At 52.3% G+C, this 230686-nt stretch carries 226 protein-coding genes, 4 tRNA genes and 2 riboswitches (2 of these 232 cut by a window edge); of the genes, 91 read left to right on the plus strand and 139 right to left on the minus strand.

Annotated elements, in window-relative coordinates; translation table 11 throughout:
• Window positions 1–878, plus strand: the end of a protein-coding gene (locus LZ463_RS00480) for a tetratricopeptide repeat protein (RefSeq protein WP_241452709.1). Its footprint begins 1900 nt before the window's first position; the window shows 878 of its 2778 coding nt (coding positions 1901–2778); its start codon lies off the left edge, out of view; it ends in the stop codon at window positions 876–878.
• Window positions 879–893: 15 nt separating this feature from the next.
• On the opposite strand, the gene LZ463_RS00485 is transcribed toward LZ463_RS00480, so the two are convergent.
• Window positions 894–1490, minus strand: a complete 597-nt coding sequence (locus LZ463_RS00485; RefSeq protein WP_241452711.1) for a 5-formyltetrahydrofolate cyclo-ligase — start codon at window positions 1488–1490, stop codon at window positions 894–896.
• Between the two features lie 33 nt (window positions 1491–1523).
• Between LZ463_RS00485 and LZ463_RS00490 the strand changes: the two genes are divergently transcribed.
• From LZ463_RS00490 to LZ463_RS00505, 4 genes are all read left to right on the plus strand, one after another.
• Window positions 1524–3491 (plus strand): lytic transglycosylase domain-containing protein, encoded by a 1968-nt coding sequence (locus tag LZ463_RS00490; RefSeq protein ID WP_241452713.1) that lies wholly within the window; start codon window positions 1524–1526, stop codon window positions 3489–3491.
• Between the two features lie 18 nt (window positions 3492–3509).
• Window positions 3510–4223 carry a glutathione S-transferase family protein gene (locus LZ463_RS00495; protein ID WP_241452715.1) on the plus strand — a complete coding sequence of 238 codons (714 nt, stop codon included), beginning with the start codon at window positions 3510–3512 and terminating at the stop codon, window positions 4221–4223.
• Window positions 4224–4256: 33 nt separating this feature from the next.
• The gene (locus LZ463_RS00500) at window positions 4257–5414 is read left to right on the plus strand and encodes a multifunctional CCA addition/repair protein (protein WP_241452716.1); all 1158 of its coding nucleotides are present in this window, start codon (window positions 4257–4259) and stop codon (window positions 5412–5414) included.
• A gap of 124 nt (window positions 5415–5538) precedes the next feature.
• Window positions 5539–6225, plus strand: coding sequence for a GNAT family N-acetyltransferase (locus LZ463_RS00505; protein ID WP_241452718.1), 687 nt, complete (start codon window positions 5539–5541; stop codon window positions 6223–6225).
• A 53-nt stretch (window positions 6226–6278) separates the two neighbouring features.
• On the opposite strand, the gene LZ463_RS00510 is transcribed toward LZ463_RS00505, so the two are convergent.
• Window positions 6279–6782, minus strand: coding sequence for an Lrp/AsnC family transcriptional regulator (locus LZ463_RS00510; protein ID WP_241454257.1), 504 nt, complete (start codon window positions 6780–6782; stop codon window positions 6279–6281).
• A gap of 179 nt (window positions 6783–6961) precedes the next feature.
• Here LZ463_RS00510 and hppD point away from each other — a divergent pair, with 179 nt between their 5' ends.
• Both hppD and phhA read left to right on the plus strand, forming a co-directional pair.
• Complete coding sequence (hppD, locus tag LZ463_RS00515) at window positions 6962–8074, plus strand: 4-hydroxyphenylpyruvate dioxygenase (RefSeq protein WP_241452719.1); 1113 nt, start codon at window positions 6962–6964, stop codon at window positions 8072–8074.
• A gap of 75 nt (window positions 8075–8149) precedes the next feature.
• Window positions 8150–9037 (plus strand): phenylalanine 4-monooxygenase, encoded by an 888-nt coding sequence (gene phhA, locus LZ463_RS00520; RefSeq protein ID WP_277623915.1) that lies wholly within the window; start codon window positions 8150–8152, stop codon window positions 9035–9037.
• A gap of 62 nt (window positions 9038–9099) precedes the next feature.
• Here the strand turns inward: phhA and LZ463_RS00525 are convergent, their stop codons facing one another.
• A complete protein-coding gene (locus tag LZ463_RS00525) occupies window positions 9100–9561 on the minus strand; it encodes a DUF2147 domain-containing protein (protein ID WP_241452721.1) in 462 nt (153 codons plus the stop codon).
• 220 nt (window positions 9562–9781) lie between these two features.
• Here LZ463_RS00525 and LZ463_RS00530 point away from each other — a divergent pair, with 220 nt between their 5' ends.
• Window positions 9782–10537 (plus strand): response regulator, encoded by a 756-nt coding sequence (locus tag LZ463_RS00530; RefSeq protein ID WP_241452726.1) that lies wholly within the window; start codon window positions 9782–9784, stop codon window positions 10535–10537.
• A complete protein-coding gene (locus tag LZ463_RS00535) occupies window positions 10534–11877 on the plus strand; it encodes an ATP-binding protein (RefSeq protein WP_241452729.1) in 1344 nt (447 codons plus the stop codon). The genes LZ463_RS00530 and LZ463_RS00535 overlap by 4 nt, the downstream gene beginning before the upstream one ends.
• A 26-nt stretch (window positions 11878–11903) precedes the next feature.
• On the opposite strand, the gene LZ463_RS00540 is transcribed toward LZ463_RS00535, so the two are convergent.
• Window positions 11904–12725, minus strand: coding sequence for a DUF2087 domain-containing protein (locus LZ463_RS00540; RefSeq protein ID WP_241452732.1), 822 nt, complete (start codon window positions 12723–12725; stop codon window positions 11904–11906).
• A gap of 246 nt (window positions 12726–12971) precedes the next feature.
• Window positions 12972–13589, minus strand: coding sequence for a LysE family translocator (locus LZ463_RS00545; RefSeq protein ID WP_241452737.1), 618 nt, complete (start codon window positions 13587–13589; stop codon window positions 12972–12974).
• 136 nt (window positions 13590–13725) lie between these two features.
• Here LZ463_RS00545 and LZ463_RS00550 point away from each other — a divergent pair, with 136 nt between their 5' ends.
• The gene (locus LZ463_RS00550; protein WP_241452738.1) at window positions 13726–14625 is read left to right on the plus strand and encodes a LysR substrate-binding domain-containing protein; all 900 of its coding nucleotides are present in this window, start codon (window positions 13726–13728) and stop codon (window positions 14623–14625) included.
• On the opposite strand, the gene LZ463_RS00555 is transcribed toward LZ463_RS00550, so the two are convergent.
• Window positions 14619–15482: an LpxL/LpxP family acyltransferase gene (locus tag LZ463_RS00555; protein ID WP_241452739.1), complete on the minus strand. Its 864-nt coding sequence runs from the start codon at window positions 15480–15482 to the stop codon at window positions 14619–14621. The genes LZ463_RS00550 and LZ463_RS00555 overlap by 7 nt on opposite strands.
• Window positions 15479–16339, minus strand: a complete 861-nt coding sequence (locus LZ463_RS00560) for a lysophospholipid acyltransferase family protein (RefSeq protein ID WP_241452742.1) — start codon at window positions 16337–16339, stop codon at window positions 15479–15481. Before LZ463_RS00560 ends, LZ463_RS00555 begins: the two co-directional genes overlap by 4 nt.
• Before the next feature lie 250 nt (window positions 16340–16589).
• Here LZ463_RS00560 and metK point away from each other — a divergent pair, with 250 nt between their 5' ends.
• Both metK and LZ463_RS00570 read left to right on the plus strand, forming a co-directional pair.
• Window positions 16590–17771: a methionine adenosyltransferase gene (gene metK, locus LZ463_RS00565; protein ID WP_241452744.1), complete on the plus strand. Its 1182-nt coding sequence runs from the start codon at window positions 16590–16592 to the stop codon at window positions 17769–17771.
• Between the two features lie 116 nt (window positions 17772–17887).
• The gene (locus LZ463_RS00570) at window positions 17888–18745 is read left to right on the plus strand and encodes a M14 family zinc carboxypeptidase (protein ID WP_241452755.1); all 858 of its coding nucleotides are present in this window, start codon (window positions 17888–17890) and stop codon (window positions 18743–18745) included.
• A gap of 143 nt (window positions 18746–18888) precedes the next feature.
• Here the strand turns inward: LZ463_RS00570 and LZ463_RS00575 are convergent, their stop codons facing one another.
• The 3 genes from LZ463_RS00575 to LZ463_RS00585 form a co-directional block, all read right to left on the minus strand.
• A complete protein-coding gene (locus LZ463_RS00575; protein ID WP_241452758.1) occupies window positions 18889–19383 on the minus strand; it encodes a hypothetical protein in 495 nt (164 codons plus the stop codon).
• Between the two features lie 126 nt (window positions 19384–19509).
• Complete coding sequence (locus tag LZ463_RS00580) at window positions 19510–20922, minus strand: hypothetical protein (RefSeq protein WP_241452760.1); 1413 nt, start codon at window positions 20920–20922, stop codon at window positions 19510–19512.
• A gap of 2 nt (window positions 20923–20924) precedes the next feature.
• Complete coding sequence (locus LZ463_RS00585; RefSeq protein ID WP_241452763.1) at window positions 20925–22229, minus strand: SPFH domain-containing protein; 1305 nt, start codon at window positions 22227–22229, stop codon at window positions 20925–20927.
• A 235-nt stretch (window positions 22230–22464) separates the two neighbouring features.
• Here LZ463_RS00585 and LZ463_RS00590 point away from each other — a divergent pair, with 235 nt between their 5' ends.
• The gene (locus LZ463_RS00590; protein WP_241452767.1) at window positions 22465–23205 is read left to right on the plus strand and encodes a response regulator transcription factor; all 741 of its coding nucleotides are present in this window, start codon (window positions 22465–22467) and stop codon (window positions 23203–23205) included.
• Entirely contained in the window at window positions 23183–25303 is a 2121-nt protein-coding gene (locus LZ463_RS00595; RefSeq protein ID WP_241452768.1) for a sensor histidine kinase, read from the plus strand. Before LZ463_RS00590 ends, LZ463_RS00595 begins: the two co-directional genes overlap by 23 nt.
• Before the next feature lie 6 nt (window positions 25304–25309).
• Here LZ463_RS00595 and LZ463_RS00600 read toward each other — a convergent pair whose 3' ends face one another.
• The 3 genes from LZ463_RS00600 to LZ463_RS00610 all read right to left on the minus strand — a co-directional run bounded on the left by LZ463_RS00600 (window position 25310) and on the right by LZ463_RS00610 (window position 27052).
• Complete coding sequence (locus LZ463_RS00600) at window positions 25310–25723, minus strand: cupredoxin domain-containing protein (RefSeq protein ID WP_241452770.1); 414 nt, start codon at window positions 25721–25723, stop codon at window positions 25310–25312.
• 5 nt (window positions 25724–25728) lie between these two features.
• Window positions 25729–26598 (minus strand): metallophosphoesterase family protein, encoded by an 870-nt coding sequence (locus LZ463_RS00605; protein WP_241454259.1) that lies wholly within the window; start codon window positions 26596–26598, stop codon window positions 25729–25731.
• Between the two features lie 76 nt (window positions 26599–26674).
• Window positions 26675–27052: a c-type cytochrome gene (locus LZ463_RS00610; RefSeq protein ID WP_241452771.1), complete on the minus strand. Its 378-nt coding sequence runs from the start codon at window positions 27050–27052 to the stop codon at window positions 26675–26677.
• A 194-nt stretch (window positions 27053–27246) separates the two neighbouring features.
• Here LZ463_RS00610 and LZ463_RS00615 point away from each other — a divergent pair, with 194 nt between their 5' ends.
• The 3 genes from LZ463_RS00615 to LZ463_RS00625 all read left to right on the plus strand — a co-directional run bounded on the left by LZ463_RS00615 (window position 27247) and on the right by LZ463_RS00625 (window position 31024).
• Window positions 27247–27825: a sigma-70 family RNA polymerase sigma factor gene (locus LZ463_RS00615; RefSeq protein WP_241452776.1), complete on the plus strand. Its 579-nt coding sequence runs from the start codon at window positions 27247–27249 to the stop codon at window positions 27823–27825.
• The gene (locus LZ463_RS00620) at window positions 27812–28567 is read left to right on the plus strand and encodes an anti-sigma factor family protein (RefSeq protein ID WP_241452777.1); all 756 of its coding nucleotides are present in this window, start codon (window positions 27812–27814) and stop codon (window positions 28565–28567) included. Before LZ463_RS00615 ends, LZ463_RS00620 begins: the two co-directional genes overlap by 14 nt.
• Window positions 28568–28780: 213 nt before the next feature.
• On the plus strand, window positions 28781–31024 hold the full coding sequence (locus LZ463_RS00625) for a prolyl oligopeptidase family serine peptidase (protein WP_241452785.1): 2244 nt from the start codon (window positions 28781–28783) through the stop codon (window positions 31022–31024).
• A gap of 106 nt (window positions 31025–31130) precedes the next feature.
• On the opposite strand, the gene LZ463_RS00630 is transcribed toward LZ463_RS00625, so the two are convergent.
• From LZ463_RS00630 to LZ463_RS29185, 3 genes are all read right to left on the minus strand, one after another.
• Window positions 31131–32018, minus strand: coding sequence for an amino acid ABC transporter substrate-binding protein (locus LZ463_RS00630; RefSeq protein ID WP_241452786.1), 888 nt, complete (start codon window positions 32016–32018; stop codon window positions 31131–31133).
• A 314-nt stretch (window positions 32019–32332) separates the two neighbouring features.
• Complete coding sequence (locus LZ463_RS00635) at window positions 32333–32701, minus strand: STAS domain-containing protein (RefSeq protein WP_241452787.1); 369 nt, start codon at window positions 32699–32701, stop codon at window positions 32333–32335.
• A 23-nt stretch (window positions 32702–32724) separates the two neighbouring features.
• On the minus strand, window positions 32725–34953 hold the full coding sequence (locus tag LZ463_RS29185) for an ATP-binding SpoIIE family protein phosphatase (RefSeq protein WP_241452792.1): 2229 nt from the start codon (window positions 34951–34953) through the stop codon (window positions 32725–32727).
• 126 nt (window positions 34954–35079) lie between these two features.
• On the opposite strand from LZ463_RS29185, the gene LZ463_RS00645 reads away from it, so the two are divergent.
• The 4 genes from LZ463_RS00645 to LZ463_RS00660 all read left to right on the plus strand — a co-directional run bounded on the left by LZ463_RS00645 (window position 35080) and on the right by LZ463_RS00660 (window position 41770).
• Window positions 35080–36831, plus strand: a complete 1752-nt coding sequence (locus tag LZ463_RS00645; protein ID WP_241452796.1) for an ABC transporter ATP-binding protein — start codon at window positions 35080–35082, stop codon at window positions 36829–36831.
• Window positions 36821–38590, plus strand: coding sequence for an ABC transporter ATP-binding protein (locus tag LZ463_RS00650; protein ID WP_489686077.1), 1770 nt, complete (start codon window positions 36821–36823; stop codon window positions 38588–38590). The genes LZ463_RS00645 and LZ463_RS00650 overlap by 11 nt, the downstream gene beginning before the upstream one ends.
• A gap of 8 nt (window positions 38591–38598) precedes the next feature.
• A complete protein-coding gene (locus tag LZ463_RS00655; protein WP_241452798.1) occupies window positions 38599–40866 on the plus strand; it encodes a penicillin-binding protein 1A in 2268 nt (755 codons plus the stop codon).
• Between the two features lie 400 nt (window positions 40867–41266).
• Window positions 41267–41770, plus strand: a complete 504-nt coding sequence (locus LZ463_RS00660) for a GIY-YIG nuclease family protein (protein WP_241452800.1) — start codon at window positions 41267–41269, stop codon at window positions 41768–41770.
• A gap of 45 nt (window positions 41771–41815) precedes the next feature.
• Here LZ463_RS00660 and metC read toward each other — a convergent pair whose 3' ends face one another.
• Window positions 41816–43042, minus strand: a complete 1227-nt coding sequence (metC, locus tag LZ463_RS00665; protein WP_241452801.1) for a cystathionine beta-lyase — start codon at window positions 43040–43042, stop codon at window positions 41816–41818.
• 180 nt (window positions 43043–43222) lie between these two features.
• Here metC and LZ463_RS00670 point away from each other — a divergent pair, with 180 nt between their 5' ends.
• On the plus strand, window positions 43223–43702 hold the full coding sequence (locus tag LZ463_RS00670) for an Lrp/AsnC family transcriptional regulator (protein ID WP_241452802.1): 480 nt from the start codon (window positions 43223–43225) through the stop codon (window positions 43700–43702).
• An 87-nt stretch (window positions 43703–43789) separates the two neighbouring features.
• Here the strand turns inward: LZ463_RS00670 and LZ463_RS00675 are convergent, their stop codons facing one another.
• The gene (locus tag LZ463_RS00675; RefSeq protein WP_241452805.1) at window positions 43790–44572 is read right to left on the minus strand and encodes an oxygen-binding di-iron domain-containing protein; all 783 of its coding nucleotides are present in this window, start codon (window positions 44570–44572) and stop codon (window positions 43790–43792) included.
• 278 nt (window positions 44573–44850) lie between these two features.
• Between LZ463_RS00675 and LZ463_RS00680 the strand changes: the two genes are divergently transcribed.
• The gene (locus LZ463_RS00680; RefSeq protein WP_241452807.1) at window positions 44851–45753 is read left to right on the plus strand and encodes an AEC family transporter; all 903 of its coding nucleotides are present in this window, start codon (window positions 44851–44853) and stop codon (window positions 45751–45753) included.
• On the opposite strand, the gene LZ463_RS00685 is transcribed toward LZ463_RS00680, so the two are convergent.
• The 6 genes from LZ463_RS00685 to LZ463_RS00710 all read right to left on the minus strand — a co-directional run bounded on the left by LZ463_RS00685 (window position 45750) and on the right by LZ463_RS00710 (window position 51790).
• Window positions 45750–46214 (minus strand): DUF3592 domain-containing protein, encoded by a 465-nt coding sequence (locus LZ463_RS00685; protein WP_241452809.1) that lies wholly within the window; start codon window positions 46212–46214, stop codon window positions 45750–45752. The two genes, LZ463_RS00680 and LZ463_RS00685, sit on opposite strands and share 4 nt — an antisense overlap.
• A 69-nt stretch (window positions 46215–46283) precedes the next feature.
• On the minus strand, window positions 46284–47111 hold the full coding sequence (metF, locus tag LZ463_RS00690) for a methylenetetrahydrofolate reductase [NAD(P)H] (RefSeq protein ID WP_241452813.1): 828 nt from the start codon (window positions 47109–47111) through the stop codon (window positions 46284–46286).
• Complete coding sequence (locus tag LZ463_RS00695; protein ID WP_241452815.1) at window positions 47098–47457, minus strand: phage holin family protein; 360 nt, start codon at window positions 47455–47457, stop codon at window positions 47098–47100. Before LZ463_RS00695 ends, metF begins: the two co-directional genes overlap by 14 nt.
• A 105-nt stretch (window positions 47458–47562) precedes the next feature.
• A complete protein-coding gene (gene ahcY, locus LZ463_RS00700; RefSeq protein ID WP_241452816.1) occupies window positions 47563–48984 on the minus strand; it encodes an adenosylhomocysteinase in 1422 nt (473 codons plus the stop codon).
• Window positions 48985–49009: 25 nt separating this feature from the next.
• Window positions 49010–49084: riboswitch (S-adenosyl-L-homocysteine riboswitch) on the minus strand.
• A gap of 148 nt (window positions 49085–49232) precedes the next feature.
• Window positions 49233–49775: an adenine phosphoribosyltransferase gene (locus LZ463_RS00705; RefSeq protein WP_241452817.1), complete on the minus strand. Its 543-nt coding sequence runs from the start codon at window positions 49773–49775 to the stop codon at window positions 49233–49235.
• 32 nt (window positions 49776–49807) lie between these two features.
• Entirely contained in the window at window positions 49808–51790 is a 1983-nt protein-coding gene (locus LZ463_RS00710; protein ID WP_241452819.1) for a monovalent cation:proton antiporter family protein, read from the minus strand.
• Window positions 51791–51903: 113 nt separating this feature from the next.
• On the opposite strand from LZ463_RS00710, the gene LZ463_RS00715 reads away from it, so the two are divergent.
• The 8 genes from LZ463_RS00715 to LZ463_RS00750 all read left to right on the plus strand — a co-directional run bounded on the left by LZ463_RS00715 (window position 51904) and on the right by LZ463_RS00750 (window position 58873).
• The gene (locus LZ463_RS00715) at window positions 51904–52944 is read left to right on the plus strand and encodes a KpsF/GutQ family sugar-phosphate isomerase (protein WP_241452820.1); all 1041 of its coding nucleotides are present in this window, start codon (window positions 51904–51906) and stop codon (window positions 52942–52944) included.
• Window positions 52944–53468: a KdsC family phosphatase gene (locus LZ463_RS00720; RefSeq protein WP_241452821.1), complete on the plus strand. Its 525-nt coding sequence runs from the start codon at window positions 52944–52946 to the stop codon at window positions 53466–53468. The genes LZ463_RS00715 and LZ463_RS00720 overlap by 1 nt, the downstream gene beginning before the upstream one ends.
• An 8-nt stretch (window positions 53469–53476) precedes the next feature.
• A complete protein-coding gene (lptC, locus tag LZ463_RS00725) occupies window positions 53477–54112 on the plus strand; it encodes an LPS export ABC transporter periplasmic protein LptC (protein ID WP_241452822.1) in 636 nt (211 codons plus the stop codon).
• Window positions 54113–54127: 15 nt separating this feature from the next.
• Complete coding sequence (lptA, locus tag LZ463_RS00730) at window positions 54128–54697, plus strand: lipopolysaccharide transport periplasmic protein LptA (RefSeq protein WP_241452826.1); 570 nt, start codon at window positions 54128–54130, stop codon at window positions 54695–54697.
• 1 nt (window position 54698) lies between these two features.
• Window positions 54699–55451 carry an LPS export ABC transporter ATP-binding protein gene (gene lptB / locus LZ463_RS00735; protein ID WP_241452831.1) on the plus strand — a complete coding sequence of 251 codons (753 nt, stop codon included), beginning with the start codon at window positions 54699–54701 and terminating at the stop codon, window positions 55449–55451.
• Between the two features lie 11 nt (window positions 55452–55462).
• Window positions 55463–56947, plus strand: a complete 1485-nt coding sequence (locus LZ463_RS00740; RefSeq protein WP_241452832.1) for an RNA polymerase factor sigma-54 — start codon at window positions 55463–55465, stop codon at window positions 56945–56947.
• A gap of 108 nt (window positions 56948–57055) precedes the next feature.
• Window positions 57056–57403 (plus strand): ribosome hibernation-promoting factor, HPF/YfiA family, encoded by a 348-nt coding sequence (gene hpf, locus LZ463_RS00745; RefSeq protein WP_241452836.1) that lies wholly within the window; start codon window positions 57056–57058, stop codon window positions 57401–57403.
• Window positions 57404–57778: 375 nt separating this feature from the next.
• Entirely contained in the window at window positions 57779–58873 is a 1095-nt protein-coding gene (locus LZ463_RS00750) for an enoyl-CoA hydratase/isomerase family protein (RefSeq protein ID WP_241452837.1), read from the plus strand.
• 449 nt (window positions 58874–59322) lie between these two features.
• Here the strand turns inward: LZ463_RS00750 and LZ463_RS00755 are convergent, their stop codons facing one another.
• The 14 genes from LZ463_RS00755 to LZ463_RS00820 all read right to left on the minus strand — a co-directional run bounded on the left by LZ463_RS00755 (window position 59323) and on the right by LZ463_RS00820 (window position 77076).
• Window positions 59323–60228 carry an alpha/beta hydrolase family protein gene (locus tag LZ463_RS00755; RefSeq protein WP_241452838.1) on the minus strand — a complete coding sequence of 302 codons (906 nt, stop codon included), beginning with the start codon at window positions 60226–60228 and terminating at the stop codon, window positions 59323–59325.
• Between the two features lie 186 nt (window positions 60229–60414).
• Window positions 60415–61143: an ABC transporter ATP-binding protein gene (locus tag LZ463_RS00760; RefSeq protein ID WP_241452839.1), complete on the minus strand. Its 729-nt coding sequence runs from the start codon at window positions 61141–61143 to the stop codon at window positions 60415–60417.
• A gap of 10 nt (window positions 61144–61153) precedes the next feature.
• Window positions 61154–63103: a branched-chain amino acid ABC transporter ATP-binding protein/permease gene (locus LZ463_RS00765; RefSeq protein WP_241452840.1), complete on the minus strand. Its 1950-nt coding sequence runs from the start codon at window positions 63101–63103 to the stop codon at window positions 61154–61156.
• A gap of 9 nt (window positions 63104–63112) precedes the next feature.
• Window positions 63113–64003, minus strand: a complete 891-nt coding sequence (locus LZ463_RS00770; RefSeq protein WP_241452842.1) for a branched-chain amino acid ABC transporter permease — start codon at window positions 64001–64003, stop codon at window positions 63113–63115.
• A gap of 139 nt (window positions 64004–64142) precedes the next feature.
• Entirely contained in the window at window positions 64143–65300 is a 1158-nt protein-coding gene (locus tag LZ463_RS00775; protein ID WP_241452844.1) for an ABC transporter substrate-binding protein, read from the minus strand.
• 395 nt (window positions 65301–65695) lie between these two features.
• Window positions 65696–66397, minus strand: a complete 702-nt coding sequence (locus LZ463_RS00780) for a DUF4197 domain-containing protein (RefSeq protein ID WP_241452845.1) — start codon at window positions 66395–66397, stop codon at window positions 65696–65698.
• 136 nt (window positions 66398–66533) lie between these two features.
• A complete protein-coding gene (locus LZ463_RS00785) occupies window positions 66534–67685 on the minus strand; it encodes a deoxyguanosinetriphosphate triphosphohydrolase (protein WP_241452847.1) in 1152 nt (383 codons plus the stop codon).
• A 5-nt stretch (window positions 67686–67690) separates the two neighbouring features.
• On the minus strand, window positions 67691–69331 hold the full coding sequence (gene aroKB / locus LZ463_RS00790) for a bifunctional shikimate kinase/3-dehydroquinate synthase AroKB (protein ID WP_277623933.1): 1641 nt from the start codon (window positions 69329–69331) through the stop codon (window positions 67691–67693).
• Between the two features lie 183 nt (window positions 69332–69514).
• Window positions 69515–71887 carry a beta strand repeat-containing protein gene (locus LZ463_RS00795; RefSeq protein WP_241452851.1) on the minus strand — a complete coding sequence of 791 codons (2373 nt, stop codon included), beginning with the start codon at window positions 71885–71887 and terminating at the stop codon, window positions 69515–69517.
• A 79-nt stretch (window positions 71888–71966) separates the two neighbouring features.
• Window positions 71967–74123, minus strand: coding sequence for a type IV pilus secretin PilQ (locus tag LZ463_RS00800; RefSeq protein WP_489686072.1), 2157 nt, complete (start codon window positions 74121–74123; stop codon window positions 71967–71969).
• A complete protein-coding gene (locus LZ463_RS00805; RefSeq protein ID WP_241452855.1) occupies window positions 74120–74662 on the minus strand; it encodes a pilus assembly protein PilP in 543 nt (180 codons plus the stop codon). The genes LZ463_RS00800 and LZ463_RS00805 overlap by 4 nt, the downstream gene beginning before the upstream one ends.
• Entirely contained in the window at window positions 74659–75312 is a 654-nt protein-coding gene (locus LZ463_RS00810; RefSeq protein ID WP_277623916.1) for a type IV pilus inner membrane component PilO, read from the minus strand. The genes LZ463_RS00805 and LZ463_RS00810 overlap by 4 nt, the downstream gene beginning before the upstream one ends.
• Window positions 75313–75343: 31 nt before the next feature.
• Window positions 75344–75997 carry a PilN domain-containing protein gene (locus LZ463_RS00815; RefSeq protein WP_241452859.1) on the minus strand — a complete coding sequence of 218 codons (654 nt, stop codon included), beginning with the start codon at window positions 75995–75997 and terminating at the stop codon, window positions 75344–75346.
• Window positions 75997–77076 carry a pilus assembly protein PilM gene (locus LZ463_RS00820; protein WP_241452861.1) on the minus strand — a complete coding sequence of 360 codons (1080 nt, stop codon included), beginning with the start codon at window positions 77074–77076 and terminating at the stop codon, window positions 75997–75999. Before LZ463_RS00820 ends, LZ463_RS00815 begins: the two co-directional genes overlap by 1 nt.
• A gap of 316 nt (window positions 77077–77392) precedes the next feature.
• On the opposite strand from LZ463_RS00820, the gene LZ463_RS00825 reads away from it, so the two are divergent.
• Window positions 77393–79711 (plus strand): penicillin-binding protein 1A, encoded by a 2319-nt coding sequence (locus LZ463_RS00825; RefSeq protein ID WP_241452863.1) that lies wholly within the window; start codon window positions 77393–77395, stop codon window positions 79709–79711.
• A gap of 14 nt (window positions 79712–79725) precedes the next feature.
• Here the strand turns inward: LZ463_RS00825 and cyaY are convergent, their stop codons facing one another.
• Window positions 79726–80037, minus strand: a complete 312-nt coding sequence (gene cyaY / locus LZ463_RS00830) for an iron donor protein CyaY (protein WP_241452868.1) — start codon at window positions 80035–80037, stop codon at window positions 79726–79728.
• A gap of 61 nt (window positions 80038–80098) precedes the next feature.
• Here cyaY and lptM point away from each other — a divergent pair, with 61 nt between their 5' ends.
• Complete coding sequence (gene lptM, locus LZ463_RS29260) at window positions 80099–80212, plus strand: LPS translocon maturation chaperone LptM (RefSeq protein WP_489686073.1); 114 nt, start codon at window positions 80099–80101, stop codon at window positions 80210–80212.
• On the opposite strand, the gene LZ463_RS00835 is transcribed toward lptM, so the two are convergent.
• The 6 genes from LZ463_RS00835 to LZ463_RS00860 form a co-directional block, all read right to left on the minus strand.
• The gene (locus tag LZ463_RS00835; protein ID WP_241452869.1) at window positions 80206–80832 is read right to left on the minus strand and encodes a 1-acyl-sn-glycerol-3-phosphate acyltransferase; all 627 of its coding nucleotides are present in this window, start codon (window positions 80830–80832) and stop codon (window positions 80206–80208) included. The genes lptM and LZ463_RS00835 overlap by 7 nt on opposite strands.
• 124 nt (window positions 80833–80956) lie before the next feature.
• Window positions 80957–81577: a protein-methionine-sulfoxide reductase heme-binding subunit MsrQ gene (msrQ, locus tag LZ463_RS00840; protein ID WP_241452870.1), complete on the minus strand. Its 621-nt coding sequence runs from the start codon at window positions 81575–81577 to the stop codon at window positions 80957–80959.
• Window positions 81578–81589: 12 nt separating this feature from the next.
• Window positions 81590–82570 carry a protein-methionine-sulfoxide reductase catalytic subunit MsrP gene (gene msrP / locus LZ463_RS00845; protein WP_241452878.1) on the minus strand — a complete coding sequence of 327 codons (981 nt, stop codon included), beginning with the start codon at window positions 82568–82570 and terminating at the stop codon, window positions 81590–81592.
• Window positions 82571–82695: 125 nt separating this feature from the next.
• The gene (gene ccsB / locus LZ463_RS00850) at window positions 82696–83841 is read right to left on the minus strand and encodes a c-type cytochrome biogenesis protein CcsB (RefSeq protein ID WP_241452890.1); all 1146 of its coding nucleotides are present in this window, start codon (window positions 83839–83841) and stop codon (window positions 82696–82698) included.
• A gap of 83 nt (window positions 83842–83924) precedes the next feature.
• On the minus strand, window positions 83925–86081 hold the full coding sequence (locus LZ463_RS00855) for a cytochrome c biogenesis protein ResB (RefSeq protein WP_241452892.1): 2157 nt from the start codon (window positions 86079–86081) through the stop codon (window positions 83925–83927).
• Window positions 86082–86223: 142 nt separating this feature from the next.
• The gene (locus LZ463_RS00860) at window positions 86224–86922 is read right to left on the minus strand and encodes a c-type cytochrome (protein WP_241452893.1); all 699 of its coding nucleotides are present in this window, start codon (window positions 86920–86922) and stop codon (window positions 86224–86226) included.
• Between the two features lie 219 nt (window positions 86923–87141).
• Between LZ463_RS00860 and yihA the strand changes: the two genes are divergently transcribed.
• The 6 genes from yihA (at window position 87142) to sbcB (ending at window position 93671) form a co-directional block, all read left to right on the plus strand.
• Entirely contained in the window at window positions 87142–87894 is a 753-nt protein-coding gene (gene yihA, locus LZ463_RS00865) for a ribosome biogenesis GTP-binding protein YihA/YsxC (protein ID WP_241452895.1), read from the plus strand.
• A gap of 212 nt (window positions 87895–88106) precedes the next feature.
• A complete protein-coding gene (gene hemB / locus LZ463_RS00870) occupies window positions 88107–89132 on the plus strand; it encodes a porphobilinogen synthase (protein WP_241452896.1) in 1026 nt (341 codons plus the stop codon).
• A gap of 9 nt (window positions 89133–89141) precedes the next feature.
• On the plus strand, window positions 89142–89846 hold the full coding sequence (locus LZ463_RS00875) for a lysoplasmalogenase (protein WP_241452897.1): 705 nt from the start codon (window positions 89142–89144) through the stop codon (window positions 89844–89846).
• Window positions 89847–89858: 12 nt separating this feature from the next.
• Window positions 89859–91109, plus strand: coding sequence for a sterol desaturase family protein (locus LZ463_RS00880; RefSeq protein WP_241452898.1), 1251 nt, complete (start codon window positions 89859–89861; stop codon window positions 91107–91109).
• Window positions 91090–92184, plus strand: coding sequence for a magnesium transporter CorA family protein (locus LZ463_RS00885; RefSeq protein ID WP_241452899.1), 1095 nt, complete (start codon window positions 91090–91092; stop codon window positions 92182–92184). The genes LZ463_RS00880 and LZ463_RS00885 overlap by 20 nt, the downstream gene beginning before the upstream one ends.
• Window positions 92185–92234: 50 nt before the next feature.
• Window positions 92235–93671, plus strand: a complete 1437-nt coding sequence (gene sbcB, locus LZ463_RS00890; RefSeq protein WP_241452900.1) for an exodeoxyribonuclease I — start codon at window positions 92235–92237, stop codon at window positions 93669–93671.
• Window positions 93672–93738: 67 nt separating this feature from the next.
• Here sbcB and LZ463_RS00895 read toward each other — a convergent pair whose 3' ends face one another.
• The 36 genes from LZ463_RS00895 to rpsL all read right to left on the minus strand — a co-directional run bounded on the left by LZ463_RS00895 (window position 93739) and on the right by rpsL (window position 116162).
• Complete coding sequence (locus LZ463_RS00895) at window positions 93739–94377, minus strand: peroxiredoxin (RefSeq protein ID WP_241452901.1); 639 nt, start codon at window positions 94375–94377, stop codon at window positions 93739–93741.
• A gap of 110 nt (window positions 94378–94487) precedes the next feature.
• Window positions 94488–96293, minus strand: coding sequence for a protein-disulfide reductase DsbD (dsbD, locus tag LZ463_RS00900; protein WP_241452906.1), 1806 nt, complete (start codon window positions 96291–96293; stop codon window positions 94488–94490).
• Window positions 96290–96619 (minus strand): divalent-cation tolerance protein CutA, encoded by a 330-nt coding sequence (gene cutA, locus LZ463_RS00905; protein WP_241452908.1) that lies wholly within the window; start codon window positions 96617–96619, stop codon window positions 96290–96292. The genes dsbD and cutA overlap by 4 nt, the downstream gene beginning before the upstream one ends.
• A 234-nt stretch (window positions 96620–96853) precedes the next feature.
• The gene (gene rplQ / locus LZ463_RS00910) at window positions 96854–97249 is read right to left on the minus strand and encodes a 50S ribosomal protein L17 (protein ID WP_241452910.1); all 396 of its coding nucleotides are present in this window, start codon (window positions 97247–97249) and stop codon (window positions 96854–96856) included.
• A 122-nt stretch (window positions 97250–97371) separates the two neighbouring features.
• On the minus strand, window positions 97372–98349 hold the full coding sequence (locus tag LZ463_RS00915; RefSeq protein WP_110255934.1) for a DNA-directed RNA polymerase subunit alpha: 978 nt from the start codon (window positions 98347–98349) through the stop codon (window positions 97372–97374).
• Window positions 98350–98453: 104 nt separating this feature from the next.
• Window positions 98454–99077 carry a 30S ribosomal protein S4 gene (rpsD, locus tag LZ463_RS00920; protein WP_162039563.1) on the minus strand — a complete coding sequence of 208 codons (624 nt, stop codon included), beginning with the start codon at window positions 99075–99077 and terminating at the stop codon, window positions 98454–98456.
• 239 nt (window positions 99078–99316) lie between these two features.
• Window positions 99317–99721, minus strand: coding sequence for a 30S ribosomal protein S11 (gene rpsK, locus LZ463_RS00925; protein WP_110255932.1), 405 nt, complete (start codon window positions 99719–99721; stop codon window positions 99317–99319).
• Between the two features lie 31 nt (window positions 99722–99752).
• Complete coding sequence (gene rpsM / locus LZ463_RS00930; protein WP_162039562.1) at window positions 99753–100118, minus strand: 30S ribosomal protein S13; 366 nt, start codon at window positions 100116–100118, stop codon at window positions 99753–99755.
• Window positions 100119–100145: 27 nt separating this feature from the next.
• On the minus strand, window positions 100146–100259 hold the full coding sequence (gene rpmJ, locus LZ463_RS00935; protein ID WP_014004415.1) for a 50S ribosomal protein L36: 114 nt from the start codon (window positions 100257–100259) through the stop codon (window positions 100146–100148).
• A 33-nt stretch (window positions 100260–100292) separates the two neighbouring features.
• Window positions 100293–100511 (minus strand): translation initiation factor IF-1, encoded by a 219-nt coding sequence (infA, locus tag LZ463_RS00940; RefSeq protein ID WP_005663428.1) that lies wholly within the window; start codon window positions 100509–100511, stop codon window positions 100293–100295.
• A gap of 23 nt (window positions 100512–100534) precedes the next feature.
• Window positions 100535–101872, minus strand: a complete 1338-nt coding sequence (secY, locus tag LZ463_RS00945; protein WP_241452919.1) for a preprotein translocase subunit SecY — start codon at window positions 101870–101872, stop codon at window positions 100535–100537.
• Window positions 101873–101897: 25 nt separating this feature from the next.
• Window positions 101898–102329 carry a 50S ribosomal protein L15 gene (gene rplO / locus LZ463_RS00950; protein ID WP_241452921.1) on the minus strand — a complete coding sequence of 144 codons (432 nt, stop codon included), beginning with the start codon at window positions 102327–102329 and terminating at the stop codon, window positions 101898–101900.
• Between the two features lie 28 nt (window positions 102330–102357).
• Window positions 102358–102537 carry a 50S ribosomal protein L30 gene (rpmD, locus tag LZ463_RS00955; protein WP_241452923.1) on the minus strand — a complete coding sequence of 60 codons (180 nt, stop codon included), beginning with the start codon at window positions 102535–102537 and terminating at the stop codon, window positions 102358–102360.
• A gap of 10 nt (window positions 102538–102547) precedes the next feature.
• On the minus strand, window positions 102548–103066 hold the full coding sequence (gene rpsE, locus LZ463_RS00960) for a 30S ribosomal protein S5 (protein ID WP_110255927.1): 519 nt from the start codon (window positions 103064–103066) through the stop codon (window positions 102548–102550).
• A gap of 12 nt (window positions 103067–103078) precedes the next feature.
• Window positions 103079–103441 carry a 50S ribosomal protein L18 gene (rplR, locus tag LZ463_RS00965; RefSeq protein WP_162039559.1) on the minus strand — a complete coding sequence of 121 codons (363 nt, stop codon included), beginning with the start codon at window positions 103439–103441 and terminating at the stop codon, window positions 103079–103081.
• 12 nt (window positions 103442–103453) lie between these two features.
• Entirely contained in the window at window positions 103454–103987 is a 534-nt protein-coding gene (rplF, locus tag LZ463_RS00970; protein ID WP_241452925.1) for a 50S ribosomal protein L6, read from the minus strand.
• 10 nt (window positions 103988–103997) lie between these two features.
• Window positions 103998–104393 carry a 30S ribosomal protein S8 gene (gene rpsH, locus LZ463_RS00975; RefSeq protein ID WP_241452927.1) on the minus strand — a complete coding sequence of 132 codons (396 nt, stop codon included), beginning with the start codon at window positions 104391–104393 and terminating at the stop codon, window positions 103998–104000.
• Window positions 104394–104407: 14 nt separating this feature from the next.
• Window positions 104408–104713 carry a 30S ribosomal protein S14 gene (rpsN, locus tag LZ463_RS00980; RefSeq protein WP_162039556.1) on the minus strand — a complete coding sequence of 102 codons (306 nt, stop codon included), beginning with the start codon at window positions 104711–104713 and terminating at the stop codon, window positions 104408–104410.
• A 7-nt stretch (window positions 104714–104720) separates the two neighbouring features.
• Complete coding sequence (gene rplE / locus LZ463_RS00985; protein ID WP_241452930.1) at window positions 104721–105260, minus strand: 50S ribosomal protein L5; 540 nt, start codon at window positions 105258–105260, stop codon at window positions 104721–104723.
• A gap of 4 nt (window positions 105261–105264) precedes the next feature.
• Window positions 105265–105579: a 50S ribosomal protein L24 gene (rplX, locus tag LZ463_RS00990; RefSeq protein ID WP_241452932.1), complete on the minus strand. Its 315-nt coding sequence runs from the start codon at window positions 105577–105579 to the stop codon at window positions 105265–105267.
• Window positions 105580–105588: 9 nt separating this feature from the next.
• A complete protein-coding gene (gene rplN, locus LZ463_RS00995) occupies window positions 105589–105957 on the minus strand; it encodes a 50S ribosomal protein L14 (protein WP_006464924.1) in 369 nt (122 codons plus the stop codon).
• A 240-nt stretch (window positions 105958–106197) separates the two neighbouring features.
• Window positions 106198–106470: a 30S ribosomal protein S17 gene (gene rpsQ, locus LZ463_RS01000; RefSeq protein WP_162039553.1), complete on the minus strand. Its 273-nt coding sequence runs from the start codon at window positions 106468–106470 to the stop codon at window positions 106198–106200.
• Entirely contained in the window at window positions 106470–106661 is a 192-nt protein-coding gene (gene rpmC / locus LZ463_RS01005; RefSeq protein ID WP_162021780.1) for a 50S ribosomal protein L29, read from the minus strand. The genes rpsQ and rpmC overlap by 1 nt, the downstream gene beginning before the upstream one ends.
• A gap of 12 nt (window positions 106662–106673) precedes the next feature.
• Window positions 106674–107093: a 50S ribosomal protein L16 gene (gene rplP, locus LZ463_RS01010; protein ID WP_241452934.1), complete on the minus strand. Its 420-nt coding sequence runs from the start codon at window positions 107091–107093 to the stop codon at window positions 106674–106676.
• 2 nt (window positions 107094–107095) lie between these two features.
• Window positions 107096–107926 (minus strand): 30S ribosomal protein S3, encoded by an 831-nt coding sequence (gene rpsC, locus LZ463_RS01015; RefSeq protein ID WP_241452936.1) that lies wholly within the window; start codon window positions 107924–107926, stop codon window positions 107096–107098.
• A gap of 9 nt (window positions 107927–107935) precedes the next feature.
• Window positions 107936–108268 (minus strand): 50S ribosomal protein L22, encoded by a 333-nt coding sequence (gene rplV, locus LZ463_RS01020; protein WP_241452944.1) that lies wholly within the window; start codon window positions 108266–108268, stop codon window positions 107936–107938.
• A gap of 6 nt (window positions 108269–108274) precedes the next feature.
• A complete protein-coding gene (gene rpsS / locus LZ463_RS01025; RefSeq protein WP_241452946.1) occupies window positions 108275–108550 on the minus strand; it encodes a 30S ribosomal protein S19 in 276 nt (91 codons plus the stop codon).
• Between the two features lie 10 nt (window positions 108551–108560).
• Window positions 108561–109388: a 50S ribosomal protein L2 gene (gene rplB, locus LZ463_RS01030; RefSeq protein ID WP_241452951.1), complete on the minus strand. Its 828-nt coding sequence runs from the start codon at window positions 109386–109388 to the stop codon at window positions 108561–108563.
• A 2-nt stretch (window positions 109389–109390) separates the two neighbouring features.
• Window positions 109391–109705, minus strand: a complete 315-nt coding sequence (gene rplW / locus LZ463_RS01035) for a 50S ribosomal protein L23 (protein ID WP_241452953.1) — start codon at window positions 109703–109705, stop codon at window positions 109391–109393.
• Entirely contained in the window at window positions 109702–110325 is a 624-nt protein-coding gene (rplD, locus tag LZ463_RS01040) for a 50S ribosomal protein L4 (protein WP_241452954.1), read from the minus strand. Before rplD ends, rplW begins: the two co-directional genes overlap by 4 nt.
• Before the next feature lie 3 nt (window positions 110326–110328).
• Entirely contained in the window at window positions 110329–110985 is a 657-nt protein-coding gene (rplC, locus tag LZ463_RS01045) for a 50S ribosomal protein L3 (RefSeq protein ID WP_241454261.1), read from the minus strand.
• A 223-nt stretch (window positions 110986–111208) separates the two neighbouring features.
• Window positions 111209–111526, minus strand: a complete 318-nt coding sequence (gene rpsJ / locus LZ463_RS01050) for a 30S ribosomal protein S10 (protein WP_110255911.1) — start codon at window positions 111524–111526, stop codon at window positions 111209–111211.
• Window positions 111527–111659: 133 nt separating this feature from the next.
• Window positions 111660–112850, minus strand: a complete 1191-nt coding sequence (gene tuf / locus LZ463_RS01055) for an elongation factor Tu (RefSeq protein ID WP_241452955.1) — start codon at window positions 112848–112850, stop codon at window positions 111660–111662.
• A 79-nt stretch (window positions 112851–112929) separates the two neighbouring features.
• Window positions 112930–115035, minus strand: coding sequence for an elongation factor G (gene fusA / locus LZ463_RS01060; protein ID WP_241452956.1), 2106 nt, complete (start codon window positions 115033–115035; stop codon window positions 112930–112932).
• Between the two features lie 128 nt (window positions 115036–115163).
• Complete coding sequence (gene rpsG / locus LZ463_RS01065; protein WP_241452958.1) at window positions 115164–115634, minus strand: 30S ribosomal protein S7; 471 nt, start codon at window positions 115632–115634, stop codon at window positions 115164–115166.
• A gap of 144 nt (window positions 115635–115778) precedes the next feature.
• On the minus strand, window positions 115779–116162 hold the full coding sequence (rpsL, locus tag LZ463_RS01070) for a 30S ribosomal protein S12 (protein ID WP_110258019.1): 384 nt from the start codon (window positions 116160–116162) through the stop codon (window positions 115779–115781).
• A 507-nt stretch (window positions 116163–116669) separates the two neighbouring features.
• Here rpsL and LZ463_RS01075 point away from each other — a divergent pair.
• The 10 genes from LZ463_RS01075 to LZ463_RS01120 all read left to right on the plus strand — a co-directional run bounded on the left by LZ463_RS01075 (window position 116670) and on the right by LZ463_RS01120 (window position 126601).
• Window positions 116670–118583, plus strand: coding sequence for a phosphoethanolamine transferase (locus LZ463_RS01075; RefSeq protein WP_241452959.1), 1914 nt, complete (start codon window positions 116670–116672; stop codon window positions 118581–118583).
• 73 nt (window positions 118584–118656) lie between these two features.
• Window positions 118657–119781: an MlaE family ABC transporter permease gene (locus tag LZ463_RS01080; protein WP_241452960.1), complete on the plus strand. Its 1125-nt coding sequence runs from the start codon at window positions 118657–118659 to the stop codon at window positions 119779–119781.
• The gene (locus tag LZ463_RS01085) at window positions 119781–120572 is read left to right on the plus strand and encodes an ABC transporter ATP-binding protein (protein WP_241452965.1); all 792 of its coding nucleotides are present in this window, start codon (window positions 119781–119783) and stop codon (window positions 120570–120572) included. Before LZ463_RS01080 ends, LZ463_RS01085 begins: the two co-directional genes overlap by 1 nt.
• A 3-nt stretch (window positions 120573–120575) precedes the next feature.
• Window positions 120576–121520 (plus strand): MlaD family protein, encoded by a 945-nt coding sequence (locus tag LZ463_RS01090; RefSeq protein ID WP_241452968.1) that lies wholly within the window; start codon window positions 120576–120578, stop codon window positions 121518–121520.
• 10 nt (window positions 121521–121530) lie between these two features.
• Window positions 121531–122154, plus strand: a complete 624-nt coding sequence (locus LZ463_RS01095) for an ABC-type transport auxiliary lipoprotein family protein (RefSeq protein WP_241452974.1) — start codon at window positions 121531–121533, stop codon at window positions 122152–122154.
• 22 nt (window positions 122155–122176) lie between these two features.
• Window positions 122177–123325, plus strand: a complete 1149-nt coding sequence (locus LZ463_RS01100; protein ID WP_241452977.1) for a VanZ family protein — start codon at window positions 122177–122179, stop codon at window positions 123323–123325.
• Between the two features lie 112 nt (window positions 123326–123437).
• Window positions 123438–123755, plus strand: a complete 318-nt coding sequence (locus LZ463_RS01105) for a (2Fe-2S) ferredoxin domain-containing protein (protein WP_241452979.1) — start codon at window positions 123438–123440, stop codon at window positions 123753–123755.
• 4 nt (window positions 123756–123759) lie between these two features.
• A complete protein-coding gene (locus tag LZ463_RS01110) occupies window positions 123760–124398 on the plus strand; it encodes an alpha/beta hydrolase (RefSeq protein ID WP_241452980.1) in 639 nt (212 codons plus the stop codon).
• Between the two features lie 56 nt (window positions 124399–124454).
• Window positions 124455–125603: a D-alanyl-D-alanine carboxypeptidase family protein gene (locus LZ463_RS01115; protein WP_241452982.1), complete on the plus strand. Its 1149-nt coding sequence runs from the start codon at window positions 124455–124457 to the stop codon at window positions 125601–125603.
• Window positions 125604–125755: 152 nt separating this feature from the next.
• Window positions 125756–126601 carry a D-amino acid aminotransferase gene (locus tag LZ463_RS01120; protein ID WP_241452984.1) on the plus strand — a complete coding sequence of 282 codons (846 nt, stop codon included), beginning with the start codon at window positions 125756–125758 and terminating at the stop codon, window positions 126599–126601.
• A gap of 74 nt (window positions 126602–126675) precedes the next feature.
• Here LZ463_RS01120 and LZ463_RS01125 read toward each other — a convergent pair whose 3' ends face one another.
• A complete protein-coding gene (locus LZ463_RS01125; protein ID WP_347176233.1) occupies window positions 126676–127440 on the minus strand; it encodes an NADPH-dependent F420 reductase in 765 nt (254 codons plus the stop codon).
• Between the two features lie 17 nt (window positions 127441–127457).
• On the opposite strand from LZ463_RS01125, the gene LZ463_RS01130 reads away from it, so the two are divergent.
• Window positions 127458–128417 (plus strand): LysR family transcriptional regulator, encoded by a 960-nt coding sequence (locus LZ463_RS01130; protein WP_241452988.1) that lies wholly within the window; start codon window positions 127458–127460, stop codon window positions 128415–128417.
• A gap of 106 nt (window positions 128418–128523) precedes the next feature.
• Window positions 128524–128805: an HP0495 family protein gene (locus LZ463_RS01135; protein WP_241452990.1), complete on the plus strand. Its 282-nt coding sequence runs from the start codon at window positions 128524–128526 to the stop codon at window positions 128803–128805.
• A gap of 62 nt (window positions 128806–128867) precedes the next feature.
• On the opposite strand, the gene gcvA is transcribed toward LZ463_RS01135, so the two are convergent.
• Window positions 128868–129767, minus strand: a complete 900-nt coding sequence (gene gcvA / locus LZ463_RS01140) for a transcriptional regulator GcvA (RefSeq protein ID WP_241452995.1) — start codon at window positions 129765–129767, stop codon at window positions 128868–128870.
• Window positions 129768–129957: 190 nt separating this feature from the next.
• Here gcvA and LZ463_RS01145 point away from each other — a divergent pair, with 190 nt between their 5' ends.
• From LZ463_RS01145 to lipA, 5 genes are all read left to right on the plus strand, one after another.
• A complete protein-coding gene (locus tag LZ463_RS01145) occupies window positions 129958–130281 on the plus strand; it encodes a DUF2917 domain-containing protein (RefSeq protein WP_241452997.1) in 324 nt (107 codons plus the stop codon).
• Window positions 130282–130315: 34 nt separating this feature from the next.
• The gene (locus LZ463_RS01150; RefSeq protein WP_241453000.1) at window positions 130316–130891 is read left to right on the plus strand and encodes a cysteine hydrolase family protein; all 576 of its coding nucleotides are present in this window, start codon (window positions 130316–130318) and stop codon (window positions 130889–130891) included.
• A gap of 342 nt (window positions 130892–131233) precedes the next feature.
• Window positions 131234–132130, plus strand: a complete 897-nt coding sequence (locus tag LZ463_RS01155) for a PhzF family phenazine biosynthesis protein (RefSeq protein ID WP_241453002.1) — start codon at window positions 131234–131236, stop codon at window positions 132128–132130.
• Between the two features lie 105 nt (window positions 132131–132235).
• On the plus strand, window positions 132236–132901 hold the full coding sequence (gene lipB, locus LZ463_RS01160) for a lipoyl(octanoyl) transferase LipB (RefSeq protein ID WP_241453004.1): 666 nt from the start codon (window positions 132236–132238) through the stop codon (window positions 132899–132901).
• Window positions 132902–132923: 22 nt separating this feature from the next.
• On the plus strand, window positions 132924–133892 hold the full coding sequence (gene lipA / locus LZ463_RS01165; RefSeq protein WP_241453006.1) for a lipoyl synthase: 969 nt from the start codon (window positions 132924–132926) through the stop codon (window positions 133890–133892).
• A 257-nt stretch (window positions 133893–134149) separates the two neighbouring features.
• Here lipA and LZ463_RS01170 read toward each other — a convergent pair whose 3' ends face one another.
• On the minus strand, window positions 134150–134491 hold the full coding sequence (locus LZ463_RS01170) for a lipocalin/fatty acid-binding family protein (RefSeq protein ID WP_241453008.1): 342 nt from the start codon (window positions 134489–134491) through the stop codon (window positions 134150–134152).
• 73 nt (window positions 134492–134564) lie between these two features.
• The gene (locus LZ463_RS01175; protein ID WP_241453010.1) at window positions 134565–135440 is read right to left on the minus strand and encodes an AraC family transcriptional regulator; all 876 of its coding nucleotides are present in this window, start codon (window positions 135438–135440) and stop codon (window positions 134565–134567) included.
• Window positions 135441–135584: 144 nt separating this feature from the next.
• On the opposite strand from LZ463_RS01175, the gene LZ463_RS01180 reads away from it, so the two are divergent.
• Window positions 135585–136535 (plus strand): alpha/beta fold hydrolase, encoded by a 951-nt coding sequence (locus LZ463_RS01180; protein ID WP_241453012.1) that lies wholly within the window; start codon window positions 135585–135587, stop codon window positions 136533–136535.
• A 134-nt stretch (window positions 136536–136669) separates the two neighbouring features.
• On the opposite strand, the gene LZ463_RS01185 is transcribed toward LZ463_RS01180, so the two are convergent.
• A complete protein-coding gene (locus tag LZ463_RS01185) occupies window positions 136670–138523 on the minus strand; it encodes a beta strand repeat-containing protein (protein ID WP_241453014.1) in 1854 nt (617 codons plus the stop codon).
• Window positions 138524–138950: 427 nt separating this feature from the next.
• On the opposite strand from LZ463_RS01185, the gene LZ463_RS01190 reads away from it, so the two are divergent.
• From LZ463_RS01190 to LZ463_RS01215, 6 genes are all read left to right on the plus strand, one after another.
• On the plus strand, window positions 138951–140528 hold the full coding sequence (locus LZ463_RS01190; RefSeq protein ID WP_241453016.1) for a ferritin-like protein: 1578 nt from the start codon (window positions 138951–138953) through the stop codon (window positions 140526–140528).
• Window positions 140529–140539: 11 nt separating this feature from the next.
• Entirely contained in the window at window positions 140540–141973 is a 1434-nt protein-coding gene (locus LZ463_RS01195; protein ID WP_241453018.1) for a hypothetical protein, read from the plus strand.
• Window positions 141963–142793 carry a hypothetical protein gene (locus tag LZ463_RS01200; protein ID WP_241453020.1) on the plus strand — a complete coding sequence of 277 codons (831 nt, stop codon included), beginning with the start codon at window positions 141963–141965 and terminating at the stop codon, window positions 142791–142793. Before LZ463_RS01195 ends, LZ463_RS01200 begins: the two co-directional genes overlap by 11 nt.
• Complete coding sequence (locus tag LZ463_RS01205; protein ID WP_241453022.1) at window positions 142783–144228, plus strand: radical SAM/SPASM domain-containing protein; 1446 nt, start codon at window positions 142783–142785, stop codon at window positions 144226–144228. The genes LZ463_RS01200 and LZ463_RS01205 overlap by 11 nt, the downstream gene beginning before the upstream one ends.
• Complete coding sequence (gene qhpG, locus LZ463_RS01210) at window positions 144221–145696, plus strand: flavin-dependent monooxygenase QhpG (RefSeq protein WP_241453025.1); 1476 nt, start codon at window positions 144221–144223, stop codon at window positions 145694–145696. The genes LZ463_RS01205 and qhpG overlap by 8 nt, the downstream gene beginning before the upstream one ends.
• Before the next feature lie 160 nt (window positions 145697–145856).
• The gene (locus LZ463_RS01215) at window positions 145857–146726 is read left to right on the plus strand and encodes an alpha/beta hydrolase (RefSeq protein ID WP_241453027.1); all 870 of its coding nucleotides are present in this window, start codon (window positions 145857–145859) and stop codon (window positions 146724–146726) included.
• A gap of 66 nt (window positions 146727–146792) precedes the next feature.
• On the opposite strand, the gene LZ463_RS01220 is transcribed toward LZ463_RS01215, so the two are convergent.
• Window positions 146793–147725 carry a LysR family transcriptional regulator gene (locus LZ463_RS01220; RefSeq protein WP_241453029.1) on the minus strand — a complete coding sequence of 311 codons (933 nt, stop codon included), beginning with the start codon at window positions 147723–147725 and terminating at the stop codon, window positions 146793–146795.
• 109 nt (window positions 147726–147834) lie between these two features.
• On the opposite strand from LZ463_RS01220, the gene LZ463_RS01225 reads away from it, so the two are divergent.
• Window positions 147835–148791, plus strand: coding sequence for an NAD(P)H-binding protein (locus LZ463_RS01225; RefSeq protein ID WP_241453031.1), 957 nt, complete (start codon window positions 147835–147837; stop codon window positions 148789–148791).
• 50 nt (window positions 148792–148841) lie between these two features.
• Window positions 148842–149093, plus strand: coding sequence for a hypothetical protein (locus LZ463_RS01230; protein WP_241453033.1), 252 nt, complete (start codon window positions 148842–148844; stop codon window positions 149091–149093).
• Between the two features lie 54 nt (window positions 149094–149147).
• On the opposite strand, the gene LZ463_RS01235 is transcribed toward LZ463_RS01230, so the two are convergent.
• Complete coding sequence (locus tag LZ463_RS01235; RefSeq protein ID WP_241453034.1) at window positions 149148–150146, minus strand: MBL fold metallo-hydrolase; 999 nt, start codon at window positions 150144–150146, stop codon at window positions 149148–149150.
• Window positions 150147–150280: 134 nt separating this feature from the next.
• Between LZ463_RS01235 and LZ463_RS01240 the strand changes: the two genes are divergently transcribed.
• The gene (locus LZ463_RS01240) at window positions 150281–151201 is read left to right on the plus strand and encodes a LysR substrate-binding domain-containing protein (RefSeq protein ID WP_241453036.1); all 921 of its coding nucleotides are present in this window, start codon (window positions 150281–150283) and stop codon (window positions 151199–151201) included.
• 475 nt (window positions 151202–151676) lie between these two features.
• Window positions 151677–151940, plus strand: coding sequence for a translation initiation factor IF-1 (gene infA, locus LZ463_RS01245; protein WP_241453037.1), 264 nt, complete (start codon window positions 151677–151679; stop codon window positions 151938–151940).
• A 23-nt stretch (window positions 151941–151963) separates the two neighbouring features.
• Here the strand turns inward: infA (LZ463_RS01245) and LZ463_RS01250 are convergent, their stop codons facing one another.
• Genes LZ463_RS01250 through LZ463_RS01295 form a run of 10 tightly spaced genes read right to left on the minus strand, consistent with a single transcriptional unit; the run spans window position 151964 to window position 161024 of the window.
• The gene (locus LZ463_RS01250; protein WP_241453038.1) at window positions 151964–152899 is read right to left on the minus strand and encodes an ACP S-malonyltransferase; all 936 of its coding nucleotides are present in this window, start codon (window positions 152897–152899) and stop codon (window positions 151964–151966) included.
• Window positions 152900–152902: 3 nt separating this feature from the next.
• Complete coding sequence (gene mdcB, locus LZ463_RS01255) at window positions 152903–153823, minus strand: triphosphoribosyl-dephospho-CoA synthase MdcB (protein ID WP_241453039.1); 921 nt, start codon at window positions 153821–153823, stop codon at window positions 152903–152905.
• On the minus strand, window positions 153817–154509 hold the full coding sequence (mdcG, locus tag LZ463_RS01260) for a malonate decarboxylase holo-[acyl-carrier-protein] synthase (RefSeq protein ID WP_241453040.1): 693 nt from the start codon (window positions 154507–154509) through the stop codon (window positions 153817–153819). The genes mdcB and mdcG overlap by 7 nt, the downstream gene beginning before the upstream one ends.
• 3 nt (window positions 154510–154512) lie before the next feature.
• Window positions 154513–155229: a biotin-independent malonate decarboxylase subunit gamma gene (gene mdcE, locus LZ463_RS01265; protein WP_241453041.1), complete on the minus strand. Its 717-nt coding sequence runs from the start codon at window positions 155227–155229 to the stop codon at window positions 154513–154515.
• Window positions 155222–156121 carry a biotin-independent malonate decarboxylase subunit beta gene (locus LZ463_RS01270; RefSeq protein WP_241453049.1) on the minus strand — a complete coding sequence of 300 codons (900 nt, stop codon included), beginning with the start codon at window positions 156119–156121 and terminating at the stop codon, window positions 155222–155224. Before LZ463_RS01270 ends, mdcE begins: the two co-directional genes overlap by 8 nt.
• Window positions 156118–156432 (minus strand): malonate decarboxylase acyl carrier protein, encoded by a 315-nt coding sequence (gene mdcC, locus LZ463_RS01275; RefSeq protein WP_241453051.1) that lies wholly within the window; start codon window positions 156430–156432, stop codon window positions 156118–156120. Before mdcC ends, LZ463_RS01270 begins: the two co-directional genes overlap by 4 nt.
• An 8-nt stretch (window positions 156433–156440) precedes the next feature.
• Entirely contained in the window at window positions 156441–158105 is a 1665-nt protein-coding gene (mdcA, locus tag LZ463_RS01280; protein ID WP_241453053.1) for a malonate decarboxylase subunit alpha, read from the minus strand.
• Window positions 158105–159454 carry a TRAP transporter large permease gene (locus LZ463_RS01285; protein ID WP_241453055.1) on the minus strand — a complete coding sequence of 450 codons (1350 nt, stop codon included), beginning with the start codon at window positions 159452–159454 and terminating at the stop codon, window positions 158105–158107. The genes mdcA and LZ463_RS01285 overlap by 1 nt, the downstream gene beginning before the upstream one ends.
• A complete protein-coding gene (locus LZ463_RS01290; RefSeq protein ID WP_241453056.1) occupies window positions 159451–160005 on the minus strand; it encodes a TRAP transporter small permease in 555 nt (184 codons plus the stop codon). Before LZ463_RS01290 ends, LZ463_RS01285 begins: the two co-directional genes overlap by 4 nt.
• Window positions 160002–161024, minus strand: coding sequence for a TRAP transporter substrate-binding protein (locus tag LZ463_RS01295; protein ID WP_241453057.1), 1023 nt, complete (start codon window positions 161022–161024; stop codon window positions 160002–160004). Before LZ463_RS01295 ends, LZ463_RS01290 begins: the two co-directional genes overlap by 4 nt.
• 194 nt (window positions 161025–161218) lie before the next feature.
• On the opposite strand from LZ463_RS01295, the gene LZ463_RS01300 reads away from it, so the two are divergent.
• On the plus strand, window positions 161219–161872 hold the full coding sequence (locus LZ463_RS01300) for a GntR family transcriptional regulator (protein ID WP_241453058.1): 654 nt from the start codon (window positions 161219–161221) through the stop codon (window positions 161870–161872).
• A 24-nt stretch (window positions 161873–161896) separates the two neighbouring features.
• Here LZ463_RS01300 and LZ463_RS01305 read toward each other — a convergent pair whose 3' ends face one another.
• Window positions 161897–163186, minus strand: a complete 1290-nt coding sequence (locus LZ463_RS01305; protein ID WP_241453059.1) for a cyclic di-GMP phosphodiesterase — start codon at window positions 163184–163186, stop codon at window positions 161897–161899.
• Window positions 163187–163371: 185 nt separating this feature from the next.
• Between LZ463_RS01305 and LZ463_RS01310 the strand changes: the two genes are divergently transcribed.
• Together LZ463_RS01310 and LZ463_RS01315 are read left to right on the plus strand one after the other, a co-directional pair.
• On the plus strand, window positions 163372–164082 hold the full coding sequence (locus LZ463_RS01310; protein WP_241453060.1) for a queuosine precursor transporter: 711 nt from the start codon (window positions 163372–163374) through the stop codon (window positions 164080–164082).
• 136 nt (window positions 164083–164218) lie between these two features.
• The gene (locus LZ463_RS01315) at window positions 164219–164521 is read left to right on the plus strand and encodes a hypothetical protein (RefSeq protein ID WP_241453061.1); all 303 of its coding nucleotides are present in this window, start codon (window positions 164219–164221) and stop codon (window positions 164519–164521) included.
• Here LZ463_RS01315 and LZ463_RS01320 read toward each other — a convergent pair.
• From LZ463_RS01320 to LZ463_RS01330, 3 genes are read right to left on the minus strand one after another with little or no spacing between them, the layout of a single operon-like run.
• Window positions 164518–164727 (minus strand): YgaP family membrane protein, encoded by a 210-nt coding sequence (locus LZ463_RS01320; protein ID WP_241453062.1) that lies wholly within the window; start codon window positions 164725–164727, stop codon window positions 164518–164520. The genes LZ463_RS01315 and LZ463_RS01320 overlap by 4 nt on opposite strands.
• The gene (locus LZ463_RS01325; RefSeq protein ID WP_241453063.1) at window positions 164724–167936 is read right to left on the minus strand and encodes an efflux RND transporter permease subunit; all 3213 of its coding nucleotides are present in this window, start codon (window positions 167934–167936) and stop codon (window positions 164724–164726) included. The genes LZ463_RS01320 and LZ463_RS01325 overlap by 4 nt, the downstream gene beginning before the upstream one ends.
• A gap of 2 nt (window positions 167937–167938) precedes the next feature.
• Window positions 167939–168997 (minus strand): efflux RND transporter periplasmic adaptor subunit, encoded by a 1059-nt coding sequence (locus tag LZ463_RS01330; protein ID WP_241453065.1) that lies wholly within the window; start codon window positions 168995–168997, stop codon window positions 167939–167941.
• Window positions 168998–169196: 199 nt separating this feature from the next.
• Between LZ463_RS01330 and LZ463_RS01335 the strand changes: the two genes are divergently transcribed.
• Entirely contained in the window at window positions 169197–169538 is a 342-nt protein-coding gene (locus LZ463_RS01335) for an ArsR/SmtB family transcription factor (RefSeq protein ID WP_241453067.1), read from the plus strand.
• Window positions 169539–169555: 17 nt separating this feature from the next.
• On the opposite strand, the gene LZ463_RS01340 is transcribed toward LZ463_RS01335, so the two are convergent.
• Window positions 169556–170368, minus strand: coding sequence for a sulfite exporter TauE/SafE family protein (locus tag LZ463_RS01340; protein ID WP_241453068.1), 813 nt, complete (start codon window positions 170366–170368; stop codon window positions 169556–169558).
• Window positions 170369–170533: 165 nt separating this feature from the next.
• On the opposite strand from LZ463_RS01340, the gene LZ463_RS01345 reads away from it, so the two are divergent.
• From LZ463_RS01345 to LZ463_RS01355, 3 genes are all read left to right on the plus strand, one after another.
• Window positions 170534–171424, plus strand: coding sequence for an MBL fold metallo-hydrolase (locus tag LZ463_RS01345; protein ID WP_241453069.1), 891 nt, complete (start codon window positions 170534–170536; stop codon window positions 171422–171424).
• Window positions 171425–171570: 146 nt separating this feature from the next.
• Window positions 171571–172512, plus strand: a complete 942-nt coding sequence (locus tag LZ463_RS01350; protein WP_241453071.1) for a DUF4214 domain-containing protein — start codon at window positions 171571–171573, stop codon at window positions 172510–172512.
• A gap of 26 nt (window positions 172513–172538) precedes the next feature.
• Window positions 172539–173648, plus strand: coding sequence for a 6-phosphofructokinase (locus tag LZ463_RS01355; protein ID WP_241453072.1), 1110 nt, complete (start codon window positions 172539–172541; stop codon window positions 173646–173648).
• A gap of 16 nt (window positions 173649–173664) precedes the next feature.
• Here LZ463_RS01355 and LZ463_RS01360 read toward each other — a convergent pair whose 3' ends face one another.
• A complete protein-coding gene (locus LZ463_RS01360; RefSeq protein ID WP_241453073.1) occupies window positions 173665–177294 on the minus strand; it encodes a sensor domain-containing phosphodiesterase in 3630 nt (1209 codons plus the stop codon).
• Between the two features lie 123 nt (window positions 177295–177417).
• A complete protein-coding gene (locus tag LZ463_RS01365; protein ID WP_241453076.1) occupies window positions 177418–178719 on the minus strand; it encodes a hemolysin family protein in 1302 nt (433 codons plus the stop codon).
• 206 nt (window positions 178720–178925) lie between these two features.
• On the opposite strand from LZ463_RS01365, the gene LZ463_RS01370 reads away from it, so the two are divergent.
• From LZ463_RS01370 to LZ463_RS01410, 9 genes are all read left to right on the plus strand, one after another.
• Window positions 178926–180947 carry a site-specific recombinase gene (locus LZ463_RS01370; protein WP_241453077.1) on the plus strand — a complete coding sequence of 674 codons (2022 nt, stop codon included), beginning with the start codon at window positions 178926–178928 and terminating at the stop codon, window positions 180945–180947.
• A 91-nt stretch (window positions 180948–181038) separates the two neighbouring features.
• Window positions 181039–182019: a tetratricopeptide repeat protein gene (locus tag LZ463_RS01375; protein ID WP_241453079.1), complete on the plus strand. Its 981-nt coding sequence runs from the start codon at window positions 181039–181041 to the stop codon at window positions 182017–182019.
• A 192-nt stretch (window positions 182020–182211) separates the two neighbouring features.
• Window positions 182212–182844: a YitT family protein gene (locus LZ463_RS01380; RefSeq protein ID WP_241453088.1), complete on the plus strand. Its 633-nt coding sequence runs from the start codon at window positions 182212–182214 to the stop codon at window positions 182842–182844.
• An 83-nt stretch (window positions 182845–182927) separates the two neighbouring features.
• Window positions 182928–184034 carry an S-(hydroxymethyl)glutathione dehydrogenase/class III alcohol dehydrogenase gene (locus LZ463_RS01385; protein WP_241453090.1) on the plus strand — a complete coding sequence of 369 codons (1107 nt, stop codon included), beginning with the start codon at window positions 182928–182930 and terminating at the stop codon, window positions 184032–184034.
• Complete coding sequence (gene fghA, locus LZ463_RS01390) at window positions 184034–184912, plus strand: S-formylglutathione hydrolase (protein ID WP_241453099.1); 879 nt, start codon at window positions 184034–184036, stop codon at window positions 184910–184912. Before LZ463_RS01385 ends, fghA begins: the two co-directional genes overlap by 1 nt.
• 55 nt (window positions 184913–184967) lie before the next feature.
• On the plus strand, window positions 184968–185861 hold the full coding sequence (locus LZ463_RS01395; RefSeq protein WP_241453101.1) for a hypothetical protein: 894 nt from the start codon (window positions 184968–184970) through the stop codon (window positions 185859–185861).
• A 268-nt stretch (window positions 185862–186129) separates the two neighbouring features.
• Complete coding sequence (locus LZ463_RS01400; protein WP_241453102.1) at window positions 186130–187254, plus strand: beta-ketoacyl-ACP synthase III; 1125 nt, start codon at window positions 186130–186132, stop codon at window positions 187252–187254.
• Between the two features lie 445 nt (window positions 187255–187699).
• Complete coding sequence (locus tag LZ463_RS01405; protein ID WP_241453103.1) at window positions 187700–188311, plus strand: nucleoid-associated protein; 612 nt, start codon at window positions 187700–187702, stop codon at window positions 188309–188311.
• Window positions 188312–188602: 291 nt separating this feature from the next.
• Window positions 188603–188965, plus strand: coding sequence for a lysozyme inhibitor LprI family protein (locus LZ463_RS01410; protein WP_241453104.1), 363 nt, complete (start codon window positions 188603–188605; stop codon window positions 188963–188965).
• A gap of 153 nt (window positions 188966–189118) precedes the next feature.
• Here LZ463_RS01410 and ampC read toward each other — a convergent pair whose 3' ends face one another.
• The 6 genes from ampC to LZ463_RS01440 all read right to left on the minus strand — a co-directional run bounded on the left by ampC (window position 189119) and on the right by LZ463_RS01440 (window position 196255).
• Window positions 189119–190279 carry a class C beta-lactamase gene (gene ampC, locus LZ463_RS01415; RefSeq protein ID WP_241453110.1) on the minus strand — a complete coding sequence of 387 codons (1161 nt, stop codon included), beginning with the start codon at window positions 190277–190279 and terminating at the stop codon, window positions 189119–189121.
• 90 nt (window positions 190280–190369) lie between these two features.
• Complete coding sequence (locus LZ463_RS01420) at window positions 190370–192580, minus strand: TonB-dependent receptor plug domain-containing protein (protein WP_241453112.1); 2211 nt, start codon at window positions 192578–192580, stop codon at window positions 190370–190372.
• A gap of 105 nt (window positions 192581–192685) precedes the next feature.
• On the minus strand, window positions 192686–194536 hold the full coding sequence (locus LZ463_RS01425; RefSeq protein WP_241453113.1) for a M56 family metallopeptidase: 1851 nt from the start codon (window positions 194534–194536) through the stop codon (window positions 192686–192688).
• Window positions 194533–194928: a BlaI/MecI/CopY family transcriptional regulator gene (locus LZ463_RS01430; protein ID WP_241453115.1), complete on the minus strand. Its 396-nt coding sequence runs from the start codon at window positions 194926–194928 to the stop codon at window positions 194533–194535. Before LZ463_RS01430 ends, LZ463_RS01425 begins: the two co-directional genes overlap by 4 nt.
• 100 nt (window positions 194929–195028) lie before the next feature.
• On the minus strand, window positions 195029–195325 hold the full coding sequence (locus LZ463_RS01435) for a hypothetical protein (protein ID WP_241453118.1): 297 nt from the start codon (window positions 195323–195325) through the stop codon (window positions 195029–195031).
• A 132-nt stretch (window positions 195326–195457) separates the two neighbouring features.
• Window positions 195458–196255: a helix-turn-helix transcriptional regulator gene (locus LZ463_RS01440; protein WP_241453121.1), complete on the minus strand. Its 798-nt coding sequence runs from the start codon at window positions 196253–196255 to the stop codon at window positions 195458–195460.
• On the opposite strand from LZ463_RS01440, the gene LZ463_RS01445 reads away from it, so the two are divergent.
• Together LZ463_RS01445 and LZ463_RS01450 are read left to right on the plus strand one after the other, a co-directional pair.
• Window positions 196249–196530, plus strand: a complete 282-nt coding sequence (locus LZ463_RS01445; protein WP_241453122.1) for a hypothetical protein — start codon at window positions 196249–196251, stop codon at window positions 196528–196530. The genes LZ463_RS01440 and LZ463_RS01445 overlap by 7 nt on opposite strands.
• Window positions 196531–196566: 36 nt before the next feature.
• A complete protein-coding gene (locus tag LZ463_RS01450) occupies window positions 196567–199149 on the plus strand; it encodes a cation-translocating P-type ATPase (RefSeq protein ID WP_241453124.1) in 2583 nt (860 codons plus the stop codon).
• Between the two features lie 41 nt (window positions 199150–199190).
• Here LZ463_RS01450 and LZ463_RS01455 read toward each other — a convergent pair whose 3' ends face one another.
• Window positions 199191–199922: a flagellar brake protein gene (locus tag LZ463_RS01455; protein WP_241453126.1), complete on the minus strand. Its 732-nt coding sequence runs from the start codon at window positions 199920–199922 to the stop codon at window positions 199191–199193.
• 199 nt (window positions 199923–200121) lie between these two features.
• Here LZ463_RS01455 and LZ463_RS01460 point away from each other — a divergent pair, with 199 nt between their 5' ends.
• Complete coding sequence (locus tag LZ463_RS01460) at window positions 200122–200670, plus strand: NADPH-dependent FMN reductase (RefSeq protein ID WP_241453128.1); 549 nt, start codon at window positions 200122–200124, stop codon at window positions 200668–200670.
• Here the strand turns inward: LZ463_RS01460 and LZ463_RS01465 are convergent.
• From LZ463_RS01465 to LZ463_RS01475, 3 genes are all read right to left on the minus strand, one after another.
• Window positions 200659–201180 (minus strand): TlpA family protein disulfide reductase, encoded by a 522-nt coding sequence (locus LZ463_RS01465; protein WP_241453129.1) that lies wholly within the window; start codon window positions 201178–201180, stop codon window positions 200659–200661. The genes LZ463_RS01460 and LZ463_RS01465 overlap by 12 nt on opposite strands.
• 105 nt (window positions 201181–201285) lie before the next feature.
• Window positions 201286–202068: a transporter gene (locus tag LZ463_RS01470; RefSeq protein ID WP_241453130.1), complete on the minus strand. Its 783-nt coding sequence runs from the start codon at window positions 202066–202068 to the stop codon at window positions 201286–201288.
• A gap of 7 nt (window positions 202069–202075) precedes the next feature.
• Window positions 202076–202525, minus strand: a complete 450-nt coding sequence (locus LZ463_RS01475; RefSeq protein ID WP_241453133.1) for an Lrp/AsnC family transcriptional regulator — start codon at window positions 202523–202525, stop codon at window positions 202076–202078.
• A 133-nt stretch (window positions 202526–202658) separates the two neighbouring features.
• Between LZ463_RS01475 and lysA the strand changes: the two genes are divergently transcribed.
• Window positions 202659–203918, plus strand: a complete 1260-nt coding sequence (gene lysA / locus LZ463_RS01480; RefSeq protein ID WP_241453135.1) for a diaminopimelate decarboxylase — start codon at window positions 202659–202661, stop codon at window positions 203916–203918.
• Window positions 203919–203952: 34 nt separating this feature from the next.
• Here the strand turns inward: lysA and LZ463_RS01485 are convergent, their stop codons facing one another.
• From LZ463_RS01485 to LZ463_RS01495, 3 genes are all read right to left on the minus strand, one after another.
• Window positions 203953–204795, minus strand: coding sequence for a substrate-binding periplasmic protein (locus tag LZ463_RS01485; RefSeq protein ID WP_241453137.1), 843 nt, complete (start codon window positions 204793–204795; stop codon window positions 203953–203955).
• 300 nt (window positions 204796–205095) lie between these two features.
• On the minus strand, window positions 205096–205638 hold the full coding sequence (locus LZ463_RS01490; RefSeq protein ID WP_241453139.1) for a peroxiredoxin family protein: 543 nt from the start codon (window positions 205636–205638) through the stop codon (window positions 205096–205098).
• A gap of 129 nt (window positions 205639–205767) precedes the next feature.
• Window positions 205768–206520, minus strand: a complete 753-nt coding sequence (locus tag LZ463_RS01495) for a phytanoyl-CoA dioxygenase family protein (RefSeq protein WP_347176234.1) — start codon at window positions 206518–206520, stop codon at window positions 205768–205770.
• A 191-nt stretch (window positions 206521–206711) separates the two neighbouring features.
• Here LZ463_RS01495 and LZ463_RS01500 point away from each other — a divergent pair, with 191 nt between their 5' ends.
• Window positions 206712–207767, plus strand: a complete 1056-nt coding sequence (locus LZ463_RS01500) for a 3-deoxy-7-phosphoheptulonate synthase (RefSeq protein WP_241454262.1) — start codon at window positions 206712–206714, stop codon at window positions 207765–207767.
• 78 nt (window positions 207768–207845) lie between these two features.
• On the opposite strand, the gene LZ463_RS01505 is transcribed toward LZ463_RS01500, so the two are convergent.
• The 20 genes from LZ463_RS01505 to LZ463_RS01600 form a co-directional block, all read right to left on the minus strand.
• The gene (locus tag LZ463_RS01505) at window positions 207846–209207 is read right to left on the minus strand and encodes a formimidoylglutamate deiminase (RefSeq protein ID WP_241453143.1); all 1362 of its coding nucleotides are present in this window, start codon (window positions 209205–209207) and stop codon (window positions 207846–207848) included.
• Window positions 209204–210019 carry an N-formylglutamate deformylase gene (hutG, locus tag LZ463_RS01510; RefSeq protein ID WP_241453145.1) on the minus strand — a complete coding sequence of 272 codons (816 nt, stop codon included), beginning with the start codon at window positions 210017–210019 and terminating at the stop codon, window positions 209204–209206. The genes LZ463_RS01505 and hutG overlap by 4 nt, the downstream gene beginning before the upstream one ends.
• 13 nt (window positions 210020–210032) lie before the next feature.
• Window positions 210033–210797: an IclR family transcriptional regulator gene (locus tag LZ463_RS01515; RefSeq protein ID WP_241453147.1), complete on the minus strand. Its 765-nt coding sequence runs from the start codon at window positions 210795–210797 to the stop codon at window positions 210033–210035.
• Window positions 210798–210953: 156 nt separating this feature from the next.
• The gene (locus LZ463_RS01520) at window positions 210954–211253 is read right to left on the minus strand and encodes a hypothetical protein (protein WP_241453149.1); all 300 of its coding nucleotides are present in this window, start codon (window positions 211251–211253) and stop codon (window positions 210954–210956) included.
• A 42-nt stretch (window positions 211254–211295) separates the two neighbouring features.
• Window positions 211296–211976, minus strand: a complete 681-nt coding sequence (locus LZ463_RS01525) for an SPOR domain-containing protein (protein WP_241453151.1) — start codon at window positions 211974–211976, stop codon at window positions 211296–211298.
• A 15-nt stretch (window positions 211977–211991) separates the two neighbouring features.
• On the minus strand, window positions 211992–212774 hold the full coding sequence (locus LZ463_RS01530; protein WP_347176235.1) for a type III pantothenate kinase: 783 nt from the start codon (window positions 212772–212774) through the stop codon (window positions 211992–211994).
• Window positions 212775–212798: 24 nt separating this feature from the next.
• Window positions 212799–213593, minus strand: coding sequence for a biotin--[acetyl-CoA-carboxylase] ligase (locus LZ463_RS01535; RefSeq protein WP_241453153.1), 795 nt, complete (start codon window positions 213591–213593; stop codon window positions 212799–212801).
• Between the two features lie 123 nt (window positions 213594–213716).
• Window positions 213717–217946 (minus strand): DNA-directed RNA polymerase subunit beta', encoded by a 4230-nt coding sequence (gene rpoC / locus LZ463_RS01540; protein ID WP_241453155.1) that lies wholly within the window; start codon window positions 217944–217946, stop codon window positions 213717–213719.
• A 372-nt stretch (window positions 217947–218318) separates the two neighbouring features.
• Window positions 218319–222425 carry a DNA-directed RNA polymerase subunit beta gene (gene rpoB / locus LZ463_RS01545; RefSeq protein WP_241453157.1) on the minus strand — a complete coding sequence of 1369 codons (4107 nt, stop codon included), beginning with the start codon at window positions 222423–222425 and terminating at the stop codon, window positions 218319–218321.
• 212 nt (window positions 222426–222637) lie between these two features.
• The gene (gene rplL, locus LZ463_RS01550) at window positions 222638–223012 is read right to left on the minus strand and encodes a 50S ribosomal protein L7/L12 (protein ID WP_241453158.1); all 375 of its coding nucleotides are present in this window, start codon (window positions 223010–223012) and stop codon (window positions 222638–222640) included.
• 52 nt (window positions 223013–223064) lie between these two features.
• On the minus strand, window positions 223065–223601 hold the full coding sequence (gene rplJ, locus LZ463_RS01555; protein WP_241453159.1) for a 50S ribosomal protein L10: 537 nt from the start codon (window positions 223599–223601) through the stop codon (window positions 223065–223067).
• A gap of 295 nt (window positions 223602–223896) precedes the next feature.
• Complete coding sequence (gene rplA, locus LZ463_RS01560; protein WP_241453160.1) at window positions 223897–224589, minus strand: 50S ribosomal protein L1; 693 nt, start codon at window positions 224587–224589, stop codon at window positions 223897–223899.
• The gene (gene rplK / locus LZ463_RS01565) at window positions 224589–225020 is read right to left on the minus strand and encodes a 50S ribosomal protein L11 (protein ID WP_110258378.1); all 432 of its coding nucleotides are present in this window, start codon (window positions 225018–225020) and stop codon (window positions 224589–224591) included. The genes rplA and rplK overlap by 1 nt, the downstream gene beginning before the upstream one ends.
• A 128-nt stretch (window positions 225021–225148) precedes the next feature.
• Window positions 225149–225742 carry a transcription termination/antitermination protein NusG gene (nusG, locus tag LZ463_RS01570; RefSeq protein WP_241453161.1) on the minus strand — a complete coding sequence of 198 codons (594 nt, stop codon included), beginning with the start codon at window positions 225740–225742 and terminating at the stop codon, window positions 225149–225151.
• Window positions 225742–226125: a preprotein translocase subunit SecE gene (gene secE / locus LZ463_RS01575; RefSeq protein WP_241453163.1), complete on the minus strand. Its 384-nt coding sequence runs from the start codon at window positions 226123–226125 to the stop codon at window positions 225742–225744. Before secE ends, nusG begins: the two co-directional genes overlap by 1 nt.
• Before the next feature lie 36 nt (window positions 226126–226161).
• Window positions 226162–226237 (minus strand) — tRNA-Trp (locus LZ463_RS01580).
• Window positions 226238–226312: 75 nt separating this feature from the next.
• A complete protein-coding gene (gene tuf, locus LZ463_RS01585; protein WP_241452955.1) occupies window positions 226313–227503 on the minus strand; it encodes an elongation factor Tu in 1191 nt (396 codons plus the stop codon).
• Window positions 227504–227584: 81 nt separating this feature from the next.
• A tRNA-Thr gene (locus LZ463_RS01590) sits at window positions 227585–227659 on the minus strand.
• Between the two features lie 33 nt (window positions 227660–227692).
• Window positions 227693–227766 (minus strand) — tRNA-Gly (locus tag LZ463_RS01595).
• A 46-nt stretch (window positions 227767–227812) separates the two neighbouring features.
• Window positions 227813–227898 (minus strand) — tRNA-Tyr (locus tag LZ463_RS01600).
• A 298-nt stretch (window positions 227899–228196) separates the two neighbouring features.
• On the opposite strand from LZ463_RS01600, the gene LZ463_RS01605 reads away from it, so the two are divergent.
• Window positions 228197–228829: a TetR/AcrR family transcriptional regulator gene (locus LZ463_RS01605; RefSeq protein ID WP_241453165.1), complete on the plus strand. Its 633-nt coding sequence runs from the start codon at window positions 228197–228199 to the stop codon at window positions 228827–228829.
• A gap of 2 nt (window positions 228830–228831) precedes the next feature.
• On the opposite strand, the gene LZ463_RS01610 is transcribed toward LZ463_RS01605, so the two are convergent.
• The gene (locus tag LZ463_RS01610; RefSeq protein WP_241453167.1) at window positions 228832–229581 is read right to left on the minus strand and encodes an MgtC/SapB family protein; all 750 of its coding nucleotides are present in this window, start codon (window positions 229579–229581) and stop codon (window positions 228832–228834) included.
• Between the two features lie 153 nt (window positions 229582–229734).
• Window positions 229735–229862, plus strand: a riboswitch (yybP-ykoY riboswitch).
• 80 nt (window positions 229863–229942) lie between these two features.
• Here LZ463_RS01610 and LZ463_RS01615 point away from each other — a divergent pair.
• On the plus strand, window positions 229943–230515 hold the full coding sequence (locus LZ463_RS01615; RefSeq protein WP_241453169.1) for a TMEM165/GDT1 family protein: 573 nt from the start codon (window positions 229943–229945) through the stop codon (window positions 230513–230515).
• A gap of 54 nt (window positions 230516–230569) precedes the next feature.
• A protein-coding gene (locus LZ463_RS01620; protein WP_241453171.1) for an ArsC/Spx/MgsR family protein crosses the window boundary here: on the plus strand, window positions 230570–230686 show its beginning. The gene runs 246 nt beyond the window's last position; only the first 117 of its 363 coding nucleotides appear in the window; its start codon is at window positions 230570–230572; the stop codon falls past the right edge of the window.

Below are 230686 nucleotides of genomic sequence, written 5' to 3' on the forward strand. Positions count from 1 at the left end.
TGGCAGAAAAGATCCGCGCGGATGGTATTGATATCCTGGTCGACCTGGCCGGCCATACCGGCAATAACCGCTTGCGCGTATTTGCCCGCAAACCTGCACCAGTATCGCTGTCATGGCTAGGTTATGGCTATACGACGGGGCTGGAGGCCATTGATTATTTCCTGGCTGACCATGCTACGGCACCCTCAGGGACAGAAGCCCTGTTTGCCGAACAGGTCTGGCGCATCGCCAATCCTGCCCTGGTCTACCGGCCGACAGAGGGAATGGGGGCAGTCAGCAGCCTGCCAGCCCTGGGCAATGGCTACATCACCCTGGGTACGCTGAGCCGCGCCGTGCGCATCAACCATAAAGTGATACGGACCTGGGCCAAAATCCTGCAACGCCTGGACAAGGCAAGACTGGTCATCGACAGCGCCAACTTCAAGGACGAGGCCATGCGTAAGTCATTTGAAGACAGGTTTGCTGCCCTTGGCATAGACAAAAGCCGCCTGCAGATAGGCATGCACAGCCCGCCCTGGGATGTGCTCAGAGGCATGGATATAGGCCTGGACTGCTTCCCGCACAATTCTGGCACGACCTTGTTTGAAACCCTGTACATGGGTGTTCCCTTCGTCACCCTGGCGGGCCGCCCTGGTGTTGGCAGGCTGGGCAGTTGCATCCTGGAAGGCCTGGGTCGTCCGGAATGGATAGCGTACAGCGAAGACGAATATGTCGATAAAGTCGTGCAGCTGGCGTCCAATCCCGATTACCTCAACACCATACGCCTGAGCCAGCGTGCGCAGATGCAAGGCAGCAAACTGATGGATGAAACCGGTTTTACTCACAAGCTGGAAGCCGCTTACCGGGCCATGTGGCAAAACTGGTGCGCAAAGCCTTAGCTCCCGTTACCAGCGTCAGGCACTGATAATGAAATCCATGGGGATATCATGGTCCTCTACAATAAATTCGGCCTGGGTGCAGGCATAGGCAATGCCAATGGCGAGCGGGCGCGGCGTACTGGCCAGGGTACGGTCGTAGAAACCACCACCATAGCCCAGGCGATAGCCATCAGCATTCCAGCCCAGGCAGGGTATCACCAGCACCGGTGGTTGCGCCACCTGGCGGCCATGCCCGGGGATGGCGATACCGTAAGCGTCCTCCACCATGGCATCACCCGCCTGCCAGTCCAGGAAACTTAAAGGCCGGCCTTTGCCAATCACCAGTGGCAAGGCCAGCCGGAAGCCGGCTTGCTGCAATTGACGGTAACAAGACCGCAAGTCCGGCTCTGACTGTATGGGCCAGTATACGGCCAGGCTGGCCGGGTGGTTTTGTTGACACCATGACAGTAATTTATTTCCTAACAAGATATCAAGCGCCAGCTTTTGATCTGTTGCAATCTCCCGGCGCTTTTGACGCAATAACTGACGTAACTCAGGCCGGCCTGGCACTGTTTGCGCCATGTTTGCTGTTTCATCGACGACTTTTTGTTCGCTGTTCTTGGGCTGTGTCATACTGTCAGAAATGTAATCTAAAACTGTCTAAAGATGTCTGTGAAAAAAAGTTTAGCTAGCCTGGGCCTGATGATCTTAGCAGGTTTCTCTGCCACTTCCTTTGCCAGCGCCGCTGTAGCGAAAAGAAGCCTGGTCATCAATGACGACGACCGCTTCATGGCACTGCGTGATGCCGCCTTCCATGAAGATGCTGCCAGCGCAGAGCAGCATGCAGCTGCCCTCAAGAATTATGAAATCCCGTCTTATGTTGATTATTATCGCCTGCGTGCACGACTGAGCAAGACGACGAATGCCGAATTTCGTGACTTTATCAGCAAGTATGAAGGCAGCGCCATCGCTGATCGCCTGCGCAATGACTGGCTATTGATGCTGGGCAGACGTGGCGAGTGGGACTTGTTTGATCAGCAATACCCTCTCTTTGTCGTGGCCGATGACAATCAACTGCGTTGCTATTCCATTTTGTCCAGGGCCATCAAACAACCCAAGGATCAAAAAATCGCCAGCGAAGCACGCACCCTGCTCAATAGTCCGCGTGACTATGGCGAAGGTTGCTATGCCATGGTGACTTATTTGAGCAGCAATGGTCTGTTCAACCAGTATGATCTGTGGGCGCAAATGCGCATGGCCGCCGAAAATGGCGCCATGCCTCTGGCACAAAGGCTGGGCAAATTGCTCAATGTGCCGGACAGGCAACTGGCCGAAGCCATGGACAAGCCGGCGGCCTACCTGAAAAAGTCGCCGGAAGCCGGCCATGCAGGTCATGAACTTTACCTGATCGCCCTTGGTCGTCTGGCCAAGACCGATCATGAGCAGGCAGCCGGCATATTGGGCAAGCAGGCAAGTCAGTTCAGTGACAATGAAAAAGCGATTGGCTGGGCGCAGATTGCCCTGCAGGCAGCCTTGAAGCTGGAACCGGAAGCGCTGGGTTACTGGCAAAAAACCGATGCTGCCCCGCTGTCACTGGAAGCCTATCAATGGCGCACCCGCACTGCCCTGCGCGAAGGAGACTGGAAGCTGGTCAAATCGAGTATTGCCGGCATGCCCGCCAGCCTGAAATCCGACCCGACCTGGGTGTATTGGTATGGCCGCGCGCTGAAGGCAGAAGGCAAGAATGAAGAAGCACGCCAGCAGTTTGCCAGCATTGCCGATCAATTGCATTTCTACGGCCAACTGGCGCTGGAAGAGCAAGGCCAGAAAATCGGCGTACCGGCGACAGTCAAGCCGCTAACGCCAGAAGAAATCGCACCGATGGAAAAAAACGCCAACCTGCAAAGGGCCTTGAAATTCTATGCGATGAATTTGCGCTTTGAAGGTACACGCGAATGGAATTGGGAATTGCGCAAGATGACTGAGCGCCAGCACCTGGCAGCCGCCGAACTGGCGCGCCAGAACAATCTGCTGGACCGTATGGTCAACACCTCGGACCGCACCAAGGGTGAGCTCGATTTCAGCCAGCGCTACCCGACCCCCTTCAATGACAGCATGTACAAGACAACCCAGTCGCTGGGTCTGGACATGGCCTGGGTATATGGCCTGATACGCCAGGAATCACGCTTTGTCATGAATGCCAAATCGCATGTGGGTGCATCGGGCCTGATGCAGTTGATGCCGGCAACAGCACGCTATGTTGCCAAAAAAATCGGCCTTGGTAATTTTGTGCCAGCCCAGGTCAATGATGTGGAAACCAATATCGCGCTTGGCACCAATTACCTCAACATGGTGCTGACCGATCTTGGCGGTTCGCAAGCGCTGGCGTCAGCCGCCTACAATGCCGGACCTGGCCGCCCGCGCGCCTGGCGTTCAAAATTGAGCCGACCAGTGGAAGGGGCCATTTTTGCAGAAACCATCCCCTTCAATGAAACCCGTGGCTATGTCAAAAACGTTTTGTCGAATGCGACTTATTACGCAGCCCTGTTCGAGAAAAAACCACAATCGCTGAAAACGCGGCTGGGTACGGTAGTCCCCAAGGGCATGACTGCCGGCGACCCCGATCTTCCCTAATTTGATGAGTAGCGACACATGCAAGAAACAGAAATGCAACCAGCACTGGCCGCCATGCTGGGCCAACATCGTTCCGGTTTACGGCTGGTCATAGGCAACAAAAATTACTCCTCCTGGTCCATGCGCCCCTGGGTGCTGATGAAGGCGTTCGGCATACCGTTTGAAGAAGTGCGCATCATACTGAACCAGCCCGATACGACCAATCGTATCGCCGAATATTCCGCAGCAGGCCGCGTACCGGTGCTGCTGGCCGGTGACATCACGATCTGGGATTCGATGGCGATTTGTGAATACCTGGCCGAACAGTATTCCATACTCAACCTGTGGCCGGAAGATGTTTCCGCCAGGGCCACGGCACGCAGCGTCTGCGCCGAAATGCATTCTGGATTTTCTGCGTTGCGGTATGACATGCCCATGAATATCCGTGCCGACCTGTTTGGCAAGGGCCGTACCATAGGTTCACAAGCCGACATAGGCCGCATTTGCGAAATCTGGGAAGATTGCCTGGCATCCTACGGTGCGCATGAGTTCCTGTTCGGTGCATTCTCTGTCGCTGACGCATTTTATGCACCGGTAGTCATGCGCTTCCGCACATATGGCGTATCACTGGCGCCTGCCCTGCAAGCCTATGCAGACCGCGTCATCGCCCACCCCGCCGTCGCCCTGTGGATCAGGGAAGCCCTGATGGAAACAGAAATCATGCCCGGTCATGAAAACCGGCATGGCGACTAAAAAAACATGATGCAAGAAGTATAAAGAAAAAGCATGAAGACTTACATCGTTGGTGGTGCGGTGCGTGACGCCCTGCTTGGCTACCCCGTCCAGGACCGCGACTATGTCGTCGTCGGCGCAACACCAGACGACATGCTGGCACAAGGCTTTCTGCCAGTAGGCAAGGACTTTCCGGTATTTTTGCATCCCCGGACCCATGATGAATATGCGCTGGCACGCACCGAGCGCAAGACTGCTGCCGGTTACAAGGGTTTTGTATTTCATACCGATGCCGATGTCACGCTGGAACAGGACCTGATACGCCGCGACCTCAGTATCAATGCCATGGCCCAGGACGACGATGGTCATATCATCGACCCTTATGGCGGCTTGCAGGACTTAAAAAACCGGGTATTCCGCCATGTATCACTGGCCTTTTGCGAAGACCCGGTACGCATACTGCGGCTGGCCCGCTTTGCCGCCCGCTTTGCCGTACCGCCACAAGACTTTAGCGTGGCCGAAGAAACCACAACACTGATGCAAAAGATGGTAGCGGCAGGTGAAGTCGATGCCCTGGTGGCTGAGCGCGTCTGGCAGGAAATTTCGCGCGGCCTGATGGAGGTACGTCCGTCACGCATGTTCGATGTTTTGCGCAGTTGTGGTGCCTTGCAACGGCTGTTGCCAGAGATCGATGCCTTGCCGGAAGCGCAGATACAACACCTGATGCAATTGCTTGACGCCAGCGCAAAGGCTGACCTGCCCCTGAGTGCACGCTACGCTGTATTGTTGCACCACTTGTCTGACACCTCAGACAAGGACAGGGTAAAACTGGCCGATGCCGTCAGTCAGCGTCTGAAAGTACCGGCAGAATGCCGTGACCTGGCCATCCTGCTGGCGCGTGAGCATTTGACCATCAATCAGGCTGGCAGCATGACCCCCGCTGATATTGTCGATTTATTCGGCCGCTGTGATGCCTATCGCAAGCCTGAGCGTTTTCTTGAGGCATTGACGGCAACAGCCAGCCTGTATGCACGGCCAGGCATGGCAGATACTTATCAGCCAGTGCAAATACTGCAAAGAGCCTTAAGCCTGGTACAACAGGTCAAAGGCGGCGATATTGCCAGCCAGTATGCCAGCCAGCCTCAACAAATCCCGCTGGCGATCAGAGCGGCTCGCATTGCCATGCTGGAGGCTGCTCAATATAAGACATGACAACAATGACAAGCATGATGGAATAGAAGTTTTACTCTCAAAATTCATGGTTTTCTGGAATAATCAATCGCGATCATCTACAATGCATTGTGCAGTGCACAAAAGCTACCCTTAAGGAGCTGCCATGAATGCGTCTGATATTTTCCCTGAAGATCCCAAACACTTGTTAGATTCCAGCAAACAACCCTCCAAGCCCACCATTTTTGTCAAGGAATTGTCAGAAAAAGACCGGCAACGCATCCTGCGTCATTTCCTGGGTCTGGAAGAAAGCGACCGGCTGCTACGCTTTGGCACCTATTTGCCGGATGCCATGGTAGAAAAATATGTCGAGGGTATCGACTTCTCGCGCGACAAGGTATTTGGCGTCATCAGCCATCACTTCAATGTGGTTGGTGTCGGTCATCTTGCCTATGCGCCGCGCAGTAAGGATGATGAACATAGCGACAAGGACAAGGTCGCCGAATTTGGTGTCTCCGTTTCAGGCAATGCACGCGGCAAGGGCATAGGTTCCAAACTGTTTGAACGCGGTGCCATCCACTGCCGCAATGATGATATAGACACACTCTACATGCATTGCCTGTCCTCGAACCAGACCATGATACATATCGCCAAGAAGGCCGGGATGGAAATCCACCGCGCCTATGGCGAAGCTGACGCTTACCTGAAAATCCTGCCCGCCGACGCCGTCAGCGTCCTGAAAGAAGCCATGCAGGAACAGGTTGCCGCCATCGACTACACCATCAAGGCCAACGCACGGGCAGCGGCAAAATGGCTCAGGCATCTGCCGGGGATGAAGGACAGTTCCAAGTAGCTGGATTGCATTGACAGAACGCTACCGACGGGCAATCCCGAAACCCTTCACCGTTACACGCCTGCCACAACCGGCAAAGCTGTCGTATCCTTGATCTGCTGCAAGGCAAAGCTGGACTTCACGTCCAGTACGGCTGGGTGACGCAGTAAGGTTTCCATCATGAAACGCGAAAAATGGTTCATGTCTTCGACATGGACACGCAAGAGATAATCCATCTCACCGGTCATGGCATAACAGGCTACCACTTCGGGCCACTGCCCGACTGATGCAGAAAAATCATCGCGTGGTGAGCGTGATGCCCCCTTGCCAGGGGCGTCGCTATGCTTTTCCAGCCGCACATTAACATATGCCAGCAAGCCCAGGCCTATCTTGGTCGGTTCCAGCAGGGCCACGTATTTGCGGATCACACCACTGTCTTCCAGGCGCTTGATGCGGCGCAGACAAGGCGAAGGTGAGAGATTGACGCGTTCCGCCACCTCCTGGTTGGTCAGCCTGCCGTCGGCCTGCAAGATGGCCAGAATCTTGCGATCTATCTTATCCAGTTCCACCTCAAACATAATCTGCCACTCCATTATTGATTTGAGCAATATTATTGCTCAAATCAATAGTTCATTGGGTTATTTTGCAATTATATGGCGCGTTTTGCAGACTATACTGAATGCTTGATCTGCATCAAACGCAGCACCCGAAGTGGCTGCATGAGGCAGGAACCGATGACCACACTGAGGAGACAGGCATGACTTTCCAAACTTGGGAAAACCCTATGGGTACCGATGGCTTTGAATTTATCGAATATGCGGCACCCGATCCAAAAGCACTTGGCGAATTATTCGTCACCATGGGTTTCACTGCGATTGCCAAGCATCGCACCAAGGATGTGACCCTGTTCCGTCAAGGTGATGTCAATTTCATCATCAATGCAGAACCTGATTCTTTCGCACAAAAATTTGCCCGCAAGCATGGTCCCTCGGTCTGCGCTTTTGCTTTCCGCGTCAAGGATGCCAATGCCGCCTACAAACGCGCGCTGGAACTCGGCGCCTGGGGTTTTGACAACAAGACCGGCCCGATGGAACTCAATATTCCTGCCATCAAGGGCATAGGCGACTCCCTGATTTATTTCGTCGACCGCTGGCATGGCAAAGATGGCGCGCAAGCTGGCGCCATCGGCAATATCAGCATTTATGATGCCGACTTCGTCGCCATCCCTGGTGTTGCCTCCAACCCGGTCGGCATGGGCCTGACCTATATTGACCACCTGACCCACAATGTGCACCGTGGCCGCATGAAGGAATGGGCCGATTTCTACGAAACCCTGTTCAACTTCCGTGAAATCCGTTACTTCGACATCACCGGCAAGCATACCGGCTTGAAATCCAAGGCCATGACTTCGCCTTGTGGAAAAATCCGCATCCCTATCAATGAATCTTCGGATGACAAATCCCAGATCGCTGAATACCTCGACCTCTACCACGGTGAAGGCGTGCAGCATATCGCCATGGGTACGGACAATGTCTATGAAACCGTCAGTGGCATGAAAAACAATGGCGTGGCATTCCAGGACACCATCGATACTTACTATGACCTGGTTGACCGTCGCCTGCCAGGCCACGGTGAAAACCTGGAAGAATTGCGCAAGCTGCGCATTCTGATCGATGGCAAGAGCACAGAGACTTCACGTGAACTGTTGCTGCAGATTTTCACGACCACAGTCATTGGCCCTATCTTCTTTGAAATCATCCAGCGTAAAGGCGACCAGGGTTTTGGCGAGGGCAATTTCCGCGCCCTGTTTGAATCGATAGAACTTGATCAGATACGTCGTGGTGTCGTCAAGGACGAAACCGTCGCCTGATTCCTGCAAACTGAATATGGAGATTGAAAAAGGCTGGCCATCATTCTGATGCCGGCCTTTTTTCACTGAAACAAAATGGATACTATAGCCACTACCGTAAGCAATGAAGATTTCCTGGCCACCGTGGCCGAGAAATCCGATGGCGCCGCCCTGCGCGGTAATTATGAAAAAGCTGACGAACACTATGTCGTCGAACAAGACTGGGACAGCTACACCGAAGCAGAACATGAACTGTGGCGCAAACTCTATCAGCGTCAGATGGAACTCCTGCCTGGCCGTGCCTGTGATGAATTTCTCGATGCCCTGCACAAGATGGATGCCTCTGGTGGCATACCAAGCTTTGAACGCACTTCACAAGACTTGTTCGCCGCTACCGGTTGGCGCATCGTTGCCGTACCGGGCCTGATCCCCGAGTTGACTTTTTTTGAACACCTGGCCAATCGCCGCTTCCCGGTCACGGTCTGGTTACGGACACCGGAAGAGTTCAATTACATCGTCGAACCCGATGTCTTCCATGACTATTTCGGTCATGTGCCGATGCTGTTCAATCCTGTTTTTGCTGACTACATGCAGTTGTACGGCAAAGGCGGTTTGAAGGCGATGAAACTTGGCGGCCTCGACTACCTGGCGCGCCTGTACTGGTACACGGTGGAATTTGGCCTGATCAAGACCAATCAGGGTTTGCGTATTTACGGCGCAGGCATCCTGTCGTCCGGTGGTGAGGTCGAGTATTGTCTGAAACCCGGCACAACTTCACGCCACATCCGTCTTGACATAGAACGCTGCCTGCAAACCCTGTACAAGATAGACAGTTTCCAGGAAACCTATTTCGTCATCGACGACTTCAAGCAATTATTCGATGGCACTGCACCTGATTTCACGCCTTATTACGAGCGTCTGAAACAACTTGATGCCTTGCCAGCCAATACCTTGCTGCCGGGTGAAGTCGAATTGCTGCCATAGATCGATAGAAAAACCGCGACACTGCCATGAAAAAACGGGACATCATCTGATGTCCCGTTTTTTCATTTGTGCGCCGTAACGGTATTTGAGACACGTGTCCAGACCTGGCTGCGGCCATCTTCAGGCTTGTCCTTGTAGGGTGTGACCTCCAGTTCTGTCGGGCTCAGCATGCGCATCTGGCAGGTATACATCTGGCCATCGGCACGATTGAATATCTTGCCTGACCAGGTGCCGGATTTGCCTGGAGTAAATCCTTCCATGATAGTCCTGCCCAGCGCAGCGGCTGCGGAAGCATCCAGCGTCTTGCTGACTTTGCCGCACAGGGCGCCGCCGCAATGACCAATGTCAACCTCGAGTATACCGCTCTGCGTGAGCCAGGTACCGGTAACTGGCTCTTGTTTTGCCGCCTCCTGTATCTGTGCCTCGACGGGTGCCAGATAATAATCAGACAGTCCTGCCTGTTGTGCCTGGGCGGACCAGACGCTCATCAATAAGCTGGCAACTACGATCATTTGCTTTTTCATGTCTATTCTCCTTGGATAGTAGAGGTGATGATGATCATCACGGCCACGCCATTAGACAGGAGCAAGGTATCTGGCAGATGTCAGAAACTGCCCTGTTTGCATCTTTACATGTGTCAGCGCCATCCAGATACACTGAGATACAAAAGATTTTGTCTCCGTCTCGATTTAGGCTATAAAGCTCAATGAACGAGTCACAGAGAACGAGCACCAGGCCCTGCATATGGAAACCACAGAATCCCCGGATCATATCCTTATCGTCGATGACGACGCCGAGATACGTGAGCTGACTGCGCTTTACCTGCGCAAGACTGGCAACAAGGTCAGTACCGCTGCCAACGGCAAGCAAATGCGCGCAGCACTTGACGGTGCTGCCGTCGACCTGATCGTACTCGATGTCATGATGCCCGGTGAAGATGGCCTGAGTCTGTGCCGCGAATTACGTTCAGGTCCGGACAAGATCATTCCCATCCTCATGCTGACTGCACGCGCAGATGAAACGGACCGCGTGGTAGGGCTGGAAATGGGTGCAGACGACTACCTGACCAAACCCTTTGCAGCCCGTGAACTGCTGGCCCGCATCAAGGCGGTATTGCGCCGCACCCGCATGCTGCCGCCGCATCTGCGTGAGCAAAAGCCGCCAGCCATGTTGCAGTTCGGGGAGTGGCAACTCGATACCCTGGCACGCCATCTGCTTGACCGGGGCAATGTCATGGTCACGTTGAGCGGCGCCGAATATCGGTTGCTGCAAGTTTTTGTTGAACATCCGCAGCGGGTACTCAACCGTGACCAGTTGCTGAACCTGACCCAGGGGCGCGATGCAGAGTTGTTTGAACGTTCCATAGACTTGCTGGTCAGCCGTTTGCGCCAGCATTTGCGCGACGATGCACGCGAGCCGCGTTACATCAAGACTGTGCGCAGCGAAGGTTATGTATTTTGCGCTCAGGTGACAGAAGTGAGTGCACAGGCGGAGGCATGATGCAAACCCTGGAAAGCCTGCGCTGGCCGCGCACCCTGTTTGGCCGCATCAACCTGATCTTGCTTGGTGCACTGCTGATGGCCTGTGCCCTGTCGTTTGCCTTGTCACAGTGGGACAAGATGCAGGTCAGGAAAAACCACATGGTGTATTCAGTCGGCAAAGACGTCGGTAATGCCATCGCCTTTCTCGATCGCCTGCCGGTCAATGAAAGAGGTATCTGGCTGGACAGGCTGGCGCGTAACAACTATCAATACAGCCTGGAAGCTGCACCGCCGGACGCGAAGGACAGCATAGACATAGATATTGCCAATGAAGCCATCAGCGCCATCAGGGATAATCTTGAACGTCCGGAAAAAATCGTCATCAGCACACGCATGGAAGGTGATAAAAAAATCCTGCAGCTGCACCTTGCCCTGCGCGACGGTGAGCCGCTGACCGTCAGGCTCAGCGCCACTCCGTATACCATACAGTGGAGCATGGTTTTATTACTGTGCCTGCAACTGGTTATACTGATGACGGCAAGCTGGCTGGCTGTACGTGTGGCAACGCGGCCCCTGTCCATGCTGGCTGACGCTGCCGATGCCATCGTCAAACCAGGTTCCACACCAGAGTTGCCAAGCCACGCCCCGCAAGAAGTGTATCGCGCCTGCACGGCCTTCCAGAACATGCAACAGCGCATCGACGTCTACCTGGCAGAACGCATGCAGATACTGGCCGCCATCGCCCACGACCTGCAAACCCCGATTACCCGCATGCGCCTGCGCACGGAATTCATGGATGATGATGCCCAGCGCCACAAGATGCAGGCAGACCTGCAAGCCATGCAAAAACTGGTGGAACAGGGCCTGGCTTATGCAAAGGTACAAAACCAGTTACAGGCCAGCCAGGAAGCGCTCAGCAAAGTGGCGCTGGACGCACTGGTAGCCAGCCTGGTACAAGACTACTGTGACACCGGTCAGCCAGTCCGTCTGACAGAAGTGTTCAATCTCAATATGGACACCCAGCCACAGGCTCTTACCCGCCTGCTTGGCAACCTGATTGATAACGGGCTCAAGTTTGGTGGCGAAGTCGGCGTAATGATGCAAAAGAATGACGGGCAATACGTCAGCATCATCGTGCAAGACCGCGGACCAGGCATACCGCAGGATCAATGGGCAGCCGTCATGCAACCTTTTGTCCGACTGGAAAGCTCGCGCAATAGCGAAACCGGAGGCGCAGGCCTGGGTCTCGCCATCGTGGGGCAACTGGCCCTGTCCCTGCATGCCCAATTGCGGTTCGCCAATCTTGAAGGCGGCGGCTTTGCAGTCAGCGTGATACTGCCGCTGCAAAGCGTGACCTGACAAGCCTAAGTATCAGAAACGCCAGATTAAAGCCGCCAGTACAGACCGTCTTCCCGCTGCATCAGGGCATTCACAATGAACTCTCTCCGCAATGTCGCAAAGTCTTGATGGAATTGCAGCAGAAAGCTGTTGATCTCTGCTTCCGGATAACGCTTTTCCAGCTGCAGTTGCCCGACCAGCCAGCGTAAAATCACCAGGCGTTTCTTGCGCTGCTCCGGTATGGCGACCAACCGCCCTTCTTTGACGAAGGACTTCATCACCCGTTGTGTTTCTGCCTCGCTTGATTCCAGGTCCAGCATGGTCCGGGCAGAGTTCCAGGTGGTGTTGAAACGCTCGGTGCGGCTGCTCTTCAGTCTTTGCTGCGCCAGCGCCTGCCAGGACGCACTGCCATAGCCGGCCACCAGGTCACGCCCTATTGCCTGCCATAATGCCGGCTCGCCAGCCAGGTCCATCGCCTGTATGTAATCGGCAGTGACAACAAAAAACTGGCGGCGATAAGGCAACAGGTAATTGTGTTCATCAAGCTGCAATTGCACTTGCGCTTCGGCATAGCTGGCAAACCAGTGATTGAAAAAAGCACCAACACCCTGGCCGTGCCAGAAGTCCCCCATATCATCGCCGGCTTTGGCTTCACCACCAAAGATGATGCGCGCATGTTCCCAGTTCTGGAAACCGGCATCGGCAGCAGCCAGATTCATGCAATGCTTGAGTTGCCAGGCAGTTGGTAATTCCCAGTTGCGCTGACGGCTTAAAATAGTCGCCTGGCGTGTGGCGCCAGCATTGCCGCTTTCCAGCAGTTTTTGCAGCAGGCGGGCGCGGGTCTTGATTTCTGTGGTCAGGGCGTTCATACGTGCGCTCCTGAACAACAGACTGATGTTAGTAAAGACAGGGTGAAATACGTAAAAGACAACATGATAGACTCCAGTTCGCTTATCGACGACCCGCTGACGTCAAACGAAACTTGGTTCATCACATTATGGAAGATGTGTATTTGCAGGGTGAGAGCCTCTTTTGCGGGCAGGCGCCCCTGGGCACCTGAAGCGCGATTGTAGGCCGGTACGCCGATATGGTCAACACCCTGATTAACGATGCCCTCAATGCATTGCCGGCATGGCCGCCAGCGACACACCGAGCAAGACCAGGATGCTGCCGATAAAGCGGTTCAACATGACTTGCCTGTTCAACATGGCTGCCCGCAGACCTTGATCAGAAAAAAACAGGGCCACCAGGCTGAACCACAACCAGTGCGCAAACGACATGAACAGGCCGTAGGCAAATTGCACGGGCAGACTGGTATCGACCTGTACCACCTGCGTATAAGTGCTGACCACAAACAGGGTTGTCTTGGGATTGAAGGCATTAGTCATGAAACCGGTGCGCAAGGCTGCCCACGTGCTCAACTGCCGCCCGCCAGCAGTGCCTGCATTGCTCACTGGCCGTGTCGCAAAAGTCTGGTAACCGACATAAATCAGATACATTGCACCGATAATCTTGATGACAAAGTACAGTTGCGCTGAACTGGCGATCAGCAAGCCCACTCCCAGCATGGTGTACATCACATGCACCTGCACGCCCAGTGCGATGCCGGCAGCAGCCAGCAGGCCGGTGCGGCGGCCATACAGGTAGCTATTCCTGGTCACCATGGCAAAGTCTGCACCCGGACTGATGACAGCCAGGATGGTGATGATGGCAACGGCGATTAATTCTGTCATTTCTTGCTCCCCAACAGGCGGTCCTGGTTAAACGGATAATGTGATTTTTATTCACATGAATGAGTCTATTCTCCCGCCTTGGCGCTGCATTGAAAATCGATTTATACTCAGATATATCATTGAGAAAAAATCACAGATGAGCCAACACCTGCCATCCCTGAATGCGATACGTGTGTTTGAAGCGGCGGCGCGCCACCTGAGCCTGGTCAGAGCTGCGGAAGAGCTTCATGTCACCCATGGGGCGGTCAGCCGCCAGATCAGGCAGCTCGAAGAAAACCTCGGCATAGCTTTGTTTGAAAGACGTAACCGCGCCATCTTCCTGACACGCGCCGGCACCCAGTTGCAAGCTACTTGCACGGACATCATGCGCCAGCTTGAAGCCGGCATAAGGCAGGTCCGTCAGGCCACCATTGCCCTACCCCTGGTCGTCTCATGCGAACCTACCATCGCCATGCGCTGGCTAATACCGCGCCTGGGCAAATTCAGGCTGCACTATCCCGACCTGGAAATCCATCTGTTTGCAGCCGGTGGCCCAGTCAATTTACAGCAAGGCCATATCGACCTGGCCCTGCGACGCAATGATTTTGCCTGGGACAGGAGTTATCACTCAGTCGTCGTTGCCCGCGAACTGATCGCCCCGGTCTGCGCGCCGACTTTGCTGCAAAACGGCGAGTTGATATTTGAGCAGCAACGCTTGCTGCATACCGCGTCCCGGCCCGATGCCTGGCAACGCTGGCAACACGTCAGCCAAAAGACATTGAAGGCAGCGAGCAGGGCCAGTTATGAACATTTTTACCTGAGCCTGCAAGCCGCCTGCGCCGGCCTGGGTGTGGCGATGGCGTCGGCGTATATGGTGGAAGACGAAATCGGCAGCGGCCAGTTGCTGGCGCCTTACCCGTTTGTCCCTGACGGCTCTGACTATGTCTTGCTGTCGGCTGTCCCCTTTGCGCAAGACCAGCGTCGTCAGGCGTTCCTGGCGTGGTTGCAGCAGGAAATGCTGGTGAGCAGCCAGAAAATCAACGCGCAAGATCAATAAAAGCCAGGTTCCCCCGGTGGACGGGTCTTGAAGCGCTTGTGCGCCCAGAAATATTCTGCTGGCGCCTTCATGATCTCTTGCTCGATGAAGGCATTCATGGCGCGCGTGGCAGCCACCATGTCTTCACCGGGATAATCAGTCCATGCCTCATGGAAGCTGACCTTCCAGCCACGATAGCCGGGGAGTATGGTGGCAATGACCGGTATCACCTTGGCGCCGGTCGTTGCAGCAATGCGCGGCACTGCTGTCAAGGTCGCTGCAGGTACGCCAAAGAAAGGGATGAATTCCGCATCCTTGGCGCCAAAATCCATATCCGGCAGCATGAAGAAAGGCAGGCCCTCACGCATGGCACGGATAATGGGCTTGACCCCTTCGGCACGGGAAAAAAGTTTGACCGGACGGAAGCGTGAACGCCCCTTGCGCAAGGCGGCATCAAACACCTTGCTGCGCTGCTGGGTATAAATCGAACATAACGAGGATTCAAACATCACTGCCACCCCTGCCACATCAAGACTGACAAAATGCGGGCACATCAGTATCGTCGGGCCAGACTGAATTGCCGCCATCGGTATGGCGGGGACTATCTGTATCAGTTTTCTCAGGCGTGCTTCCGATGCCCACCAGAGTATGCCACGCTCAAGCACGCTGCGCGCATACACCTGGAAGTGGCGTTTGGCGATGGACGACCTTTCCTGCTCATTCAGTTGTGGCAGGCACAGCGACAGATTTTTCAAGGTGATCAGGCGGCGCTTGCGTATCAATATAAACAATATGCTGCCCACGCCCTCGCCCAGGCGTCCCAGCACAGGCAGGGGCAACCAGTGCAGCAACCACATCAAGACCAGCACTGCCCTCATGCCTGCACCTCGTCAATAGCCGCATCAGGGCCGTCGACACCCTCGGGTTTCTTGTAGCGATTGTAGCTCCAGAAATATTGTGCCGGTGAGTGTGCGATCAGTTTTTCCATGCCACGATTGATGGCGGTGGCCTGCGCGACCGGGTCCATGCCCAATTCCTCCTCAAACGGCACAAAACGTATCACATAACCTTTACCACCAGGCAAGCGTTCGGCATAGGTCAGGATAATGGGTGCGCCAGTCATGCCATGCAATTTGGCTGACAGGGTCATGGTATAGGCGCGCTTGCCAAAGAATTTGGCCCAGACGCCCTCCCCTTCTTGCGGTACCTGGTCGGGCAGCAGTCCTATGGCCTCGCCCTTCTTGAGCGCTTTGGCCATGATGCGGACACCTGAGAGATTGGCCGCCGCCAGCAAAAGATTGTCGCGCGCCCTTGCTCCCTCTATCAGCGGTTTCAGGGCGGCCTTGCGTGGCGGCCGGTACAGCACGGTCAAACGGGTGCGAACAGCGATGCTTTGCGCCACAATTTCAAAGCAACCAAGATGTGGTGTTAAAAATATAATACCTTTTTTGGCATCCAGTGCGGCTTGTACCAGTTCCCAGTTTTCTATGCTGGCCGTCTTCAGGACGCGTTCGGGTCTGGCGCACCATATAAAGGGTAATTCGAGGATATTCTTGCCCGCCTCACGTACAGCCTCATGCAGATGTGCACTGAATCCGGCCCGGCCCATGTTTTCCTTCATGCGCCGACGATAAGAGCCAGACAGCAAATAAACAGCCCAACCCAGTACGGCGCCAATAAAATGCAGGACTGACAATGGAAAAATGGAAAGAAAACGAAACAAGGTAACAAGCATGATGCCGCTCAAGTATCAGTGTAAAAAGTAGGGGATATTCGACAGAAAATGCAGAACGAGCGTAAAATATCACACATTGGTAAGCTTTGACCTGCTTATTGACCTCCTTGAGGAAGGTATCCAGGCTCATGACAAGCCACCGCCGAGTTAACAGACAACTTGCGAGGCGGTTAATAAAACTCGCTAAAGCGTCGCAGGACTCTTCCGACTGCGGCATAATTTTTACGGTCATTTTTTTTAGGAGCCTGCGATGGCTAATGATTTTCTTTTTACTTCTGAATCGGTATCCGAGGGACACCCGGACAAAGTCGCCGACCAGATTTCCGATGCAATCCTCGATGCGATCTTTGAACAGGACCCGCGTTCACGCGTAGCGGCAGAGACCCTGACCAATACCGGTCTGGTTGTTCTGGCTGGTGAAATCACCACCAATGCCCATGTCGATTATATCCAGGTTGCACGCGATACCATCAAGCGCATAGGCTATGACAATACCGAATATGGTATTGATCACAAAGGTTGCGCGGTGCTGGTAGCCTACGACAAACAATCGAATGATATCGCCCAGGGCGTTGACCAGGCATCTGATGATCATCTGAACACCGGCGCGGGTGACCAGGGCCTGATGTTTGGTTATGCCTGTGACGAAACACCGGAACTGATGCCTGCACCGATTTACTATGCGCACCGCCTGGTAGAACGCCAGGCACAATTGCGCAAGGATGGTCGTCTGCCTTTCCTGCGCCCTGATGCCAAGAGCCAGGTCACCATGCGCTATGTCGATGGCAAACCGCACAGTATCGATACTGTCGTGCTGTCCACCCAGCACCATCCTGACCAGAGTGAAACTCCGACGAAGATGAAGCAGTCTTTCATTGACGCTGTTATTGAAGAAATCATCAAACCAGTCTTACCTAAAGAATGGTTGCTGGACACCAAATTCCTGATCAACCCGACCGGCCGTTTCGTGATTGGTGGCCCTCAAGGTGATTGTGGCCTGACTGGCCGCAAGATCATTGTTGATACCTACGGCGGTGCCTGCCCGCATGGCGGCGGTGCCTTCTCTGGTAAAGATCCTACCAAGGTAGATCGTTCTGCTGCGTATGCTGCCCGTTATGTCGCCAAGAATATCGTTGCTGCCGGTATCGCCCGTCAGTGCCAGATTCAGGTCGCCTATGCGATTGGCGTTGCCCGCCCGATGAACGTGACTGTCTACACTGAAGGCACGGGCGTTATCCCTGATGAGCAGATTGCCGCACTGGTCAACGAGCATTTTGACCTGCGTCCGAAAGGCATCATACAGATGCTGGACTTGCTGCGCCCTATCTACTCCAAGACAGCCGCCTATGGTCACTTCGGTCGTGAAGAGCCAGAATTTACCTGGGAACGTACTGACAAGGCGGCAATATTGCGCGCCGCCGCAGGTCTGTAATCTGTCGTAGCCGATGTTGAAATAAGTAGTAAGTGGCACTGGGAGTTGAAGCAAGAATGCAAGGGAAATCGTTGAATAGGAGGTTCACTGCATTTTGCTGTAAACAACTTGGTGCCATGAGCACTATCGGTGCAATGGCAGGCCTGATGGCCATACCTTCGGCATGGTCAGCCAGCGCACCAGCCAAATTCAAAACCGTTACCGACTGGTGCACGCCACTGGTTACCCGCCTGCCCAAGGTCAGCCTCAACGACTGCAAGAACAGCAAACTGACCCCGACAGGCGCCAATTCGCTCAATGGTTTCCCGGTTTTATATCGTGATCTGCACTCTGATAGCAGGCATCCGCAAGCGATACGGGTATTGCTGCTGGGCGGCATACACGGCGATGAACAGACCGCTTCCTCCATCGTCTTCAAATGGATGGAAAGCATGCAAAAAGCCCCGCTAGAATTCAACTGGCGCGTAGCACCGGTAGTCAATCCCGATGGCCTGCTGGCAGCACAACCAAAACGGGTGAATGCGCGCGGCATAGACCTGAACCGCAACTTCCCCACCCCCAACTGGCAAAAAGAAGCACCAGCCTACTGGGCGCGTGTCACCCGCAGCGACCCGCGTCGCTACCCTGGCAAGGCACCCATTTCCGAGCCAGAGAGCCGCTGGGTCTACGACACCATAGAAAAATACAAACCTGACGTCATCATCTCGGTACATGCCCCGTTTGGCGTACTCGACTTTGACGGCCCGGCCACGCCCCCCAACCGTTTCGGCCGCCTGATCTACAACCGTGTCGGTGTCTACCCTGGTTCACTGGGCAACTATAGCGGCCTGCACAAGGACATCCCGGTCGTCACCATAGAACTGCCCAACGCCACCCAGATGCCCCCTGATGTCGAAGTACAGCGCATCTGGCAAGACATGCAAAACTGGATAAGACAGAATGTGGCGGCTCCGTTGAAGACAAGCAGCAACTAACGGACTTTAACAGTAGAAACAGAAGTGAAGACGCTTGTCCGGCGCTCAGGACAAGGCGCAATGACTACCCTGGACACTCAGTGATCTAGTGCGGAGATCATGAGAAAACTTTCATCCGACTCCGCCATGGGCGTGATTAAAAATCAGTCCCCCTGCTGCTGCCAGATCGTCTTGCCTGCCTTCAAATAAATCAGGGCACTGGCTGAGCCTTCTTTCGCCACAACGATGCCATCACTCCGCAATTTGACGGACTTGTCATGATAACTGTGCGGCTGCGATCCCTTGTCTTCGACATACCACATCTCCAGCCATGAAAAATCATCACCTCCATTGCCAATCGCATGTCCCGCTCCCACGATGACAGGCTTGGTTTTGGCTGGTGACAAAAAGACGAAGCCCTCTTTTTTACTCTTGCTGTCCTTGACCAGGACCGCCAGGTCTCCTTTGCCAGTACCCAAAAAATTGCCGCGCCAGACAAAGGGATTGAGACGGCTGTTCACCTCTATGGACTCTTGCCGGGATAAGCCATCAAGCTGCTTGCCTGCCCAATCAGGCAATTGCATCCTGGGTGTCACTTCCTGTGCAAAAGCGATGCTGTTGACAAATAACAGAGCGACAGACGCAAATTTGAAATTCATGGCAAAACTCCTGGTCATGATATAAACGTGTAAGTATCGATTGGATAAAAGCCTGCTGTGCTTCAAGTCATTACTGCTACTGAATGTTGGTACTGAATACGGCCAACTGCGGTCACTACAAATATTTCACCTCAGACTGATGGTCTGCCTCTTCCAGGCAGGGTCTTGCCATTTGTAGAAAATGCTCAGCGAACCCGGCTTGTCTGCGCCATTTTCAACTTGCAGGCTATCCATGCTGACGACTTCAAAGCTCTTCTTGAATCTGCCTTCGATCTTGGCCTCACGTGCCACCAGCATCTTGTTGGCGCCTGGCACCCAGCCGGCAAATTCAGCATAACCCAGGTCGGGGTCGCTATTGGCTGGCGGCAGGACATCGATGATCCAGCCCTGGCTGGTCTGGTGGAACAGCCAGAGCTCGCGCCAGTTTTCCATCGGTTGTACGGCCAGTGTCAGGGCGGTGTTTTGCGCATTGGCACGGGCAGAAGCTGCCCAGACCACGCTATAGGTGCAACGTTTTGCCAGCGGGGCTTTGAGGTCATGCTTGGCGTCCGTCAGCATGACACAGGTTTCACCTGGCTGTCCTGGTGCAGTGACAACATTAAGGCCAGGCCTGGGCTGAACCACAGGTTCGGCAGCCCAGCGTGTCGCACCTGCGCGCACACCGGCATCGGCATAGGCATAGCCGTCTTCATCGGTGAATTCGTCTTTATTGACAGCGGCCAGTTCAGTCAGGGCGCGGTTGGCGGCTTCTTCAAATTTTTCACCTTTGCGGGCGCGCTGGAAGGCGATACTGGACCAGACGCCAGCTTTGCGCATGCGTATGCGGTTTTTCTGATACTCAGGCAAATTCAGCATATTGACCTTGTCGAGCACGTCAGCACGCCACTGGTCCAGGGCATAACGCTCAGCAGGACGCATGGCCGGGTCTATGCAGTCCTGCCGTGTCAGCGCCAGCGCCGCACGGGCCTTCTGGTCAGGTGTGGCGTTCATGGCCAATACGCGGCGAAAGGCTTCACCGTCGTAACAAAGCTGCATGCGGCCTTCACGTTCATAGCCTTTGATATTGATACCATAATTGGCGACCACTTCCAGATGCGCGGCAATGGTGGCTTCATTCTGCTTGGGCTGTTTGCTTGATGCGCGTTTCGCCAGACGCTCTGCCATGCTGCCAAGCGCATCAAAAGCTTCTGCACCAATGGCATTGGCCGGGGCAGCTTTGAGGTAGGCCGCAGTGTAGCTGATGCCCAGGGACTCTGCACCCGGTGTGTCACGCAGGAAGCGGATGACAGCCAGACTGTCAGGAGCATCGTCTGGCTGCATGGAAACCAGGCGCACCTGAGATGCCTTGATGTAACCGGCACGTTCGCGCCTGTGGTCATAGACTTGCAGATAGTCGAGTTTTTCACCGCGGATTTCCAGGCTGTCGCCCTGCCACAGAACGGCCTGTTGCTGCGCCCCATCCTTGGGGGCGGCGCGCAACTGCGCCTGGTCCTGGGTCACAACAGCCAATACGGCGACAGCAATTGCAATGGCAGACATGATTATTGACTCTCTTTATTTTCGTTAGCGGTTTCTGTCTCTGCTTCGGTCGATACTTTTTGCATGCCCTGCCTGTTGTTCCTGCCACTACCCAGCAAGGTGGCACCGATGAAGCTGCCATCCGTTGGCGGCGGGGCGATGATGACCGAAACCTTGTCCGACAATTTGTCAGCCATGGTTTTTTGTATGAGCAGGGGATGCTTGCTGAGCAAGGCGCCCTCCCTCTCCATCTGCACGCTGGCGACCTTGCCTACCAGGTCCTGGCGGTATGCGTCGGCATCGGCAAGCTTGCGACGGGAATCAGCTTCGCCCTGGGCTTCGATGACACGGGCCTGGGCTGCGCCTTCTGACGTCTTGATGCGTGCCATTTTTTCTGCTTCAGCCTCAAACCTGCGTTGCTCTATCTGTTTTTCCTTGAAAGGCAGTACATGCTTCATCGCTTCCTCCTGTGCCTTGGCGGCGATGATCTGTTCTGCTCCGGCAGCTTCTGCCGCTTTTTCACGCTGTATCTTGGCGGCCTCAGCTTCCAGTGCCGTTTGCTTGACCTGCTTGTCTTTCAATTCCAGGGTATAGCGCATTTTTTCGCTTTCCAGTTCTTCAGCCAGCAGTTTTTCCATGCCGCGCTTATAGTCGGCTGGCAGATCCACCTTGCCCATGGTGACGCCACGCAGGATGATGCCGTCGGCGGCCAGCCTTGGCTTCAGTTCTGCTTCGATCTGCTTCTGGATATCTGCCCGCTTGCTGGAAAATATCTCGCGTACCGTGTAGACGGTGAATGCCTTATAGATCACGCCCTGGACGGCTGGCTCGACAATTTCCGCATTGATATTTTCCGGCAGGCTCCTGGACAGGTTGCTTACCTTGTCCGGGTCCAGTGCATAGCGTATGCTCAGGTCTACCCCCAAAGACAGGCCCTCTACCGACTGGAAAGGGGCCTCGCCATCAGCGCGGCTGCTACGTGTGGGTTTATATAACTGATCCTGCAGCTTGAACAGGCGCAATTCATGCAGGCCAGGTACGACAATGAGGGAACCGTCGCGCACCTGATCCGTACCGCCAGTCAACTGATTGATGCGAACAGCCACTTCACCACGCGGTATGCGCTTGATCGGCGGATGCGTGCTGATGGCATACACTGCGCCACCAATCAGGCTCAGGACAACCAGGCGATTAAAGGTGGTTTTACTGAACATGCCAGATTCCGACGTCGCCTTGGCCCCGGCCTTGAATCCAGAAGCACTTTTGCTGAACACGGAAGACAGGGTGGACCTTACAGCTTGTACCAGGGATTTGATACGGTCAGACATGATAGCTCTCCAATAATGATGGTTTTCTCAGGGTTATCTGCAGCGGCCTTTGCCCTGCTGCCCTGAAACACATCATGCGCCGCAGGCTGCGGAGCATACAATGCTGGAGCAGGGGCAGATTTTTCCGGGACAGGAAGAAGTCTTATTGCCTGTGAAGAAAAACTCACACCTGCCTTATGACTTTTGCCCGGAAAGCGTGGATACTGCTGTTATTGACAAGTCGCCGGAGTAAAAAGTGGTCAAAGTAGCAGTCATCGAAGACGATATGCCCACCAGCAATCAGTTGAAAACCTGGATAGAGGCAGCCAAACCGGGCATACAGGTCGACCAGTGGTTCAGCCGTGACGATGCGGAGGCAGCGATAAGCCGTGAAAACTATGACCTGGTGGTGCTGGACATAGAACTGGGCCGTGAACGCCATGCCGGTGTCGCCATTATCAATGCCATCAACAAGCAGCATGCGACGCCGGTGCTGGTGGTGTCGGCCATGCCGGCGACAATCTACCGCAGCATCATGAAGGCGCTTGATGCCTGGGATTATCTGCAAAAAGCCACCTTTGAAGAAGCCGATTTCATCGAAACCTTTCTGGAAATCCTGCGCTCGGTCAGAGAGCGCAAGCAGCATAAAGAAAGCCTGAAAGAGAACGGCAAAGATGCCGCCAAAACCAGCGTCACAGCAGACCAGCTCAGCATGGACCCCTTGCGCCAGCGCACGCCGATCTGGCGCGGCCAGCGCATCAATCTGCCGCTGACGGCACAGAGAATACTGGCAGCCCTGTTTGCCCAGCGTGGCCAGGTCGTGTCTTATGAAGACCTGTATGAAGTCGTCAAGAGCGGCCGCAACCGCGACAATATACGCAAACATGTCAGCACCATACGCGATGCTTTCCGTGAAATAGACCCGGATTTTGAATGCATAGAAAACGTCCCCATGCGCGGCTTCAGATGGGTCGATGACGGTAACGGCAGGACATGAGATGGGCAAGTTCCTGCTTGCTTCTTACCGTCTGCGCATCCTGTTTCGCGGGGTGTTCCTGTTACTGGCTGTCGCCACAGTCGGCCTGGCACTGTCGGTATTGCAGCAAGAAAAGCAACTGAGCTACAACAATTACCAGGCCAGTTTCAACAAGACCCGCCAGCAGATATCTGCCACCCTGCGCCACCCTGCTGGTCAGCTGGCACTGTTGAACCCGCCAGCCGAAAACAGCCGGGCGTCTTTGCGTCCACTGCTGTTGCCCTACTCTGCCATCGATTTTGATGACCAGAACAAGGTGCAGCAGGCCATTGCCATGTCGGGCTGCCTGGTGCAATACGGGAATGCCGGCGCCCTCTGTAGCGGCATAGGCAATAATCCCTGGGCTGGCGGCTTTATCTATATCGCCGGCAATTTCAATAGCAGCCAACTGGTGTCGCACAAGCGTGGCAATGAGAGCCTGACGCAGGCCCACAGACTGAAAGTCAGTGTCAGCCTGCGCGGCCAGACCTACCGGTGGATAGCACCGTTTGAAGAAGAAACGGCGCCGGCCCGGCAAAACCAGGGCAGCCGCGGACGCTGGACTGGTTTCAATGAAAGTGAAGCAAACAGGCCCAATGCCAGGCCCGTACGTGATTTTCGCGGTTGGGCCTGGCAGCAGGCGATCTGCAACCAGGCCGACCTCGACGACAAGGATGAGGGCTGCCAGAAAAACACCTTCTTTTCCCTGCGCCTGCCCATACCAGTTTTGCAGGAAGCCCTGTTTGAAAAAAAACGCCCGGTCTGGCCGCCGCAAGACCTGGACCAGATGGAAGTCAGCCTGACCGTACTGCCGCCAGATTCTGAACAACCCTTACTGGATAGCAAGAACCTGCCGACTGCCACGCCGTTTTCACTGAAAGACTTGCAAGCGAACCTCATGCCTGGTGAAACCCTGCGCATACGCAAACGCGACGGGCAGGACAGAGCGGACAAACAGGGCGAACAAGGCAAACCGCCAGGCGACCTGATCAACCTGACAGGCGTAGTAGAACAGGCAGAAGAATCCTGGAATATCATCACCCGCCTGATACGCCGCCTGCCGGTTGATGAATACGATATCCCGCTGGAAAGCCGGGAGATCATCAGCACACCGCTGGCCAATTATGACGTCTTGCTCACCGGTGATGTACGCAGCGTCAGCAAGAGCCTGAGCGTGGTCGCCAGCCGGGTCGCCTGGTTTGTCGGCGCCATGCTGCTGGCGCTGACCCTAGCCTGGCTGCTGATCGAGGTCAGCATCATACGCCGCATCACCCTGCTGACAAAACGTGCCGTATCGGTCTCGAAGACGGTTAAATCTGCCGGTGATCTCGACCGCTTCGATGTCAGCGATTTGCGCAGCCCGGACGAACTTGGTGTGCTGGCCAGCTGTCTGCATGACCTGCTCAGGCGAGTCCGCGAAGATGTAGAAAGAGAAGCCATACGTACCGAGCAAGAGAAAGAAATGTGGCATGCGGTAGGCCATGAAATCATGTCGCCGCTGCAGTCTCTGATGGCCCTGCATGGCAAGCCTGACGATCAGAGCAATCGCTATATCAGCCGCATGCAACAGGCGATACGAGTCCTGTATGGAAGTGCGTCACCAAGCGAAGCCTTCCAGTCCACGGTATTGCAGGTATCAGAAATCGATATCGCCCTGTTCCTGAAAAACGTGGCCAGCAATGCACCCATGGTAGGCATACCGGATGTCTTCTACCAGGGCGCAGATGAAGTCGTCATGGTGAAGGCCGATGAATATTCGCTCGAAGATGTGGTCACACATGTCTTGCGCAATGCCGAGCGCTATCGCCTGCCAGGTACAGCCATCAGCATCACCTTGCACAGCAGCGAAACAACAGCCACGATCAGCATACACAATAGCGGCCCACACATCCCTGACGACCTGATAGACAAGATATTTGAATACGGCGTGTCTGACCAGCATGATTCCGCCGCCAATGGTAATCGCGGACAGGGCCTGTTTGTCGCCAAGACCTATATGGCCAAAATGGGCGGCACCATCAGCGTGCAAAATGTCAGCGATGGTGTCAACTTCATACTCAGCCTGCAAAGAGGGATTTAGAAACCCTCATGCATTGACGATCAGCTTGCCGCTCATTCCCTCATGTCCATCACCGCAGAAGTTATCACATAGAAAGTCATACTCGCCCGCCTTGTCGAGATTCAATTGAATATTGATCACCTTGCCCGGCACCAGGTCCATACGCAAATTAAACTCTGGCAGGTTGAAACCATGCGTAAAATCCAGGGCGCTGAAAGCCAGCACGATACTTTCACCGACCCGGGCTTCTATGCGACTGGGTTCATAGGAAAACTTTTTCGCCGTTATTGGTATCACCCGTGGCTTTGTGCGTGAGGCCAACGTCTTTTTTGCCGCCCCTTCTGCCATGGCAAGTTCGGCAAATACCAGGCTTGCGCCGGCCCCCAGTAATGACAAGGACAGGTCCGTACAGAAGAGACGTCTTGATTGGTTCGTTTTCATGTCTGTCATGCCTTTGCTACGGGAAATTCCACCATGCTCGATGTCTTGCCATCGACATCAATTTCCCTGAAGCCCAGTCCCTGGAAGGGTTTATCAGCATTCCATGGCAAAGGTGTACGCTTGTCTTGCGAACCGGGCGCAGGCAGGGGGAAAATCAGGGATTTTGCCGCATGATGGGGAATATGGCCACTCATATGATGATGCTCCTGATGGATGTGACCATAAAACACGGTGACATTGGTATAGGGCATCAGCAAGGCAATTGCCTGCGCGCCGTCACGTGTAGCCCAGTCCCATTTGGGTGCCAGATCAAACAGGGGCCTGTGCGTCAGCACGACAATGGGTGCGTCTTTCGCCTGTTTTGCCAGATCGGCTTCCAGCCAGGCCAGTTGCTTTTCACCCAGACGAGCGCCTGAGTCGGATACATTATCAAGAGCAATGAAATGCACACCTTTATGGTCAAAGGCATAGCTGGTCACGCCAAAATATTCTTTAAATGCGGCACCGGCATCGAGGGATGCATCATGTTCGCCCGGCAAGAAATGTATATTTCTGACTTTCAGGCCACCTATGATTTCTTTAAATTCTGCCATGCGCCGGCGGCGTTCGACCGGGTCATCGGTCGTGTGCGTCAAGTCACCGGTAAAAACGATAAAGTCAGGCTGTAGTGGCAGGGCATTGACACTCTCGACCGCCTTGCGCAAGGTATTCTTCGCTTCAGGATTGGCGTCGCCAGCATAGCCCCAATGCACGTCAGAAAGCTGAACGAAATAAAAGTCAGATCCGGTATATGCCTGCACTGAATTGTACAGGCCAGACATGAACACGACGCCACCACCAACGGCAGCAAGTTTGAAAAAATTTCTGCGGTCCATCATGATATTTCCTTTAACGTGAATAAATGGTTTTGCCCCTTCCTTGTACCCAGGAACAATTCAGCCGCGAATTGGGCTAGTGAGATGTACTTGTGATTGTCTTTAAATAGGCAATCAGATCAGCACGCTCCTGGGCAGTCGGAACCGAGACACCCATTTTTTGACCCGGCACCAGTTTTTCGGGATTGCGTAGCCAGGCATCGAGCAACTTCTCATTCCAGACAAAGCCCGCTTTAGTCAGTGCAGTGGAATAGACATAACCATCGACACTGGCTGCTTTGCGTCCAAATACTCCGGCATGGGCAGGGCCCACACCATTGAATTGTGCAGAATGACAAGAAGCACACCTGGCCTGGTAAAGTATCCTGCCAAGCTGGGGGTCGCCGGCAGCCTGTGCCGCCTGCTGCACTACCAGGCAAACTGTCAGTATCAGTAAATGTATTCGACTATTCATGTAATACGCCTTAAGCTGGGAACCTGTTCTGTCAGCAATGAAGGCAGCAACAGGCAACAATGCCTTCACAGATGCCAATACTCGTCACAGGGCTGGTTTATTCCGCAAACCTGTGAAATATTTTTCATTTTTTTTATACTTTCCCGGGAATAAATCCACCAGATCTTGAGTCTTGATAGCAAGGACCAATACAAATGGGTGTTTTTTTGAAAGATGCGCTGACTGCCAAGGAATTTGAACACCTCGTACTGGCACATCTGGACTCGGCATATAATCTGGCGCGATGGCTTACGCGCAATGATCACGATGCGCAAGACCTGGTGCAAAATGCCTACCTGAAGGCGTTCAGGTTTCGTGACAGTTATCGCGGTGGCGATGCACGCGTGTGGCTCATGACCATCATCCGCAATACCTATTACACCAGTCTGCGGGACGACAAGGCCATGGCAGCCGATGTCGGCTTTGATGAAGAAATACATGGCGCGCTTGAAACGGAAAACGCCGAATCACACTATACCTACAGCAAAGATCCCGCCAGGGCGGCAGAAGATGGTGATCTGAAAAAAAACATCAATCGCGCGCTGGAGAAATTGCCCCAGGTTTTCAGGGAAGTATTGATACTCAAAGAAATGGATGATTTCTCTTACAAGGAAATCGCCGAAGTTACAAACATACCGATAGGCACGGTGATGTCACGGCTGGCAAGGGCAAGAAAGTTGTTGCTGGGATTCTTAAAAAATGAACAGCAAGGGGATGAGCATGGAATGTCATGAAATTCAGCAATTGATGTCTTCCTATCTTGATCAGGAACTCAATACAGAGCAGGCCCTGCAAGCTGGTGAACATATCGCCGGCTGTACCGCCTGCATGGCCGCATTGGAGCAAATGGAAGCTTTGCAGGTAAATGTACGTACACATGCCAGCCATTATGCCGCACCAACCGGTCTGCGCTCGCGGATACTGGCCAATGTGGCACAAAAACGCCCGTCAAAATTGCGCAACTGGCCGTGGGCATGGATCAATCTGGGACTGGCAGGCTTAAGTGCGGCGGCATTTGCTGCAACCCTGGTACTCTACCTGGGGCAGCCTTCTCCTTCACAGACCTTTGATGATGAGGTGTTGAGCAGTCATTTTCGCTCACTGGCTCCCGGACATCTGCTTGATGTGGTCTCGTCAGACCAGCATACGGTCAAACCCTGGTATGCCGGCAAGCTCGATTTTTCTCCAGCCGTCGTCGACCTGTCGGTGCAGGGCTACCCCTTGCTGGGTGGACGGATCGATTATCTGGCCGGGCGCCCTGTCGCAGCCATGGCTTATCAGCGTCACAAGCACATCGTGAATCTGTATTTATTTCCTGACGCGACCGGCAAACCCAACGATATCAGGCTTGACACCAGACGCGGCTATCAGCTTGCACAATGGAACCAGGCAGGCATGCGCCACATTGCCGTATCGGACATGAATGGTGATGAGCTGAAGCAGTTTGTCAGTCTCTGGCAACTGGCCGCAAAATAATGCAAAAAGCGGCGCACCTTCATCAGGGAGGTCAGCGTTGCGGTGCCTGCCAGTTCTCTTCCGGACAATGAAGTCTGGCAACTGATAAGCGCATAGAAAAATAGTCGAAATTACATCAATCTGATGTACGCAGCAGTTTTTTTGTAAAACGCAAAACTTCGTTTTGAAGCTGCTGGCAAAACACGTCGCACCATCGGAAAGCCTGGATTTAGAATGCTTGGCTGGCATGGTGAACTATTTGCCAACTCGCTGAGTCTATCAACCTGGCTGCAACTCTTTGGTCGTGGCCAGACCAGCGACAAAAATAATCAGGCTGAGACCGCCTGTACGACAACAAGGAAAACGATGAAACCACAATTGAAACTGATCGCCGCACTATGCCTGCTGAGTGCAACAGGCCTGGCATTGGCGCAGGCTGAAGACAAGCACCAGTGGCTGGAAGACGTCACCGGTGAAAAAGCCCTGGACTGGGTCAGGGCGCAAAACAAGCTGACTCGCGGCAAGCTCGACAGTGATGCGAGTTTCGGCAAACTGAAAGCCGACCTGCAAGTCGTTCTTGACTCCAAGGACCGCATCCCCGGCATACGCAAGATGGGCGACGCTGTTTACAACTTCTGGATGGATGCAGAGCACCCGCGCGGTGTCTGGCGTAAAACCAGCATGGAAGAATACAAGAAAGCCCAGCCCAAATGGGAAGTCGTGCTCGACATCGACGCGCTGGCAAAGGCAGAAAACGAGAACTGGGTCTACAAAGGCAGCCAATGCCGTGAACCCGTCTATGACCGTTGCCTGATTGAATTGTCACACGGCGGCGCAGACGCGGTCGTCACCCGTGAATTTGACCTGGCCAGCAAGTCTTTCATCAAAGATGGCTTCAATCTGCCAGAAGCAAAAATGAGTCTGGACTGGCGTGACAAGGACAGCCTGTTTGTCGCCACAGATTTTGGTCCCGGCAGCCTGACCGATTCCGGTTATGCCCGCATCGTCAAGGAATGGAAGCGCGGTACCAAACTGTCCGACGCAAAAACCCTGCTCGAAGGACAGAAGACGGACATGGGCGTCGGTGCACAATCGAGCGACCACAAGGGCATACATCGTGAACTGGTCAGCCGCCAGGTCACGTTTTATACTTCCGAGCAATTCCTGCGTGAAGGCGACAAGCTGACCAAGCTTGATATCCCGGCCAAGAGCAATCTGTATTTCTTCGACAAGCAAGCCATTATCACCCCGCGCGAAGCATGGAAGGTCGGTGAAAAGACCTATGCATCCGGCAGTGTACTGGCGATCGATTTTGACGCTTTCATGAAGGGTGACCGTCAGTTCACCGCCTTGTTTGAACCCAGCGATACTACGTCTTATACTGGCGCCACCGTGACGAAAAATTTTCTTCTGTTGCAAACGCTGGACAATGTGAAGAGCAATCTGAAAGAATGGAAATTCGACAGCGGCAAGTGGACATCACGCGAAGTCAAATTGCCTACCCTGGGTGCGGTTGGCGTCAGCGGTATGGATCCCGAAAATTCTGACGACTACCTGCTCAGCTATTCCGACTACCTGACACCAAGTGTCTACATGCTAGCCCATGCCGGTAATGATCAGCGCGAATTGCTGAAGTCAGCACCGGCATTCTTCGATGCATCCGCCTATGAGACCGTGCAGAAATTCGCCACCTCCAAAGATGGCACCAAGGTGCCGTATTTCATGATCAGCCGCAAGGACATGAAGCGCGACAGCAATAACCCTACGCTGCTGTATGGCTATGGTGGTTTCCAGATTTCCATGACACCGTCCTACTCTGGCGGCCTGGGCAAATCCTGGCTGGAAAAAGGCGGTGTCTATGTCGTTGCCAACATCCGTGGTGGTGGTGAATTTGGTCCGCGCTGGCATCAACTGGCCCTGAAAGAAAACCGTCAGCGCGCCTATGACGATTTCGCTGCCGTAGCAGAAGACCTGATCAGCAGCAAAGTCACCAGCAACAAGCATCTGGGCGCCATGGGCGGTAGTAACGGAGGTTTGCTGGCAGGTGTTGCCCTGACCCAGCGTCCTGACCTGTTCAATGCCATCGTCAGCCAGGTGCCATTGCTGGACATGCGCCGTTTCAACCAGTTGCTTGCCGGTGCATCGTGGATGGGCGAATATGGCAACCCGGACGTGCCTGCGGAATGGGACTACATCTCCAAATATTCGCCTTACCAGAACGTCAAAGCTGGCGTGAAGTATCCGAATGTCCTGTTCATCACCTCAACCCGTGATGACCGTGTGCACCCCGGACATGCGCGCAAGATGGCGGCCAAGATGCTGGATCAGGGTCACCAGAATGTCTGGTACTACGAAAACATCGAAGGTGGTCACGGTGGTGCTGCCAACAATGCCCAGCGTGCCGACATGAGTGCGATCACTTATACCTTCCTGTGGAATATGCTCAAGCGTGACAATGACGCTGTTCAAGTTCACTAAGTAGGCAAACAGGCCAGTGAATCAAATTTGCTGGTCGTGTTTTAAAAGCAAAAAAGCCCGGGATATGTCTGCCCCCGGGCTTTTTTTCATCGATTTATTCTGCGCTTCAATTCACTTTATCAGAAGGAAAGCGTATGGTTTCCTTCAACAAGGCCCCCATGGGCCAGGCCAGGTTCATGTTGTTTGGTTGTATAGGTTTGGTAAACCATTTTTCATACAGCCTGGTGATTTCGCCTTCGGCCATCATGCGGGCCATCTCTACATCAATGATTTTCTTGAATGCGGCATCGCCTTTGGGCAGCATGATGGCATAGGCTTCAGATGCCAGCGGATCACCAGTGATCATGAATCTGGATGGGTCTTTGGCCTTGGCTTTCAGACCAAACAAGATCGCCTCATCCTGGGCAAAAGCGTCTACCTTATTTGTTTCCAGCATGCTGAAAGAATCGCCGTGATCCCTGCCTTCGACCAGCTTCATATTCAGGGCGCGCACCTTGTCACGCTCCAGTATGAATTTATCCGTGGAGGTGCCTTTGGTAAAGACGACTTTCTTACCCTTCAAGTCTGTCCAGTTCTTGATACTTGAACTGCTATTGACCATCATGCGCAAAGTAGAAAAGAAATGCGGTATCGTGAAGTCAACGACCTTTCTGCGGTCGGCAGTATTACTGGTTGAACCACATTCCATGTCAGCCTGGCCCGATGTCATGGCCTGTATGCGGTTATCTGCCGTCACTGGTATAAAATTGATTTTCAGTTGTGGCAACTTCAACTCCTTCTTGAGGGAGTCGACTATTTTTTTGCAGATATCGATGGTGTAGCCAACTGGTGCTTTGGTATCCGACAAGTAAGAAAATGGCAAAGCTGATTCACGATAGGCGATATTGATGGTCTGGTTTTTCTTGATATGTTCCAAAGTGTCAGCTGATGCCAGTTGAGCAAGAACGGCGGCAGACGCAAATACGCCAACCTGAAAAATAATGCGCAATTTCATATGATTTCCTTATGCCCTATATGACAACATTAACTGTCTGAGCATTTTGCTGGGTGCTGCTGCAAAAGATGTTCAGGTGCAGCCTGAGCTGAACTTGCCTGAATATAAGTGATACGAGAGGGCCAGGTAATCTGGTCCGGTTATTTGCAAAAGCGCGGGGGTTTTAACAGTGAGGTACCAGATTATATCGTGGTCTGGCCATATTGCGGGAGAGGTAAACCTCTAGGTTTCAATCCAGCTAATAAGCATGAGTCAGTAAGTTGGCAAAAGACTGTCGCAATGATATGCTTAAAAAACAAAAATGCCGTCAGCGGTCAGTCTTCTACAACCTTGCGTTGCATATCAGCCAGGTAAGCATCGAGTTCAGCGGTACTGGTAAAAATTTCATTCAGGGGTGCTGCGCGGACGATTTCAAACACTTTCTGTACCTGGCGGCTAAGATTAACAAAATAAGTTGCACCACCATGATTGCGCATGGTCTTGCGTATTTTGGCCAGGACCCGCAAACCCTCGCTGGAGATAAAGGTTAATGCTTCCATGCTCACAACCAGGGTTTTTACTTCTTCACTGACGCTATTGGCAAAAAACTGTTCGAGGTCGGCCGCTGTGCTGGTATCGAGGCTGCCCGACAAATCCAGTTTTGCCGTTGGTAACTGCGTTTCATCTATGGAGATTTCTAACACTGTCTGTCCTCTGTTGTTCAGGTTCAGGGTTTGACGAGAAATTTACGTATGTGCAGACTATTATGGCCTTGTACATAGTTGTAGTCGATATGATCAGCCAGGGCATTCACCAGATACAGGCCCAGGCCACCTTCCGGGCGATCGGCAAAATCCGTTTCCAGGTCGGGCTGGCTGATACCTTGCAGGGGATTGTAGGCATGGGAATTATCGACCACGTCGAGCACTACTTCTTTCTCTTGCAAATGCACATCCAGCCGTATGGACGCCGGGTCCTGGTCTGTCGCACCATGCCTGAGTACATTCACCAGCACTTCTTCTGTAATCAGTTGCAGATCATCGACCACTTCATCACTGACTTGCTGGGCATGCAACAAGCCCGCCAGGCTGGGCTTGACCTGATCATAGGCAAGCAGCTGACCATTGAGACTGATTTTCCAGTCGGCAAAAGCCGGTTTTCTTCGTTTGGCCTGAGGATGAAATTGCATGCTTAGTAGTGTCAAATCGTCAAACTGCGGGGCTTGCGCAATAAACTGCTGATGCGCCAGTGTCACTATACGGATAACGTCTGCTGCAAATGCCGGTGCCTGTTGGCTAATTGTAGTCTGTAATCGGCTTTCTGAGAATTCTTCATTATCCTGGTTCCTGGCTTCAGTGATGCCATCGGTGTACATGACGACAATATCCTGGCCAAGCAGGCTTATTTCAAACTGCGGGAAACTGGCATCTTCTTCCAGCCCGAGTGCAGGCCCGGTCTCCAGCGTCAGTTTGCTGACCTGACCATCACGCAATAACAGGGGAGCATCGTGACCGGCACTGGCATATTGCATCTTGCACGTGCTTAAGTCGAGGATGGCAAAAAACATGGTGACAAAACGGCACTCAGGGTTATTGGCAACCAGCTCGCGATTGACGGCCAGCAGCAATGCGCCAGCAGAACCGCTCTGATGCGCCAGGGTACGTATCAGACTGAGCGTACGCGCCATGAGCAGGGCCGCCGGCATGCCCTTGTTCGCCACATCCCCTATCGCCATGCATATGCGGTCCTCTGCCACATGAAAGTAGTCATACAGGTCACCGCCAACTACCCTGGCCGGTTGCAGCAGAGAACTCATGCTGTAACGCGGGTCCGCCGCTGCTTCGGCACTGGGTAGCATGGCTTGCTGTATCTGGGCGGCTATGGCCAGTTCACTTTCCATGCGCTGCCGGGCTGCGGTAACTTCCTGCAGTTCCAGGATATGCAGCTTCAATGAGTCACGCATGCGCCGGAAAGAGCGCGACAGACGGCCGACTTCGTCGCTGCGCGGTATCTTGACGAGCTCAGTATCCAGGTTGCCCTGGGTAATTTCTTCCGTGCTTCTGCTCAGGTCGCGCAAGGCTTTTGTGGTATGCCTTGACACCAGGGCAATGGCAATACACATGAGCAACATGTCCTTGCCCATGGACAGGATGATGATCAGGAAATATTTTTGCAGGTGATGTGTCATCTCTTGCGCAGGCAGTTCAAAACCAAGAACCAGGGGCAGATCGGGCAAATCACTGCTGAGCACGATATCTCTGTTGTGCGGACTGCCTGCCGTGGCTGATGTGGCCTCAGGCAGGATATCGCCGTTGAGTTTATTACTGACCCTTGCCCGCCCCATGAAGCCCTGGTCCAGGGCATCGACGACATACAGTTTTTTTTGCAGGTCCAGCAAGACTGTCTGCAAATCGATAAGCAGTGCTACATCCTGCTGGATCAGCTTATCCACCTGGCGCCGCTTGCAAAAAACCAGATTGTGTTGTCCGGCCGGACTTAACCAATAAGCACTTTCATCTTTCTTATTACATAAGGACAATAAAGCCTGGGCGGCGTCTTTCTTTCCGGAGCTCAAGGTTTGTCCGTTGTCCATGGAAACAGTCAAACCTGTCCATTGCTCTGCTGCAGGTGATTTGCTGTGTAGCGCAATTTCACGAATGAATTGTCTGCTGCTCAATGCATTCCATATTTCTTCGGGATCATTGATATGCGTGCCATCTAACTGCGCCAGGGCCAGCGCATCGTGACTGACCTGGCCGAGGGCGAAGCGTATCTGCATGGCTTGTGCATCCAGCCTTGACTGGGCAACCTGCCTGACCCAGCCTGTCACCACTTGCTCAAGCAGGGAGCGCATCTGATAAAAAGATAACCCATATATCAGCAGGGCAGCCATCACACAGGCAAAAACCAGGCGGTAGGTGATACTGGTAAATTGAAGGTACCTTATCTTTATCACAATTGGCCATTCATACAATGAGGAGCGAGACTTGAGGATACTGTATCATTTCTGCCTTTGCCATCATCTGAGGCACTTGCTTTTTTCACATGAAACCAATTTTCGTCCACATGGTCACAAACTGATATGAGTTTGTACCAGCTGATTGCCCAATTTATCCGCCTGCACTGGCGCCAGTATGTCGGTGCCGGCCTGATGCTGTCTACCATTGCCCTGCTGACCGTATTGATACCACGCCGCGTGGGCAGTGTCATCGATGGCTTGGTGGCTGGCCGCCTGGACCAGACCGGCTTGTTGCAGGAATTGTCGTGGCTGGCTGTCATGGGCCTGGCAATCTATTTTTTACGGGTGGGCTGGCGTACCCAGTTATTTGCTGCTTCTTACAAGCTGGGCATGCAATTGCGCACCCGCCTGTATCAAAGACTGAGCGTGCAGGGTGCAGATTTTTTCCAGCAGCAAAGGACCGGCGACCTGATGGCGCTGGGCACCAATGATGCCGACACCATAGAACTGGCCGCTGGCGAAGCGGCGCTGGCCGGTTTTGATGGCAGCACGACCTTTGCCCTGGTCATAGGCATGATGTTGCTTGGCGTGGACTGGCGCCTGGCATTGGCGGCGCTGCTGCCTTTCCCTTTCATGGCGCTGGCATTCAAACACATCACCAACAAGATTCATGATGCTTCACGCGACTCATTGGAGCGTTTCAGCAAGCTCAATGAACACGTGCAAGAGAGCCTGGCCGGCGTGCGTACCCTGCGTGCCCTGGGCCTGGAACAGCGCAGTGCTGCCCAGTTTGCCGAACTGGCTGAACAGGCTTCCGCCGCCAGCCTCAGCTCGCAACGCTGGGAAGCGGCATATGAGCCCGCCGTCGGCCTGACATTGACAGCAGCAGGCTTGCTGACTTTGAGTGTAGGTGGCTACCTGGTCTGGCAGGGTGAGATGAGCATCGGAACACTGACCAGCTTTTCCATGTACCTGGGTCAGCTTATCTGGCCGATGTTCGCTGCCGGCTGGGTACTGTCGCTGCTGGAACGTGGCAAGGCGGCCTGGGCCAGGCTGGAGCCGGTACTGACACAGGAGCTCAGCGTCAATGACGATGGTGAACTGCACAGCATGCCACAGGGCGAGTTGCGCATGACAGGTATCAGTTTTCATTACCCTGCTCAGGCCAGGGCGGCCTTATCAGATATTCATATCCGTATCGCTCCAGGGCAAACCCTGGGCATAGTCGGGCCGACCGGGTCAGGCAAGTCAAGCATCATCCGCCTGCTGTTAAGGCAGATAGAAACCGCACAGGGCAGTATCAGCTGGGGTGGCCATGCGCTGACAGAATACCGCCTGCATGCCTTGCGACAGGCAATCAACTGGGTAGCGCAGGAACCGTTTTTATTTTCAGCGTCGATAGCTGACAATATCAGCCTGGGCAATCCGGACGCCAGCCGTGCCGATATAGAGCGCGCGGCAAAACTGGCCTCGGTGGATGAAGACATACGACGTTTCCCGCATGCTTATGACACCCTGGTTGGTGAACGTGGCGTCACACTGTCAGGTGGACAAAAGCAGCGCGTCGCCATTGCCCGTGCACTGTTGACTGCCAGCCCCTTATTGCTGCTCGACGATGCCTTGTCTGCCGTCGATACCCAGACCGAAACCAGCATACTCGCGCACCTGGCAGAACTGCGCCAGGAATACCCTGAACGCAGTGCCGTCATCGTCAGTCACCGCCTGAGCGCCGTCGTCGATGCAGACCATATCGTGGTCTTGCGCGAAGGGAGAATCGTAGAGCAAGGTCGTCATCAGGCCCTGCTTGACCTGAATGGCTGGTATGCAACGCAATGGCGTTATCAACAATTGGAAGCAAGCCTGGATGCAGCCTGATATCAATACAAAAAAACCTGCAGCCGTATCGGAAAAGAAGCAGGCGATACGTCTGCTCATGCATGCAGCCAGCACGGAACACCGTCACCTCTGGCTCGGTGTCCTGTTTCTGTTTATCGCTGCCGGACTGGAAGCTGCCGGCCCTTTGCTGGGCAAGGCTTTCATCGACCATTATCTGTTGCCGCACAAATTGGATATGAATATGGTGGCCGGCCTGCTGGCTGCCTACATCCTGACGGGCTGGGGCGCCACCTGGCTGCGCTACCTGCAACTGACGCGCCTGGCCGGCGTCGCCATGCGTTCGGTACGCAGGCTGCGTGAACAAGTGTATGAACATGTGTTGCGTTTGCCCATGGCTTTCTTTGACAAGGCCATCACCGGACAACTGGTCAGCCGGGTGACGAACGACACTGAAGCCGTCAAGAGCCTGTATGTGCAAGTCCTGTTCGTCATGCTTGACAGCAGCATTGTCGTGATCGGCGCCCTGGCCGCCATGGCCTGGCTGGAGTGGCGGTTGATGCTGGTGGTAGCCGTGCTGATACCGGCAGTGATCGTCATCGTCTGGTTTTACCAGCGCTGGAGCGCACCTGCGGTCACCCGCGCGCGGCAATTGCGCAGCGAGATCAATGCCCAGGTGGCAGAAAGCATCAATGGCATGAGCGCCCTGCAGGCCAGTAACGCCACGCAAAGATTTGGCGAGCGCTTTGCCAGCACCAACCAGCAGCATTATGCCGCCAGACTCGATGAGTTGCGCGCCAATTCCTGGCTGTTGCGGCCAGCGCTGGACCTGATGAATTCGCTCTTGCTGGTGGTCGTGATTTTCTGCTTTGGCCAGCGCAATTTTTCCGGCCTTGAGATAGGCATATTGTATGCCTTCGTCAGCTACATCGCCCGCGTGGTCGAGCCGCTGATACAGATCACCCTGCAATTTGGTCAGATACAACAGGCCATCGTCTCGGCAGCCAGGGTCAATACCCTGCTCAATGAACATCAGGCGCCGGTGGCCAGCAGTGATGCCCGGATAGCTGAAGGTGCGCTGAAACTGGAGCAGGTCAGTTTCGGTTATGACCCGGCCAGACCGGTCTTGCAAGATTTCAACCTGGAGATACCGGCCGGCAGCTTCTATGGCATTGTCGGCCACACTGGCAGCGGCAAGTCTACCCTGCTCAGCCTCTTGCTGCGTTTTTATATTGCCCAATCCGGCCGCATCAGCATTGATGACCAGCCGCTCAACAGTTTTTCGGATGAGCACTTCCGCGCCAAGGTGGGCCTGGTGCCGCAGGAACCTTTTTTGCTGGCGGCCAATGCACGTGAAAACATTGCCATGGGACGCGATATTGCCGAAGCGGACATCATCGCTGCAGCCAAAGCCGCTCATGTCCATGATTTCATCCTGCAACTGGAGCACGGTTACGACACACCGCTGGGTGAAGGCGGCGCCCGCCTGTCAACCGGGCAAAAGCAATTACTGGCGATTGCCCGCGCCCTGGCCGGCAAGCCGCGCATCCTGTTCCTGGACGAGGCCACCTCACATATCGACAGCGAAACCGAACAGGTGGTGCAACTGGCGCTGACAGAATTACGTGGCCAGGTCAGCATCATTGCAATTGCCCACAGGCTGTCGACCATCCGTGATGCTGATCGCATCATCGTACTCAATCACGGCAAACTGGCTGAGCAAGGTAGTCATCAAGAATTAATGCAGATGGAACAAGGCATCTACCAACGCCTGTACCTGCTGCAAACCCTGGAAGAGTAAGGAATACCATGAAGAAGTGGATAGCATTCGCCATCAGTATCTGCGTCACCCTGTTTCTGGCAGGCCTGGCCTTTGTGTATCTGGTGGTCGCTCCCGGCCTGCCATCACTGGAAGCCGTTACCGACTATCGTCCCAAAATCCCGCTGCGCATCTACACGGCAGACAATGCCCTGATCGGCGAGTTTGGTGAAGAGCATCGTGATTTCGTCCCGATCAAGCAAATCCCGGCGGTCATGAAAAACGCTCTTCTTTCGATTGAAGATGAACGTTTTTATGAACATGGCGGCATCTCTTTCCGCAGTGCAGCCCGCGCCGTCCTGGCAGATTTGCGCGGTGGCTTTCATCAGGGTGCGTCAACCATCACCATGCAGGTGGCGCGCAATTTTTTCCTGACCAATGAAAAGTCGTTGCCGCGCAAACTGAAAGAAATCCTGCTGACCTATCGCATAGAAGATGCCCTGACCAAGGACCAGATTCTGGAACTGTACATGAACCAGATTTTCCTGGGCCAACGCAGCCACGGTTTTTCCAGTGCAGCCAAAACCTACTTTGGCAAATCGCTCGACCAGCTGACGCTGGCAGAAGCCGCCATGCTGGCCGGTGTGCCACAAAACCCGGTCAGGCATAACCCCGCTGTCAATTTTGAAAAAACCAAGCAAAGACAGTTGCTGGTCCTCAAGAACATGGTCAGGAACGGCTTCATCACGGAAGCACAGATGCAGGCTGCCGCGAAAGAAGAAATCAAGGTCATCAAGGGCCAGCAGTTTGATGCCCATGCCGACTACATTGCCGAGATGGTGCGCCAGAGCATCTACGCCCAATACAAGGAAGATAGCTACACCAAGGGTATCAAGGTCTACACCACCATCAACAAGGCCGAACAGGATGCCGCCTATGAAGCGGTACGTCGCAATGTCATGGCCTATGACCAGCGCCACGGCTACCGCGGCCCGGAAGGCTTTGTCGAGTTGCCCAAGGATGAAGATGAGCGTGATGAAGTCATTGACGACATCCTGCGCAAACATCCGGACAATGACAGGTTGCAATCAGCCGTCGTCATCCAAACCAGTACAAAAATGGTCAAGGCAGAATTACGCTCCGGTGAAGACATAGAAATCAGCGGTGAAGGTCTGCGTTTTGCCGCTGCTGCCCTCGGCGACAAAGCCAAGGCAGGAGTAAAAATACGGGCCGGTGCCGTGATACGCGTGATACAGGACAACAAAAAGAACTGGGCCATCAGCCAGATGCCAGAGGTTGAAGGCGCCTTTGTCGCCCTCAATGCAGATGACGGTTCCTTCCGCGCCATGGTGGGTGGTTTTGATTTCAACCGCAAAAAATTCAATCATGTCACCAGCGGCTGGCGTCAGCCTGGTTCTTCCATCAAGCCCTTCATTTATTCTGCGGCGCTGGAAAAAGGCTTTTATCCCGGTACGCTGATCAATGATGTGCAACTGTCGGAAACCACAGACAGTAACCTGCGCTGGGACCCGCGCAATGATGACGGTAAATATGACGGCCCGGTCAGCCTGCGCACCGCCCTGGCGCAATCCAAGAACGTGGTGGCAGTCAGGGTCTTGAAAGCAATCGGTGTGGAACAGGCCAGAGCCTGGTTGCCGCGCTTTGGCTTTGACAAGGACAAACACCAGGCCAACCTGACCATGGCGCTGGGCACCGGCTCGGTCACTCCCTTGCAACTGGTATCGGCCTATGCCGTCTTCGCCAATGGCGGTTATTCGATCAACCCGTGGCTGATCAGCAAGGTAACGGATGGCAAAGGTAACCTGCTGTTTGAAAACAAACCGCCGGCCAGCGCCCAGGAAGATACGCGTGTACTCGACGCCCGCAATGCCTATATCACCGACAGCATGCTGCGTGAAGTGGTACGCACCGGCACCGGCGCCAGCGCCACCGCAAAGCTGGGCAGGCGTGACCTGGCAGGCAAGACCGGCACCACGAGTGATGCCGTTGACGGCTGGTTTGCCGGTTATGCCGGTAACATTGTCGCTGTCTCCTGGATGGGGTATGACGATCCCAAATCGCTGGGCGGCCGCGAATTTGGCTCTACCCTGGCCCTGCCTATCTGGATAGATACCATGCGCGTCGCGCTGGCCGGCAAGCCGGAAGTGGTACGTGCCGTGCCCGAAGGCATCAGCAATGCCGAAGGCGACTGGATGTTCAATGAATTCCTCAACGGCGCCGGTGTCAGAACGCTGGACATGGGCGAAGCAACGCCAGCTGCTGCGACGGGACCTGCGACTGCGCCACCGGCGCAATAGCAACCTGTCTAGGAAGGCGAATAAAAAAGCCCGCAAATCTCTCTGCGGGCGAATATCCCGACCTTTGGAGGTAAAACACTTCAGGATTGCCGCATGGTAGTGCTTGCAAATGACATCATGATGACAACAAAGCGCCTGCCCTTGCCCATACGGCTAACTGTAAAACCTGCAAAGTGTCAGGGCAAAAAAAAGCCCGCGTGATGCGGGCCAAAATCCTTTACCGGTGAAGGGGCAGGATGGTGGTAATTCTTTCAGTTACTGCTTTGCCGGACAAAAATATCCTGATGCAACATTTAATCCGGTGAACAGAGTGCAAAGCACCTGTTTATTCCGCGTCTGAAACCTGACCCACATTTTGTAGACTGCTTTGCATCCCTTTACAAACATGTCGGGTCAAGAGATGACTACTTCCTACAGTACGCAAAGAAGCCTGCCACGCGAACCGCAATTCATGCACGGGACACCCGGCACTATCTACATCCTGCAAAACGATGGCTTGCGCCAGGGTTTATACAAGATCGGTGCAACCCGCCGTTCTGGCGTCTCCAAGGCCATGGAACTCAACCGTGACCAGCAACAAACCATACCGGGCAGCTACGAATGCGTATTCGAACTGCATACCAAGGATTGCGGCCGTGCCCTGGACGAAATCCTTAAACTGTTTCAACAACATCGCTGCGGCAAACGTAACCAGGATTTCTATAACCTGGATCTCGACAATGCAGCAGAGAAAATCGCCAACATCATCGCCCTCATCAACCGCCAGGGCATCATCCAGCAACAGCAGACCCTGAGCATGATGCGCCACCTGATACCTGACGAACCAGAAGTCAGCCATGCTGAAACATTCAGTCCGCCACCACCAGGCCTATTTCGTAAAGCCTTGAACTGGGTAGCAAGCTAGGTTCTTGCTTACCTTGCTTGCTTATTTACTGACTTATTTACTTGATCAGATTACTGCCTTCAGATAATTACGATCGCGTGCAAGGTCCTGATTCTTGCGCATGGCCATAAAGCCCTGCTCAAGATCGTCCAGCAAATCCTCGACCGCTTCGAGGCCAACATGCAGGCGCAACATCGGTGCAGTCCATTTGTCCGCATTGACGCTACGGTACGATGCGGGACAAGTCGGCAATATCAGGCTTTCAAAGCCACCCCAGCTAAAACCGATGCCAAACAGGCGTGTTCTGTCTATCAGTGCTGCCACTTGCTGCTCGGTGATATCTGCACGGAACACGGCTCCCATCAGACCGCAGGCATATTCGGGCTTGAAGTCACGCCTCCATAATGCATGGCCGGCGCTGCCAGGCAGCGGGGGATATAAAACCTCGGCCACTTCAGGCTGGTCCTGCAACCAGCGGGCAACAGCATAAGCACTGTCACGGTGGGTCGCCAGGCGAGACGCCAGGGTACGCAAGCCGCGCAGTGCCAGCGCTGCATCATCAGAACCTATGGTCAGGCCAAGTTGAGCATAGGTCTTGCGCACGCGCTGGTGTAAGGCTTCTGTGGTCAGGATCGCCCCCATCAAGGCATCTGAATGACCAACGATGTATTTGGTTGCTGCATGAATGGACACATCAATACCCAGATCAAAAGAATCCCAGCCTATCGGTGTAGCCCAGGTGGAATCAGATACCACCACAGCACCACGCGCATGTGCAGCAGCGGCAATCTCGGGAATGTCCTGCACTTCAAACGTCAGTGAGCCAGGGGATTCAACAAACACCACCTTGGTATTGGTTTGCATGATGTCGGCGATACCCCGACCTATTAATGGATCGTAATATGTCGTAGTGACGCCGATCTGTCTGAGAAAACCCTCGCAAAACAGACGTGTAGGGTCATACACGGTATCAACCATCAGCAGATGATCGCCTGGCTGCAACAGGGCCAGCAGGGTCGTGGTCACTGCCGACAAGCCTGATGGCGTCAGCATGCAGGCGGCTGCACCTTCAGCGGCGCACAAGGCCTGCTCCAGCGCCAGCGTCGTTTCATTGCCATGACGGCCATAGGCACGGCGGGTGCCGCAGGCATTTTTTAATGCGGCGACATCAGGAAACAGCATGGTCGAGGCCCGTACGATGGGTGGATTCACCACGGCGGCCTGTTCCTTGCTCTTGCGGCCGGCATGAGTCAGGCGGGTGGCGGTTTGCAATTGTGGTTCGACGAGGTTCATGGCTGTTTCCGTTTCTGCTGAATGTGCTGATCTTTATCCCCATCCTGGCATAGTCAGGCAGACCATTTTTACGACGGGGATACTACAGAACACATGCTAACAATGGCTCGTAAGAAATTTTTACCAATTTATTCAACTAATTGTGCTATTTTTAGAAAAATTTACTACTAATTAAAGATAATGGATAAAATTGATCTAGAAATACTGAATTTATTGCAGAAAGATTCATCCATCCCGCTGGCTGACCTGGCCCAGGCAGTACACCTGTCCGTGACCCCGTGCTGGCGGCGCATACAGAAACTGCAAGAAGATGGCGTCATCAAACAGCAGGTCACCCTGTGCGACCCGGTCAAGCTCAACCTGGGCCTGACCGTGATGGTGACCTTGAAGGCAGCCCAGCATAATGAGAAGTGGATGCAACGCTTTATTGCAGGTGTCGGCGCAATACCAGAGATCGTCGAAATCCTGCGCATGAGCGGAGACATCGACTACCTGTTGAAGGTTTATGTACCGGACATGGCAGGCTTTGATCAGGTATATAAAAAACTGGTCAAAGTGGCAGACTTGCAGGACGTCAGCTCCAGCTTCGTCATGGAAGTTATCAAGAACACTACTGCCCTGCCACTGAATTATGCAGTGCTGAAAAGCGGCAAAACCTAATAGACTGTAGCGACTAAGAGCATCCTGCCGTACGCGCATTCGCGGCTAAAGCCGCTCCTGTAAAGGATGACAGGATGGGTTTTCTGCTTACCCTCGGAAACGGTAATGCTCCTGCGTAAACAAATCTATTCCACACTGCAGATTCGCAATCCAGTCCAGAAATGCCATAATCGCCTCCCTTCCCTGAAAGTAGCGCCCATGCTGGGGTACCAGCATATCGACATCCATCTCCCTGACCATATTCGCCCACAGACGGCAGACCTTGTTGGATACCATATAGCGTTTGTGAAAGCCGCTCATGGTATGGATGTGGTCAAAAAATTCTTGTTTTGTCGTGATCGGCGCTTCTATGTCATGCGCATCCACCATGGACGCGCCGACGTCGCCGGAGAACAGGATTTTTGATTTGCTGTCGTAGAACTGGAAATTACCTTCTGCATGCAGGAAATGCGCAGGCACGGCATGGATGATGGTATCGCGCAAACGCACTGGCATGCCTTCATCGGGTATACCGGTAATACGCCCTTCTGCGCGGTTCAGGTTGCAAAAATGCGGGACAAAGCGTGACCACAGTTTGGACACATACAGATTGCAGTCTGTCCCCATCAGCCATTTGTCGAGCGCACCGATGATGTCCGGATCCTGGTGCGAGGCAAACAGGTATTTCAATTCTTTTTTGGGCAGATACTTGTGCAAGGCCAGGAGCAAGGAGTTATAGGTCAGGTTACCTGAAGGGTCAATCAGCGCTCCCTCACCTTCAGACACGATGAGAAACTGGTTGGCCTGAACGGCATGGTCGGCCGTGTCATCCAGTAAATCGTTGAACATCACGCAGATGTGCGTACCATCATTATAAAGTTCTATTGCCACGTAATCCCCGCATGCCCATGAGTTTAAGAGCTCATTCTAGTCAGGCTGGCAATAGACTTCTTGACCTGGATCAAATAAGTCAGGAGCAGGGTTAAAAAAACAGGACCGATGAAATCTTGTCACCTGAAGGACTGAACGCTGCAGGCAAAGGGTAAAACCATTACACTGGGGCACTTGGTCTGCCCCGCACCTGTCAGCGACCTGATATGGTCAGATATCCGTTGCAGGGCTCCGTGAAGACTCTCACCTGGTGACAGGCCGTACAGCAACTTATACGCATGATTGAACGCATACTTTCCATTATCCTCCCGGTCTTCATCATTATCGGCCTGGGCTATGCCTATGCCAGGCGCAAGGGCGCGGCGGCAGCCAGCGACATGGTAGCCGTCAACCGCATCAGCATGGATGTGCTGTGCCCCCTGCTGATCTTTACCGCCCTGGCCGGCAAGGATTTTGATGTCGCCCGCAATCTGTGGCTGATACTGGCCGGATTATTGATCGCACTGGGTTCAGGCCTGCTGGCCTGGCCGGTGGCGCGTCTGCTTGGTTACGACGTACGCAGCTTTGTGCCGCCGATGATGTACAACAATTGCGGCAATATGGGTTTACCGCTGGCAGCACTGGCCTTTGGCACCAGCGGTCTGTCTGCCGCCGTTGCGCTGTTTATGGCCTGCAACCTGGTGTATTTCACGGTAGGCATACGTATCATCCAGCATGGTCATCCTGACCATCGTGATTCGCCGTGGCGTTTTTTGCTCAGCCCCATGATGTTGGCCATGGCGGCCGGCATGATCTTTGCAATCTTTCATATCCCCCTGCAGAGTACCCTGTTCCTGGCACTGAAGATGACTGGTGATGCCTGCATACCGATCATGCTGTTTGCGCTGGGCGTGCGCATGCTCGATATCAATTTCGCCAGCTGGCGCATAGGCATGGCGGGCGCCATCGTCTGCCCGCTGGCAGGTTTGCTGATGGCTGGAATACTGGAATTTGTCTTGCCGCTAACGCCAACCCAGCGCGGCCAGATGTATCTGTTTGCTGCGCTGCCACCTGCCGTGTTTTGCTTCATGGTGGCAGAGCAATACAAGCAGGAGCCTGACAAGGTGGCATCTATCGTTTTGCTCGGTAATGCAGCAGCAGTGCTGTTTGTACCGCTGGGTTTGTGGCTGGGTTTGCGCTAGAAAAAACGCCAGGCAATATAAGCCGGTATCAGCATTATTGGTCCTGTCAGCAGGGCAAGCCAGGCATAACGGTTCACGCCGGGTATCAGCACACTCAGACCAGGTTTGTCTGGGTGATAGGCAATGACAACCATACTGCCCTGAGGATATCTGGCAACAATATTCCTGGCGACCCGCTTGTTCGGTCCAATGCCAAAAAATGGACGATAACCCTGATAAGCCTGGCCATGGACGCTGTAGTCATACAGCATCTGGAAACTCCATTCTTGTCCAGCTGTATCTTTATACCCCGTCCCCGGACGCCAGTATCTTTGCAATTTGCATAGACGAACCTTTGCCTGCACGGCAGGCCAGTGCAGGCTTTGACGCGCCCTGAATAATTCAAGGACTGACCAGACCGTGACCGCCCCGGCCAGGAGCAAGAACACAAGAGTGAAAATAATTCCGGCTGAAATCATCATTCTGGCTTAAAAAAATCCCCGCCAGATCATCTCTGACGGGGATTATTGAGAGATGAACAACGATCTATATTAAACCAGTCTTTGCCAGATTGCTGTTGTTGCTGCCGCCTGGTTCAGCGAATAGAAATGCAGGCCGGGCGCGCCACCAGCCAGCAGGCGTTCGCACATGGCGGTCACCACGTCCAGACCAAAGGCCTTGATGGATGCGGTATCATCACCATAACTGGCCAGCTTGAGACGTATCCAGCGTGGTATCTCGGCACCGCACATCTCGGAGAACCGCTGCAATTGCGTGCTGTTGGTGATGGGCATAATGCCCGCCACGATAGGTGCTGTCACACCAGCCTTACGCGCTTCTTCAACAAAGCGGAAGTAGGCATCGGCATTATAAAAATACTGGGTGATGGCAGCATTGGCGCCTGCATTCATTTTGCGTACAAAACTGTTCAAATCATCTTGTGGCGAACGCGCCTGGGGATGCATTTCGGGATAGGCAGCCACTTCGATATGGAACCAGTCACCGGTTTCTGCACGGATGAATTCGATCAGTTCATTGGCATAACGGAACTCGCCACCCATACCGTAACCGCTGGGCAAGTCACCGCGCAATGCGACCAGGCGGTGAATGTCATTAACCTTGAATTCGTTCAGGATTGCGCGGATGGATTCACGCGTACCGCCCACGCAGGACAGGTGTGGTGCAGCGTCATGGCCTTCGCGACGTATTTCCATCACGGTATCAAGCGTACCCTGCTGGGTGGTGCCGCCGGCACCGAAGGTGACAGAAAAATACTTGGGCTTGAGCTCAGCCAGTTTGGCGCGCGTGGCGCGCAACTTCTCTATACCTTCCGCCGTCTTGGGCGGGAAAAATTCTATACTGAAATTATGCGTCTTCATCTTTTTTCTGCTGCAACAATAACGTTGAAAGTGCCCAGGAAATCACGCTGTATAACAAAGCTCCGCCAACAGCCGCCCAAAAGCCGGTGACATGAAAACCGTCCACCATGTTTGCCACACCCCAAAACATCAGCCCATTGACAATAAAAATGAACAGGCCCAGGCTCAGTACCGTTGCTGGCAATGTGAGTATCAATACGATGGGGCGGATAATGGTATTGACCAGGCCCAGCACAACGGCCACCACCAGCGCAGTACCAAAGCTGTCGATTTGTACCGATGAAATCAGATAAGGGATCGCCAGCAAAGCCAGCGCATTGATCAACCAGGTTGCCAGTAAACGCATACATGCTCCTGTCTGTAGATGGTGAGCTGCATCAAGCCGGATGCAACCTCATTGCCTGCTTATCCGGGCCTGCCTTTGGCAAACCCGGACAAGCAGCAAAGGTGATTAATAACGATAGTGATCAGGCTTGTAAGGGCCTTCTTTTTTCACGCCGATATAGCTGGCCTGTTCATCTGTCAGTACGCTCAGTTGTGCATTGAGTTTTTTCAATTGCAGACGGGCGACTTTTTCATCCAGGTGTTTAGGCAGGGTATATACACCTACTGGATATTGCGCCGTGTTGGCAAACAATTCGATTTGCGCAATCGTCTGGTTGGCGAAAGAAGAACTCATGACATAGGATGGGTGGCCAGTACCGCACCCCAGGTTCACCAGGCGGCCTTCTGCCAGCAGGATGATGCGTTTGCCGTCAGGGAAAATCACGTGGTCAACTTGTGGTTTGATGTTTTCCCAGGTGTATTGCTTCAATGCAGCGACGTCGATTTCATTATCAAAGTGACCGATGTTGCAAACGATGGCCTGGTCTTTCATCTTCAGCATGTGAGCATGACTGATGACGTGGTAGTTACCTGTGGTTGTCACGAAAATGTCGCCATGTTCAGCAGCATATTCCATGGTCACGACGCGGTAGCCTTCCATCGCAGCCTGCAACGCGCAAATAGGATCGATTTCCGTGACCCATACCTGAGCAGACAAAGCACGCATGGCTTGCGCAGAGCCCTTGCCTACATCACCGTAACCAGCGATAACGGCAACCTTGCCAGCGATCATGACGTCAGTAGCACGTTTGATGCCATCGACCAGGGATTCGCGGCAGCCATACAGGTTGTCGAACTTGGATTTGGTGACGGAATCATTGACGTTGATGGCCGGGAATGCCAGCTTGCCGTCTTTGTGCATCTGGTACAGGCGATGTACACCGGTCGTCGTTTCTTCTGTCACACCCTTGATTTGCGCCAGACGTTTGGAATACCAGGTGCCATCAACAGCCAGATGTTTCTTGATTGCATTGAACAGACAGACTTCTTCTTCTGAACCAGGGTTGGCCAGCACGGAAATATCTGACTCTGCGCGTGTACCCAGATGCAGCAGCAAGGTTGCATCGCCGCCGTCATCGAGAATCATGTTGGAATAACCTCCGTCTTTCCATTCGAAAATACGGTGAGTGAAGTCCCAGTATTCGTCCAGGTTTTCACCCTTGAAGGCAAATACCGGTGTGCCGCCAGCCGCAATCGCTGCGGCTGCGTGATCCTGTGTAGAGTAAATATTGCAAGATGCCCAGCGTACTTCAGCACCGAGGGCCAGCAAAGTTTCGATCAGCACGGCAGTCTGGATAGTCATGTGCAGGGAACCGGTGATACGTGCGCCCTTCAAAGGCTGGGATGCAGCGAATTCTTCACGTATAGCCATCAGGCCGGGCATTTCTGTTTCTGCAATGCGGATTTCCTTGCGGCCCCAGTCAGCCAGACTCAGGTCAGCAACAAAGAAATCTTGAGTATTTGAAGTGTTTTCTACGACGGCGTTCATCACGCCCTCCTTTCTGATGAAAAAAGTAACGTGAGCGCGGTTATGGATATCCCAAGCCTGGCAAAAACTTGTAGTTTTCGTCGCAACGCTCCTTGGAAGACTTGAAGTATAGCGCAGCTCGGGATTTTTTTGCTGATTTCTTGTTTTTGCAAAGGATATCAGCGACTGGCTAATAACCTTAAAGAAATAAAAACGGGGCCAGCAGGCCCCATCTATAACATCCGGCAACACTCCGTTTGTAACGAATACTAATGCCCTTCAAAATTGCATACAGTAAACAAGGGCATGCCGCTGTCGCGAATAATTTTTGAACCGCCAAGTTCCGGCAGGTCAACAATGACAGCACCTTCGACGACTGTCGCGCCCAGGCGTTCCAGCAATTTCTTGCCTGCCATCATGGTGCCGCCGGTTGCAATCAGGTCGTCGATGAGGACGACGCGGTCACCTGTTTTGCAGGCGTCCGAGTGCAATTCCACGGTCGCGCTGCCGTATTCAAGCTCGTATTGCTCCGATACGGTATGGAAGGGCAGCTTGCCTTTCTTGCGGATCGGCACGAAACCGAGATTCAGTTCATAGGCCAGTACAGAGCCGATGATGAAGCCGCGTGCGTCCAGGCCAGCCACCACATCGATCTTTTCATCCATGTAACGGTGCACAAACATATCGATCAATACACGGAATACTTTAGGATTTTGCAACAAGGGGGTGATGTCACGAAACATGACACCGGCTTGCGGCCAGTTTTCCACAGTACGGATATGTTGCTTAATGTATTCGGCCGGATTAATCATCTGGCATGTCCCTCAAATTTTAAAATAACCCGCTATTTTAACAGCCGCTGCTCTGCTCTTGCGACTGCTTCGGAAGTTCCTCTGACCACAACCACATCACCATCCTGCAAAATGATGTCATCCTGATGGTCCAGCCTCTGCTTGCCACGCCTGACGGCATGGACATCAACTTCAATTTCGGCAAATTTCAAGTCTGCCAGATGCTGCCCGAGGCCCTTGGCACGTTCAGTCAGGACGATAGTATGCAGCCGTATCTGCATATTCTCGGGACTGTCAGCAGCATCGCTGGCGCCGTGAAAGAAACCACGCAGTGATTCATAGCGTGCATCCCTGGCCATTTGCACCCGGTGCACCACTCGACGTAATGGTATTCCCAGCATCACCAGGGCATGCGAAGCCAGCATCAGGCTGCCTTCCATCAGTTCAGGCACGACTTCGGTGGCGCCAGCGGCCCGCAGTTTTTCCAGGTCGACATCATCATGGCTGCGTACAATCACCGGCAGGCTGGGATTCATCTCATTAACGAAATGCAAGACTTTCAGGGCAGAGGCGGTGCTGGTATAGGTCACCACCAGAGCAGCGGCACGGTTGATACCGGCAGCCAGCAAGCTTTCGCGCCGGGCGGCATCGCCATACGACACATTGGCGCCGGCAGTCTGCGCTTCCCTGACGCGGTCCGGGTCCAGGTCCAGTGCATGATAGTCAATGTTTTCTTCAGCCAGGATGCGCGCCAGGCTCTGGCCGCTACGGCCAAAGCCTGCAATGATCACATGCTTTTTGGTGGACATGGTGCGGGCAGCAATCTGCGTCAGTGCCAGCGACTGCATCATCCATTCATTGGCAGAGAACTTCATGACGATGACATCCGACTTTGCCAGGATAAAAGGCGAAATCAGCATGGAAATCACCATCGATGCCAGGATCAATTGCACCAGCAAAGGGTCCAGCATTTGCAGCCCGCCTGCCTGGTTCAGCAAAACAAAGCCGAATTCACCGGCTTGCGCCAGCCCCAGGCCGGTCCGCAAGGCCACGCTGGTGGAATTGCCGAAAGCCTTGGCCAGAGCAGCAATCAGGACCAGCTTCAGCAGGACCGGCCCCGTCAGCAGCAGCAAGACCATCCAGAAATGATCAAGCACCAGACGCACGTTGAGCAACATGCCGATGGTGATGAAGAACAGGCCAAGCAAGACATCACGGAACGGTTTGATATCTTCTTCCACCTGGTGGCGATATTCGGTTTCTGAAATGAGCATGCCAGCGACAAATGCCCCCAGCGCCATGGACAGCCCGGCTTTCTCGGTCAGCCAGGCGGCCCCCAGGGTCACCAGCAGGAGGTTCAACATGAACAATTCTTGCGAACGGCGCCTGACCACGATGTGGAACCAGGCGCGCATGATCTTTTGCCCGACCACCAGCAACAGAACCAGTACCAGCACTGCCTTGCCACTGGCCCAGGCCAGGGTCTGTACGATATCACCAGAATTGGACGCCAGCGCCGGTACCAGGATCAGCAGCGGCACCACCGCCAGGTCCTGGAACAGCAGCACACTGATGATCTGCCGGCCATGCAGGCTTTCCAGTTCCAATCGCTCTGTCAACATTTTTGAAACGATGGCGGTCGACGACATCGCCAGCGCGCCACCCAGGGCAAACGATGCAGCCAGACTGATCTGGAAATATTGTGGCAACAACTTGCTGGCACCCCAGCCAAACAGCATGGCAGTCAGGATAGTGACCAGCACCTGGGCCATCCCCATTCCAAACACGGCCTTGCGCATGGCCATCAGTTTTGACAGCGAAAACTCCAGCCCTATCGAAAACATCAAAAAAACGACGCCAAACTCAGCCAGTTCATGCGTAACAGCACTTTCTTCGGCCACACCCATGCCATACGGACCAATAAGTATGCCAACGACCAGATAACCGAGCATGGGCGGCAACTGCAGCATGCGGAAGGCAACCACGCCCAATACGGCAGCGGCCAATAACGATAATGTAATGTCAAGTCCTGTCATGACTCCTATTATTGCCGATTTATCGTGTTTTTATCCTGCTTTGAAGCAAACAATATTCACTACGTTACAACTGGCAAAGTTTTTGCTTTGCCGATTTCGTTTATACTTCCGGCATGAACGAACTGAATGCACCTCACCCCCATCGACAGCTCGGCAATACGGACACCGCCGAAGCAGCGACGCGCGCCCTGAGACTGGCTCGCGAAACCTTGCAAATCGAGGCAGATGCCTTGCTGGCTTTACAAAAACGCCTTGGTAACGGCGATGCCGCCGGTTTTTCCCTGGCGGTCAGCATGTTGCTGGCATGCCACGGTCGCGTCGTGGTTTCCGGTATCGGCAAGTCTGGTCATATTGCACGCAAGATAGCCGCGACCTTTGCCTCAACCGGTACGCCTTCATTCTTTGTCCACCCTGCTGAGGCCGCCCATGGCGACCTCGGCATGGTGACCCAGCAAGATGTGTTTATTGCCATTTCCTATTCTGGCGAGGCGTCAGAACTGATGTCCATCCTGCCCATCATCAAGCGACTGGGAGTCAAGCTGATCGCCATGACAGGCAATCCTGAATCCAGTCTGGGCAAGCTGGCAGACATACACCTTAACCTGCATGTGGATAAAGAAGCCTGCCCGCTAAACCTGGCGCCGACCGCCAGCACTACCGTTACCCTGGCGCTAGGCGATGCACTGGCGGTTGCCGTGCTGGATGCGCGCGGATTCCGCGAAGAAGACTTTGCCCGTTCCCACCCAGGCGGCTCGCTGGGTCGTCGTCTGTTGACCCATGTACGCGATGTCATGCGTACCGGTGAGGCCGTACCGCAAGTCGGACCTGAGACCAGCCTGAAAACCGCCTTGCTGGAAATTACCAAAAAAGGCATGGCGATGACTGCTGTTGTCGACCAGGATAACAAGGTGCTCGGCATTTTCACCGATGGCGACTTGCGCCGCCTGATGGATGGCACGCGTGACTTCACCCAGCTGCGCATCGCCGATGTCATGAACACCACTCCCAGACGCATACGTCCGGAACAACTGGCGGTTGAAGCCGTCGAAGTCATGGAAACCTATCGTATCAACCAGTTGCTGGTTGCTGACGATCAGGGCAAGCTGCTGGGTGCCCTGCATATCCATGACCTGACCCGTGCCAAGGTAATTTGATGAATAGTCCAGTTGAAAGAGCCAGCAAAATCCGGCTCATGATCTTTGATGTCGACGGCATACTGACCGACGGCGGCCTGCATTTCGGCCCTGAGGGCGAGATGATGAAGTGCTTTAATGTACTCGATGGCCAGGGCATCAAGCTGTTGCAACAGGCAGGTATCATCACGGCCATCATCAGCGCCAGGCAATCCGCCATTGTGACCAAACGTGCTACCGACCTGGGCATCAGCCACGTCCGCCAAGGCATCCATGACAAGAAGCTCGCATTTTTGCAATTGCTGGCCGAATTGAACATGACGGAACAGGATTGCGGCTTTATAGGTGACGATGTGATCGATCTGCCGATACTGACGCGTGTCAGATTTGCTGCCAGCGTACCAAACGGCCATCGTGAAGTACAGCAGCGTGTGCATTATGTCACCACAGCCCGCGGCGGCCAGGGTGCCGCCAGGGAAATCTGTGACTTCATTCTGCGGGCACAGGGCAAGTATGAGCAAGCCTTGCAAAATTATCTGTCATGAGAGGGCAAATGACCATAGACCGCTTCCGCATCTGGCTGGCCGTTGTGCTGCTGGGCGTCGTCACACTGGGGACCATCTGGGTCATGGAAGTCATACGCCATTATGCCCAGGATGAGCAAAGCCGCTCCTCGGCCCGCTCTGCGCCTGATTATTATGTGGAAAAATTCAACTTCATCCGCTTGTCCAACAATGGCAAGGCAAATTATCACATTACCGGCGACAGCCTGGTCCATCTGCCACGTACTGATAATATAGAAATCCGCAATCCGCAGATCAGCAGCTTTGATGCGGACAGGCAACCCTTGCACATGCGCGCCAACCTGGCAATCGTATCCCAGAAGTCGCCGACGGCTACGCCCAAGCGAGAGCATGATGAAGTACATTTGTACGACAATGTCAGCATGGAAAGACCCGAAGGTCTGAGTTCGCAATTCGTACGTGTCGAATCAGAATACCTGCTGCTATTGCCTGACGACGATGTAGTCAAGACTGACAAGCCTATTTCCATCCAGACTGGCAAGCTGAAATCCACGGCAGTGGGCATGCTCGCCAATAATGCAACCCAGCACCTGTCCCTGCTGAGCAAGGTGCGCATAGAACTCAAGAAGCGTGAGGCCGCCCCGGCAGCTCCGTCCAAGTTATAGAAAGTGATTGTGCGTATGAAACATTCTACATTGACTCTTTCCGTTTTTCGTTTGATCAGCCTCGCCTGCCTGGGGCTGGCATGTGCCCCCATTCATGCAGAAAAAGCTGACAGCACCAAGGAAACCATCATCGAGGCCGGCTACGGCGAGAGCGACGGCAAGACCAGTGTGCGCCGCCTTTCCAAAGGCGTCTCTCTGGTACGTGGTACGTTGAATGTCAAAGCTGAAAATGCCGTGGTCACAGAAGCACCCAATGGTGACCAGTTTGTCGTGCTGACGGCGGGCAGCAATCGTAAAGTCACCTTCCGTCAAAAGCGCGATGGCGGTCCCGATCTGTGGGTCGATGGCGAAGCTGACCGTGCCGAATACAACCAGAGTACAGAGATCGTCAAATTCATTTCCAAGGCCAAGGTTCGCTATCTGGAAGGCAAGCGAGTTACCCAGGAGCAGGAAGGCGAATACCTGTCTTATGACAGCAAAAATGATGTCTTTATCGGTACCAATTCAACCACTGGCCAACATGTAGAAGGCTCAGGCACCTTGAAAATCATCCTGCAACCAAAACCAGAAAAACAGGCTAACTAAGATGACAGCAAAGTCCAGTACCTTGCTTGTCAAGGGCTTGCAAAAACGCTATGGCGCACGCCAGGTGGTCCGTGACGTATCGCTGCTATTGAAAAGCGGTGAAGTCGTCGGTCTGCTGGGCCCGAATGGTGCCGGCAAGACCACCTCGTTCTACATGATAGTCGGCCTGGTACCGTCCGATGCCGGCGATATCACAATCGACGATGTGAATATCTCGCAGTTGCCCATCCATGAACGTGCGGTACTTGGCCTGTCTTATCTGCCGCAGGAAGCCTCAGTCTTTCGCAAGCTGACGGTCGAAGACAATATCCGCGCGGTACTGGAATTACAAAGGGACAGCGACGGTAAATTCCTTGGCAGCAAAAAGATAGAGCAAAGACTGGATGCCTTGCTCGCTGATTTGCAGATAGAAAAAATACGCGAAAGCCAGGCACTGTCCCTGTCCGGCGGTGAACGCCGTCGCGTCGAGATTGCCCGTGCGCTGGCCACCAATCCTCGTTTTGTCCTGCTCGATGAACCTTTTGCCGGCGTTGACCCGATTGCCGTCATAGAAATACAGCGTATAGTGCGCTTCCTCAAAGAGCGTGGCATAGGTGTCTTGATTACAGATCATAACGTGCGTGAAACCCTGGGCATCTGCGATCATGCCTACATCATCAACCAGGGCGCAGTACTTGCCAGCGGCAAGCCGGACGACATCATACAGAATGAATCTGTACGACGCGTCTATCTGGGGGAACACTTCCGGATGTGACGGGAATCATCATGAAACAAAGCCTGCAACTACGTACTTCACAACATCTGGCATTGACGCCGCAATTGCAGCAATCGATACGATTACTGCAACTGTCCACACTGGAATTGCATCAGGAACTCGAAACCCTGCTGGTGGAAAACCCCATGCTGGAAAGGGTCGATGACCCGCTCGACAATGCCGTACGCCTGCTGGCAGACGGCGCCATCACAACCAACAATAGTGCGGTTGATGCCGGCATGGAAGCACCGGCTGCCCGTGACGACATCGAGAAACCCGCTGAAACAGGTGACGGAGAAACCATCATCAGTAACGACACCACCAGCTCCACAGAGGAAGATTGGGGTTTTGATGATGTCCAGCACGGCAGCAAATCCGGTGATGACGAAGATGGCCGCCCCCAGCTAGGGGCAGCGCACATTACCCTGCGCGAGTACCTGCAGGAGCAGATGCGCCTGAATCTGCGTGAACCGCGTGACCGCGCCCTGGTCGAGTTGATGATCGATGCTGTGGATAACAATGGTTACCTGACCGAAACCCTTGATGAAATACATGCCAGTTTGCCACTGGAATTATGCGTAGAGCTTGACGACCTGGAGTTTGCCCTGAGCATGCTGCAGAGCTTTGATCCGGCCGGTGTCGGTGCGCGCACCCCCTCCGAGTGCCTGGCACTGCAAATCAAGCGCATGCCCAAGGTCGCGTTTGTGACACGCAGACTGGCTTTGCAGATTGTGGAAACACAACTGACTTTGTTCGCACAGAAAGATTTCACCAAACTCAAGAAAATTCTTGATTGCGATGACGAGGATTTGCGCGATGCACAAACCGTGATACGGCAATGCAAGCCGCGCCCCGGCCTGGCATTTTCTGCCGATGAATCTGACTATGTCGTGCCTGATGTCATTGTCAGGAAATCTGGCAATGGCTGGCAAGTCCTGCTGAACCAGGATGTCATGCCCCGACTGCGGGTAAGCAGCATGTATGCCAATATCATGAAACAAAGCAAGGGTGAAGCCGGACTCGGAGCGCAATTGCAGGAAGCACGCTGGCTGATCAAGAACATGCGGCAGCGTTTTGATACGATTTTGCGCGTTGCACAAGCCATCGTCGAAAGGCAGCGCAACTTTTTCACACATGGTGCTGTTGCCATGCGCCCCCTTGTTTTGCGCGAAATAGCTGATACACTAGGATTACACGAGAGCACTATTTCCCGTGTAACGACTCAAAAGTACATGCTGACCCCGCATGGCATGTTTGAGTTGAAATACTTTTTCGGTAGCCATGTCGCGACGGAAACAGGGGGGGAAGCATCTTCCACCGCGATACGAGCACTCATCAAGCAGTTGATAGGAGCAGAAGACCAGAAAAGCCCACTCTCTGATAGCAAAATTGCAGACATGCTGGGCGAACAGGGCATGGTAATTGCCCGACGGACAGTTGCCAAATACCGTGAAGCCTTGAAAATCCCCCCAGTGAGCCTGCGTAAATCTTTGTAAGTAGTCCTTGTAATCACGGTTTGAATTGCTATATATGATTTAGCTCAAGACAAATTCCTTGTTGAGAGCGTATCGTTACAGCAAGCAACATCACTATAGGAGCACAGTATGAATCTCACCATCAGTGGACATCACGTCGAAGTAACTCCTGCAATTCGTGAATATGTACATACTAAACTTGAACGTATCAGGCGACATTTCGACCAAGTCATTGATATCGCCGTCATCCTGACGGTGGACAAGCTCCGGGAAAAGGAAAAACGACACAAAGCCGACATCAATTTGCATATCAGTGGTAAAGATATCCATGTTGAAAGCCTGGCCCATGATCTGTATGCAGCAATTGATGCACTGGTAGACAAACTGGATCGCCAGGTCATCAAGCATAAAGACAAGATACAAAACCACCAGCACGACGCCATCAAACATATACCTGATCCGGCATCGGCTTCATGATCCAAAACCCCTGCCCTTATTAACATAAAGGGTTGAGGGCATCCAAAACAAGGACGCAACAGCGTCCTTTTTTGTTGGGTGATCGAATGAAAATAATTGATGCCTATCAATCTTTTAAAATGATTGCCCCCATAACAATCCGTATGCGTGTTACAGCCATTCCTGCGCAGGCAGTAATCTAGTGCCGTTCTTGCATCTGCAAAGTAAATTTTGCGTGCCTGATTTGTTGGCAGACCCGCGACTACACGACGGAATCATGAAACCCCAACAACCCGCCCTTACGCCATTTCATCATAAACTTATACACTCCGTGACGACTACGTCCGCCAAAGTTAAAATAACAGCTTCATCCCCTACCTTGCATAATCAACCACCATGAGCGAATTTGTACTTACCTCCGTCAAGAACAACATCGGTTACATCACCCTCGACAGACCCAAAGCGCTCAATTCGCTTTCGCTGGACATGGTAAGAGCACTGACGGCAACTCTGCTGTCCTGGCAGGCTGATCAGAATGTGCATGCGGTATTCATCTCCAGCAGCAGCGAAAAAGCATTTTGTGCCGGTGGTGACATTCGTTTTTTCTATGATGTTGGCACAGCCACGCCCAAAGGCGATTCTGCCCTGCTGGAAGATTTCTTCACTGAAGAATATGCCTTAAATCATTTAATCCATTTCTACCCCAAACCCTATATCGCACTGATGAATGGCGTGGTCATGGGTGGCGGCATGGGTATCGCCCAGGCTGGCGAAGATTGCCGTTTGCGCATCGTTACAGAGCGTACCAAGATGGCCATGCCGGAAGTGAATATTGGTCTTTTCCCTGACGTAGGCGGCGGTTATTTTCTGTCACGCACTGAAGGCGAGATTGGTACTTATCTGGGACTGACAGGTGAAATCATCGCTGCAGCCGATGCTATCTACGCAGGGCTGGCGGATGTCTACATTCCCACCACAGAAATACCGGCACTGATGACTTTGCTCAGTGAAAGCCAGGCGACGGACCTGCGTCAGACAATACGCAATTTCGCTGCTGCTTTTGCTGATCAGGCAAAACCGGATACCAGCAAACTGGCATCACAACATGCCACCATCAACGACATCTTCGCTGGCAATAGTGTTACTGGCATCAGTGAAAGGCTGCAACAGGACAACAGCGAGTTTGCCCGGCAAACCCTGGCAACTATGCAAAAACGTTCGCCCCTGCTCATGTCGGTCACACTGGAACAACTGCGCCGCAGTAAAGATATGAACGTATCAGAATGCCTGCGCATGGAAAGAAACATGGTACGCCATTGCTTCAAGCATGGTGAAGTGCTGGAAGGTGTACGCGCCCTGGTCGTGGACAAAGACAATAACCCACGCTGGTCACCTGCGACATTGGCTGAAGTGACAACAGAGCAAGTGACCGGCTTCTTTGCAGAAGCCTGGCCTGTTCATGCACATCCTTTGCGCCATTTGGAAGGATAAGTTAAACCACTGGCTGATCAGAATTTTGATCAATCGTTGGTCAATACATTTGGGTTCAGGTCATGGTGACCTTGTTTTGATTTTTGCAGTTGCTTTTGACTTTCCGCATTTCCCATTTTTGTACTGCACAAAAGGGAATCCGCCAACATCTAAGTCGCTTGTAAGCGGCGCTGTGGAGTGCTACAACTGCATCGCCTTCTTTTGCTCCCTTTTCTTGGCAACGACGAGAAAAGGGAGTAGCTGCCAGGCTACCCCGGCCTGCAAGCTTAAATAACGTGTGCAGACAATTAACAGCCGAACCGCGAAATATCTCCTTGCTTTTCAGAGTGCCTTGATCGACCGCCGGGTGTTGGGCTGATAAACCGTAGCCCAACCTACGAACCCTCTCAGGAATGACGTTATTATGCGTGCCGTAAATGTAAAAACTGATGGCTTGAAATAAACGTCCATCACTTCAACTCAAACACCTTTTTATCTCCCTTAAACCATCCCGCCAATCCCGCAATAAACTCCTGCGCTCCATTCCTTTCGGCAGTACGCAAACCATGACTGGCCCCAGGGTATTCTACAAACTGGAAATCTTTCTCCGGATGCTTCAAGAAATAGTCTCGCAAGGCATGGCCTGATTCTATCGGCACACTCTCATCTTTCTCTCCCATCGCCGCCACCATGGGGATATCCAGCTTCGCATATACGCTCAATGGATCGGTGAATAAACGACCAGACCAATAGGCATAGGGATGACCAAAGAATTCTTTCCTGAGGCTCTTGCCATCCTTCCTGATCTCAGCATAGACATGCAAAAAATAGTCGCGTGAGAACGGTTTTGCGTAGGGCTCTACTCCACGGTCTGCAAAGATCAGGAATTCTTCACTCTGCTTCAAACCACCGCTACCTGCCGTCGCCAGCCAGCCTATTTTCTTGCTATCTCTGGCAAGGTAAGGAGCAACAGCGCCGCCTTCAGAAAAACCCAGTACAGCAATGGAGTGCACTGGCATCTTCTTCAGTTCAGGTTCTTGTTCGACGAATTTCAAATGATCAGACAAACGCTGGTCAAATTTGTCTGCTGCTTTGAATTCATTGCTGCATTTGCTGCCATCAGCATTTTTTTTGACGCCTGGTTTTTCCAGATAATAGACATTGACAGCTGTAGGATAGCGTTCAAAAAACATAGGCAGGCGCACGGAAAAATCATCGCATCCTGAACCACTGACCAGGAGTATGGGCGGGCCAGGTTTTGCTGTAGCAACGTCAGATAAATGATAGTAGCGTCTTTGCTTGCCATCGATTTTTATTGTGTGCTCCTGCAAAAAGGGAGCTGCCAGACAGGAGGTGCTGAAAAGTGTGGTCAACACCAGAACTGCGCAACTAATTTGTGAAGAGATGAATTTCATATGCATGCTCAATGGTGATCGATGTAAAACACAGGTAAGCGCAAGCAAGCATGGAAAAATATCATAGTTCAGGCAAGAATTGATGAAGCCAAAAAAGAAAATGGGAAGCAAGCTCCCCATTTCTCTTCACTTCATGTGTGGCATTAATCAGTGCTGCGCACCACCTCCCAGATAAGCCGCTTTCACGGCAGGATCATTCTGCAAACTGGCCGCCGGACCATGTACCGATATCTTGCCATTTTCCAGCACATAACCATAGTCAGCCACCGCCAGTGCCGCAGCGGCAAACTGCTCCACCAGCAGCATGGTGGTACCCTGCTCTTTCAAGCGGACAATGATGCGAAACACTTCATCAACCAGTATCGGCGCCAGACCCATTGATGGCTCATCAAGCAAAACCACTTCGGGATTGAGCATGACAGCACGCGCCATGGCCAGCATCTGCTGTTCACCGCCAGACAGCGTACCGGCCAGTTGATTGCGTCGTTCTTTCAGGCGCGGGAATAATTCCATGGCCTTTTGCAGGTCAATATCGATATCACCACGCGGACGGCTGCGGGTAAAGCGCGGGAAAGCACCCAGCAAAAGATTATCAGTGACCGACATGGTGGCAAATACCCGTCTGCCTTCTGGCGAGTGCGCCAGACCGGCTCGCGCTATCTTGTGCGAATCCATGCCTGTCACGTCTTTGCCGGCCAAAGTGACGGTGCCACCCTTTGGTTTGAGCATGCCGGATATGGCGCGCATGGTTGTGGTTTTTCCGGCACCGTTGGAGCCAATCAAAGTCACGACCTTGCCCTTGGGTACATCAAGAGAAATGCCGTGCAAGACTTCGACCTTGCCATAAGCCGCGTGCAAATTTGAAATAGTTAACATCGTCTTCTCCTCAGGCTGCTGCGGCTGCGCCGCCTTCTGACACACTGCCACCGAGATAGGCTTCGATCACTTTGGGATCTGCCTGCACTGCGGCCGGCTTGCCTTCGGCAATCTTCTGACCAAAATCAAGTACCGTGACGGTATCGCAAATCGACATGACCACATCCATATGATGTTCAATCAGGATAATGGTGATGCTATGCTCACGTATCTTGCGTATGATGGCGACCAGTTCCTTGATGTCTGGTGCGGTCAAACCGGCCGCTGGCTCATCGAGCAGCAGCAGTTGTGGGTTGAGTCCCAGTGCACGCCCGATTTCCAGCAAGCGCTGTTTGCCATACGGCAGGTTGCGCGCCTCTTCATTGGCCAGATTTGCCAGGCCGACAAATTGCAACAGACTGGCAGCGCGCTCACGGGCCAGGCGTTCTTCACGCAAGTAACGTGGCGTGTGGAGCATGACATCGAGTACATTACTGCGGAAAGTGTTGTGCAGACCAACCAGAACATTCTCCGTTGCCGTCATTTCACCAAACAGCTGCACATTCTGGAAAGTCCTGGCAACGCCACCCAGGGCAATTTCTGATGGCGTGCTGCCCGATATCACCTTGCCGGCAAATTCGACCACGCCATCAGTAGGCTGATAGATGCCGGTCAAGACATTCATCATGGTGCTTTTACCGGAGCCATTGGGGCCGATCAGTCCATGCACTGTGCCCTTGTTGATTTGCAGGTCAACCTGGTTGAGCGCCTTCAAACCGCCAAATTGCATCAACAGTTTTCTGCCGCTCAGCAAAACACCGACTCGTGCGTCATTGGCTTTGACGATGGCGGCACTATCCGTATTTGCAGTATCTTTTGCATCAAGAGTAACGTGAACCTGTCCCTTACCAAGCATACTGTTGACAAAACCAACGATGCCATCCTGCAGGTAATACACGACAAACAGGGTCATCAGGCCAAAAATGGTCAGGCGCCAGTCTGTAATATTTTCCAGTCTGTAAGAGAACAAGGCCATCGCCACCGTAGCGCCAACCGGCACCAGCAATTCGCGTGCAGTCCTGCGTTTTTTTGCAAACGTTGCAACGCCAGCCAATACGGCAATCACAGCCGCCACACTGGCGATCTTGCGGAACAGTTCTATATCCGCCAGCAATGAAGGCAGCATCACCACAATCAATGCACCTATCAGTGAACCTATGCGTGATTTGCGTCCCCCCATGATCACTGCCAGCAAAAACATGATGGTCAGTTCAAAGTTATAGCTGTTCGGTGAAATGTATTCTTCCGAATAGGCATACAGACTGCCGGCCAGTCCCGCCAGTGCGGCACTAATGACGAAGGCAATGACCTTGTAACGGTAGACCGATACGCCCATGCAATCCGAGGCGATAGGGCTATCACGCAAGGCCTGGAAGGCGCGGCCATAATGTGAACGCAGGATGCGGTGAACAAAGATCAGGGCCAGTACCATCATCGCTGCAACCAGGTAGAAGTAACCGGCTTCGCTGAGTTTTTGCCCGAACAAGACGGGCTTGCTCAACTTGATACCCATGGGCCCTTCCGTCAGGAAGCTCATTTCATTGATCAGTATCTGGATGATGGTGCCAAAAGCCAGCGTCACCATGGCCAGATAAGGGCCGGTCACGCGCAAGGCTGGTAAAGCCAGCAAGGCGCCAAACACGGCTGTCACGACGATACTGCAGGGAAGCGCAACCAGGATGGGCAAGCCAAGCTTGAACACCAGGACGCCGGTAGTATAAGAACCTATGCCAAACAGACCCGCATGACCAAGCGAAACCTGGCCGGTATACCCCACCACGATATCGAGACCAAACAGCAGGATGGCATAGATCAATATGGTTTCAGCCAGGTGCAGATAATAAGGATTGTTCAATACCATCGGCAACACTGCCAGTACAACGATGCCCAGCAGTGAAGCTATGAGAGTTTTCTTGTTCATGATCACGCCTCAGACTTTCTTGATGGCAGCTTTGCCAAACAACCCGGCTGGCTTGACAGCCAGTACGAGCAAGAGCAATACCAGGCCCGGTACTTCCTTATAGCCGGTAGAGACATAAAAACCGGTCAGGGTTTCTGCAATACCGAGTATCAGGCCACCGACGATGGCACCGACACCTGAAGTCAGCCCGCCGATGATGGCAACCGCAAAAGCCTTGAGGCCCAGTGCAGAACCCATGGTAGCGCCGGTCAGTGTCAATGGCGCTACGAGTACGCCAGCAAAAGCAGCAGTAGCAGATGACAACGCATAAGAGAAAGTAATCACCATGCTGGTATTGATGCCCATCAGGCCAGCGGCATCCCTGTCATTCGATGTGGCGACCACGGCCTTGCCATAAATCGATTTACGATTGAAGAATTCAACCGCCAGCATCATGGCCAGGGCACCCAGAACCACCACTACCTGCATGGCCTGTACATTCGCGCCCAATATCTGGAACGGCGCCGCCGACAATGGCGAGGGGAAGGTCAGATCATCTTTGCCCCAGATATTTTCTGCGACATTTTTAAAGATGATAGCCAGTGCGATGGTGGACATGATCCAGCCAAATTCCGATTTGATCTTGATGGCGGGGCGCACACCTATCCATTCCACCACCATGCCCTGCAAGGCGCCAAACAGCAGCACCAGCGGTATCATCAACCAATAATTCAAATACGGACCGCCATGGACATTGCCAACGACGCTGAGGCCAACCAGAGCTCCGAGCATCAGAGCTTCACCTTGACCGAAATTAAGTGTGCCTGACGTGGCAAAAGTCAGCTGGTAGCCAAAGGCGATGACGGCATAGATCATCCCCAAAGCGATACCGCTGAAAACAAGCTGAAGTAAGATTTCCATTTTTTCCACCCAATGGAGTGCAGTCCACCAGCCTGCCTGGTTCGCGACCTTGCAGGGAGCTGGTGATTGCCTGTCTAAAGAAAAGGTCAGTCCCGATATTGGCGACTGACCAGATGGCTAGCTTGAGAGTGTTCCGGCCTTATTTGGCAAGAACAACCCGCCCGCCCTTGGCTTCGCCCATGACAGGGATGCCCGGTTTGATCGCCTCATGGTCATCATGCGTGAAGGGTTTATCGTAGGTGGTGACAACGCCTTCCACTTTTTCATTCAGGTTTTCCAGCGCTTCACGTATTTTCACGCCGTCCGTTGAGCCTGCCTGCTTGATGGCGGCTGCCAGCAGGTAAATGGAATCGTAACCCTGTGCCGCCGATACTGCGGAAGGCATGCGTTCAGTCTTGTAGGCTTTCTGATAGGCTTCGATGAAGGCCTTGCGTTTTGGTGTGCTGGGGTCCTGGATGAAGGTTTGCGGCATCATGGCGCCATCCCCGTTCTTCCCGGCATTGTCGAGGAAGTTACCCATGGAGAGTGTCCAGCTGCCTATCATCGGGACTTTCCAGCTCAATTTTTCCATGCCGTTGGCAATTTGCGCCAGCTCTGGCCCTATGCCATAAGTCAGTATGGCTTGTGCACCGGCCTGCTTGGCTTTCAAAAGCTGCGGTGTCATGTCAACATCCTTGATGTTGAATTTTTCTACCACAACAGGTTTGACGCCTTTGGCGTTCAGGGTTTTTTCCAGGTCTTCACGCCCCAATTGACCATAGTTGGTGGAGTCCGCCAGAATCGCGACCTTGGTGAACTTGTGCTTGACGAGTGCCGTATCAACGATCATCGATGACTGAATGGTGTCGTTGGCGGCGGTACGGAAAATGTAGTTATCCTTGTGTTCAGGCGCCACAAACTGCTTGGTCACCACACTGCCGGTCGCCACATTGTTCAGCACCGGGATTTTTGCATCCTGGTAAAAACGCTGGGAAGCGAGTGCCACACCGGTATTGATGTAGCCAACCGTTGCAACAACTTTTTCCTTGTTGATAAGTTCCTGCGCTACCTGTACGCCACGTTCATTTTTTGCTTCATCATCACGCTCCACCAATTGCAACTGACGCCCGAGCACTCCGCCTTTGGCATTGATTTCTGCAACGGCCAGCTTGACACCGTCACGCATGGATACCCCCATAGGTGCCGAACCACCGGTAAACGGGCCCGCTACACCGATCTTGATGGGTTCTGCTGCATTGCTGGCAGCAGCCAGACCGATGACAATGGACGCGACGAGGGTTTTGATTTGAAAGGACATACTGGTCTCCTGATTTTTTATGTGAGTACTTCAAAAAAATAAATTCATGAATTACCGCCATAAATTATCAGGAAATTAGAAATTTCTCAGACTTCATTCTACTTAAGTAAAACTACGCAAGTCCGATAAAAAAAGTCATCTGTTACTCGCCACTCTGGAGCGCAAAGCCTTGAATGACAAGGGTTTGCGCATGGGGAAAGTTTTTTAAAGACTAAAAAATGCAAAAAATGAGTTGTAACTGGTGGAAACACTTTCACGCTAACGATGAAAGATTTTCATACCCAAAGCCAGAAACCGAAAAGATAAGTACCAAAACCGCGACAAAAAGACGATCGTCTGGAGCTGCGGATTGAAATGTGCAACTATCGAGCCAGCTTGCCTGCAGGTAGCTTCGCTTACTTCAGCAGACTGAAAACCTTGCTGATGGCTTTGCTTCCGGCGCCAAGCGGATCCTGACGTATGGACTTTTCTTCTTCCGCTATCATCAGAAAAAGAGCATCCATGGCTTTTTGGGTAACATAGCCTTCAACAGTCGCTTCTTGTTGGGATACTGCTCCAAATTTTTGAGCCTGCCCCATGATGCCATTGTATTTGGCTGACAGGCCAGCCTTGTCTGTCACACCTTTGACAAGAGGCAAGAATTTGGCGCTTAAAGGCGCAGAGGTTTTCTCCCGGAAAAAATCAGTCACCGAAGTTTCTCCTCCTGTCAGAATATTCTTTGCATCGGTCAGTGTCATCGATTTGACCGCATTGACCAGCAGTGGCTTGGCCATGGGCACAGCAGCTTCTGCAGCACGATTCATTGATACCACGAGTTCATCGAGTTGCTGCCCCTTGCCTGTCATCTGCAAAATCGGACGCGCTTTTTCCAGAATGGAAGGCAGTTGTATCTTGACCTTCTCATTATTCAAGAAACCATTTTCCACACCGAGTTTGCCTATGGCTGCGGCCGAACCTTTGTCCAATGCTGCTTTCAAGCCCGTGCTGGCCTCCTGGTTGCTGAGGTCGGCGAACGACATGGCATGTGCTACTGTCACACTGAGTGCAAGGCCGGCGACGACGGCCAGACGGAAGAATAAGGCAGAGATGGAAGTCATGGTTTTTCCTGGTTAAATATTGCTATTCTATCCAAGGAAAACCCCTTGTGCGGGCATTAGTTCGTCAACAAATGTGCCAAAACCAAAACACCCTGTCACTCAGGGATGAGCCATTGCAACCAGCCAGATGCAACAATCAAATATCATCAACCATGTACAGACGCCTGTGCTCACGCATGGCGTAGCGGTCAGTCATGCCAGCAATGTAGTCGGCAATTTTCCTCACCTGCTGTTCCTGTCTTTGCTCATCGCTTTTTGCGTCGTGTACCTGGTAGTCATGCGGCAGCAGATTCGGCTCTTCATGCAGTGCCGAAAATAGTTCGCTGATAGTACGCCTGGCCTTGAAGGTCATACGATTGACCTGGTAATGGCGATACAGGTTTTCGAATAAAAACTGCTTGAGGTCCTGTGCCTGCTGGAACATGGTGTCTGAAAAGGCGATCATTCTTTCCATATTGCGTACTTCATCAATGGAAGCCGGACCGCAGGCACGTATTTTTTCTGCCGAAGTTTGTATCAGGTCAACGATCAGGGTATTGATCATGCGCCGTATGGTTTCTGCTATGGCACGACGGCCGCTGATGCCGGGATAGGCCGCATCGACGATGACACGATGGCGGGCATAGATATCAACATGCATCAACTGCGACTCCTGCAAGAGCCCGGAGCGCAAACCATCATCTATATCGTGATTACTGTAGGCGATGGCATCAGCCAGGTTGGTGACCTGTGCCTCCAGTCCCGGTCGTTTTTTTTCGATGAAACGCTGACCGACATCACCAAGCAGTCTGGCATTATTGAGCGAACAATGCTTGAGTATGCCTTCACGCGTTTCAAAAGTGAGATTGAGACCGTCAAAAGCGCCGTAGCGCTCTTCCAGCACATCAACTACGCGCAGGCTTTGCAGATTATGTTCAAAACCGCCAAAGGGCTTCATGCAGGCATTCAAGGCATCCTGGCCGGCATGGCCAAAGGGGGTGTGCCCCAGGTCATGCGCCAGCGAAATGGCTTCGACCAGGTCTTCATTCAAGCCAAGATTGCGAGCGATCGAGCGGCCGATTTGAGCCACCTCAAGACTGTGTGTCAGCCGGTTGCGAAACAAGTCGCCTTCGTGATTGACGAAGACCTGGGTCTTGTACTCCAGCCGCCGGAAAGCAGTGCAATGGATGATGCGGTCGCGGTCGCGCTGGAACTCACTGCGTGATGAAGATGGATCCTCAGCGTGACGCCGGCCTCGCGAGCTGGCGGACTTGGCAGCATAAGGGGCGAGGTGGGCGTCGGTAAACATGAATTTTAATTTGCGATACAGCTACGCAGGGTTGCCAGCAGCATCTCTTGCGGTACCGTTGTAATGACAGCCTGCCCCAGTGGTCTCAACAGAATGAACTTGATCTTGCCACCTTCATTTTTCTTGTCGACTTCCATCAATTCAAGCCATCGTTCCTCACCCAGGTCAGGAGCAACCGTAGGCAACCCGGCAGCCTCAACTACTTGCTTGATACGCGTCTTGCTGACGTAATCAATGTAACCCAGGCGGCATGACAGGTCAGCCGCCATGACCATGCCACAACCAACAGCTTCGCCGTGCAGCCATTTGCCATAACCGAGACCGGATTCAATGGCATGACCAAACGTATGGCCGAAATTCAGTATTGCCCGCAGGCCGCCTTCACGCTCATCCTGCCGGACGACATCCGCCTTGATTTCACAGGAGCGCAGGATGGCATGGGTCAGTGCCTTGGGGTCTTTGGCCCGCAGGGCAGACATATTGGCTTCTATCCAGTCAAAAAACGCTGCGTCAATGATGGCGCCATGCTTGATAACTTCAGCCAGACCAGCCGACAATTCAGCATCAGGCAGGGTTTGCAGGCTGCTTATGTCAGCAATCACCGCCTGAGGCTGGTAAAAAGCGCCTATCATGTTTTTGCCCAAAGGATGGTTGATGCCGGTCTTGCCACCAACAGAAGAATCAACCTGCGACAAAAGCGTCGTGGGAATCTGCACAAAAGGCACACCACGCATATAGGCAGAAGCGGCAAAGCCGGTCATATCGCCGATAACGCCGCCACCCAGGGCAAGCAGGGTGGTCTGACGATCACATTTATGCGCAAGCAAAGCATCAAAGATCAGCATCAGGCTGGTCCAGTTTTTTTGCTCTTCACCGTCAGGCAGGACCACTGATACGACTTCCTTGCCAGCAGAGCGCAACGCTGCTTCAAGCGCGCCCAGGTAAAGCGGTGCAACCACGGTGTTGGTCACGACAACAGTTTTTTTTCCTTTTATCCTAGACGACAGGAAGTCACTATCAGACAGTAGCGCAGTCCCAATGGCGATAGGATAACTGCGTTCACCAAGGTCAACATTGAGGATAGTACCGATGGTGGAAGGGGGACTTGTAGCTGACATGGCGGTTTTGTTTGCGGTAAGTAAAGCATCGGGAACATGGTACAGGTTTTCCTGTGCCAGTTTGTCGAGTACGGATTGCACCAAAAACTGCACGTTCGGGCGCCCGGTCTCTATGGTGACATGGGCTACCTCCTGGTAGAGAGGTGCGCGCTGGGCTTCCAGCTCTTCGAGTTTTTTGCGTGGGTCTGCGGTGCGCAGCAAGGGACGATTCTTGTCGTGACGGGTACGTTGCAAAATGCTGTGTATACCGGCGCGCAAATAAATAACGGTGCCGCGTTCATGCAAAAGCTTTCTGCTCTCTGCATTCAACACTGCACCGCCACCTGTTGCCAAAACAATGTTTTCCTGGGAAGTCAGATCACGTATGACATCTGCTTCTCTTTGCCGGAAACTGGCTTCACCTTCAATTTCAAAAATCACGGGAATTGAGACACCCGTTCGTGCCTCAATTTCGTGATCAGAATCAATAAATCGCTTATTGAGTTTTTTTGCCAGGGCCCGGCCAACCGTGGTTTTGCCGGAGCCCATCAGGCCTACGAGAAAAATATTCTTCAAAACAATACCTAGGTCTACGCTTTCTGAGCAATCCCGCTTTACAGAAGTAAAGGGGGATATTTCTGGTTTGAAGCAAATAAAACCTATTTTGTAGAAATTTTCCTATTAAAGCAACCTTTAAAAGTCCAGGAATTTATCCGGGACCTCTACGATCCATTAACAGCCAGCACCACCATTGAGATCTTTGATCGTCATGGTACTTGTGGTGGAGATATTCAAACTATCCTTGACAGTAATGGTCACTGCAGTGTCCGCAGCCACACAGCGTGTACCCTGAGTACCCAAGCTGACATTGACAGTACGACCAGTAAAGCTCAGCGGATTCAAAGGATCAGGGCTGGTACCGGCAACAGTGGACAACACGGTGTTATTGGTAAATACCTGGAATGGGCCGTTACCACCGGAGATAGTCAAAGAAATAGTGGCATTATTTGTTTCATTGATATTCCAGACTATCGGACTCAACTGCATGTTCGACGTCTGCGCAGCAACAGTAATGTCACTAGATACTACTTTTCCTGTCGCATCAGTAACAACAACTGAAGCTGCACCAACCCTTGCCAAAAGGACAGAAATCGTTCCGGCACTATTGAGCACAGCACCACTGGTCACTGTTGCATTTGCAGGCACGCTCGAAACAACACTATACGGAGCACTACCGCCATCTACCCGGATGAAAACTGTATCGCCGACAAAGCCATTAATTGTAGTTGGAGCAATGTTCAATGTTGCTGCTGGTGCAGATAAAACATTAACAGTCAGCGTAATGGGAGTTCCCACACTATCAACAAGGCGAACAGTTGATGTACCGGCTACAACACCTGTAATAGTCAATGTACCACCTGTGACAACAGCAGTCGCAACCCTCGTGTCGCTACTAGTTGCAAAATAAGGAGCAGTACCACCGCCGACGGTATAAGTTGGAGCAGCGCCTGGAGCAACAGTAATCGTGGCAGGTGCTGAAGTAAACAAAGCTACTGTCGCACCAGAACCCACGCTCACTGCGATAGTTACATTACCACCTGCAGCATCTTTTACAACCACATTGGCAGTTCCCGTCGCAACACCTGTAACCGTGAAATTATTCCCACTCAAAACCACCGTAACTATGGATGTATTGCTGCTGGCAACGGAATAAGGTGCCGTACCACCACCAATCTGAAATGCCGGACTTGCACCAACGGCAATAGTTACAGCAGATGGCGCTGTTGTGAACAGATTATTGACACCTCCAGAACCCAAGGTAACGTTGATACTGAGAGTTGCGCCAGCAGCGTCACGTAAAACGACGACTGCTTTCCCAGATCCCACGCCAGTCAAAGTCAAACTATTGCCAGACACAGCTGAGGTAACGACTGAAGTATTGCTGCTGGTAGCAGTATAAGGAGCAGTACCGCCGCCAAGAACATAAGTTCCGCTACCTGCAACAGTCAGCGTAATATCACCAGGAGCGGTCGTATAGAAAGGTGCGCCAGAACCAATTGTTACGTCTATGTTTACAGGCGTGCCCAAACTATCTTTAACAGTGACCGTTGTTCTACCTGCTGCAACACCATTAATTGTAAATTTATTACCATTAATACCTACACTGGCGATTTGAGGATTACCGCTAGTGACTGTATAAATCTGGCTACCCCCACCGATCGTAAAGGTTGGGCTGGAAGTACCAACACCGACTGTCAATATTGCGGGCGCAGAAGTAAACAAGGCTGCACTCGACCCCACAGTAACCGTAATTTGTACATTGCCAGTACTTGCATCACGAAGAACAATTTTAGATTGACCAACACTGACACCAGTAACTGTCAACTTATTGTCAGTGATAGTTGCCGTTGCTACAGCAACGTTACTGCTACCGACTGTATAAGGGCCATTACCACCGCCAACAGTATAAGAAGCAGCAGCGCCAACTCCTATATTGATATCGCCTGCGGCATTCGTGAATAAAGGATCTGTGGAACCGACAACAACATTGACCGATTTAACCCCGCCAATACCATCTCTGACAGTCACTACAGCCTTACCACCTGAAACACCGATGATGATAAAGCGATTGCCACTAAACCTGACATCGGCAACAGCGCTATTGCTGGTGGTAACGTCATAAACAAGACTACCGCCACCAATTGTATATTCTGGACTTTGTGCGCCGACTCCAACAGTCACATCACTTGGCGCTGTCGTGAACAAATCAATGCCAGAGCCAACAGTAACGTCAATTTTAACCTCGGCCCCGGCAGCATCTTTGACAGAAATAGTAGCAGCACCACCGCCACCGCCTTTAATAGTCAAAGTCTTATCCGAAATCGTAACAATTGCTGCGGCGCTATTACTGCTGGCGGTATAGCCAGGAACACCACCACCTATGGTATAGACCTGGGTTGCACCAGGCGCTATCGTTATCTTGTCTGCAGCCGTGGTAAACAATTTGGCTGTGCTGGTAGACCCGGCAGAGCCGCCGCCGCCGCCGCAGGCACTAAGGCTAATCAATAAGATCAGTGCGAATAAACCGCGAATATACTTCATCATGAAACACCTATATTTTTTACGAATTCAGGAAATCGGTCTGCCATAAATCTATATGACATATATTAAGTACAAATGACTCTTACTGTTTGTTACTGAATTTCTCAGCAATAATTTTGGGAGTAATGAAAATCAGCAATTCAGTCTTGTCATTGGTACGACCTGTAGACTTGAACAAATTACCAAACAGCGGCAAATCTCCAAAGAATGGCACTTTTGTCACACTATCACGTTCTGTCTGCTGGAAGATACCACCAAGTACAACTGTCCCGCCATTTTCAACTAAAACGATAGTTTTCACTTCCTTGGTGTCAATCGCAAAACCAGCCCTTGTTTCAACCCCAACACTATCCTTGTGTACATCGACGTCAAGGATAACATTACCATCCGGGGTAATCTGCGGCGTCACTTCAAGTCTCAAAGAAGCTTTACGGAAGAAAATCGACGTCGCGCCACTTGATGTAGCCACCTGGTAGGGCAATTCGGTACCCTGCTCGATCGAAGCCTTCAACTGGTCGGCCGTAACCACTCGCGGACTGGAGACGATTTTACCTTTACCATCAGCCTCTAATGCGGACAATTCCAGATTCAGGAAACGATTTGCCGCAGAAGAAAACAGACTGACTGCCAGACTGCCTGGGTTGAGGCCGTTAATACCTGAAGCAGGCAAACTGACAAACTGAGTATTCGGGATATAACTTTGATCAGTAATTTTTGCCTGGCCGGTCTGCTCACCGACACCAAGATAATTACCAGTTAAAGCCACACGCTGATTCCCTTGCAATTGATAACCTGCATCACCGCCACGCAGACCACGCATATCGATGAAACCCAGTTTTGCACCAAGGTTCTTGCTGAATTTATCATCAGCTTCGACAATCCGCGCCTCAATCAATACCTGTCTTGAAGCGATATCAGTTTTGTTAATCAGCTTGCGCACCTCTTCCAGCTTGGAGGAAATATCTGTCACGAATAACTGATTGGTTCGTGGCTCAATCACGGCACTGCCGCGCTTGGACAGAATGCGATTACTTGTACCAGCTCCTTCAATACCAAAGACTTGTTTGAATGACTCAACCTTTTGATAGTTGAGCTGGAAGGACTCTGTTTTCAGCGGTTCAAGCTCAGCAATTTGTGCTTTCTGTTCCAGTTCCAACTTCTCTTTGGTAAGCAATTCCTCTTTTGGTGCGATCCAGATGACAGAACCATTTTTTCGCATATCCAGTCCTTTGGACTGCATGATGATATCAAGAGCCTGATCCCATGGCACATCTTTCAACCGTAGGGTAATGGTGCCATTGACCGTGTCGCTGGCAATGATGTTGAGGCTGCTGACTTCGGCAATGATTTGCAATATCGCACGGATCTCGATATTCTGGAAGTTGAAGGAAAGGCGCTCACCACGGTAACCCTGCGTTCCTTGCGTCAATTTATTCGGATCTTCCTTGATCGGTTTGACTTCGATCACAAATTGCGTGTCGCTCTGGTAGGCACTATGCTCCCACAAACCAGTTGGCTCGATAACCATGTGCACATTATCGCCCTGAGGCGTAGTTGTGATGATTTGCACAGGTGAACCATAGTCAGCCACATCAAGACGGCGGCGCAGCGATTCGGGCAAGGAAACTTTGAGGAAATCAACAACGATTTTTTGCCCTTGCTGGCGAATGTCGACCGCGACCTGGTCAAGTGGCAAATCAATGACTATACGCCCCTCACCTCCAGCACCACGACGGAAGTCGATGTCACGCAAAGCCCGCTTACCGGCAACTGCGGCAGTCTGTACATTAACGGGAAGTCCCTGGGCATTGACAGGTGTTGCAACGCCGCCCGAAGCATCAATAGTGACAATCAGGGAATTACCGTCCAGTGCGGTAGCATAATTGAGGGATTTGTTCAGATTGAAAATCAGACGCGAGCGGCCAGCGGCCTCAATCAGGTTGATTGCCCGCAAATCGCCCATATTCATTTCGTAGTTGGATTTGCCGGTGTTATTGGTGATATCAGCAAAATCAAGCACGACCCTGGAAGGGCTGGCAATCGCAAAACCGACAGGCAGTTTTTGCAAAGGCTTCTTCATGGTGACTTTGACAACAATATTCGCTCCTTGCTGGTTGGCAGTAAGCGACTCAATCGAATTCGTCTGAGCAAATGCAGTACTGCACAAACCAAGCAACGCAAACAAAATAAACTTAACCAATTTGGCGCCCCTTTTACTTGTATTTATCAACGCATTCATTTTTTTGCCTCCTGCAACTCTAACTTGGTCTGACGCTCGGTCCAGTCACCGGCCGCGTCCTGAACAGTTTCCTTGATATCTATTGCATTCTCCGAAATGCTGGTAATCAATCCCAGATTTTGTCCCAGATACGCTCCCAGTTTCACTTGATAGACCGTCTTATCAACTTGCACAAGGCCATAGACCATCTTGTTTTTTTCAATAGTACCTACCATCTTCAGGCTATCCAGCGGAAATGCCTCCAATGCTTCTCTGGGCCTGTCCAGATTCGGCGCTTTGATGCCATTTCCGGATTCAGCCTTGATCCTCGCGAGTACCACCAGCAATTTGGCGGGATCGAATGGATCAACCTCGCCCTTACCCGCATAAGCAAATGGCACATATACTTTAGGCGGGCTGATTTTAGGAACACCAGGTCTAGCCTGCTTTTGTTCTGCATCCATCCAGGCGCGCAATTCGGTCTCTTCCCCTTCTCCACATGCTGTCAGCGATATGACCAGCATCATGTAAGTCAGGGGCCTGACGAGGATTCTTTTCATTTCTTAGGCTCCTTTTTCTTTTTATCAGCCTGATCCTGAACTTCATCCTTGTTCAGATAACGGAAAGTCTTGGCCGTTACATCCAGAGACAGTCCACCATCTTTTAAAGCAGTGATGCCCAAATTGTTTAAAGTCACAATCCTTGGCAATTTCGCAATGTCGCTGACAAACTGGCCGAGATCATGGTAACTACCCTGAATTTTGATCGTGATAGGCAACTCGGCATAATAATCCTTGACTGCAGGCAACCCCGGTTTGAACGAGTCAAATTGCAAGCCACGGCCCAGGCCAGCCTGGTTAATGTCAGCCAGCAATGCAGCCATTTCTGCCTGGCTAGGCAATTGCTTCTCCATCGTTGCTACGTATTGCTGAACCAGTTTTCTTTGCTCTTTCAAAGCTTCAAGATTGACTGCCTGCTGCAACTTGGCTTTGTATTCTGCCCTGAGTTTGACCTCTTCTGCCTGCCCTGCTTCAATTGCCTGCATTTGCCCATCCCATTGCAGGAGCCAGCCAAGGGCGACAACTGTAATCAACACAGCCGTTGCCACAGCAGCACGGGGCGCAATAGGCCAAAGACCGGGATGCAGTCCATTCAAGCCTTGAAATTGGGCGCTTATAGACTGGCCAACTTCATTCAGATTTATCGCCATTTACAATCTTCCGTTGTATTGCAAAAAAAACTTATTTGGACGCACTAGTGACAGATGCTGCCGATGCAGGGGCCGCCAATTTTTTACTACCGTCTTCGGCTTGCGAAGCAGCTGCCTCTTCACGTTCACGCGGACGCTTGATACTGACATTCACCTGGAAATCAAACACTTTTTTGGCATCCTTGCCGGTACCCAAACCAGTGGAATGAATATCGTCAAGGTCAGGCTTATACATCCAGTCCGACTTGCTGCCCAGGTTTCTGATAAATTCAGCCACCCTGTCCTGGGATTGCGCATAGCCATTCAACACGACCTTCTGACCATCCTGCTTGAGTGTTTTCAAGTACACGCCTTCCGGTGTCAACTTGACCAGTTCATCCAGCAGGTAGACGGGTTGATTACGGTCCCCCTGCAAATCCTCTACCGCTTGCTGACGTGCTTTCAGGCCATCAATTTCCTGCTTCAGGGTGGCAATTTCTTTGATGCGTTCGTCAAGTTTGGTGTTTTCTTTTTTGATAAACGTGTTTTTATCAGTTTGTATCGTCAATTCACGACCAAAATACAAACTGACGACGACAACGATCAAGGCACCGAAAATCGCCGAAAGCAACAACATTGCATAAAAATCGCTTTTTAGCTGCTTGCGCTTCTCTTCCCTGTGCGGCAGGAGATTAATCTTGATCATCAGCCGAATCTCCGTAAAGCCAGACCACAAGCAACCATGTAGGCAGGCGCATCGTGGCGCAATGCTTTTTCATTGACACCTGATCCCAGCTCCATGCCTTTGAACGGGCTGACAACTGCTGTCGATATCTTGGTGCGCTCTGCAATGATCTCGACCAGACCGGGAATGACCGCACAGCCACCTGTCAGATAAATCTGGTCTACCCGGGTAAAAGGGGTGGAAGTGAAAAAGAACTGTATTGCCCTGGTCACTTCCAGCGCGGCGCTTTCAAGGAAAGGTTCGAGCAATTCCATTTCATAAGTATCCGGCAGATCACCATTTTTCTTCTTGATCTCCGCTTCTTCGACAGACATGCCATAATTCCGGACAATGTCCTGGGTCAGTTGCGCACCGCCGAATTGCTGTTCACGTTCATAAATCACCTCATCATTAAGCATGATGAAAATATACGTACGCTTGGCACCAATCTGGAAAATCGCATAAATCTGGTCTTTACCGCCATTCGATTGCTGCGCAATCAAACGTGAAATGGACGCACGTGCGGCATAGGATTCGATATCCATGACTTTCGCCTGCAATCCTGCTGCCTGTATGATTGCCACACGATCTTCAATTTTTTCTTTTCTCGATGCAGCAAGCATGACTTCTATATCTTCTTCAGCATTTGCTGCCGGTCCTAACACACAGAAGTCCAGACTCACCTCATCCATGGAGAAGGGGATGTATTGACTGGCTTCGGATTCCACCTGCACTTCAAGTGCCTGTTCGGTCAAAGTTCCGGCAAGAATAATTTTTTTAGTAATAACGGCTGATGCCGGCATGGCCATCGCGACGTTTTTTGCTGACGTTCCACTCTTCTTAACGAGTTTGCGTACCGTCTCGGTAACTTGTTCAATATTTTCAATATTGCCATCCAGCACTGCCCCTTTGGGCAATGGTTCAGAGGCATAGCGCTCAAGCCGATATGACTTATTGGCTCCCTCCGAGAGTTCAACAAGCTTGATATCAAGAGAGCTGATATCCAGACCAAATAGTGGCGGATTTTTTCTGCCGAGCAATGAAGCCAGATCTAAAGCCAAGAATATCCCCTCACGATTACATCATCATTTCAATTTACACAAACTTACATGTGCGAATTAATCTATCTTTCCTGGAGTAAATTCTCTTTAAAAACCGCTATTTACGAGACAATTATCCAAGCTTACATGAAATCCTAGCAATAAGACTGCCATTGGTAAAGCAATTTCCGCGCAGCACTACCCCTATGCGTTGCCAAATATCCACGTAGTCGCCAAAATTTCTGAAAATTTGCTTACAAATCCACCTTTCAGTTGACAGTCTAAGCTTCACCGAAGGCGGCTATAATGTTCGCTGCCTTATTTACAATTTGACGCCATGTCTGATCAAAAAAAAGAACCTGACAATCAAGCAGAACCCCAAAAACGTTCCGCTGGTAAGCTTTTTGCCCGCATTGTACTCGGAACTACGGTCGTTTTACTCGGATTAGTTGCATCGGGGATACTAATTGTTGGTTTTGCCATCATCATGGCCTTGCCAAATCTACCAGAACTGGACTCCATTACCAGCTACAAGCCCAAAATGCCACTGCGGGTTTTTTCAGCAGACAATATGCTGATCGGCGAGTTTGGCGAAGAGCGTCGCAATGTCGTACGCTTCAAAGACATTCCGGAAATCATGAAAAAAGCCGTTTTGGCGATTGAAGATGACCGTTTCTATGAACATGGCGGTGTTGATTACCTCGGTATCGCCAGGGCAGGACTGCACAACCTGACCGGCGGCGCCAAGCAGGGGGCATCGACCATCACCCAGCAGGTCGCGAGGAATTTCTTCCTGTCCAGTGAACAGACCCTGAAGCGCAAGATTTATGAAATCCTGCTGGCCTGGAAAATCGAACAGAACCTGAGCAAAGACCAGATACTTGAAGTCTATATGAACCAGATTTATCTGGGGCAACGGGCTTACGGTTTTTCTTCCGCCGCACAAATCTATTTTGGCAAAGACCTGAAAGACCTGACCATTGCCGAAGCCGCCATGCTGGCCGGTTTGCCAAAAGCACCGTCTGCCTACAATCCTGTCGCCAATCCAAAACGGGCAACAGTCAGACAACAATATATTCTGGAACGCATGCGTAAGCTTGGCTATATCACTGAAGCGCAATTCGAGCAGGCAAAAAACGAAGAGCTGCGCACCAAGACCGACAGCAGCGAATTTGGTATTCACGCAGAGTATGTCGCGGAAATGGCGCGGCAACTGGTGTACGAACAATTCAAGGAAGAAACCTATACTCGCGGCCTGAACGTCTATACAACCATCACCAAGGTTGACCAGGACAGCGCTTACCTGGCCCTGCGCCGTGGTGTGATGGACTATGAAAAACGCCATGGCTATCGTGGACCAGAAGCCATCATTACCATACCGGATGGCAAGGATGCAGCCGAAGATGCGATAGAAAAAGAGTTGGCAGAACACTCGGACAGCGACGACTTGCAAGTCGCCATGGTATTGGAGGCAACCCCAAAACTTGTGCGCGCTGTCCTGGCAACCGGTGAAGAGGTGCGCATCGAAGAAGCCGGCCTGGTCTTTGCAGCTAGTGGCCTGTCCGCCAAGACCCCGGCTAATAAACGTATACAGCGCGGTGCCGTCATCCGTGTGATGCTGGAGGGCAAAACCTGGAGCATCGCCCAGATGCCCGAAGTACAGTCGGCTTTTGTCGCAGCCAATACCACCGATGGAGCAATTCGCGCCCTGGTTGGTGGTTTTGATTACAACCTCAACAAATTCAATCATGTGACCCAGGCGTGGCGTCAGCCGGGTTCCAGCTTCAAACCTTTCATCTATTCAGCCTCACTGGAAAAAGGCTTGTCACCATCAACCATTATCAATGATGAACCCATCAGTTTCGGTGCCGGCCAGACTGGTGGCCAGACATGGGAGCCCAAAAACTACGATGGTAAATATGAAGGGCCCATGACCATGCGTCGAGGCCTGACCAAGTCTAAGAACATGATATCCATCCGTATTCTCAACAAGATAGGGGCAAAATACGGACAGGAATATACGAGTCGCTTTGGTTTCCTGCCAGAAAAAAATCCGCCCTACCTGACGCTGGCATTGGGAGCAGGTGCAGTCACGCCACTGCAAATGGCAGGCGCCTATGCCGTGTTTGCGAATGGCGGCTACAAGGTCAATCCTTACCTGATTTCCAAGATCACTGACAGCAACGGCCAATTACTGGTACAGACCAAACCTGACCTGGCAGGTGAAGAAGAAAACCGCGTGATCGATGAACGCAACGCTTTCATGATGGATAGCATGATGCGTGACGTAGTCAAGATGGGCACGGCCACCAAGGCGCTGGTTCTGAAACGCCCTGACATTGCGGGCAAGACTGGCACCACCAATGACTCTTTTGATGCCTGGTTTGCTGGTTATCAATCCAAGGTAGTCGGTATCGCCTGGATAGGCTTCGACCAGCCGCGCAATCTTGGCAATAAAGAAACTGGTGGTGGTCTGGCCCTGCCTATCTGGATAGGATATATGCAAAAAATCCTGAAAGACATCCCCATAGAGGAAAGGGCTGTTCCCAAAGGCATACTTGCGATTGATGGCGATTACTATTACGCCGAAAATCCACCTGGCGTTGGGGTTGGCAGCCTGTCTTCGCCGCCGCCCGTGGAAATCATAGAGGAATAAACGCCAGATTCAACTTAGCGGCCTTGTTCCTGCGCCACTCTGGACAAGGTCGCAAACAACTCCGAACCATCGCGGGTGTTGAGCCAGTGCTGACCATCATATTTATAGTGGAAACCACCACTGCGTGCCGCCAGCCACATTTCCTGCATCGGTGCCTGACTGTTCACAATGATTTTGGAACCATTGTCGACAAATTCCACGGTCAGAACATTACCACTACGGCTGCACTCAACATCGTATTCATCGTTTTCAAAAGCCCGCTCAAATAATTCCTCGACTTGTCGAAGACAAGTCTCTGCCAGTACCAGGAATTCGGATTCAGTCATGCTACACTCCAGCGTCTTTATAAGTAAAACGCCATTCTATACGGTGTTAAGGGATCACAAGATGCGCAAACTGATTAGCCTATTTTTCATGATGTCTTTATTGACAGCCTGTGGCCAAAAAGGCCCACTGACCTTGCCTGCCAAACCGGCACCGGCAAGCACACAGGGTCATTGAGCTTTCTCCTCCTCTGGCCGTAGAGCAATGGGTCCGGCACATGCCGGGCGACATCCCTGCACACCGGCATAAACTGTTTGTATGCTAGCCATATCCGTATCCCTGTCGCCACTAAGGTCCAGATAATCGACCAGCGATACGACACGTTTGGAAAAATCAAAATAAACACAGGCCAGCGGCACTTTGGCCGTTGTGGCGATGTGATAAAAACCGCTACGCCAATACGGTTTCAGGCTGCGCGTTCCCTCAGGAGTAATCGCCATCCAGTACCAGTCGGAACGATTGATTTTTTCTGCCAGTCGGGCAATGGTACCGGTAGACACAGCCCGCTCCACTGGTTCACCGCCGAGATAACGAATGACGCGACCAATAGTGGCGCCTGTCAGACCTTCAAACAGACTGGATTTGGCAATGAAGTGAAACGGCAGTCCTATCGCCAGCTTGGCCAGCACTCCAATAACAAAATCCCAATTGGACGTATGGGGATAAACAATAATCACACCACGTGGTCCGGGTAAAGGGCGATAGTGCACCCGCCAACCGATCAAACCAAGGATACTGAGCGCAGTGCGCTGGGTAAAAGTACTTACCCGATTCTTCTCAAGCAAATAATCGTTCATGTTTCATACACTGATAATGGGTCTGGGCCCATTTAATCCGGACATGACGCGATTATGCCGCGAAGAAATACGCGATGTAAAACAGGATCAATGTGCGCCTGCAATATGCGGGCGTCGGAATGAATCAGGCCACGACAACAGGATCGCGCCCAAACCAGCGCCACCACAGACGCATCATCAACAAGGCAGCAACAATCAGTCCAAATAACACTGGCTGAGAAAAATCATGCTTGCCTGACTTCATCCAGAAATAGTGCAACACTCCCAGAGAAGCAATCAGATACACCAGCTTATGCAACAACTGCCAACGCTTCCCACCAAGGCGCTTGATCATGCCGTTGGTACTGGTGAGCGCCAAAGGTATCAACAAGATAAACGCAATAAAGCCAACGGTGATAAAAGGACGCTTGATGACATCTTTCCACATTTCATCCAGATCAAAGAAATGGTCAAACCATAAGAAAGTCATGAAATGCAGGAATGCATAAAAAAAGGCATACAACCCCAGCATACGGCGCATGCGCAGCATCCATGGCAAGTGAAACAGCTTGCGTGCCGGTGTAATCGCCAAAGTGATGCATAAGAAATACAGCGTCCAGTCTCCCGTATTGCGGGTGATGAATTCAACCGGATTGGCGCCAAGTTTGTCCAGGAAAACGAAGCTGACCAGCCGTATAAAAGGCAGCAATGCCAGGACAAACAAGACAGCCTTCAAGCGAGAGACTTGCTGGTTATTGAGTAACATGGCTTGCCAATCCTAGTAAAATTTTTTCAAGTCCATGCCTGCATATAGTGACGCGACTTCGCTGTAACCGTTGAACATCAGGGTCTTGCGCTTGCGCGCCAGGAAACCATCTTCCCCTATGCGGCGCTCAGACGCTTGCGACCAGCGTGGATGATCCACTTCAGGGTTGACGTTAGAGTAAAAGCCATACTCACTAGGTGCAGCAATATTCCATGCTGTGCGTGGCTGGTCTTTGACAAAACGGATTTTGACGATGGATTTTGCAGACTTGAAGCCATATTTCCAGGGCAAGACCATACGCACCGGCGCGCCATTCTGGTTAGGCAACACTTCGCCATACATGCCAAATGTCAACAAGGCCAGTGGATGGTTCGCTTCATCCAGACGCAGGCCTTCAACATAAGGCCATTCCAGCACGGGGCTGCGCAAGCCCGGCATTTGCTTTTTGTCATCGAGCGTGATGAACTCGATATAACGGGCATTACCGGTAGGCTCAACCTTCTTGATCAGGTTGGACAGGGAATAACCTACCCACGGTATCACCATGGACCAGCCCTCTACACAACGCAGGCGGTATATGCGCTCTTCCAGCGCTGCCAGCTTCATCAGGCTGTCAAGATCCAGCGTCATCGGCTTTTTGACCTCGCCTTCTATGCTGACCGTCCACGGGCGCGGCTTCAGAGAGTGAGCAGTAACTGCGGGATCAGCCTTGTCGGTGCCGAATTCATAGAAATTATTGTAAGTCGTCGCATCCTTATAGGCTGTCTTCTTTTCTATCAGCGCATAAGCGGGATTGGTCGCAGCTGCCAATTTTTGTGATGCCGGATTTTGTGCAAAGGCCTGGCGGCTTGCCATTTCAAACAGGCTGCCACCAGCGATGGAACCCAGGGCCATTTTGCGGATGAAATCACGACGTGACTCAAACACGGCCTGTGGTGTAATTTCGGAAGGGAAAGGCAAATCTATGCCATTGGGACTGCGTTTAATCAGCATGGTGGACTCCGTGGTTGAAACTCGGGCACTATTACAGCGAAACAGTCATTGGACATGACTGTTTCGTCCTTAGTTTCTCATGAGTCGCAAAAGTCTGCAGATACTTACAAGTATTACCGCAAATTTTACAGAGTGCCGTAAGAATGAAGGCCAGAAAGGAACATATTCACGCCAAGGAAGGCAAAAGTAGTCACTAACAAACCAACCAGCGCCCACCAGGCAGCTACCTGCCCGCGCAGCCCCTTCATCAAACGCATGTGCAACCAGGCCGCGTAGTTGAGCCAGACGATCAGCGCCCAGGTTTCTTTCGGGTCCCAGGACCAGTAACCACCCCAAGCCTCTGCCGCCCACAATGCACCGAGTATGGTCGCAATCGTGAAGAAGGCAAAACCAACCGCAATGGCCTTGTACATCACGTCATCCAGCACTTCCAGTGAAGGCAGACGATCGGTCAGGTAACCTTTGGATTTCAGCAGGTAAGCCACGGACACCATGGCAGCTAGGGAAAATGTCCCATAACCAATAAAGTTGGCCGGTACGTGAATCTTCATCCACCAACTTTGCAGTGCCGGCACCAATGGCTGGATCTCCGCCGCATCGCGGCTGACCGTGTACCAAAACAGGAAGCCTACCGCCGCAGTAATGATCAGCAGGACAAAAGGTCCGAGTTGACGTGTCCTGTATTGTTGTTCATAGTACAAATAGAACAGAGCCGTGATCATGGAAAACAGGATGAAGACTTCATACAGGTTCGATACAGGGATGTGGCCTACATCAGCACCAATCAGGTAAGACTCGTACCAGCGTACCAGCATACCGGTAAATCCCATCACCACAGCCGACCAACATAAGACAGAGCCGACTGATGCGCCAAAATTGGAGCGGAAAATCATCCCCCCCCAGTAAAACAGGGTGGAAAGACAAAAGAAAACGCTCATCCACAGAATCGCCGACTGACTGGACAGCAGATACTTGAGGAAAAATTTCTTGTTCGCCATATCAAGCGAACCACTGTAGGACTGAATGGCAAACAGGCTCAAAATGGCAAGTACCGGTATCAACTTCCTTACCGGTTTCCAATACCAGCCCAGCACCGCAAAAACCGGCGCTGCCAGCAGCAGGATGGCCTTTTCATAGATATCCATGTAGTCGGCAAAACGACTGAAGGCAAAAATTGAGGCTGCGCACAAAGCAAGTGCATACACCCAGTCAACAATGCTCAGTCGCTTGAAAAACCCCTGATAGGGGGCGTAATTCTGTGTCATTTCCATCTTATTTCCCCGGCGCCGGTATTAAACAGGCTTAAAAACAGGCTTAAACCATCCATGCAGCATAGTGTAGTCGATTACCCGGCTTACTGTTTTTTGATTTGACCAGGCTCGCTACTCAGTTGTCGCAAATGCATTTTCAATTGCTCAAATTCTTTTTCAAAATCCAGTGTTTTCCTCTGCGAACTCAAGGCCATCAGTGCATGACTGGCAGTGCCATCATCCCTGACCCATATCCAGAGGCGGCGTTCGCGTATGTAAAACATGGAAAACACGCCAAGCACCAGGAGCAGACACCCCAGGTACACTACTTTTTTTCCAGGCGAGCGTGTTACCTGCAATACCGATGCCTTGACCTCTTCGAAACCGGTTAATTGCAAAAACACGGGAGCACCGTAAAAGAAGGCATCAGAAATAGCGCCCGTTGCCAGTTGCAGGAAGTGTGCATGCTTTTCATCCAGCGCCAATGCAGGCAAACCTTCCTTTTCCCTGGCTGCTGACCACAGGTCCCACATGCTGCCATTCAATATTTTCATGAAAACATCAGCAGCCTTGCTTTGCTCAGCCTCCGGTATTTGTTCAAGGAATTTGGAGATGGACACAAAGCCGCCCTGCTCACCATCACCGGCAAAAATGCTAAGACTCTTTCTGGCAGACTCGGTCAATTGAGCCTGCATCTGCACTGCATTGGGGATATTCGCCGGCAGGGCGCGTTTGGCATAGCGCTGTGCCGCGATTTCCCGCAACGCGGGATTTTGCACAGCAGCGCGCAAGCGCATCCATTCTTTGACTGTATCTTCGTCATCTGCTGGTATTCGCAGGTAACGGAAAGCTTCTGACGGCGTATCACGGGTGCCTGCCAGTATCATGTAGTTGCCATCAATCAGCACCGGCTGCATGTAGTTATGGAACTCCCTGGCCTGGCCGGTCTTGTCACGTAACTTGTACTGTATGCTGGGGCCAACATTCTTCAAATCCTTGCTGTTGGCATTTTTTGCAGCAGAACCGAGATGCTTGTCGATGTCGGCAGACAATTGCTCATTAAAACCCTGTTTGCTATTGACCGCCCTGACATCAGCACCATTGCGCCCCATGTTCTCGACATTGAATGGCCGAAAACCTGACCACTCTATCGTGTAGTCATTCCCGGATGCCGATTTGAGTTTCGTGCCGTTACCCACTTCCCCCTTCATGTCCAGCGTGCTGACATCCGGCCCCAGCATAGGATAAGCCTTCAGTTGCAAGCGGCTGCCACCATCTTCAAAACTGGATTGATATACCGCAATACCTTTATAGATCAGCGGCTCATTCACCTTGATGGTGGATGAAAAGGACTTGCCTGTTTCATGGTCACGGACCTCCACATCACTGGCAAACAGCTTGGGCATGCCTGTCGAATAAAAATCGATGGTGAATTTCTTCAGCTTGATGGTAAAAGGCAGATCCTGCACCAGAACACCTGTTGCCTGTGGCAGGATGGCGGTACTGCTGCTGGCCCCTTCCGGTATCATGGTATTACCACGGAAAGTCGGATTAGACAAAGACAGGCGGTGTTGCTGCGGGATATTGGCAATGATGCCACTGCCGTCAAACGGCACCTTGCCCATGAACCATTGCTGGAAGCGCACCGATAATTCTGAATCCAGTGCGCCACCTATCAAGATAATGATAATTGCGCTATGCGCAAAAATATAACCCCATTTATTTGCTGCCCCCTGTTTAGCTGCCACCAGGGTAGCGCCGTCTTTTTCAACAACCTTATAACGGTAACCTATCCGGCCCAGGTGACTGAGAACTTGCTCAACCACATAATGACGACCATTACCAGTCTGCCACTCAGAACGATGATGGAAGTTCCGCAATGACTGTTCGCGCACATTGTCACGCCAGCTACGCATATCTTTCAGCATCTTCGGTGTATTGCGTATCAAGCAAAGGGAGGTAGAAAGCACCAGCACAGTCATGATCAGCAAAAACCACCAGGCTGTATAGACAGCATATAAATCCAGCTTCTGGAAAACCTCAAACCAGAATGGACCAAACTGATTGACATAGTTTGGCATAGGCTCATTTTGCTTGAGCACTGTACCAATGACGGCAGAAATCGCAATAAATGCCAATAAGGTGATTGCAAAACGCATGGACGATAGCAATTCAATTGCATCCGCCAACCAAGCTTGCCGGGTTTTAAGCCGTATACCACCAGTATCTGCCGGCTGATCGCCGTCTAACTTGTTATCCATACTATCCAGTGATTCACCAACAGGTCTGATTTGCCATTTTACCAATGTGAGCATCACGTTCACAACGCATTCAGACCAGTACTAAACTAAAAAAAAGGGGATGGCATTTTGCCACCCCCTCCTATGATTCCGTCTATTTTTATTATTTTAAGCCGGCGACATAATCTGCGACGGCTCTCATTTCATCTTCAGACATTTTCTTGGCTATCGTCACCATCTGCGCACTGTTGGTACGAGCACCGGTTATCTTGGCAGCATCTTTGCGTGAACCATTCTGAAAGCCAGTCAACTGGGTGAACGTGTAGTCCTGGTGCTGACCAGCAATACGTGGGAACTGGGCGGGGATACCGGCACCATTCGGGCTATGGCAGCCAGCACAGGCTGGAACGTTCTTTTCGGCAATACCGCCACGGTAAATCTGTTTGCCCAGTTCGACGATATCCTTATTCTTGGCAGCACCTGGTTTGGATTTCTGTACAGACAGATAGGCAGCGACATTCTTCATATCGTCAGCCGTCATTGCCTTGGCAAAAGCAGTCATGATGGCATTCTTGCGCGTGTCACCCGTAAAGTCTGTCAATTGTTTGACCAGGTAGGCATCATGCTGACCGGCCAGTTTTGGATTGGCTGTAATGGTCGAATTGCCAGCTGCACCATGGCAGGATGCACAGGCAGCGATACCACGTGCAGCGTCGCCGTTTGTATACAGTGCTTCACCTTTGGCTGGATCAGCCTTGGCAGGTTTTGCTTCTTCATGGGTATTGGCCATGGCGGCGAAAGATGATACCGCCAGAACTGCGACACTGATGGATTTGGACAACGATAAGAAAGCACGGTTCATTCAAACACCCTGAGACTAAATAATGGAAATCTGCCCTGTTGGCGACGCATCTCTGCTGCGCATTGCTGCTTTTTATTATGCAAATACACACAAAATGCGCTCAAAACAGGCACGGGCGCATGGTTTTTAACGCTGCCCAATACCTAACCCCTTATTGTACAATAGCTTTCGGGCGTTTTTACTGCCTTATGTTGCATTTTTCCATTATTCCTTTCCTCTATGTCTATCCTCTGGCAAGCCCGCTTCTTCACTACGGTGAATCATTTACGCGATCTCCCGCGTACCCATGTGCCGGAAATTGCTTTCGCCGGCCGCTCCAACGCTGGCAAATCGACCGCGATCAATACGCTGTGCAATCAGAAAAAACTCTGCTTTGCGTCAAAAACACCAGGCCGTACTCAGCACATTAATTATTTTTCAATTGGTGGTGCGCATGTGGGCCAGCACCGCAAGGATGAAACCCGGGTCGATGAAATTCGCGCCCTGCTGGTTGACTTGCCAGGTTATGGCTATGCCGAAGTGCCGGGCGCAGCCAAAAACCACTGGAACCAGTTGCTCGGCGCTTATGTACAGCGTCGTCCACAATTAGCAGCACTGGTACTGATCATGGATGCACGCAGACCTTTTACCGACCTCGACATACAGATGCTGGAATGGTTTGCGCCGACCGGTCGCCCGATACACTGTATCTTGACCAAGGCGGACAAACTCAATCGCAGCGAATGTGCAGAAGCCTTGCGCAAAGCCAAAACCGTACTGGCAACTTACGTCGATGATGAAGGTCCGCTTTTCCCTTTCAGCATACAACTGTTTTCGGCATTGAAACGTATAGGTATAGAAGAGGCAGATGCAACAGTCCAGCACCTGCTTGGTCTCGATATTGACCCTGTCGCTGATATGAATGATGTTGCTGCATCGTCTGATGCAGCACCGGAGGACACGACCACAGATCAGCATCCTGAAACAAAATGAATGCGGAAGATATGTGGAATAAGTGCGCAATAAAAAAACCCCGACAAAATAATATTTTTGCCGGGGAAATAACACCGTTACGAATAGGGACGAACGGTGCCCGCTCAGGGAGGAGAAGCGGTAGGCATGGAGATGGGCTCCAACCTGTTCATTAAGATGTTGCAACTCGAAAAAAGTTTCATTAACCTGCATAAAATTCTTTTCATTTCATCATGTCACTTATCAAACCAGCTCACTCCTCTGCACACTTCCCCGCAATACGCATGCGTCGCATGCGCAAAGACGCTTTTTCCAGAGCGCTGATGCGTGAAAATATCGTCACGGCATCTGACCTGATTTACCCGGTGTTCGTCATCGATGGCGTCAACCAGCGTGAAAAAGTTTCATCCATGCCTGGTGTTGAACGTGTCTCTGTCGACCTGCTGCTCGGTGTTGCCGAAGACTGCGTCGCCTTGGGCATACCAGTGCTGGCCCTGTTCCCGGCCATCAACCCGCATCTGAAAACACCGGATGGTGTGGAAGCCACCAATCCAAAAGGTTTGATACCGCGTGCAGTGCGCGAACTGAAAAGCCGCTTTCCTGAACTTGGTATTTTGACTGACGTGGCGCTCGATCCTTACACCAGTCATGGCCAGGATGGTTTGATCAATGCCGATGGCTATGTCTTGAATGATGAAACCACAGACATGCTGGTACGTCAGGCGCTAGTACAGGCTGAAGCTGGTGTCGACGTGGTTGCTCCCAGCGACATGATGGATGGCCGTATTGGCGCCATCCGCCATGCACTGGAAAGCAATCACTTTATTCACACCCGCATCATGGCTTATTCGGCCAAATATGCATCCGCATTCTATGGCCCTTTCCGCGAAGCGGTAGGCTCAGCGACCAATCTCGGCAAGAGCGATAAAGCCAGTTACCAGATGGACCCAGCCAATAGCGATGAAGCCTTGCGTGAAGTAGCGCTGGACCTGGCAGAAGGCGCCGACATGGTAATGGTAAAACCTGGCATGCCTTACCTGGACATCGTGCGTCGCGTGAAGGATGAATTCAAGGTGCCGACCTTCGCCTATCAGGTCAGTGGTGAATATGCAATGATCAAGGCAGCGGCGCAAAACGGCTGGCTTGATCATAACAAAACCATGATGGAATCCATGCTGGCGTTCAAGCGTGCTGGTGCTGACGGCATACTGACTTATTTTGCCCGCGATGTCGCACGCCTGCTGAAACACGCTGGCTGATCCTGCGCCATGTCTGCAACGTTGCGCTCTGTTTTTATCCTGTTCTGTGCAGCACTCGCGATTGCAGGTGCTGAACTGGCAAAGACAAATGACAGAGTGCAGTATCCCCTCAATCCTCTCTACCTGCACTACCTGTTCAAACCACTGACCACGCTAGGCATTTTTTTCCTGGCGTTGTGCAGCACCCCACCTGTCAATACAAAGTATCGCCAGGCTATCCTGGCGGGTATCGTTTTTTCCCTGCTCGGTGACGTCTTGCTGATGTTACCTGTCACTTTGCTCAGACAAGGATTCTTGCTGGGGCTGTTGAGCTTTCTCTGCGCACATATCTGCTTCTTGCGCGGTCTTGTCAGTGACGCCCGCTTTGCCAGGCATATACTGGCATTTGTAGTCGTCGCCCTGCTTGGTATTGTGAATCTGATTGTGCTCTGGCCTGACTTGCTGGCTGCCATGCAAGTACCGGTCGTCGCCTATGTATGCCTGCTGCTGTGCATGACAGCCCAGGCTATCAGCCGTGGCATGGAATTACGTACCGCAGATAGTCGTCTTGCCCTGCTGGGCGGCGTGTTTTTCATGTTGTCCGATTGCCTGCTTGCTTATAACCGATTTCATTCACCAATTGCGCATTCGCCGTTACTGGTGCTGTCCAGTTATTACCTGGCGCTGTGGTTGATTGCGAGTTCAGTCAAATCATCGATTGCTGATACTTTATAGAAGGCCAGGATCATGCATGAAAAAATCATCACCTTTGCCAGCCCGATTTTTTTCATCCTGATCGCGCTTGAATATATAGTCGCGCGCAGGCGTCAGCACCATCTGTATCACCTCAACGACTCCCTCAACAGTCTGAGCCTGGGAGTGATGAGCCAGATTATCGGTGCGTTCTCCAAACTGTTTTCCGTCGGCGTCTATGCCTGGGTATTGACACATTTTTCTTTATTCTCATTACCTGCTGACAGTATCCTGGTCTGGGTGATAGCCTTGCTGATGTACGATTTTCTGTATTACTGGCTGCACAGAATGGGGCACAGAACCAATCTGTTATGGGCGGCCCATGTCGTACACCATCAGAGCGAGCAATATAATCTGACAACGGCGCTACGGCAAACCAGCACCGGTCCTTTGTTTGGCTGGATTTTTTATCTGCCCATGGCCATCATCGGTTTTCCGGTGCAGGTGTTTGTCGCCGTTGCCCTGATTGATTTGCTCTATCAGTTCTGGGTGCATACCGAACAGATAGGCAAATTAGGCTGGTTTGACCGTGTCTTTGTATCACCGTCGAACCATCGTGTCCATCATGCTGTCAATGACCAGTACCTGGACAAGAATTTTGGCGGCATCCTGATCATCTGGGACAGGCTGTTCGGCAGTTTTGTCGAAGAGCAGGACGGCGAAACCATCGTGTATGGCACACGCAGGCCCTTGCGCAGCTGGAATCCTTTATGGGCGAACCTGGAAGTCTACGACAGCGTCTGGCATGATGCCTGGCATACCAGACGCTGGTACGACAAAGTGCAGATATGGTTGCGCCCGCCAGGCTGGCGTCCTGCTGATTTGCGCCTGGAATCCGAACACCAGCCGTTTGATCTGTACAGGCCCTTGTATGACCCACCTTTGAGCAAAGCCATGACCGTCTATTGCCTGATGCAATTTGTGATGATACTGCAACCGGCTACGCATTTTCTGCTGGTATATAAATCGATCAGCGCCTTGAACGCGACTGCCTATGTCAGTTGGCTGGTAACCGGTCTCTGGTGCCTGGGTGGCCTGATGCAGGGGCGCCGTATTTATTTATTGCCAGAAAGCCTGCGCCTGTTGTTCGTCCTGTTCATGGGCTGGTTCACGAACAGCTGGTTTTATGTTTATCCCTTATCAGTGACGGAACAGGCCCTGCTTACCGTCACTTGCCTGGTTTCCCTGGCCGTTGCCTGGCCCATTTTTTCACAACAAAAAACGCATGGATATTTTTCACATTAGCGATACGCAAGCGGTATTGAATCCGGCCGGACATGAGCAACTTTTGCAGGCAGGTGGATTTCTTTGGCTGGATGCAACACATGAAGAAGTCGCTGCAGATACCGATGCATGGCGCAATCGTGTCGAAGCCATCACCGGTACGCAGATTTATGAGTTGCACATCAAGGATGCCTGCAATCTCAGCCACCCTTCGTATTTTGACGCCACCCAGGACTACGAAATGGTGGTATTTCGCAAACTGACACTGAGCGAAGCAAATGGCGATATCAAGAATGGCGGCAAGCGCAAGATACCGGCAGCACTGAACAAATTGGCGACTACACCCGTCACTTTTTTGCTCATGGAGAATGTACTGATTACCGTGCGCCCTACCGTCAGTCGTACCGTCGAACAAGCGCGTCAGCGTCTGCTCGACTACAAATGCAAAGCCGATAACAGCACTCACGGTAGTCGGCTGCCAGCATCGCCGGAAGAGCTGATGCTGCGCCTGTTGAATGCCATGGTCGATCAATACCTTGAATTACGTCAGCCACTGACACAGCAGCTTGACCGCTGGCAGCATGCCCTGCTTGATCCGCGCCGCCCATTCAATAACTGGCTCGCCCTGCTTGATTCACGCGTGGAATTGCGCAAGCTTGACAATCTCTGCGAAGAGCAGCGCGACGCCATGCAAGAATTGCGCGATCATATAGTTGACACACACGATGGCAGCAGCCGCGCCAAGGACTTGCTACTGGTGCGCACCAATGATGTGATGGAACACATTAATCGTGTTCTGAATCACGCCCGCCGCCTGGAAGCCTCACTGGAATCTGCAGTACAGATACACTTTGCCGCCATGGCGCACAGGACCAGTGAAATCATGCGTACGCTGACAGTGATTACCGCCCTGTTCATGCCACTGACGCTAATCACCGGCATCTTTGGCATGAACTTTGAAGTCATGCCTTTATTGAAGCACGCGTCTGGTTTCTGGTACACCATGGCAGCGATGGGTGTGATCGTGATCCTCTTGCTGATCTACTTCCGCAGCCAGCGTTATTTGCAAGACCAGGCCAGCCGTCGCCTGGAATAATCCATGCCAAACACTCGCGATCACATCATCATTATTTGAATATATAACAGATGCAAGAACATACTTTTCTCTGGCACGACTACGAAACCTTTGGCGCAGTCGCCCGCCGTGACCGGCCTGCTCAATTTGCCGCCATACGCACGGATGCAGAGCTCAATGAAATTGGCGAACCCATCATGCTGTACTGCCAGCCGGCCAACGATTTTTTACCTGACCCGCAGTCTTGCCTGATCACCCATATCACACCGCAAACCTGCCTGGAGCGCGGCATACCGGAACACGCCTTTGCCGCAAGAATAGAACAGGAGTTGGGCAGGACTGGCACGATAGGCGTGGGCTACAATACCATACGCTTTGATGATGAAATCACCCGCTTCATGTTCTGGCGCAATCTGATCGATCCCTATGCGCGTGAATGGCAAAACAGTTGCGGACGCTGGGACATCATGGACATGGTGCGCACCACCTACGCATTGCGCCCGGAAGGCATCAACTGGCCAGTCAATGAAGAAGGCAAGCCCAGCTTCCGTCTGGAACATTTGACCGCAGCTAATGGCATCATGCATGAAGCAGCCCATGACGCCTTGTCCGACGTACGCGCTACCATCGCCCTGGCACGCCTGATACGTGAGCGTCAGCCCAAGCTGTTTGACTTTTGCTTTGCCCTGCACAAAAAAGACAAGGCTGCAGCCGAGATAGGCATGCCCTTGCTGAACAAACCCTTCCTGCATGTGTCCGGCATGTTTCCGGTTGAGCGCGGCTGCCTGGCAGTGATGTGGCCGCTGGCCATGCATCCCAAGAACAAAAATGAAGTGATTGCCTGGGACCTGGCCCATGATCCTACCGAACTGACCGGTCTGGATGCAGAAACAATACAGTTGCGCCTGTTCAGCAAGAGCGATGCCCTTCCAGAGGGCGTGCAACGCCTGCCCGTAAAGAGCATACATATCAACAAATCCCCCATCGTCATCGGTAACCTGAAAACCTTGTCAGCCCCCATGGCAACGCGCTGGAAAATGGATATGGAGCAGGTACAGCAGCACATGGAGAAAGCCGCCGCTTTGGCGCCAGCCACAGCCGCCATCTGGGAACAAGTCTATGCCCGTCCCGAGGCAGCAGCAGCCGATGTTGATGAAGATTTGTATGGCGGCTTTGTCGGTAGTGGCGATCGTCGCCTGCTCAATGATCTGCGACGCATGAAGCCTGCACAACTGGCGCAGGCCAGCACCGACTTTCAGGACAGCCGTTTGAGTGAAATCCTGTTCCGCTACCGTGCCCGCAATTTCCATGAAACGCTGAGCCCCGATGAGCAGGAGACCTGGGAAGAGCACAGAGCTGCGCGCCTGCTTGACGGCGCCGGCAATGCCCGTACTGTTGACGACTACTTCAACCAGATCGATGCCTTATCAGAAACGGCAAGCGAAGAAGACGAAGAAATTCTCGGCGCACTGTATGACTACGCCGAAATGATTGTCCCGTCACGCTAAGGTTCCACCAAAGACAAAGCCCTGCACAGGCAGGGCTTTGTTCTTCATGCTGCTCAACGCAAGCAGCTTATTTGTTAGGCTGCGGAGTAACACGCAGATAAGGGCGTGCTGCAGTATAGCCTTTGGGATATTTTTGTTTGATAACGTCTTCATCCTTGATAGACAGCGGGATGATCACGTCATCGCCGTCACGCCAGTTACCGGGTGTTGCCACGGTATAGCCATCGGTCAATTGCAGGGCGTCAATAACACGCAAGACTTCGTCAAAGTTACGGCCGGTGGTCAATGGATAGGTGATGATCAGGCGTACTTTTTTGTTCGGATCAATGATGAACAGGGAACGCACCGTCACAGTCTCGGACTGGTTGGGGTGGATCATGTCATACAGGGCTGCAACTTTCTTGTCGGCATCAGCAACGATAGGGAAACCGACCACGGTTTTTTGCGTGTCTTCAATATCCTTGATCCATTGCAGGTGTGATTCTGCACCATCAACAGACAGTGCAATCGCCTTGACGTTACGTTTGTCGAATTCAGGTTTGAGCTTTGCAGTCAGGCCCAACTCTGTCGTGCACACTGGTGTGAAATCAGCTGGGTGAGAAAACAGGACTACCCATGAATTGCCAGCCCATTCATGAAATTTCAATGTCCCGATGGACGAATCCTGTTCGAAATCAGGAGCAATATCGCCTAAACGCAATGTCATATTTTTCTCCAAAAAGAAATAAGTATTTGACTATAGCCTCAGTACAGCCCGGACTCAAGGACAGTTTTGTTGCTAGCTTATAAAACCGGTGAATATAAACTAGCCGGGTTTTATTTGGTCTCTGCCCTCAATATTGATGCCAGGAACTTATCAGCATTCTGGTAACCAATAACACGCTGGCCGGCAATCTCTTTGCCCTGCGCATCAAAGAAAATGATTCCCGGCGGGCCAAACAGGCCAAAGCGTTTCAGCAGGGCTTTGTCATCGGCGTTATTAGCCGTCACATCGACTTGCAACAAGAGCATATTGTCGAGTTTGGCTTTAACCTTGCTTTCAGGGAAGGTCAGTTTTTCCATCTCTTTGCAAGAGACACACCAGTCAGCGTAGAAGTCGAGCATGGCGGTCTTGCCCTTGGACTGCGCCAGCGCAGCATCGAGCTCGGCAATGCTACGTACACGGGTGAATTTCACATGCTCTGCCGGTGCACCGTAGAGATGTGCAAGCGGGGAAAACACGTCACGCCCACCGGTACTGACACCGACCAGTTGCACAGCCCCGAGCAGCAAGAAGATGATTGAGACGACTTTGGAAAACATGCCGCTGCGCTGGAAAACCAATTGATATACCGCATAAGCGCCCAACAGGATACCCCAACCCAGCATCTGTACCCAGACCGGAATAACCGGGCTGACCATCCACAAAGCCATGGCCAGCATCAGAACACCGAAGAAACGTTTGATGCTTTCCATCCAGACACCGGCGCGCGGCAACAGGCTGCCAGCCGAGATACCGACCAGCAACAAGGGCACACTCATGCCCATGGCCATGGCAAACAGGGCCGAGCCACCAACGACCACATCGCGGGTCTGACTGATATATACCAGGGCGCCGGCCAGAGGCGCTGCCACACAAGGCCCGACGATCAGGGCAGAAATGGCTCCCATGAAAAAGACACCTATCAACTTGCCATTACGCTGCCCTTCCGAAGCAACCGTCAATTTGGTTTGCAGTGCTGCGGGCACCTGCAACTGGTAGACATTAAACATCGATAGCGACAAGATGACCATCAACAAGGCAAAAGCGCCAAGTACCCAGGGGTTTTGCAGGGTGGCAGACAAGCCCTCACCAACCAGGCCCGCGGCCACACCCAAAGCGGTATACACCAGGGCCATACCCAGTGCATAACATAAGGAAAGGAAGAAACCACGGCTACGCTTGATACCTGTGCCTTCACCAACGATGATGAAAGACAGAATCGGCACCATCGGCAAAACGCAGGGCGTAAAAGACAGGCCCAGACCCAGCAGCAAAAACAAAGGCAGGATCAGGACCAGCCGTCCACTCTTGAGTGCTGCACTGATACTGCTGGTTTCGTCATCCTTGGCAACATCTGCGGCTTTGCCGGTACTGGTTTCTGTCGGCGCAGCAACAGGTGAAGCACCGGCGGCGGCAGAGACATCTGCCACCTGCAATTTGACCGGTGTTTCCATGGGGGGATAACACAGGCCCTGATCTGCACAGCCCTGACGTCCTATCTTCAACGTAAAGTCGCCGGCGGCCTGCACAGGAATGCGGACTACAAGTGTATGCCGGTAAGTTTCCACTTCTTTCTGGAAAGTCTCATCGAACTTGACCTTGCCTTTAGGCATATCTATCGTCCCAAGCTTGGCATCGTCGGAACTGAATTTAAGGCGTTCACGGTAAAGGTAATAACCTTCTGCGATGGTGAAAGTCACTTCAGCCACGCCGGGCTCTGCCATTTTTGCACTGACTTTGAAAGCCTCTTCAGGATCAAGAAAGTCGTCTGCCATGGCAAAGGGCATCATCAACAGGGCAAAGACCAGGACAAACAGGTGCATTATCCGCTTGGACGACAACGGAGCAGGCGACAGGATGGATGAAGTTGAGATGTTCATGGCGTTTCAGTTTCTTTTCTGACCCAGTCAAGATAAGCCGGCAAACCGGTCACTACAGGGATGGCGATTATTTCAGGCAGTTCATAAGGATGCTGGCTGCGTATCATGGCTTCCAGCCTGGTGTAGCATGCTTGCGTCGTCTTGATCATCAATTGCACTTCGTTTTCTGTCTGCAGTTGCCCATCCCAGTTGTATACAGACAATATATCAGCAGAAATGTTCACACAGCCAGCCAATTTTGCGGCGATGATTTGGGCCGCCAATTGCTTCGCCAGTCCACGATCTGGCACATTGCTGAAAACCAGTAGCAGGCTGTCATCATTCATGGACGTACTCCAGTTCGGTATTGCAGCTCACTGTCATGGATATCAATTAAAAGCACAGGCTTATTGTTTGGTCGCGATTATGCACAATAACATTACACCTGGGAAAAGAAATATGTGCATGAACCAGGAAAGAGTATCACAACGAAAATATCAATCCGGGAACATAAAAGCAAAAAGCCGTTCAGTCTACACTGAACGGCTTTTTTAAGATTTGAACATCAGGTTCGAATCAAATTACTCTGCAGTTGGAGCATCAGCTACATCTACACCTTCTGGACGGTCCAGCAGTTCAACGTATGCCATAGGAGCATTGTCGCCAACGCGGAAACCCATTTTCAGGATGCGCAGGTAGCCGCCGTTACGATTTGCGTAACGTGGACCCAGTTCAGCAAACAGCTTGACGACCATTTCGCGGTCGCGCAAACGGTTGAAAGCCAGACGCTTGTTCGCCAGTGTGTCTGTTTTACCCAAAGTCAGGATCGGCTCGATAACGCGGCGCAGTTCCTTGGCTTTTGGCAAAGTTGTTTTGATGGCTTCGTGGCGCAGCAGGGATACTGTCATGTTGCGCAGCATTGCCAAACGGTGGGAAGAAGTACGATTCAGCTTACGTAAGCCGTGACGGTGACGCATGGTATTTCCTTTCAGATTTAAATGCCAGCTCTTCTATCGACAAAAACTTGTCGCGGGCCGGTAATTATTTTTACTACGGTTAAAAAACGGGCAGGCTGTCTCAGCCCACCCGTCAGACAAAATTATTTTTCCAGGCCAGCTGGTGGCCAGTTTTCCAGCTTCATGCCCAAAGACAGACCACGGGAAGCCAGGACTTCCTTGATTTCGTTCAAGGACTTGCGACCCAGGTTTGGTGTCTTCAACAGTTCATTTTCGCTACGCTGGATCAAATCACCAATGTAGTAAATGTTTTCTGCTTTCAGGCAGTTGGCTGAACGTACTGTCAGTTCCAGATCATCAACCGGACGCAACAAGACAGGATCAACTGCAGGTGCGCGGGATGGCGCTTCAGCAGCGGCTTCAGTACCTTCCAGAGCAGCGAAGACATTCAATTGATCAACCAGCACGCGGGCGGATTGACGGATTGCTTCTTCAGGGGAGATAACGCCATTGGTCTCAATATTGATAACCAGTTTATCCAGATCAGTACGTTGTTCAACGCGGGCAGATTCCACAGCGTAAGAAACGCGGCGTACTGGAGAGAAAGACGCATCCAAAATCATACGACCGATGGTTTTGTTCGCATCTTCAGACAGACGACGAACGTTACCTGGCACATAGCCACGGCCTTTTTCTACCTTGATCTGCATGTCCAGCTTGCCGCCGGCTGTCAGATTGGCAATAACGTGATCCGGGTTGATCAGTTCTACGTCATGCGGCAGATCGATGTCGGAAGCCAGTACAGCGCCTTCGCCATCTTTTTTCAATGTCAGTGTGACTTCATCACGGTTATGCAACTTGAAGACAACGCCTTTCAAGTTCAACAGGATGTCGACGACGTCTTCTTGCACGCCATCGAGAGAAGAATATTCATGAACAACACCAGCGATCACCACTTCAGTCGGTGCATAACCAACCATAGTGGACAACAATACGCGACGCAATGCGTTGCCCAGTGTGTGGCCATAGCCACGTTCAAACGGTTCCATCACGACTTTAGCGTGACCGGCACCCAACATTTCCACATCGATAATACGTGGTTTTAACAGATTGTTTTGCATGAATGTCCTTTTCAATACCCTCGGCTCGTTACACCGATAAGGCTGATGGCATTAAAGAAAAAAGCCTGCCTGTCGCTAAACAGGCAGGCGGTGAAACTTGAATATTAACGAGAATACAATTCAACGATCAGGGATTCGTTGACGTCGTGAGCGATATCGCTACGATCTGGCATGGACTTGAAAGTACCTTCCAGTTTCTTCGCATCGACGGATACCCATGAAGGCATGCCGGATTGTTCTGCCAGGGACAGGGCTTCAGCGATACGAACTTGTTTTTTCGCTTTTTCGCGAACGGCAACGACGTCACCGGCTTTAACCTGGTAAGAAGCGATGTTAACAACGATACCGTTGACTGTGAATGCTTTGTGGCTCACCAGCTGACGTGCTTCAGCGCGTGTGGAACCGAAGCCCATACGGTAAGCAACGTTGTCCAGACGGGATTCCAGCAATTTCAACAGTGTTTCGCCTGTGTTGCCTTTTTGACGGTCAGCTTCAGCGAAGTAGCGGCGGAACTGACGTTCCAATACGCCGTACATACGTTTAACTTTTTGCTTTTCGCGCAATTGGTTACCGAAGTCAGAGGTACGAGCACCAGAAGTGCGACCATGTTGACCTGGTTTAGCGTCGAGTTTGCATTTGGAGTCCAGGGAGCGGCGTGCGCTCTTCAAGAACAGGTCCGTGCCTTCGCGACGGGAAAGTTTTGCTTTTGGTCCGATATAACGTGCCACGATGTTTTCCTTGTAAATGACGTAATGCTTTTGCACTACGCTAGTCTGACCTGCCTGCAATCAGACGGTGGTCTTAAAATAAAGGCATTACCTTTATCAATTCTAAAATTTCCACAACACAAAACCCGCCAACAAAATGGCGGGTCTGCATTCTAACGGTAAAACCGCAAGAATGCCAGCAGAAATTGTATCTGCTTCCAGGCTACCTGATTTCTTACCGGGCAACCTGTTAGTACAACTTAGATACGACGACGCTTTGGAGGGCGGCAGCCGTTATGTGGAACTGGAGTAACGTCTTGAATCAGGGAAATCTTGATACCCAGATTGTTCAAGGCGCGTACTGAAGATTCGCGACCTGGGCCTGGGCCTTTGATACGAACTTCCAGATTTTTGATACCGCATTCAACGGCCACTTTACCAGCTGCCTCTGCTGCAACCTGCGCCGCAAACGGAGTAGACTTACGAGAGCCTTTGAAGCCAGCACCACCGGCAGTTGCCCAAGACAACGCATTGCCTTGACGATCAGTGATCGTGATGATGGTGTTGTTGAAAGAAGCGTGAACGTGAGCAATACCTTCTGCAACGTTCTTTTTAACTTTCTTACGCGCACGTGCTGCTGCAGCGTTATTTTGAGCTTTTGCCATAATGTTTTCCTTGGATCCGGGCTAGCCTGGATTATTTCTTCAAAGATTGCGCTGCCTTACGTGGACCCTTGCGAGTACGCGCATTTGTACGTGTACGTTGGCCACGGACAGGCAAACCTTTACGATGACGCAGGCCACGGTAGCAACCCAGGTCCATCAAACGCTTGATGTTCATGGACAGTTCACGACGCAAGTCGCCTTCGACGATAAATTTACCGATTTCGTCGCGAAGCTTCTCGAGTTCGTTGTCATCCAGATCTTTAACCTTTTTATTGGTCAAAACACCTGTTGCGTCACAGATTTTCTGTGCGCGTGGACGGCCAATACCATAGATGGCTGTGAGGCCGATTACGGTATGCTGATGATTTGGGATATTAACCCCTGCGATACGTGCCATTCGTTATTCCTCGTTCAATAACGTTAATTAACCTTGGCGCTGCTTATGGCGTGGTTCTGTGCAAATAACACGAACAACACCCTTGCGCTTGATGATTTTGCAGTTGCGGCAGATCCGCTTAACTGATGCGAGAACTTTCATTTTTGCCCTCTTCCCTTCTAGTTCACTTTTAATTTACTTGGTACGGAACACTATTCGCGCCCGGCTCAAATCATAAGGCGTCAATTCCACTGTCACCTTATCACCTGGAAGAATACGGATATAGTTCATCCGCATTTTTCCGGAAATATGGCCAAGTACAACATGCCCGTTTTCCAACTTAACTCGAAATGTTGCATTCGGAAGATTCTCAAGAATCTCGCCCTGCATCTGTATAACGTCGTCTTTTGCCATTCGATCTGCTGTCCCCTGGGTGATTACCTTGAAGGAATCCCGCCCTTGAAATTTGCTTTACGAAGAAGCGATTCATATTGCTGGGACATCACATAGTTCTGTACCTGCGCCATAAAGTCCATGGTGACTACCACGATAATCAGCAGGGACGTTCCGCCGAAATAAAATGGTACTTTCCATTTTGCAACCAGGAACTCTGGCAACAAGCAAACCAGCGTAATGTAAATCGCACCTGCCAGCGTCAAACGCATCAAAATCTTGTCGATATAGCGTGCGGTCTGGTCACCAGGACGTATCCCGGGAACAAAAGCACCGCTCTTCTTCAAGTTGTCTGCTGTTTCTTTGCTGTTAAATACCAAGGCGGTATAGAAGAAGCAGAAGAAAATGATCGCTATTGCATACAACAAAGCGTGTATCGGTTCGCCAGGCGCCATCGACGCAGCCAGATCCTTCAGGAAAGTGATAAAACCACTTGTTGAAGACTCTGCACCCTTGGTAAACCAGCTGGCAATCGTTGCCGGGAACAAGATGATGGAAGAAGCGAAGATAGGTGGAATGACACCAGCCATATTCAACTTCAGCGGCAAATGACTGCTTTGACCACCGTAAATCTTGTTGCCAACCTGACGCTTGGCATAGTTCACCAGAATCTTGCGCTGACCACGCTCGACATACACCACTGCAAACGTTACTGCAGGAACAACAATACAAATAACCAGTGCGGCAAAGTTACCCATCTGACCGGTACGAACCAGTTCAAACAAATTACTCAAACCACCAGGCAAACCTGCTGCAATACCGGCGAAAATGATGATGGAAATACCATTTCCCAAACCACGTTCAGTGATCTGCTCACCCAACCACATCAGGAACATCGTACCGGTCACCAGCGACAATACCGTCGTCAAACGGAACGCCATACCAGGATCGATCACCAGCCCGGCCTGACCTTCCAGACCAAATGCGATAAAGTAAGCTTCAATCAACGCCAGAACCACGGTGCCATAACGCGTAAATTGCGTGATCTTTCTGCGACCGGCTTCGCCCTCTTTCTTGAGAGCTTCCAGTTGCGGCGAAACGATCGACATCAACTGCATGATGATCGATGCAGAGATGTATGGCATGATCCCGAGTGCAAAGACGGTAAATCTTTGCATTGCACCACCAGAAAACATATTGAACATACCCAGCAAACCACCCTGGTTCTGTTTGAACATGTCTTCCAGTACTTTAGCGTCTATACCCGGTACAGGAACATGTGCACCAATCCTGTAGACAACCAGTGCCGCCAGCAAGAACCAGAGTCGCCCCCAGGGAAACCCGCTTGCAGCACTTTTAGTTTGTTGTGGAGATGTTGCCAATTAATGCTCCGGTTGTCTGCTTACATTAAGCGATAGTGCCACCAGCAGCTTCGATTGCAGCTTTAGCGCCTTTAGTGACGATCAAGCCGTTCAAAGAAACTTTCTTGGTAATAGCACCAGACAAGATCACGCGGACTACACGTGCGAGATCAGAAACGACACCAGCTTGTTTCAAAGCCAGGATATCAATTTCAGTCACTGGCAGGTTTTCCAGATCTGTCAGGCGAACTTCTGCTTTGTACGGTGTTGCCAGCGATTTGAAACCACGCTTTGGCAAACGACGTTGCAGAGGCATCTGACCGCCTTCGAAACCGACTTTATGAAAGCCGCCGGAACGGGATTTTTGACCTTTATGGCCGCGACCCGCTGTCTTACCTAAGCCTGAACCGATACCGCGACCAACACGACGTTTGTAGTGTTTTGCGCCATCAGCTGGCTGGATTGTATTCAATTCCATAATTTGCTCCGATCGCAAACCAGACGGCTTACGATACAACCTTCACAAGATACGAGACTTTATTGATCATGCCACGTACGGCTGGTGTGTCTTGCAATTCAGAAACTGAATTAACACGACGCAAGCCCAGGCCACGTACAGTTGCGCGGTGATCCTGGCGTGTGCCGATCAAACCTTTAACCAATTGCACTTTTACTGTCTTAGACATGAGGTGCTCCTTAACCGAGAATTTCTTCAACAGTTTTGCCACGCTTTGCAGCGATTTCAGATGGAGTACTCATCTTGGCCAAACCGTTCAAAGTTGCACGAACCATGTTGTAAGGATTGGTGGAGCCGTTGGACTTAGCCACAACGTTCACAATACCCATTACTTCAAAAATCGCGCGCATTGGACCACCAGCGATAACGCCAGTACCTTCTTTTGCTGGAGAAATCATGACGGAAGATGCGCCGTGCTTGCCAGTAACGGTGTGTTGCAGAGTACCGTTCTTCAAAGTCACCTTGATCATCTTGCGACGTGCTTCTTCCATCGCTTTTTGTACAGCAACTGGAACTTCTTTCGATTTTCCTTTGCCCATACCGATACGGCCATCGCCGTCACCAACGACTGTCAGCGCTGCGAAACCCATGATACGACCACCCTTAACCACTTTGGTTACACGGTTGATCGCGATCATTTTTTCGCGCATGCCATCATCCGGCTTGTCGGCTGCTGTTTTTGCTTGCATTTTTGCCATGACAAATTTTCCTTAGAACTTCAAGCCAGCTTCACGGGCTGCTTCTGCAAGCGCCTTGATGCGACCGTGGTAACGGAAACCGGAGCGGTCAAACGCAACTTCGGTAACCCCTGCTTTGATTGCCTTCTCTGCAACACGTTTGCCGATCAAGCTTGCTGCAGCAGCGTTGCCGCCTGCACCAGACTTGCCAGCCAACTCTGCACGTACTTCTGCTTCTACGGTAGAAGCAGATGCCAACACTTTGGCGTCTGGGCCAATGATGTTTGCATAGATGTGCAGGTTTGTGCGATGCACGGCCAGGCGGTTCACTTTGAGTTCTGCGATCTTGGCACGGGTTTGACGTGCGCGGCGCAGACGTGATTGTTTCTTGTCCATCGTCAACCCCTATTACTTCTTCTTGGTTTCTTTAATCACAACCACTTCGTCCACATAGCGGACGCCTTTGCCTTTATAAGGCTCTGGACTGCGGTATGCACGGACTTCAGCAGCAACCTGACCAACTTTTTGCTTGTCAATCCCTTTGATCAGGATTTCAGTTGGAGTTGGTGTTGCGCATGTAACGCCAGCTGGCATTGCATGAACGACTGGGTGCGAGAAACCAAGAGACAAATTCAATTTGTCGCCTTGAGCTTGCGCTTTGTAACCAACGCCGACCAGGCTCAGTTTCTTTTCGAAACCTTTGGTAACGCCGTTGACCATGTTGTTGACCAGGGCACGCAGGGTACCGCTCATCGCATTGGCTTCACGACCATCATTAGCCGGGGAAAAACTCAAAGAACCGTTTTCGTTCTTTACTGTCACCAGGCCATTCAAGGCTTGGGACAATACGCCCTGTGGGCCCTTAACTGTAATCTGCTCTGTCGAAATGGTGACTTCAGCACCTGCCGGCAAAGCGATTGGCATCTTACCTACTCGAGACATCTTTCACTCCTTAGGCGACGTAGCAAATCACTTCGCCACCGACACCGGTTGCGCGCGCTTTGCGGTCAGTCATAACGCCTTGTGGTGTGGAAACGATAGCCACTCCCAAACCGTTCATCACACTTGGGATCTCGTCTTTACCTTTGTAAATACGGAGACCAGGACGTGAAACACGTTCCAAGCGCTCGATAACAGGACGTCCTGCGTAATATTTCAAGCCGATTTTCAATTCGGACTTACCTGCAGTTTCAGAAACTGCGAAATCTTCAATGTAACCTTCGTCTTTCAGTACGTTCGCAATTGCGACCTTTACTTTGGAAGACGGCATCGCGACGACAGTTTTTTGAACAACTTGTGCGTTACGGATGCGGGTCAGCATATCGGCGATAGGATCGCTCATACTCATTGCTTATTCTCCTATTACCAGCTGGCTTTAGTCATACCCGGGATTTCACCACGCATGGCGACTTCACGGAGTTTAATACGGCCCAAACCGAACTTGCGGAATGTGCCACGTGGACGACCTGTCAAAGTGCAGCGGTTACGCTGACGGGTCGGGTTGGAGTTACGTGGCAAGGCCTGCAACTTCAGACGAGCAACATAACGCTCTTCTTCTGTCTTTGATTGGTCATCAATGATGGCCTTCAATTCGGCGCGCTTGCCAGCGAATTTCTTCACCAGATCTGCACGCTTTTGCTCACGATTAATCAGTGCCAGTTTTGCCATGGCGACCTCAGTTTCTGAACGGAAATTTAAATGCGGCGAGGAGCGCTTTCGCTTCGTCGTCGGTCTTTGCTGTTGTCGTGATAGAGATGTTCATACCACGCAATGCGTCGATCTTGTCGTATTCGATTTCAGGGAAAATGATCTGTTCCTTGACACCGATATTGTAGTTACCACGACCATCAAACGCACGACCAGAAACACCACGGAAGTCACGTACACGTGGCAATGCCACAGTGATGAAACGATCCAGGAATTCATACATCTGAGCGCCACGCAAAGTTACCATACAACCAATTGGGTAGCCTTCACGGATTTTGAAACCAGCGATCGCTTTGCGAGCTTTGGTAACTACTGGCTTTTGACCAGCAATCTTGGTCAGGTCGCCAACTGCGTGCTCGATGATCTTCTTGTCTGCAACTGCTTCGGACAAACCCATGTTCAGGGTGATCTTCAAGATGCGCGGAACTTCCATGACTGACTTGTATGCGTACTTCTCAGTCAGTTCACCAACGATTTTATCTTTATATAATGCTTGTAGACGGGCCATGATGTTATGCCTTCACAACTTCGCCAGTCGACTTATAGATACGGACTTTCTTGCCATCCACTACCTTGAAGCCTACACGGTCTGCTTTGCCGGAAGCTGCATTGAACAATGCAACGTTCGACACATGAATCGGCATCAATTTATCCACGATGCCACCTACTGCGCCAGTCATTGGGTTAGGTTTAACAGCCTTTTTGGCAACATTAACACCAGCAACAACAACGTAATCGCTATCGATGCATGCTTGCACCTGACCACGTTTACCTTTGTCTTTACCCGTCAAGACGATGACTTCGTCGTTTTTACGAATTTTGTTCATCACGACCCCTTACAGCACTTCTGGAGCCAAGGACACGATTTTCATAAAGCGCTCAGTACGCAGTTCGCGTGTTACTGGGCCGAAAATACGAGTACCGATAGGCTCAAGTTTTGCATTCAACAATACTGCGGCATTGCCATCAAATTTGACCAGTGAGCCATCTTGACGACGAACACCTTTAGCTGTCCTCACGACAACGGCGTTGTAAATTTCACCTTTTTTTACACGACCGCGCGGAGCAGCAGACTTAACGGTGACTTTGATTACGTCACCAATACCCGCATAACGACGCTTGGAACCGCCCAACACCTTGATGCACAAAACTTCGCGCGCACCAGTGTTGTCAGCCACTTCCAGCCGGCTTTCTGTTTGAATCATAATGTTCTCTTTCCCAACTTAATCCACACAACTTGCACTATGCAAATTTGTAGTCAGTCTTGGTCCTGCCAGCCAACCCCTACATAACCTACAATGCACGAGCCAACTGATTAGGTGGACGATTTTTTAACCACTTTCACAACAAGAGGCGCTGCGAAAGACATTTAGGCTGCCATTCGCTTATATTGCAAATGACAGCCCATCATTATTACACCAAAAAAATTTTAGTGCAACAAATTTTTATACTACTTGCGCGACTTGAACCACACGTGTCACTGTCCAAGCTTTGGTCTTGGAGATAGGACGACCTTCTTGAATTTCAACGGTGTCGCCTGCCTTTGCCTGGTTCGCTTCATCGTGTGCATGGTACTTTGCAGTACGAACGATGATCTTGCCATACAAAGGATGCTTGACGTGACGTTCAACAACCACTGTTACGGTTTTGTCCATCTTGTCAGAGACAACCTTGCCAATCAATGTGCGCTTCAATGCCACTTTAACTTGATCGTTCATTATTTGGCATCCTTCTGATTCATGACGGTTTTCACGCGAGCGATGTCACGACGAACTTTTTTCAACTGGGAAGTGTTAGTCAGTTGCTGGGTAGCGATTTGCATACGCAGGCTGAACTGTGCCTTCAACAGATCATTGAGTTCTTTGGTCAAAGCCGCTTGATCCTTACCTTGGAGTTCAGATACTTTCATTTTCAACTCCTATTATTGGCCGACTTGACGGACGACGAACGTAGTCATCAACGGCAGTTTTGCTGCAGCCAAGCGGAACGCTTCGCGTGCCAGCGCCTCATCGACACCATCCATTTCGTACAACATTTTGCCTGGTTGAATCTCGGCAACATAGTACTCTGGATTACCCTTACCATTACCCATACGAACTTCAGCGGGCTTCTGGGAAATCGGCTTGTCCGGGAAAACGCGGATCCAGATACGGCCACCACGTTTGATGTGACGTGTCATTGCACGACGCGCTGCTTCGATCTGACGCGCTGTGATACGACCACGACCAACTGCCTTCAAGCCAAACTCACCGAAGGAAACTGCTGTACCACGAGTATGCGAGATACCCTTGTTACGGCCTTTCTGTTCCTTGCGATATTTTCTGCGTGCTGGTTGCAGCATGATTATTCTCCTGCTTTCTCAGCCGGTGCTGCAGCGTCAGCTTTGGCGCGTACGCGCTTGGCTGCCGGGGCTGCTGCGCCGGTCGTGTTTTGTCCTTCAGGACGCTTGGCGCGTGGGCGGCTGTTTGGCTTGCCATCATCACGACGTGGGCCACGACGTTTTTTGTCGTCTTCCGGAGCCGATTCGATAACAGGCGCATCGCCATTTGCCAAACGATCGCCTTTGTACACCCAAACTTTGACACCAATGATGCCGTAAGTTGTGGATGCTTCGCCAAAGCCGTAATCGATGTCGGCACGCAGAGTATGCAGAGGCACACGGCCTTCGCGATACCATTCTTTACGTGCGATCTCGATACCGTTCAAACGACCACCAGACATGATCTTGATACCTTGAGCGCCCAGACGCATGGCGTTCTGCATCGCACGTTTCATCGCGCGGCGGAACATGATGCGTTTTTCCAGCTGTTGAGCGATAGAATCAGCGATCAATTGTGCATCGATTTCTGGCTTGCGGATCTCTTCGATGTTGACATGCACTGGCACGCCCATCAATTTCGACAAGTCAGCTTTCAATACTTCAATGTCTTCGCCTTTTTTACCGATCACAACGCCTGGACGGGAGCTGTATATCGTGATGCGTGCATTTTTAGCAGGACGCTCAATAACGATGCGGCCTACAGACGCGTTTTTCAGTTTCTTCTTCAGGTACTCACGTACTTTCAGATCTTCACCGAGCATGGAGGCAAAGTTACCATTGCCTGCATACCAGCGGGAAGACCAGTTACGTGTTACTGCCAAACGAAAACCGGTTGGATGTATCTTCTGTCCCATCGTGACTCCTTAGTTACCAACAGTCACATAAATGTGACAGGATTGTTTAGAGATACGATCACCACGACCCTTAGCGCGTGCTGTGAAGCGCTTCAGAATCGCACCCTTTTCGACATAGATAGTCTTCACTTTCAACTCATCGATATCTGCGCCATCATTGTGCTCGGCGTTTGCAATTGCAGACTCCAACACTTTCTTGATGATTGCAGCACCTTTTTTAGGGCTGAATGCCAGGATATTCAATGCCTGATCTACTTTTTTACCACGGATCAGATCTGCCACCAGGCGACCTTTTTGCTCAGACAGACGCACACCGCGCAAACTTGCTTTAGTTTCCATCATCGGTCCTTATCTCTTAGCCTTTTTATCGGCAGCGTGACCCTTGAATGTACGGGTCAGCGCAAATTCGCCGAGCTTGTGACCAACCATGTTTTCGGAAACATAAACTGGCACGTGCTGCTTGCCGTTATGTACCGCAATGGTCAAACCGATGAAGTCCGGCATAATTGTCGAACGACGGGACCAGGTCTTGATTGGCTTTTTGTCTTTAGTTGCTTGCGCAGCTTCGACTTTCTTCACCAGATGGGCGTCGCAAAACGGCCCTTTTTTCAATGAACGTGTCATGTGTTATCCCTTATTTCTTACCACGGCGTGAGACGATCATCGAAGTAGTACGCTTGTTGCGACGTGTCTTCTTACCCTTGGTCTGTTGACCCCATGGCGATACTGGATGACGACCGGCTGCTGTTCTACCTTCACCACCACCGTGAGGATGGTCGATCGGGTTCATGACCACACCGCGAACGGTAGGACGAACACCACGCCAGCGCATTGCACCAGCTTTACCAATCTTGCGCAGGTTATGCTCACCGTTGCCTACTTCACCGATAGTCGCACGGCATTCGATATGAATGCGGCGAACTTCACCGGAACGCAGACGAACCTGAGCGTAAGTGCCTTCGCGTGCCATCAGCACAACGCCAGCACCGGCTGTACGTGCGATCTGAGCACCCTTACCTGGCAGCATTTCTACGCAATGCATAGTTGTACCGACAGGGATATTGCGGATAGGCAAGCAGTTACCAGCCTTGATCGGCGCATGCGAACCGTTCATTACCTGGTCACCGGCTGCCAGACCTTTAGGAGCGATGATGTATGCACGTTCACCGTCCGCATAGCACAACAAGGCAATGTGTGCTGTACGGTTAGGATCGTATTCAATACGCTCTACTGTTGCAGGAATACCATCCTTGTTGCGTTTGAAGTCAACCAGACGATAATGCTGCTTGTGGCCACCACCAATATGACGGGTAGTGATATGACCGTTATTGTTACGGCCAGCAGTCTTGGATTTCTTTTCCAACAAAGCAGCAAACGGACGACCTTTATACAGGCCTTCTGTTACCACTTTCACCATACCACGACGACCTGGTGAGGTTGGCTTCATCTTAACGAGTGCCATGCTTATGCCCCCTCAGTAAAGTTAATTTCCTGACCTGGCTTCAAGCATACAAAAGCGCGTCTTGTATGATTGCGGCGGCCATTAAATTTACCGGTACGTTTTTGTTTACCTTGGCGATTTGCTACTTGTACGGATTCAACTTGTACTTTAAACAGCAATTCGACGGCAGCTTTGATTTCTGGCTTGGTTGCATCTGGCATCACCAGGAAAACCACTTGTTCATTCTTTTCAGCAACCATTGTTGCTTTTTCAGAAATCACAGGAGCCAGCAACACCTTCATCAGGCGTTCTTCGCTCATTTTGACTTGTGCGCTCATGCCAGCATCTCCTCAATCTTTGCCAGTGCTGGCTTAGTGATCAACACTTTCTTGTAGAACACCAAGGAAACCGGATCAGCATAACGTGGCTCTACAACCAGGACATTTGCCAGGTTGCGTGCTGCCAACATCAGGTTTTCATTGAATTCGTCAGTGATGATCAGGACAGAATCCAGGCAACCCATTGCCTTCAGTTTTTCAGACAACAGTTTAGTCTTGGGTGCATCAACAGCAACACTGTCAACCACATTCAAACGACCTTCACGAGCCAACTGGGACAGGATCGAGCAGATACCTGCGCGATACATCTTTTTGTTAACTTTTTGAGAGAAGTTCTCATCAGGTGTGTTCGGGAATATACGACCACCACCACGCCACAGAGGAGAAGAAGACATACCAGCACGTGCACGACCAGTACCTTTTTGACGCCAAGGCTTCTTGGTTGTGTGATGGACTTCTTCACGATCTTTCTGCTTGCGGTTACCGCTACGGGCATTGGCCTGGAATGCAACAACGACTTGATGGATCAAGGCTTCGTTGTAATCACGACCGAAGATAGTATCAGGAGCTGCAACATTGGATGCTGCTTGACCTTGTTCATTTAGGAGCTTCAGTTCCATGGATTAGGCTCCCTTCTTTGCTTTAACTTTAATAGCAGGAGATACAATCACCTGACCATTTTTCGCACCCGGCACAGCACCCTTGACCAGCAACAACTGGCGCTCTGCATCTACGCGAGCGATTTCCAGGTTTTGCACAGTACGGGTAACATCACCCAGGTGACCAGTCATGCGCTTACCAGGGAAAACGCGACCTGGATCCTGCGCCATACCGATAGAACCAGGTACGTTATGCGAACGGGAGTTACCGTGAGTAGCACGACCAGAAGAGAAGTGGTAACGCTTGATGGTACCGGCATAACCCTTACCAATTGTCACGCCTTGCACATCCACTTTTTGACCAGCTTCGAACATGCCAACAGGCACAACGTCGCCTGCCTTCATTTCAGAGGCTTTAGCAGCATCAACACGGAATTCTTTTAATACAGTACCAGCTTCAACACCTGCTTTTGCGAGGTGACCGGCAGCCGCTTTTGTTACGCGGGATGCACGGCGCTGACCGAAAGTTACCTGAACAGCGGAGTAACCGTCTGTTTCAGGAGTTTTGACTTGCGTCACGCGGTTGTTGGATACGTCCAAAACAGTAACCGGAATTGAATCCCCGTCATCTGTAAAGATGCGCATCATGCCAACCTTGCGACCAACTAGGCCCAAGCTCATTGTTTTCTCCATTCTCACCTACGATTGGGTGAGGCTGATGTTTAAAAAACTTAAACGAATAGGCCAGCCGGAGCTGACCTACATTTAAGCCTTCGATTATAGCCCGCAAATTTTTTATTTACAAGACTAATTTATTTGAATTTTCGAAAAATTGTGGTATGTCGAATTTTCAGTATTTTTCTAAAAATACTCATTTGCATCAGTATTTTCAAATCAATAAGGATTATTGCAATTTGATTTCTACGTCAACGCCAGCTGGCAGATCGAGCTTCATCAACGCATCAACTGTTTTGTCAGTTGGGTCAACGATGTCCATCAAACGCTGGTGAGTGCGGATTTCGAATTGATCACGGGAAGTTTTGTTCACGTGTGGGGAACGCAGTACGTCGAAACGCTGGATACGTGTAGGCAGTGGGACTGGGCCTTTAACAACTGCGCCAGTGCGCTTGGCTGTTTCTACGATTTCCAGAGCGGATTGGTCGATCAGTTTGTAATCGAAAGCTTTCAGACGAATGCGGATTTTTTGATTTTGTGTGGACATGTTCATTCCTATAAAGAGCGAGCCAGCTCGGCAAGACCGGCGGCATTTTTAACAAAGAGCGAAAAAACTGAAAAGGCTGTCGCATCAAATTCAATACGACAGCCAATTAGTATACTACAGATTACGGCAAATATTACTCGATGATTTTAGCAACGACGCCGGCACCGACAGTACGGCCACCTTCACGGATAGCGAAGCGCAAGCCTTCTTCCATCGCGATCGGGTTGATCAGTTTAACTGTGATAGAGACGTTGTCACCTGGCATCACCATTTCTTTGTCTTTCGGCAACTCGATCGAGCCAGTTACGTCCGTTGTACGGAAGTAGAACTGTGGACGATAGTTGTTGAAGAATGGTGTATGACGGCCACCTTCATCTTTGGACAGAACGTAGATTTCGCCTGTGAAGTGGGCGTGCGGCTTGATGGAGCCTGGTTTTGCCAACACTTGACCACGCTGGATGTCTTCACGTTTGGTACCACGCAGCAAGACGCCAACGTTATCACCAGCTTGACCTTGGTCCAGCAGTTTGCGGAACATTTCAACGCCAGTACATGTGGTCTTGACTGTGTCTTTGATACCAACGATTTCGATCTCTTCGCCGACTTTGATGATGCCGCGTTCTACACGACCTGTCACCACTGTACCGCGACCGGAGATGGAGAAGACGTCTTCTACTGGCAGCAGGAAGGTGCCGTCAACAGCACGTTCTGGTGTAGGGATGTAGGTGTCGAGTGCGTCAGCCAGTTTCATGATGGCTTCTTCGCCCAATGGACCTTTGTCGCCTTCGAGGGCCAGTTTTGCAGAACCCTGGATGATTGGCAGGTCGTCGCCTGGGAATTCGTATTTGGAGAGCAATTCGCGCACTTCCATTTCGACCAGTTCCAGCAGTTCTGCGTCGTCAACCATGTCGCATTTGTTCAGGAACACGATGATGTAAGGAACACCAACTTGGCGTGCCAGCAGGATGTGTTCGCGGGTTTGTGGCATTGGGCCGTCTGCTGCGGAGCAAACCAGGATCGCGCCGTCCATTTGAGCCGCGCCTGTGATCATGTTTTTAACATAGTCAGCATGGCCTGGGCAGTCAACGTGGGCGTAGTGGCGACCTGCTGTTTCGTACTCAACGTGCGCTGTGTTGATCGTGATACCACGTGCTTTTTCTTCTGGTGCCGCGTCGATCTGGTCGTAGGCTTTGGCTTCGCCGCCAAATTTCTTCGACAGGACTGTCGCGATCGCTGCTGTCAGTGTGGTTTTGCCGTGATCAACGTGACCAATTGTTCCAACGTTTACGTGCGGCTTGGTGCGCTCGAACTTACCTTTTGCCATTTTATTCTTCCTTCAAAAAGAACGATTTATCAACAATAGAAAACCCACCCCGGCATGGGGCGGGCCTTTGATTCTTAAATTACTTCGCTTTGGCGCTGACGATAGCGTCAATGACGTTTTTCGGTGCTTCGGAGTAGTGCTTGAATTCCATCGTGTAAGTTGCACGACCTTGCGTTGCGGAACGCAGGGAAGTCGAGTAACCGAACATTTCGGACAAAGGCACTTCCGCCTTGATGATCTTGCCACCGCCACCAGGGATTTCATCCATACCCTGAACCATACCGCGACGGGAAGACAGGTCGCCCATGACTGTACCAGCGTAGTCTTCTGGTGTTTCAACTTCAACAGCCATCATTGGCTCCAGGATAACTGGGCTGGCTTTACGGCAACCATCTTTGAACGCCATCGAAGCAGCCATACGGAAGGCGTTTTCGTTGGAGTCAACGTCATGGTAGGAACCGAAGAACAGTGTGACTTTAACGTCAACAACAGGGTAGCCAGCCAACACACCGGAAGTCAGTGTTTCGATAACACCTTTTTCAACTGCAGGGATGTATTCGCGTGGAACTGTACCGCCCTTGATCGCGTCAACGAATTCAAAACCTTTACCTGGTTCTTGCGGTTCAATTTTCAGAACAACGTGACCGTACTGACCACGACCACCGGATTGCTTGACGAATTTACCTTCGATTTCTTCGCAAGTTTTGCGGATAGTTTCACGGTAGGCAACTTGTGGCTTACCAACTGTCGCTTCAACGTTGAATTCACGCTTCATACGATCAACGATAATTTCCAAGTGCAGCTCACCCATACCGCCGATGATGGTCTGACCGGATTCTTCGTCAGTCTTGACGCGGAAAGATGGATCTTCCTGTGCCAGACGATTCAGTGCCAGACCCATTTTTTCCTGGTCAGCTTTGGTTTTTGGTTCTACAGCCTGTTGAATAACTGGCTCTGGGAACACCATTTTTTCCAAAGTGATGATGGAGGCTGGATCGCACAGAGTTTCACCAGTTGTAGCATCTTTCAGACCAACGGCAGCAGCGATGTCGCCCGCGCGCACTTCTTTGATCTCTTCACGCTGGTTAGCATGCATCTGCAGAATACGACCCAGGCGTTCTTTCTTGCCTTTGATCGGGTTGTAGACTGTATCACCAGAATTGATGGTACCGGAATACACGCGGAAGAAAATCAGCTGACCGACGAACGGGTCAGTCATGATCTTGAACGCCAGCGCTGCGAATTTTTCATCGTCAGCAGCTTTACGTGTTGTTGGCTGATCATCTTCATCCGTACCGGCCACAGGTGGGATATCCACTGGAGATGGCAGGTATTCGATGACCGCATCCAGCATCGCCTGTACGCCCTTGTTCTTGAATGCTGTACCGCACATCATAGGAACGATTTCGGAAGCGATAGTACGTGCGCGCAACGCTGTCTTGATTTCTTCTTCAGACAAATCACCTTCTTCGAGGTATTTGTTCATCAGTTCTTCATTGGCTTCAGCAGCAGCTTCAACCATTTTTTCGCGCCATTCATTAGCTTGATCAACCAGCTCAGCAGGGATATCGCGATAGTCAAATTTCATGCCCTGGGAAGCTTCGTCCCAGAAAATTGCTTTCATCTTGACCAGGTCAACTACGCCCTGGAAGTTTTCTTCAGCACCGATAGGGATCTGGATGGCGATAGGGTTAGCCTTCAGACGTGCACGCATTTGATCGTACACTTTGAAGAAGTTCGCGCCAGTACGATCCATCTTGTTGACGAATGCCAGACGTGGGACTTTGTACTTATTAGCCTGACGCCATACGGTTTCAGACTGAGGCTGAACGCCACCTACTGCACAGTAAACCATGCAGGCGCCGTCGAGAACACGCATGGAACGCTCAACTTCGATGGTGAAGTCAACGTGGCCTGGTGTATCGATGATGTTGATGCGGTGCTCAGGGAAGTTGTTCGCCATACCCTTCCAGTGGCAAGTCGTTGCCGCGGAAGTAATGGTGATACCACGTTCCTGCTCTTGTTCCATCCAGTCCATGGTAGCCGCGCCATCATGCACTTCACCAATTTTGTGGTTTACACCTGTGTAAAACAGAACGCGTTCTGTCGTTGTTGTTTTACCGGCATCAATGTGAGCAGAGATACCGATATTGCGGTAGCGCTCAATGGGGGTCTTACGGGCCATAGCTAATCCTAAATCTTTTAATGGACAAAACCGAGCGCATTTTTTTGCAAAAATCGCGCCCGGCCTGATTCAAAATACTTGCCAGAGCCATTGCATGAATTGCACACAACAGCTCCCTGCTCTTACTCTTAGAAGCGGAAGTGAGAGAAGGCCTTGTTGGCCTCAGCCATACGGTGGACTTCGTCACGTTTCTTCATTGCACCGCCGCGACCTTCTGCGGCTTCCATCAATTCACCACCCAAACGTTGTGGCATGGACTTTTCGCTACGCTTGTTAGCAGCTTCACGCAACCAACGCATGGACAAAGCCAGACGACGGACTGGACGAACTTCAACAGGAACCTGGTAGTTCGCACCGCCAACACGGCGGGACTTAACCTCAACCAGTGGCTTGGCATTGTTGATTGCCAGCGCAAACACTTCCAGTGGATCTTTGCCAGATTTTTGCTGGATGTGATCAAATGCGCCGTAAATGATGCCTTCAGCAACAGATTTCTTGCCGGACAACATCAACACGTTTACAAATTTTGCTACTTCTACATTACCGAACTTTGGATCCGGCAGTACGTCCCGTTTCGGGACCTCACGACGACGTGGCATTTCAATTCCTTTCAATCTTCAGTTGAGCACAAAGCAACATTTTGCTCCAGGCTCGCGACAGGCCATCATAGCCAGTCACTTACTCGGCTCATTCCGAACCGACACTGATCCGCAATAGATTACGGAGATTAAATTACGAGATAATTACTTCTTAACTGCCTTAGCGCGCTTAGCACCATATTTGGAGCGAGCTTGCTTACGGTCTTTAACGCCTTGAGTATCCAAAGCACCGCGAACCATATGGTAACGAACACCAGGCAAATCCTTTACACGACCACCGCGCAGCAACACTACACTATGCTCTTGCAGGTTATGGCCTTCACCGCCGATATACGAAATTACTTCGAAACCGTTGGTCAGACGTACTTTGGCAACTTTACGCAAAGCCGAGTTAGGCTTTTTTGGAGTTGTCGTATAAACGCGGGTGCAAACGCCACGTTTTTGCGGGCTGTTTTCCAGCGCCGGCGATTTGCTTTTCACACGTGCAGAAACACGTGGTTGGCGAATCAGTTGATTGATGGTTGGCATCGTTTTTAATCCAACAAAATACAACGTTAAACACAAACCCGGAAACGGTTGCCCGGGAACTTAAAATCATTTTTAGCCCGAATCTTCAGACCAACCCGACCAAGTTGCCTGCTTTTTAAGCATTATCTGCCTGGCAAAACCGGGCAAAACAACAATAGAAAATACAAACCCAAAATCGAGAACTCGCAATTTTATGCCGCTTCTCACAAGCCTGTCAACGCTTTTTATTTCTTAAATTCAAGCGCTTACCTCATTCCAGGGCCGCTGTCAGAGCATTTCAGAGTAGAAAATTTCAGCAGAAATGCAAGGTTTACCGCTTCTTGCCTCTTCAAACACAGAGCATGCCGAAAAGGCAAAATTTCCTTAAATCCCAAATTAGCCTGCCCCTCTCAAACTAAATCATTTACTATTTACGCCCTTGATACAGTCGCAAGCTGCCTATGGTCTATCTAAAATGATAATGGGCAAGCGACAGCCGCCAATCCAGTTGCAAGACTTGACACCATAATGCCCGTTCTGTTTCGCCCCGCCTCATTGTATTTTCTGGTCAGCTACCTGCTGATTTCCAGTTTGCCGTTTTTTCCGTTGCTGCAAGGCCAGCCTGTGGAAAAGCCCTGGCATGTGCTGGCCATGGAAGTGCTTTCGTGGCTGGGCTTCTGGGCTTTGCTGCAAAGGCCACGCTGGTTTCACTATCTCTTGCTGCCGGCTTTTTTTGCCGTCCCTGTCGAGGTTTACCTGCGCCTGTATTTTGGCCAGGGCATTTCAACCCACCACCTGGGCATCATGCTGGAAACCAGCCCCAAGGAGGCAATCGAGTTTCTTGGCAACAAAGTATGGTTGCTACTATTGCTGGTGATTACCGTAACAGCCTGGTGGTGGAGCCTGTTGCGTATCGCCCGCGAACATGGTTACTGGCACTGGAGCCATAAATCACGCTGGCTGGTGCTGGCTCTGTTTGCCGTTGGCATCGCCACCTGGGCGTATGGTCAGGAAGTAGGTATAGCAAAAAAACCGGCCTCAGCCTCGACCAAAACCAGCAGCAATTCCGGCAGCGGCTCGACCAGCGCTGCTGCGTCCGAAGAAGAGGATGAAGACGATAACGAATCCAGTGCATCGACGGCCACTTCAGCGTCTGTCAGTGCGACCGAAGGAACCCTGGCACGCTGGGGCAAGAGCTTGCGTGCGCAGTTACCAGAGTTACCCTACTGGGCCGAAATCCCGTATGACGAAGAAACTTATATGCGCAGCTGGCCCTTTGGCCTGGCTTTGCGAGCAAACGATTTCTGGAAGGAGCGCGACTATCTGGCAAAATTGTCAGAAAAAAGCCGCGCCTTCCGCTTCCAGGCTCATCTGGACGGCAACCCCGAATTACCGCAAACCATCGTCATGGTCATCGGTGAATCTTCGCGCTTTGACCGCTGGAGCCTCAACGGTTACGAGCGAGACACCAATCCCCTGCTCAAGCAAGAGAGCAACCTGATCAGTTTCAGCGATGTCGTGACAGCAGTATCTGCCACCCGCCTGTCGGTACCCATCATCGTTTCGCGCAAACCGGCGGCACAAAGCCTGAAAGCCGGTTTTTCAGAAAAGTCCTTCCTGACTGCCTATAAGGAAGCCGGTTTCAAGACTTACTGGCTATCGAACCAAATGAGCTTTGGGCAATTCGACACACCTACTTCGGTTTTTGCCAAAGAGGCTGACGTCACCCAGTTCCTCAATCTTGGTGGTTTTACCAATAGTTCCAACCTGGATCAGGTTTTGCTGGAGCCCATGACCAATGCCATGCGCGATGCTGCGCCGAAGAAGCTGATCGTTTTGCACACCCTGGGCAATCACTGGAACTACAGTCACCGTCACCCGCAATCCTTCGATCAGTGGAAGCCATCTTTATATGGCATCGTCAATCCTGCCTATACCGACCTGAAGAACAAGCAGGCACTGAACAACAGTTATGACAATTCCATTTTATACACGGACTGGATGCTGTCTGAAGTCATACAGAAATTAAAAGCCAGCCCGCAAATCACCTCCCTGTTCTATATCTCCGACCATGGGCAGACGCTGTATGACGGCAGTTGCAACCTGGCCTTCCATGGTCACAATACCCAGTTTGAATTCCATATCCCGGCCTTCATGTGGTATTCCGACGCCTATCAGGAACAGTTCCCCGACAAGGTGGTGCAAATGCGTCTGCACAAGAACGCCAAGTTGTCAACGGAGAATGTGTTCCACAGTTTGCTTGATATGGCCAATATCCGCTACCCTGACGAAAAACTGGAATGGAGCATACTGAGCAAGCAATTGAAGCCGCATACCCGTTATGTGGACAGCTACGGCTGGACCAATTATGACAATTCCACGATCAAAGGAGATTGCCGTGAAATCATGGACAAGAAAACACCTTTGGTACAGGAAAAATAGCCGACAAGGATTAAGTCACAGTACCAGGCGCCATTCATTGCAGTAAAGGCACTTTCTCACTTACACTTGCAGCATGCCTCACGAGATTGCGCCCACCCTGACGTTCACCCACCAGCAACAGCCCACCGCCATCGTCGCCGGTGCCTGGCTGGTGCATGCATTGTCCCGAACTGCCACCATGCATGAAATCAGCAATTTGCTGACACAAGCTGCCGGGCAGGCAGAACTGCACTGGGATTTGACGCAGGTCACTACAATGGATCACATAGGCGCACAAATGCTGTGGCGGGCCTGGGGCAAGCAAAGGCCTAAAAACGTGGTAATCCAGTCAGCTCATGAAGGATTGTTTAACCGCCTGGAAGAAGTCAGTCACATCGTCATACCCCGTCCGGCCAAGCCCCGGTTGACACGTACCATGCAACTCGGTGCGCAAATGCTGGGACTGTTTAATCATCTTTACAGTTTCAGTGCCCTGCTTGGTCAACTGGTGCTGGACCTGGGGCGCTTTGCCCGTCATCCGCTCAAAGCACCGTGGAAAGAATTGTCAGCCAATGTGTATCACACCGGTGCACAGGCACTGGGCATCACAGCCCTGGTTGGCATCCTGATAGGTATCGTGCTGTCTTATCTGTCAGCCCAGCAATTACGCACTTTTGGTGGCGATTTGTATATTGTCAATATCCTGGGCATGAGTATCATTCGCGAACTGGGTCCGATGCTGGCAGCCATACTGGTGGCTGGCCGTTCAGGGTCGGCCATCACGGCGCAGCTTGGTGTCATGCGCGTAACTGAAGAGCTTGATGCCATGCGCGTGATGGGCATACCACATGGTTTTCGCCTGATCATGCCCAAGGTGCTGGCGCTGGCGCTGGCCATGCCCTTGCTGGTTATCTGGACCGATATCATGGCACTAATCGGTGGCATGATTTCTGCACAGGCCCTGCTGGGCATGACGCCGGAATTCTTTGTCTACAAACTGCCTGATGCCGTGCCACTGATCAATTACTGGATAGGCCTGGGCAAGGGTGTCACCTTTGGCATACTGATCGCCCTGATAGCCTGCCATTATGGCTTGCGCATAGAGCCCAATACCGAGAGCCTGGGTCGCGGCACAACCAGCTCCGTCGTCGTTGCCATTACGGTAGTCATCATCGCTGATGCCATATTTGCCATCATCTTCAGCAAGGCAGGTTATTGATGACCAGCGAAAACATCATAGAAATCCGCGACTTGCGCACCCAGTTCGGGCGGGCCGTGGTGCATGACCAGTTGCAGCTTGATGTCAGACGGGGCGAGATACTCTCGATTGTTGGCGGTTCGGGCTCAGGCAAGACTGTACTGATGCGGCAGATGCTGGGACTGGAAACACCATCACGCGGCCGCATCAAGGTGTTTGGCGAAGACTTGCATGACCCGCAGGCACGACATCTTGATTACCTGCGCAAGCGCTCGGGCATGCTGTTCCAGCATGGTGCACTGTATTCGGCACTGAGCGTATTTGATAATGTTGCCCAACCCATGCGCGAACTGGGCACGCTGTCAGAAGACCTGATCAATGATCTGGTTTACCTGAAGCTGCACATGGTCGACATCGCCTTTGAACATGCGCGCAAGATGCCATCTGATTTGTCGGGCGGCATGATCAAACGCATTGCGCTCGCACGTGCACTCGCACTCGATCCTGAATTATTGTTCCTTGATGAACCGACAGCCGGCCTGGACCCGGACCGCTCTGACAGCTTCGTTGAACTGATCTTATCCTTGCATCAACAGTTGAAGCTGACCGTCATCATGGTGACGCATGATCTTGACAGCCTGTTTGCCCTGTCCACGCGGATTGCCGTGCTGGCAGAAAAACGTGTGGTCAAGATCGGTACGCCGCACGAGGTCGTGGCCTACCATCATCCATTTATCGACAGTTTCTTTCTTGGAGGTCGCGGTCTGCGGGCCATGGAAGTACTGTCACCTCAACCGCCGCAGGAAATATAAGCTATGGAAAACAGATCTCATGCACTGATGGCTGGTTTCTTTACCATCGCATTGCTGATACTGGCAACCGTCCTGGCCATCTGGCTGGGGCGTGACAAGATCAAACGCGTCCCTTATGAAGTCGTCACGAAAATGGCGGTTTCCGGACTCAACCTACAAGCAGCGGTGCGTTACAAGGGTATCAAAGTCGGCAATGTCACGGATATTGATTTCGATGACAATGTACCGGGCCAGATCATTTTACGCCTGGAAATCATTCCCGATACACCGGTGACCAGCTCAACCTACGCAACACTTGGCTATCAGGGCGTCACGGGCATTGCCTTTGTACAGCTTGATGACGATGGTTCGTCAAAGCAGTTGCTGACAGCAAGCACTGGCGATTCAGGTGCAATTCCAAGAATACCCCTGCGTCCGGGCATGTTGCAAAACCTGGAACAGCGTGGTCAGGCCATCCTGGTGCAAACCGAGGAATTGACCAAACGCCTCAACACCATGCTGGACCCGGCAAACCAGAAAAAACTGATGACCACCATAGAAAATTTTGGCAAGGCGTCTGCCGCATGGGAAGCCCTGCCAAAGAAACTTGAACCCACCATCGCCCGTTTGCCGGGACTGGCAGATCAGGCAAAGTCCACCCTGGCTGAAGTGCGTCATCTGTCTGCTGATGCCAGCAAGTTGAGCAATAACCTGAATCAGCTAACCACCAGCCTCCAGGCACCTGACGGCCCGTTGGCGCGCTTCAATCTGGCCATGGACAATGTGAGCAACAGCCTGATACTGGATACGCTGCCTCAAGTCCAAAGCGTCACCGGTGAAGCAAAAACCAGCCTGCGCTCATTCAACCGCCTGTCTGATTCATTAAAAGAAAGGCCGCAGAGCCTGTTGTTCGGCCCTGCTGCTGGTACGCCAGGACCGGGCGAACCAGGTTTTGTCGCTCCCAGATAAAGGAAACTCCATGACATATCCTGCATTTTTTCGCGGACTGATAAAGACAGGCATGATGCTGTTTTTCCTTGCCGCCCTGTCGGCATGCAACAGCACCCCGGTAGTACAGCAACAACACTATGATTTCGGCCCGTTACCGGCAAACGCCATAGAGACAAACAGTCAAAGCAAGCTGCAACTGAACCTGACAGAGATCACTGCCCCAGTTTCACTCGACAGCAATGCCATGCTCTACCGCCTGCAATATGACAATGTACAGGCGCTGAAAGCCTATTCCATCCATAAATGGAGCATGTCACCGGCGCAGATGCTGACGCAAAGATTGAAAGCCAGCCTGGCTGCCAGGGGCCACAATATCCTGACGCGCGGTGATGGTGCCGGCAATTTACCCAGCCTGCATATAGAGTTAGATGAGTTTTCCCAGATTTTCAGTTCGGCCAGCCAAAGCCATGCCCAGCTCAATCTGCGCGCCAACCTGATCAAGGCCAACAAACTGATTGCCCAGAAAAACTTTGAGCAAAAAATTGTTGCAACCAGCCCCGATGCGCCTGGCGGCGCAAGAGCCATGCGAGAAGCCGCAGACGCAATCATCGCCGACATGCAAACCTGGCTGGCAACATTGCCATTGAAGTAAGAGATGTACTGACAGACACATCATGCAAGCAGCCACCAACGCTGACGCTGTCAGCACCATGCGCAGCTCGCCCTTTGCCAGGGCGAGCCTGGTTGCCTATGTGTTCCTGATCTTTTACGCCAGCTGGTTTCCTTTCACCGGCTGGCAATTTAACAGCTGGGCAACCTTGCCCGATGTGATACGGCAATGGCCGCGCTACTGGTCGGGCTTTGATGCCGCCGTCAACGTGATCGGTTACATCCCTTACGGCATCCTGGTGGTGTTTGCGCTTTATCCCCATATTACCCGCTGGCGTGCTGCATTGCTGGCCAGCATCAGCGGAGCATTTATCTCGGCCACGGCAGAGATCGTCCAGATATTGCTGCCCAGCCGGGTGACCTCTTTACTTGATTTTCTCACCAATACGTCGGGCGCCATCACCGGTGCCATACTCGGGGCCTTGCTCACTCCGCTGATACTTGAAAAAGGCCGTCTGCAACTGTTACGCAAGCAATGGACACATAAGGAATCGAGCCGCGAAATCCTGGTGCTGGGCTTGTGGATCATGGCGCAGATTTACCCGCAAGCCTATCTGTTTGGCCTGGGGCAGCTATTGCCACTGATTTCGCAAACCCTGAGTGAGCTGATGGGCTTGGACATTGACCTGGTCACCCTGATACTGCAAGGTTTTGAACCCAGCGCAGAGGAATATTTATTGTCAGAGACCATCATCACTGCCTGTAGCTGCACCGGCGCTCTGCTGCTATGTCTGAGCCTGCTGAACCGCCACGCCCCCAAAACGGCGCTAACGGGCCTGCTGCTCATTGCCGCCCTGACAGTCAAGGCCCTGGCCAGCGCGCTGTTGTTCAAGCCTGAATATGCATTTGCCTGGCTAACGCCAGGTGCGCGTGGCGGCCTGCTGATCAGCCTGATCATGGTGTATGGTTTTTCATTTGCGCCCTCTGTCGCGCAAAGACGCCTGGCCCTGTTACTGCTTGGCATTTCACTGGTGGTTATCAACCTGGTGTCTGACAATCCGTATTTTGCAGCCACCATGCAGACCTGGGTGCAAGGCAAATTCCTGAACTTCAATGGCGCTGCCCAGTTCCTGTCCATCTTCTGGCCCTATCTGGCCATCTGGGCCCTGCTGCGCAAAACCCGGCCCGCCCATCAACAAGCGACAGCCCCCTGAAGAATTGCAGTATCATAGCGAGCTTCAGCAGTCCTCATTCTATGGCTGCTTAATGTAGCTACCTCGCACGTGGCAACGCAATGTGGTTAAATAATCGCCAGCTGGAAACCTTATGTCTGAAGCACTCTATTATCAAAAGCATGTCTTTTTTTGCCTGAATCACCGTGAAGATGGTCGCCCCTGTTGCGCGGACCGTGGTGCGCAAGCCGCCCAGGAACACGCCAAGCGTCGCATCAAACAGCTGGACATGAATGGCCATGGCAAGATACGCATCAACAAAGCCGGTTGCCTGGATCGTTGTGAAGAAGGGCCTGTACTGGTGGTCTACCCGCAAGGCACCTGGTATACCTTTGTCGACCAGTCCGATATTGATGAAATAATTGACGTGGACCTGATAGGCGGTGGCATCGTCGAACGCCTGAAGGTGTAACGGCATGAATGCGCAGACCGAACATTTTCTGATTCAGGGCACAGCAGGAAACCTGCAATGCGCGCTGGATCTGCCCGATCCCGACAGTATCCCCAGCCCACGCGGGCTGGCCCTGGTGGCTCATCCTCATCCGCTGTATGGCGGCACCATGGATAACAAGGTCGCGCAAACCCTGGCGCGTACGTTTACCGCACTTGGTTATGTTGCAGTACGCATGAATTTTCGCGGTGTCGGCCAATCTGAAGGCAGTTACGACACCGGTATCGGCGAAACGGATGACATGGAAGTCCTGCTCAAGGCCATGCGTCAACGTTACCCCGATCTGCCTCTGGCATTGAGCGGTTTTTCCTTTGGCAGCTTTGTCCAGGCCCGGCTGCAACAACGCCTGAAGGAACAGGCTGTGGCAGTGGAACGCCTGGTGCTGGTCGGTGCCGCTGCCGGCAAATGGGACATGCCGGCGATACCGGCCAATACCATCCTGATCCATGGTGAGCTTGATGACACCATACCATTGAGCGCCGTGTTCGAATGGTTGCGCCCACAGGACATACCCGTCACTGTTATCCCTGGCGCAGATCATTTCTTCCACCGTCGCCTGCATCATATCAAGCAAATAATCATCAGCATGTGGGATAAGGCCTGATGCTGTCGCTTCCAATTCCTTAGCTTTTTTGTCACACTTTGTTTTACTCGCCCCCAATGAAAAAATTCCTCGCTACCCTTGCAGTCTCGCTGCTGACCATGTCAGCTGCGGTTGCACAAAGTCTGCCTGCGCCTACGATTGCCTCCAAATCCTGGCTCTTGCTCGATGCCACCAGTAACCAGGTGATCGCTGCTCAGGAACCAACGATGAGCATAGAACCGGCCTCGCTGACCAAGATCCTGACTGCCTATATGGTGTTCTCTGCCCTCAGGGACAAGAAACTCGATCTCAACCAGAGCATCAATGTATCGACCCGCGCCTGGAAGGTGGACGGCAGCAGTTCCAAGATGTTCATCGAGCCGAACAAGCCGGTCACCATCAATGAGCTGCTTTACGGCCTGATCGTTCAGTCCGGCAATGATGCCGCCGTCGCCCTGGCCGAAGCTGTGGCCGGCAGTGAAGACGCCTTTGTCGTGCAGATGAATCGTGAAGCCGAACGTATGGGTTTGAAAAACACCCGTTTTGCCAATGCACATGGCCTGCCCAGCAAGGACAATTATTCCACCGCCCAGGACCTGGCGACACTGGCTGCACGGTTGATTGCTGATCATCCTGACTTTTTCAAAACCTATTACTCCACCAAGAGTTACACCTATAACAAGATCACCCAGCCCAACCGCAACCGCCTGCTGTGGCTGGACCCCAGTGTGGACGGCATGAAAACCGGCCACACTTCAAGCGCCGGCTATAGCCTGATCTCGACAGCGAATCGCCCTAATGGCACAGGACAGCGTCGCCTGATCTCAGTCGTGATCGGCGCCGAAAGTGATCAGGTCCGTGCGCAGGAAAGCCTGAAATTGCTCAACTGGGGCTACCTGAACTTTGACACCCTGAAGCTGTATGACAAGGGCCAGGCAATCGCCACGCCGGAAGTCTGGAAAGGCACACAGGCACAGGTCAAGATCGGTTTTGACCGTGAACTGTATGTGACCCTGCCCAAAGGCGCTGCGGCCAAGCTGAAACCGGCGCTGGAACGCAAAGACCCGCTGGTGGCGCCGGTTGCCTTGAACAGCAAGGTCGGTACAGTCAAGATGATGCTCGATGGCAAAGCGGTAGCTGAATTCCCGGTCATCGCGCTGGAGCAGGTCAACCAGGCCAGCATCTTTGGTCGCGCCTGGGATTCGATACGCCTGATGTTCAAATAAGCAAGCCCCTTCCTGATGATGCGCTGCCGCCTGCGGGCAGCGCATCCGTTCATTGTCCATTAATAGAGGTTATGCTGGTATGCGTTATTTGCATCAACCAGCCTGTCTTTCTGTGTGAAAATGCCTTTTTCGACTCGGCATGTACACACATCATGAATGATCCCCTGGTTTACCTGAATGGCGAAATGACGCCCCTGTCCGAAGCCAAAATCCCGGTTCTCGACCGTGGTTTCATTTTTGGTGACGGCATTTACGAAGTCATCCCTATTTACGGACGCAAGATGTTCCGCGCCGACCAGCATCTGGCCCGCCTGTTCCGTAGCCTGGCATCGATAAGTATTACCAATCCGCATAGCAAAGAAGAATGGCTGGGCCTGATCGACAAGGTCATGGCAGCCCATGAAGCCGATGACCAGATGGTCTACCTGCAAGTCACGCGTGGTGTTGCCAGACGCGCCCATGCCTTTCCCAAGGATGTGACACCAACTGTTTTCATCATGACCAACCCCATTGTCCTGCCCAGCGCTGCAGCACGTGAAAACGGCGTGGCCTGCGTAACCATGGAAGACAAGCGCTGGCTGCGCTGTGAGATCAAGTCGATCTCCCTGCTGGGCAATATCCTGGCGGCGCAAAATGCCGCCGAACATGATGCGACTGAGAGCATACAGTTCCGTGATGGTTACCTGACCGAGGCATCAGCATCGAATGTGTGGATAGTCAAGGACGGCGTACTGATGGGGCCACCCAAGGACAATCTCATCCTCGAAGGCATACGCTACGGCCTGATAGAAGAGCTGTGTGCCGCCAACAATATACCTCTGCAAGCCCGTCGCATCACACGCGAAGAAGTTTTTGCCGCCGATGAAGTCATGTTGTCCTCTGCCACCAAGGAAGTGCTGGCTGTCGTCAAGCTTGACGGTAAGAGCATAGGCGATGGCAAACCCGGTGCGGTTTACCACAAGCTGTACGCTGCCTATCAACAAGCCAAGGCAGCATAAAAAAATGCCTTCATGCAATTACTGCATGAAGGCATTCCTGACAAACAGAATTCACTACAGCAACCATGCCGGTTTTATGCAGGCTGTGCGGTTGCCTGCCCCAGCAGACTGAAACCGTGGGTCCAGTGCTGACGCTGGATGGCATAACTGATCCACAACATCGCCAGAGGCTCAAGCAGGCGGCTGGCGGTAATATCGCCCATATCTATCGCTGAACGCCAGCCAAACCCCTTCAGGATGGCGGCAACCTCTTGCTTGGCCTCCTTGTCATTACCGGCGATAAACATGTCAGGCTGACCATCTGGCAATTTGGGCTGGATCATGTGACCGACAGTGATGCTGTTCAAAGCCTTGACCACCCGCGCTTGTGGCAACAACCTTTGCACCAGCTCGCCCGCAGAATCACTGAAGCCTACTGCCAGCCTGGGTGAACCTGTTTCAAAATCCAGCAGTGGATTGACAGCATCAATGACAGTTTTTCCTGCAAGATTGGCAGGGCCTGCCAGCTCCAGTCCTTCTTGCAAACCTGCCCAAGGCAATGCCACAAAAACCAGGTCTGCTGCCCTGGCAGCATAGTCATAACTGCTGGCACGTGCGGCGGGCACAGCCGCCAGTGCTTCCCTGCTTTTGTCACTGTCGGGGTTGCGGGTGCCAAAGATCACTTGATAACCCAGGCTGGCAAAACCCTTTGCAATCGTCACGCCAACCATGCCGTTACCCAGAACTGCTACTGTTTTTGAAGTTGTCTGCATTTGATTTCTCCTATGTGTGTGTTGATGGGAGTGATTGTGACCGCATTGATTAATGCTGATAAGCCAGCTATTCTTATTTTCAATCACAACTTCAGGTTACGAATATGAAACTTGACGTCTCCCAACGTGTACCCGCCATGCTGTCTTTTATACAAGCTGCCGATCATGGCAGCTTTGCCGCGGCGGCACGTTCCCTGCAAATATCAGCAGCAGCCGTCAGCAAGAATGTCGCCAGCCTGGAAAAAGCCCTGGGCGTGCGCCTGATGAACCGCAGCACCCGCTCGCTGCAACTGACACCTGAAGGTCAGTCCTTTCTGGAAAAAGCACGAATTGCCATAGACGCACTGGATCACGCAGTCGAAAGCGTCACCAGGCAGCATGGTGAAGTCGTTGGCCCGGTCAGGATATCGACCGGCAATGCCTTTGGCATGCATTACCTGCTGCCATTACTGCCGAAGTTGCAGGAGCGTCATCCCGGTCTGCAACTGGCGATAGATTTTGATGATCACCGCATCGACCTGGTGCGGGACGGTTATGACCTGGCCCTGCGCGGCGGCATGATAGAAGATTCCAGCGTGGTATCGCGCACCATATGCACTCTGCATATGGCGCTGGTGGCGGCGCCTGCCTACCTGGAGCGCCATGGCATACCAAAAACCATCGATGATCTCGACAAACACAGGCTGATCGCCGTACGCTTCCTGAATGGCAAGATGACAAGCTGGAGTCTTAAACATGCGCAAGGCGCGGTCAACAGCCCGCAACCACGCGACCCGGCCCTGATCGTATCGGCACCGGAAGCTGCAGTGGAAGCGGCGTTGCTGGGCATGGGCATCGCCCAGGTTGGCGTCCACCATGCCTCGCGTTATCTGCACGAAAAGCGACTCAAGATCGTGCTGGGTTCGGAACATGCTGCAGGCAACCGACAGATGGTATTGCAATATCCACATCGTGCCCTGGTCGCACCACGCATCAAGGCTACGGTCGATTTTTTACTGGAAGAAATGGCAAAAACAGAATCCCTGCATATTCCCTTGTCGGCATTGCATGCTTTCCATGCCTGATGCCTGCCATTCTGTCATCAGTGGAATGTGCATCTACTTTAATATTGGAAAGTCGGGGCCAGGCCCCATATACTGGTATTGAAATTAACCGAGATTTGGAATCACTATGGAAATGAGACCCATCCCCCCGGAAGAAAGCCTGATTGAATATCCGAGCGACTTCCCCATCAAGATCATGGGTGCCATGCATGATGAATTTGCCCAGACCATGGTGGAACTGGTGATTGAACATGACCCGACTTTTCATGCCGGCAAGGCAGAGATGCGCCCGTCCAGCAAAGGCACTTACCTGTCTGTTACCGTGACCGTGCGCGCCACCAGTCGTGAACAACTGGATAACCTGTATCGTGCACTGTCGTCCCACCCGATGGTGAAAGTGGTTCTTTGATTTTCTGGCCTGCCTGTCTGCTTGTTACATGACCAGACATGCAGGCACACCATCTTCGTGCTTTAGAGCATCTGCTTTCTTTCTTCCGCGATTTCTTCCAGTAGCCATTCCCTGAAAGCCTTGACCTGCGGTCTGAGCAGGGCTTCTGGCGGATATACCAGGTAATAGGCCACTTCGCAGGGTATGTCTATATCAAACAGTCTTTTCAGCAGACCTGCCTTGATGTCCGGCTGCACGATGATATGACGGCCCAGTGCAATTCCCTGCCCGTCGACAGCAGCACGCGCCAGCATCGATGAATCCTGGAATATCAGGCCACTGCCCGGTTCTTCATTATCAAGACCGGCAGCTCGGAACCAGGGTTCCCAGGGTTCACCATCACAGCGCAGCAACTGCATGCTGGCCAGCTCTGCCGGTGTCTGCGGTAAATGACCGTCGTGGAAATTGGGACTGGCCACAGGATAATAATAATCACCCATCAATAATTCGCTGACCATGCCCGGGTAATTACCCAGACCAAAGCGTATGCCTATGTCGATGGATTCCCGGTTGTAATCGGTCAGGTGACTGCTCGACTGCAAACTGACTTCCAGATCCGGGTAATGCTCGATAAAGCGCCCCAGACGAGGCGACAGCCAGCGTGCCGCAAATGATGGCAAGGCAGTAATACCCAGGCGTTTTTGCTGGTTACGACTCTTCAACATGTCTGCGGCGTCGCTCAGTTCCTGCAAAGCCTGCCGTATCTTGGCGGCAAACTGTTCGCCATCAGCCGTAATCGTAATCCGCTTGCCATGCCGGATGAACAAGGCTACCCCCAGCTCTTCTTCCAGAGCCCTTACCTGATGGCTGATGGCGCCATGGGTCAGATGAATTTCTTCTGCTGCCCGAGAGAAATTTTGATGACGTGCTGCTGCCTCAAAAGCCCTCAGCGCCGCCAGATTGGGGAGTCGTCGAAAATCCATGGCATGTGAATTATTTTAGCAAAGCATTCAAATATTACTCGTTTCACTTACTGAAAACATGCGACTACAATCCTTACATCGCAGTGCAACAAAGTTTATTTTACCTGCAAAATCAAAGCCTGCCTTGGCAAGTCTTTGAAAAATGAGTAATCAGGCAGGTAAAGTAAGCAGCAAACCCAGGAGCATAGAAATGACAAATAATTTCGCAAACTCATCATACATGATTGCAGCTGGAGAAACTCTTTCTGGCACAGCCGAACAGGCCCGTAAAGTGGCCGTGGCCTGTGGCCGTATCTGGCTGACCATTGAAGGCCAGATCGATGATCACTGGCTGGCTGCCGGTGAATCTGTTGTCATCCCGGCAAACCGTTCCGTCGTGATTGAGACCGAAAACCAGGCCAGCCTGATCGAATTGTCCGCTGTATCGAGCATCATCAGCCTGAAAAACCAGGTGCCGGTACATACAGGTCTTTTGCAAAAACTGGCAAACAAACTGGGCCAGGCGCTCGCCTGACGCATCAGCCAGACTATCAGGAACAGGGATACAGATGAACAGCTCCACGACACAGGCTTCGCAAATGGCACAAACCGCCCTGATATTGATCGACGTACAACTGGGTTTTGACCACCCCAAGTGGGGCCACAGGAATAACCCGGCGGCCGAGCAATACATGGCGAGCCTGTTGCAGCACTGGCGTGAGCATGAAAGACCTGTCATCCATGTGCGCCACCAGTCGCAGGAGTCGGCATCGCCTCTGCGATTGGGCCAGCCAGGCTATGAATTCAAACCGCTGACACGCCCGGTCTCCGGTGAAACCATCTTTACCAAAAAGGTCAACAGCGCCTTCATCGGTACCGAGCTGGAAGCCTACCTGCACGTCAAGGGCATCAAGGACGTGGTCATTGCCGGCCTGACGACCGATCATTGTGTTTCCACCACTACCCGCATGGCTGGCAACCTTGGATTCAATGTTATCGTTGCCTCAGACGCCTGCGCTACTTTTGACCGTGCCGATGTCCACGGCGAATGGATGCTGGCGGAAGACATACACCGTGTCCACCTGGCCAGCCTGAATCATGAGTTTTGTGAAGTCAGGACGACAGAGCAGATATTGGCGCTGTAAGAACCTGTTTACGATCTGTAGCGAGCGAGCGTCAGCGGAGTAAGGGTAACAAAAGAGCAGCGCAAAAAGCGGAATGTACTGTAGTACATGAGCATGTTGAGCAGCACATGAGCCTCGATCACGCACGCGCAGTAAGATCGTAAACAGGTTCTAAGACCCGGTCAGCGGGGGCAACGGCCCATGGTAATTGGCGAACAGAAGCAGTCGTTTTGAAATCATCTCAACTATTTTTACCTGCGGCAACATCTGCTGCCACAGCCATGCACCACCTCTAAAATCCGACTGGCAAGCTGACAGGCTGTCGTCCTATAATGTCCCTTCCCTCAACATCATGGAATGGACATGGAGCCGTCTATAGAAGTCCACATCGTTCACGCTTTCACACACAAAAACGATGGTGGCAACCCGGCAGGCGTCGTCTTGAATGCCGATCTCTACAGTACCCAGCAAAAACTACACATTGCCCGCGCTGTCGGCCTGTCAGAAACAGCCTTTGTATCCAACTCTGACTGCGCCACCTATAAACTGGAATTTTTCACCCCCAATCGCCAGATCGCCCACTGCGGTCATGCCACGGTCGCCACATTTTCATTGCTGCGCGAACTGGGCAAGGTCAGTCAGGGCCTGTGCAGCAAGCAGACCATAGACGGCAACCGCGACATACTGATCAAGGATGACATGGCCTTCATGCAGCAAAACGCCCCACGCTACCAGGTCATTTCTGGTGAAGACAGCGAACAGGCCGTCCTGCATGCCCGTATTTTGTACAGTATGGGCCTGACCGAGCATGACCTGATACGCGACAAGCTGCCAACCATCGTCAACACCGGTAATGCCTTTCTGGCCATCCCCGTCAAGGGTCGAGATTGTCTGGCCAATATCCGGCCCGATCATGAAGAAATCGGCAACATCAGCGAAGAGCTCGACCTGGTGGGCTTCTACCCCTTCACCCTCGATGTACAGGACGCTGCCAGCGCCGCCAGCACACGCATGTTCGCCCCGCGCTATGGCATAGGCGAAGAATCCGCCACCGGCACAGCCGCTGGTCCGCTGGCTTGTCTCTTGCACAAAGAATTCAATATGGCTGGCCCTGTACTGCAAATCGAACAGGGGGACTTGATGGAACCAGCCTCGCCCAGCCTGATCAAGGTGGAACTGTCGATACACAATGGCAACATACCCAGTCTGATGGTCGGTGGCAAAGCCAGAGTGGAAAAAACTTTGCTGCTAAAAATTTAAGCTCAGGGACGTGTCGAGCTTCAGCCTGTGCCAGATCATGCTCTTTTCATAAGAAAACAGCACAGGCACAGACCTTGCGGCCGCAAAATGTTACACTAGCGGTCTATGCAAGCAGCCATCTCGCCACCTGTGACAGCCCGTATCATCCATCGCGGCATCGAGCCTTACCAGCACACTTTCGATGCCATGCGCGCGTTTACCGACGCCCGCACAGAGCATACCGAGAATGAATTCTGGATAGTCGAACACCCGCCTGTGTATACCCTGGGCTTGGGCGCCGACCAGTCCCATGTGCTGGCCGCCCATGACATCCCTGTGGTACAAACTGACCGTGGCGGCGAAGTCACCTACCATGGGCCTGGCCAGGTCGTGATTTACCTGCTGATGGACTTGCGCCGCAGCCACCCCAAAGCACGTTTGTTTGCACGCGAATTTGTCAACAAGATAGAACAGGCGGTCATCAACACCCTGGCAGCGTATAATCTGGCTGGTGAACGCAAAGAAGGTGCGCCCGGCATTTATGTCAGCGAAGGCCAGTGGCAAGGCGCCAAGATCGCCGCCCTGGGCCTGAAAGTACGCGGCAACGGCTGCACCTATCACGGCGTATCACTGAATGTAGATATGGATTTGACACCATTTTCATGGATTAACCCCTGCGGCTATGCCGGGCTTGCCACGGTGGACATGAAAACCCTGGGCGTGACCGTGCCGCTGGCCCAAGTCCAGAACGCACTCGCACAGCATTTACAAGAACTTTTGACTGCTTCCTGATTTTTCGACATCGCTTCATACCATGACTACCGAAAACACACCCGTCGCCAACGCCAACTACGATCCCACTGAAAAACAAAAGGGCGCCAGCAAGACCGCACGCATCCCGATCAAGATCGTACCGATGGAAAGATTGCCCAAGCCCGACTGGATACGTGTCAAGGCAGGCTCTCCCACCACGCGCTTCTATGAAATCAAGGACATACTGCGTGCCAACAAACTGGTGACCGTCTGCGAAGAAGCATCCTGCCCCAATATCGGTGAATGCTTTGGCAAGGGTACTGCCACCTTCATGATCATGGGTGACAAATGCACCCGCCGCTGCCCGTTCTGCGACGTCGGCCATGGCCGCCCTGACCCGCTTGATGTTGATGAACCGCTGAACCTGGCCAAGACCATCGCCGCCCTCAGATTAAGCTATGTCGTCATCACCTCGGTAGACCGTGATGACCTGCGTGACGGCGGCGCTGCCCACTTTGCCGAATGCATCAGCAAAATCCGCGAACTGTCACCGATGACACGCATAGAAATCCTGACACCGGATTTCCGTGGCCGCATGGACCGTGCGCTGGAAATCTTGAACATGGCCCCGCCAGATGTGATGAACCACAATCTTGAAACCGCACCGCGCCTGTACAAAGAGGCACGCCCCGGTTCCGACTATGAATATTCGCTGAGCCTGTTGAAACGCTTCAAGGAACAGCACCCCGACACCCCGACCAAATCCGGCATCATGGTCGGCCTGGGTGAAACCGATGAAGAAGTCCTGCAAGTCATGCGCGACATGCGCGCCCACAATGTCGACATGCTGACCATAGGCCAATATCTTGCACCAAGTGGCCACCACCTGCCGGTACGCCGCTATGTCCACCCTGATGTCTTCAAGATGTATGAAGAAGAAGCCTACAAAATGGGCTTCGCTCATGCCGCCGTTGGCGCAATGGTGCGTTCCAGCTACCATGCCGATCAGCAGGCACATGGCATAGGTTGATATGTGAAAATTCATCCTTTGCAAAGGATGAATAAACCTGACGAATTGCATTGGCTGGCTTGGTAAAATAATTTTTCCAAACCAGCCAATCCGCGACTGCTACTCTTCACCCACCTTCTTCCAATTCAAGCTGGCGTTTTATCAACGTCCAGCCAGTCAGCCTTCAGTTCAGGCAAATCACCTCTGAGTTTCAAAAGAATACCTGATCGCCTGTCAGCATCTTGCTACTTATGTACAAAGGTAATCAGAAATGGTTGCTACGGATCTTTATGTTGAGATTTAAAAGTCGAGGCATGTTTTGAATGTGTTGCGACCGGCTCACCCGTTTCATTGAGCCTGATGTCAATCTGGTGCCCCTTGACTGTTTGCCAGACAATGCGTCCGTCCTCCGTCAGAGTCACTTTTTTCCACTCTCCGTCCTGGCTCTGTCTCTGGAATTCGCCCTCCGCAGTCAAGCGGAATTGCATCACCGTATTTTCGTACTTGGTGGTGAACACCCAAGGAGACCCGTCCACCAATTTTTTAACGATAGGGAGTGATTCTCCGGCAAACCCGTTTAGTGAAATCAGGAAGGCCAAGACAACAAAAAGATACTTCATCGAAAATTCCTTTCGCAAATACCGGGACAAGCTGGTTCAAGATTTGTCACTCAAGAACAGCAATCGTCTTAAACTATTCATGATTCGCCATTCCGCGAATTTGCGCCGGACTCACACCCAGCACACGGCGCATGCTGCGGGCCAGATGGCTGGGGTGGGCGAAGCCGGTTTCCAGCGCGATGTCTGTCATGCTCTGCCGCCCTTCCAGCAAGAGCAGACGGGCGCGCTCCAGACGTCGCTCCAGTACATAGCGATGTACCGGCATGCCCATCGCCTGCCTGAACAGTGATTTGAAATGCGACAGGCTAAAGCCTGCCACGGCGGCAAGTTCGGCCAGGGTCAGGTCACTGTCCAGATGCGCCTCTACATAATCAATGACGTGGCGTAGCCGCCAGGTTGGCAGGCTGCGGCTGGGCACAGAGTCTGCGACCGGTTTGCGTGACTGCAAGGCAAACAGGCGGGCGGCCAGGGCGACTGCCAGGCTGTCGGCAAAAATCCGGCCGCCGGGATAAGCATCGTGATCCTCGGCCTGCATCATCCAGCCTATGCGCTCTATCTGCGGATCACGTATATGGATGGCGGGTGCCAGTTGGGCATTGTGCCTGCCCAGGTTCATGGATTCAGCAGTTTCACTGAGGATTTGCGGCGACAGTCGCAGCAGCAGGGAGGTGGCAGGCTGGGTCAGCGTCCAGCGTGTGCTGGACCCACCAGGCACCACACAGAACTGGCCATGCAGGCGCACGCCCTGGCGTTCATAAGAGCCAGCGCGATAAGACACGGGCACAGGGTCGCCCAGATGCAGGCAAAGCACATGGCGTGCATCAACAGGGGAGTCGAACAGACCCAGAGGGACAGGGGAAGTCAGCACATCAAGCAGCGGCAGATCATGGCTGCCAGCACTGTTGAGCAGCGCCACCGATGGATGGGGATAGCATGCAGGTCTGGTCATCGCGCCCTCTAAGTATGCATACCAGGAGAAACATTAATGTAGCGTAAATCATCCGTCTGTGCTCAGGATCGGCTGTTTGTGCGCGCCGTGGCAAAAAGAAGTCCTTAACATTAAACCACTTGCCAATCACAACTGGAGACTGAAATGAAAAGACGGCTTTTTTTGCAAATCACCCCTGCTGCCATAGCCAGCAGTGTCGCTACGATGTGGGCAACGCCAGCACTGGCCATGCAGGCAACAGATGCCGCAGCATTTCGCGCCATGCGCCGCTTTGCCGACCTGTCCATTGGCAAGATCGCATACGTAGACCGTGGCCATGGTGATGCTGCCCTGTTCTTGCATGGCGCACCACTCAACAGCTTTCAATGGCGCGGCGCAATAGACAGGCTGTCGCCCTACCGCCGCTGCATCGCACCTGACTTCATGGGCCTCGGTTATACGCAAGTGCCAGAGCAGCAATCACTGACAGCCGATGCCCAGTTGACGATGCTGGTCAGCCTGCTTGACCATCTGAAAGTTGGAAAAGTGAACATCATCGCCAGCGACAGCGGCGGCGCAGTGGCGCAACTGTTTGCCGTGCGCCACCCATCACGCGTACGCAGCATGTTGCTCAGTAACTGCGATGTCGAACCAGACAGCCCGCCGGCAACTATCCAGCCCGTCCTCGACATGGCGCGCGCCGGCACCCTGGCCGATGAAACCGCCAAGTGGCTGACCGACAAAGCCATGGCCCGCGCCACCTTTGGCAAGGCAGTGTTCCACAACCCGGCAGGCTTCGCTGATGAAACCATAGAGTACTACGTCACCCCGCTGGTCAGTTCACCATTGCGCCGCCAGCAATACCACGCCTTCCACCTGGCCCTGGAACCCAACCCGCTGGCAGGCATGGAAGCGCAACTCAAGCACAGCAACATCCCCGTCAGGATAGTATGGGGTGGCAGTGACACGATATTTGCACAGGCCGACGCAGACTACCTTGACCGGCTATTCCCTCAGTCACGCGGCATACGCCGCGTGCCGGAAGGCAAGCTGTTTTTTCAGGAGGAGTTTCCAGATGTGATTGCGGAAGAGGCGCGGCGTTTGTGGGGTGTGTGACAATCTGTATTTACAATGAGCACACCATAGTCATTAATAAATGTGGTCACGATCGTATTTACATCGCCCGGAACAGGCAGTTGGCTCTTGTGATGCCAACTGCCAAAATTCAAAATGCCGATAATAAAACAAAATCAACCAAGACGTCCCAGGATATCACTTGCGTTGATCGCACCAGCACCAACCAGCTTGACGATCAGGTCTATGCCAGTCACTGCAGCTGACTGATTGACATGTTCATACAAATAGGTACCCGCTGCTGTTCCACTGCCTACATTCACAATGAAGGCTTTGCCATCACCATTTGTCAAAGTACCGGCGCCAGACTGGATATTGGTCGCCAGGGCGGCGAAATCCGATGAACCTATATTGATCGCCCCCAACGATGTGGCCGCAATCCCCCAATAGATCTTGTCAGCACCAGAAGTCTTGAAGTTGGCGATCGTTGTCAGAGAGGTGGCGATAGCTCCCAGTCTCGCATCACCGCCGATATTCAAGTTGAGACTATCGGCCCCGTTACCTGTGGCAGACAAATTAATATTGATGGCACCTGTTGATCCGCTCAAAAACAGAGTATTGCCGCTTGCCGCCGCATTATAGGTAACCGCACCACTCCCGCCCGCACTCACAAAATTGTTAACATCCTTGACCGCATTGATCGTCGTAAGATGACTCGATTCCGTGTGAATGTTGCACATGCCAGTCCCACCCAATGTAACTGTCACCGCCCCAGTGCCTTTACTTCCCTCTACGTAAGAAGACAGATTGGAACCTGTCGTCACGATATTGACTGAGCCTTTCACTCCGCCATCAAACACATTCATATTCTGAAACCCGACACCTGTCACAGTGAAGTTGCCCGTACCGATCAGGGTATCACTGTGATAACCGCCAGCCACGGTACCACTCTTGGCATCAATCGTGGTTGAAACAGAGCTGGTAATGACATGACTATTGCCTGTATCAATCACTTTCAAGGAACCAGCGTTGCCATTGGCTGTAATTGATCCAGTCGTACCGCCAGAAACGATGTAGTTGCCAGTGCCGCCCAGCGTAATATCCGAGGTTGAAGCCTGGTTCACGGTTACGGTTTGTGCAGTCATTGCATTGATTGTTGCAGCTGCAGCAGCCTGATTGATCGCCAGAGTGGCGGTCGGACTTAAAGTCAACACCTCGCCCTGGGCTGCAAACAGATTGATGGCACTTACCCCACTTAGAGTTGCAGCAGTTAAGCTGGCCTTGCCTGCATCGCTGAACGTGATGTTTGCACCTCCTGTAGCATTGGCTGCATTCACAGTTAATCCCAATGTATTGGCATGGGAAGTATTGACTGTCAGACTACCGGTAGTCTGTGTCACCTGGTTCACCGATTGATTGATTCCACCAGTCACGACAACTTCATTGCCACTGGTATTGTAGAAATTGACTGTCTGCGCGCCACTGCCGAGAGTGACCGTGTCCCCGCCTGTCGCTTTATAGTTGTTGATGGCTGTAGCCAATCCGCCAGCCGCCGCTGCACCAGTCGAAGCGTCGAGAACAGCACCAAGCCACGTCTTGGCATAAGCAAATGAACCATTGACAGGGTTATACAGCATCTGGGCTTGTGCATTGCTCGCCAAAGAAGCCGTGAACGCTGTCGCAGCAGTATTTTTTGCCTGCACTGTCACTTGATCCGCTCCTGTTGCGCCACCCAATATCGCAATCGCTGCCGCACCTATACTGACTGCACCACTATCAATCTGGCCAGTCCAGTAATCCAGACCGGCAGAATCAGCAACGTGGTTAAACAGGTTGCCATAAAGTGTGTTGACAGTCTGCTTTGTCGTATAGCCGGCAAAAGCACTGGCATATTCCAGTTGCTGGGAGAAGCTTTGTGCAATCTGCAAAAGAGAAGATGGCACCGTCTGCCAGTAAGCCAGACCCGCCACATCTGCGGGCCGGTTGAAATAAGCGATGTAAAGGTTTTGGATATCGCTAGCTGTTGCCATGTAAAACGCCTTTGAAATAATGGTGAAAAGCTTGCCCAAAAACCGACCGATTCTCTCAGACTTCAGATACAAAGTACACAATCCAAACCACTATTCTTGACTTGGCACCATATTCTTTTGCTGTCAGCGCCATCAAGGCATCAAGGCATCAAGTTCTTTGACAGCAATATTCATGTGGTCGAAAGAAAGTCCCGGCACTTGGCCTGACGTTAGGAAAATGAAGTGCCTGAATAACAACACCTTGTGCCATAAATATTCATCCTGTCCTTAAAAGTTCATCTTCTTCTTGATGCCATTTCGACATTAAATTATTATTAATTGCAATTTGTTTAATCATTAATTACTCCGCAAACTCATCTCTGCACATCCAGAGGACGTTTGCCTGCTGCCTCCATACCCAACCCTTAAAAGTTAAAAGGACCAGGAAATGCGTGCTGCACAAATTCGACGTCATCTTGGGGCATTGCATGCTCCCTTGCCCAGGACCGGGACTTTTCAGGGGTTGATGGCGGGGGCGAAGATGCTCTCGGCAGAGGCTCTGGGGCCTGCCCCACGTAGCAAGGCTGCTTCGCTGAACCTGGAATTTTCTCCGCGTGACTATGTCACTTATCTGCTGTCCATTGATGCCGAGATTGAGCATTGCCTGATGGTGCAATACCTGTATGCGGCGTATTCGCTGGGCGGGCCGCAGGTGCCTGAGGTGTATCGCGATGTGGTGCGCAACTGGCAGGAGGTGATACTCGGTATCGCCAAGGAAGAAATGGGGCATCTGATCTCGGTACAGAATTCGTTGCGGCTGATTGGTGCGCCCCTGCATATGGAGCGTGAGGATTATCCCTGGGATGTGCCGTTTTACCCGTTCCCGTTTGCGCTGGAACCGCTGACGCTCGATTCGCTGGCCAAGTATGTGTATGCGGAATCACCTGTGGATTGGGATGGCGGTGAACTGGGTGACGAGATACGTGCCCGCGTACATGCGGTGACCGATGACCCGCATCAGGTGGCGGAACTGTTCAACAAACTGATACCGCTGGTGCAGGACCCGGATTATCTACCTGACGCCGTCTTCCAGGCCAACACCTACCCCGCCCAGGCCAACTGGGCTGAATGGGGGCGTGGTTACCAGGGCGGCAATCGCGGCAACAGTTCCGGCCAGCCCAGGCAGACGCCGGATGTGCTGGTGGTACCGCAGACCTGCCGTGATGACATGGTGTCGGCCTTGCAGCAGATAGCTTCACAGGGTGAGGCAACCACGGGTGATACGAAGTCACATTTCGTGCGTTTCTTGAATATCTATGTAGAGATGCGTGAATTGCTGGCGAAAGAAACGCTGACTGATACCATCTGGAGCAAAGCCCGGCCCAAGGATTTTTCTGTTGATGGCTGGAAGAAACTGCAGCCTGCCAGCAAGGCAGGCTTGCTGAAAGCCGGTGCTGCATTTGCCCCCTGGTCACCATCGCGCAAGGTGGCGATCAACCCTTATGTGTCACTGGACCCAAGTCAGGAACCAGAAGATGCCGGTGGCAAAGCGACCCGCATCACCCACCCTGAATCAATATTGTGGGCGCAACTACACAACGTGCGTTATCGCATGTTGCTTGCTTATCTGATACACAGCTTTACCCTGTTTGGGGGCTTGAATGCGGCTGGCGCCATCACACCGCGCGGTGCTATCGTCAATGGCACTTTTGGCGAGATGTATAACCTGCGCGCCGTCTCTGAAATTCTGATGCAGTTGCCGGTGTCGGCCACGGACCCTGAAGCCGGTTTTGCCGGGCCACCCTTCCAGATGCCGTATACCCTGAGCAGCCCGTTTGGCGAAACCAATCGCTGGCTTGGTCATCTTGATCTGCTGATTGCAGCAGACAACCTGACGGAAGCACTTTTGCTGATCGCTCCGCCAGCACGCCATACGTATCTGCAAGCCATGCGCGAGGCGGACAAAAACATGCAGGCACTGGCCCAGCGTATTTTGTCCGGCAGCATTGATACTGCACTCTTCTAGGAGCAGCTTATATGTCTATCTTGGAAATCAGAATTTTGCCACCCTTGGCGATTGGCCGTCTTGGTGCTGCCGATGAACCGCTGGAAGCCTTTGACCTGGAAGCAGACCCGACCAGGCCTTTTGATTATCGCAGCATTGTGCCGCGCCCCAGCCTGGAAGTGGACAAGACAAGCGGTGAGATCGTGCGCTCTTACGTGCCTGCACAGATACGCTTCAAGGATGCGGATAAAAAAATCAGGCCGGTTGCGCCATTCCTGGAAGTGTTTGTGCGCACCAGTGATCAGCCCAATGAATTGCAGCCGCTGACCCTGGACCTGTTGCAGCATGAAAAGCTGAGCCTGGCCAGCCTGCACTGGGATGTGGCGCTGAGCAATATCAAACTGTTTCGCCGCACCGGCGATGTGGATGACCAGGTCCACGCCAAACTGACATCGATCAAGGATCATGTGCGCCACCCTGTCATTGGTCATTGCAAGAATTTTTTGCCGGGCAAGACGCTGCCCCTGGGGCATATACAGTACATCAAGCCGACCAAGGACTTTCCAGAGATACGTTTGCGCTACACACCGGCTGGCGGTGTGGTGTACGGTTCACGCAAGCAGAGACTGGAGCCTGACCAGAACGGTGTGCCCGTACTGGTTGATGATCCCATTATAGATAACGATGAGCTGGTGCTGTATAACGAAAAGAAAGGCTGGCTCGGCTATGCCGATGGCACCGTCCCTGGCGTCAGTAATGCCACCCTGACTGCACCCGCCAGCATCTATGCAGGTTACGCCGATGCTGACGGCAATCAGGTCAGCTGGGGTTATCTCGATGATGAATGCGACGGCCATGTCAGGGTCAGTCTGAAACTGCATGACGACAAGGTTTTGCATGCGCAAGCCTATATCGGTGCCGGTCCGCCAGCTTTTGCGCCTGACACTTTGCCTGTGCGCGTCATCTCTGACGAGATGGAGCAATTACTGTACGGCGCCGAGGTAAAAGACGAAGAAGTGTCGCTCGATGATGCGACCGAACTGGTCTTGCGTGCGCTGGAAACCGTCAGGCTGATGAATACCGCGGTGATGAATGGCAACCCGGTCAATGGCCGTCTGAACGTAGCCAGTACCATGGTGCGGCAAAACACAGGTGACTTTGAGCGTTATTACGAACCGATAGCCGCCGCCTCGCTGGTGGACAACCTGGCCCTGCGCGCCCTGCATGAGCGCGTCTTCAGCACCCTGACTGCCGGCGGCGCCCCCTGGTTTGCCCAGGCACTGCGTCAGCCGGATGAAATCGGTGACCTGTCGGCAGCCGCACTGCGCAAGATGCCGGCACTGATGCGCGGTGCAGATGGTCGCAGCCTGACCCTGACACGCCGTCATATCGACATGGTGATCAAGGCAGCCAAAAACGCCATGTTTGCCAGCCCCAGCCAGCAGGAGAAAAAAAATGTCCGGTAACAGCGCAAACAAAAAAGCCAGCATCAGTGCCAGCAACCTGACGGCGCAAATCCATCATCGCGGTACGGGTAACCCGGCGTCGGTACTGCCGCGTAGTGCGATATCGAACTGCTTCCCTGGCCTGGAATTTGATTTCAGGAACCTGTGGCGACGCGCCTTTGAAGGCATCACCCTGGTTGAGAACAACAACTATGTGATTGACGCTGAACCCGCCCATGAAAACCTGAAGACCCGCCGCCTGCTACGCTTTGCCGGGCTGGACATGGGCGTGCTCACCACCGGGCCAACCGTGCCGGAGGAAGGCCCCATCACTCTGGCTTCAGCCGCCAACCCGAATGCCGTGTCTTTCATGGAATGGTCCAATTCATTTGCCCGCATTCTGCATTTGCAGGGGCAGATGGTGGAATGTGAATTCACTACCGACAAGAATGCCGACACCGAAGTCTTGTATGACGCCGACACGCCCACCCATAAGGTGCATTTGAGGCTGCGTCACTTTTTTGTCAGCGGCACGGCGACCTTCAACCCGGACCTGCTGCAACCGGGCGAATTGACGCAAGGTTTGTGCGCGCCCTGGCAAAATGATTACCGCGAATGTGCCTGTTACTACTGGGCGGCATCACGGCCAGATTATGTGAATGTGGAGCCTGGCGTCAACGGCCTGTCACGCGGCGACATGTGGTTTGCCAAGAAACGTACGGGCACTTATATCCCCGACAACCGTACCGACAGCCGCCTGTATTCTTACGATGATCTGTTCAAATCCTGGCAAAGGTATTTGCAATTCATTATACGCGGTAAAGATGTCGATGAGTCCTGATCTGGTCACAGAAGATAAGGCTGTCGAAAAGCCGCAGGACCAGCTGCCCGCAGCTCCGGCACTCGCGTCTGCACTGACAGCGACGCTGGCACAACGCATCGTCGCCGCATCGCGCCCCGGCCATCGTGACGCCCACTTGGTGGAAGATGCGCAAGGTGCGCAACTCTTGCTGGTCAATGGCAGCCGCCTGTTTCATTTGCCACCTGAACTGCTCAATGAATTCCGTATCGCCATCGACAGTGATGACAGTCAATTACTGGATGAACTGATCGACAGCTATGGCTTGCAGGCCGCGCCTTATATTGATGATGCACCACTGAACTCACCGCCCATGCACGCGCTGTCGCTGGCTATCGCGCAAAAATGTAATCTAGGCTGTACCTATTGCTATGCCCAGCAAGGGGAGTTTGGCGGCAAGGCCAAAAGCATGGAATTGCAAACAGCCATGCAGGCAGTTGATGTCTTGCTGGCACAGGCTGCGCCGGGAGCCAAGGTCAACCTGGCTTTCATGGGAGGCGAACCCTTGTCCAATCGCGCCGTACTACGCAGCGTGACGGAGTATGCGAGCGAACAGGCGGCACAGCGCAATGTGCGCTGCCACTTTTCCATCACGACCAATGGCACGTTGGTGCAGCCGGAAGACGCTGATTTTTTTGAGCAGCATGGCTTTGCCGTGACGGTCAGTCTGGATGGTCCGGCGGCGCAGCATAACCGCCTGCGCGCTTTCAAAGGCGGCAAAGGTTCTTTCGACCAGATAGTAGAACGCATCGCTCCCCTGCTGGAACGCCAGCGCCAGATGCAGGTGTCGGCAAGGGTGACGGTGACACCCTTCAATCTTAACCTGCCGCAAACCCTGGACATGTTCATCGACATGGGTTTTCACAGCGTAGGATTCTCCCCCCTGTTACGGGCCTCGAATGGCCAGGCAGAAATGGGGGCCGAGGATATGGCAGAAATGCTGCAAGGTATGATTGCCTGCGGCCTGGCTTTTGAACAGCATGTCATGCAGGGCAAGCGTTATCCTTTCATGAACATGCAAAACGCCCTGCGTGAATTACAGCGTGGTACGCATCGCCCCTACCCCTGTGGTGCAGGCGCCGGTTATTTTGGTGTGTCTGCTGATGGCGATTTATCCGCCTGCCATCGCTTTGTCGGTGATGAACAGGGCGGCATGGGCAGCCTGGATAAAGGTGTGGACCGCAGCAAGCAGGCCATCTGGCTCAGCCAGCGCCATGTGCACCAGCAACAGCCTTGCAATGACTGCTGGGCGCGTTACCTGTGTGGCGGTGGCTGCCATCATGAAGTGCTGGCGCGCGGCCGCCATGCCTGTGACTATATACGCGGCTGGCTGCATTACACCATCGGTGCGCACCAGCGCCTGAGCCATCTGACGCCAGACTGGTTTGCCGGACCGGCTGACGAAGCACATGCCTGAAATGAAAGCGATTGTCGATGCCCTGATCATCGGTGCCGGGCCGGCTGGCCTGACGGCCGCCCTGCGATTGCAGCAACTCGGTTATAGCGTGCACATCGTCGAGCGCAGCCCCACCTGGCCCAGGCCACAGATAGGTGAAGTATTGACCCCCGGCATCAGGAACATCGTCGACATGCTTGACGTCAATGATGCACTGGAAACCCTGCCCTACCTGACCGGTTTGCCGACCCATCTGCGCTGGCGCAGCAGCATGCCAGAAACCGTACAGCATGGTGATGCGGCGGTAGTCAATCGCGGTCTTTTTGATGCAACGCTGATGCAGGTGGCAAGCCAGCGTGGCATCACCATCAGTCAACCAGCACAGATCAGGGACATCACGGGCAAGGCCCATGACTGGCAAGTGCAACTGAATCTGGCGGGAGATGTGCAACAGATACAGGCCCGCCTCATACTTGATGCCAGCGGACGCAACAACAGCCCGCAGCAGTTTGCCTGCGCACCACGACTGTCTGCCATGTGGGCAGAGCTGGAGCCGGATCATATCCCCGCCAGCCAGCTTCAATGCACGCAGGTGGAGGCACTGGAACATGGCTGGCTGTGGGGCACACAATTGCCGGACAGGCGCTACCGCATCATGTGGGTCGGTGACCCACACACAGCCCATGCGCACATGCCTGGAAAAGCAGAACAATGGCTGAAGAAAAATTGCGCATACAGTCAGTTATTTGTAGAGCTGGCACAGGCACCGTGGGCCAGCCGCCTGCAAATGTGTGCGGCAACGCCGTACATGTCGCTCGACAGCTGGCAGGATGGCCGCCTCAAACTTGGTGACGCAGCCTTTGCACTGGACCCCATCTCTTCATCCGGCGTGGAAAAAGCCATGCGCTTTTCTTTGCAGGCTGTGGTTGCCGTGCATACCATGCTGAGCGGAGCAGATGCCGATCACGACGAGTTGGCGCGTCAATTTTATGAACAACGCCTGACTGAAACCTGCGCACGTCACCAGCACTGGACGAAATCGTATTATGCCCAGGCCTGGTGCAGTGAAAAATCATTCTGGCAGCAACACGCGCATAATCATGATCATGAGACAGCAACCCATCCGCTCGTCACATCTTTGCACGAGCAGATGAGGCAGCTACGCAATTACCGCCCGGCAGAATTAAAACCACTGACCGATTTTAATCAGTACAAAACTTTGCGGCTGCATCCAGCCGCCAGCATGACCGAAGCTTACTGTGTTGTGGATGACAAGGTGCAAAAACAGGTAGCGCTTACCCACCCCAACCTGGACCGGCCCCTGTCTTTTCTGGAAAACGAAGCCCTGTTCCCTCGACTCGATTTTCTATGGCAGGCGCAGACATTGAACGAGGTACTGAATCGGCTTGGGCAACAAATGCCACTGCAAAAATCACAAAGGATTACAGCCTGGTTGTGGCAGCGCGGGATACTCGAAAGTATCTCCTGAGAGCAATTCTGTTCAACTCAAAATCCAACATGCCGCCCCTGCATGACAATAATCCTTCCTGATAAGAATGGCTGGAATTGCGTGAAAATTGGCTGTTTTTTTGCAAAAATCACGTGCTAGAATTTTGTCGCCAATTTTTAAAAATGGAGACAAAATGCATATGATAAAAACTAAACATCCTATGGCAGCACTGCTGTTCGCAATGACAGCGACGCAATTGACAGCTTGCGTGCACGTGGAAATCAGCGACAAGCAGATGATACGTCCCGACAGTGCGACCGCTTATAAGGCTGGCCCCAAATTGACACAGGAAGCAATACAGAAGATAAACCCTGATGCGCAGATCAGGGATGAAACTGTCATCGCGGCAGACCAGAGCAAGCTGGAAGGCCTTTCCTTACGGCAGAACGGCAGCAAGGTGACCGTGCTCTACTTTGGCGGCAACCTGTCTCACGTCGATGAAACAGTCCCCTACCTGCAAAAAAACCTGGGAGCATGCAAAGTCAATCTGGTGACGTTTGATTACCGTGGCTATGGTCGTACCAGCGGTGTACCGGATACAAACACCCTGCATGAAGACGCCCTGCGTATCTACGATAGCGTGCGTGCCCAGACCCAGGGCAAGCTGGTAGTCCATGGACATTCCATGGGCAGTTTCGCCACCGGCACCATTGCCAGCCAGCGCCAGCCGGACGGCGTCATCCTCGAAGCCACAGCCAACAACTTCAAGGACATGGTAGACAACGCCGTGCCATGGTATGGCAAACTGATATCGAGCATCGACATAGAAAAAAACCTGCTCAGTGTGAACAACGTCAGCGCAATGGCCAGATACCAGGGCCCCAGCCTGGTGATTCTCGGTGAAAAAGACCAGCAGATGCCGGCAGCTCTGGGGCAAAAAGTGTATGACGCCATCCCTGCAAAAAACAAGCGCCTTCTGCTGCTCAAAGAAGCGGGCCACACCGGCATGCTCAAACGTGAAGATGTACAAAAAGCGTATTGCGATTACATACAACAAATCATTCTGTAATCCCGGAACGGCAAGCTGCCAGCAACGCAGCTTGCCCCCCAGCCCAGCAGGCTATCGTCACTGCACTCAGTTGCGTATATAGACCTGCCCTATGTATTCTTTCAATCCCTCCGCCAGAAAATCGAAGGTCGTTCTGTAGCGTTGGTTCTGCTTCAGGTCTTCATGCATGACTATCCAGGTCGGGAAGTTGATCTGTAGTGCTGACGGCAAGATATGCACCAGATCAGGGTTGCGTCTGGCCAGCAGGTTCTGGCAGATGCCTATGCCAAAACCGGCACGGATGACGGCCAGTTGGGCGATGTCGTTGTCTACCCGCAGGCTGAATTTGTCTCGCTGTATGAAAGGGAATTTTTCCTGCAAGGCGCGCATGTAGGGCAGCACGGTATCGAAGCCTATCAGGCTGTGGTTGGCCAGGTCGGCAGTGTCTTTGGGCATGCCATGTTTTTCCAGATAGTGACGGTGTGCATAAAGACCCAGAGTGACGTCACCAACGCGTTTGGCCAGCAGGACATCTTGCCTGGGTGCTGCCATCCTGACGGCGATATCTGCATCACGGCTCAGCAGATCCTGGCTCTTGCTCGACAGTACCAGTTCTATACGCAGATCAGGATGGGCCTCCTTGAGCCTGGTGATGATGCCAGGCAGCACTTCTACGCCTATCACATCCGAAGCGGTGACGCGGACGGTCCCCCTCACCTCATGCGCTTCTGCGGCAATGACACGTTCCAGCGCTGCAGCAGTGTTTTTCAGGCTTTCGGCAAAGGGACGCAGGGCCAGCGCACTTTCCGTGGCAGACAAACCATGCTGGGAGCGCACGAACAGGGTCACGCCCAGTGACTGTTCCAGCGCTTCTATCTGCCGCCCTATGGTTGGCTGGGTCAGGCCCAGCGCCCTGGCGGCCGCCGACAAAGAACCTTCTTCCAGCACCGCAAGGGCAGCACGGTAATGATCCCAGCTGACAGCACTGCTGGCAGATTGGTGAGTAGTTTTTTTAGCCATACATAAATGTATACCATCTATGACTTTTTCGCTAATTGTGTTTAATACTGCCAAGGAGCAAACTTCTCTTGCGGTCTACAAATGACAAACCCTCTGAAAAGGAAACAAGATGAAAACGACTCAAAAAGCGCTGGTACTGGGTGCAACTGGTGGTGTAGGTGGCGAAGTCGCCAGGCTGCTGATACAACGTGGCTGGCAAGTCACCGGTCTGACCAGGAATGAACAGGCCCTGCGTGAGCAGCCTGATGGCATCAACTGGGTGGCAGGTGACGCCATGAACCAGCAGCAGGTGATTGATGCCGCTACCGGTGCTTCATTGATCGTCCATGCGGTCAACCCGCCTGGTTACCTGGACTGGGAAAAACTGGTGCTGCCCATGATAGACAACACCATTGCCGCTGCCAAACAGGCTGGTGCGCGCATCTTGTTGCCTGGCACGGTATACAACTATGGCCCTGATGTCTTCCCGGATATTGATGAGACTTCGGCACAATTCCCTATCAGCAAAAAAGGCAAGATACGGGCAGAACTGGAACGTCGCCTGGAAAAAGCCTCACATGATGGTGCACCTGCGCTGATCGTGCGTGCCGGTGATTTCTTTGGTCCGCGTGTTGCCAATAGCTGGTTTTCACAAGGGCTGGTAGCGCCAGGCAAACCGGTATCACGCATACAGTATCCTGGGCAGCCTGGTATAGGTCATCAATGGGCCTACTTGCCGGACGTGGCAGAAACCATGGTCCGGCTGGTTGAGAACGCTGACAAACTGGGTGCCTTTGAAACCTTCCACATGCAAGGTCATTGGGATGCAGACGGTACGCAAATCGCCGCTGCCATCGCCCGTGCTGCCGGCAAGCCCGAAATGAAGGCAAGTGGCTTTCCCTGGTTCGTGCTGCGTCTGCTCGCCCCCTTCAAGCCAACACTGAAAGAATTATTTGAGCTGCGTTATCTGTGGAAGACCCCGCTGCGCATGCATAACGCCAAGTTGCTCAAGATATTGGGTGAAGAGCCGCACACGCCGCTTGACCAGGCCATACGTGTGACTTTGCAAGGTTTGAAGTGCATTTAATTCCTGCCGGGCTCTGCCTGGGCAAACATATAGACTGAGAGGAAAAAATCATGCTACTCAAGAAAACTGCCCCTGCCCTCGTGCTGCGCGCATTACGTCTGTCCACGCAAACCTGGCAACTGAAAACCGAAGACCGCCTGCTGAAGATAACAGGCGTCATGCAAAACCTTGGTGTGCTCGACGCCTTGCGTACGCCAGGCGGCTTAGGTCCGGTGGCCTTCAGCCTGATTGCCGTCATCGGCAAACCTTGGATGACCAGACTTAAGGCTCAGCCTTGTATCTTCAAGAGCAGGACATGCTGAGCACAGGGTCTGGCATTTGCACTGCCAGACCGGCCTTCCCCCTTCCCTCTGCCATCATTGTGCAGATCGCAAAGACTGGTACGGTGCAGGCGCCCAGACGTAGCTATCGTCCTTATCTTTCTGTTTGCGAATATGTCCCAGGCCAGGAAAAGAAATATGTGCGCTGCCCAGCAGGTATCCATCCCTGGCGGCATCCGCAAACAGACGCTGACGACTGATCACCGCAGCATCATGGTCAACATCATATTCTATGCTGACCGTGGGTTCAGAGAATTGTATCTCTGCCACATGAACGGTATCCCCCCACAGCATCAGACGCTGCCCCTGGCTTTCTATCAGGTAGGCAGAATGGCCCGGTGTGTGTCCATAGGCTGGCACAGACCTGATACCTGGGAATAACTGGGTCGCACCATCAAAACTCTTGAGCTTGCCTGCAACCACATAAGGGTCCATGGTTTGATGCGATTGCCTGAAAGTCGTACTCTTTTCAGGATGGGCCAGACGCGCTGATTCACCGAGCCAGAATTCACTGTCGCGCCTGTCCACATACACGGTGGCATTTGGGAACAGACGTTGCCCGCCTATCGCCAGGCCACCGGAATGGTCGCCATGGATATGCGTGAGCAGAACAGCATCAACCTGCTCAGGTTGATAGCCTGCCGCCTTGAGGTGACGTATCAGCAGACCGCCTGCATGCGGACCAAACAATTCCCCGGCGCCAGTGTCAACCAATACCAGTTGTTTGCCGGTGTTGATCAGGTAATTGTTGATCGACAGTTCTATGGGCAAATGCTCGTGACTGTCAACGATGGCCTGACGCACCAGTTCACCCGGATGCATGATTTTGTCCACGTCGCGGCTTGCCGTACCATCGGACAAAACCGTCACTTCAAAAGCGCCAAGATGAGTGCGGTAATACCCAGGCGCCTGGCTGGTAACCATGGGAGCTGCCGCATTCGCCAGACCTGAAGACAGGAAATTGACAGAAAAAACCAGGCTCACGGCTATACGCAGCAAGCGACGGGTCACAACAGATTGAAAAGAAACTGACATTGATATGCTCCGGTTTATTGCCCACATGGGATACTCGGCATCATAAATGTAGTTAATCACCTTAAATAGCGGGTAAACTGGCATTAATTATGCCATTTACGGCACAATCAGCAAAACTCACACTAAAGGAAAGCATGCTGGAAAACATACCTGACTGGTTGATTTTTGTAAAAGTTGTACAGCATGGCAGCTTTACGGCAGGCTCTGCTTCCCTGGCCTTGCCTACGACAACGGTAAGCCGCAGGGTACGTCAGCTGGAGCAAAGACTGGGGGTACAGTTATTACACAGGACAACCAGGCGCCTGGGCCTGACTGAAGCCGGAACCGTTTACTTCCAGCATTGCGAGCCCATGCTTGACATGATCAGGCAGGCAGAAACCGCCGTACAGCAATTGCAGGGCAAGCCACGTGGTCTGTTGAAGATGACAGCACCATTCTCCGTCATGGTGAATCTGATAGGCCCGTTACTGGCTGAATTCAATACACTTTACCCGGAAGTGACCATAGACGTGGCCCTGAGTCATCAGGTACAGGACCTGGTCTCCAAAGAGGTTGACGTGGCGCTGCGCCTGGGGCCATTACCCGATTCAAGCCTGGCAGCGCGGCGCCTGGGAATACTGAGCAACCGCATTTTTGCCAGCCCGGCTTATCTTGAACGCCACGGCGAACCATCACACCCGGACGAACTGATCCATCACCGCACGCTGACAACCAGAGTGGCTTTGCATGGTGACACCTACGCCTGGTCACTCGGACAAGATGGGCCGGGCGGGGCAAACAGTGCACGGCTCAATTATCCAATCAAACCCGTGATCGTGGCAGACGACCCCGAAGTCCTGAAAGCTCCTTTATTCGGCGGAACTGGCCTCATGCTGGCAACCGACCTGATCATGGCTCGGCATGTCAGCGAGGGTCTGGTTCGCCCGGTATTGCCAGCGTGGACAGGGCGCTGTCCGGAACTACATGCGGTATTCCCCAAGGCCCGCATACTGCCTGCCAAGCTGCGTGTTTTCATCGATTTTCTGGTTCGGCACATGAATGAGAGCATACGCTGACACAAGATAGCGAGGACATGTCAGATCACCTGACAAAAAACCGCTTGCCTGCTGATGATTTTTTTGACAAATTTAGCAACAAACCGGCGCGAATTCCGTGTTTTTATCAACTATCTGCAAGCAAATTCGGGGAAAGCCGGGTAAAGGAGTATAATCCAGTGACGAATCAAATTCGTGCTTACCGTATTGTTGTGCTTCTGTACAGGCAATCCCAGGCAGCAAGCTGCCCATGACTTGATCAAAACCGTTTTATCTGCCGTCTGTTGAGACCGCTTGTACCTGCGCACTGTGTAAATTGATGGCAAAACCATCGAAGCACAGCCTACTTCAACATCTGACTTGCCCTGACAACGCTGCCTGGCAGACCGGTCGCAAGTAAGTTCACCGTACTCCCCTGCAGACGATACTGCTTCGTCTGCGCGTTCGCGGCAGCAGTTTTTGATGTCGCCTCACCTTAATTGAAAAAAGAAAACACATGGCAAAAGAAGAATTGTTGGAAATGAGTGGCCAGGTTGAAGAAGTGCTGCCCGATTCACGTTTTCGCGTGAACCTGGACAATGGTCACAAATTGATTGCCTACACCTCAGGCAAAATGCGTCAGCATCACATACGCATTTTGGCCGGTGACAAGGTGACACTGGAATTGTCGCCATATGACCTGACCAAGGGCAGGATTACTTTCCGTCATATAGAAACACGCGGGCCAGCGGGTGGTGGTGGTCAGTACCGTCGTCGCTAACAAGCATCCGTCAACAAACCATGTCAGCTTTCATACTGACGCTGCACCCATTTGATGACACCGTCCAGGCTACGGAAATCGGCAACTGAACGACAGACTATGTGCGGGTGCCTTGCCCGCAACATTGCCGACAGGGCCGAGCCTGGCCCCAGTTCCAAAGCAAAACTGATGTTGTTTTCTGCAATGGCATCCATGCAGGCATCCCAGTGTATGGTATTGCTTAACTGCGCCAGCAGGCTGCTGCGTATTTGCGCACCTGTACAGACTTTTTCCGCATTGACGCCAGCCAGCACCGGCACGGCATTATCACGAAAAGCTGTTACGTCCAGCGCAGTCGACAATACCTGCTGTGCAGGCTGCATCAAAGGCGTATGTGAAGCAACATGCACAGCAATCTCTGTCAGATTGACATCCTGCCCCGGTAATCGCAGGAACAGCGAGGCTGCCTCTGCAATATCGTCTGACAGGCCGGCGACAATGACCTTGTTGGCGGCAGTGACGATGGCGATATGCAGTTGATGTTGCTGCGCGACCTCAGCTATTTTATCCAGAGGAATACCGGATACAGCAAGCATGCCTTGCGGCTTTGTGATGCAGGCCTGCATCATGGCGGCGCGGCTGGTCGCCAGAGCCAATACGACATCCACATCAAGACTGCCACTGACTGCATGGGCAGCAAATTCGCCTATGCTGTATCCGGCAACCAGATCTGCTTGCGGTAAATGCTCACGCAGCGCCAACCAGTTTGCCAGTGTCGCCGTGACGATCAGGGTTTGGGCGTACAGGTTTTCAAACAGCAGTCCCGGTGTTGCCAATACATCCGCCAGTCGTTTACCGTCTATGCTTTTATCCAGTGACAGTTGCAGCCATTCTGCGGCTGTTGCATTGGTGTTCGCCATGTCGAACATCTGCGCAGTTTGCGCTCCCTGGCCGGGACAAAGCAGGGCAAATCTGTTCATCGCTCAGGGCTTTTCTGCAACCGGGAAATTCATGCAGAGATCATGTACAAAACAGGTCGCCGCCAGCAGGTCGGCAGCACCACCCGGCGATAGTTTTCGCTGGATGAATTGCTGGTGATATTGCTCGGCCTGTTGCAACCAGACAGGGTTTTCAGTCGCCCCCTGGTTTAAAAATCCCTGTGCTGCGGTCCTGGCAAAATCAACGCCGCTCGTGCCACCGCGATGATATAAATTGGTATCACTGATATGCGCCATCAATGCAAAGAAAGTATCGACCTGGGCCAAATGGATGTCACTCCTTTTGCGAAGGCTTTTTTGCATGCGTGGTAATGCCACATCGAAGATTGACGGAAATCCTGCTGCCGCCTCTTCACGCGCACCACTGACTGCATAATGATGTGCGACTTGCTGTCCATGGCTGAGAACATCATCGGATGACTGGGCTGCGCTGTGCTCGCGTAATGCCTGGCCCCAGTGTGATGCGATGGCTAACTGCAAACTCGCCGGTGACATCCCCTGCCCTTGCTGCAAACAACAGGCAGCGGCGGCACACAGGATACCAAGCGCAAAAATCGCCCCTCTATGGGTATTGACACCTCCGGTCGCCAGCAGCATGCGCTGTTCAGCCCTGATGCCTAACTGCCTGAGTTCTTCAAATCCCGCGCCACGCGCACCGGCAATGGTGATCGCCTTGAAGTAATGTCGCAGAGCAAACAGGCTGCGCATGAAGCAGGCAGCATCCATATCGCTGTGGCTGCCCTGGTCGCGCAAAGAGACCAGACCGGGTTTGGGGTAGAGAACCAGTTCAGCATACAGGCTGCGCACAGCCAGCCTGGCGATCAAGTGCAGCTGTTGCCTGGCCTGCATGTTTGCCTGCCACGGCAATGTTGACACACAGGTTTGAAAAGCTGACTGGCTTAACATGGCAATTCACCTTCCGGCAATTGCTGCAGCAATTCCTGGCGCGTGCGCAGACTGACGCCTTGCAAGCTTTTTACCATGACGCGCTGCTGCAAATAATCAGTTGCTTCGCTGGGACATTGTGCCCACTCTTTCCAGGCCACGGCCATTTCATCAGGGAAGATAATTTCACCATCCAGTGGTAACAGCTGGCTGTACTGCTGTAGCAAAGCCAGACCGACACGCAACTGCGCCTGGTGATAAGGGCGGAACAGGATATCAATGTCAGATGCCGCATTCAGGTAAGCCTGCCCCGTCAGGAATTGCATGGACAATGAACCATACACGCGCAGCTTGATACCTGCCAGCAATGCCTCGTGATGCAGCTTTTGCAAATCAGCTTGCCAGACGGCAGGTGCAGTCATGATCACGCTATGCAAAGACAGAGACGGTTGATGGATGGCGATGTCGTCAAGTTTGATGCGGGCAGCAAAGCGTGGCTTGTTGCCATCAAGCGGTGGCAACGGAAAACCTATGCAGACTTCATCATCTGCGGCATCCGGCTGGCGGCGCGTGACCACGGCAGGCCATTCTTCCTGCTGCCAGAGACCAAGCCTGGCCTGCAGATCCGTTGGCAACACCAGGCCCTGCCAGGCAGTATCAGACAGCCAGACCAGATCATGTCTTTGGTAATGCGCAAAACTATCCATGTCTTACTTTTCTTGTGCCAGTGCTTGCGCCATGATGGTATCGATGACTTGCTGCGCCATGCGACGGCCACCGCGTTGCCTGCCCAGTTCACTGCGTCTGTCTGCTGCATCAGCGCAGGCAAAAGCCTGTTGCAGACATTGCGCCAGGTCACCTTGCCAGATCGCCTGCACGCCACCCATGCGTTCATAGTTCTTTGGCCCTGGCGCGAACACGGGATTATCCTGTGCCAGTTCTGTCAGTCTTTCTTCTGCCACTTTGGTGATGCGCGCCATGGCAGGCAACCCCATCACTCTTATCGTTGCTTCTGGCAAGGCATAGCAGGCATCGGCCATCATGCCGCTGGTAATGAAACCGCCAGACAAGGCCTGGTCATAAACCAGGGCGACAATCTTGTGGCCGGATTGCCTGGCCAGTTCCAGGCATTTTCCCAGATGTGCCATATAACTATTGATGCCCAGCATTTCATCCCGGTGGCGCAGGCGCTGGCCCTGGGTATCAACCAGCAAGAGTATCGGCCTTTGCGGAAATTCACGCACCGTCGCCAATACGGCTTTTGCCTGTGCCAGGGCGATCTCTACACCGATGGAAGTATGCCCACTGGTGCCGATGACACTGATAGTTTGCTCACCAATCTGCGCCGAACCCGAAATAAAATCATCAATGATATTGACCTGATGCCCCTGCGGGAATAATTGTGCCAGTAATTGCAGGCTATCCATGCTGGCGCTCCCCTGTCTTGATGCCGGCTGTCAGTTGCAAGAAAGCCTCTGCATCAAGCATGGCCACTTCTTCCAGATGTCTGACGCCCATGGCGGCCCAGATATCCATGGGTTCAGTCATGTCCCCAAAACTCTGCAATCTGTTATTCAACATTGTCTGTTCGTCTTCAAGGTCTTGCAGGCTCAAGGCAACGTCAGCCTGGGCAAAGTGCTGCATGGCCTGGACAACTGCTGTCTTGAATTGGTACGTCTCATCGGCCACCAGTATCTGGCAATCACCAAGCAGGTATCGGTGCTTGCCACCCGTGGTGCGCCATACCAGGGCGCGGTCACGTGAATCAAATTCTTCTACGCCGTTGGCAGTTTCTATGACTTCCGGACCGGACATGGCCAGACGCGCTTCTTCTGACATGATAATGACGTTGGCGCAGCGCGAGACTATGCCCATGCCGCCAAAGCAACCATTACTGCCGCCGATCACCACGATCACAGGAATGCCAGCGGCGCGTACGGCCAGCAAGGCGCGCATGACTTCAGAAACGGCAATCAAACCCGCATTCGCTTCATGCAGACGCACACCGCCCGACTCGGCCAGCAAGACCAGGGCATCAGGTTGGTTCACGATAGCCGCCCGCATCAGCCCGACCAGTTTGGCGCCATGCACTTCACCAACTGCCCCGCCCATGAACCCACCTTCCTGCGCAGCCACATAGACCTGCTTACCCTCGATACTGCCACGACCAACAACGACACCATCATCAAATGACACGGGTGCATTGAGTTGCGGCAGATGCGGGCTGGTCCACTGGCTCGAAGGCGGCAAAAATTCTTTGAAATCGCTGACCATGGCAGCGATGCGCTGTCTTGCCGTGCTCTCCAGATAGCTGCTCATGGTGCTTGCTCCAGACAGGCTTCGATGGCCTGGTCAAGGCGCAGGCTGACCACGGCTGGCGTCGCCCCCATGTCATTGATGGCAATGCTGGCATCTGCCAGTTGCCAGCGCTGGTTGAAGTCATGCATGACCGCCTGCCAGATGGCGCCAAAACCCATGGCAGCGGTATTGATTTCTATCTCGCAGGCGTTTTGCAAATCCGCTACCTGTACCAGCACTTCGAGGTTACCGGAACTGACGACACCGACCAGTTGTGTTGCACCAGCCAGTTTGCGTTGTCCATTTTCAAAGCGGAACACCAGTTTTTCCATGACTATCCTTACCAGTTCCTGAAGCGCTTGGGCGGTTGATATAAACCGCCCGATGCGCGTACCAGGTCTTTCATGTTCTTTGCGGCCAGCAGGTCACGTGTGGCCAGGCGTTTGTCTATGCCCAGGTCTTCTGCGCGTTTGATGATGCCACGATCACGCAGGTTTTCTACCATGCGTTTATCACGTGCCAGCCCGACTGGCGTATAACCTGCGACACCGCGTATGGCCTGCTCACGTTCTTCTTCACTGCGGCACAGGAGAAGATTGACGATACCTTCTTCTGTCAGGATATGGGTCACATCGTCACCATAAATCATCACGGGCGGTATCGCCATATTGGCCTGCTCTGCCAGTTGCCAGGCATCGAGTCTTTCCACAAAGGCAGGTTGCATATGTTCGCGGAAGGTCTCGACCATCTGTACCACCAGTTTTTGTCCGCGTGGTATCTGATTGCTGCCTGCGCGTGCCTCGCGACCAGCTTTGAGCCATGCCGGACTGGCATGGCGTCGGCCACGTGCATCTGCGCCCATATTTGGCGCGCCACCAAAACCGGCGATACGGCCCAGGGTGGCTGTCGATGAATTGCCCTGCAAATCAATCTGCAATGTGGAACCGATGAACATGTCGCAGGCGTAATGCCCTGCTGCTTGTGACAGTGCGCGGTTGCTGCGCATGCTGCCGTCAGTGCCGACAAAAAAGATATCGGGCCGGGCGCGGATATAGTCTTCCATACCCAGTTCAGAACCAAAGGAATGCACGGATTCAACAAAACCTGCTTCTATTGCCGGTATCAATGCCGGGTGCGGGTTCAGCGCCCAATGACTGGCAATCTTTCCTTTCAAACCCAGCGATGCTGCATAGGTGGGCAAGAGCAATTCTATGGCGGCGGTATCAAAACCTATGCCGTGGTTGAGACGTTTGACTTCATATTCGGCATAGATACCCTTGATGGCCATCATCGCCATCAAGACCTGTATCTCGGAGATCAAAGCAGGGTCACGGGTGAACAAAGGTTCTATGTAATGCGGCGTCGGCGCCTGCACGACAAAGTCTACCCAGCCTGCAGGTATATCAACACGCGGCAAGACATCAACTATTTCATTGACCTGGGCAATCACGATGCCGGATTTAAAGGCGGTGGCTTCGACGATGGTCGGTGTGTCTTCAGTATTGGGGCCAGTATACAAATTGCCTGCACGGTCAGCCGACTGCGCTGCGACCAGGGCAACGCGCGGCGTCAGGTCAACGAAATAGCGTGCATACAATTCCAGGTAAGTGTGGATAGCGCCGATATTCAACTTGCCTGCCGAGGCCAGCTTGGCCAGACGCGCAGCCTGCGGGCCAGAAAATGAAAAATCGAGTTTGCTGGCTATCCCTTTATCGAAGACATCAAGATGCTCAGGCAAGGCCAGCACCGACAGCAACATGTGCAGGTCATGAACATGGGCCGGGTCAAGTTGCGTCAGGGCTTTTGCCAGGAAATCTGCCTGCTTCTGGTTATTGCCTTCCAGGCAAACCCTGTCACCTGCTTCCAGCACCGCATGCAGACAATCACCGACACGCTGCTGTGGCAGTATCTTGCCCTGCAAATCATTGCCCAGCACAGCGGCTGCGCGTTGCAGGCGCTGCCGGCGATTGGTTTGCAGGGTATTCCAGCGACCGTTCTCGGTCATTATTTGACTCCCATCAAGGCATCCGGAAAAGCTGTCGCAATGTGCGGGAATACACACAGCAAAATCACAGCCAGCAGCATCAATAACAGAAAAGGCATGACACCCCAGACGATATCCTTCAAGGGTATATCAGGCGCAATATTCTTGATGACAAAAATATTCAAGCCCACGGGCGGATGAATCAGGCCCATTTCCATGACGATGGTCATGACCACACCAAACCAGATCAGGTCAAATCCTGCCACTTTCAGCGGTGGCAGTATGATAGGACACATCATCAGGATAATCGAGACCGGTGGCAGGAAAAAACCAAACACCACCACCATCAGCAAGATCACTGTCAGCAACATCCATTTGCTCAAATGCAGATCCACCACCCACTGCGCGGCCGACTGGCTGATGTGCAGATAACTCATGACGTAAGAATACAGCAGTGACATGCCGATGATGAACAGCAGCATCGTCGATTCCTTGATCGTCGAGGTAATGAAAGGGGAAATATCTTTTGGTCGCCAGACGCCATATACGATCGCGATCAGCACCATCGCCAGCAAGGCGCCCAGACCGGCTGTTTCCGAAGGTGTGGCGTAGCCGCCATACAAGGCCACCATGACACCGATAAGCAGGATGACAAAAGGTAGCACACGCGGCAGCATCTCGACTTTTTGCGCCAGTGTGAAATGCTCTTTTTCCAGATAGGCAGATGCCGTACCACTTTGCTGGTAAGCTTGGTAGGCCACTGTATACTCACGGCGCGCACGATATACCGCATAGCCGGAGAACAAAGTCACCAGCAAGATACCGGGGCCTATGCCAGCCAGAAACAGGCGCCCCAGCGACTGCTCAGCAGCGACCGCATACAGGATCATGGTAATCGATGGTGGCAACAAGATACCCAGCGTGCCGCCGGCAGCGATGATGCCTGCCGCAAAACCAGGTGAATAGCCGCGCCTGCGCATTTCAGGTATACCGGCAGAACCGATGGCAGAGCAGGTCGCCGGTGAAGAGCCAGCCATGGCTGCAAACATGGCGCAGGCAAAGACATTGGCGATCCCCAGACCGCCCGGCACCTTATGCAACCAGGCATGGATGGCGGAATACAAGTCGCGTCCGGCTGGTGATTTGCCTATGGCCGCACCTTTGAGGATGAATAAAGGTATCGACAGCAAGGTGATCGACGCCATTTCTTCATAGACGTTCTGGGTGATGGTATCGAGTGACGCAGAAGGCATGAAAAAATACATGAAGCCGGTCGCCACTACACCCAAAGCAAAAGCGATGGGCATGCCGGAAAACATCACCACCAGCGTGACGATGCCATATAAAACGCCAAGGGTAAGCGGGCTCATGCTGCCTCCCGCTTATTGGTGATGGCTGCAAATACCTGGATCACGATCTGCAAAGACAGCAGCGTCATGCCTGCGGCCATCATGGCATAGGGTATCCACAAGGGCGGCGCAAATGTCGATGAAGTCGTTTGCCCATCAACCCAGGCTTCATGGAACAGCGTCCAGGACTTCCATGAAAAAAACAGGCAAAACATCGCACTGATGATATCCACCATCAACAGGCGAAAACGGTTGATGGCAGGTGGCAGTATCGATGACAGGACCTCTATGCCTATATGACCGCGAAAAGATTGTACATAGGCGGCAGAAAAGAAAGTCACACCTATCAGCATGAAGACCGAGGCTTCATCCTGCCAGTCTGTCGGCACCTTGAACAGGTAACGTGTGACGACAGAATACGTGAGGATGAATGCCGTCAGCAGCATGGCGACCATAGATAGACGGACAATCGCTTTATTGAGCCATTCCAGTACTTTCGCCAGCCTGGCGATCATGGGATTATCGGGTGCTGGCGGCCCTTTCGGCGCAGTTACCTCAAAACCATGACTCATAGTAATTTCTCCGCCAGCTTGAGCAATTTGGCACAGTTTTCATTTTTGTCGGCATAGTCCTTCCAGGCCGTGGTACGGGCGATTGCCTGCCATTTCTTGACCGTAGCGGCACTCAGGTCAACCACCTTGGCGCCCTTCTTTTCATACACCGTGGCAACAGCAATATCGTCCTGCTTGGCTGCCTTGATGGCAAAGGCTTCCAGCTCGGCGCCCACGGTCATGATGGTGTTTTGCTGATCTTTCGTCAGCTTGTCAAAAATTGCTTTGGACATCATCAGCGGTTCAAACATATACCAGTAACTCTGGCCGCGGCCACTGGTCAGAAATTTGGAGACTTCTTCGAGGCGGAAAGAGATCAGCGAAGTCGATGAAGTCATTGCCGCTTCCATCGCCCCTGTCTGCATCGCTGCATAGATTTCATTTGATGGCAGAGATACCACGGCGGCACCTGCGGCTTTCAGCACCAGATCGACTTCGCGCGAGCCACCGCGTATTTTCATGCCTTTGACATCATCAGGGTCAACCACGGCCTTGGTGCGCGATGCCACGCCACCTGCTTGCCAAATCCAGCTGATCACGACGATGCCTTTGTCGAGCAAGAGTTTATTAAGCTCCTTGCCAACTTCAGCGCTCTTCCAGGCGGCACCGACTTCATAAGAGGGCACCAGGCCGGGCATGAGGCCGATATTCACTTCAGGCACCTCACCACCGGCATAGGACAAGGGCACCAGTGACAGATCCAGCGCGCCCTTGCGCATGGAGGAGAATTGCGCATTGGTCTTCATCAGAGAGGAACCAGGGTAAATCTCAAACTTCAGGCTGCCGTTGCTGCGCTTTTGCACTTCTGCCGCAAACATGCGACAGAGACGGTCACGAAAATCCCCCTCTTCCAGCGTGCCGCCAGGGAACTGGTGCGAAATCTTCAACACGGTCTGCGCCCTGGCAGTCAGGGGTGAGAGCGCAGCAGCCAAAGGGACGAGAGTTAAACCCTGCAATACATTTCTTCTTTTCTGCAACATGATGTCTCCTGAGGTATATGGGTAATTAGCATGCTTTTTTAGCAAACTCTTAGCTGTCTGTACCTTGCATATCAAGACAATCATGCTTATCTTGTATGCTATTTTAATTTTCTTGTATACAAGATCGACTATTTTGCATTCAAAGTCAACTTGAATATATACTTAGGAATGAATTTTTTAAGCTTACCGATAAAATGAAAAATCGATCCGCCAGCCTGCGTGAAGAAATTGAAGAACTGATAGCAATAGGACAATTGCAGCCAGGACATCATCTGGATGAAACTGAACTGGCCGAGCGTTTTGGCGTATCGCGCACACCTATACGCGAGGCACTGATACAACTGGCGTCTATGGGCATCATAGAAATGCGGCCACGCCGCGGAGCCCATGTCGCCACCATCAGCCCGCAACAATTGGTGGAAATGTTTGAAGTCATGGCTGAATTTGAAGCCATGTGCGGTCGCATGGCTGCACGCCGGATGTCAAAACAGGAACAACTGGATTTACAGGCAGCCCACCAGGCCTGCAAGGAGGCCCGCGATGCAGTCGAGCCGGATGCCTATTTCTACAAGAATGAAGTATTTCATGCCCTGATCTATCGTGGTAGCCACAACGATTTTCTCGAATCACAGGCGATGAATCTGCACCGTCGACTGCGACCTTATCGCCGCCTGCAATTACGGGTGCGGGACCGTATCGCCAATTCCTTCAATGAGCATGACCAGGTAGTGGAAGCCATCATACAGGGCGATGCGGAGCTGACCGCTAACCTGTTGCGCGGCCACATCATGATACAGGGGCAGCGCTTTGCCGACCTGATTGCCTCCTTGCCCAGGGCAGCCGCGTGAGTCCTGATCAGGACAAGTCAGGCATCACTGACGCTTCTGGTTTTCTGCTTTTTGCGTATCAAAGAAATACGTCATGCGCTTGCGCGGACTCAGGTATTCATACACTTCAGGTGACAGCTGGCCCGGTTTGAGGCTGGCGGCAATATCGAGTATGGGTTCATGTAGCAGGTCAATGATGATCGCCTCGTTCTTGGGTACGGAGGGATCGTAAATCAGTACGCTGGGACGCAATGGCTTGCCGGAATTCACTGCCACCACCATGCCCAGAGTGCCATCACTGAGTTTGACGATGGTGCCGGGCGGGTAGACACCCATGCAGCGTATGAACAGGTTCAGGGCCGGTGCGTCAAATTGCTTGCTCATGTGGGCAAACATGTATGACATGGCCTCATACGGGCTCAGCGAATCAGCAGGATTGGGTTTGTTGCACAGATTATCGTAAGTGTTGGTAATAGCGACGATGCGCGCCAACGGCGAAATGCGGTCGGCCTTCAGTTGTTGCGGGTAACCGCTGCCATCGACATATTCATGATGTTGCGAGATGATGTCGATCGCCCCCTTGGACAAATTGATTTTTTCGGCAATCTGCTGGCCGTAATGACTGTGCATTTGCAAAAGGTTTTGCTCGGCCTTGGTCAGAGCAAAGGTCTTATTGACAATCCGATCAGGGATTTCCACCTTGCCTATGTCATGGAACATGCAGCCCATGCCCAGTTGCTTGATGTCGTCAGCAGGGAATTTCAATTCCTTGGCCAGCATCATGGTCAGCACGGCCACATTCAGTGAGTGATAATAAGCTTCTTCACCGACGATCTTGTCATTCATTAAATGGATGGCGATGTCTTTGTCGACCAGCAGGGAATCAAGCATCTGCTGCACCAGTTGATCCGCTTCACGCACGGCTTCCTGTGGCCGTGAAAACAGATTGCGGGTAATGCTCTTCAAGGTCGTCGCAGCTTTCAGCAATTGCTTTTCACATTGGGCAATCGCATTTCGCTCTTTGATCAGTCTTTCTATGCGTGCTTTTTTTTCCTGTATCAGCGCCAGTTCTTCCGGTGTCTGCTCTACGATCACCGGCGCCGGTGCATCCGCAGTTTTGGGCTGCGGAGGTAAGGGGCGATTGTCTGACTTGGCAGGATTGACCCTGACAGTTTTCAAGCCAAGTTGCCTGATCGCATTGATTTCTTCCTGGCTTTTGATTTTAAAGCTGTTGAGCGCAAATGAATGTTCCAGCCAAGACATATCCAGATGGACATACAGGCCTATGCATAATTGCTCGACTGGAACGTTAACGGTGATCGGGGCTGCGCACATGGGGACTTTGAAAGCTGATTTTTAAACTGTAATACAGGCATTTTAGCAAACCGCTGTTTTAGCCCATTTTCCAACAAAATCCTGAAGTCAGGTTGACAAGTTTCATCGCCGTGCAGGAATATGCAAAACCAAGCATCATTAACCATCATTAGCCAAACTTCAATCGCCCATCCAGGATCAATCACATGACACGCCCACTTGCCAGCTATAAATACTATGACTTTGTGATGGCGGCTTTTGTCACCGTCCTGCTCTGCTCCAACCTGATTGGTGCAGCCAAGGCGGCGCAAGTGACTTTACCCATCATCGGTGCGGTGACCTTTGGCGCCGGTGTACTGTTTTTCCCCATTTCGTATATTTTTGGCGACGTCCTGACGGAAGTCTATGGCTATGGCCGTGACCGCCGCGTGATCTGGGCCGGCTTTGGCGCCGTGCTGTTTGCCGCCATCATGTCTGTCGTGGTGCTGGCGCTGACACCGGCAGCTGACCCCTTCAACACCGAGTACCAGACACATCTGAGCGCCGTATTTGGCAATACCCCCAGGATCATCCTCGGCTCTGTCACGGCCTTCTGGTGCGGCAGCTTTGTGAACAGTTATGTACTGGCAAAGATGAAGGTGGCGATGGCCGGGCGGCATTTGTGGATGCGTACCATAGGCTCGACGATTTGTGGTGAATTTGTCGATTCCAGTCTGTTTTACGTGATTGCCTTTTACGGCATCTGGTCAGACAGCCAGTTGCTGACCGTCATGGTAGCCCAGTATGTGTTGAAGACAAGTTGGGAAGTCGTCATGACACCGGTCACCTACAAGGTCGTGGCGTTTCTGAAGCGCAAAGAGAATGAAGACTATTACGACAAGGACACGAATTTCACGCCTTTCCAGCTCAAGGTGTGAGTCCGGATACGACAGCAATATTGCGACCAGGGAAGATTACTTAAAATGCAATTGCAAGCAGATGTAAGCATTTACTAAAGTTTTAAACTATTTTACCGTTCTAAGTGCCAAGTATCCTATTTTTGGCACTTATGTCATGTTTCCTTTAAAAGTATTTCGCTTATTTGAGCAGGCTAAAGAAATCCCGCATGCAAGTATTCAGCACCGTCGCCCGACATCCAATCAGACACAGACAGGCAATGGTGGCGAGGACCTGAGCTGGCCTGAGGTAGAGCGCCGTCAGGATCAGGACAGACGGCATACTGACCGTCGCGCAAAACAACAGGCCATCCTGCTCAATACCCGCAAATTGCAAGGTCGCCGCCAGAACTCAGGGCGCCGTCTGGAAGACCAGATGGCGTCACAAAACTCGCGCATCAATATTTCCATCAAGGGTTAGCAACCCGCACGCACTCCAAATTTGCGCAGTATGCTTTCCATCAAGCACCATTTGCTAAAACCACTCTGCAACAGATTGATGCCGACAAAGGCCGTGAAAGCCAGCCACCATTGATTGATAAATAACGGGCTGCCAGGCACACCGAGCAGCAGGCTCAAGAGAATAAAAAATCCGGCGACAACACGTACGATCTGCCAGCTGCTCATGATGAAGCTCCTTGTAGAAATTGAGGATGGTTTTTATAAGCGGCGTAATACAGCAGCGGTATCACGACCAAGGTCAGCAAGGTCGATACCAGAATGCCAAAGATCAGTGATATCGCCAGGCCATTGAAAATCGGGTCATCAAGGATGAAGAATGCTCCCAGCATGGCGGCAAACCCGGTCAGCATGATGGGCTGGGCACGTGTCACGGCAGAACTGACAATCGCATCCCTGAACGCCATGCCAGCCGCGACCTGTACATGGATGAAATCAACCAGCAAGATGGAATTCCTGACGATGATACCGGCCAAGGCGATCATGCCTATCATGCTGGTCGCCGTATATTGCGCACCGAGCAGAGCATGGCCAGGCATGACACCTATGATAGTCAGCGGTATCGGAGCCATGATGATCAATGGCGTCAGGTAAGAGCCGAACTGCGCCACCACCAGCAGGTAAATCAGGATCAGGCCGACCGCATAGGCGGCGCCCATGTCGCGAAAGGTTTCGTAAGTCACCTTCCATTCACCGTCCCATTTCAGGCTGAAGCCACGATAAGGATCGGACGGTGCATGGATAAAGAATTCACTGAGCTTGCCACCGTCCGGTGTGGTAATGGCCTGGATGCCCTTGCGCATGGCAAACATGCCATAGAGCGGGCTATCAATCGCGCCAGCCATGTCGGCCATGACATAATTGACGGCCAGGCCATCTTTGCGATACAGCGGCTGTTCACGCAGGCTGTCAGAAATAGTCACCAGTTCACGTAGCGGTACCAGACCTCCCTGTGCGGACCTGACCGACAGGTTCAGCAGGCTATCAAGACTACCCTGTTCTGCCACTGGCAAATGCAAATTGATACCGGTGGCATATTTGCTCTCATCATGCAGGTAGCTGACGGCATCACCAGCCAGGCCTGCACGCAGGGTAGTGACGATGCTGCTCTGGCTGATACCCAAGGCTGCTGCCTTGCGCTGGTCTGTCAGGAGCACTTTGCGCGGTGCATCGACGATACTGCTGTCATCAATATCAACCATACCGGCAGTCTTGGCAAACACGGCGCGCACGGCCCTGGCGACTGCACGCCGGCCTTCATCTGTCGGACCATAAATCTCGGCAACAATGGGTGCCATCACCGGCGGCCCGGGCGGCACCTCCACTACTTTGACATTGGCAGAAAAACGCTTTCCTATCTCTTGCAAAGCCGGACGTACACGACTGGCGATGACATGACTTTGTTCACTGCGGTGATGCCTGTCAACCAGGTTCACCTGCAAGTCACCAACTGCGCCACCCTTGCGCAAATAATACTGACGTACCAGGCCATTGAAATTGATGGGCGCGGCAGTACCGGCGTAGGCCTGGTAATCTGCGACTTCAGGCAGCGTCGCCAGGTAGGCGCCAAGCTCACGCAGTACGGCGGCGGTTTTTTCCAGCGGGGTACCTGCCGGCATGTCAACCACGACCTGGAATTCTGATTTGTTATCAAAGGGCAGCATCTTCAACTGCACCCAGCCAATTACTGGCAACAGTACTGACATGGCGATGAATACCAATATTGCCGCGGCCAGTTTCCAGCGACTGGCCCTGCCCTGGCGCTCGTCCAGGAAAGGACGAAACACGCGCTGGAACATGGCATTGAGTTTCGCTGACTTACTGCCGGCAACAGCTGCATGGCTGTCATGCTTCATCCAGATACGCGCCAGCCAGGGCGTGACCACGAAGGCAATCGCCAGCGACAGCAACATGCCCATACTGGCATTGATGGGAATGGGACTCATGTAAGGTCCCATCAGACCACTGACAAAAGCCATCGGTAACAAAGCAGCGATGACAGTCAAGGTTGCCAGTATGGTGGGACCACCAACCTCATCAACCGCAGCAGGAATGATTTCCGCCAGGGTCTTTTGCGGGAACAGTGCTTGATGCCTGTGTATGTTCTCTACCACCACGATGGCATCATCAACCAGTATGCCGATGGAAAATATCAGGGCAAACAGTGAAACACGGTTCAGTGTAAAGCCCCAGGCCCAGGAAGCAAACAGGGTTGCCGTCAATGTCAGCACCACGGCCGTACCGACGATAGCGGCCTCGCGCCGTCCGAGTGCAAAATAAACCAGGGCAACCACCGAGATGGTGGCAAACAGCAATTTCTGTATCAGCTTTTTTGCCTTGTCATCGGCGGTCTGTCCATAGTTGCGTGTCATGCTGACTTCCACGCCAGCGGGTATGACAGTGTTGTGCAATTCATCCACACGCTGTTTGACTGCATCGGCCACTTCTACAGCATTCTGTCCGGGCTTTTTGCTGATGGCGATGGTCACTGCCGGATACTCTGCTGCCCCCTTGCCAGTCAGGCCATGCCAGACATAGGCACTGGCTGGCAGTGGGCCATCTTCCACGTTTGCAACATCTCCAAGAAATACGGGCTTGCCTGACCTGACACCCACGACCACTTCGGCCACTGCCCGGGCGTCATGCAAAAATGGGCCTGCATCAATGGCCGTACTTTGGTTGGCGCTGATCATTTCACCGACGGGCATAGCCAAGTTCACTGCCTGCAAACTGCTCTGCAGATCAGCAACCGTCAGGCCATGGGCAGCCAACCTGGTTGCATCAAGTTCCACATTGATGGCGCGGCCTGGCCCGCCTATGCTGACTACTTCGCGCGTGCCCTTTACCCGTTTAAGTTCTGCTTCAAGACTATGCGCAATGCGTTCAAGATCAAAGCCTGCGACCTGCTCTTGCTTGCTCCACAGTGTCAGCGATAAGATGGGTACATCATCGATACCCTTGGGCTTGACGATGGCTTCCTGCACACCAAGTCTGGCAGGCAACCAGTCGCGGTTACTGTGCACGACATCATATAAACGCACCAGTGCCTCGGTGCGTGACACCCCGACTTCGAACTGTATTGTCATCACGGCCAGGCCTGGATGCGATACTGATGTCACCTGTTCCACATTGGCGATTTGTCCAAGCACCTGTTCTGCCGGAATGGCAAGCTGCTGCTCCACCTGCTTCACCGACGCACCGGGAAAAGGGATGAGCACATTCGCCATCGTCACATTGATTTGCGGCTCTTCTTCACGCGGCGTGACGATTAGGGCAAATACGCCAAGCAGGAAAGCTAACAGCGCCAGCAAGGGCGTGATCTGCGCCAACTGGAAATATTGCGCTATGCGACCAGATAGACCGAATTGCCTGCGCATGTTCAATCCCTGAGCGGCAATGCCGCCGTCAATGGGTTCGCAACCACCTTCTCGCCGGCTGACAGGCCAGCGAGGATTTCCAGCTCACTGCCAGTGCGCCCTCCCGGCCTGACTTGCCTGAGCATGACCTTCCCCTGAACATTCACCACATACACGGCATGCAGTTCTGCACGTTTCAGCACTGCACTGACAGGCACGAACAAGCGGGCATTTTCTCCACTGCTGCCGGTTTGCAGCGGCAACTGCACACGGGCGAACATCCCTGGCACCAAGCCAGTGACATGTCCGTTGGCAGGGATATCAATGCGTACCTGTACGGTATGGGTATGTGCGTCACTGACGGGCAGGACGATGAATTTGTCGACCCGGATCTGTCGCTGGGCAGATGGCAAACCCGGGATTTCCACATTGACCGTCGCATTGCCCAGGGCAGCGACTTGCGCCTGTGGCAAAGTTGCCGTCACGCGCAGGACAGCGGGATCAAACACCGTCATCAAGGCGCGGCCTGGGGTGACCATATCCCCCTGACTGACACTCACCTCGGCGACACGACCGGCATAGGGTGCCGTCAAGGTAAAAAAGCCGGACTGGGTCAGTGTCGCGGCAGCCTGGGCAAGCTGGGCATTGGCATCTGCCGTGGCTGACCTGAACAGGGATTCAGCCCTGTCCAGTTGCGCCTGGCTGATGTATTGGCGAGCGAATAATTGCTTCTGTCGTTCAAAATCTTTGGTCGCCACCTGCAAAGCGGCGCGTGCCGCTTCTGCCTGGGCCTGACTGGCGCGCGCCTGCTGACTGGCTGCGCGGCCATCAAGCCGCAACAGCATTTGCCCGGCCTTGATGCTGTCGCCAGCTTTTACCGGTAGTTCCGTAATTGCACCCGATACCTGAGCAGCAATGACGGTCTGGCGCACGGCTTCCACCACGCCATCTGCGGTGACACTGCCGGCACTGCCACTTGATCTGACCATCACCACATCCAGCCCTGCCGCCTGTGCAGATGAAACCGGGCCCGTTATGGCCAGGAATTGCATCAATATCATGCAAACCAGAAAATGTGCCAAGGTAACTACTCCTGTTGAAGGTGATCAGCTAATGGAATTTATGCAAGCCATGACATGCCTATGATTTTCATCGGCTTTTGCACGCCACATGACAACATAATATTCTTATTTGCGCAATTACGCAAATAGTAAATATAGGATACGCAAATTTTCACACTCGGGGTATGATAGGGATATTCCCAATCATTAATAGATCGATATGGATGGATTGTCCGATCAGGCGCTGATACAGGTTGCCAATTATTTTTCGGCACTGGCTGAGCCCACACGCCTGAGGATATTGAATTGCCTGCGTGAAAAAGAACACAATGTCGGCGAACTGGCCGACCGTTGCGCCTGCTCGCAGGCCAATGTTTCACGCCACCTGTCCACACTGGCCAAGCACGGCCTGGTGGCGCGTGAAGGTCGCGGTACATCCGTGTATTACCACATTGCCGATCAATCCATTTATCAGCTATGCGACCTGGTCTGTGGCAATGTCGCCCGTCAGTTTGAAAGCCAGGCCGCCCTGCTCAATGGCAGCCGTCCGCCCCCGTTGTAAAAAAGTAGCCGCAAAAATCAGGCCGCTGCCCGAAACAACAGGCTTGCCGCCACGCAAAACAAGGCAACAACAAAAATCATCTGCACCTGGCGTGCCGGCAAACGGGCGGCAATACGTCGCGCTGCCAGCATGCCACCCACTGTTGTAGTGACAAACAGGGCACTTAGCGCCAGTGGCAAATGCGCGCCGCTGATCAATGCAGAGCCCACTCCCATGCTCCCGACCATGCTAACCACCAGCAGGGACGTTGCCACCGCCATATGCATGCTGGCATTGGTGTAATGCCTGAGCATGGGTACGATGATAAAACCCCCACCTACGCCAAGCAAGCCAGTCATGAAGCCAGAGACCGCACCTATGCCTGCAATCACCGCCCCGGTTTTAAATGACCAGTCAAAACGACCGGTGTTGCTGTTGATACGCGCCACTGCCGCCCGGCTGTTGTCATCACAATCAGGCGAGCGTAATTGCAGGATCAGTCGTACGGCCACGATACACAGAATACCGGCAAACACCAGCATCAGCCATTGCTGTGACAGGCGATGCGCCACCTGCACACCGAGCATGGTAGGCAAGCTGCCGGCAACTGCCATCAGCATCGCCGCACGATACCGGACCAGCTTGCGGAAAAGACCTTCTACGGCGCCTATGGCAGCAGCACAACTGACAGCCAGCAGGGCCACGGGCATGGCTTGCTGCATGCTCCAGCCCTGAGTATACACAAGCGCGGGCACGGCGAGTATGCCGCCACCGGCACCGGTCAGACCCATGACAAGACCAACGATAGCGCCTATCATCACGACGATGATTTCTGCAGTAGAAACAAGCATGACATTTTGCAGGTGGGAAAAGATGCGCTAGTGTATTCCTAGCTATCAGGCGCGTCGAGTTGAAATAAAAGAATTGATTTTGCCGCATCAAATCCCCCACTAAAGCTGTCAAATTCTGCAACTTTTTTGCTATGATGCTCAGGATCATGTCAACCAGAGTTCATCATGACTTCGATCACTGTCACCGCTACGGCGACCAATCCGGCTGTAGAAAGCTTCTTCGATACCCAGACCTGTACTGCGACACATATCGTCTACGATGCAGCTGGTGGGCATGCAGCAGTCATAGACCCTGTCCTCAATTACGAACCCAAATCCGGCCGCACTGCAACAAAATCTGCCGACCAGGTACTGGAATTTCTCACTGCAAACCGGCTGACGCTGGAATGGATACTGGAAACCCATGCCCATGCAGACCACCTGTCCGGCGCGCAATACCTGAAACAGAAAGCAGGCGGCAAAATCGCCATCGGCGTGCACATCAGCGAAGTACAGAAGGCATTCAAAACCCTGTTCAACCTGGAGAGCGACTTTCCCGTTGATGGCTCGCAGTTTGATGTCCTGTTCGGTGATGGAGAAGAATTCAGTATTGGCAAGCTCCAGGCCAGGGCCTTATCAGTCCCAGGCCATACGCCAGCCGACATGGCCTACCATATAGGTGACAGCCTATTTGTTGGCGACACCCTGTTCATGCCAGATGTCGGTACGGCTCGCTGTGACTTTCCAGGTGGCGATGCCGCCCAGTTATACCATTCCATACAAAAGCTGCTGGCCTTCCCGTCCGAGACACGCCTGTTCCTTTGTCACGACTATCCACCTGCCGAACGAGGAGTCTGCACACATACTACCGTAGCCCATCAGAGGGCCAGCAATATCCATGTGCGCGATGGCATTGCAGAAGCAGATTTTATCGTCATGCGTGACACACGCGATGCCGGGCTGGAGATGCCCTATCTACTGATCCCTGCCATCCAGGTCAACATCCGTGCAGGCAGCCTGCCGGCAGCAGAAACGAATGGTGTCCACTACCTGAAAATCCCGGTGAATGGTCTGTGAAATTGGCCTTTGAAGTATGCTTCGACTTGATTCTGTATCAAATTGTTTCGATGCATGAATGTCAATTGTTTTGAAGTAGAATATTTTGCCTTATGCAATGTTGATATTGCACTATCTTCCCCTTCACGACACCTGACAGGATTCACATGGCGAACATCAAAGTATCCCAACGTGGCATGCTTATCACTTACACGACTGAAGCTTCCGGAACTGTCTCTACCGGCCCAAACGGTGGTTATTACAAAGGACAAACAACGACCATAGAATGGACAGGCATCAATCTTGTTTACCAGGACCCGAACACTGTCATGCCCACCGGCGGCACCATCACTTCATTCACGACGACAGGGGCAAATGGCATAGACCAGATGAGTCTGACCAACCTGAACTACCAGATTCAGGCTGCCGACCTCAGCCTGCCGCTTGACCAGCGCCTGGCTAAATTATTGCAGGGTAATGACAACTGGACGGGCACAGCAGGCAATGAGACTTTCTTCTATGGCTTTGGGAATGACAATTTCGATGGCGGCGCCGGTTTTGATACGCTCTCTGTTTCGGTCCCGGCCAGTTCTTTTTCCATCGACAAGACAAGCAGTGGCTTCACCATGACGGCGACCAAGGCAGGCACGAATATTTCGGGCCAGGTCAGCAATCTGGTCAATATCGAGAGATTGCAGTTTCCCGACAAGATGCTCGCCCTTGACCTGGATGGCAATGCCGGCCAGGCTTACCGCCTGTACCAGGCAGCCTTCAACCGCACGCCAGACAAGGCCGGCCTTGGCTACTGGATAGGCCAGCTCGACAAGGGCGCAGAAAACCTCAACCATGTTGCTGCGGGCTTCGTCAATTCAGCCGAATTCAAGCAAATGTATGGCGCCAATATTTCTGACAATGCCTTCCTGACAGCGATGTACAACAATGTGCTGCACCGCAACCCGGACCAGGCAGGTTTTGATTACTGGAATGGCCGCATCAGCGCCGGCATGACCCGCCCTGATATCCTGGCCAGTTTCAGCGAAAGCGCAGAAAACATTGCCCAGGTCATAGGACAAATTTCACACGGCATCGAATACATCCCCTACAATTAACTCATTCATTCTTTGACAGGCTGAGCATGTCCTCAACAATCAGGCGTATCGCCATCAGCACCGGTGGCGGTGACGCCCCTGGATTGAATGCCGTCATCCGTTCTGTCGTTCTGTCTGCCGAACGACGCGGCTGGGAATGTTACGGCATACGTGAAGGCTTCAACGGCATTCTTTTGCCCGAACGCTACCCTGGTAACGGCGTGGTGCGCCTGACGGTGGACCAGGTGCGTGGCATAGGCCATCTGGGCGGCACCATACTGGGCACCACCAATCACGGCAATCCCTTGCGTTTTGCCACCACCATGCCCGACGGCAGCGTACAAGAACTGGACCGCAGCGCCGATATCCATAGCTACCTCCGGCAAATGGATATTGATGCCCTGGTCTGCATAGGTGGCGACGGCACACTGACAATAGCCCATGCCTTGCACCAGCAAGGCTTGCGCGTGGTCGGTGTACCCAAGACCATAGACAATGACCTTGACAAGACTTTCACTACCTTTGGTTTCGACACTGCGGTGTCGTTTGCCACTGAATGCGTGGACAGATTGCACAGCACAGCAGAAAGCCATCAGCGCATCATGGTGGTTGAAGTCATGGGGCGTTATGCCGGCTGGATAGCCTTGCATGCAGGCATAGCAGCAAATGCGCATGCAATAGTCATCCCCGAGATCGCCTATGACATAGAAAAAATCGCCGCAATGATACGCAATCGTGATACCAATGGTCGCCATTATTCCATCGTACTGGCCGCTGAAGGGGCACTGCCTGTCGGTGGCCAGCATCTGGTACAAGAAACCGCTGGTAGTGGATATGTTGAAAGACTCGGGGGAGTGGGAGAGCAACTAGCCCATGATCTGCAAAAACTGACCGGCAAGGAGGCACGTGCAGTCGTGCTCGGTCATTTATTGCGTGGCGGCAGCCCAACTGCTTTTGACCGCCTGTCTGCTATGCGTTTTGGCGCAGCGGCCGTCCGTGCGCTTGACGAGGGGCATTCTGGCATCATGGTGGCGCTGGCTTTTCCGAATGTCAATTATGTGGCTTTGGAAGAAGTGGCAGGCCGCATGAAAGCTGTGCCTATGGACAGTGATACCTTGCAAACAGGTCGGGACATAGGGATTTGTTTTGGAGATTGAAACTACCGGTGGTGAATCAGGAAGGCTGCAAACTATTTTTCACAAATTCAGCAAACTGAGCGGCTGGTAAAGGGCGGGAATAAAAATAGCCCTGTACGTCGTCACAGGCTTGTTGACGTAAAAATTCCAGTTGCTCCACCGTTTCCACACCTTCTGCAATCGTCATCAAACCCAGACTCTTGGCCATGCTGATAACGGCGCTGACAATAGCACGGTCTTCAGGGTCGCTGGTAATGTCCCGCACAAAACTCTGGTCTATTTTTAACTTATAAACCTTGAATTTTTTCAGGTAACTGAGCGAAGAGTAGCCTGTCCCAAAATCATCAATGGACATACGTACGCCACGTTCATGCAGATTATTCATGACCGCAATCGCCCCGTGAGGGTCATGCATCGCCACACCTTCTGTCAGTTCCAGTTCCAGGCATGAAGCAGGCATGTCTGCTTCTTGCAGTATACGTGTCACCAGTGCGGGTAAATCATGGTGACGAAACTGGACCGCAGACAGATTCACGGCAATCAACAAATCAGGCAAACCATCGGCCTGCCATTGCTTCCATTGTTTCGCCACCGTGCGCAAAACCCATTCACCTATAGGTAAAATCAAGCCACTTTCCTCTGCCACCGGGATAAACTCGGCCGGCGATACGTTTCCAAGCACAGGATGGTACCAGCGCAACAGCGCCTCCGCACCCAGCACATGACCGGTTTTCATCGATAGTTGCGGCTGGAAATGCAACTGGAATTGCTGTTTTTCCAAAGCTTGACGCAAGGCATTCACCAATTCCAGATGACGGGTAGAACGGTCCTGCATTTCCTGCGTAAAGAAGCGATAGGTATTTCTGCCTTCGCGCTTTGCTCTGTACATGGCGGCATCAGCGTTGCGTGACAGAGTCTCGAGGTCCCGACCATCGTTGGGATAAATCGCAATACCCATAGAGGCCGTAACGTTCAAGTCATAATCACCCAGGTGAAATGGCGCATTCACCACTTGCATCAGTTTTTGTAAGACTTGCTCAACCGTGTGCTCATCAACACCGGTTAATAACAAAATGAATTCATCGCCTCCAAGGCGCGAAATCGTATCGTTCTCACGCATGGCAGCAACCAAACGTCTGGACAACTCAACCAGCATGACGTCACCAAGGCTATGTCCCAAACTGTCATTAATATCCTTGAAATGATCAAGATCAAAAAAGATGACTGCCAGCGCATGCTGATTGCGCTCAGCCAGGCTCAGTGCATAACGGGCCAGTTCATCGAGCAGAGTACGATTGGGCAGGCCTGTCAATGCATCGTAATGCGCCAGATATTTGATACGTTCTTCCGTACGCTTTTTATCAGTGATATCCTCCTGTATCGACAGGTAATGCGTCACTACTCCCTCGGTATTTCTGATCGGAGATATATGGGCGAGATCAGTATGGTCCAGGCCATCCGCATAGCGATTGATCATTTCACCTTTCCAGCTTTCACCGCGCTCCAGTTGTTGCCACATTTCTGCATAAACTTCAGGTGTTGTTCTCCCGGATCGCATGATGCTGGGTTTTCGGCCCAGTACGTCAGCCAGCTGTTTGCCCGTATTTTTCAGGTAAGCCTCATTCGCATATTCTATATTCACTGCTGTATCAGTAATTACAATGGCGTTTGAACTTTGCTCTACAGCCTGTGAAAGCTTGCGCAAACTCTCTTCAGACTGTTTTCGTTCCATGCCTATGGCAATCAGGTTGGCAGCCATTTCCAGCAAATTCAAAGAAAACACATCTGGGGTCGACGGTTGGCGGTGATAAATAGCAAATGCACCTATGATCTTGCGCTCAGCGGTACGGATGGGCTCTGACCAGCACGACCGCAAGCCAGCCTGCTCTGCCAGCTGCCTGTAGTCACGCCAGTAAGCATGTGTGGCGAGATCGGGGGCGATGGTACGTTCACCTGTGAACAAGGCATTGCCGCAAGAGCCTACACCGGCACCAATAATCACCCCTTCTATCGCAGAAGAAAAAAACTGGGGCAAACTAGGTGCAGCGCCAGTGCAGAGATGTATGCCATCCTTGCCAAGTAACATGATGGAGCACAAACACTCAGGCAACAAGGATTCTACTTTGAGGACGACATCATGAAACAATTCCTTTTCTGTCGTATTGGCAGTAATTCGCTCCAGCATGTAACTGCGCAACTCTTCCATCTGCAAAGCGTGCAGACGTTCATCTTCAAGCTCAAAACGATTCAGGACATGGCTGACGTCAACGGAAAACTCCATCAGCAAATCCTGGATAGCCTCATCAAAGGCGTTTTCATTATCGGCATATAAGTTGAAGGTTCCCACGACCTTGCCGTTCTTGAGCAAGGGTAAGGCGGCAGAAGCGCGCCAGCCCAGCGCTTTGCCGCGCTCATGCCAGGGTGCAGTCCGCTCATCGTGTAAAAAGTCCTGGCACCAGTATGGCTGGTTGTGCAGATATGCCTGCGCACTGGGGCCGAGTGCGGTGACATCGCCTGGATGCACAGAGATATTCAGACCATCAAGATAGCTGGAACCGGCGCCGAAAGAAGCGACTGGCTGGAGCAATTCCGAACCCTCAGCGACCAATCCTATCCAGGCCATTTTAAGGCCTCCTATCTTCACGGCATCTTCGCAGATACGTGGCAGCAAATCGTCCTTGTTTTCCAATCGCAAGATTGATTGATTGCACTGACCAAGCGCATTGTATAACTTGCTCAGGCGCTCGCTTTTTTTTGCCGCCTGACTACGTGCCTCATCGATTTCTGCCAGCTTGGTCTGGGTAACCGCCAACCAGCCCATGATGCTTTCTTCCATACCATGATCGACAACTACAGGCGTCGTAAAATTACCTTTACTCAGGTTAATCAGCGTAGCTGATACTTCATGTATTGAGCCGCCAAGAATCATGCCCAATGAACGATAGGCACGCCAGAGCAAGCCAACCAGCAGGATTCCGACAAGAATAAACAGTATGCGCAAACGTACAGCAAATCGTGCAGCATCCTCAACCAGGGCGAGCCCGCGCCTTTCCATCAGATCACTGGCTTGGGCAATGGGGCGCAGGATGGCCAGCTTGGCTAAGCGGTATTGCTCGTCATACAGCAGGCGGTTCGCCTGCTCTCGGGTTGCCTTAATATCCGTGCCTGCCTGCTCTATCAATGCCATAGCCCTGTACTCTATCGCGGTAAGGGCATCAGAGTTCGCCTTGGCTTGCTCCAATAGATTGATTTCTTCGTCACTGATACCAGTCTCGCGGATGAGATCCATCAGCGGGACACGTAAGCCTGCCCCTGCACTCGAATCGGCAGAATGAGGCTGACTGGCGGGCACCAGGTCCCAGAACAGATTCTTGCCCGGAGCAGGTCGTGGTGTCTTGCCGTTGCGTACATCCAGGATGTCCTGGTAATAACGTTTATAGTCAGGGTTGCCGGTGACCACGTAACTGCGCACCATGCGCGTCAGGTCATCTGAACTTTGCTGTAGCTCCATCGACAGTGCATGGGTTTTCAAACGCAACTCATTGAGTCGGTCTATGGATTTTTCTGCATGAACGTACCAGCCAAAAACCAGTGTAAACACTGCAAATACCACCAGCGTCAGCCAGAAATTACGTGAATAAATGGATAGACTTTCATGAGTGGTCATTGCGTCAGTGCTTTCAAGAACCGTGCAACATGAACCAGCCTCTTGCAATGCTGGCTTGATGTAAGCAATTATTCTAAAACATGTTCACCTTGATACAAGCGTCAACCAGACTTATTGTGTTGTTTACATTTCAGATTTGGGATGTATCCTGACCAGAATGATGCGGGGGCCATTCATTTTCTTGACAACAGCATCAAATCGCTCGAATTCGACTTTTTGCCCCTCCACTGGCAAATCACCAAGTTTATGCATGATCAGGCCACCGATGGACTCGACTTCATCGCTGTCCAGGTCAAAACCCAGCGCACTGCCCAGTGTGAACAGTGGCAGACTGCCCTTGCCTATCAGGGTGCCGTCGTCCAGCAGGGTCCAGTCATTTTCATTCTGACGGAATTCATCACGTATCTGGCCCACCAGTGCACTGAGCAGATTGTCCAGTGTCAAAAAGCCGACCGGCTTGCTGCCACGATGGCCAACGATGGCAAAATGTGGCGCGCCCTTGCGGAAGCGACGGAACAATTCCAGCGCCGGCATGGTGGGCGGTACAAATTCAACCTGGCGCAGATGCTTGCTCAGGTCATCGAGCGGCTTGCCCGCCTGTTGCGCCAGGAACAGGTCTTTCAGGTGCAACATGCCCAGTACTGTTTCGTCGTCATCATCAAAGTAAGGATAGCGGCTGAAACGGTTGCGGCTTGCCGTTTCCATGTTTTCTTCCAGGCTGGCATTCTTGTACATGGCGACGACCTCGTTAATAGGGCGCATCAGGTCAGAAATTTCCAGCCCCCCAAAATCGAGCACCTGGGCCATGATGCTCCATTCATCACGGGTTTCTTTCTTGCCGCCGTGGCTGCCACGCAAAATCAGCTTGAGCTCTTCCGGCGAATAGTGGGCATCACCGCCATGTTCAGCACTCAGGCCCACCCATTTCAAGACCTTGTTGGAACTGAAATTCAGTGTCCAGATAGCAGGATACATGGACCAGTAAAACGCATACAGGGCTGGTGCTGTCCACAGTGACACACGCTCAGGCATGCGTATTGCCATCGATTTTGGCGCCAGTTCACCCACCACGATGTGCAGGAAGGAAATAACAAAAAAGGCGAAGAAGAAAGAAATGCCGTGTATCAACTCCTCTGAATGCACACCAACGAGCACAAACAGCGGGTGCAACAGGCGTGCAAAGGCGGGCTCACCTATCCAGCCCAGGCCCAGCGACGCCAGGGTAATGCCAAGCTGGCAAGCGGACAGATACGTGTCCAGGTGTTGATGCACCGTGAATAGCAGGCGGCCTCGCAAACCTGACGTCTTCGCAATACTGCGCACCCTGGTCTGACGCAACTTGACCAGACCAAATTCTGCTGCAACGAAAAAGCCGTTTAACAAGACCAATAACAGGGCAGCAAGCACCAACAATAGATTTTCCAACGTTCAACCTTTTTATGGACAAGCTGACACTTTAGACTAAATTGCCTCTTTTTGCATGGCAATACCATGGAATACCGTTGTTTCGCCCTTTAAATTCCGCGACTTCGCCCTATCTATACCTGATCATGACAAATTAGCCAAATAACAAATGCTTGTATTACGATTACGTTAAAAGCTGATGTTCATGGCATTTCGAGGAGAGAGGTTTGAGCTTGGACAGTGTTTTAGCGGAAATTGAAATCCGCCTTGGCGAATTCCCTGCACTCAGCGATATCGTGCACCTGCGCAAACTGGTCGCAGAAATACGTCCGTCCCGCCCACAAGACAGCGAGCGGGCCACCGACAATCTGCGTGCTTTATGCTTCATCCTGCAAAATCAGCCCGCCAGACGCCGTGCATTGCGCCAGTACCTGATACAGGTCATCAGCACGCGCAAGCTGGTCCATTTGTTCACCGACACAGGCATTACCCAGAATAGCGGCTTCTGGGCCGCCGCCAGCGAACGGCTGATGAACAAATTGCTGCCACCACTAGTCAATGATGCCTATATCAAGGACGTGTTCGGCCAAATTTTTGACCGGCCGACTGACCACATCTGGATTGACGGCGTCAATGATCAGGCCTGGTCAGATCTGCTCAATGCCATTGGTTTCCGTACTCCTTCAGCACGCATTGTCTATGCCGGCCTGACAAGTGAAATACTGAGCGCAGTGCAAGTCTTGTCCTACCGCGTCACCACCATAGGTCTGGAAGCCGAACTGGTACGCAATTATCCTGACATAGAAAAATTCGAATCCCCCTTCCTGCGGCAAAATGATGCCATCAATGACTATGTAGTGTGCTACAGCACCTGGCTGATCAATAGAAAGCATACGCGTGAAGACGGCAAGCACATAGAGGTATTGTTGACGCAATGCGAAGAAATTGGCAACCGCATACGCAAGACCGCTTCGCTGCAAGGTGTATCAGTCAGTCTGACACGGCTTTTGCTGCAACTGACGCAAAGCATCACACGGCTGCGTCAGTTGCTTGATTTGCTTGACAGTCGCAGTGCACAAACAGCGGCGGACATGGGGATACGCCTGTTCAAGGAACTGAGCATAGAAGACCAGCAGCGTCGCAGCCTGCGCCATTTGATACGTAGTAATACAGAACTCCTGTCCCTGCAAGTGACCGAGCGCGCCAGTAAAAGTGGCGAACATTACGTCACCAATAACCGTACCGAATGGTTCGAGATGCTGCGCTCTGCCCTGGGAGCAGGTTTCATCGTCGGCTTCATGGCGATGATCAAGATATTGTTTGGCAGCCTGGCATTGGCGCCATTCGGCTACGCCTTGTTATACAGCCTGAACTATTCATCAGGCTTCATGCTCATCCATGTGCTGCACTTTACCGTAGCCACCAAGCAGCCAGCCATGACTGCTGCTTTGTTGGCGCACGCCATCGACGGTGGCAAGCAAAAACTCGATGAACTGGTCGAATTGATCATCCGTGTATTGCGTTCGCAATTCATCGCCATCGTCGGCAATATTGCACTGGCAATGCCAACTGCCTATGCCATCGCCTGGGTCTGGGTGTTGAGCACAGGTCACCATCTGGTTTCCCCCGAAAAAGCCCGGCATCTCCTGCATGACATCGACCCGTTGACCAGCCTGGCGCTGCCACACGCAGCCATTGCCGGCGTCTGCCTGTTCCTGTCCGGCCTGATTTCAGGCTACTACGACAACAAGGCCAGTTACAGCAACATCCCGGAACGTCTGCGCCAATTGCGCTGGCTGAAAACCATACTGGGCGAAATGCGTCTGCAACGTGTCACCACTTACATAGGTAACAATCTTGGGGCTTTGGCTGGTAATTTCTTCTTTGGCATCATGCTTGGCACCATAGGTCAGCTGGGCAGTTTCTTTGGATTACCTATCGATATACGTCACATTACTTTTTCCAGTGCTAATTTTGCGTTTGCCCTGGTCGGGCTGGATCATCAGATGAGCTGGCAAATGGCCGCGTATTTCATCTTTGGCGTCCTCAGCATAGGCATGGTCAATCTTGGTGTCAGTTTCAGCCTGGCCATGCTGGTTGCCTTGCGTTCGCGCCGCGTCAGTTTTGGTCAGGGTGGTTTGCTGACAGTGTTGTTGTGGCACCGTTTCTGGGAAAAACCACGCGATTTCTTCCTGCCAGGCAGTGACGGGGCAAAAAATGAACCAGTGATCGACGACAAGCCGCAATAAATCATCAGACAGCAACATGCAGTGCCTGTCAGTCAACCAAATTGACTGACAGGTCGTTATAGGTAATCGTAACAACCAGACCAAGGCAGCCATGAAACTTTCACCAGCACTGATAGCCAGTTCCTTCGCTCTGTTACTTACCCAGACTGCCGGCGCCCATGAGTATGATGCCTTGATGAAGGCAAAAAAGTATGCCGAAGCAGAAAAGGCTGCCACGGCCAAATTAAGCAGTGACGCCAACAATATGGATGCATTGCTGGTCAAGGCAGAACTGATACTGGCAGAGGGCAAGACCGATAAACTTGACGACGCCGCCAAATATGCAGAGCAATGTATTGCGGCTCACCCACAAAGCTCCGAATGCCATGAAATGCTGGGCAATGTGCTGGGTAGCAAAGCAACTTCAGGCGGTATGCTGGCAGCCATGTCCTATGCTGGGAAAATTCGCGATGCCTTTCTCAAGGCGGTGGAACTTGACCCCAAAAATTACAGCGCACGCAGCTCTTTATTGCAGTATTACCTGATGGCACCCGCGATTGCCGGTGGCGGCAAAAGCAAGGCCCAAAACCTGGTCATAGAAACGGCCAAGATCAATGCTGCCGCCGGCAGTTTATTGCAGGCCAGCCTGGATTTGTCTGATGACAAATTTTCCAGCGCAGAGACTGCCGCCCTGAGCGCCATACCGGGCAGCAACGAAACCCTGGGCAAGATGCAGCGCAACACGCTGTACGGTATCGGTGCAAAATATGTACAACAGAAGAAATTCAGCGATGCAGAGCGGGTCTTTGGAGAACTACAACAACGCTTCCCTGACAAAAACCTTGGTGCTTTCGGCATGGGACGTTCCTTGCAGGAACAGGGCAAGCATAAAGAAGCCATTGCCTGGTATGAAAAAGCCCAGACCCTGGACAGCAGTGCCGGTGTCTTTTATCGCCTGGCCCAGTGCCAGCAAGCCGTCAATGACAAGAACAAGGCTATCAGCAATTTTGAAAAGGCCTTGAGCTACAAGCCCGGTCTCAGCAAAAAATTGCGCGACGATGCAGAAGACCAGTTGAAAGCACTCAAGGCCTGATCAAGTCAGATACTGACATCATTAACGATATAGTCATGTACTTATCTGCAACCCGGCTGCATCACCAAACAACGGCATCGGGCAAGCACATTTGACGCAAGTCAACGAAAGCAGGAATGGTGGGCCAGCGGGCCTTTCCCACCATTCACTGCGGCGTACAATGGCAATTGATACCCATTCCGCCACGCCGCTATGAAAACCGCCAGCTCCACATCAAAACGTTTTGTCCCGCACACGCTGCTGGAAGATGTGCTGGCGATTATTACCGGCAGCCTGCTGGTATCGCTTGGTGTCGCCCTGTTCAATCAGGCTGGCTTGCTGACTGGTGGTACAGCCGGACTGGCTTTCCTGCTGCATTACAGTACGGGCTGGTCATTCGGCCTGATTTTCTTCCTGATCAATTTGCCGTTTTACTGGCTGGCCTGGAAACGCATGGGCTGGCGTTTTACACTCAAGACATTTTGCGCTGTCGGCCTGGTATCGGTATTTTCCAGCCTGCACCCCAGACTGATACACCTGACCGACATGACAGCGCTGACACCCTTCTACGTTGCACTGACAGGTGGCCTGATGATGGGTGTCGGCTTCATCGTATTATTTCGTCATCAGGCCAGCCTTGGCGGCATCAACATCCTGGCCCTTTACCTGCAAGACCAGCGCGGCATACGTGCTGGCAAGCTGCAAATGGGCGTGGACTTTGCCATCGTACTTGCATCCCTGGCCGTGGTTACACCGGTGGCCCTGCTGGCTTCAGTCATTGGCGCTTTTGCCTTGAACCTGGCGATCAGCCTGAATCACAGACCGGGCCGCTATATGGCGATGTGAGGACAATGTGAGGGCGATGTGAGGATCGCCACAAATTGGTATCATCCTTTACAATGCATCTATTCACTTTGTAAAGGACATCCATGAAAACCAAAGCCGCAATCGCCTGGAAAGCCGGCGCACCACTGACGATAGAAGAAGTTGACCTGCAAGGCCCGCAAGCCGGTGAAGTGCTGATCGAAGTCAAGGCGACCGGCATCTGTCATACCGATTATTACACCCTCTCCGGCGCTGACCCTGAAGGCCTGTTCCCGGCCATTCTCGGCCATGAAGGTGCGGGCGTCATCGTCGATACCGGCCCTGGCGTCAACAGCCTGCGCAAGGGTGATCATGTGATACCGCTGTACACGCCAGAATGCCGCCAGTGCAAATTCTGCCTGTCGCGCAAGACCAACCTGTGCCAGGCGATACGCTCCACGCAGGGGCGCGGCTTGATGCCGGATGCGACATCACGCTTCTCGCTGGATGGTAAGCCGCTGTTCCATTACATGGGCACATCGACTTTTTCCAATTACATTGTGGTGCCCGAGATTGCTGTCGCGAAAGTACGTGAAGATGCGCCCTTCGACAAGATCTGCTACATCGGTTGCGGCGTCACCACCGGCGTCGGCGCCGTCGTTTTCACCGCCAAGGTAGAAGCCGGCGCCAATGTCGTCGTGTTTGGTCTGGGTGGCATAGGTCTCAACGTCATACAGGCCGCCAAAATGGTCGGAGCTGACAAAATCATCGGTGTCGACCTCAACCCTGCCCGCGAAAGCATGGCGCGCCAATTTGGCATGACCCATTTCATCAACCCGACGCAGGTAGAAAACGTCGTCGACCACATCATCCAGCTGACTGACGGCGGTGCAGATTATTCGTTTGAATGCATAGGCAATACCAAGGTCATGCGCCAGGCACTGGAATGCTGCCACAAGGGCTGGGGCAAATCCATCATCATCGGCGTTGCAGAAGCCGGCGCAGAAATCTCCACCCGCCCCTTCCAGCTGGTCACTGGCCGCGAATGGAAAGGCTCAGCCTTTGGCGGCGCCCGTGGCCGTACCGACGTGCCCAAGATTGTTGACTGGTATATGGAAGGCAAGATCAACATCGATGACCTCATCACCCATCGACTGCCACTTGAACGCATCAACGAAGGTTTTGATCTGATGAAGAGCGGCGAATCAATACGCTCTGTGGTGCTGTACTGATGTCTTCTTCTTGCATTTTGCCTCAGGACATTACCCTGCTGAGCCAGCACGCCTGCCATGGCGGCGTGCAGCGCTTTTATCAGCATGAATCTGCCGAGATCGGCCTGCCCATGCGGTTTTCAGTCTACCTGCCACCACAGGCGCTGGCTGGAGAAACATGCCCAGCCATTGTTTACCTGGCTGGCCTGACCTGCACTGAAGAAACCTTCATGATCAAGGCGGGTGCGCAAGCTATTGCTGCACGCGAAGGCATCATCCTCATCGCACCAGATACCAGCCCACGCAATGCGAATATACCCGGCGACAGCGATAACTGGGATTTTGGTGTGGCTGCCGGTTTTTACCTGGATGCTACGCAAGCACCCTGGAGCAAGCACTACCGCATGCACAGCTACATCGTCGCAGAACTGCTGCCCATGTTGCTGGCCAACCTGCCCATGGACAAGTCCCGCGTCGGCATCATGGGGCACTCCATGGGTGGTCATGGTGCGTTGGTGCTGGCCTTGCGTCATCCAGAGCTGTTCAGCAGCGTCTCCGCCTTCGCCCCGATTGCCGCACCCAGCCAGTGCCCATGGGGCCAGAAAGCCTTCACCGGCTACCTGGGCACAGACCAAAACAACTGGGCTGAGTATGACGCAACAACGCTGATGCAAAACCAGAGCCAGCCACCTTTCCCCAATGGCATCTTGATCGATCAGGGACTGGCCGACAAATTCCTGGTTGAACAGCTCCATCCCGAAGCCTTCAAGACAGCCTGCGCCAGTGTTCAACAGCCGCTGACACTGCGCTACCATGAAGGCTATGACCATGGTTATTACTTCATCAATACCTTCATTGAAGATCATTTGATGCATCTTAAGAGAGGATTGTCTAAGTAATCGAAAATTTGCGGTAACCTCACAAGGATAGAACCCAGTAACGCAGAACCAGGCCATGACACTGAGAATTTTCAAACAAATATTTTTAGCAAGCCTAACAATGGTTTGCATGTCTATGACATATGCCGGTGCCCCCAGTGATCCCAGCTCAGGGAAATTAGTGCTATTCCCTGGGCAACTACCGAGCACAAATTATGGCGGCACTGGCAATATCAGTGCATTTACAGGCTGGAACATCCCCGGTAAACACTTTAAGTCTGGTGACGGATGGTGGGTTCTTGCCTGCAAAGATATCTGTCAGCTCAGTCCGGCAACAATGAGTGTCAAACAAAGTAAACATCCGGATTATGATGGTCCGCCTATACCTAGTCAGTTAATGAAATGGTCTCCAATGCCATTTCAAATAGATGATGAAAAGCGTTATCACATCGAACGTACTCGCGAGCCTTCCGATCCCTTTCTTCTGGCCATGCTTAAACCCATCGGCAGCTTGGCAGATAACCTACATTTTTCACCCGGGCCTGTAACTACCTGGTGGCATCAGGGCATGGAAAAAGGTCCAAAGTCAAACAAGGATTTTTCAGACACGACCATAGAAATTGGTCAAGGAAAACAAGCGCATTTATTGCAGCGACTTGTCACGCTTCCCAAAAAGCCTGACGAAAGTGAAGCGCAAAAGCAACTGATCATAGAGCTTCAAATTGATGGTACCCGTCAATCCCTGGGTGAGTTTGTATTTCATATGGGCATTACAGAGCGTATCAATCCCAGGTCTTTCCTGATGTGGATAGGTGATATTGATGGGGATGGCAAAGTTGATCTACTTATTAATCCAACGGCCTATTTTTGGAATACAAGCATGTACCTTTCATCATTGGCAAAAAATGGTCAACTAGTGGGCAATGCAGGCAACTTCTACTTTTCCCCTCCAGATTCTCCAGGCTGCTGAGTCTAGAACTCATTTGAAAATCAGTTTGATGCTAGTGGACTGTAACAGTGAAAAGCGAAGTGCCTGCCACAATCTGGCACCCTGCGATGGTAGATACCTAATATCATCAAAAAAATCATGCACCAATCTGGAACAAGCACTCTATTTCTGCACCATTCCCGTTATATAGTCATTATTCTTGTGTAAAATTGAGCGACGTAGTCGCGTATTGACTGTTTTTTTGCAGCTGTTGCGCGCCATCCAGAACCACATAACGAGAAAGCAAGAGATGAACAAAGTAGTCATCAGCGGCACCGGCCTGTACACTCCCACCCAGTCGATTTCCAACGAAGAACTGATCGCCAGCTTCAACGCTTATGTGCAAAAATATAATGACCAGAACGCCGCCGCCATCGCCGCCGGTGAACTGGTCGCACTGGAAGAGTCCAGCGTAGGCTTCATCGAAAAAGCCTCAGGCATCAAATCCCGCTTTGTCATGAACAAAGAAGGTGTTCTTGACATCAACCGCATGGTGCCAAACATCCCTGAACGCAGTGACGACGAACCATCCATCATGTGCGACATGGCCGTGGCAGCAGCAAAGCAGGCGCTGGAACGCGCAGGCCGCAGCGCCGCCGACATCGATGCCGTCATCTGTGCAGCCAGCAACATGCAGCGCGGCTACCCTGCCATGGCAGTGGAAATACAAAACGCCCTGGGCATAGACGGCTACGGCTATGACATCAACGTCGCCTGCTCATCTGCCACCTTCGGCATACAGGCTGCCGTCACCGCAATACAAAGCGGCCAGGCCCGCGCCGTGCTGGTCGTCAACCCGGAAATCACCAGCGGCCACCTCAACTGGCGCGACCGCGACAGCCACTTCATCTTTGGCGACGCCTGCACCGCCATCATCATAGAACGCGCTGACCTCGCCACATCGAAGCACCAGTTTGAAATTGTCGGCATGAAGCTGAAGACCCAGTTCTCCAACAACATCCGCAACAACTTCGGCTTTTTGAACCGCGCCGATGAAAGCGGCATAGGCAAACCAGACAAACTGTTCCGCCAGCAGGGCCGCAAAGTCTTCAAGGAAGTCTGCCCCATGGCCGCCGCCACCATCACCGCCACGACAGAAGCATCCGGCGTCGCCATCGCCGACGTCAAACGCTTCTGGCTGCACCAGGCCAACCTCAACATGAACCTGTTGATCGCCCGCACCATACTCGGCCGCGACGCCACAGCAGAAGAATCCCCCACCATCCTCGACACCTACGCCAACACCTCATCCGCAGGCTCCATCATCGCCTTCCACAAATACCAGGACGACCTGCCAACAGGCGCCATTGGCGTGATCTGCTCATTTGGGGCCGGGTATTCGATAGGGTGTGTGGTGGTGAAGAAGTTGGGGTGAACACCTTCACTTTCCGGTAAGCAAGGAAAAACAGAAAAAGCAAAAGGCCGCATATAGCGGCCTTTTGCTTTTTGATTCGAAGGCATCCTCTTTCCAACATTCACGTATCTTGTCACTTTAGAAGCCAGGATAACTTGCCAGCAAGGTACATAACATATGGTATTAAATTTACAAAAATTTTTATGCCTTAATCATTTCGATTGAATAAAAAAGAAGCTAAATTACAATAAATTTAGTTAAATTTTTATAAATTTCCAATGTTGATCACCTTCATTAATCTTGAATAGTTATTATTAATATAATTAAAAATATGCAATCATTCATTTCGGCTGAAACAAAGCCTAACCGCTAATAGTGTCTAAGAAATTTTCAAACAATCGCTAATGGCACCAAGAACACGTAGAACGTCTTTATTTCGCTGCTGTGAAACAATATTGGAACATACATGCAATTACTCAATCTTTCCATTGACCGCATTATTATCCATCAGATATATAGACGGGATCAGGATGGAAATAAAGTAGCTCCTACACAAAGTCATGAATTTACAAACTTTGACGTAAATGCTATGGATGCTTTTAAAACTCGTGTTACTGATGCACTTGGTGAAGGGTCCAAAGCAGTTGAAATGGAAATTGTAAGTCAAGAAAAAAATGACCTACCCAAGCTAATCGATCAAATTATTGACCATGATAACGATACATTCGCGTCATCGTCTTTTGACATCGCAAAAAAACTTACTGATGCTCAGCAAAAGAAATCTATACCAGGAGGCATAGTCGTAGTATTCACTGGAACACAAGGTTATCCATCAAAGAAATTTCTAGGCATAATAAAAGCAGAAATTCATAGTGCATATGAAAAAGAAATTAATAAGAAAACTAAAGAGATTTCTTTGAAATTTGTTGAAGAAGTTTTGCTTACCCCTGGGTCCAAGCTCTACAAAACAGCAGCATTCTATGAAAAAAATAAATGCAATCCGTTTGCTTCAGATTTAAATGAAAAATGGACCGTTACCTTCGCAGTAGATTTAGGAATAAGTCTTTCAAATACATAGTACTCAGACAGTGTTGTAGTCTTTTTGGTATGCGCTCTGATCGGAATCATAGCGCCGCAGCATCATTGCTGACTGTGCCCATTTTTTATCCGTTCTTTCATCCAATTGCTATCTTTCGTGCAAACATTTTTTGGTATTTGGCAAGCGCAGGGAATCTTTTCCCTACCCTGTCAATTTATACGATTACCTACCCCCGAAGCATGCTTGATTTCGAGGGATACAGCAAATGATCAGTCAAGGGTGTATGCTGCTTCATGTTGTCGTCGTCAATTTTTTTTCAATCAATTCTCCATGAAATTTTACCCCTTCATTTTGCTTTTTGTATTGTCAGCCACTGCCAACGCCGCCTCATTTGATTGCAATAAAGCGCGCACTTTCGTAGAGAAAGAAATCTGCAAGACACCTGTCTTGAGTCAGCTCGACGACGCTTTGGGCAAGAATTATAAAAACATCCTCAACAGCAAGCTGTCGGATGTACAGGCTGAAAATACCAGTATTGATGCGGGTTTATGGTTGAGTGAGCGTAACAAGTGCAAGGATAAGGCTTGCCTTGAAAAGATGTACCGGGCACGGATCGATGAGTTGTGTGAGAACGCCAAAACCATGCAAGTCAAGTTGAAGCAGGCGTGTGTCTTGTCGAGCGAAATCAAATAGCTTCGTAAAAATGCTTACGCGCCGTTAGGGTCTACAGGCTGTGGACCAGCCTGGCAGGTATGCCCTTTTCAACTTATATGTGTGTATGTGCTGGGTAGTGTTTTTCGCTGCGTGATGATCCATGACCTGTCACCACGCAACGCATTCATCTGATCACATGCCCAGCTTTGTCAGTATCTGGTAAGCAGCGCGGATTCGTGCTTCACCGGGGTAGTACTTGTTGGCCAGTATCACGACACCGATTTTCTTTTGCGGCACAAAAACGACGTAGGCGCCGAAGCCGTTGGTTGAGCCGGTCTTGTGTATCAATACGTCTGTTCGTGGTGGTATTGGTGGGGTAATTTCTTTGACGGGTGTGGCTTCGAACGCCATGCGGCTCGATGAACCGTCCAGCAGGGCTTCAAGTTTTGCCGGATGGGGATAGGATTCCCAGATCAGGCTTTGGGTCATGGGGCCGGCCTGGAAATAGCCCGTGTGGGTATTGACGATGGCTTGCGCCATGTCTGGCTGTAATTGCATGTCGTCCATGTTTGCCTTTAAAAACTGTGCAAGATCGCTGGCTGTGGTTTTGACACCGTAGGCTTCCATCGCCAGTACATCCTTGCTCATGCGTACGGGAGCATCTGTTTTTGTGTAACCCTGGGCATAGTCTGCCATCTTCTCTTTTGGCACGATGAGGTAGCTGTTCGTCATGCCAAGCAAGGGAAATATTTGCTGTTGCATCAGGGTCGTGAAATCTGTCTGCATGCTTTGGGCGGTGATGACGCCCAGCAAGCCTATGCTGATGTTGCTGTATGTGCGGTAGCTGGCCTGTTCATGTTCGGGCTGCCAGCTTTTTAAATAAGCCATCAATTGCGGATTTGTCTTGACAGTGTCTGGCACCTGCTGCGGCAAGCCGCCTGTGGTGTGGGTGCCCAGACTGAGCAATGAGGTGTCGCCAAACTTGCTGCCTTTGAGCGCATCAAGATGATCACTGACCTTGTCATTGAACGAAAGTTTGCCGCGCACCTGGGCCAGTGATGCCAGGGTCGCCGTAAAGGTCTTGCTGATTGAACCTACTTCAAACATGGTCGTATTGCTGACCGGCTTGTTGTCTGTTTTTGATGCCACTCCGTAATTGAATATGTAGTGTTTGCCATCGACAACGACCGCTACAGCCATACCGGGGATGGCGTAGGTCTGCTTGACGGGAAGTATTTCTGCATCGACGGTGCTCTTGAGTCCGTCCATGTCTGCACTGCTGGCGTCAAGGCCAGCCAAGCTCGCGATGGCGAAGAAGCCTGCTCTTAAGAAAGCCAGGTGTGGTGTTTTCATTTGATTTCCCTTTTGAAGATTTGATGTGACTACCGCATAAAAAATTTTTGTTTATCTTTATTTATCTTTGTTGATACTTGTTGGCCGGGCTTACAGTTTTACTTCCCACACCAGTCGCCAGGTGCGTGCTGATTGCTGAATGCTTTTGTCTGTCCAGCGCGTTGTATGGGTCGCGTAGATGTCGCTATCAAGCTTGTCTTGCTGCAGCACATTGCTGACTGAAAACCGTAGCTGGCTCTTCTGGTTTTGCTTCCAGGCGAGGTAGATATCGAGGTGGCGTCTTGGACTGCTGTGGCCACTCAAATAAATTGATTCACGTGCTGTATTACCAGCCTGGAAGTTGTAATCACCACCCAGGCGCAAGGTGGGCTGCAACTGATAATCCGCCCCAACGCTGACCAGCAAGGGGACTTGCTGTGACAGGTGGTTGTCAGGGCCAGGTACATTGGTCAGCTTTGACCAGTTGCGGTTGATGGTGGCGCGCAATTCCATATCAGGCATATTGCTGGACAATTCTTTGAGTTTGGCTTTGGCTTCGATTTCCAGGCCGATGACTTTGGCGCTGCCATTATTGCTCAACACATTGAGCCAGCTACTGTTGTTCTGGCTCAACTGCTCCATGATGACGTCATCAATCTGTCGCCAGTACAGGTTGGCGCTGACCAGGCTGGCGGCACTGAGGTAATGTTCGTAGGCGAATTCCAGGCCCCAGGCGCGTTCTGGCCGCAGTTGCGGATTACCCTGGAAATCTGCATTGAGTGGCGTATTGTTGTTATCGATGCGAAAGCGGCGCGGCACCAGGTTGGCGACGCTGGGCAATTTGAAGCTGCGATTGAGGGCAAAGCGCCATTGAGTCTGTTCGCTTTGCTTCCAGACCGTTTGCAGTATGGGGCTGGCCATGGTGGCGACATTGTAAAAATCAAATCCATCTACCACGCCCAGCTCCCTGCTGCCACTGGCTATGCGCTCCCAGCGCAAACCCAGGTAGGCAGACCAGTCTTTATTGATGCTCCATTCATCCTGGATGTAGGCAGCGAATTTATTGAGGCTGGCCTGGTAGGTGTTAACGTCATTGGCAACGTCGCCGGTATTTATCTGTACATCGCGCTCGATGCGGTTTTCATGACGCAAGGCATGGCTGGCTTCCCAACCCAGGCTGATGACATGGTTGGCTGAATAGGGCGCCAGGTATTTGCCAAGCAGGCGGTATTCATTTTCCAGCGCAGCACCATCAACGTAGCGCATTTCATTCAAATTGGCCTGGGCGTCTTTACCCCAGAATTTGAACCGCGCATCGCGCTCCAGGCGGTTCCAGCCCAAGGTAACGCTGAGTTTGGCACTGTCATCAAGGCGACGCTCCCAGCCCAGGTCATTGCGCGATGTCAGTATGTGGGCACTCCAGATGCTGTGATTGATGGGAAAATCTGTCGTGCTGCCAAGGTAGCTGTTTTCTTGCTCGTTCTTGGCCTGCTCCAGTCTGCTGGCGTTGATGTTACCTTGCCAGCTCAGGCTGTTTTGCGTATCGATTTTCCAGTTGATGCGTGGCGACAGGCTGATGGCGTCTTTGCGGTTTTGCTGGGTCTGCTGTAATTGTCTGCTGGTCAGTGTCTGCCACTGCCCGCTTGCTGGCTGGTAGGCGACATAGTCTTCATTGAGCTTGATGTTGACGTCAGTGGTATTGCTCTCTGCATTACCAGCCAGCACGTAAGAGATATCACCCCATTGGGCCGGCGCCTGGTCGGCGATGCTCCACGTGGCATTGCCTGACAACCTGCCTGCTTGCACGCTGACATTGGTCTTGAATTCGCTGGCCTGGTTGGCACTTTTTTTCTTGAGGATGATATTGATAGTACCGGCTATGCCCTGTGCGCCAGTATCGGCGCTGGCGACGCGCATGACTTCGATTTTTTCTATCAGGTCGGGGGCAATACTGTCGATGGCAAAGCCAACCGGCGTAGCCTGGCCGTTGAGCAGTATCTGGGTATAGCCATTGCCCAGGCCACGCATGCGTATTTCTGCCCCTTTGCCCTTGCCTTCGCTGACGCTGATGCCAGGCAGGCGCTTCAGCACTTCACTGAGATTGGTGTCGCCGTATTTTTCTATCTCATCACGGCCATAGATGGCACGCATGCCTACGTCGTCCTGGCGTTCACGCGTTGCGACTGTTTTGCCAGTGATTTCAACTTGCTGGGGGGTGTTTTGTGCAATGGCAGCTTTACCGGCAAACAGGCTGACGGCGGCTAGGGCCAGCACTTTCAGACGTGGCAGTTTGTTACTGAAAAATTCAAGTGAAAATGGCATGTAATGGCTTTCTTTCGTTTGGTATAGACGTGAAGTGTCCTTGCGCCTGTTGGGGCACAACACTTCAGGTCTGCGGGATGAGGGGCTAGCTTTTAATGTATCTGGCTAGCTGGCAACGGCCGGTAGCATGGCCGCTCGTATGTTGATGACATCGTCATTGCGCGCATCAAGGTTTCTGGCGTTGAGCAAGACCATGATGACGGGCTTGCCGCCTATGGTGGCACGCATGGCCAGGCAACGGCCTGCCGCTTTTGAATAACCGGTTTTGGACAGGCTGATGTTCCAGTCCTTGTTGGCCGTCAGAGTATTGCTGCTCTGGTATTGCTGCAAGGCACCGTCGAGCAAGACTGCACCTTCGCTACGGCTGCTCAGGCGGCTCAACTCCGGGTAGGCAGTTGCGGCCTTGACCAGGGCGGCAACATCCTTTGCGCTGGAGCGGTTCCTGGTTGAAATACCTGTCGGTTCTACCAGTTGCGTCTGTTGCAGTTTGAGGCTGCTGATCTTCTTTTGCATGGCGGCGACAAAAGCAGCTTCGCCACCTGGATAAGTCCTGGCCAGTGCTTTGGCGGCTATATTGCTGGAAGGGATCAGCGCCAGTTCAAGCAAATCCTGCCGCGTCAGCACACTACCTGGTTTGAGCATGATCTGGCGGGTATTCCAGACTGATGCGTCTTCTTTACTGATGGTGATTTTTTCGCTCATATCAAGACCTGCATCAACAGTGAGCATGGCTGTCATCAGCTTGGATATGGAAGCGATGGGCACGCTGCTGTCGGCATCCTTGGCCATCAGTATCTGGCCGCTTTGTTCATCCATGACCAGCACATGTTCGGACTGGGTACGGACATAGGCTGTCATGCGTGGTGCAGCATTGTTGCCGGTTATGCCTTTGGCTGGTGCTGACGTGGTTGTTTGTGCTGATGCTGCGTTATTCCCGGTCGCCATGACCTGGGTTTGCAGCAAGAGCAACAGGGCCATGCCTATGCCCAGTACGGGGCTAGCCATCTTCCAGCGCCAGGGCTGGGCGTCCGGGCGTATCAGGCGTTTAATCCGTGACAACAGGTCACCACCGCTGGCTGCCAGCACAGCGTCAGGCAGGGCCGAGGCATGGAGTTTATCGAGGATTTGCAAGGCACGGGCCAAAGGACGTGTCTGACCGACCATGGTGATGGCAAGGTCATCGGCAATCAGTTCTCTTTCAGCATCAATGCGCTTGGACAACCACCAGACCGCTGGATGATAAAACAGCAGGGAAAGGACCAGGTTCTGCAAAAGATTGACGGCATAGTCCCAGCGTTTGATATGCCCCAGCTCGTGAGCCAATAGTGCTTCTATCATGTCATATGACATGCCGCTCAACAGCGAGGCTGGCATCAGTATTACCGGCTTGAAGCAACCATAAGTGATGGGGCTTAATAATTGCTGCTGGAATTGCAGTTCTATCTCGCGGCTGATACCAAATTTGTGTGCCAGTTGATTGGCGCGCGCTTGCCATGTAGATGACATGCCCGCCAGTTCGCCCTTGACATCATGTTTGCCCAGTCTGTGCACCCACAGCAAACCCAGGCCAAGGCGCGCCATCATCATGATGAAACCCAGGCCCCAGGCACTGACGATCAGGGGTAGATAAGCCTCTATCCTTGCGGCAAAGGCGCTTTCCCTGATCCAGACCAGGTCTGGCTGGATGGCAGTATTGGTCGCCATCTGCAAAGCGGTTTCGAGGCTGATGGATTGTGGTGTCTGCCATTGCTGGATAATGCCCAGTGCCGGCCATAACAGGCATAACAGCATGGCTATGCAGGCGATCAGGTAACGTAATTGCGGGCGGGCATTGCGGCATACCGCAAACAGGATAGCGCTGACGCTGGCAATCAAGGCACCCTGCCAGATGAAGTTGAGCAGGGGCCAGCCTAATAATCCGCTGATGTTGCCGGCAATACCGTATGTTGGCATCATGATTTTTTCTCTTCCTGCAGGATTTGTTCTATCTCTTCGCGCTCTGCGGCGCTGACATGACCACGCAAGGCAGCCAGGACCAGGGCTTTGCCGGAACCGGCAAAGACTTTCTGTATCAAGTCCTTGAGCAAATTGGTTTGCAGGGAGTCCTGCTCCTGCGAAGGTGCATACACGTGTGAACGCTGGCTTTCATCGCGCATCAGGATACCTTTGCCGTGCATGATCTGCAGATGGCGCAAGACTGTGGCATAGGCCAGATCGGGGCGCTCTTCCTGTATGGTTTCATGCAGTTGCTTGGCGCTCATGGGGCCGTGCTGCCACAAAACCTTGAGCAAGTTCAGCTCGGATGCCGTGGGCTTGGGGATAGATGATTTTGCAATAGAGGAAGACATATTCTGCATCCAGTTTCAAGAATGGATGCAGAATAAATGTTCTAGAAACTTTTGTCTAGAACTTTTTTTCTAGACAATCAATCCGGATACTCTTGCCTGACTATCCTGCCTGCAGTGCAGCAAGTCTTTCTGCCACTTCCCGTTTTAATTCATGTGCGAATACATCATTGAACTGTATATTCATGCCACGGATTTCGGGATCGGTGATGCCATTGGCGAGACGGAATTCGCGGGCATGGGTACGCAACCGATTTTCAAATTCTTCTATGTCGGCCAGCCTGCTGACAGGCCTGACTTCAACACCTGGTTCTCGGGCCAGGTGGGCATGTAACCTGGCCTCATGCAAGGCCAGCATGTCGGTCACAGGTGTAGATTTGAACAGCGCAAAACTGTGCACATGGGGCCGCTGAGGTAATACGTGCTGCTGCGGGCATCCGAAGTCAGCAATAGACTGCCATCGCTAAGCAGGCTGATACAGCGCTTCAGACATACGTTGCCCGCTGCTTCTATGAGCAGGGCAATATCCTGCTTAAATCATGCTGCGCAGCCGCGACTGGCTGGGAGTCATGCCGAAAACGGAACGGAAGCTGGAGGTGAAATGGCTGTGGCTGACAAAGCCGCATGCATGGGCTATCTGCGTCAGGTCATGGCGTGTTGCCTGCATGGCGCGCAGGGCTTTCGCCAGTCGGGTACGTATCAGGTAACGATGGACAGGCAAACCGACTTCTTCTCTGAATACCCGTGCCAGGTGAAACGGCGATGTATGTACCTGACGGGCCAGTTCATCAAGTGCCCATTCCTGCTGGGGATACAGCGAGATCAGTTCTTTGACGGCCTCAACTTGCTGGCGTCTGCGACGCTGTGTCTCGGTGTGCCTGACACGGTCCAGTTGCCGGCGCTCAAAACAGGCCGCCTGTACAGAGGCAGTCAGCACTGTGACACTGATTTCCTGTACCGCCAGAGTATCGATGACTGGTTCATGCAGATGTCGCCATAAAAGTTCGCGGCTCAGCACGCTGGCTGGGGGTAGCAGGCTATGCGGCCTCAATGCGGGAGCATACAATTGCTGTACTCCTGCGGCATCGATCAGCATTTGCGTAAGTGCCTCCTTTGAAAAATCCAGCACCAGGGCCTCGTCCCCTATATCGCCAGGGAAGGTGATGCGGTAAGGTTTGCCCTCCCCCAGAAAAATCGCATGATTGGCATTCGCAATGACATGCTGTTTCGGACCATCATGCTTGGCCAGCACGCCGGCAATGGGCAACAATACCAGGTCGGCAGTCTCGCACTCAAGCTCATCTGTATCATCAGGCGCGGGCTTTGCCATACCGTGCCGTATGGACAGGAGTTCGCTTTGAAAAAGAGTACGCAGCACTAAAGACATTTTTGGAAACCGGTAAAATCAATGTTATAAAATCCCTGAAACAGTTCTACAAGCACAATTTTCAGCTTATCCTGACTTTCGTGAATGATGATTTTGATTTAAACGTATTTACTGAACAAGCTATTGGTCACACTGCGGGAATTGAGATAACTGCTATTGTATGCTTCAATGCAGCAGCTTTGAGATTGATCAATATACCAGCCTGCTTATCTCTGTAAAGCTATAGTCACGAACTATCACTGGGCAGTGCTCACATGGCTACACCTGAACTCGCAACAACGACCGGACTGAGTTCTGCCGTCTCAAAAGAGCGGCTACAGGCTGTTGGTCCCAATGAGCTGCCCTCAGCCAGGCCCCGCAATATCTGGGCAATTGCCTGGACGGTATTAAGCGAACCTATGCTCTTGCTGCTGATCGCCTGCGGCAGCATTTATCTGGTGCTGGGCGACATACATGAAGCGCTGGTGCTGCTGGCTTTTGTGTTTGTCATCATCACTATCACTTTTTATCAGGAACACAAGACTGAGCGTGCGCTTGAGGCCTTGCGTGATTTATCGAGCCCGCGTGCGCTGGTCATCAGGGATGGTCAACAAATACGTATTGCAGGCCGGGAAGTGGTTCCTGGCGATGTGATGGTACTGGCAGAAGGCGACAGGGTAGCTGCAGATGCTGTGTTGTTGTCTTGCCTGAATATGACAGTCGATGAATCCCTGCTGACTGGTGAATCCGTTCCTGTCAACAAAGCTGCTCAGGACAATTTGCCAGCAGCGATGGGACAAGCTGGTGGCGAAGATACACCTTTTGTCTTTTCTGGCAGTCTGGTGGTGCAAGGTAAAGGGCTGGCCCAGGTTATGGCAACGGGCAGCCAGACTGCTATCGGCAGGATAGGTACAGCCTTGTCATCGGTCGATACCGAGCCCACGCGTGTACAAGTGGAAACCCGCAAGGTAGTCAAATATGTCGCCCTCTCCAGCCTGGGCGTGGCTGTGCTATTGGCGACCTGGTATGGGTTCAGCCGCCAGCTTTGGCTGGACGGGGTGCTGATCGGTCTTACTTTTGCAATGGCCTTGATACCAGAAGAATTGCCTGTCGTTTTAACCCTGTTCCTGGGTATAGGCGCATGGCGCATGGCCAGACAGCAGGTATTGACGCGAAGAGTGCCTGCCATCGAAACGCTTGGAGCAACGACGGTACTCTGTACGGACAAAACCGGCACGCTGACGCAAAATAAAATGGAGGTCGTGCAATTGTTCGCAGGAAATAAAGTCATTGACTGCCAGCAGCCAAGAGCTGATTTGCCTGAAGAATTTCATGAAGTCCTCGAGTATGCCATTTTAGCCAGTCACCGTGAGCCTTTTGATCCCATGGAGGTAGCCATTCAAGGAGCAGGAATAAACATGCTCAGCAAGACTGAGCATTTGCACGCCGGCTGGGGGCTGGTTGAAGAATATCCCCTGTCAAAGGAATTGCTGGCCATGTCCAGAGTCTGGGCTTCAGAGGACAGGGAACAGTATGTCATTGCCACCAAAGGCGCGCCCGAGGCAGTTGCCGATCTTTGTCATTTGCTGCCCAATGACGCAAAGACATTGCTGGAACAAGTCAACCTGATGGCTGAAAAAGGACTGCGTGTACTCGGTGTCGCCAAAGCAAAATTCAAGGCTTCCCATGTGCCTATTGCCATCGAGAACACGACGGAAGATGAACTACCCGACATCCAGCATGATTTTGATTTTGAACTTGTCGGCCTGATTGCCATGGCAGACCCGGTACGCGCCGGTGTGCCGGCGGCCATCCATGAATGCCAGACGGCTGGGATACGGGTGGTGATGATTACCGGTGACTATTCTGCAACCGCAAAAAATATAGCGGCGCAGTGTGGCTTGCCAGTAACCGGCGGCGTTATCACCGGTGCAGAACTCAATGAGATGGATGAAGCGCAATTGCAGCAACGCATTGCTGACGTCGCCATATTTTGCCGGGTCGCACCGGAACAAAAACTGCGCCTGGTCAATGCCTACAAAGCTGCCGGAGAAGTCGTTGCGATGACCGGCGACGGTGTGAACGATGCACCGGCGCTGAAAGCTGCAAATATAGGAATAGCGATGGGCAAGCGGGGCACGGATGTGGCGCGTGAATCTGCAGCCCTGGTGTTGCTGGACGATGAGTTCTCCTCTATCGTGGCAGCCGTCAAATCAGGTCGACGGATATTTGACAACCTCAGGAAAACCATTTGCTTTATCGTTGCCGTTCATATCCCCGTGATTGGCATGTCAGTTATCCCCGTCGTGCTGGGCTGGCCCGTCATGTTGATGCCTGTGCATATCTTGTTTCTACAACTCATTATCGATCCCACCTGTTCGCTGGTATTTGAGGCCGAAGTGGAAGAAAGAGATGTCATGCAGAGACCACCCCGGGCCACCCGAGCGACGATTTTTAATCGCAAAACCTTGTTCAAGGGTTTGCTGCAAGGCTCGGCATTATTACTGACCATCTTGATGATTTACCACCTCGCATTACAACAAATGGAAGTGAATCAGGCCAGGACCATGGCATTCACGGCCATGGTGACTGGCAATATAGGTTTAATCTTTATTAACCGCAGTTTGTCTGCCAATATCCTCCATAGTTTGCGCCTGCCCAATCCCGTGCTGTGGTGGGTGGTGACCGGCGCCATGGCAGTGTTGTCTCTGGCACTGTTTTTACCTGGATTGTCCAGGCTGTTTTACTTTGCCAGCATAGCATCCACGCAATTGGCTATCAGCCTGCTCGCCGCGTTGCTGTGCATCAGCCTGATGGCTGCACTCAGAGTATTTACAAGCAGCAAGACGACAACTTGAACAAGCAGCATTGCCAGGTGCCGTATTCAGGCTGACGGTCATTATTTTGGCAACAGTTTGCGCCGCTCATACTCAAGCTGGTTGATGTGGCGCTGGATTGCCACATCCATTTCATGCGGCAATTTAACAAAACTGATCCCTATGCGATAACGGCCCTGCTTGTTTTTTTCTATCTGTGTTACATGGCGTATCACTCCGGCACAGCGCACTACATTGCGTATACCCAGGACAATATGGGCAATAGCAATACGATCCTGCACTTTCAGTTGCGGAGGACCAGAGACCTGTACGCTGAAGCCACCCACGCAAATATCATGGATGGGTAAATACGCCAGGGTCTCTCCGTGCTCGTCATACAGCCTGGCCTTGAGCGGATCAACAATGGGTAACTGGTTACGGAAAAATTCACGGCGCTGCATGCGTACCACGCGCTGGGGTATCGATACCCAGAAGGCATCCTGCCCTCCCCACAAAAACCGTTGAGGATTGAGACCGGTAAACTGCACACGTATGCCGTCGGGATAAGCCAGCAAAACACATGAACTGGCTTTTTCCAGCAATTTATTGGCGCGTGCATCACCGCCAATATCAAAAACGAGGCCATCTTCCCTGGCTGACAGTATCTGGGTAACGATAAATTCGCGTCCTTCATTGAAGTAGACGGTAACCGGCTCGCGCCTGTGCGCAAGTTCGTTCAGGATACCAAGAATCTCTCGCTGACCCAGCAAGAAAAATTTATCTTCAATTTCTTCGTTACTGAATGAAGCCGACATCCATCATCCTTCTTATATGTTTTTTTTAAAATAATCTCCTTATTGCCTTTGGTCAATCAAAGAATGCTTGCACACCGCCTGACGAAGTTCATCAGTTGCTTTTTTGGCTCATCAAGCCTGATTCCCCCTACGCCTGTATAAAGTCCCGATTTGTTGCATAATGGCAGCTTTGCAAAATACAGGCTGCGGTTTGATTGCGATGAACATACTTGCCATTTGCGGCAGCCTGCGTGCTGCGTCCCTCAATGCCATGCTGATACGCGCCTTGTGCAAGCTGGCATCTGACGATATCAGGATCAACACTTATGCCGGAATGGCGGCACTGCCCCTGTTCAATCCGGATCTGGATCTAACACCACCCGCATCTGTCGTTGAATTGAAAACGCAGATACGAGCGTCAGATGTCGTGCTGATCGCCAGCCCTGAATATGCGCATGGTATTACCGGTGTCATGAAAAATGCCCTGGATTGGACCGTCAGCAGCGATGTGTTTGTCAACAAGCCCGTCATTGTCTTGAACACTTCACCCAGGGCCACGCATGCAGATGCTGCGCTAAGGGAAATCCTGAGCGTCATGTCCGCACATATCATGGAAGGAGCCTCAATCAAGGTACCTGTCGTCGGTGCTGGCCTGGACGAGGACGGCATAGTGAGTGATCAGATAATAGCAACCAGCCTGAGAATAGCGCTAATAGCGGCCAGGGCAGAATGGAAACTGTATCAAAACAGACTGGACTCAGGACACTAGAGCTTGCTCCAGCAAGTGATGCAATTCGGTGAATGAGGGTTCGCCGACGTAACGCTTGAGAATGTTGCCCTGCCTGTCAATGACATAGGTGGTCGGCGTCAGTTTGACGTCGCCAAATGACTTGGCCAGCTTGCCTTGCACATCAAGCGCGACATGGAAAGGCAGTTTGCGGGTTTCTGTGTAGTTGAGCACGTAATTGGGCGGATCATAGCTCATGGCGACGGCAACAAATTCCAGCCCCTGTTTGTTGTACTTATTATAAGTCTCTATCATCTTGGGCATTTCGCCGACACAGGTCGTGCAGGATGTTGCCCAAAAATTCACCATGACGACTTTGCCACGCAGGCTTTGTGTGGAAATTTTTTCGCCCTTTATATTGGTAAAACTCACCTCAGGCATGGGCGTCTTTGCCTTGTACGTCATGAAGAACGTCACTGCCAGGGCAATCAGGGCAGTAGCGGCGATGACAGAGAAAATGGCAAATTTGCGCGGTGAAGAAGGGGCCAACATAGCGTTTCCAGAATCAAGGGACAAATCGAATGTTCACATTATACGACGTTACAGTCATGCAGTTTTCCCCAAGGCTTGATCCGCCCCAAACGTCACCATAGAAAGTCACCATAGTTTGGCCACTGGTATCACAACACCGGCAAACCATGAGCGATCCGACGAACTTGAAGTCAACCCCTTGATCAACCCTGCATCAAAGGTCAGGCGTTTGTTCGGACTATAGGTAAATGCCAGCAACGCCTGGCCCTGGTTCCTGGTGCCGGCACGATGCCAGCCCGCCCATTCTGCCGTTACCCCGCATTGCTCATTGAGTGCTGCTGAAAACGAGCCCGACAGGCCGGTTTGCCAGTGCGAAGTATTATCCTCAGCAAAGCCCTGGTGAGTCAGGTTCAGGTTGATGTCGGCATGCAGCTTGCCAAAATCCTGACTATAGATGCTGTTCAGTGTCCAGTCGGGCTTGCCGCTGCCCAGAGGTTCTTTGGCTGTCGGGAATTTATTGCCAAACTCCAGACCAAAGGCGGTATCGTCATCCACGATAAAAGCGCGTTTGATAGTCAGTGAAGTATCACCAAAACCCTGGTTGCGCTGCCCGGCTTCATCATTGATGACCCTGGCTTCACCACCGAGCAACACACCCCATTCTTTGGAGAAAGCCAGTTTGAACAGATAAGGCAGGCTCTGGCGACGGGAACCATCGTCCTTGCTGACGTTGACACCCATTTCCAGTTCCAGTTGCCCGGTTACTGGCAGCTGGGCAGAATTAGATACCGAAGGCCGGTAGGGTGTAATCGGGTTTTCAACATCATCAGCCGCTTGCGCAAGCAGACTGACCTGGCATGTCAACATTGCCAGCAAACCAAGGCAGGACAGGCGTATTCTGGACATCATCTTCCTTTCATTCCGGCAGGGGGGCGCTGATGGCTTTACCAGCCACATGGGTAGTCAAGACAATGGCCGTGGAAGTTGAACCAAAGGCATTGAGTTCATTGATAATACGCTGCAAATGCTCTACATCGGTGGCCAGCACGCGCATGACCGCACCGTCTTCACCGGTGACAGTATAACAGTCTATGATTTCAGGGCAGCTTGCCACATACTGGACATATGGTCGCCCCTGCTGGGTGGACAACCTGATCATGGCTGTGATTTGATAACCCAGGGCCTTGGGATTGATGTCGGCTCTGTAAGCACGGATGACCTGACCAGCTTCCAGGCGCTTGATGCGCTCTGACACGGCTGGCTGGCTGAGGTGAACCTGACGCCCGATCTCTGCATGTGACATACGAGCATCCTGTTGCAATAGTTGCAGGATTTTTTGGTCAAACTGGTCGAGTCTATAATTCATAAGCATATTGTCCTGATTTCCAATCAAATCCTTGGCTGTGCCGGTGATTCCTTATGAGTTCCCATTCAAACTGGCGCTTGCACTTGTTAAAGTAGAGCTTATACCAAACTTTGAACCACTCTGGAAAACCGCCATGACAAACACGACAACGACAGGCATTACCGCTGCCCAGCTTGCCACCATCGCCCAGGATTTTCAAACCCCTTGCTGGGCATATGATGCCACAATTATAAGATCACAGATTGCCCGCCTGCGTCAATTTGATGTCATCCGCTTTGCCCAAAAGGCATCAAGTAATATCCATCTTTTGCGTCTGATGCGCGAAGAAGGCGTCATGGTCGATTCTGTCTCTCTGGGTGAGGTGGAGCGTGCCCTGGCCGCCGGCTATGCCAGCCAGGCTGAGCATGGTGGTCACGCCCCTATCGTCTTTACTGCAGACCTGCTTGATCGCGCCACCTTGAAGCGTGTGGTGGAATTGAATATCCCGGTCAATTGCGGCTCGCCACAGATGCTGGAACAACTGGGCCAGGCCCACCCTGGCCACGCTGTCTGGCTGCGCATCAATCCTGGTTTTGGCCATGGCCATAGCCGCAAGACCAATACCGGCGGTGAGCAAAGCAAGCATGGCATCTGGCATGAAGAATTGCAGCATGCGCTGGCGATCATTGATCAATACGGACTGACGCTGGTGGGGCTGCACATGCATATAGGCTCAGGCGTGGACTATGGCCATTTGCAAAGCGTCTGCGATGCCATGATAGCGCAGGTGAAAATCTGCAATCGCGATTTGCAGGCAATCTCTATCGGTGGCGGCTTGTCCATCCCTTATCGCGGCGAAGAAGCAGTGGTCGATACAGCGCATTATTTCGAGATCTGGGACAAGGCCAGGAAAGAAATCGAGACCCTGCTTGGTCACAAGATCAGCATGGAGATTGAGCCTGGCCGTTTTCTGGTGGCGCAATCAGGCCTGCTGATTTCTGAGCTGCGCGCACAAAAACAGGTAGGCAATAATTTCTTCGCCCTGGTTGATGCCGGTTTCAATGACCTGGTGCGCCCTTCCATGTATGGCAGTTATCACCGCATCAGTTGCCATGCGCCAGATGGCAGTTTGCGCACTACTGCCACCCGCCCAACTGTGGTGGCCGGCCCCCTGTGCGAATCAGGTGATGTATTCACGCAAGAAGATGGTGGCGTCGTCACGACCCAGGCTTTGCCGGCCTGTGAAATTGGCGACCTGTTTGTCTTCCATGACGCCGGCGCCTATGGGGCCAGCATGTCGTCCAACTATAACTCACGCCCGCTGATACCGGAGGTCCTGGTTGACGGTGACCAGATCAGGCAAATCCGCCGCCGCCAGACAGTGCAGGAACTGATCGCGCTGGAAAATATCTGAAGCGTGAGGAAGCTGCCAGATCAATCCGGCTCGTTTAATGCAGTTCTTCAATCAGGCCTGCCTTTCTGGCCTTGATGATGGCATTATTGAGTTTGGCAATAATGCCGTCATCCTTGTCTGCCCTGACTGCGAAATGAGTGGTGTCGATCAACAGGGGTTTGGGTAAAGCCACCAGCCTGACATCGTCCATCGACGGCAGGCCACCATCATATTCATCTCTGATGGCCTGCAATCTGTGTTCCACGACCCTGGGGTCTTTGCGCATGGCGCCAAAGGTAGCTGCATCCATGCGGCGGAACAGGAGTTTATAGATCCTGGATATCGGCAAGGGGTTGTCTGCCTCAACCTTGAACAAATTGTCTTTCATGGCATCAAATTCATCGCCATAACTATGGCCCCTTGGTATGCCTATGGTCTTGCCCTTGAGATCGGCATAGGAGTTGAAAGGGAATGTGGCGTCACTTCTGGTGACCAGAAAAATGTACCGGGATTGCACTGGCAATGAAAAATGGAAGTTTTTTTCCCGCTCTCTGGTTTTGCTGACGCCATACAAGATACCTTCACCGTTTTCCATCGCCCGCAACGCTCTTGGCCAAGGGTTACGCTGTTGTTGTATCTGTATATTTTCTGTTCTGGAGATGAAGTCGAAAAGCTTGTCCAGCTTTTCCATAGGGATTTGTTGTCCGCGATGATCGATGGGGTCGGAGGTCAGGATGACAATTTCTTTTGCGAAGGCAGGCGGGAAGGCAAATAACAGACAAAACAGACAAGTCAGTAAACAAGGCCAGATGCCATATCGCGACAAGCGGAAAAGCAGGTCAGGACGTCGATAGCGCCACGGTCGACTTTGGTAAGACTGGCTGGTTTCTCGCTTCATTGGCACGATCCGTATCATCCACAGTAAACCTGGCGTACACCTTTACCTGCACTGAGCACGCCTATATCCCGTCCCCTGTTCTATCACATGAGGGACAGCCTTTATCTTGAGGGGGTAAAACAGGCAACAAGCAAACTCCAGCTTGTCGGAGAATTGCAAAATCGAAATGATGAAATCGATAAAGAATAATAACGTCAATATACTGCTACAGCAAGTACGATGACTGATGACAAAAATAAAAACCGCAGCCTGACATCAGCCGTGCTGCGAATTTTATTCCAGTAAGTTTTTTTAAGGCACTTAACCTTTGGCAGCGGGGGCAGGTGCATCAATTACCGCCTTGATATGCGTCCATTGCGCCGGTTTGATGGCTCCCTTGAAAGATTCGATGACCTTGCCGTCGCGACCGATCAAAAAGGCCGTTGGTGTGGCAAAGACCTTGCCAAAATTGTCCTTGTAGCTGGGGTCATTACGCCACAGGGAAGGGAAATTCTGGTTGGTCTTGGTCATCCAGTTGGACAGCCTGGAGTATTCGTCAATGTCAGACATGGCATCATCTATGCTGACCGTTACCATTTCAAAGCCGGATTTTTTATTGGCTTCGTAAAATTTGCGGAAGGTTGGCATTTCTGCGCGGCAAGTCGGACACCAGGTTGCCCAGAAAGTCACCAGCACCACATCCCCCTTGGCAGGATTGAGTTTATAGGCTTTACCATTCAACATGGTGCCAGACAAAGCAGGCTTGGCTGGAAACTCTTCCTTGCCGGCGGCGTGGCTCAATTGCACTGACAAGGCAGCAGCCAGAATACTGGCAGCAACAAAAAACTGTTTCATTCGGAACATGGTCTTACTCCATTCTATATCGTATGCGGGACTGACGAAAACAAGCTGTTACAGCTTGGTCGTAAGACTCCGATAAATCTTACAATTGATTTATTCATGATAGCCCAGTTCAGGCAAAGCTGGTTTTTACTACAGCGCTATCTCGGGATATGCCGCCGACCGTGTACCAGGTCTCGCCGGATTGTCTGCCGCGCGATAAGTAAATACCATGGAAAACTTGGTCGCCGCCGTCTGGTTCTTGCCAGCGGCATGAAACAGGTTGCTATGAAAAAGCAGCACATCTCCCTGTTGCAACGGTACCGGCACGGCCTGTGCCAGCAAGCCCTGGTTCTGTGGCAGGTCGCTGCGCAGAAACTGCGCCTGATCCAGTTGCCCTGCATCAATATCGAGCTTGTGGGACGCCGGTATCACCAGCAGGCAACCATTTTCCAGGGTCTCGTTGCGCAGCGCCAGCCAGGCTGACACCAGTTCTGCTTTTTGAAAATTCCAGTAACGGCTGTCCCTGTGCCAGCCAGTCGCGGTTGAATACTGCGGCTGCTTGGTCATGATGCAATTATGATGCGCCTGGGACAGGCAAGCCCCCTGCCCCAGCAATTGTAATAATGGTTCCGCCAGGACCTTGCCGGTGGCCCACTGTGCCAATCTGGCATCGCGGGCATAAGCTTGCAACAGACGCCTGGCCGTCAGACCACCTTCTGCTTCTCGCGAAGCCGGGGCGCCTGGGTAGCGGGTATCGGCTTCGTATTCTATGGGCTGGGCATGGGCGGCCAATTGCTGTTCAGTAAACTGCAACACTTCCTGGCAAAAAGCAGGGCTGGCTTGTTGTCTTAAAACCAAAAACCCTTGTTCCGCAAATTCTTGTAACTGTTGGGTACTTAACATGGTCATCACAATTCTCGGTGAGCAAGTCTCTATTCTGCCAGCATCCGAACAATACTGCTCCAGAATGGTGCAGGTGTGCCTTCAGCAAATAGGGCAAGCTTGTACTGCGTTTTGTGTATGACAGGCAAATTGCGATAAATATCCTGGTTTGGGTCATAATGTAGGTCATCTTTTTGCTTTTTTTACCAACCATGACACATACCATATTAGAAAACATCAACGTCAGTTCTTTCGAGAACATGCCTACCCCTGAAGAATTGCACACCCGCCTGCCTCTGAGCGACCTGGCCGGTGATGTCGTCGAACAAAGCCGTGAAAGCCTGCGCAACATACTGGAACGCAAGGACAAGCGCCTGTTCGTCGTGGTTGGTCCCTGCTCCATCCATGACCCGGTGGCCGGTCTGGATTATGCACGCCGCCTCAAAGCCCTGCAGGAAGAAGTCAAGGACGTGATGCTGCTGGTCATGCGCGTGTATTTTGAAAAACCACGTACCACGACGGGCTGGAAGGGTTATATCAATGATCCATATATGGATGATTCTTTCCGCGTCGATGAGGGCATGGAAAAAGCCCGCAAGTTCCTGCTCGATGTCTGCGAACTTGGCCTGCCGACCGGAACGGAAGCGCTCGACCCGATCTCGCCGCAATACCTCGGCGACCTGATCGCCTGGACTGCAATCGGTGCGCGCACCACAGAATCACAGACCCACCGCGAAATGTCGTCCGGCCTGTCTACCCCTGTGGGTTTCAAGAACGGTACAGATGGTGACATCAGCATCGCCATCAATGCCATTTTGTCGGCATCACATCCGCATTCTTTCCTCGGTCTGAATGGTCAGGGCCGTGTCTCTATCGTACGCACCAGTGGCAATCAGTATGGTCATGTGGTCTTGCGTGGTGGTGGTGACCGCCCGAATTACGATACCGTATCCGTCGCCATGGCCCAGCAGGCGCTTGTCAAAGCCAAGCTGCCACCGAATATCGTGGTCGACTGCTCGCACGCCAACAGCTACAAGAAACCGGAACTGCAACCGCTGGTCATGGCCGATGTCGTCAACCAGATTGCCAATGGCAACAAGGACATCGTCGGCGTCATGATCGAATCCAACATCGTTGCCGGTAACCAGCCTATCCCCGCAGATTTATCGCAACTCAAATACGGCTGCTCGGTCACTGATGCCTGTGTGGATTGGGAAACGACAGAGAAGATGTTGCGGGATGCGGCGGCGAGATTGCGTCAACAATAATCTGGCAAAGTGACTATTGAAACAGGCGCAGCATTTCGTATGCGCCTGTTCATTCTTTAGATGGGCATTCAGAAAATTTTATAGTGCGCGCAGGCTGCGAATGCAAGCACCATAGGCTGACTGTATCTCTGCTTGCTGCAGGTGCTTGCCATTTTGAACGACCAGCTTTCCCCCGACATAAACATCCCGCACCAGATTATCATTGCCCGCAAATATCCAGGTATTGAGTACATCTGCACTACTGATACCTGCGAGATTCGGATGCTCATCATCAAGTACCACGATTTCAGCGCGGTAACCAATACTTAGCTGCCCAAGTTGACGCCCGCTGGCTTGCGCACCACCTTGCAGGGCAGCCTGATACAGAAAATCACCTACCTTGCGCTGTGCCGGAATACTTGCAATATTGCGACCTTGCAGGCGCAGGCGCTGTCCATATTCCAACCAGCGCAATTCTTCCACCGGGCTTTGCGACACATGGCTGTCACTGCCTACACCAAAGCGGCCACCGGCGGCGATGTAATCTGGCAAATCAAAAAATCCATCACCGAGATTACCTTCTGTGGTCGTACAGATGCCGGCTACTGCACCACTGCTGGCGATACCCTGTACCTCTGCCTTGTTCAGATGGGTGGCATGCACCAGGCACCAGCGTTCATCGACCAGGCCGGTATCGAGCAAGAGTTCTACCGGACGCCTGCCTGAATAGGCAATACAGGCATCGACTTCTTTTTGTTGCTCAGCGATGTGGACATGGATGGGACGAGCGCCAGGGAGTGCCGCCACCAGTTCACGTATCTGGCTGATGCTGGCGGCACGCAGTGAATGCGGTGCAACGCCGATTTCAACCTGGGCACTGCGTTTACCTTCCAGCGCTGTGATCAATTGCATGATCTCGGTCACATTGGTAGAGAAGCGACGTTGATCATGACGCAGCATCTGTTCGCCAAAATCAGCATAGCTGTACAACACGGGCAGCATGCTGATACCCATACCAGCCTGCTCTGCCGCAGCGATCACGCGTTCTGCCATCTCGGCTGGGCGGGCATAAAAACTACCGTCCTGATCACGGTGCAAATAATGGAATTCGCAGACGGCGGTATAGCCGTGGCGCAGGCATTCCGCATACAGCTGCGCGGCGATGGCCTGGATTTGCTCGGGGGTGATATGCAGAGCATAACGGTACATCAGATCACGCCAGGTCCAGAAGCTGTCCTTGCCCTCGCCCGCCATTTCTGTCATGCCAGCCATGGCGCGCTGGAAGGCGTGCGAATGCAGATTGGTCATGCCAGGCAAGGCAAACTGCACCTGATTCTCGTATGCCTGCAATTCTGTATTTTGTTCTATCTGATTGAAGTCGCCATCATCATTCCAGTGCAGGCGGACATTGCTGACCCAACCTTGCGGCAGCAAAGCATTGTGTGCAAATAAACTGCTCATGCAGCGCTCCCTTGTGTCTTGTTCCAGTCCAGGCAGGATTGCAGCAATTGTCTGAGCAAAGGCTGCACCCGTGTTGCCAGGTCGGGTCTGTACGCATAGGGAGCTGCTTCATCCATGTAGATGCATTGGCTCATTTCCAGCTGCACGGCATGGATGTGCCTGTGCGGCTGGCCATAATTGCGGGTGATAAAACCGCCCTTGAAACGGCCATTGAAAACGTGCGTATAGGCTTGCGCATGGTTAGAGTCTTGCAAACATGCTTGCAGTGCATTCTGCATGCCGGTAGCACAGGATTTCTGGTCAGCGGTACCAAAATTAAGGTCTGGCAATTTGCCTGCAAAAAAACGTGGCACCAGTGAGGCGATGGAATGCGCATCCCACAGGATGACGCTGCCATGCAGGCTCAACAAGCGTTCCAGCTCTTGTTGTAATTGCTGGTGATAAGGCTGCCAGTAAGCAGTAATGCGACGCTGGACTTCCGCCTCTGTCGGCAGGCTATCAAGTGCGTACAGCGGCTGTTTGGCAAAGGTGTCGACCGGGCACAAGCCGGTTGTATCCTGACCAGGATACAGATTGGCATTATCAGATGAGCGGTTGAGGTCGATCACATAGCGTGAATATTCTGCTGCGATGGTGGATGCCCCCAGCTCTGCCGCCATATTGTAGAGGCTGCACAAATGCCAGTCAGTATCGGCTTTTTCTTGCGCGACTGGCAGCATCTGGCTGGCAATATCATCCGGTATGCAAGTGCCGACATGGGGCATGGAAATCAGTAGGGGCACGCTGCCCTGTTGAAAGTGATAAGCAGTCATGATGTCTTCCGTTTTATGGATGTTGTAATTTGCGGCTGAGCCTGTCAGCTGCTTTTAAAGTCATGTTAATCAATTCTTGCTTGCGGTCTTGTATGCGTTGTGCCGGTGCCATCAGGGACAGGGTGGCTTCGAGTTTGTTGCGACCAGAAAATACCGGGGCGCTGACACCCCAGATGCCGAGGTCAATTTCATTTTCACTGGTCGCGTAGCGTTGCTCGCGTATTGTTTGCAGTTGATAGAGCAAAGAGTCGCGCTGCCCCTCTGAACCCGGCACATCCTCAAGAAAATTTTCGGCAATCAGTGCTTCTTGTGTAGCTGGTGGCAAGAATGCGAGCAAGGCTTTGGCAGAAGCACCGCGCACGCTGGAGCTGGCTCGCCCTTTGGCAAATGAGCAGCGCAAGGCTTGCTGGCTTTCCTGCATATCCAGGCAAACGACCTGCCCGTTCACATAAGCGAGCAAACCTACGCTTTCGGCTGACTTCTGCACCAGTTCAGCCAGTTCGTCACGGGCAGCGCTCATCAGCCAGGAGTGCTGGTCAAAACCGCGTGCCAGTTGTACTGCCAACGGGCCGGGTTCGTATAAGCCGGTTTGCGCGTGTTCCTGCACCAGCCCCCACTTCTTTAAAGGAGCAAGCTGGCGATACAGTGTGCTCAGTGGCAAACCGGTTTGTTCCACCAGTTCACGTGCGGACAGCGCTTCACCATGGCGAGCGATACAGGCCAGTACCTGCAGCACGCGTTCGCTTTGAGGAATACTATCTTTGTGAAATACAGTCATGATGCCTGAGCCAGAAAAGCATTGTCAGGCTTATTTTAGCAATCAAATGGGAAACATCAAGAATTGATTCTCGTCTGATGAGAATCAATCCCCAGTATTTTCCCCTTATTTTTTACAAAAAGGTTAATGTTTCTAGAAAAACAGATTCAACAGATTTCAGTCATGATTGTCATGACTACCGGCATGACCTTTATTTGACAGAGAAAATTCGATGAGGTCCTCGTCAGGAATAGTATCGCTGTCTACATATTTTCCGCTTGGCGGCCCGAGGCTGGGTTGTACAAAAACATAACAAGCCAACGCATCAATGACTGGCAACAACCAGATCAGCCCACATTGTGCATATTTTTGGACAGGCTCATAGAAGTCACTCTTCGCCAGCAAATACGTTACATATAAATTCATTGCCAGCAAAACGCTGACAATGAATATGGCGACAACGACGAGGGTATTCATATTTACAGAATGACAGGGCAAAGGGACTGGCCGTGAGAGCGCTTAACTCCTGCTATAGGCCGTTGCCTGGCAATTGCGGTTTTCCTGCGCCGGGAATTCTGCCTTGATAGCGTCATACTTTGCTTTTTCGTCGCTGCTCAAAGTACGCAACTGGTAGGCAAATTTATTGGTGCTGACGGTACGCGGGCCAACGCGGGCAGAGCGTACGCCTTTATTATTGAGATTGTTCAAGTGTAATTTTGCTGCCTCTTCAGTCTTGAATACCCCCAAAGAGATACCGAAACGCATACTGCTCTGATCCTGAATCACATAAAAATCGGTGATGCCCAGGCGACGCAGCTCCCCGGCTTTTTTATCCGCCCCTTCTTTGGATCCCTGGGAGGGGATGAATACCATGTGAGTCGCCACATCCACGACATTGATGCGTGATTGCCTGTCACCAAGAGCCAGGGTCTTGAGCTTGTCTTCTATCCTGGGCAGATCAGTCTGCAAAAAATTGCCGACTTCAAGGCAGGCAATGACTTCCGGTTTTTTGTCGTGCCCGGGTTCAGTGGGTGTTGCCGCTTCGCTGGCAGTGATAAGTTTGAGCTGGTCAGCATGGTGCTGCTTCTTCAGTCGCTCGGGCTCATGGGTATCGAGGGACCAATGTCCCAGGTAACCAAGATTGAAGGCCAGCAAAAAGCCATTCAATAACAGCAAGCTCCAGAATAAGAATCGCAGCATGGTAAGTAAGTGTAATCAGCCCGGGCTTGATTGTGCCACGACAAACAGCCCCGTCAAGACCAGATTATCGACATAGTGGTAAGGAATACCTAAATGCCCCGTCAGGTATGGAGCCGCACCACCAGAAATCACGCAATGGATAGCCCGGTTTTCTTGCTGCGCCAGGCTGTGTACTGCATGCTGGATGGCGCCTACCTGGGCACTGATACAGCCACTGACAATGGCCTGGTCGGTATTGTCGGCGAAGATTTTACTGATGTCAGTTGACTCTGCCACCTGTGGCAGCTGGGCAGTATTGCGGGCCAGCGATTGCGCCATCAGCTTCAGGCCCGGCAAGATCATGCCGCCCTTGAACTTGCCGTCGGCAGTCACGGCGTCGACTGTGGTAGCCGTTCCACAGGTAGCGACGATCAGGTCTTGTTGTGGGAACAGGTAGTGGGCCGCGATAGTCGATGCCAGTCTGTCGCAACCTAATTGAGCCGGATTGCGGTAGGTATTATGGATGCCCGCTATCTGGGCCTGCGAAGTGAACCAGTCTAGTCTGATGGCAGGCTGCAGGCTTTGCAAGAGGCCGGTCAGTTTTTCACGCACGGATGCACCGGCCACATTGGAGATCAGGGCAGAGTCGAAGGGCAAGCCCTGCCAGGCCAGCGCTAGGCTATCCATGTCTGCATGACTGACCGAACCGATATGCTGCCAGACCGGTGCAGCCCCCGCTGCCACTGCTGGTCCGGGTAGTGCCCATTTTATGCGAGTATTACCGGCATCAATCAATAACTGCATCCTGGTTGTTTCCATCGTGTTTTGTTGGTTCCGTTCTATTCAAGCTGGTCGTAAAGAAACATCGCCGGCCAGCACGCTGACTTGCCCTTGCTCGGTCTGCAAAACCAGGCAACCATGCAGGTCCACGCCGAGTGCAATACCGGTGTGTACAATCTGGTCACGGTCAAGAATATTGACTGTCTGACCAGCATAGGCATGCAAGGCATTCCAGCGTGGCAGCAAGGGCGCAAAACCCTGCTCGCCAAATTGTGTCAGCGCCTGCACCAGGGCATTCAATATCTGCGCCAGCAAGACATTTCTATCCATTTGCGCCAGCCAGGGTGCATCAGCCAGTGAACGGCCTACCTGGACTTCCAGTTCATCTGAAACTTGCAGGTTCAAACCTATGCCGACGACGACCCAGGTGCCGCCGTTACCGGCTGCTGCCGATTCAACCAGGATGCCCGCCAATTTCTTGCCTTCACGCAAGACATCATTGGGCCATTTCAATGTGACGTTCTGGTTCAGCACATTCAGGCATTCTGCCAGTGCGACACCAACAGCCAATGGCAAGCCCAGCAGGTTATGTGGCGCTTGCGGCAGATGCCAGGCCAATGAAAAGGTCAGCATGCCACCAGGTACAGTCAACCAGGGGCGACCGGCACGGCCACGGCCGGCCGTCTGATTAACGGCGACACGCATTACGGGACACGACAGATGGAGCAGCCTCGTCATCAGATCAGCATTGGTGGAGCCGGTTTCTGCGACGACTTCAATATCAACATCGCGTGCGGCTGCATCACAAAGTCTCTCTATTGCCGATGCATTCAATTCCAGGTTTTTGTTCAATTGCATAGTCTGTTTATGGTTACTTGCCTATTGTACTGTGGGACAGCAATGCAAGGTTCAGCCATTTTGTCCTGGCCAAAAAAAAAGGCACCCTTGCAGGTGCCGTTTTTTCATTCATCAGGCTAGTGATTACATTTCGCCGTCAGCTATATCAGTTGCTGCCACTTCAGGTGCTGGCGCAAACTGCGCTTTTTCTGCTTCCAGCAAGGCTGAACGCTCATCGGCTTCCCAGGTTTCTTTCAACTTGCGGGCACGGTGGAAGGCCAGACCAGTACCGGCAGGTATCAGGCGACCAACGATGACGTTTTCTTTCAAGCCACGCAGACCGTCTTTTTTGCCCATGATCGCAGCTTCGGTCAGAACACGTGTGGTTTCCTGGAAGGACGCCGCAGAGATGAAGGAATCTGTGGACAAGGATGCCTTGGTAATACCCAGCAAGATATTTTCATAAGTTGCTGGAATACCGTTGGCAGCAATGACGCGATCGTTTTCATCGAGCAATTCGGAACGCTCTACCTGTTCACCGACAATGTAGTTGGCATCGCCTGGGTTCACAACAACAACGCGGCGCAGCATCTGACGCACGATCACTTCAATGTGCTTGTCATTGATCTTAACTCCTTGCAAACGATACACGTCCTGAACCTCATCAACGATGTAACGTGCCAGCGCTTCGATACCCAGCAAACGCAGGATGTCTTGTGGATCAGCCGGGCCGTCAACAATCATCTCACCCTTGTTCACGACCTGGCCGTCATGCACCAGGACTTGCTTGTCTTTGGTGATCAGGAACTCGTGTTTCTCGCCGTCCATGTCGGTAATTTCCAGACGTTGCTTACCTTTGGTTTCTTTACCAAACGCAACCGTACCTGTCACCTCTGCCAGCATACCGGCATCTTTTGGCGAACGGGCTTCGAACAACTCGGCAACGCGTGGCAAACCGCCGGTAATATCACGGGTTTTTTGTGATTCTGTCGGGATACGCGCCAGAACTTCACCTACGTGTACTTGCTGGCCGTCTTTAACGGTAATCAGCGCGCCCACCTGGAAGCCGATCGTTACGGCGTGTTCCGTACCGGCGATCTTGACTTCTTCGCCTTGTTCATTCAACAGCTTGACTTGCGGACGCAATGTTTTACCAGCTGCGCTACCACGGCGTTTCGCATCGATCGCCACCAGGGTGGACAGACCTGTTACTTCATCAACCTGTTTGGCAACAGTCACGCCTTCTTCGACGTTTTCGAATTTCACTGTACCGGTGTATTCGGTAATGATAGGGCGGGTCAGCGGATCCCATGTCGCCAGTGCAGTACCTGCTTTGATGACCATGCCGTCCTTGACGATCAGGGTGGCGCCGTAAGGTACTTTATGACGTTCGCGTTCACGGCCATGATCATCAGTGATCAGCACTTCACCAGAACGGGAAATGACGATCTGGTCGCCTTTGCCGTTGGTGACATAACGCATGGTCGCAGTGAAACGGATGGTACCGTTGGACTTGGCTTCAACAGAGGATGCAATCGCTGCACGGGACGCCGCACCACCGATGTGGAAGGTACGCATCGTCAACTGTGTACCAGGTTCACCGATGGACTGCGCGGCGATAACACCGACAGCTTCACCGGCATTCACCAGGTTGCCACGACCGAGGTCACGGCCATAACACATGGCGCACAGACCGTAGCGTGTGTCACATGTCAGTGGTGTACGTACCTTGACTTCATCGATGCCCAGGGCTTCGATACGTTCAACGGAAGCTTCGTCGAGCAAGGTACCGGCTTCGTACAGAGTCTCTTGTGTTTCAGGATTGACGATGTCATTGGCAGAAACACGGCCCAGTATCAGGTCACGCAAAGGCACGTTAACTTCACCACCTTCAACGATAGCCTTCATCGACGAACCGTTGGATGTGCCGCAGTCATCTTCAACCACGACCAGATCTTGCGTCACGTCAACCAGACGACGTGTCAGGTAACCGGAGTTCGCTGTCTTCAAGGCCGTATCGGCCAGACCTTTACGCGCGCCGTGTGTGGAAATGAAGTACTGCAAAACGTTCAGACCTTCGCGGAAATTCGCAGTGATCGGCGTTTCGATAATCGAGCCGTCCGGTTTCGCCATCAGACCACGCATACCTGCCAACTGACGAATCTGGGCTGCAGAACCACGCGCACCGGAGTCGGCCATCATGTAAATGGCGTTGAAGGATTCTTGTGTACCGACGGTACCGTCGCGACGTGTGACTGGTTCAACTTTCAGTTGCTCCATCATGGCCTTGCCGACTTCGTCACCGGTCTTGCCCCAGATATCAACCACTTTGTTGTAACGTTCGCCAGCGGTCACCAGACCGGAAGCATATTGCTGTTCGATCTGTTTGACTTCATGTTCTGCATTCGCCACCAGCGTGACTTTTTGTGGCGGTACCAGCATGTCATCGATACAGATGGAGATACCGGCACGTGTCGCCAGGCGGAAACCGGACTGCATCAGCTGATCAGCGAATACGACAGTCGCACGCAGACCGCACTTACGGAAAGAAGTATCGATCAGCTTGGAAATTTCTTTTTTCTTCAGCGGACGGTTCAATACGGTAAATGGCAGACCTTTAGGCAGAATTTCGGACAGAATCGCACGACCAACTGTCGTTTCATAACGCTTGATGGTTTTGACGAATTCGCCGGTTGCCGGATCTTTCGGGTATTCGGTAATACGGACAGTAATACGGGTAGCCAGTTCGACTTCCTTGTTGTCCCAGGCGCGGATCGCTTCTGAGACGTCAGGGAACATCATGCCTTCACCCTTGCCGTTGATTTTTTCACGGGAAGCGTAGTACAGACCCAACACGATATCCTGGGAAGGTACGATAGACGGTTCACCATTCGATGGGAACAGAATATTGTTGGATGCCAGCATCAATGTGCGTGCTTCCATCTGTGCTTCGATAGACAGAGGAACGTGAACCGCCATCTGGTCACCGTCGAAGTCGGCATTGAAAGCCGCGCAGACGAGTGGGTGCAACTGGATCGCTTTACCTTCAATCAGGACTGGCTCAAACGCCTGGATACCCAGACGGTGCAGCGTAGGCGCACGATTGAGCATGACCGGATGTTCGCGGATGACTTCTTCCAGGATATCCCAGACGACTGGTTCTTGTATCTCCACCAGTTTTTTTGCTGCCTTGATGGTTGTTGCCAGACCCATCAATTCCAGTTTGTTGAAAATGAAAGGCTTGAACAGTTCCAGCGCCATCAGTTTAGGCAAACCGCACTGATGCAATTTCAGTTGTGGACCCACCACGATAACGGAACGGCCAGAGTAATCGACGCGCTTACCGAGCAAGTTCTGACGGAAACGACCGCCCTTACCCTTGATCATTTCTGCCAGGGATTTCAGAGGACGCTTGTTGGCGCCTGTCATTGCCTTGCCGCGACGGCCGTTATCCAGCAGGGAATCAACCGCTTCCTGCAACATACGCTTTTCATTGCGTGTGATGATCTCAGGAGCGCGCAATTCCATCAGACGCTTCAGACGGTTATTACGGTTGATGACGCGGCGATACAGGTCATTCAGGTCGGATGTCGCGAAACGGCCACCATCCAGCGGGACCAATGGACGCAGTTCTGGCGGCAGGACCGGCAGAACTTCCATGATCATCCAGTCTGGCTTGATGCCGGAGCGCTGGAATGCTTCCAGCACTTTCAGGCGTTTGGCGTATTTCTTGATCTTGGCTTCAGATTTGGATTCTTTCAACTCGGTACGCAGGGTTTCTGCATCACGGTCGATATCGATGGAGCGCAGCAATTCACGGATACCTTCAGCACCCATGAATGCAGTGAATTCGTCACCGTATTCTTCATACTTGGCAGCGAAATCATCTTCGGACATGATCTGGCATTTTTTCAGCGGGGTCATGCCCGGATCGGTCACAACATATGCTTCAAAATACAGAACGCGCTCGATATCACGCAATGTCATGTCCAATACCATGCCCAGACGGGATGGCAAGGATTTCAGGAACCAGATATGGGCAGTTGGGGAAGCCAGCTCGATATGGCCCATGCGTTCACGACGCACTTTGGCCAGGGTCACTTCAACGCCGCATTTTTCGCAGATCACGCCACGGTGTTTCAGGCGTTTGTATTTGCCGCACAGGCATTCATAATCCTTGATAGGACCAAAAATCTTTGCGCAGAACAGGCCGTCACGCTCTGGCTTGAAGGTACGATAGTTGATGGTTTCCGGTTTTTTAACTTCGCCGTAGGACCAGGAACGAATTTTTTCTGGGGACGCCAGACCGATCTTGATCGCGTCGAATTGTTCGTTGGGTTGGACTTGCTTGAATAGATCGAGCAGAGCTTTCATGTGTATCACTCCAGTGAAGCGCGCAAACGCTTGGTGGCTCAATGGTGCTGCAACAGAAGCTTCGCCGCTTTACCCTGTTCGCATGAGCGGGAGAGCCAGGTCTTTTTGACGCAGGTTCCGCTGATACCGGGAACGACATTACTTCCAAACTGCTTGCCAGGTTTAACGGCCATCGCCCGGATGCTATCCGGGCGACGACTTTACTGCAATTACATAGAACTAAACTTCTCAGAACCAGTTTCCGATCTTACTGCGCAAGCGTGATCGGGGCTCATGCGCTGCTCAAAATGCTCATGTACTTAAGTACATTCCGCTTTTTGCGCTGCTCTTCACCCCGCTGACGCCTGCTCGCTACAGATCGCCAACAGGTTCTTAGCTGCGTTCGAGATCGATATCGATACCCAAAGAGCGGATTTCTTTTACCAGAACGTTGAAAGACTCTGGCATGCCGGCGTCGATCACGTGATCGCCCTTGACCAGGTTTTCATACACTTTGGTACGGCCATTCACGTCATCGGACTTGACTGTCAACATCTCTTGCAAGACGTAAGACGCGCCATAAGCTTCCAGTGCCCAAACCTCCATCTCACCGAAACGCTGACCACCGAACTGTGCTTTACCGCCCAGAGGTTGTTGCGTCACCAGAGAGTAAGGACCGGTCGAACGTGCATGCATCTTGTCGTCAACCAGATGATGCAATTTCAGCACGTGCATGTAACCCAGGGTGACTTTACGCTCGAACGCCTCACCGGTACGGCCATCAAACAGGGTGACCTGGTTTTTCGATGGTGTCATGCCCAGTTGTTCTGCGATATGGTCAGGGAAGGCCAGATCCAGCATGCGACGGATTTCGCTCTCATGCGCACCGTCAAACACGGGGGTTGCAAATGGCACACCGTTTTTCAGGTTGTTCGTCAACTCCAGGATTTCAGCATCTGTGAAGTTGTCGATGTCTTCCTTCTTGCCGGATTCGTTATAAATCTTCTTCAGGAATTCACGCAGTTCTTCTACCTTGGCCTTGGCTTTCAGCATTTCGCCTATGCGCAAGCCCAGACCTTTTGCTGCCCAGCCCAGATGCACTTCCAGAACCTGACCGACGTTCATACGTGATGGAACGCCCAATGGGTTCAACACGATGTCTGCCGGTGTACCGTCAGCCATGTAAGGCATGTCTTCGATAGGCACGATACGGGAAACCACACCCTTGTTACCGTGACGACCCGCCATCTTGTCACCAGGTTGCAGGCGACGTTTGACAGCCAGGTAAACCTTGACCATTTTTTGTACGCCTGGCGGCAATTCATCGCCTTGCGTCAGCTTGGTACGTTTTTCCTCAAAAGCCAGATCGAACTGATGACGTTTTTCAGCGATGGAATCTTTCATCGCGACCAGTGCATTGGCTGCTTCGTCCGATGCCAGGCGAATGTCGAACCAGTGGTATTTATCCACGCTGGCCAGGTATTCCTTGGTGATCTTGCTGCCTTTAGCCAGTTTGGCCGGGCCGCCGTCAGCGATCTTGCCATCGAGCATACGTTCCAGACGCTCAAATGCATCGCCTTCAACGATACGCAACTGATCGTTCAGATCGAGGCGATAACGCTTCAATTCATCATCGATAATCTGTTGCGCACGTTTGTCGCGTTGTATGCCTTCGCGGGTGAACACTTGTACGTCAATAACAGTACCTACCATGCCGGATGGCACACGCAGGGATGTATCTTTCACGTCAGAAGCTTTTTCACCGAAGATGGCGCGCAGCAGTTTTTCTTCTGGTGTCAGTTGGGTTTCACCTTTTGGTGTCACTTTACCAACCAGGGTATCACCGGCTGTAACTTCAGCGCCGATGTAGACGATACCGGACTCATCGAGACGCGCCAGCTGGTTTTCTGCCAGGTTGGAGATATCGCGGGTAATTTCTTCCGCGCCCAACTTGGTGTCACGGGCAACAACCGACAACTCTTCGATATGGATCGAAGTATAGCGGTCATCCGCCACCACTTTTTCAGAGATCAGGATCGAATCTTCGAAGTTATAACCATTCCAAGGCATGAACGCGACAAGCATGTTCTGACCCAGGGCCAATTCACCCAGATCTGTGGATGCGCCGTCAGCCAATACGTCACCTTTGGCAACCAGATCACCAACTTTGACGATAGGACGCTGGTTGATGTTGGTGTTTTGGTTGGAACGGGTGTACTTGATGAGGTTGTAGATATCCACACCGACTTCACCAGCCTGTGCTTCAGCATCATTCACACGAATAACGATACGGCCCGCATCAATATAGTCAACCTTACCGCCACGCAATGCCTGTACTGTTGTACCGGAGTCAACTGCTACGGTGCGTTCAATACCTGTACCAACGAAGGCTTTTTCTGGACGCAAGCAAGGAACAGCCTGACGTTGCATGTTGGCACCCATCAACGCACGGTTCGCATCATCGTGTTCGAGGAAGGGAATCAAGGATGCCGCAACAGAAACCACCTGCCCAGTCGCCACGTCCATGTACTGGATACGTTCTGGAGAAACCAGAATCGTTTCGCCAGCTTCACGGGCAGAGACCAGTTCATCGATCAGTTTGCCTTCGCCGTCGATGGTCGCATTCGCCTGGGCGATGATGTAACGACCTTCTTCAATCGCAGACAGGTAATCGATCTGGTTGGTGATCTTGCTATCGACCACTTTACGGTAGGGTGTTTCCAGGAAACCGTATTCGTTCAGGCGTGCATACAGCGCCAGAGAGTTGATCAGACCAATGTTCGGGCCTTCTGGAGTCTCAATCGGGCAGACGCGACCATAGTGGGTAGGATGAACGTCGCGGACTTCAAAGCCTGCGCGCTCACGTGTCAAACCACCAGGTCCCAGGGCGGAAATACGACGCTTGTGCGTGATTTCTGACAATGGGTTGGTCTGATCCATAAACTGGGACAATTGTGAAGAACCGAAGAACTCACGAATCGCAGCAGAGATAGGCTTGGAGTTAATCAGGTCATGCGGCATCAGGTTGTCGGCTTCAGCCTGACCCAGACGCTCTTTGACTGCACGTTCAACACGGACCAGACCAGCACGGAACTGGTTCTCAGCCAGTTCACCAACGCAACGTACACGACGGTTACCCAAGTGATCGATATCATCAACTTCGCCACGACCATTGCGCAACTCAACCAGAATCTTGATCACAGCCAGCACGTCTTCGTTCGACAAAGTCATGGCGCCAGTCAGTTCATCACGACCAATGCGGCGGTTGAACTTCATGCGGCCCACTGCGGACAGGTCGTAACGCTCTTCACTGTAGAACAAGCCATTGAACAGGGCTTCAACAGAATCTTCTGTTGGCGGTTCGCCAGGACGCATCATGCGGTAGATGGCAACGCGGGCGGCCATCTGATCGGCGGTATCGTCCGTGCGCAAAGTCTGAGAAATGTAAGCACCCTGGTCCAGGTCATTGGTATACAGGGTCTGGATATCCGTGACCTTGGCGTCACGCAGACGGCCGAGCAACTCTTCAGTCAGTTCATCATTGGCATTGGCAATGATCTCGCCAGTGTCTGCATCAACGATGTTCTTGGCCAGGACGCGGCCCAGCAGGTAGTCTTCAGGCACGGAAATATGCTTGATGCCGCCAGCTTCGATTTCACGTACATGCTTGGCATTGACACGCTTGTCTTTGGCAACGATGACCTTGCCGGACTTGTCAGTAATGTCGAAACGCGCAACTTCGCCACGCAGGCGTTCTGCGACGAATTCCATCTCTGCACCTTCACTGTGCAGGTTGAAATTATCGAAAACAAAGAAGTTGGCCAGGATCTGTTCATTGCTCATGCCTATGGCGCGCAGCAAGATCGTTACCGGCATCTTGCGACGACGGTCGATACGGAAGAACAGGATATCCTTTGGATCAAATTCAAAGTCCAGCCAGGAGCCACGGTAAGGAATGATCCTTGCCGAGAACAGCAATTTACCGGAAGAATGCGTCTTGCCACGGTCATGTTCAAAGAATACGCCAGGGGAACGATGCAACTGGGAAACAATGACCCGCTCAGTACCATTGATAACAAAAGAACCAGTCGTTGTCATCAAAGGCAATTCGCCCATGTAGACTTCTTGTTCTTTCATTTCTTTGACAACCGGCTTGGTCGGAGATTCTTTGTCCAGGATAACCAGGCGGACCTTTGCACGCAAAGGCGACGCATAAGTCAGGCCGCGCAGTTGACATTCCTTGACGTCAAATGCAGGATCGCCTAAAACGTAGGACAGGAACTCCAGACGTGCAAAACCATTGTGCGAAACAATAGGGAAAATCGAGGTGAAGGCAGATTGCAGGCCTTCATTTTTACGTGTAGGCGGTGTTCTGTCTTCTTGTAAAAAGCTCTGGTACGACTCGATTTGAGTCGCCAGCAAGAACGGAACGTTGTGGACGTTGGCGCGTTTCGCAAAAGATTTACGAATACGCTTCTTCTCAGTAAATGAGTAGTGCATGGACACTCCGTGAGTGGCAAGGAAGGATAGAGAATTCAGGACTTTTGTCACGGATGCAATTTTTGTGACAAAAAACCTCAAGTCTCAACCCTCGGTCTTAATAAACAACTAAACAACCCTGAACGACAAAGAAGCCAAAGAGGAACCCTCTCTTCCAAGAGGATTCCTGTCTTTGACTTGGGCAAATCCGGAGATCTGCCATAATACCTGAATTACTTGAGGTCTGCTTTCGCGCCTGCTTCTTCCAGTTTTTTCTTAGCTGCTTCAGCATCAGCTTTAGCTACGCCTTCTTTAACTGCTTTTGGTGCGCCGTCAACCAGGTCTTTAGCTTCTTTCAAGCCCAGACCAGTGATTTCGCGAACTGCTTTAATGACGCCAACTTTGTTTGCGCCAACTTCAGACAGAATTACGTTGAATTCTGTTTGCTCTTCAACAGCAGCAGCTGCACCGCCGCCAGCTGCTGGGCCAGCTGCAACTGCTGCAGCGGAAACACCAAATTTTTCTTCGAAAGCTTTTACCAGGTCGTTCAGGTCCATTACGGACATCGCGCCTACGGCTTCCAGGATATCGTCTTTGCTAATTGCCATTTGAAACTCCAATTAATTAATTACATTGATACGGTATTTGACGGAAACAATCTTATTCTGCGACAGCTTCAGCAGCCTCAGCTACTGGTGCTGCAGGAGAACCGGATTCTTTCTGTGCTGCGACGGCTGCCAGAGCACGGGCGAAAGCAGATACAGGTGCCTGCATCATGCCAACGACTTGTGCCAACAGAACTTCGCGGCTAGGAATGCTTGCCAATGCGACAACGCCAGCTTTATCCAGCGATTTGCCTGCATAGTTACCAGCTTTAACAACCAGTTTGTCATTGCCTTTTGCAAAGTCTTGAACGACTTTAGCAGCAGCAACAGCATCTTCCGAGATTGCATAAATCAACGGACCAGTCATTTCAGAAGCCAGGCTGGCGAATGCAGTTCCCTCAACAGCGCGACGTGCCAATGTGTTTTTCAACACACGCATGTATACGCCTTGAGCACGTGCGCTAGCACGCAATTGCGTCAAATGACCGACCTGGATGCCACGATATTCAGCCACGACGATAGTCTGTGCAGTTGCTACTTTTGCAGAGACTTCAGCGACGACGGCCTTTTTGTCATTCAGATTGAGACTCACGGTCAACCTCCATTAATGATAGTCAGTCCATACATCGGGATGATGTACTTCCCTCATATCGTTTCGAACACGGCGTCCGAAGTTAGGAGTTTCACTGGGGGACCAGTAATCACTACAAAACTTGTTCGGGTACACCATCTGCGTTGGGACCTGTCGATTGCTCTCCAGATATTAACCTCGTGTATGGATAAAACTTTCATACACTCAGCCCAACGGTCTTTGACACTCTGGATGTTTATTCAAACATCCAGCCCAAAGATGCGCCCTGCCATTGAGACAGGGACTTAATTCTTGCTTAGCCCAGGTTGGCGTGATCTACGCGTACGCCTGCACCCATAGTGGATGAGATCGATACTTTACGCAGATATACACCTTTGCTGGATGCTGGTTTTGCTTTGTTCAAAGCATCGATCAGCGCAACCAGGTTGGACTTCAGGTCACCATCAGCAAACGACTTACGGCCGATTGTTGAGTGGATGATACCTGCTTTGTCCGTACGGTATTGAACCTGACCTGCTTTTGCGTTTTTAACTGCAGTAGCTACGTCTGGAGTCACTGTACCGACTTTAGGATTAGGCATCAAACCACGTGGGCCCAGGATTTGACCCAGGGTACCGACGATACGCATGGTGTCTGGAGAGGCGATCACAACGTCAAATGGCATGTCGCCAGCTTTAACGCGTTCAGCCAAATCTTCCATACCAACAACATCAGCACCGGCAGCTTTCGCTTCTTCTGCTTTTGCACCTTGTGCAAATACAGCAACGCGTACTGTCTTGCCTGTACCAGCTGGCAATACCACTGCGCCACGAACTACCTGGTCAGATTTCTTAGGATCAACGCCCAGTTGTACGGACACGTCGATGGATTCATTGAATTTTGCTGTTGCGCATTCTTTGATCAGGGCAATAGCGCTGTCAAAAGGATACACTTTCAGGCGATCAACTTTCGTTGCCAGCAATTTTGCTTTTTTAGTTAACTTAGCCATTACAGACCCTCCACCGTGATGCCCATGGAACGAGCGGAACCAGCGATAGTACGCACTGCTGCGTCCATATCGGCTGCTGTCAGATCAGCGCGCTTGACAGTCGCGATCTCTTCAGCTTGCTGGCGAGTGATTTTGCCAACTTTGTCGGTATGTGGCTTGGAAGAACCTTTAGTAATGCCAGCTGCCTTTTTGATCATGTAAGTTGCTGGAGGAGTCTTCATCACAAAAGTGAAAGACTTGTCAGCAAATGCAGTAATCACGACAGGGATAGGCATGCCTGGTTCCATACCTTGGGTCTGTGCGTTGAACGCTTTGCAGAATTCCATGATATTCAGACCACGTTGACCCAGAGCTGGACCGATAGGTGGGGATGGGTTTGCTTTACCAGCTGGCACTTGCAGCTTGATAAAACCAATAATTTTCTTTGCCATGTTGGCTCCTTCAATAAATGAGTAGTAGCGCCTGTCAGTGGGGACTTACACCCCCAACAACAGGCTCCTCCGCCTGCTTTTCCAGTTTCAGCAAATTACTTTGCTACGCACTGGACAACGTTAATTCTTTATACTTTTTCGAGTTGGGAGAATTCAAGTTCCACTGGAGTGGCGCGACCAAAAATGGTAACCGTGACACGCACTTTGGATTTCTCGTAATTGACCTCTTCGACATTGCCGTTGAAGTCTGTGAACGGGCCTTCCTTGATACGCACGATCTCGCCAACTTCGTACAAGACTTTTGGCCTTGGTTTTTCAACACCGTCCTGCATCTGCTGCAAGATCTTGTCAACTTCGTGCTGCGGTATTGGCGACGGCTTGTTAGACTTACCACCAATAAAACCGGTCACCTTGCTGGTATTTTTTACCAAATGCCAGGTATCGTCAGTCATTTCCATTTCGACGAATACATAGCTGGGGAACAAGCGACGTTCGGTAACTACTTTCTTGCCATTTCTTGGCTCAATGACTTCTTCGGTCGGCACCAGGATCTGACCAAACTTGTCTTGCATCTCTGCGCGCTCTATGCGCTCTACCAACGCACGTTGCACACTCTTTTCCATACCGGAGTAAGCATGCACGGCGTACCATCTTTTAGCACTTTTAGGCACAGACACCGTTGGCGCTGTACCTTCTTCGTTTTCCTGAATGTTCTCGCTCATTATTTTTTCCATCCGAGGATTACGTCATACAACAAATATCCGATCGCCTGATCGGTGCACCACAAGAAAATCGCCATAACCAGAACAAAGCCAAATACAACAGCAGTGATCTGACCAGCTTCTTTCCGGGTCGGCCACACTACTTTCTTGGTTTCGCGGACAGCTTCTTTTGCAAATGCAACAAAGTCACGACCCATTTCTGAAGTCGCAACAAAACCAACAGCAACCAACAAACCAACTACCAAGGCAATGGCACGTATCCACGTTGCCTGTCCAGCGAGAATATAAAAAGCAGCAACACCGGCAACTGCAGCCACTACCGCCAAAATGACTTTGTACTTGTCATTGGATGTACTAACTGTTTGAACGGGATTATTAGACATACTTTATTTACTTTCGGTGGCCTGCGGCCTTGATGGTGGCAGGGGCGGAGGGAATCGAACCCGCGACCTTCGGTTTTGGAGACCGACGCTCTGCCAATTGAGCTACACCCCTACATCTTGACACTAGCTGTATGCATTGCGACAACCCGAATCAGATGTGCAATGCATACATTTTACTACTTATTTATTACTCGATGATTTTAGCAACGACGCCGGCACCGACAGTACGACCACCTTCACGGATAGCGAAGCGCAAGCCTTCTTCCATCGCGATCGGGTTGATCAGTTTAACTGTGATAGAGACGTTGTCACCTGGCATCACCATTTCTTTGTCTTTCGGCAACTCGATCGAGCCAGTTACGTCCGTTGTACGGAAGTAGAACTGTGGACGATAGTTGTTGAAGAATGGTGTATGACGGCCACCTTCATCTTTGGACAGAACGTAGATTTCGCCTGTGAAGTGGGCGTGCGGCTTGATGGAGCCTGGTTTTGCCAACACTTGACCACGCTGGATGTCTTCACGTTTGGTACCACGCAGCAAGACGCCAACGTTATCACCAGCTTGACCTTGGTCCAGCAGTTTGCGGAACATTTCAACGCCAGTACATGTGGTCTTGACTGTGTCTTTGATACCAACGATTTCGATCTCTTCGCCGACTTTGATGATGCCGCGTTCTACACGACCTGTCACCACTGTACCGCGACCGGAGATGGAGAAGACGTCTTCTACTGGCAGCAGGAAGGTGCCGTCAACAGCACGTTCTGGTGTAGGGATGTAGGTGTCGAGTGCGTCAGCCAGTTTCATGATGGCTTCTTCGCCCAATGGACCTTTGTCGCCTTCGAGGGCCAGTTTTGCAGAACCCTGGATGATTGGCAGGTCGTCGCCTGGGAATTCGTATTTGGAGAGCAATTCGCGCACTTCCATTTCGACCAGTTCCAGCAGTTCTGCGTCGTCAACCATGTCGCATTTGTTCAGGAACACGATGATGTAAGGAACACCAACTTGGCGTGCCAGCAGGATGTGTTCGCGAGTTTGTGGCATTGGGCCGTCTGCTGCGGAGCAAACCAGGATCGCGCCGTCCATTTGAGCCGCGCCTGTGATCATGTTTTTAACATAGTCAGCATGGCCTGGGCAGTCAACGTGGGCGTAGTGGCGACCTGCTGTTTCGTACTCAACGTGCGCTGTGTTGATCGTGATACCACGTGCTTTTTCTTCTGGTGCCGCGTCGATCTGGTCGTAGGCTTTGGCTTCGCCGCCAAATTTCTTCGACAGGACTGTCGCGATCGCTGCTGTCAGTGTGGTTTTGCCGTGATCAACGTGACCAATTGTTCCAACGTTTACGTGCGGCTTGGTGCGCTCGAACTTACCTTTTGCCATTTTGGACTCCTAACGATTTTGATGAGAATGCTCAGGCACGCGCCCGACAAATCAGACTTGAAAACACCAGACTAAAATATTTGGTGCCCTTGACGTGGATTGAACACGTGGCCTCTCCCTTACCAAGGGAGTGCTCTACCACTGAGCTACAAGGGCAGCATGTTGCGCAAAAAACCGCGCAAGTAAAACTGGAGCGGGTGAAGGGAATCGAACCCTCGTCATAAGCTTGGAAGGCTTCAGCTCTACCATTGAGCTACACCCGCAAAGGCCACCACTTCAGCCGCTAATTTCTTAATTCAATTCTTTACCTGGTGGAGAGGGCTGGATTCGAACCAGCGTACTCGCAAGAGGGCAGATTTACAGTCTGCTGCCATTAACCACTCGGCCACCTCTCCGCAGGGAACCCCGAATTATGGAGATGTCGACCTCAACTGTCAAGACCTATTTGCGAATTTCTTGCCACAGCAAAAGTAAAGTCAGCAAAAAATCATAGTAAGTTTTTGATTTCATTGAAATTTACTAATTTGACAATGACAAATATTGATCGTATCAATTTCAACAGCTGGCATTAGCCAGACCATGAGCCAGACCATGCGTCAAGGATGCTGGTTGTTTTTTCCACACGCTTACCAACGAGATGCGTCGCAAGGTAAGATGCAGATAACTGATTGAGCAGCACACACAGACTCGACAATGGCCCGCACACAAGCCTCCGATCATCATTTGCAACGCGACGAAATCCTGGAAAGGGCGGCCACTGCTTTTGCCTGCCACAGCTACCCTGGCACATCGATGAGTGCCCTGGCACAAGCTTGCGGCACTTCAAAAGCCCGGCTATACCACTACTACCCAAGCAAGGAAGCGATACTTTTTGATTTGCTGGACCGTTACACCCGTGTATTGATCGGCCTGGCTGAAACACACCGGGAATTGCCGGCGTTGATTGCCGCCTTTCTGGCCGAATATGAGCATTCGCAAACCCGGCACATCGCCCTGCTGAACGATGTCAAATTTCTGGCCAGGCCGCAAAGCACCCAGATTCTTGACGCACAAAGAAAAATCGTGGATTTGTTTGCGGCAGCCATACAGCGCAGCTTCCCCGAACGTACGCATGCGCAAAACCGCAGCGCCATTACCATGCTGCTGTTCGGCATGATCAACTGGACATTTACCTGGTTAAAACCACATCAAGATAATCAGGATAACAACAGGATGTCGTATGCAGATTTTGCCGTGCTGGTGACAGAAATCTTTATGAATGGCATGCAGAGCTTGCCGGAATTTCCGGCTTCGGCAGGCCATGACCTGCCTGGACCAGCTATCTGAGCTCAGTTCCTGGCGTGGGCGAGATTGTAAAATTCAACACCGTCAAAGGCCCCCAACTCCAGCGACAACTCACTGAGGCGCATGGCTTGTTTGCGATTTACCGCAACAGCCACGAAACGCCATTCTGCGCGCCCGTCTTTACAGTTGATGTTCAAGGTGCCGGCGGCAATTTCATAGCCGCGCTCCAAGGCCATTTGGCGCAGCGACTCTTCCCTGGGAATATAACCCTGGCGGAATTGCATGGTAATGGCAATAGCAGGTCTGGATGGCAGCCAGGATTCCAGTCTGGATACCCAGATCATGCATGCGGCCGATAAGAAAGCCAGCAGTATCGCGGCAGCGTAAAATCCCACGCCTACCAGTACTCCTATGGCCGACGACGCCCACAGTGAGGCTGCCGTCGTCAAGCCGCTGATGGTAAAACCTTCGCGCATGATCACACCAGCCCCGAGAAAACCTATGCCCGTCACCACGCCCTGTATGGTGCGGGAGGGGTCAAGGTTAACCGGCATCAATGCGCGGGCACCAAACCAGAAATCAGGATAGCCGGCAATCACCACCAGTGCTGCTGACGCCATGCAGACCAGGCCATAGGTGCGCATACCGGCTGCGCGTCCATGATAAGAACGTTCATAACCGACAACAAAGCCCAGCAGCATCGCGCCGGCCAGATTCATGAAGATAATTAAGTTGGCATGTAATTCAGCTGGCGACCAGAAGGTCATGAAATAGGAATAAAAAGATTGCATCATCGCCCACGCTATAAATCAGCCAGAAATAAGATAAATAATTTACTTGCATCAATTTACCTAATTCAGTGTAGCAAGCTCACCTTTTATCAACCAGTAAAACATAGTCAAATAACACAGAATGCCGCTTCCCTCCCATATGCGTTATAATTCGCACTCACATTCATTGGGGAGTAGCCCGCTTCGTCTACAGACGAAGAAAACGCATCAACATACTTGGCCATGCGGTCATGGTGCGTTTGGTTCAGGATTGGCAGAGCCAATATTCGATCGGGCAAGACCTTTGATAGTTATGTTTCTGCTGACCAGGGATGGGGCGGGATATGACTGTCATTGGTTAATCAGCCTCATCCCGCATACTCACATGGAAGCTTTCTTCGTCTCTGCTGTCGCTATCACCGTCGGTGAAATTGGTGACAAAACTCAACTGCTCGCCTTGCTGCTGGCTGCTCGTTATAAAAAACCGGCGCCCATCATACTTGGTATTCTGATAGCAACATTGCTCAATCACGCTCTGGCTGCCTGGCTGGGGCAATTGGTCGCCGCACACCTTGACGGCCAGTTGTTACGCTATTTGCTGGCGGCTTCTTTTCTGGCAATTGCGGCCTGGACACTGAAGCCCGATGAAATGGAAGGTGATGGCATCAACGAAAGTCGCTACGGCGTTTTTTTGCTCACCTGTTTCACTTTTTTTCTGGCAGAAATCGGCGATAAAACCCAGTTGGCAACAGTCGCCCTGGCTGCAAAATATAACGATCTTGCCATGGTGGTCGCTGGCACCACGCTGGGCATGCTGATTGCTGATGTACCGGCAGTATTCCTGGGCAAAATTGCGGCACCCAGCTTCCCTTTCAAGTACGTGCGCTGGTGTGCGGCGGCACTATTTGCCGTCCTTGGCCTGCTGGTTTTATCGGGTGTGGAATTAAAGTTTATTTAATACTTTCCCTTCTCCCGTGTTGACATATCAAAACCATAGAATGATGATACAAGCATGATTACGATCTATCACAACCCGCGCTGCTCGAAGTCGCGCGACACCCTGGCACTGGTGCAGACAATTGCCGATGAACAGAGCCTGCCCCTGCACATCATTGACTATCAAAAAACC

Source organism: Undibacterium paludis, from assembly GCF_022568815.1.
Lineage (GTDB): Bacteria > Pseudomonadota > Gammaproteobacteria > Burkholderiales > Burkholderiaceae_D > Undibacterium.

Coding starts and splice junctions, on each gene's coding strand:
- LZ463_RS00485 (WP_241452711.1), bottom strand. CDS start 1,490: ATGACACAGCCCAAGAACAGCGAACAAAAAGTCGTCGATGAAACAGCA.
- LZ463_RS00490 (WP_241452713.1), top strand. CDS start 1,524: ATGTCTGTGAAAAAAAGTTTAGCTAGCCTGGGCCTGATGATCTTAGCA.
- LZ463_RS00495 (WP_241452715.1), top strand. CDS start 3,510: ATGCAAGAAACAGAAATGCAACCAGCACTGGCCGCCATGCTGGGCCAA.
- LZ463_RS00500 (WP_241452716.1), top strand. CDS start 4,257: ATGAAGACTTACATCGTTGGTGGTGCGGTGCGTGACGCCCTGCTTGGC.
- LZ463_RS00505 (WP_241452718.1), top strand. CDS start 5,539: ATGAATGCGTCTGATATTTTCCCTGAAGATCCCAAACACTTGTTAGAT.
- LZ463_RS00510 (WP_241454257.1), bottom strand. CDS start 6,782: ATGTTTGAGGTGGAACTGGATAAGATAGATCGCAAGATTCTGGCCATC.
- hppD (WP_241452719.1), top strand. CDS start 6,962: ATGACTTTCCAAACTTGGGAAAACCCTATGGGTACCGATGGCTTTGAA.
- phhA (WP_277623915.1), top strand. CDS start 8,150: ATGGATACTATAGCCACTACCGTAAGCAATGAAGATTTCCTGGCCACC.
- LZ463_RS00525 (WP_241452721.1), bottom strand. CDS start 9,561: ATGAAAAAGCAAATGATCGTAGTTGCCAGCTTATTGATGAGCGTCTGG.
- LZ463_RS00530 (WP_241452726.1), top strand. CDS start 9,782: ATGGAAACCACAGAATCCCCGGATCATATCCTTATCGTCGATGACGAC.
- LZ463_RS00535 (WP_241452729.1), top strand. CDS start 10,534: ATGATGCAAACCCTGGAAAGCCTGCGCTGGCCGCGCACCCTGTTTGGC.
- LZ463_RS00540 (WP_241452732.1), bottom strand. CDS start 12,725: ATGAACGCCCTGACCACAGAAATCAAGACCCGCGCCCGCCTGCTGCAA.
- LZ463_RS00545 (WP_241452737.1), bottom strand. CDS start 13,589: ATGACAGAATTAATCGCCGTTGCCATCATCACCATCCTGGCTGTCATC.
- LZ463_RS00550 (WP_241452738.1), top strand. CDS start 13,726: ATGAGCCAACACCTGCCATCCCTGAATGCGATACGTGTGTTTGAAGCG.
- LZ463_RS00555 (WP_241452739.1), bottom strand. CDS start 15,482: ATGAGGGCAGTGCTGGTCTTGATGTGGTTGCTGCACTGGTTGCCCCTG.
- LZ463_RS00560 (WP_241452742.1), bottom strand. CDS start 16,339: ATGCTTGTTACCTTGTTTCGTTTTCTTTCCATTTTTCCATTGTCAGTC.
- metK (WP_241452744.1), top strand. CDS start 16,590: ATGGCTAATGATTTTCTTTTTACTTCTGAATCGGTATCCGAGGGACAC.
- LZ463_RS00570 (WP_241452755.1), top strand. CDS start 17,888: ATGAGCACTATCGGTGCAATGGCAGGCCTGATGGCCATACCTTCGGCA.
- LZ463_RS00575 (WP_241452758.1), bottom strand. CDS start 19,383: ATGAATTTCAAATTTGCGTCTGTCGCTCTGTTATTTGTCAACAGCATC.
- LZ463_RS00580 (WP_241452760.1), bottom strand. CDS start 20,922: ATGTCTGCCATTGCAATTGCTGTCGCCGTATTGGCTGTTGTGACCCAG.
- LZ463_RS00585 (WP_241452763.1), bottom strand. CDS start 22,229: ATGTCTGACCGTATCAAATCCCTGGTACAAGCTGTAAGGTCCACCCTG.
- LZ463_RS00595 (WP_241452768.1), top strand. CDS start 23,183: ATGACGGTAACGGCAGGACATGAGATGGGCAAGTTCCTGCTTGCTTCT.
- LZ463_RS00600 (WP_241452770.1), bottom strand. CDS start 25,723: ATGAAAACGAACCAATCAAGACGTCTCTTCTGTACGGACCTGTCCTTG.
- LZ463_RS00605 (WP_241454259.1), bottom strand. CDS start 26,598: ATGGACCGCAGAAATTTTTTCAAACTTGCTGCCGTTGGTGGTGGCGTC.
- LZ463_RS00610 (WP_241452771.1), bottom strand. CDS start 27,052: ATGAATAGTCGAATACATTTACTGATACTGACAGTTTGCCTGGTAGTG.
- LZ463_RS00615 (WP_241452776.1), top strand. CDS start 27,247: ATGGGTGTTTTTTTGAAAGATGCGCTGACTGCCAAGGAATTTGAACAC.
- LZ463_RS00620 (WP_241452777.1), top strand. CDS start 27,812: ATGGAATGTCATGAAATTCAGCAATTGATGTCTTCCTATCTTGATCAG.
- LZ463_RS00625 (WP_241452785.1), top strand. CDS start 28,781: ATGCTTGGCTGGCATGGTGAACTATTTGCCAACTCGCTGAGTCTATCA.
- LZ463_RS00630 (WP_241452786.1), bottom strand. CDS start 32,018: ATGAAATTGCGCATTATTTTTCAGGTTGGCGTATTTGCGTCTGCCGCC.
- LZ463_RS00645 (WP_241452796.1), top strand. CDS start 35,080: ATGAGTTTGTACCAGCTGATTGCCCAATTTATCCGCCTGCACTGGCGC.
- LZ463_RS00650 (WP_489686077.1), top strand. CDS start 36,821: ATGCAGCCTGATATCAATACAAAAAAACCTGCAGCCGTATCGGAAAAG.
- LZ463_RS00655 (WP_241452798.1), top strand. CDS start 38,599: ATGAAGAAGTGGATAGCATTCGCCATCAGTATCTGCGTCACCCTGTTT.
- LZ463_RS00660 (WP_241452800.1), top strand. CDS start 41,267: ATGACTACTTCCTACAGTACGCAAAGAAGCCTGCCACGCGAACCGCAA.
- metC (WP_241452801.1), bottom strand. CDS start 43,042: ATGAACCTCGTCGAACCACAATTGCAAACCGCCACCCGCCTGACTCAT.
- LZ463_RS00670 (WP_241452802.1), top strand. CDS start 43,223: ATGGATAAAATTGATCTAGAAATACTGAATTTATTGCAGAAAGATTCA.
- LZ463_RS00680 (WP_241452807.1), top strand. CDS start 44,851: ATGATTGAACGCATACTTTCCATTATCCTCCCGGTCTTCATCATTATC.
- LZ463_RS00685 (WP_241452809.1), bottom strand. CDS start 46,214: ATGATGATTTCAGCCGGAATTATTTTCACTCTTGTGTTCTTGCTCCTG.
- metF (WP_241452813.1), bottom strand. CDS start 47,111: ATGAAGACGCATAATTTCAGTATAGAATTTTTCCCGCCCAAGACGGCG.
- LZ463_RS00695 (WP_241452815.1), bottom strand. CDS start 47,457: ATGCGTTTACTGGCAACCTGGTTGATCAATGCGCTGGCTTTGCTGGCG.
- ahcY (WP_241452816.1), bottom strand. CDS start 48,984: ATGAACGCCGTCGTAGAAAACACTTCAAATACTCAAGATTTCTTTGTT.
- LZ463_RS00705 (WP_241452817.1), bottom strand. CDS start 49,775: ATGATTAATCCGGCCGAATACATTAAGCAACATATCCGTACTGTGGAA.
- LZ463_RS00710 (WP_241452819.1), bottom strand. CDS start 51,790: ATGACAGGACTTGACATTACATTATCGTTATTGGCCGCTGCCGTATTG.
- LZ463_RS00715 (WP_241452820.1), top strand. CDS start 51,904: ATGAACGAACTGAATGCACCTCACCCCCATCGACAGCTCGGCAATACG.
- LZ463_RS00720 (WP_241452821.1), top strand. CDS start 52,944: ATGAATAGTCCAGTTGAAAGAGCCAGCAAAATCCGGCTCATGATCTTT.
- lptC (WP_241452822.1), top strand. CDS start 53,477: ATGACCATAGACCGCTTCCGCATCTGGCTGGCCGTTGTGCTGCTGGGC.
- lptA (WP_241452826.1), top strand. CDS start 54,128: ATGAAACATTCTACATTGACTCTTTCCGTTTTTCGTTTGATCAGCCTC.
- lptB (WP_241452831.1), top strand. CDS start 54,699: ATGACAGCAAAGTCCAGTACCTTGCTTGTCAAGGGCTTGCAAAAACGC.
- LZ463_RS00740 (WP_241452832.1), top strand. CDS start 55,463: ATGAAACAAAGCCTGCAACTACGTACTTCACAACATCTGGCATTGACG.
- hpf (WP_241452836.1), top strand. CDS start 57,056: ATGAATCTCACCATCAGTGGACATCACGTCGAAGTAACTCCTGCAATT.
- LZ463_RS00750 (WP_241452837.1), top strand. CDS start 57,779: ATGAGCGAATTTGTACTTACCTCCGTCAAGAACAACATCGGTTACATC.
- LZ463_RS00760 (WP_241452839.1), bottom strand. CDS start 61,143: ATGTTAACTATTTCAAATTTGCACGCGGCTTATGGCAAGGTCGAAGTC.
- LZ463_RS00765 (WP_241452840.1), bottom strand. CDS start 63,103: ATGAACAAGAAAACTCTCATAGCTTCACTGCTGGGCATCGTTGTACTG.
- LZ463_RS00770 (WP_241452842.1), bottom strand. CDS start 64,003: ATGGAAATCTTACTTCAGCTTGTTTTCAGCGGTATCGCTTTGGGGATG.
- LZ463_RS00775 (WP_241452844.1), bottom strand. CDS start 65,300: ATGTCCTTTCAAATCAAAACCCTCGTCGCGTCCATTGTCATCGGTCTG.
- LZ463_RS00780 (WP_241452845.1), bottom strand. CDS start 66,397: ATGACTTCCATCTCTGCCTTATTCTTCCGTCTGGCCGTCGTCGCCGGC.
- LZ463_RS00785 (WP_241452847.1), bottom strand. CDS start 67,685: ATGTTTACCGACGCCCACCTCGCCCCTTATGCTGCCAAGTCCGCCAGC.
- aroKB (WP_277623933.1), bottom strand. CDS start 69,331: ATGGGCTCCGGCAAAACCACGGTTGGCCGGGCCCTGGCAAAAAAACTC.
- LZ463_RS00795 (WP_241452851.1), bottom strand. CDS start 71,887: ATGATGAAGTATATTCGCGGTTTATTCGCACTGATCTTATTGATTAGC.
- LZ463_RS00800 (WP_489686072.1), bottom strand. CDS start 74,123: ATGAATGCGTTGATAAATACAAGTAAAAGGGGCGCCAAATTGGTTAAG.
- LZ463_RS00805 (WP_241452855.1), bottom strand. CDS start 74,662: ATGAAAAGAATCCTCGTCAGGCCCCTGACTTACATGATGCTGGTCATA.
- LZ463_RS00810 (WP_277623916.1), bottom strand. CDS start 75,312: ATGGCGATAAATCTGAATGAAGTTGGCCAGTCTATAAGCGCCCAATTT.
- LZ463_RS00815 (WP_241452859.1), bottom strand. CDS start 75,997: ATGATCAAGATTAATCTCCTGCCGCACAGGGAAGAGAAGCGCAAGCAG.
- LZ463_RS00825 (WP_241452863.1), top strand. CDS start 77,393: ATGTCTGATCAAAAAAAAGAACCTGACAATCAAGCAGAACCCCAAAAA.
- cyaY (WP_241452868.1), bottom strand. CDS start 80,037: ATGACTGAATCCGAATTCCTGGTACTGGCAGAGACTTGTCTTCGACAA.
- lptM (WP_489686073.1), top strand. CDS start 80,099: ATGCGCAAACTGATTAGCCTATTTTTCATGATGTCTTTATTGACAGCC.
- LZ463_RS00835 (WP_241452869.1), bottom strand. CDS start 80,832: ATGAACGATTATTTGCTTGAGAAGAATCGGGTAAGTACTTTTACCCAG.
- msrQ (WP_241452870.1), bottom strand. CDS start 81,577: ATGTTACTCAATAACCAGCAAGTCTCTCGCTTGAAGGCTGTCTTGTTT.
- msrP (WP_241452878.1), bottom strand. CDS start 82,570: ATGCTGATTAAACGCAGTCCCAATGGCATAGATTTGCCTTTCCCTTCC.
- ccsB (WP_241452890.1), bottom strand. CDS start 83,841: ATGGAAATGACACAGAATTACGCCCCCTATCAGGGGTTTTTCAAGCGA.
- LZ463_RS00855 (WP_241452892.1), bottom strand. CDS start 86,081: ATGGATAACAAGTTAGACGGCGATCAGCCGGCAGATACTGGTGGTATA.
- LZ463_RS00860 (WP_241452893.1), bottom strand. CDS start 86,922: ATGAACCGTGCTTTCTTATCGTTGTCCAAATCCATCAGTGTCGCAGTT.
- yihA (WP_241452895.1), top strand. CDS start 87,142: ATGTCTATCCTCTGGCAAGCCCGCTTCTTCACTACGGTGAATCATTTA.
- hemB (WP_241452896.1), top strand. CDS start 88,107: ATGTCACTTATCAAACCAGCTCACTCCTCTGCACACTTCCCCGCAATA.
- LZ463_RS00875 (WP_241452897.1), top strand. CDS start 89,142: ATGTCTGCAACGTTGCGCTCTGTTTTTATCCTGTTCTGTGCAGCACTC.
- LZ463_RS00880 (WP_241452898.1), top strand. CDS start 89,859: ATGCATGAAAAAATCATCACCTTTGCCAGCCCGATTTTTTTCATCCTG.
- LZ463_RS00885 (WP_241452899.1), top strand. CDS start 91,090: ATGGATATTTTTCACATTAGCGATACGCAAGCGGTATTGAATCCGGCC.
- sbcB (WP_241452900.1), top strand. CDS start 92,235: ATGCAAGAACATACTTTTCTCTGGCACGACTACGAAACCTTTGGCGCA.
- LZ463_RS00895 (WP_241452901.1), bottom strand. CDS start 94,377: ATGACATTGCGTTTAGGCGATATTGCTCCTGATTTCGAACAGGATTCG.
- dsbD (WP_241452906.1), bottom strand. CDS start 96,293: ATGAACATCTCAACTTCATCCATCCTGTCGCCTGCTCCGTTGTCGTCC.
- cutA (WP_241452908.1), bottom strand. CDS start 96,619: ATGAATGATGACAGCCTGCTACTGGTTTTCAGCAATGTGCCAGATCGT.
- rplQ (WP_241452910.1), bottom strand. CDS start 97,249: ATGCGTCACCGTCACGGCTTACGTAAGCTGAATCGTACTTCTTCCCAC.
- LZ463_RS00915 (WP_110255934.1), bottom strand. CDS start 98,349: ATGCAAAACAATCTGTTAAAACCACGTATTATCGATGTGGAAATGTTG.
- rpsK (WP_110255932.1), bottom strand. CDS start 99,721: ATGGCAAAAGCTCAAAATAACGCTGCAGCAGCACGTGCGCGTAAGAAA.
- rpsM (WP_162039562.1), bottom strand. CDS start 100,118: ATGGCACGTATCGCAGGGGTTAATATCCCAAATCATCAGCATACCGTA.
- rpmJ (WP_014004415.1), bottom strand. CDS start 100,259: ATGAAAGTTCTCGCATCAGTTAAGCGGATCTGCCGCAACTGCAAAATC.
- infA (WP_005663428.1), bottom strand. CDS start 100,511: ATGGCAAAAGACGACGTTATACAGATGCAGGGCGAGATTCTTGAGAAT.
- rplO (WP_241452921.1), bottom strand. CDS start 102,329: ATGGAATTGAATACAATCCAGCCAGCTGATGGCGCAAAACACTACAAA.
- rpmD (WP_241452923.1), bottom strand. CDS start 102,537: ATGTCTAAGACAGTAAAAGTGCAATTGGTTAAAGGTTTGATCGGCACA.
- rpsE (WP_110255927.1), bottom strand. CDS start 103,066: ATGGCAAAAATGCAAGCAAAAACAGCAGCCGACAAGCCGGATGATGGC.
- rplR (WP_162039559.1), bottom strand. CDS start 103,441: ATGGACAAGAAACAATCACGTCTGCGCCGCGCACGTCAAACCCGTGCC.
- rplF (WP_241452925.1), bottom strand. CDS start 103,987: ATGTCTCGAGTAGGTAAGATGCCAATCGCTTTGCCGGCAGGTGCTGAA.
- rpsH (WP_241452927.1), bottom strand. CDS start 104,393: ATGAGTATGAGCGATCCTATCGCCGATATGCTGACCCGCATCCGTAAC.
- rpsN (WP_162039556.1), bottom strand. CDS start 104,713: ATGGCAAAACTGGCACTGATTAATCGTGAGCAAAAGCGTGCAGATCTG.
- rplE (WP_241452930.1), bottom strand. CDS start 105,260: ATGGCCCGTCTACAAGCATTATATAAAGATAAAATCGTTGGTGAACTG.
- rplX (WP_241452932.1), bottom strand. CDS start 105,579: ATGAACAAAATTCGTAAAAACGACGAAGTCATCGTCTTGACGGGTAAA.
- rplN (WP_006464924.1), bottom strand. CDS start 105,957: ATGATTCAAACAGAAAGCCGGCTGGAAGTGGCTGACAACACTGGTGCG.
- rpsQ (WP_162039553.1), bottom strand. CDS start 106,470: ATGAACGATCAAGTTAAAGTGGCATTGAAGCGCACATTGATTGGCAAG.
- rpmC (WP_162021780.1), bottom strand. CDS start 106,661: ATGAAAGTATCTGAACTCCAAGGTAAGGATCAAGCGGCTTTGACCAAA.
- rplP (WP_241452934.1), bottom strand. CDS start 107,093: ATGCTGCAACCAGCACGCAGAAAATATCGCAAGGAACAGAAAGGCCGT.
- rpsC (WP_241452936.1), bottom strand. CDS start 107,926: ATGGGACAGAAGATACATCCAACCGGTTTTCGTTTGGCAGTAACACGT.
- rplV (WP_241452944.1), bottom strand. CDS start 108,268: ATGATGGAAACTAAAGCAAGTTTGCGCGGTGTGCGTCTGTCTGAGCAA.
- rpsS (WP_241452946.1), bottom strand. CDS start 108,550: ATGACACGTTCATTGAAAAAAGGGCCGTTTTGCGACGCCCATCTGGTG.
- rplB (WP_241452951.1), bottom strand. CDS start 109,388: ATGGCACTCGTTAAGATGAAGCCAACCTCACCAGGTCGTCGTGGTATG.
- rplW (WP_241452953.1), bottom strand. CDS start 109,705: ATGAGCGCACAAGTCAAAATGAGCGAAGAACGCCTGATGAAGGTGTTG.
- rplD (WP_241452954.1), bottom strand. CDS start 110,325: ATGGAACTGAAGCTCCTAAATGAACAAGGTCAAGCAGCATCCAATGTT.
- rplC (WP_241454261.1), bottom strand. CDS start 110,985: ATGAGCTTGGGCCTAGTTGGTCGCAAGGTTGGCATGATGCGCATCTTT.
- rpsJ (WP_110255911.1), bottom strand. CDS start 111,526: ATGTCCACACAAAATCAAAAAATCCGCATTCGTCTGAAAGCTTTCGAT.
- tuf (WP_241452955.1), bottom strand. CDS start 112,850: ATGGCAAAAGGTAAGTTCGAGCGCACCAAGCCGCACGTAAACGTTGGA.
- fusA (WP_241452956.1), bottom strand. CDS start 115,035: ATGGCCCGTAAGACCCCCATTGAGCGCTACCGCAATATCGGTATCTCT.
- rpsG (WP_241452958.1), bottom strand. CDS start 115,634: ATGCCACGTCGTCGTGAGGTCCCGAAACGGGACGTACTGCCGGATCCA.
- rpsL (WP_110258019.1), bottom strand. CDS start 116,162: ATGCCAACCATCAATCAACTGATTCGCCAACCACGTGTTTCTGCACGT.
- LZ463_RS01075 (WP_241452959.1), top strand. CDS start 116,670: ATGCCCGTTCTGTTTCGCCCCGCCTCATTGTATTTTCTGGTCAGCTAC.
- LZ463_RS01080 (WP_241452960.1), top strand. CDS start 118,657: ATGCCTCACGAGATTGCGCCCACCCTGACGTTCACCCACCAGCAACAG.
- LZ463_RS01085 (WP_241452965.1), top strand. CDS start 119,781: ATGACCAGCGAAAACATCATAGAAATCCGCGACTTGCGCACCCAGTTC.
- LZ463_RS01090 (WP_241452968.1), top strand. CDS start 120,576: ATGGAAAACAGATCTCATGCACTGATGGCTGGTTTCTTTACCATCGCA.
- LZ463_RS01095 (WP_241452974.1), top strand. CDS start 121,531: ATGACATATCCTGCATTTTTTCGCGGACTGATAAAGACAGGCATGATG.
- LZ463_RS01100 (WP_241452977.1), top strand. CDS start 122,177: ATGCAAGCAGCCACCAACGCTGACGCTGTCAGCACCATGCGCAGCTCG.
- LZ463_RS01105 (WP_241452979.1), top strand. CDS start 123,438: ATGTCTGAAGCACTCTATTATCAAAAGCATGTCTTTTTTTGCCTGAAT.
- LZ463_RS01110 (WP_241452980.1), top strand. CDS start 123,760: ATGAATGCGCAGACCGAACATTTTCTGATTCAGGGCACAGCAGGAAAC.
- LZ463_RS01115 (WP_241452982.1), top strand. CDS start 124,455: ATGAAAAAATTCCTCGCTACCCTTGCAGTCTCGCTGCTGACCATGTCA.
- LZ463_RS01120 (WP_241452984.1), top strand. CDS start 125,756: ATGAATGATCCCCTGGTTTACCTGAATGGCGAAATGACGCCCCTGTCC.
- LZ463_RS01130 (WP_241452988.1), top strand. CDS start 127,458: ATGAAACTTGACGTCTCCCAACGTGTACCCGCCATGCTGTCTTTTATA.
- LZ463_RS01135 (WP_241452990.1), top strand. CDS start 128,524: ATGGAAATGAGACCCATCCCCCCGGAAGAAAGCCTGATTGAATATCCG.
- gcvA (WP_241452995.1), bottom strand. CDS start 129,767: ATGGATTTTCGACGACTCCCCAATCTGGCGGCGCTGAGGGCTTTTGAG.
- LZ463_RS01145 (WP_241452997.1), top strand. CDS start 129,958: ATGACAAATAATTTCGCAAACTCATCATACATGATTGCAGCTGGAGAA.
- LZ463_RS01150 (WP_241453000.1), top strand. CDS start 130,316: ATGAACAGCTCCACGACACAGGCTTCGCAAATGGCACAAACCGCCCTG.
- LZ463_RS01155 (WP_241453002.1), top strand. CDS start 131,234: ATGGAGCCGTCTATAGAAGTCCACATCGTTCACGCTTTCACACACAAA.
- lipB (WP_241453004.1), top strand. CDS start 132,236: ATGCAAGCAGCCATCTCGCCACCTGTGACAGCCCGTATCATCCATCGC.
- lipA (WP_241453006.1), top strand. CDS start 132,924: ATGACTACCGAAAACACACCCGTCGCCAACGCCAACTACGATCCCACT.
- LZ463_RS01170 (WP_241453008.1), bottom strand. CDS start 134,491: ATGAAGTATCTTTTTGTTGTCTTGGCCTTCCTGATTTCACTAAACGGG.
- LZ463_RS01175 (WP_241453010.1), bottom strand. CDS start 135,440: ATGACCAGACCTGCATGCTATCCCCATCCATCGGTGGCGCTGCTCAAC.
- LZ463_RS01180 (WP_241453012.1), top strand. CDS start 135,585: ATGAAAAGACGGCTTTTTTTGCAAATCACCCCTGCTGCCATAGCCAGC.
- LZ463_RS01185 (WP_241453014.1), bottom strand. CDS start 138,523: ATGGCAACAGCTAGCGATATCCAAAACCTTTACATCGCTTATTTCAAC.
- LZ463_RS01190 (WP_241453016.1), top strand. CDS start 138,951: ATGCGTGCTGCACAAATTCGACGTCATCTTGGGGCATTGCATGCTCCC.
- LZ463_RS01195 (WP_241453018.1), top strand. CDS start 140,540: ATGTCTATCTTGGAAATCAGAATTTTGCCACCCTTGGCGATTGGCCGT.
- LZ463_RS01200 (WP_241453020.1), top strand. CDS start 141,963: ATGTCCGGTAACAGCGCAAACAAAAAAGCCAGCATCAGTGCCAGCAAC.
- LZ463_RS01205 (WP_241453022.1), top strand. CDS start 142,783: ATGAGTCCTGATCTGGTCACAGAAGATAAGGCTGTCGAAAAGCCGCAG.
- qhpG (WP_241453025.1), top strand. CDS start 144,221: ATGCCTGAAATGAAAGCGATTGTCGATGCCCTGATCATCGGTGCCGGG.
- LZ463_RS01215 (WP_241453027.1), top strand. CDS start 145,857: ATGATAAAAACTAAACATCCTATGGCAGCACTGCTGTTCGCAATGACA.
- LZ463_RS01220 (WP_241453029.1), bottom strand. CDS start 147,725: ATGGCTAAAAAAACTACTCACCAATCTGCCAGCAGTGCTGTCAGCTGG.
- LZ463_RS01225 (WP_241453031.1), top strand. CDS start 147,835: ATGAAAACGACTCAAAAAGCGCTGGTACTGGGTGCAACTGGTGGTGTA.
- LZ463_RS01230 (WP_241453033.1), top strand. CDS start 148,842: ATGCTACTCAAGAAAACTGCCCCTGCCCTCGTGCTGCGCGCATTACGT.
- LZ463_RS01235 (WP_241453034.1), bottom strand. CDS start 150,146: ATGTCAGTTTCTTTTCAATCTGTTGTGACCCGTCGCTTGCTGCGTATA.
- LZ463_RS01240 (WP_241453036.1), top strand. CDS start 150,281: ATGCTGGAAAACATACCTGACTGGTTGATTTTTGTAAAAGTTGTACAG.
- infA (WP_241453037.1), top strand. CDS start 151,677: ATGGCAAAAGAAGAATTGTTGGAAATGAGTGGCCAGGTTGAAGAAGTG.
- LZ463_RS01250 (WP_241453038.1), bottom strand. CDS start 152,899: ATGAACAGATTTGCCCTGCTTTGTCCCGGCCAGGGAGCGCAAACTGCG.
- mdcB (WP_241453039.1), bottom strand. CDS start 153,823: ATGTTAAGCCAGTCAGCTTTTCAAACCTGTGTGTCAACATTGCCGTGG.
- mdcG (WP_241453040.1), bottom strand. CDS start 154,509: ATGGATAGTTTTGCGCATTACCAAAGACATGATCTGGTCTGGCTGTCT.
- mdcE (WP_241453041.1), bottom strand. CDS start 155,229: ATGGATAGCCTGCAATTACTGGCACAATTATTCCCGCAGGGGCATCAG.
- LZ463_RS01270 (WP_241453049.1), bottom strand. CDS start 156,121: ATGAGCAGCTATCTGGAGAGCACGGCAAGACAGCGCATCGCTGCCATG.
- mdcC (WP_241453051.1), bottom strand. CDS start 156,432: ATGGAAAAACTGGTGTTCCGCTTTGAAAATGGACAACGCAAACTGGCT.
- mdcA (WP_241453053.1), bottom strand. CDS start 158,105: ATGACCGAGAACGGTCGCTGGAATACCCTGCAAACCAATCGCCGGCAG.
- LZ463_RS01285 (WP_241453055.1), bottom strand. CDS start 159,454: ATGAGCCCGCTTACCCTTGGCGTTTTATATGGCATCGTCACGCTGGTG.
- LZ463_RS01290 (WP_241453056.1), bottom strand. CDS start 160,005: ATGAGTCATGGTTTTGAGGTAACTGCGCCGAAAGGGCCGCCAGCACCC.
- LZ463_RS01295 (WP_241453057.1), bottom strand. CDS start 161,024: ATGTTGCAGAAAAGAAGAAATGTATTGCAGGGTTTAACTCTCGTCCCT.
- LZ463_RS01300 (WP_241453058.1), top strand. CDS start 161,219: ATGAAAAATCGATCCGCCAGCCTGCGTGAAGAAATTGAAGAACTGATA.
- LZ463_RS01305 (WP_241453059.1), bottom strand. CDS start 163,186: ATGTGCGCAGCCCCGATCACCGTTAACGTTCCAGTCGAGCAATTATGC.
- LZ463_RS01310 (WP_241453060.1), top strand. CDS start 163,372: ATGACACGCCCACTTGCCAGCTATAAATACTATGACTTTGTGATGGCG.
- LZ463_RS01315 (WP_241453061.1), top strand. CDS start 164,219: ATGTTTCCTTTAAAAGTATTTCGCTTATTTGAGCAGGCTAAAGAAATC.
- LZ463_RS01320 (WP_241453062.1), bottom strand. CDS start 164,727: ATGAGCAGCTGGCAGATCGTACGTGTTGTCGCCGGATTTTTTATTCTC.
- LZ463_RS01325 (WP_241453063.1), bottom strand. CDS start 167,936: ATGCGCAGGCAATTCGGTCTATCTGGTCGCATAGCGCAATATTTCCAG.
- LZ463_RS01335 (WP_241453067.1), top strand. CDS start 169,197: ATGGATGGATTGTCCGATCAGGCGCTGATACAGGTTGCCAATTATTTT.
- LZ463_RS01340 (WP_241453068.1), bottom strand. CDS start 170,368: ATGCTTGTTTCTACTGCAGAAATCATCGTCGTGATGATAGGCGCTATC.
- LZ463_RS01345 (WP_241453069.1), top strand. CDS start 170,534: ATGACTTCGATCACTGTCACCGCTACGGCGACCAATCCGGCTGTAGAA.
- LZ463_RS01350 (WP_241453071.1), top strand. CDS start 171,571: ATGGCGAACATCAAAGTATCCCAACGTGGCATGCTTATCACTTACACG.
- LZ463_RS01355 (WP_241453072.1), top strand. CDS start 172,539: ATGTCCTCAACAATCAGGCGTATCGCCATCAGCACCGGTGGCGGTGAC.
- LZ463_RS01360 (WP_241453073.1), bottom strand. CDS start 177,294: ATGACCACTCATGAAAGTCTATCCATTTATTCACGTAATTTCTGGCTG.
- LZ463_RS01375 (WP_241453079.1), top strand. CDS start 181,039: ATGAAACTTTCACCAGCACTGATAGCCAGTTCCTTCGCTCTGTTACTT.
- LZ463_RS01380 (WP_241453088.1), top strand. CDS start 182,212: ATGAAAACCGCCAGCTCCACATCAAAACGTTTTGTCCCGCACACGCTG.
- LZ463_RS01385 (WP_241453090.1), top strand. CDS start 182,928: ATGAAAACCAAAGCCGCAATCGCCTGGAAAGCCGGCGCACCACTGACG.
- fghA (WP_241453099.1), top strand. CDS start 184,034: ATGTCTTCTTCTTGCATTTTGCCTCAGGACATTACCCTGCTGAGCCAG.
- LZ463_RS01395 (WP_241453101.1), top strand. CDS start 184,968: ATGACACTGAGAATTTTCAAACAAATATTTTTAGCAAGCCTAACAATG.
- LZ463_RS01400 (WP_241453102.1), top strand. CDS start 186,130: ATGAACAAAGTAGTCATCAGCGGCACCGGCCTGTACACTCCCACCCAG.
- LZ463_RS01405 (WP_241453103.1), top strand. CDS start 187,700: ATGCAATTACTCAATCTTTCCATTGACCGCATTATTATCCATCAGATA.
- LZ463_RS01410 (WP_241453104.1), top strand. CDS start 188,603: ATGAAATTTTACCCCTTCATTTTGCTTTTTGTATTGTCAGCCACTGCC.
- ampC (WP_241453110.1), bottom strand. CDS start 190,279: ATGAAAACACCACACCTGGCTTTCTTAAGAGCAGGCTTCTTCGCCATC.
- LZ463_RS01420 (WP_241453112.1), bottom strand. CDS start 192,580: ATGCCATTTTCACTTGAATTTTTCAGTAACAAACTGCCACGTCTGAAA.
- LZ463_RS01425 (WP_241453113.1), bottom strand. CDS start 194,536: ATGATGCCAACATACGGTATTGCCGGCAACATCAGCGGATTATTAGGC.
- LZ463_RS01430 (WP_241453115.1), bottom strand. CDS start 194,928: ATGTCTTCCTCTATTGCAAAATCATCTATCCCCAAGCCCACGGCATCC.
- LZ463_RS01440 (WP_241453121.1), bottom strand. CDS start 196,255: ATGGCAAAGCCCGCGCCTGATGATACAGATGAGCTTGAGTGCGAGACT.
- LZ463_RS01450 (WP_241453124.1), top strand. CDS start 196,567: ATGGCTACACCTGAACTCGCAACAACGACCGGACTGAGTTCTGCCGTC.
- LZ463_RS01455 (WP_241453126.1), bottom strand. CDS start 199,922: ATGTCGGCTTCATTCAGTAACGAAGAAATTGAAGATAAATTTTTCTTG.
- LZ463_RS01460 (WP_241453128.1), top strand. CDS start 200,122: ATGAACATACTTGCCATTTGCGGCAGCCTGCGTGCTGCGTCCCTCAAT.
- LZ463_RS01465 (WP_241453129.1), bottom strand. CDS start 201,180: ATGTTGGCCCCTTCTTCACCGCGCAAATTTGCCATTTTCTCTGTCATC.
- LZ463_RS01470 (WP_241453130.1), bottom strand. CDS start 202,068: ATGATGTCCAGAATACGCCTGTCCTGCCTTGGTTTGCTGGCAATGTTG.
- LZ463_RS01475 (WP_241453133.1), bottom strand. CDS start 202,525: ATGAATTATAGACTCGACCAGTTTGACCAAAAAATCCTGCAACTATTG.
- lysA (WP_241453135.1), top strand. CDS start 202,659: ATGACAAACACGACAACGACAGGCATTACCGCTGCCCAGCTTGCCACC.
- LZ463_RS01485 (WP_241453137.1), bottom strand. CDS start 204,795: ATGAAGCGAGAAACCAGCCAGTCTTACCAAAGTCGACCGTGGCGCTAT.
- LZ463_RS01490 (WP_241453139.1), bottom strand. CDS start 205,638: ATGTTCCGAATGAAACAGTTTTTTGTTGCTGCCAGTATTCTGGCTGCT.
- LZ463_RS01495 (WP_347176234.1), bottom strand. CDS start 206,520: ATGTTAAGTACCCAACAGTTACAAGAATTTGCGGAACAAGGGTTTTTG.
- LZ463_RS01500 (WP_241454262.1), top strand. CDS start 206,712: ATGACACATACCATATTAGAAAACATCAACGTCAGTTCTTTCGAGAAC.
- LZ463_RS01505 (WP_241453143.1), bottom strand. CDS start 209,207: ATGAGCAGTTTATTTGCACACAATGCTTTGCTGCCGCAAGGTTGGGTC.
- hutG (WP_241453145.1), bottom strand. CDS start 210,019: ATGACTGCTTATCACTTTCAACAGGGCAGCGTGCCCCTACTGATTTCC.
- LZ463_RS01515 (WP_241453147.1), bottom strand. CDS start 210,797: ATGACTGTATTTCACAAAGATAGTATTCCTCAAAGCGAACGCGTGCTG.
- LZ463_RS01520 (WP_241453149.1), bottom strand. CDS start 211,253: ATGAATACCCTCGTCGTTGTCGCCATATTCATTGTCAGCGTTTTGCTG.
- LZ463_RS01525 (WP_241453151.1), bottom strand. CDS start 211,976: ATGCTGCGATTCTTATTCTGGAGCTTGCTGTTATTGAATGGCTTTTTG.
- LZ463_RS01530 (WP_347176235.1), bottom strand. CDS start 212,774: ATGGAAACAACCAGGATGCAGTTATTGATTGATGCCGGTAATACTCGC.
- LZ463_RS01535 (WP_241453153.1), bottom strand. CDS start 213,593: ATGCAATTGAACAAAAACCTGGAATTGAATGCATCGGCAATAGAGAGA.
- rpoC (WP_241453155.1), bottom strand. CDS start 217,946: ATGAAAGCTCTGCTCGATCTATTCAAGCAAGTCCAACCCAACGAACAA.
- rpoB (WP_241453157.1), bottom strand. CDS start 222,425: ATGCACTACTCATTTACTGAGAAGAAGCGTATTCGTAAATCTTTTGCG.
- rplL (WP_241453158.1), bottom strand. CDS start 223,012: ATGGCAATTAGCAAAGACGATATCCTGGAAGCCGTAGGCGCGATGTCC.
- rplA (WP_241453160.1), bottom strand. CDS start 224,589: ATGGCTAAGTTAACTAAAAAAGCAAAATTGCTGGCAACGAAAGTTGAT.
- rplK (WP_110258378.1), bottom strand. CDS start 225,020: ATGGCAAAGAAAATTATTGGTTTTATCAAGCTGCAAGTGCCAGCTGGT.
- nusG (WP_241453161.1), bottom strand. CDS start 225,742: ATGAGCGAGAACATTCAGGAAAACGAAGAAGGTACAGCGCCAACGGTG.
- secE (WP_241453163.1), bottom strand. CDS start 226,125: ATGTCTAATAATCCCGTTCAAACAGTTAGTACATCCAATGACAAGTAC.
- tuf (WP_241452955.1), bottom strand. CDS start 227,503: ATGGCAAAAGGTAAGTTCGAGCGCACCAAGCCGCACGTAAACGTTGGA.
- LZ463_RS01605 (WP_241453165.1), top strand. CDS start 228,197: ATGGCCCGCACACAAGCCTCCGATCATCATTTGCAACGCGACGAAATC.
- LZ463_RS01610 (WP_241453167.1), bottom strand. CDS start 229,581: ATGATGCAATCTTTTTATTCCTATTTCATGACCTTCTGGTCGCCAGCT.
- LZ463_RS01615 (WP_241453169.1), top strand. CDS start 229,943: ATGGAAGCTTTCTTCGTCTCTGCTGTCGCTATCACCGTCGGTGAAATT.